We start from the raw sequence: 227,812 nt of genomic DNA on the forward strand, positions 1-227,812 counted from the left end.
GAGGGGAGAAGGAGTGTCGCCCATGATCGTTGCTGAATGTTACAGAGAGGCTGCGTTGGATCAGTGTTTGGGTTTTTAAAGGCAGAATCAAAAGATCTTAATAATCCTGGCGCTTACGAAACGCCCAACGCCCCGCAATCACGGTAAACGTTGCGACCAATGCCACCAGGATCCAGAACCCTTCCGGGTCGCCGGAAAGCGGCACCCCACCGACGTTCATGCCAAAGAACCCGGCGATGATGTTGATCGGCAACGCCAGCACCGTGACCACGGTCAGGGTGAACAGCGTGCGGTTGCTCTGTTCGTTGAGGTTGGCGGCGATTTCTTCCTGCAACAGCTTGATCCGTTCGCCCAGCGCCGTGAGGTCGTTGATGATCAGCGCGAACTCCTCGGTGGACTTGCGCAGCTCCTTGACGTCTTCCTTCTGCAACCACTGCGGCGGGCGATTGAGCAGGCGCAGCAACGAGCCCGGTTCCAGTGCCAACAAGCGTTGCAGGCGCACCAGCACCCGTCGGTTGGCACCCAGCTCAGCCCGGTTGGTCGACAGCCGCGAGGACAGCAACTCATCTTCGACCTGATCAACGCTGAGGCTGGTCTTGCGCACGATCTGGGTCAGCACTTCACCCTGATCTCGCAGCAGATGCACCAGCAATTCCAGCGGCGAGCGAAAGCATTCACCGGCCTTCACCGACGAACGCAGCTTGTCCACCGAGTGCAGCGGTTGCAGGCGTGCGCTGACGATCAGCCGACTGCGGGCGCAGACCCACAGCGTCGAAACATCGGACGAAACCATGCTGCTGAGGTTGAACACCACGTCGTTGACCACCGCCAGCAACGCTGAATCCACATGCTCGATGCGCGTCGAACGGGAGCCCTCATGCAGCGCTTCGAAAAATTCGTCGGGCAATTCCAGATGGCTTTTCATCCAGCGTTCGCATGCGGCGTGGGCCAGATTCAGGTGCAGCCAGAGAAATTCGTCGTTGTCGCCGGGTTGTTGCAGGCACTGCAACGCCTTGGCCGAATCGAGCTCGCGACCGCGCTCGCCGGGGCGAAAACTGAAACCGTACAGCAGACCGAACAGGTCCGTGTCGCGATGGCTTTGGTCGATGCTGTGGTTCATGAGGTCTCGCTGTGAGGAGGCGCCTGTCGCGGGTTTCACAGGTTCACTTGAGCCGCATCATCGCAAGGAGCTTTGACAGTTTTGTGACAGGTGCGTGGCGCTGGCCAAGTGCCTTCTACCGATGGTCGGAAGCGCTCAAGAAAGGCTCTGGCACGCCGATGAGGCTGATGTTGAAGTTGCGATTCTGGTCGTCAGCCAGCGTCGCAGACAGGGATGTCCGGACACCTTTGCACGCCTGTCGGGCGTGCCTTATCCCTGCCATGAGATCACTCGATGTTTTTGCAAAAATCCCTGAGAGCACAAATCCTTGCTTTGTTGAGCGGCAGCCTGTTGGCCATGTTGCTGATCGCCCTGGCCTGCTTTCACTTTCTGTCCAGCGGTGTTCAGAGCTACGCGAATCTGATCGAAGGCCCGCTGCACACATCGCAATTGATCGATGAAGCCAACCTGCAATTCAAGGTGCAGGTGCAGGAGTGGAAAAACGTCCTGCTACGCGGCAAGCAGCCTGCGGATCTGGACAAATACTGGAAGCAATTCGAAGACCGTCAGCGCGACGTGCAGGGCATCCTCGGTGAACTGGCCGGGCAGAAGGGTATCGAGCCGTCACTCAAGACTCGCATCGAACGCCTGCGGGACGAACATCGTCTGTTGGGCGCGGCTTATCAGAAAGGCCGTGACGCCTACGTGGCGGCAGACGCCGACCCAACGGTTGGCGACACGGCGGTCAAAGGTGTGGACCGCGCGACCAGCGATCAGATGAGCGAGTTGGTCAGCGAATTGCGCAAGCAGGGTGCCGAGCAATCGAAGCTGATCAGCGCCGATGCCGATCGCACCGTGTTGCTGGGGATCATTGTGATGCTCGCCTCGGGTCTGTTGATCGGGTTGCTGAGCCTGTGGCTGGTCAACCGCAATCTGGTCGAACCGATTCGCAAACTGATCGAGTACGTGGCGCAACTCAGCCAGGGTCGTTTCGCCGAACGCGTGGCCAGCACCCGTCAGGACGAGCTGGGTAAACTGGCAATGGCCGCCAACACCCTGCGCGATTTTCTTGCTGAAACCTTCAGCCGTTTGCAGCGCAGCGCCTCGGATTTGGACAGTGCCAGCGGTGAACTGAACTCCATCGCCACCCTGATGGCCAGCGGCACTAACGAGCAGTTCAACCGCACCGATCAGGTGGCCACGGCGATGAACGAAATGTCCGCTACTGCGCAAGAAGTTGCACGCCACGCTGCCGATGCGGCACGTGCCGCCGACGATGCCGACCAGTCCGCCCAGCAGGGCGAAAAAGTCATGCAGGGCACCATTCACACCATCACCCAAATGCGCGGCGAAATCGCCAATACCGCCACGGTCATCCGTCGTCTGGAAACCGACAGCGGGCGCATCGGCAAGGTGCTGGAAGTGATTCGCGGCATCGCCGAGCAGACCAATCTGCTGGCGCTCAACGCCGCCATCGAAGCCGCCCGTGCCGGTGAAGCCGGGCGCGGTTTCGCGGTGGTGGCCGATGAAGTCCGCAGCCTGGCCCAGCGCACGGCGGCGTCGATCATCGAGATCAACCAGATCATTCAAACGGTGCAAACCGGTGCGGTGGACGCCGCTCAGGCGATTGAAAGCGGTCAGTCGCGCAGTGAGGAAAGTGTCGAGCAAGTGACTCAGGCCGGCGCCATGCTGGAGCGCATCACCCTTGCCGTGGAAGCCATCCGCGACATGAACCGCCAGATCGCCACCGCCGCGGAAGAGCAGACGTCGGTGGCCGAAGACATCTCGCGCAACCTCACGGAAATCACCAGCATCGCCAGTACCAACCTGGACAACGTGCAACGCACCGAAGCGGCCAGCCACAACCTGCACGGGTTGTCGGGGCAGTTGAATGAAGTGACGGCGCGGTTAAGCGCGTAACGGGAAGGGCTGTGTACCGGTTTGCTTACCGAGTCGGTACACAGTCGATCTCAAGTCCGCAGTGTCGATGTCGATGACCACGGTAATCCCATAATTCCAATGGAAAACCGCCATGGTCAGCATCACTTCCGTTTCGATCACCCCGACGGCCACGACTGCTTCGAACAAGACTGCCCTCAGCGACAGCACCGAAGACACGTCAGTCACGGCAACCGCTGAGGCGTCCAGCGACGCCACCAAGGTATCCGCCGGCGGCGCCCCCGCGGCGAGCGGTAGCAGTTCCAGCAGCAGCGAAGAATCCGATACGGTGAAAGAGCTGCGCAAGCAGATCGCCGAGCTGCAAAAGCAATTGCAGGAACAACAGCAGCAACTGCAAGCGGCCCAGGCCAGGCAGGAAAGCGCCGAAGCAAAAGCGGCGGACGTTGCGGCGGCGCAGTCGCAGATTGCGACGACTTCGGGCTCGTTGCAGACCGCGACGACGGCGTTGTTGCAGGCATTGCAGGATTCCGGTTCCAGTACGTCCGGCGCGCTGGTCAGCATGTCCGCCTAAGCACTGATATTGACGGAGTCTGAACACTCAGGCGACCGTTGATCGAATACGCTTGCCTGAGGCATCTGATTTAGCCACTACCTGTTATTTCTGACAGTAGACAGGTTTTTTTCGCAGCGCTAGATAACCACTGGCACGCATTTTCGACCCGAACTTGCGCCAGTACTTTCACAAGGAGCGTTGCGATGGCCGAATTATTGAGCCCTATGACAGTTGTCGGTGGTCAGGTAGTCGTTTTGTACGTGGATCAGGCAGACCCACTGATTCCGGAAGTAGTCATTCCGGCACGAGAAGATTTTGATGTCGATGAAAGAATCATTGTGTTTTGTGGCGACACTGAGGTGGGCTTTCACACCTATCGATCAGGTGATTTCTTTCCAATACATCTTCCTTTGGACAAAGAGGCTCTGGGTCAGGTGCAGGGTGGGGGGGAGGTTTACTACGAGATCAAGCATCTGGACGGAACGACTTCCACCTCAAGTTCTTTCCGTGCCAGGGTCGAGATGTTTAACAGCCAATCGTCCGTGAGTTACGCTAACGAGATCAAGGCGTAGAGGCTGTGCTCACTGCGTCAAAGTACTTGGTTGTTTGAATCAGATGTGCAAAAAAGCCGCACGATCCGAAAATCGTGCGGCTTTTTTTTGAGGCCATTAAGTGTCTTGTTTGTTGCTCAGGACCTTGCCGGTTTTGGCGTCCAAATCCACATCCCACTCAACGTTTTTGGCGTCACGGATTTCCACCTGGTAGACGTAAGCGCCAGTGGCAGTCTGTTCCAGTTCGGTATCGGTGATGTTCGCTGCGGTGCTGCCTGGGTGCTGGGCGAGCGCTGCCTGGTTGAGTTTTTCCAGGTCCATGATGGTGCCGGCCTTGAGCAGACCCGGGATCAGGTCAGGACGAACATCCGCCTGGGCCAAGCCAGCGGTGAGGGTCAGGGCAGCAGCGGCGAACAGAGCAGTCAGGTTTTTCATGAAGTTCTTTCCTTGGGTGATTCGTTTAAGTGGGATCAAGTTAACCGGCGCAACTTAATCCACCCTTAATTCTCCGAACACGACTGGGTAGCGATCGTTCCCACGTTCATCAATAACCGTTGTTCTGCAGCAATTGCGCAACACTGGCAGCCGCCGGGCGTTTGTAGAACTTGAGCAGTTCGCTGGCGCGGTTGGTGAAGATGCCGTCGACGCCGGCGTCCATGACTTTCTGGTAATCCACGGCATCGTCGATGGTGTACACGTGCACCAACAAGCCCTGATCGTGGGTGTATTGGTTCATCCACGGTTGCACCAGGTCCGAGTAACTCTGATCACCACCCTTGGTCAGCGCGGCAGAAGGGCCGGTGCCGATCGCGCCCTGGGCTTTGGCGTACTCGACCCATTGCTGGAATTCGGCTTTGTCCTTTGGTTGCTGTTTGGCGTAGTAAGTGGCTTTGTCCTTGTCGCCGGACTCGGCAAACGTCACTTTGGATTTCGGCTCGATGCTGCCTTCGCCGACCCACAGCAGGAGGATTTTCGGCACTTTCGGCATTTCCTTCTCGAGCAGTTCGAGGCTGCTCTTCTCGAAGGTTTGCAGCACGACTTTACCTTTGCCCTGGCCAACCGCCAGATTACTCTTCGCCAGTTTCGAACCGGCCGGGCTCAACCAGCCGCGATCCTGCAATTTTTCCTTGAGGTCGCGCTCGATCCCGGGAAACTGCTTCGGCTCTTTGGTTTCGATGTACAGGCCGGGTTTGTGCAGTGGATTGCCTTGGGCAATATCGATGATTTCATCGAGGGTCAGGATTTTCAGACCAGCGTACGCAGGACGCGCGCGATCCGGGTAGGCGGTGTTGAACCAGCTGCCGGCATCCAGGGTTTTCAGCTCGGCGATAGTGAACTCGTTGGCCGGGCGGTCCTTGCGTTCAGGGAATTTGCTGGCGACGTCGGTGGTGCGTTGCAGGTTGTCGTCGTGCAGGGCGAACAGCACGCCATCCTTGCTGCGTTGCACGTCCATTTCCAGGTAGTCGGCCCCCAGATCGCGGGCCAGTTTGTAGGCGGCGGCGGTGGATTCCGGTGCATCGAACGACGCGCCACGGTGGGCGATCACGGCCGGATGCGGAATGCCCATGCGGGTGGCCAGTGCGGTGGGGCTTGGTTCGCTGGCGGCCTGTGCCTGGCCGAGGCCCAGCATCAGACTCAGCAGCAGGGCGCTCTTGGGGAAGTGAACAGGCATGGTCGAGGTCCTTTCGCAGATTTTCAAAGACGTATCTTTTAACAACTGAGCGCCGCTTGCGCTATCGCCAGACCGACATAAACGTGTTTAAAGCTGATTTTTTCAGCGCTTTTGTGCGCTTCTTTGCAGTACTCTTGGCCCCGGCAGTTACCCCGGCAGAGGGAACGCCCATTCGCTTGCCCTGCGTGTAAACCATCGATCACCGGTCCTTTGCGACCTTCTGTGAGGTTTATCATGCGCATCACTTCCGAGCTCATCTGCCAGGCCGCCGACCAACTCAAAGGCTTCGTCGGCCTCAATCGCAAGACCGGCCAGTACATCGTTCGTTTCAGCGAAGACTCTTTCGGCATGGACGTGGCTGACGACGGCATTATTCCCACCAGCGAATTCGTCTGGGCCCCAGGTTCCGCGCAGGCCATGACGCTCAAGCGTGAGTTGATTCAGTTGTTGCTGGATCAGAACATCGATGACCGGATCAACATCACCGAGCCGTTGCGGGTGTACATGAACCGGCGGGAAGTGCCGGAGATTTTGGCGGTTCGCAGTCTGGTGCAGAGCTGAGTTTTGCGGTGACTGTGCGGGCCCTATCGTCGGAACGCCGCCCGGAGCAGGCTCGCTCCCACATTGGTCTTGTGATCGACACATAACCCATGTGGGAGCGAGCTTGCTCGCGATGGCGGCCCTGAGAACACCACATCATTTACTGCTTGAACGCATACGCCCGCTCAACCTTGCACACCCGCGTATGGCAAGACGAATACCAGGTCGAGCGCCCACGCTCGCGAATTTCACTGTGCTCGGGATGATGTTTCCACGCCAGAATCGCCGCTTCGCTGGCCCAGTAGGACACCGTAATCCCGAGCCCGTCTTCACCCCGAGCCGATTCCACCCCCAGGAAACCGGGTTGTTCACGGGCCAGTTCGAGCATGCGCGTGGCGGCCTGCTCGTAACCGTGATCACCGTCGGTGCGCAGGGAGGTAAAAATCACCGCGTAGTAAGGCGCTGGCGGAGTCTTGGCAATCATGATGTCTGCCTCTTGCAGGCGGCGATTAACGCACGGACCAGCGGCGGCAGCTTGCCCTTGAGCGCTGCGCGTTCAGGTTGGAACAGCGTGGCGACGAAGAACGGATGCCCTTTGAGTTCCACCGCCCGCAAGTCGCCCGAAGAATCGTGTCCAACGGCGCACAGCTGTTGGGTCAACAACTCACGTTCGAACGCTGGATTAACGCCGTAGCGGCAGCGATAGCCTTCGACAATCTCAGCGCTTTCGTACGCCTGGGCGATCAACGAGCCTTCAACCAGATGAATGCTGTCGACGGCCTCCACCAGCGAGCAGGTCAGTGGTGTGAGCAATGCTCGCGCCGCATCGGGTGAAGTCTCGCCGTGTTCGGCATCGTCCCAGCCCAGAACATTTCGGGCGTATTCGAGTACGGCGTGTTGAAAACCGCCGCACGTCCCAAGGAACGGCCGTTGCTGTTCACGGGCAAAACGGATCGCCCGCAACGCACCGTCCATATCGCGGTAAGGGCTGGCGGGCACGCACCAGAAACCGTCGAAATCAGCCAATGGCGCATCGGCGCTGATGCGGTCGGTGGCCAACCATTGGAACTGCACGTCTGTGTTCGCATGTTCAGCGGCCATGCCGAGGGCGATGGGGATGGCCTGGTGAGCGGTGACATGCGGGTCGTAATCGCCGATCAGGGCGATGCGGAATGGGCGGGTTTCCATGAGTGCGCTCCACGCTTGTTGATTCCTGGCACCCACTATAGATTGGCGCTCACGCACTCAATATTGGCGTTATCCCAATTGATCAATGCACCGACGCACTATCGACTGGATTACCCCGACCTGTCCCTGATCCTCGCGCTGGTGCGCGGTGGCTCTCTGGCTCGGGCGTCTACGTTGTTGAAGGTCGACGTCTCGACCGTATTTCGCGCCGTGCGCCGACTGGAAGCCGCGCTGGGCCAGCAACTGTTCGAAAAAAGCCGCGCCGGCTACTTGCCCACCACCTTGGCGCAAACCCTGGCCGAACAGGCTGAGCGGGCCGAACAGGCGCTGGAGGCGGCGCGCATTGGCGTGGAGCAGGGCGGTGAAGTCATCAGCGGCACGGTGCGCCTGACCTGCACCGATTCGGTCTTGCAAGGCTTGCTGCTGCCGGCGTTGGCGAAGTTCATGCCCGGCTACCCGGCGCTGACCATCGAGTTGAGTACCTCCAACGACTTCGCCAACCTCAGCCGGCGGGACGCGGATATCGCCTTGCGCCTGACCCGCACACCGCCCGAGCACTTGGTGGGCCGGCGATTGGCAGAGGTTTCTTATCGAGTCTGTGCCAGTGAGGCGTATCTGAAATCGGTCGATTCCGAAGACTTGGCGTCTCTGACCTGGATTGCCCCGGATGACTTCCTTCCCGATCACCCCACCGTTGTGTGGCGCCGTCAGCAGTTGCCCGGCGTCACCCCGGGGTATCGCTGCAACAGCATGTTGTCGGTGACTGAACTGGTGAGGGCCGGGCTCGGTGTCGCGGCCTTGCCGGACTTCCTCATCGGTGAAGGGCTGCAACCGTTGAGTGAGCCGTTACACGGTTACGACACGGCGCTCTGGTTGCTGACCCGCCCGGACTGCCGCGCCTTGCGCTCGGTGGTGACGTTGTTCGATGAGTTGGGGCGGGCGCTTCGATTGCCTTGACCGAGCGCTAAACCTTCGGCCGATCCTTGCTCACGAAGTGCTGATGCATTTCCGAGGTCAGGCTTTCGATGCGTTCGGTGAGGTCCTTGGTCATTTCGGTGAGCCGGGTGTTTTGCTCGAGCAGTTCCAGCAGTTGCGCGGTGTTCTGCGCCGCTTGCGCCTGACGTTCACTGTTGGCGACGGCGAGGGATTCGCGGTGCAGGGCGTCGGCTTCAGACTGGGCTTTGTCCCGCGCCGCCTGGCGGGTCTGGGCCAGCAGGATCAGCGGTGCGGCATAAGCCGCTTGAAGGCTGAAAGCGAGGTTGAGCAGGATGAACGGGTAGAGATCGAAGTGAGCCACGCCGAACAGATTGAGGCAAACCCATACCACCACGATCAGCGTCTGCGCGCCGAGAAAGGTCGGCGTGCCGAAGAACCGCGCAAAGGCCTCGGCGCGCAGGGCAAATTTGTCGTTGCCGAACGTGGGCGCCAGGTGGGCGTGGGGGCGATGAAAACGCAGATGATCGACGGGAAGGGCGGGTTTGGTGTCGGAAGTCGTGGTGGTCATGGTGCTCTCTGCATGGCGCTGGGACTGAGGCTCACTATAGCCCCAGCGCCAGTTTCATTCTGAAACACATTGCGGTGTTTTATTCCGCGCTATCGATCACTGCTATAGCGGCGGACATTGTCATTTATTGCAGCTGATAGCAGGCCAGGAACATGTCCAGCGCCGACTCCACCACGGTGCTCTGCATCTCGGCTGACAAGCCAGGCAGGCCCATGGAAATCTGTGGCCAGAACGCAAAGGATTTGAGCATTCCCTGAATCTGTTGTGCGGCGAATTCGGGGTCGACCGGTTTCAAACGGCCATCGGCCTGAGCGGCGCGGATCCACACAGTCAGGCCTTCTTCGCGCTCCCCCATTCGGGCGACCATGTTCTGCGCACGCTCAGGGGAATGGATGGTGGCGGCGATGGCCACCCGCGCCAGGTCGAGAAAATTGTCATCGCCCAGCATCTGCAGTTTCGCCGTCAGCATCAGGCGCATCTGGTCACGCAGCGGCAGGTCGGGATGGTAGGGCGTTTCCTGCTCTGCGGTCACCCGCGCCCACAATTGATTGAGGATTTCGGCGAACAACTCTTCCTTGCTGGGGAAATGGTTGTACACCGTGCGCTTCGACACGCCGGCGGTGGCGGCGATCTTGTCCATGCTGGTGATGTCGAAACCGTTGGCACGGAATTCGGCAATCGCCGCCTGAATGATGGCTTCGCGTTTTCGGTCGGTGAGGCGCTGTGGAGCTGTCATAAGTACGCTTCGGTAAGAAGAAGTAAGAACTACACTTGGCAGTTTACTTGTGATCGGCTTTGATGCAACCTAGAAACTACACTGTGCAGTGTAATGTTTTGTTAATCCTGTGCAGTGAACAATAGATCTCCGGCTGATGCGTGCGTGCCTTGGCCATTTATCGTCCCAAACGGAAATCGCGAATTGTGCGGTTTTTCTGGAGTCATCATGGCCATATCAACTTCCCCATCGGATAACGCCTCTACGCCTGAAGCTTCCCGTCATGTAGAAGGGCTCTTTCGAAACCATGCGCAGGTAAAGCGCGAAGGCTTTCGCAAAACCCTGCGCATCATGTGGAGCATGATTTTCCACAAGCCGCGTAACACCCGCCCGACCGCACCTGTCCCGGTGCAAACCCTCACTCAGGCAGCATTGATCGCCGCACCTAACCACAGCGTTTACCGCCTCGGCCATTCCACCGTACTACTGAAACTGCGGGACAAATTCTGGATCACCGACCCGGTCTTCGCCGAACGGGCCTCACCCGTGCAATGGGCCGGCCCGAAGCGCTTTCACCAGCCGCCGATCAGCCTCGAAGAGCTGCCGCCGATTGAAGCGGTGATCCTGTCCCACGATCACTACGACCACCTCGATTATCAAGCGGTGCTCAAACTGGCGGACAAGGCCAAGTACTTTCTGACGCCGCTGGGCGTGGGTGACACCCTGATCAAATGGGGCATCGACGCCAGCAAAGTGCGCCAGCTGGACTGGTGGCAAGGCACTGAGGTCGACGGTATTCAGTTCATCGCCACCCCTTCGCAGCACTTTTCCGGTCGCGGTCTGTTTGATGGCAACAGCACGCTGTGGGCCTCGTGGGTGATGGTCGATGGCGACACGCGAATCTTCTTCAGCGGCGACAGTGGTTATTTCGATGGCTTCAAACGTATCGGCGAACAGTACGGGCCGTTCGACCTGACACTCATGGAAACCGGTGCTTACAACGTCGAGTGGCCGCATGTTCACATGCAGCCGGAGCAAACCCTGCAAGCGCACATCGACCTCAAAGGTCGCTGGTTACTGCCGATTCACAACGGCACGTTCGATTTGTCGATGCACGCCTGGTACGAACCTTTCGACCGCATTCTGGCGTTGGCCTGGGAGCGGAATGTTTCGATCACCACGCCGCAGATGGGTCAGGCGTTCAATGTGATGTATCCGCAGCGGGGCAGCACTTGGTGGTCGGAGATGGAAAACGTTGGCGATCAGGTGGAGCCTCAGAACGCATAGCGTTGTGAAGCCGGGCTGCTTACCGCTGCAAGCGGCCCGGGCCGACACCTCACTCAACCATCGCATAATCCGCCCGCCCCACCGGATCAGGCGTCGACCCTTTCACATTCATCCCTCTCCCCGGCGCAAACCCCGGGAAGAATACCAACCCCTCCGATTCAAACCGATAAGCCAACGCCAGCCGCGTTACATCCAGCACATCGCGTTCATCTTCAAATCGCTGAATAGCGTCCACCGAAACCCCGGATTCCCGAGACAGTTCCTCCACACTCCAACCCAGCATCGCTCGGGCCTGAATGCTATGCGCGGGGGTGAATTGGAAAAGGGCGATACGTTCCAGGGTGATTTTCATCGCAAGAGAGGCCATGGTGTTCTCCGGGCTCAAGAGTGCTGATTCAAAAAATACTGTGTTTTTGTACAGTTGTTTTAAGCCCGAATCAAACTCATTTTTTGATCGGTTCTATTTTTCCTCTCAGGCAGGAGCGTTGGACCGACTACGCTATTTTTAGGCGGGCTGAAAGTTCAATGGGTTTTCAACACCCGTCAGCAGCAATGTTTGAACGTCAGCTTTCTGATTTTCAATACAAGGAAAGGTGGCGTTTCAGAGGCTGTGCGCCACAGCGTTATGCAGGGAAGGGAATCATGAAAAGACTACGTCTGCTATGTACCCTGATCGGTTTTACAAGTCTGCCCGTCCTGGCCGATATGGCATCGTCAAACAAAGATGCCTTTGTGACCAACCTGATGAATCAAATGACCCTGGAAGAAAAAGTCGGCCAACTGCGGCTGATCGCGATTGATGAAAAGATGACTCCCGAAAGGATGTACCAAGAAATCACCGCCGGGCGAATCGGGGGTACGTACGGCTCTGTGAGCCGTTACGTAAACCGACCCATGCAGGACGCGGCTCAACAAAGCCGCCTGAAAATACCGATGTTTTTCGGCTGGGATGTGATACACGGCCATCGAACCATTTTTCCCATTGGCCTGGCGTTGGCCTCCAGCTGGGATATGGACGCCATCGAGTTGAGCGGTCGAACGGCGGCGAAAGAAGCCAGTGCGGACGGTATCGATATGACCTTTGCACCGATGATAGATATCGCCCGTGATCCTCGCTGGGGGCGTACATCCGAAGGTTTCGGTGAAGACACCTATCTGGTTTCGCGCATTGCCAAAGTGATGGTTCAGGCCTACCAGGGCAAAAGCCTGAATGCACCCGACAGCATCATGGCCAGCGCCAAACACTTCGCGTTGTATGGTGCTGTCGAGGGTGGACGCGACTACAACAGCGTCGACATGGGCCTGGCCAGAATGCACCAGGACTACCTGCCACCTTATCGTTCGGCGATTGAGGGTGGTGCGGGAGCGATGATGGTGGCGCTTAACTCGATAAATGGCGTGCCAGCCGCTTCCAATGCATGGTTGATGCAAGACCTGCTTCGCAAAGCATGGGGCTTCAAGGGACTGGTCATCAGCGACCATAACGGGATAAACGATCTGGTTCAGCATGGTGTTGCGAAGAATCACCGCGAAGCGGCCAGGCTCGCGATCAGGGCCGGTGTTGATATGAGCATGAACGACTTCTCCTATGGTCCGGAGCTACCCGGGCTGCTTGAGTCTGGCGCTATTTCCCAGAGCAATATCGATAATGCTGTGCGGGAAGTCCTGGGGGCCAAGTACGACATGGGGCTGTTCGAAGATCCTTACCGGCGCATCGGCGTTGCCGGTGAAGACCCCGCTGATAACAATGCCGAAAACCGTCTGCACAGAGCGCAGGCCCGTGAGGTGGCACGCAAGACATTGGTGCTGCTGAAGAATGAAAACGGGCTCTTGCCGCTAAAAAAAGAGGGCGCGATCGCGCTCATAGGCCCGTTGGCAAAAAGTACCGTCGACATCATGGGCAGTTGGTCCGCAAGCGGCGTGCCCTCGCAATCGGTGACGATCTACGACGGCCTGAAAAGCGCCATGAACCAGGGCTCGCTGATCTATGCCCGAGGCGCCAATCTCGAGGAGGATCAGGAGGTTGTTAAATACCTGGAATATCAGGGAGTGTCCGAAATCGCGAACGACGCTCGTCCGGCAGCAGAGATGATTGACGAAGCGGTCAAGGCTGCACAGCAAGCCGATGTTGTGATTGCAGTAGTGGGTGAGCCCCGCAGTATGTCTCATGAAGCGGCCAGTCGAACCAGCCTCGATCTGCCAGGACGCCAGAGTGAGTTGATTACCGCTCTGAAAGCCACCGGCAAGCCGCTGGTACTGGTATTGATGAATGGCCGGCCACTGTCCATCGGCAAGGAGCAGAAGCAGTCCGATGCGATTCTGGAAACCTGGTACAGCGGCTCTGAGGGAGGCAACGCCGTTGCCGATGTATTGTTTGGTGACTACAACCCCTCCGGCAAGTTACCCATCACCTTTCCACGCTCCGTGGGGCAGATCCCTAATTACTACAGCCATTTGAACACCGGCCGCCCCTACCTGCCGGGTGGGCTTCGCAACTACACGTCTCAATATTTCGATCAATCCCATGGTCCGCTTTATCCCTTCGGCTATGGGCTGAGTTATACCGATTTCAGCCTGACCGACATGGCCCTGTCTTCGACCACACTGAACAAGACCGACAAGCTCATCGCCAGCGTCATAGTGAAAAATACCGGCCAGCGCGACGGCGAAACGGTGGTTCAGTTGTATATCCGCGATGTCGTTGGCTCCCTCAGCCGTCCGGTCAAAGAACTGAAGAACTTTCAAAAAATCATGCTCAAGGCCGGAGAAGAGAAAGCGGTCCACTTCAGCATTGATGAGAACGACTTGAAGTTCTTCAACGCTCAGTTGGAATACGCCGCCGAGCCGGGCGAGTTCCAGGTGCAAATCGGTCTGGATTCTCAGGATGTGAAGGCGCAGAGTTTTGAGTTGCTGTAAGAGTGAAGGCGCGTCAGACACAAGACCTGTGGCGAGGGGGCTTGCCCTAATGCCAGTAAGTTAAGGTGCGGACCTGTGGGAGCGGGCTTGCTCGCGAAAGCGGTGTGTCAGGCGACATCAATGTTGACTGTACCGCTGTCTTCGCGAGCAAGCCCGCTCCCACATGGATTGCGCTTAACTGACTGGCATTAGCGGCAATTGCCTCTCTATCTCGCCCCCTCCAACCAAACGGACGGCGCCTGCCCCAGTACGCGACGAAACATCGTTGAGAACGCCGCCGGGCTGTCATAACCAAAATCCAGGGCAATCCGCGTCACCGGTTCGCCCACCACCAGCCGCGCCAGAGCCAGCACCACGCAGGCCCGCTGCCGCCATTGGCTGAAACTCATACCGGTTTGTTGGCGGAACAGGCGATTGAAAGTCCGCAGGCTGATGTGCAACTGATCGGCCCATTGTTGTGGCGACTGATGAGCGTCGGGCCGCTGCACAAAGCCCTGGCACAACGTGAGTAGCCGCGCATCGACGGGCAGGGGAATGTGCAACGGCAGGTGAGTACTGCGCGCCAGTTCATGCAACAGCAAGCCGATCAGCATACCGTCGCGCCCGCGCTCGTCATACGCCAGCGGGATCTCCACCGCCTCCATCAGCAAGTGCCGCATCAATGGCGAAACGCTGATCACCTGGCAGCGATCCCTCAGATCCACCGCCCCCGGCTCGATATACAAACTGCGAGTACTCACCCCCAGCATCAGCACTTCATGCACCACCCCCGCCGGAATCCACACCGCCCGCTGTGGCGGCACCACCCAGTTGCCGTCGTGCGTGCTGACCTGCATCACCCCGGTGGCGCCGTACAACAATTGCGCCCGCCGATGCGTATGACGAGGCAACAAATGGCCGTGGGAATAATCCGTACCGATGGCCACCACCGGCCGTGGCGTGTGGTCCAGCAGATCAATCGAAACATTGCGCATCGAGCAGTCCCAGCAGTTGGCGTAAACGCGAACATTATTGGCTGACTTGCTGACGCAGGCCAAGGCGCCTCGTTCTATCGTCGACCGCTCTCAACCAACGGACGACGCGCAATGTTCTATCTCCTGCTGGCACTCTTCGGCTGCATGACCGGCATCACCGCGGTCCTGTTCGGTTTCGGCGGCGGCTTCGTCGTCGTGCCATTGCTGTATCGCATGCTCATGACCAGCCACGGCACAGACGACCCCGTCGGCCAATCGGCGATGCACATTGCTGTGGCAACCTCGACCTGCGTGATGATCGTCAACGCAACGATCGCCACCGGAAAACACCGATGCGCCGGTAATCTCATTCGTCATTACCTATGGCCGTTGGGCGGGTTTATCGGCGTGGGCGCGGTAGTCGGTGCCGTAGCGGCGATGTGGGCAAGTGGCGACGTGATTCGCTATGCCTTCATCGCGTACCTGGGCGTGACCATCGCGGATTGCCTGTTGCGACGCGGTTTTCTTACAGCGTCCGACACCGCCATCCCACGGCGATTGGGAAGGGCAGAAGTGTCTGGCGGGGGCGTAGGAATCGGCACCATTGCCACGTTTCTCGGGGTAGGCGGCAGCGTCATGACCGTGCCGTTGTTGCGGCGTTGTGGGTTGAGCATGTCCCAGGCGACGTCCATGGCCAATCCGCTAAGTTTGCCCGTGGCGTTGGCCGGGACGCTGACTTACATCGCGATGGCTGGACTTACCGAGTTTGATCTGGGGCCGTGGTTTGTGGGTTATGTGGATGTGCTGGCGTTTGCGGTTTTGACGGTGGGGTCGCTGGTGGGGATTCGGCTGGCCACGCCGTGGATTGGGCGGTTTCCGGATCGGGTGCATGCGCAGGTATATGTAGGTTTGCTAGTTTTGGTGATGCTGAGCATGTGCGCCACGTAGGGTTGGAATCGGTAGCCTTATTCGCAACAATGCGCCTTCGCATTGTTCAAGATTTCACGCAGGAGAATGCCATGTCGATCCTCGAAAGTGACTGGAAGAAATTCAAGGAACTGCGCAAGATCGCGCTCGATCGGTTTTGCCAGGGAGTTCTTGCCGATGCAAAAGCCATTACCCTGCACGGTGCGCTGTCTGCTCACGCTCGATACGGAATGCTCTACGGCTTGATCCATGATCGGAATAAGGACATGGCCCGAGCCTTTGACCATAACAGCCAATCCCGCTCCAGTGCTCTCACCGCTTTAAGGTTGTTTGTCATGCATGACTTGCTGACCGACGCAGAGTTATCAGTGCTCAGTGAAGATGCGCTGGACTACATCTCGGATGTCGTTCGCCGGCCTTATGAGCTCGAATGGGTCGAAGAGATCGTGCGGCAGGACTGAAAACGGTTATCACCAACCCTTTATAAGAGAACGATGGATGTGGATCTTCAATTGCACCGAAGCGGCAAGTAACTTCTTCAGCCGCGTCCACAAGGGTAAGAAAATGACCCCGATGGAGAAACCGCCATCGCCCGTTATCGAGGACGATGAGCCGGTTGAATTTGCCGAGCAGTGGCTGGTCCATGCCATCACCGTGCAACGCAAACACGTGCTGTTCGTCATTCACATACAAACCCGCTACTGCATGATTTTTGCGGATGCGAAGAAGGCCGACGTTAAAGGTTTCATTCAGCGGTTTTCTGATCGTTGGATGAACGGACTGATGCGTGATGCACTGCACCATGATGTCCTGCAATGGGTTGGTCATGACTCCATGCTTGAACGATTCAATGGAAGCTGCCGCCAATACAGGCTGTACAAACGCGGTCATCGCAGTGCGCAAGGCCATATAGGCGAAATCGCCTGGATCTTTGAGGATTACGCCGCAGAGTGGGGTTGTTTGCCGCCTGACGAGATCATGGCTGGTCGCTTTGACGCGAAGATGAACCACTTCATTAGAGGCAGCAAAAACGCCAAAGGCTATTTAGTGCCGGATGAGGAGATGATGGCTCACTGGATGCGTCAGTACTGTGGACTCGACGAGCCTGGCATCCAGGCCGCACGCAATCGACGTGATGAAGTAAAACGAGAAATACGGGAGCTGGAAGCGGCCTACGCGAAGCAGGGCCAGCCACCGCAATAATGCTGACGAAGCAAGTTACTTATCCGCCAACCCCGGCGCTTCGCGAATGATGAAGTGATCCAGATTCTCAATATTCGCACTGAACACCCCGAACGTTTGCTCGGGGTTTTTCTTGCTCGGCACCTGCTTCAACTCCGGCGTCACACCATAAAAGAAGCAAAACAACTCTTTCCCGCTCTCACTGGCATGCTTGATCTCTTCCAGAAACGCTTTGCGCTTGCGGTAGTTGTCGATCAGCTTTTTGCTCAAGTAAACGTTGACTGAATAAGGCTTCTTCTTCGCCTCGTCCGCTTGCTTGAACCAGACCTTTTGTTCGAAATCGATACGAAAGCTCTGCGTGTAATCCTTGATCTCCTTGATCTTGCCCCAGTAAATCAGCCCCTTGTTGTCCTGCAGATACTCGATCTTCTTGAAGAACGACCCATAAGGCGCCGTGTGCTCACCAATCTTCAGCGGCATGCGCTTGAGCAACTCCTTGTCCTCGAAGTTCGACACAAAACACTCCACCGGGTGGGCGAAGACACTGGTCTTGTCCGGTGCCGACTCGCGGCTCGGGTGTTCGACATTACTGGCCGCTGAAGAGGGTTTCGGATCGTCCCGCATCACATCTGCCGCCACCGCCGGGTTCGACGGCTTACGCACATACTCACGCCGAGTCAGCAACAACTCCGACGGGAAATGCTCCTCGCGACTGTCATCCGTTTCCGCACCGTCCGCGTCCACACCAGACGCCGACGCCTTGAGACTGACATAAGGACAATCCGCGACATGCCGGGTGCTGGGCGTGTTCTTGAAGTGCGGGGTGCGAACGTAGTTCACGTTTTTGGCGTTGAACGTCGTCAACACGTTTGCCGCATCGAAGGCCAAACGACAGGCGTCGTTGGGGCATTGGAAGTGTTCTTTGGCGGAGTCGAAATCCATGGTTTCGTCGAAATTCAAATCGCGCACGTCATAGATCGACAGCTTGTCGTCGAGGCTGAGGCAGTAGGCGAGGTCGAATTTCATGGTGGGCTCGGGTCCTTGAGGGGGGAAGGGTATTAATAGCGGGAGGCGCGTGATGGCGCACCTTTTAATTCATCTCAGTCTCGCCAACATCTTCATTTTCCGAACGATGTCATAACCTGGTGAGAATTGTAGGCGCGACCTACTCGCCACCGCAGCTCTAGAGATTCTGGTTCGAACTGATCGAGAGATCTTTCTGCCAATCGTGTAGGAGAATTCTTTAATTTTGGTAGTCTTCATCCTCTGATAAGAGGATGAGTGGATGCCAGCTGTCATTGCCGAAAATGATGAATCGAAGTGGAGCGATGAAACCGGGGTCCGATACCACTTCCCGAAACAGTACCGAGCAATTCTGACCGAAGGAACGGCGGTGCTGTATTACAAAGGGAAGATGACAAACAAGGCTTTTTCGGATCAGCGTTTGAGTACCAACCCCCATTATTTTGGTGTTGCTCGAATCGGAAAGGTTTATGCGGATGAGAACAGCACGCAAGGTGATTTTTTCGCTTTCATTGAGGGCTTCTGTAGTGGTCAACTAATCCCGGACACGACGTTAAGTTTTTCTTCGGCCCGAGCTGGCGCCAGTCCATCGTTGAATTGATGGGGCCGAATCCAGTTGTACCGATGCATCAAAAAATCACTGATATCGCGTTGGGCTTCTTGAGCAGTCCTGTAGCCCGTGGTCGGTATCCATTCTGTTTTCAAGCTGCGGAACACGCGCTCCATCGGCGCGTTGTCCCAGCAATTTCCCCGACGACTCATGCTCTGACGCATTCGATAACGCCACAGTCGCTGGCGAAATAAACGACTCGCATACTGGGCGGATTCAACCGGTCGTCGCAACACTGGATTGTTGAATTGATTTTAGATACTTGTTTAGTGCTTCGGCAGGTGTTTTCCAGCCGAGTGTTTTCCGAGGCCTTGTGTTCAGCGCATGGGCTACGGCTTGGATCTCTTGGGCACTCCAGCGAGACAGGTCGGTACCTTTCGGGAAGTATTGGCGCAGAAGACCGTTCGTATTCTCGTTCGTGCCGCGCTACCATGGACTATGAGGGTCAGCAAAAAAGACCTTCACTCCGGATTCGATGGTAAATCGAGCGTGATCAGATAGTTCCTTTCCACGATCCCAAGTCAAAGATTGCCACAATTCGATGGGTAGGTCAGTCACCGTCTTCTTCAGTGCATTGGCCATAGTGACAGCCCCGTAGCCGGCCAGCGCCGGGCCGTTCTTCGTTCGAGGAATTAGCCCATAACCTTCCTCGCGAGGCAGGTGGACGAGCATGGTGAATCGAGTTGAGCGCTCGACCAGGGTTCCAATCGCAGATCGGTTCAGACCGATGATCAGGTCTCCCTCCCAATGCCCTGGTACAGCCCGGTCTTCCACCTCAGCAGGGCGACTGGAGATCATGACATCCTCGCTGACGTGCGCCCATGTTTTGGCCTGCGCCCTAGCTCTCGGCACACGCAATGCTCGCCCTGTGCGCAGGCAGCTCACTAGCTCGCGCTTAAGAGCTCCTCGCCCCTGAATATAGAGGGCCTGATATATGGCTTCGTGAGAGATGCGCATGGATTCATCGTCCGGAAAATCGATCTTTAACCGGTTGGTAATCTGTTCGGGCGACCAGCCATTGACCCATTTACGGTCACTGCGATGTGGTTTATTTCGGCCTTTGAAGGGAGCTTGTCGAGGCCCAACAATCTCGCGACCATTAGCGCCGTGAACTTTACCCTCCAGACGGTCTTGCACGTAGTGACACAGCCGCGGGTTAGTCAACAGTTTCGCTGGCTTCGGTCTTTTGGCAACCAGTTCTGCCTTCCATTGTGCGACTGAAGCACGATACTCAAGCCGACCGCAACGAGTTGCAGCATTACGTGTCAGTTCCCGTGAAACTGTCGACGGGCTTCGTCCAAGGAGACGCGCAATCTCACGTACGCCAACACCTTTCGCCCGAAGCAGCCCAATCTCTTCTCGCTCTGCGAACGATAAGTACCTTCCGGATATTTGGTTAGACATGAACAATGGCATCCCGCCCCGATGACGGAACCAGCGTGTGCCTACCGCTGATGATACGCCAGTCGCCTCCGCTGCCTTTTCGCTTGTGATCCCGGTTGCGATTTGTTTCCAGAATAGCCGCTCGATTTCATTACGAAGTGACGGCGCACCTGGCGAACGCATCGCTCCACGCCCCGTCAACTTTTGCATCCAGCCTGCAGACCGTCCCATAAACACCTCGATCAAAGGTGTTGCGACGACCGGTTGAATCCGCCCTGCGACCCTTGATCAGAGTGAAACAGCAGGCCCTGAGGCCTTCCTCGTTGTTCGTAGGCCATATCCAGCGCCTTGATAACCAGCTCGGCGTCCGGCTTTTCCGACAACGCCCAGCCCACCACCCGGCGCGCGCAAAGATCCATCACGACCGCCAGGTAATGCCATTTCCCCTGAGCCCAAATGTAGGTGATGTCGCCGCACCACACTTGGTTGGGTGCCGGGACATCGAACTCCCGATTCAAGATGTTCGGGATATCCAACCGCTCAACCGTCGCCCGTTTATAAGCATGAGACCCTGGCTGTTTGCTCACGAGATCAAGCTCACGCATCAAGCTGCGTACTTTGAACCGACCGAGTTGCTCACCATCGTCACGCATCAACGAGAGAATGCTACGGCTGCCGGCAGCACTGCGACTTTGCGAAAACAACTCGCTCACCCGGCTGCGTAGCCGAAGCCGTTCGACATCAGGCGTTCGACGCTTGAGGCGGTGGGCGTAGTAACTTGAGCGGTTGATTTCAAACACTTGGCACAGCCAATCAACCGGCTCGTGGACGCTCAGCTGATTGATCAGCGCGTACGCTCGTGATCTTCCGACATCAAGAGCGCGGTAGCCTTTTTAGTATCGATTTCTCCCGTTCAAGGCGGGCGATCCGGGCTTCCAGCTCCTGGATTTTCTGCTGCTCTGATGTCAGCGCTTTGCTCTGCGGAGTAACGCCTTGGCGTTCCTTCTGAACCTGGTCAACCCAACGGCGCAGGGCCGACTCGCCGACGCCGAGTGAACGGCTGGCTTCGATGTAGCTGTAGTTTTGCTTGAGCACGAGGTCGGCAGCCTCGCGTTTGAACTCAGCGGAAAAGGAACGGCGTTGTTTGGTCATCTGACACCTCGATCTGGCGAGCATTCTCGCCTAAATGGGTGTCCGGTTTCATTAGACCACTACACTTCAGACCCTTTGAATCTGCAGTTCCGATCAAGTTCGACGGGGAGTACCTTGAGCAGATTCCTCTAAAACTGACGAGTAATTACTGGCGTAATGGTGTCCGGTTAATTGACCAGATGGTGTTTGACGACATCTGTTCCCATGCGGTGCTGAAGCTGGAGCAGATTGACGATTTCAGCCTAGTCGATAGTGCGCAGGAGTTTGAGACTAGCGTTATCGGGACTGAAGGAAAAAAAATCACCTATTACGGTGTGAGGTATGAGCGCTGTCCAAAGCTCAGGCGTCAGGCAATCGCTATTCATGGGCTTCGATGCAAAGCCTGTGATTTTGACTTCGAGAAAGCGTATGGCGCGCATGCAAAAGGCTTTATTCATGTACACCATGTGAAGCCCATTTCCGAACTTGACGAGGACCAGGTTGTCGATCCAGCGACTGACTTGATCCCACTCTGTGCAAATTGCCACGCGATTGTTCATAGGAAACCCCAACAGTTGCTGAGCGTTGAACAACTGAAAGGTCTTCTCAATGGTCGATGGGTTTTCGACGATTTAACCTAAGCGAATCCTTTGACGAATGAAACATGTGTACGACCCTCCGCCACCAAGGCTCAACCACGGTCACCCGTTGTTGCGGCTGATCGTGCAACAGGTAGGGCATGTCTCGCAGCCGAATCCAGCCCTCATTCTGCCAATGCAACAGACTCAACGACATCTCGGGCTAGTCCAACAAACTTAACATCGGCCGATCTGCATTCTTCGATTGCCCCGCATCGCGCAAGGCCGGAACCACTTGATGGGTCAACCACTCACGCAATAACCGATTCCCGGGCGCGTAGTGATACACCAGCAACGCATAAGCACCGGATTCGCTGAGCATTAGTCGTTGCTCAGATTGTCCGTAGTACTCAATCAGCAACGTATGCCGCTGATCCTCGTCCAATTTGTTGACCACACGATCACTTAGATGGAAGCCCATTAGCCGACCGAGATCGCGGGCGCAGAACCATGGCTGGTTTTCCAAAAGGATGGCATGGAGGTGGAGGTTGTGGCGTGCGAAGCGTGTTGGAATGATCGGATCAGGCATGACCGATCTCCGAGAAGGAGGATGAGCGGAGTGGTCTTTGTGTCGGCATATCCATTACCTCTACGAGTGAATTTTGAGAGGGCCAAAACCCGACGTAGAGGACTTAAGGAAATCCCAACAAGCATTCTCTTCAAACACAAAGTCGTATGTCTTTTAGACATGCGCGATCACTGTGTCATTGAGTAGCTTTCTACGTTGGGCGTTTCTTAGGCACCTGCAATTGAGCTTAGAGGTGCTTTGAATGGGTATCAATGGGGAAGCGGCTGTAAGTGTTGTAGGAGTTGTAGCGGATTAGCGTAGGGGTGAAAACGGTTTTCCAGCTCAATAAAAAAGCCCCGATCAGATCGGGGCTTTTGCTTTTTCGATTTGTCGATTCAGATTGCAATCGTCAAATTGTGGCTCGGGAATCAATCCCAGCTAAGCGCACCACCAGTCTGATACTCAATAACCCGAGTCTCAAAGAAATTCTTCTCTTTCTTCAAGTCCATAATCTCGCTCATCCAAGGGAACGGGTTAGTCGTCCCCGGATACTCTTCTTTCAACCCAATCTGCGACAAACGACGGTTAGCAATGAACTTCAGATAGTCCTCCATCATCGCCGCGTTCATGCCCAACACGCCGCGAGGCATGGTGTCACGCGCGTATTCAATCTCCAGCTGAGTGCCTTGCAGAATCATCTGCGAAGCTTCTTCCTTCATTTCAGCATCCCACAAGTGTGGGTTTTCGATTTTGATCTGGTTGATCACGTCGATACCGAAGTTCAGGTGCATGGATTCGTCGCGCAGGATGTATTGGAACTGCTCGGCGACGCCGGTCATTTTGTTGCGGCGGCCCATGGAGAGGATCTGGGTGAAGCCGCAGTAGAAGAAGATGCCTTCCAGAACGCAGTAGTAGGCGATCAGGTTGCGCAGCAATTCTTTGTCGGTTTCGACGGTGCCGGTTTCGAACTTCGGATCGGAGATCGAGCGGGTGTATTTCAGGCCCCAGGTGGCTTTTTTCGCGACCGATGGGATCTCGTGGTACATGTTGAAGATCTCGCCTTCATCCATGGCCAACGATTCGATGCAGTACTGGTAGGCGTGGGTGTGGATCGCCTCTTCGAATGCCTGGCGCAGGATGTACTGGCGGCATTCCGGGTTGGTGATCAGGCGGTACACGGCCAGCACCAGGTTGTTGGCAACCAGGGAGTCGGCGGTGGAGAAGAAGCCGAGGTTGCGCATGACGATGCGGCGTTCGTCGTCGGTCAGGCCTTCCGGGTCTTTCCAGAGGGCGATGTCGGCGGTCATATTGACTTCTTGCGGCATCCAGTGGTTTGCGCAGCCGTCCAGGTACTTCTGCCAGGCCCAGTCGTACTTGAAGGGAACGAGTTGGTTGAGGTCGGCGCGGCAGTTGATCATGCGCTTTTCGTCGACGGCCACACGGGCGGAGGCGCCTTCGAGTTCGGCGAGGCCTTCGGCGATGTCGAGGTTGTCCAGGGCAGCTTTGGCACGGGCGATTGCGGCGGAGTCGGACGCGGTTACAGCGCGGGCTTCTTGAGCCGCGACGCCACCAGCGGTGTCGAGGCGGTCCATGTTGGCTTCAGTGGCGTGCCCGGCGTTGGCGCCTTTTACAACGGTTTCGCCGCTGTCTTCTTTGTCGAATTCGTCCCAGCTCAGCATGACGTGTCGTCTCCTGCGTGAGGGCCAGATGCCCGTGTGAAAACTGATTGGTTGGTTTTTCACACGACCGTACTGGCCGCGTTGGATAGCGTTTTTTGCAGCGGTACACGCAGGCAAATAAACATAATTTTGTACGGGGTTCCGAGAGCCTCTGACGGGCGCTGAAATCGGTGAAGACTTCGGCGTGGGCTTCAGACTGGCTGTTATCCCTGTAAGGGAATATTGCAGGCCCGTTAAGGCGGCATTATAGGGAAATTTTTGCGGCCGTGGTGGGGCGAATCCGCGCATGGAGCGGTCGAGAAGGAGGGTTTTTCGGTCGGAGCGAGGGTTTACAGGGCTTTGGCTGGATGTCGCGGGTGCAGATTTTTTTTCATAAATTTTAGCGGGCAATTTTTTTGTTCAAAAAACAGCCAGAAAACTGCCTTTTTCACTACATGTTGTGTTTTGAGTCGGTTTTCGATGGCTCCAGACACAACTAAGCCCGACCGAGGTCGGGCTGTAACGTCACGCTAGATGATCAGCTGAAGCGGGCGGCGCCAACGTGATCTGCGCCATCGGCAGCCACTTTAGCAGCGCCGGTGTGATCAAAACCGTCAGAAGCGAGTTTGGCAGCGCCCGTGTGATCGGAGCCATCGGAGGCGAGAGACGCCGAACCGGTATGGTCGTAACCATCAGAAGCGACAGCCGCTTGCGTGCTGTAAGCACCCGAGCCAGTGCGATCGAAGCCGTCAGCGGCGAAGGTGTTAGCGGCCAGGACGGAGAGGGTCAGGGCGAGGATCAGTTTGGTTTTCATGGTAGTGGCTCCAGGTTCGTTGGTGTTTTGTGCCTTGGGTGTGGAATTCATACTACGCCAGCTAATTTGATTAAAAAGCGCAAATAAACGCTTATATCAATCGTATAAATCGATATATAAGGTTCGGCGCTTCATCTGCCTTAATAGCGGGCGGGTGGGTCGAACCTTGGGAGGGTGAGAGCGGGTGATTAGCCGTTGGAGCAGCCGTTACCCATAACGCTGTAGCGCAGAATGTGGCGTTGGCCTTTGGAGTCGTCGTATTCCATTTTCGCCGGAACAACTTCACACACATTCGGGATTTCGCTCATGGAGACAACTTTGGCGATGTCCAGGTGAGTGGAGTAAGTGTATTCCTCAACGGCGGGTTGCTGCTGTGCGACATCAGTCGGGACCTCGTCTGCCATGGCGGTTGCGCACAGGCTGCTGAGGGCCAGAACTAATAAAGCTTTCATTTCAGATTTACCTTTTAGAGGTCGAGTGGGGTCACGCAACCTTTTTGGGGTTGCGTGTAGAACTTAAGTACTGGTTTTGGATTAACTGCCTTCGTGGGGGCTGCAACTTGGTTAATCACGTTGCCTGGTTGGCGAGGCTGATTTTAGGCGTGGGGTTTACATTCATATAGGCGTGCTTTTGATAAACACTATTGGCAGATCCTGTAACAATCCTCGAAAAGCGACCTTTGGCTCGCTGATGAAGCCAATTTAATAAATGCCCAAAGCCCCTGAAATCAGCGCCCTTGAGCGCTTCGGCGAGGTATAGCCACATTTTGTAGGGGCTTGTTACTACCATCGTCGAATGGTTCTATAGGCTCGGCCCGGCTACAACTGGGTCATACAAAAACAACTATTCCACCGAGGTAACAAAGATGAGTGCGGCTTCTCTGTATCCCGTTCGTCCCGAGGTTGCGGCCAACACGTTGACTGATGAGGCGACCTACAAGGCCATGTACCAGCAGTCCGTCGTTAACCCGGACGGCTTCTGGCGCGAGCAAGCCAAGCGCCTCGACTGGATCAAGCCTTTCACCACGGTGAAACAGACTTCCTTCGACGATCACCATGTCGACATCAAATGGTTCGCCGACGGCACCCTGAACGTTTCCTACAACTGCCTCGACCGTCATCTGGCCGAGCGCGGCGATCAAATCGCGATTATTTGGGAGGGGGATGACCCTGCCGAAAGCCGCAACATCACTTATCGCGAGCTGCACGAACAAGTCTGCAAGTTCGCCAACGCCTTGCGCGGCCAGGATGTGCACCGCGGCGACGTGGTGACTATCTATATGCCGATGATCCCCGAAGCCGTGGTCGCCATGCTGGCGTGTACCCGGATCGGCGCGATTCACTCGGTAGTGTTCGGTGGTTTCTCGCCGGAAGCCCTGGCTGGCCGGATCATCGACTGCAAATCCAAAGTGGTGATCACGGCTGACGAAGGTGTTCGTGCCGGCAAGAAGATCCCGCTCAAGACCAACGTCGACGACGCGCTGACCAACCCGGAAACCAGCAGCATTCAGAAAGTTATCGTGTGCAAGCGCACCGGTGGCAACATCAAGTGGAACCAGCATCGCGACATCTGGTACGAAGACCTGATGAAAGTGGCGGGCAGTGTCTGCGCGCCGAAAGAGATGGGCGCTGAAGAAGCACTGTTCATCCTTTATACCTCCGGTTCGACCGGTAAGCCGAAGGGTGTACAGCACACCACCGCCGGCTACCTGTTGTACGCGGCGATGACTCACGAACGCGTGTTCGATTACCGTCCGGGCGAAGTCTACTGGTGCACCGCAGACGTCGGTTGGGTCACCGGCCACAGTTACATCGTCTACGGCCCGCTGGCCAATGGCGCGACCACGCTGCTGTTCGAAGGTGTGCCGAACTACCCGGACATCACCCGGGTGGCGAAAATCGTCGACAAGCATAAGGTCAACATCCTCTACACCGCACCCACGGCGATCCGCGCGATGATGGCGTCGGGCAAGGCCGCCGTTGAAGGCGCTGATGGCAGCAGCCTGCGCCTGCTCGGTTCGGTGGGTGAGCCGATCAATCCGGAAGCGTGGGATTGGTACTACAAGAACGTCGGCCAATCCCGTTGCCCGATCGTCGACACTTGGTGGCAGACCGAAACGGGCGGCAACATGATGAGCCCGCTGCCGGGTGCGCACGCGCTCAAGCCGGGTTCTGCTGCACGTCCGTTCTTCGGTGTAGTGCCGGCGTTGGTGGATAACCTGGGTAACATTATCGAAGGCGTTGCCGAGGGCAACCTGGTGATTCTCGATTCGTGGCCAGGCCAGGCGCGCACGCTGTATGGCGACCATGACCGTTTCGTCGACACCTACTTCAAGACGTTCCGCGGCATGTACTTCACCGGTGACGGTGCGCGTCGTGACGAAGACGGTTACTACTGGATTACCGGTCGCGTGGATGACGTGCTCAACGTATCCGGCCACCGCATGGGGACTGCCGAGATTGAAAGCGCGATGGTCGCCCACCCGAAAGTCGCCGAAGCGGCCGTGGTTGGTGTGCCGCACGACATCAAAGGGCAGGGCATCTATGTCTATGTCACGTTGATCGGTGGCGAAGAGCCGAGCGAGCAGCTGCGACTTGAGCTGAAAAACTGGGTCCGTAAAGAGATTGGCCCGATTGCCTCGCCGGATGTCATCCAGTGGGCGCCGGGTCTGCCGAAAACCCGTTCGGGCAAAATCATGCGCCGCATCCTGCGCAAGATTGCTACGGCCGAATACGATGGGTTGGGGGATATCTCCACCCTGGCGGATCCGGGTGTGGTGCAGCATTTGATTGATGAGCACAAGATCATGAACGTCGCTTAACCGCCGTACCTGAGTCATCGAAGCCCCGTCAGGTGTTGAGCCTGGTGGGGCTTTTTGTTGCCTGATGGTTTTATGTTGTCTGCTCTGGCCTCTTCGCGAGCAGGCTCACTCCTACAGGGAATTGTGGTGTGCATGCAATCTGAGCCACTCCCCAAAACCCTGTAGGAGTGAGCCTGCTCGCGATGGCGATCTGTCAGGCACCACATCAACAACGGCCAATAATTATCGGCTTCGTCTGTAGGCGATTTCCCATTGTTACCGGCCACCCTTCAAGTAACTGAATGTGTAACCTCTCGCTCCGATACGGGGCATTGGGAAACGCAAAGCCCGGTCATCGGGCCTGCTCAGCCCCTGCAATAAATAAGACACAACGCTACGCTTGCCGGATTAGAAGGGTTTGCCAATAATAGGCCCGCAATTTGCAGCATAGATCGGTTCACTGTCTTTTGCTCTTGCATGAATTTGCAAGGCTGTCAACGCGCCCAAGCGGCTTTCTCGGTGCTTCTGTAATTAGTTGTCGCATTGAAGAAATATCGGCTTCGGGCCTGTCGTTAGAATGCCGATCACTCGCTCGTTGTAGCTCGCGTTGAAAAAAGCGCGCGATTCCTACGACGCAGCACCGCTTTGCGGTTCCACTCATTCGCATATTGGGCTATCGCTCACTCTGCCGTTTTAGCCCTTTACCGATGGAGTCCCAAGATGAAGAAACTCGTGCTGCTTGGCGCCCTGGCACTGTCCGTGCTGTCCCTGCCGACTTTCGCCGATGAAAAGCCTCTGAAAATTGGTATCGAAGCGGCTTACCCTCCGTTCGCTTCCAAAGCGCCGGACGGCAGCATCGTTGGTTTCGACTACGACATCGGCAACGCTCTGTGCGAAGAGATGAAGGTCAAGTGCGTTTGGGTCGAGCAAGAGTTCGACGGTCTGATCCCGGCACTCAAAGTGCGCAAGATCGACGCGATCCTGTCGTCCATGTCGATCACTGAAGACCGCAAGAAGTCCGTGGACTTCACCAACAAGTACTACAACACCCCGGCCCGCCTGGTCATGAAGGCCGGCACTCCAGTCAGCGACAGTCTGGCTGAGCTCAAGGGCAAGAACATTGGCGTGCAACGTGGTTCGATCCACGAGCGTTTCGCCCGCGAAGTCCTGGCCCCGCTGGGTGCCGAGATCAAGCCTTACGGTTCGCAGAATGAAATTTACCTCGACGTGGCTGCTGGCCGCCTCGACGGCACCGTGGCAGACGCTACGCTGCTGGATGACGGTTTCCTGAAAACCGACGCTGGCAAAGGTTTCGCCTTCGTTGGCCCGGCCTTCACCGACGTCAAATACTTCGGCGACGGCGTAGGTATTGCGGTTCGCAAGGGTGACGCGCTGAAAGACAAGATCAACACCGCGATCACCGCCATTCGTGAGAACGGCAAGTACAAGCAAATCCAGGACAAGTACTTCGCCTTCGATATCTACGGCAAGTAATACGTCCCGGCGACAAGTCCGAAATGGCGCAAGCAACAGGATCTCTGAGGTTTGCGCCATTTTTTCATCCCCCTTTTCGAGGACCTGAATCATGTTGAAAGGCTACGGGGCTGTCATCCTCGATGGCGCATGGCTGACGCTTCAGCTCGCCTTGTCGTCCATGGTCTTGGCCATTGTTCTGGGTCTGATCGGCGTTGCGCTGCGTCTGTCCCCGATTCGCTGGCTGGCCTGGCTGGGCGACCTGTATTCCACGGTGATCCGCGGGATTCCCGACCTGGTGCTGATCCTGCTGATTTTCTACGGTGGTCAGGACCTGCTCAATCGCGTCGCGCCGATGCTCGGTTTTGACGACTACATCGACCTGAACCCGTTGGCCGCCGGTATCGGCACCTTGGGCTTCATCTTCGGTGCGTACCTGTCGGAAACCTTCCGTGGTGCCTTCATGGCGATCCCGAAGGGTCAAGCAGAAGCCGGCATGGCGTACGGCATGAGCAGTTTTCAGGTGTTCTTCCGGGTGTTGGTGCCACAGATGATTCGCCTGGCAATTCCGGGTTTCACCAACAACTGGCTGGTGTTGACCAAGGCCACCGCGCTGATTTCGGTGGTAGGTCTGCAAGACATGATGTTCAAGGCCAAGCAGGCGGCAGATGCCACCCGCGAGCCTTTCACCTTCTTCCTCGCAGTGGCGGCGATGTACCTGGTGATCACCAGCGTCTCGTTGCTGGCATTGCGTCACCTTGAGAAGCGCTACTCGGTAGGCGTAAGGGCGGCTGATCTATGATCTTCGACTACAACGTCATTTGGGAGGCACTGCCGCTGTACTTCGGCGGCCTGGTGACCACCCTAAAATTGCTCGCGCTGTCGCTGTTTTTCGGTCTGTTGGCGGCCCTGCCGCTGGGGCTGATGCGCGTCTCCAAGAACGCGGCCGTCAACATGAGTGCCTGGCTGTTCACCTACGTGATCCGCGGCACACCGATGCTGGTGCAGCTGTTTTTGATCTACTACGGTCTGGCGCAGTTCGAAGCGGTACGTGAAAGCTTCCTCTGGCCGTGGCTGTCCAGCGCGACGTTCTGTGCGTGCCTGGCCTTCGCGATCAACACCAGCGCCTACACCGCTGAAATCATCGCCGGCAGCTTGCGTGCCACGCCGAATGGTGAGATCGAAGCGGCCAAGGCGATGGGCATGTCGCGCTACAAGATGTACAAGCGCATCTTGCTGCCGTCGGCCTTGCGCCGGGCGCTGCCGCAGTACAGCAACGAAGTGATCATGATGCTGCAGACCACCAGTCTGGCGTCCATCGTGACCCTGATCGACATCACCGGTGCCGCGCGCACGGTCAACGCTCAGTTCTACCTGCCGTTCGAAGCCTACATCACCGCCGGCGTGTTCTACCTGTGCCTGACGTTCATTCTGGTGAAGCTGTTCAAACTGGCCGAACGCCGCTGGCTGGGCTATTTGGCCCCGCGGAAGCACTGATATGGAACGCATCGATCATTCATTGCCGTGGAGCCACTTGGGCTGCGAACGCCAGATTTCGGTGTTCCGCTTCGGAAGTGGCGAGCGCAAGGCCTACATCCAGGCCAGCCTGCACGCCGATGAATTGCCGGGCATGCGTACGGCTTGGGAGCTGAAAAAGCGCCTGACCGAACTTGAAGCCCAAGGCTTGCTCAACGGTGTGATCGAGCTGGTGCCGGTGGCCAATCCACTGGGCCTCGGTCAACTGCTTCAGGGCAATCATCAAGGGCGTTTCGAAGCGGGCAGCGGCAAGAATTTCAACCGGGATTTCGTCGAGCTGAGCGCGCCAGTGGCCGCTGCGCTGGAGGGGCACCTGGGTGATGATCCGCACGCCAATATTCAGCTGATCCGTCAGGCCATGAGCGATGTGCTCGCCGCATTGCCGCCAGCCGCCAGTCAGTTGCAAGGCATGCAGCGCATTTTGCTCAGTCATGCCTGCACCGCCGATGTCGTGCTGGATCTGCACTGCGATTGCGAAGCGGCACTGCACATGTACGCCTTGCCGCAACACTGGCCGCAATGGCGTTCGCTCGCCGCACACCTGAACGTGAAGGTCGGTCTGCTGGCGGAAGAATCCGGTGGCAGCTCCTTCGATGAAGCTTGCTCGCTGCCGTGGTTGCGTCTGTCGCGTTTGTTTCCTGATGCGCAGATTCCCTTGGCCTGCCTGGCGACTACCATTGAATTAGGTGGTCAGGCCGATACCGGTCGCGCTGAAGCCTGCGCATACGCCGAAGGCATTCTGGCGTTCCTCGCCGAGCAAGGCTTGATCAGCGGTGAGTGGCCGAAACCTGCGCAAGACGCGTGCGAAGGCCTGCCGTTCGACGGCACCGAATTGCTGTTCGCGCCACACCCTGGCGTGATCAGTTTTTTGCGTAAACCCGGTGAATGGATTGAAGCCGGCGATGAGATTTTTGAAGTGATCGATCCGTTATCGGATCGGGTCAGCACGGTGTGTGCTGGTACGTCCGGGGTGCTGTTTGCCATTGAACGGCTGCGTTATGCCCAACCCGGTTTCTGGCTGGCCAAGGTGGCGGGGCGCGAAGCGCTGCGTCACGGGCGCTTGCTCAACGACTGACTGACTGTTTTTGTGAGAACCGACCGCATGTACAAACTTGAAGTCCAAGACCTGCATAAACGCTATGGCAGTCACGAAGTGCTCAAGGGCGTGTCCCTGAAAGCGGCGGCTGGCGATGTGATCAGCATCATCGGCTCCAGTGGCTCCGGCAAAAGTACTTTCCTGCGTTGCATCAACCTGCTGGAGCAGCCGCACGCGGGCAAGATTCTGCTCAACAACGAAGAGCTGAAACTGGTTGCCAACAAGGACGGCGCGCTGAAAGCGGCCGACCCGAAACAGCTGCAACGCATGCGTTCGCGCCTGTCGATGGTGTTCCAGCATTTCAACCTGTGGTCGCACATGACCGCGCTGGAAAACATCATGGAAGCGCCGGTCCACGTGCTCGGCATGTCCAAGGCCGAAGCCCGCGAGAAGGCTGAGCACTACCTGAACAAGGTCGGTGTGGCCCATCGTAAAGATGCTTACCCGGGCCACATGTCCGGCGGCGAGCAGCAGCGTGTGGCGATTGCCCGTGCGCTGGCGATGGAACCTGAGGTGATGCTGTTCGACGAACCGACGTCGGCGCTCGACCCGGAACTGGTGGGCGACGTACTGAAAGTCATGCAGGCCCTGGCGCTGGAAGGCCGGACCATGGTGGTGGTGACGCACGAAATGGGCTTCGCCCGTGAAGTGTCGAACCAGCTGGTGTTCCTGCACAAAGGTGTCGTCGAAGAAAGCGGCAACCCGCGTGAGGTGCTGGTCAATCCACAGTCCGAACGTCTGCAACAATTCCTCTCGGGTAGCCTGAAGTAAACCGAACTCCCGTTGCGCACCGGGATAGTGCATGCTTCGCAACCTAAAGGCTGGCCCCGATCCCTGTGGGAGCTGGCCTGCCAGCGATAGCGGTGGGCCAGTTTGCATCTCTGGCACAGACACGCCGCCATCGCTGGCAGGCCAGCTCCCACAGTTTGATCTCCATCGGTTTTGAGATTTGCGTTCATTTACGGGCTAGCATTGGCCCATGCCTTCATCACTGTTTTCGTTTCGGATTGCTCGCCATGACTGCCCATCGAATTGGTTTCCTGATTTGGCCCAGCACTAAAGCACTGACGCTTGCGCTGGCTGAGGAGGCCTTGCGTGTTGCCCAGCGTGTGCATCCGGACGTTGTCTACGAACTGTCGTTTTTGCAGGCCGAACCGCCGACTGAAGGCGCTTGGCAATTGCCGGGTGAACCCTGGGCCGGCAAGCTCGAAAACTTTCAGAAACTGTTCCTGCTCGCCGATGAGCCACCAACCACACTCGCACCGGCACTCAGTAGTTCGCTGAAACAACTGGTGCGTGCTGGCTGCGTGATCGGTGGTTTGTCTGCCGGTGTTTACCCGTTGGCCCAACTGGGTTTGCTCGACGGTTACCGCGCTGCCGTGCATTGGCGCTGGCAGGACGATTTCACTGAGCGTTTCCCTAAAGTCATCGCCACCAGTCATTTGTTCGACTGGGATCGCGATCGTCTGACTGCGTGCGGCGGCCTGTCGGTACTCGACTTGCTGCTGGCGGTGCTGGCCCGTGATCACGGCGCCGAACTGGCCGGTGCCGTGTCGGAAGAACTGGTGGTCGAGCGCATCCGTGAAGGCGGCGAGCGCCAGCGCATTCCATTGCAGAACCGTCTCGGTTCCAGCCATCCGAAGCTCACCCAAGCGGTGCTGCTGATGGAAGCCAACATCGAAGAGCCGCTGACCACTGACGAAATCGCCCAGCATGTGTGCGTGTCCCGTCGGCAGCTGGAGCGCATCTTCAAGCAATACCTCAACCGCGTGCCGAGCCAGTACTACCTGGAACTGCGCCTGAACAAGGCCCGGCAAATGTTGATGCAAACCAGCAAGTCGATCATCCAGATCGGCCTGTCGTGTGGCTTCTCCTCGGGGCCGCATTTCTCCAGCGCCTACCGCAACTTCTTCGGTGCCACGCCGCGGGAAGATCGCAACCAGCGGCGCAGCAGCAGCCCGTTCGAATTGTCGTCGGTGCCCTCGGAGCGTGGGTGACAGAGCAATCACGTCACCTGCTGAGGCTGATTTACTCCTCCATGTCGGAGCCTTCAGAAGTCGAGATATCCATCTCTCCTCGATTGATCACCTCTTCCACGCCAAAGTCCATACCCGTCCGTTCGAAGTAATCGATCAGCCGTAGCAGGCTTTCCCCGGAAAACCGATTACCTCGAAAACTGATGTTTTCAGCGATTTCCACCGGCAGTTCCAGCACGTCGCTGGGGACTTCGGTGATGGCGTTGCCACTGAGATTGGCCCAGTCCAGCTCTGTCATTTGCAGCAGGCCGTGCGGTATTTCGGTGATACCGGTGTCATTCAACAGTACGGTTGCGAGCTCCTTCATCTGGCTCAGGTCAAGCGTTTGCCCCAGGGGGTTGCGGGCCAGATCGAGATACTCGAGCTGTTCCATTCCCGCCAGCGCACTTGCCGATTCAGCTGACAGTCTGACGCGGCACTCAGGGAGCGACAGCGCCCGCAGTTGACCCATCTTGAATACCGCATCTGGAATGTTGCCCAGATTACAGGCGCGAAGCCTGAGGCTTTTGAGGTTGGGGAAGCCTTCCAGGAATCGTCCGATACGTGTCACGCCATCGGTACTATTAATCTCCAGCGCCGTTACATGGCTGAAATCAGCGCTCAGGGGCGGTAGTTCTCCGTTAATGATCGGGCGAATAGTGAGTTCAAAAGTCGGCTCCAGCGCCTCATTGAAATCATCCTGCTCGCTTTCATGCCGCCAGCACTGCTCCAATGTCTGTTTGAACTGGTCGCGGTTCATGTGCTCGAAAAGCTGTTGTTGGGCGGTGAACGGTTCGCCCGTCAACGGGTGTTGGGCCGGAAGGTCGGCGGTCCATGCCGCCAAGTCGTTGCTCAGTTGTGCCAACTCCGCTTCAAGGTTTGTCAGCTCGATTCGACCGTCTGCCAGCGTGCCTGCCAGTTCATAGACAAACTCGCTCGCCTGTTCGACCTCCAGGTTCGGGTACAGCGCCCTGACTCGGTTGATGTCCGCTTCTGGGGCATGGATACCCAAATCGTATGAGCTGTCGAAGTAGTGATGCTTGATCAGTTGTCGGGCGTTATCCGAAAGCGGATTGTGCGTCAGGTGTATTGCTTGTTTGGTGTACACCGGGCTTTCGAATAATTGCGAGGGCAGCTCACTGATCCTGTTGTGTAGCAGCTTGGCGGTATCAAGTTTGGGGTGGCGAAGTACGCTGTCGGGAATGTCGGTCAGGCCGGTACGGCTCAGGTCCAGGTGAACAAGTGCAGGCATAGATTCGACACTGGGTACCATTGTGAACGGGTTCTGGTACAGGTCCAGCATGACCAGTTTGTTCAATGAAGACAGCTTCGACCAGCTGGCTGCATCGAACCGGATTCCGCAATCGCTTAACACCAGTGCATCAAGGTCCGTCATTCGAGGAATGGCCTCGGGGAGGGATGTCAGGGAAAAGCGTTTTAAATCGAGGTGGCGCAAGCCATTGAAGCGCTGAAGAAACTCGGGAACACCCTGCACAGCATGACTGCCTTCAAGGGACAGCAATGACACATGGGGGAAATCGGCCGTCAGCGTGGGTAGATCGCCAAGAATCGGCCCGGCAAATCTGAGTGTGTAGCGCGGCGTGTCATTCGGGCCATCGAAGTCCCGCTCTGATTGTCGACGCCAGCTGCGCTGGATTTCCTGGGCCAGCAGCCTGCGATTGTGTTGAACGGCCTGTCGTTCCAGTTCGCTCAGGGGAACTCGGGTTTGCGGGTGGACAGTGGGCGAATCGTTTAGCCAGGTGTTCAGATCCTGATGCAGTCGCGAGAGCTCGCTGGACAGGCGTGAGAGCTCCATCCGCACGCCATCGGGATGCGTTTGTAACTGGAGAACAACAGTCTGGAGTTCCTCCTCGGAAAGACTGGGGTAAACCCCGCGAACCCGGTCGTTGAGGGACGGCGTTTCGGAGGGGCTGCGCCTGTATCCACCCGAGCCGCCAGGCAAGCGCATGGTCGTCGGGTCGTAGAACGGTTTTCGATGGGGATTTTTTGCGAACAACTTGCGTAGTGCCGGTTGGTTCAATGCATGTTCGGCGATGCGTACTTTGAGTGACTGAGCATTTGCTATAGATGGGTTCAGCGCATTGCGCTGTGCTTGCGGCAGCACCTGAAAAAGTCCCTGATAAAAATCACCGGGCCCCGATTCGCTATCTTGATAAACGTGGTAAGTGCCGTCTTCAGCGCGCACCAGTGTTTTAACGATCGGTGCATCAGGCTGGCCAATGCTGTCGCGCACAAGTCCGTCATGGGCGTAATCCCTCACTTCAATACGCAGTTCGGCGGGAAAACCGGGCAGCGAATTCAGGCTTTGCAAGGCCAGTCGGTGGGTGTCGGTATTGTCCAGAACGTCGGAATAAAGGCCCTCACAGGCTCTGGCTGCGCGTACGGCCTCCATGGCTTTTAGTGCTGCTTCCTTGAGCCGTTGGGGCGCGCGAGCGTTGTGCAGCTGGCGTAACTCGGTCCCGGTTGCATTGCTCACCAGCTCTTGTGCGACATCGGTCGGCAATCCATGCACGTCGTCGAGCAGTCGCTGAACCTGCACGTTGTCGGTTTTCTCCTGCGCGCGATAGCGTGTGTCGAACAGCGATTTTTGATGCTTCAGGGCAAGTTCGGCCGTTTGTTTTCTGAAGCCTTGCGTTTGGGTTTCCGGTGCCGGCATTGGCGTGTCGACAGGCCAATCGTCGTAGCTGGTCAGCAATTGATGTTGCAGGGTCAGATCGGCCTTGCGATAGCGCTCGGGTTGGTCGCTGCCGATCTGTTCGATAAAGGTTTCGATGTCCCGGTTGATCGTGAAGCGCTTGATCGTGTCTGTCAGCAGCGAAGGCGGGCGATAATGTTCGACATGCATTTCGCGCACTACGTTGTCGTGGTAACCGCTGACCCGCAGGATCTGTTCGCGCTCGGCGTTGGTGAGCGACTCGACGCTATGGCCGAGGCGGCGCATGACCTTTTCCCGGTCCCAGTTCAGCGGCTGCTCCAGTTCTGTGTGCCAGGCGCCGTGGTTGTTATGCAGCAGAGGTGGCTGATAAGCATCGGTTCGGTTCGGATGCTCAATCTGAAACGTGCCTGGCACGCGGTCGGGCTTCACGGCATACAGTTTTCCCTCCAGTGGCAGCAGCGTCTTGCCCTCGTTTTGATAGAGGCCGAGATGATCGGGTTTTGCTCCTTCCGGCCAAATGAGTGCTTGTTCGTAAGGCTTGAGATCCGGCTTCCAGTAGCGGGTTTTTCCTTCGGGCGTTGTGACGGGTTTGAGTGGGTCGACAAGCGCAATAGCTTCACGAGAGAGCAGGCGGCTGAGGGTCCGGGCAGCGATGGCGCCGCCCACCGCAAATGTCCCGACCTGAACCACCGTTTCGACGAACGTCATCAGATGCCCGAACGCTTCTGTTTTCAGCCCTTCAGCCAGGTCCACTATGCCTTCGAAGGTTTCGTCGAGTAACTGGTAGGCCATGTAGCCCAGCATCAATTCGCCGAGAAACGGGACGAAAGGCAACGCAACGAACGTCGCGATTTCAAGGAGCGTCGAGGCCACTTTGCTGAAGGCATTCCACAATGCCCATCGAGCGTTGCTGTCGGCAGTGGCGGTGGAGACGGCGAGCGTGCTTGCATCGTTGAGGATCTTGTTCAGCTGTCGCTGATAGAGATGGTTCCACAGGTCCGCTCTGAACGGGATCGCCGAAAACCGCAAATCAGGCTTGTCGATGGGCGTTTCGCGCCAGCTCGGCAGTGGGTCGCCCTGTCGGTGTTGATGCCAGGTCACGGTCTGGAGGCGACGGTTGAGGTCCGCGAAAAAATGTCCTCTTTCCTTGTGGTCGACGAAGCGACTGAAGAACGTTTGATAAGCGGGCGAGCGCAGTTTGCGGGTCAGCTCGGCCATGAACGCCAATGTATTCGGGTATTCCTTGAGAGGATGCTCTGGATCATCGGGAATGTAGGCAATGATCCGTGTTGCCGTGCGTGCGCGCTCCAGGCTCGCCGCGAAAATGACAATGCCGGTCAGCGAGGAGGACATCATTGTCAGGTCGTGACCATACAGCGGCTGCCCATCCAGTCGAGCACCCGAACGCCCTTCCAGAATGCGCAGGATCGAGAGATGGGCATCCGCTGGAACATCCTTTCGGATTTGCGCCATCTGCAGCGCAGATTTGAGTGCTGTTTTGTGCGAGCCGATCACCTTCGATTTCAACACCGCGCCGGCTACCGGGTTGGACGGTCCCAGATTGTCTTTGAGGTAAGCGTTGTACCGGGCGCCGATATCCAGTTCCCGGCATAACCGGGTAAAGGCCGGGATAGTGAGCTTTTGCTTGACCGCCGGCAGCGTATCGAACTGCCCTGTGGGCGAAGGTTTGGTGATGAACGTCGAGGCTGACTCGAAAGCCCCTGCCGCTGTTTCCGATTCCTGAAAGTTATGCAGGGCGGCGTCGAGCATCGACACGGTCCAGGTGCGCGCGGCGCCAGTCTTGATTCCGAAAAGCGGCACGGTTTGAGGGATGTACAGGCGCAGGAAGGTGGTTTTGGCGTCCAGTTCCAGGTCAAACCGGGTTTTCAAGGCGTCGCTCAGCAGCGGTTCGGCAAAGGCTTGTGCGCTTTGCAGCTTCGACAGCATTGAGTCCAGACGATTTCGATGGGTCCAGTGTTCCTGACTGATCTTTTTCAGCGACTGGTGCTGCTGCGGTGTTGCGGTGCCATGCCAGTCTGGCGTCATAAGCGTGGCGTTCTTGAGAGCTCGGTGTGTACTGGACGATGCTTCTAACACCCAGACTGGCAGATTGTTGAACAGGTGATGGTAGTGATCGTCCGGTTGCGTAGCGGATTCACTGCCTCCAGTAGTGGAAAGGCGATCGTTCTCGTATCGGCTCATGCGCTATTCCCTTAGCGTTTTGAATGAGCCGCCAGCAAAACAGACGATGATCGGTTCCGTGCGGTACATATTTACCGCACCGTTCGACAAGCCTGCCTATAACCTGTGCCGGCGGTTTAAACTGCGCCTTTGCGACCCTATATGTCGCATTGCCGTAAACCCGGTTGAAACCGGGGTTTGCGCTATAAGAAGTTGTCGCTTGGCGGCAAGGCCGGGCTGAAAACTGTCCTTACAATCCCCCCATCGCTCGCCAGTTTCAGGCGAGTGTTCCTCATCAGGAGACTCCGATGTCCGTTGAGCACGCTGCGGTACAACGCGCCGATTTCGACCAGGTAATGGTTCCCAACTACGCGCCTGCCGCTTTCATCCCTGTGCGTGGCGCCGGTTCCCGCGTCTGGGACCAGTCTGGCCGCGAGCTGGTCGACTTCGCCGGCGGGATTGCCGTTAACGTATTGGGCCATGCGCATCCGGCGCTGGTCAGTGCCTTGACCGAGCAGGCGAACAAGCTGTGGCACGTGTCCAACGTCTTCACCAATGAGCCGGCCTTGCGCCTGGCCCATAAGCTGATCGACGCCACGTTTGCCGATCGCGCGTTCTTCTGCAACTCCGGCGCCGAAGCCAACGAGGCCGCCTTCAAGCTGGCCCGTCGCGTCGGTTTCGATCGTTTCGGCAGCGAGAAGTACGAAATCATCGCCGCGCTCAACAGCTTCCACGGTCGTACCCTGTTCACCGTGAACGTCGGTGGTCAGTCGAAGTATTCCGATGGCTTCGGTCCGAAGATCACCGGTATCACCCACGTGCCGTTCAACGATCTGGCCGCGCTGAAAGCCGCCATTTCCGACAAGACGTGCGCTGTGGTTCTGGAACCGATCCAGGGCGAGAGCGGCGTGATCCCGGCCGAACTCGAGTACCTGCAAGGCGCCCGTGAACTGTGCACCGCACACAACGCGCTGCTGATTTTCGACGAAGTGCAAACCGGTATGGGCCGCAGCGGCAAGCTGTTCGCCTACCAGCATTACGGCGTGACCCCGGACATCCTGACCAGCGCCAAGAGCCTGGGCGGTGGTTTCCCGATCGCCGCGATGCTGACCACCGAAGACCTGGCCAAACACCTGGTCGTCGGCACCCACGGCACCACCTACGGCGGCAACCCGCTGGCGTGTGCTGTCGCTGAAGCCGTGATCGACGTGGTGAACACCCCTGAAGTGCTGGCCGGCGTCAACGCCAAGCACGACAAGTTCAAGGCTCGCCTGGAGCAGATCGGCGAGAAGTACGGCCTGTTCACGCAGGTCCGTGGTATGGGCTTGTTGATCGGTTGCGTGCTGAACGATGCCTGGAAAGGCAAGGCCAAGGACATCTTCAACGCCGCTGAAAAAGAAGGCCTGATGATTCTGCAAGCCGGCCCGGACGTGGTTCGTTTCGCGCCAAGCCTGGTGGTTGAAGACGCCGATATCGATGCCGGTCTGGACCGTTTCGAACGCGCCGCGGCCAAACTGACTCAAGCCTGATAGGCCCTTCGGCGCCTGAGTTTCAGGCGTCGAAACAATTTTTGTTCCAGACCGGACCAAATGTGGGAGCGAGCCTGCTCGCGAAGAGGGCCTGACAGCCAACATCTTTGTTGACTGACAGGACGCAATCGCGAGCAGGCTCGCTCCCACAGTGTCTCAGTGATCTGTCTGGACTATTTCCCTCAAAGAGTTTTATGAGAAAGGAGTGACACCATGCTGGTGATGCGCCCCGCGCAAATGGCTGATCTGGGCGAGGTACAGCGTCTGGCTGCGGACAGCCCGATTGGTGTCACTTCCTTGCCGGATGACGTTGAACGCCTGAGCGACAAGATCGCAGCAAGCGAAGCCTCGTTCGCCGCCGAAGTCAGCTTCAACGGTGAAGAGAGCTATTTCTTCGTCCTCGAAGACACCGCCACCGGCAAACTGGTGGGCTGCTCGGCCATCGTTGCGTCGGCCGGTTATTCCGAACCGTTCTACAGCTTCCGTAATGAAACTTTTGTGCACGCCTCTCGCGAGCTGAAGATTCATAACAAGATCCACGTGCTCTCCCAGTGCCACGACCTGACCGGCAACAGCTTGCTGACCAGTTTCTACGTGCTGCCGGAGCTGGTGGGGTCGGCCTGGTCGGAACTCAACTCCCGTGGTCGCTTGCTGTTCGTGGCTAGCCATCCAGAGCGTTTCGCCGATTCTGTGGTGACCGAGATCGTCGGTTACAGCGATGAAAATGGTGATTCGCCGTTCTGGGACGCCATCGGCCGTAACTTCTTCGACCTCAACTACGCCGCTGCCGAGCGTCTGTGCGGTCTGAAGAGCCGGACGTTCCTGGCCGAGTTGATGCCGCATTACCCGATCTATGTGCCGCTGCTGCCGGACTCCGCTCAAGAGGCGATGGGCCAGGTGCATCCACGGGCGCAGATCACCTTCGACATACTGATGCGCGAAGGCTTCGAGACCGATCACTACATCGACATTTTCGACGGTGGGCCGACCCTGCACGCCCGTGTCTCGGGGATCCGTTCGATCGCCCAGAGCCGAGTAGTCCCGGTGAAAATCGGCGAGCCGGTCAAAGGCGCCGGTCGTCAGTACCTGGTGGCCAACGCCCAGTTGCAGGATTACCGCGCCGTTTTGCTTGAGCTTGATTACGCGCCGGGCAAACCCGTGACCCTGGATCTCGAAGCGGCCGAAGCCTTGGGCGTCGGTGAAGGTGCCAGCGTGCGCCTGGTGGCGGTTTAACACCTGCTGGTATGCCTAGAAAGAATGCCTAAAAAGCAGCGAGTTTCACGGGTGGCGCAAGCGGCCCGTTTGAGGAGATAGCATGATCGTTCGTCCCGTACGCAGCAGCGATTTACCCGCTCTGATCGACTTGGCCCGTAGCACCGGCACCGGCCTGACCACCTTGCCGGCCAATGAAGAGCGTCTGGCCCATCGGGTCGGCTGGGCCGAGAAGACCTTCCGCGGCGAAGCCGGGCGGGGCGATGCGGACTACCTGTTCGTGCTCGAAGACGATGACGGTCGCGTGGTGGGTATTTCCGCCATCGCCGGTGCCGTCGGTCTGCGTGAACCTTGGTACAACTTCCGGGTTGGCCTGACCGTCAGCGCTTCGCAAGAGTTGAACATCTACCGCGAAATCCCGACGCTGTTCCTGGCCAACGACCTGACCGGTAACTCCGAGCTGTGCTCGCTGTTCCTGCACGCCGACTACCGCACTGGCCTCAACGGTCGCATGCTGGCCAAGGCGCGGATGCTGTTCATCGCCGAGTTCCCGCAGCTGTTCGGCAACAAGATCATCGCCGAGATGCGCGGCATGTCCGACGAAGCGGGGCGTTCGCCGTTCTGGGAAAGCCTGGGGCGTCACTTCTTCAAGATGGAATTCAGCCAGGCTGACTACCTGACTGGCGTGGGCAACAAGGCGTTCATCGCCGAACTGATGCCGAAATTCCCGCTTTACACCTGCTTCCTGTCGGAAGATGCGCGCAACGTGATCGGCCAGGTTCATCCGGACACCGAGCCGGCGTTAGCCATGCTTAAAAGCGAAGGCTTCAGCTATCAGGGCTACGTCGACATCTTCGACGCCGGTCCTGCGGTGGAGTGCGAAACCGGCAAGATCCGCGCAGTGCGCGACAGCCAGGCGCTGGTGCTGGCCATCGGCACGCCGGGTGACGACGCCACACCGTTCCTGATTCATAACCGCAAGCGCGAAGACTGCCGGATCACTGCTGCTCCTGCACGTTTCGCCGCCGGTACGCTGGTGGTCGATCCACTGACCGCCAAACGTCTTCAACTCAACGCCGGCGATCAAGTGCGCGCCGTTCCGTTGTCCGCTGCCAGGGAGTCGAAATAATGAATTCGCTATACATCGCAGGTGAATGGCTGGCCGGCCAAGGTGAAGCCTTTCAGTCGCTGAACCCGGTAACCCAACAAGTGCTGTGGGCCGGCGAAGGCGCTACCACTGCTCAGGTTGAATCGGCCGTGCAAGCCGCGCGCCAGGCATTCCCGAGCTGGGCCCGGCGTACCCTGGAGGAGCGCATCACCGTGCTGGAGGCTTTTGCCGCCGCGCTGAAGAACAACGCTGACGAACTGGCTCGCACTATCGGTGAGGAAACCGGCAAGCCTTTGTGGGAAGCGGCGACCGAAGTCACCAGCATGGTCAACAAGATTGCGATCTCGGTGCAGAGCTACCGCGAACGTACCGGCGAGAAGAGCGGCCCGTTGGGCGACGCCACCGCCGTGTTGCGCCACAAGCCACACGGTGTGGTCGCGGTGTTCGGGCCTTACAACTTCCCTGGTCACCTGCCGAACGGTCACATCGTACCGGCGCTGCTGGCCGGTAATAGCGTGCTGTTCAAACCCAGCGAGCTGACGCCGAAAGTCGCCGAGCTGACGGTCAAGTGCTGGATCGAAGCCGGTCTGCCGGCAGGCGTGTTGAACCTGCTGCAAGGCGCTCGCGAGACCGGTATCGCCCTGGCGGCGAACCCGGGCATCGACGGTTTGTTTTTCACCGGCTCCAGCCGCACCGGCAATCACCTGCATCAACAGTTTGCCGGTCGTCCGGACAAGATCCTCGCGCTGGAAATGGGCGGTAACAACCCGCTGGTCGTTGATCAGGTCGCAGACCTCGATGCTGCCGTTTACACCATCATCCAGTCGGCATTCATTTCCGCTGGTCAGCGTTGCACCTGTGCACGCCGCTTGCTGGTGCCGCAGGGCGCCTGGGGCGACACACTGCTGGCGCGTCTGGTGGCGGTCAGCCGTACGATTGAAGTCGGCGCGTTTGATCAGCAACCGGCGCCGTTCATGGGCTCGGTGATTTCTCTCGGCGCTGCGAAAGCACTGATGGATGCGCAGGAACATTTGCTGGGTAACGGCGCAGTAGCATTGCTGGAAATGACTCAACCTCAAGCTCAAGCCGCCTTGCTGACCCCAGGCATTCTGGACGTAACGGCAGTGGCTGATCGCCCTGATGAAGAGCTGTTCGGCCCGCTGCTGCAAGTGATCCGCTACGCTGATTTTGAGGCGGCGATCGCTGAAGCCAACGACACCGACTATGGCCTGGCGGCCGGTCTGCTTTCGGATTCCGAAGCGCGTTATCAGCAGTTCTGGCTGGAAAGCCGTGCGGGTATCGTCAACTGGAACAAACAGCTGACCGGTGCTGCGAGCAGCGCGCCATTCGGCGGTGTCGGCGCTTCGGGCAACCACCGCGCCAGCGCCTACTACGCGGCAGATTACTGCGCTTACCCGGTTGCTTCGCTGGAAACCCCGAGCCTGACCTTGCCAGCGACCCTGACGCCAGGCGTTAAGATGGCGTGATGCCCATCGCCAGCAGGCTGGCTCCCACAGGTTCGGTGGTGTTCACACATTTTGTGTACGACGCCATCACTGTGGGAGCCAGCCTGCTGGCGATGGCCACGCCTCGGTCATACTGAATAGTTACCAGATGCCTATAACAACAGATTCTCGTGGAGCCTCGCTGATGAAATCCTATGAAGTCAATTTTGACGGTCTAGTGGGGCCGACCCATAACTACGGCGGTTTGTCCTACGGCAACGTCGCGTCCCAGAGCAACAGCCAGCAGTCTTCGAACCCGAAGGAAGCCGCGCTGCAAGGCCTGGCGAAGATGAAATCGCTGATGGAAATGGGCTTTCAGCAAGGTGTTCTGGCACCACAGGAACGCCCGGACGTGGCAGCCCTGCGTCGCTTGGGTTTCAGCGGCACCGACGCTCAGGTGATCGAGCAGGCGGCTAAAGATGCAATGCCGTTGCTGGTGGCCAGTTGCTCGGCGTCGAGCATGTGGGTGGCCAACGCCGCCACCGTCAGCCCGAGCGCCGACACCGCGGATGGCCGTGTGCATTTCACCGCGGCCAACCTGAACTGCAAATATCACCGCAGCATTGAACACCCGACCACCAGTCGCGTGCTGGGGGCGATGTTCGCTGACCAGAAACACTTCGCTCACCACGCCGCCTTGCCGGCCGTGGCACAGTTCGGGGACGAAGGCGCAGCCAACCACACCCGTTTCTGCCGTGAATACGGCGAAGCGGGCGTCGAGTTCTTCGTGTTCGGTCGCAGTGCGTTCGACACCCGTTACCCGGCACCGCAGAAATACCCGGCCCGCCAGACCCTCGAAGCCTCCCAGGCGGTTGCCCGCCTGCACGGCTTGAGCGATGACGGCGTGGTCTACGCTCAGCAGAACCCTTCGGTGATCGATCAGGGCGTGTTCCACAACGATGTGATCGCGGTGGGTAACGGCGAGGTGCTGTTCTATCACGAGGACGCGTTCCTCGACACCGAGCAGATGCTGGCCGAATTGCAAAGCAAGCTCGCCAAAGTTGGTGGGAAATTTCAGTCGGTCTGCGTACCGCGTTCCGCGGTAACCGTGGAAGACGCCGTTCGTTCCTACCTGTTCAATAGCCAACTGCTGTCGCGTCCTGACGGCTCGATGCTGTTGATCGTGCCGGAAGAATGCCGTGGTAACGAGCGTGTCTGGCAGTACCTGCAAGGTTTGACCAGCTCCGGCGGCCTGATCCGCGAAGTGAAAGTGTTCGATCTGAAGCAGAGCATGCAAAACGGTGGTGGCCCGGCTTGCCTGCGGTTGCGCGTCGCGCTCAACGAAACCGAACTGGCGGCCGTCAACCCAGGGGTTATCATGACGGCACCGTTGTACGGCACGCTGACCGAATGGGTCGACAAGCACTACCGCGACCGCATGACCGAAAACGATCTCGCGGACCCGCAATTGCTGCTTGAGTGCCGGACGGCACTGGATGAACTGACGCAAATCCTTAAACTGGGCGCGGTTTATCCATTCCAGATCAATTGAACGTCGAGAGCGTAAAAAACATGAGCGATACCCTGCAGCTGATCCTTGAAGACACCGACGGCACGCAACTGGAAACTTCCTGCACCCGCGTCGCGGTCATGTGGCAAGGCAAAGAGCTGTGGATTCAGCAAGACGGCCGCGGCCAATTGCTGATCGGCGTGGACGTCGAAGAAGGTGACGCTGAATACGCAAACCTGCTGCTGCGCCCATTGGCGACTAATCTGGTAAGTCTGCAACTGGAAATGGAACCGGCTGAAGTCGGTGACGAAGACCACGTGCACGGCCCGGATTGCGCGCACGACCACTAAGGAAACCGCTTATGCTCGCCCTCGGCAAATTGCTTGAACTGACCCTCGCCGGCCGCGAACCGGCGGAGAAGACTCAACTGACTGTCGAAGGCGTGCGCATGCGCTGGTTGAGCGAAGGTGCGCTGGAAGTCCGGCCACCTGAAGCTCGCGATAATGGTCTGGACCTGCTGCTTTCGGCCGGTATCCATGGCAACGAAACAGCACCGATCGAGTTGCTTGATCGCCTGTTGCACGATATTGCCCGCGGCGACTTGAAGCCGCGCGCACGCATTCTGTTCCTGTTCGGCAACCCGGAAGCGATTCGCAAAGGCGAGCGCTTCGTCGAGCAGGACGTCAATCGGCTGTTCAACGGCCGTCACGAACAAAGCAGCGGCTCCGAAGCCCTGCGCGCGTGTGAACTGGAGCGGCTGGCGGCGAGTTTCTTCAGCCTCCCGGATCGTAACCGTCTGCACTATGACCTGCACACGGCCATTCGCGGTTCGAAAATCGAGCAGTTCGCACTGTATCCCTGGAAAGAAGGCCGTCAGCATTCACGCCTGGAGCTGGCGCGCCTACGCGCCGCCGGCATGGAAGCGGTGCTGCTGCAAAACAAGCCGTCCATCGTTTTCAGTTCCTACACCTACGATAAACTCGGTGCCGAGGCTTTCACGCTTGAGTTGGGCAAGGCGCGACCATTCGGGCAGAACGATGGGGTCAACGTCGATCTGCTGGAAACTCGCCTCAAACAGATTATCGAAGGCAACGAGCCGGCCCAGACCGAAGAGGCGCTGGACGGTTTGCAGTTGTTCAGCGTGGCGCGGGAAATCATCAAGCACAGCGATAGCTTCCGCCTGAACCTGCCAGTGGATATCGAGAATTTTTCGGAATTGGAAGTGGGTTACCTGCTGGCCGAAGACATCGCCCAGACCCGATGGATCATTGAGGAGGAGGGTGCCCGGATCATCTTCCCGAACCCCAAGGTCAAGAACGGCCTGCGCGCCGGCATCCTGATTGTGCCGACCACCGACGAAAACCTTGCCTGACCGCGATATCAGGCTCGACATAAAACCCATGTGGGAGCGAGCCTGCTCGCGATAGCGGTGTATCAGTCAACAGGGGCGTTGGCTGACAGTCCGTCATCGCGAGCAGGCTCGCTCCCACAGGTTTATCAGTGTTTACACTGCTACCGCACGAGGCTCACTACGACGCAACGCACGCATTTTGTGCAGCGTATCCGCGCACGTCTTCGCCGCTTCCTGGCCTTTATGCACGAAATGCTCGAAGAAGAATTTCTGATGCTCTTCGCCGGCATGGAAGTGGTGCGGGGTTAAAACCACCGAGAACACCGGCACTTCAGTCTCCAGCTGAACCTGCATCAGGCCGCTGATCACCGACTGGGCGACGAACTCGTGACGGTAGATGCCGCCGTCGACCACCAGGCCCGCCGCGACGATGCCGGCATAACGACCGGACTTGGCCAGCAGCTTGGCGTGCAGCGGAATTTCAAAGGCGCCGCCGACTTCGAAGAAATCGATCTCCGATTCCTGATAACCCTGAGCAATCATTTCGGCCACAAAGCCCTTACGGCTCTGATCGACGATTTCCTTGTGCCAGCAGGCCTGGATGAACGCAACGCGCTCGCCCTGATGGTTTTTGCTTTTGCTATCGATTGCGGTGGGTTGCATGTTCTGACTCCTGTTTATGTAAAAAACAGGGCATATGAATCGAATGGGATTTAAGGGTACGCACGCTCGCACGAATGCCGGCGGACGGCCCTTTGGCGCCAATCCCGTTCTCTCTTCATCCGGACTATGACCGTCGGCCCCGGGATCACACCGGGTCTGCTGACCTTGCCGCCATCACAGCCATTGCCGTGCCTGTCGCCAAGCGCTCGCGGGCTATGCGCATTGCGCGCAATTACCGCCGGTGGGGAGTTGCACCCCGCCCTGAGAACGTTTTGCCGCCAGATTAGTTTGGCGGCGAAGCGTTTTTAACACATATTTCCGAGCCGTGCATTGCTGCTATCTGATGATTGCTATCGATTTTTTTGCTCACTTGACGGGGCTTTTCATTCGCTTGGGGTTGATTAATCGTTGTCATGACCGCAGTAATTCCTACCTGAAAGGGATTTTCCCCTGCTTACCGAGGCCCGATTCATGAGCGTTATCGATCTACGCAGCGACACCGTCACCCAACCGACCGCCGGGATGCTCGACGCGATGGCCACTGCGGCCACCGGTGACGACGTCTATGGCGAAGATCCGACGGTCAATCGTCTGGAAGCGGAACTGGCAAAACGGTTGGGTTTTGCCGCTGCGTTGTTCGTGCCGACGGGCACCATGAGCAACTTGCTGGGCCTGATGGCTCATTGCGAACGGGGTGACGAATACATCGTCGGCCAGCAGGCGCACACGTATAAGTACGAAGGTGGCGGCGCGGCGGTGCTCGGCTCGATCCAGCCACAGCCGCTGGAAGTGCAGGCCGACGGCTCGCTGGACCTGGCGCACGTTGCGGCGGCGATCAAACCGGATGACTTCCACTTCGCCCGCACCCGTTTGCTGGCGCTGGAAAACACCATGCAGGGCAAGGTTTTGCCGCTGGAGTATCTGGCACAGGCTCGAAGCTTTACCCATGAGCATGGGTTGCAGCTGCACCTGGACGGCGCGCGGCTATACAACGCGGCGGTCAAATTGGGTGTCGATGCCCGGGAAATTACTCAGCACTTTGATTCCGTCTCGGTCTGCCTGTCCAAAGGCCTCGGCGCGCCGATCGGTTCGGTGCTGTGCGGCTCGGTCGAATTGATCGCTAAGGCGCGACGCCTGCGCAAGATGGTCGGCGGCGGCATGCGCCAGGCCGGGATTCTGGCGGCGGCGGGTTTGTACGCGCTGGATAACCATGTTCAGCGTCTGGCTGATGACCACGCCAATTCGCAGTTGCTGGCCGAAGGCTTGCGAGCGGCGGGTTACGAGGTCGAGCCGGTGCAGACCAACATGGTTTACGTGCAAATGGGTGACAAGGCCGAAGCGATCAAGGCCTTTGCCGCTGAGCGCGGTATCAAGCTCAGCGCTGCCGGTCGTCTTAGAATGGTCACGCATATGGATGTCAGCCGCGCGCAAATCGAGCAGGTCGTCGCGACATTCGTCGAGTTTTCGCGCAACTGACCGCGTTAGCCGTCCAATTGACCGTTTCTATCGTATAAACACGCTGTACCCCGCGCGCAGGGCCGATATAATGCGGCCCTTTGCCGTCGCTTCGTCTGTTGACGTTTCGCACAGGCCTTTGGCCGCAGCCTCCGTGGAAGAACCTAATGAAAAGCGCAGAAATCCGTGAAGCCTTCCTTCGCTTCTTCGAAGAACAAGGCCACACCCGTGTAGCCTCCAGCTCTTTGATTCCGGGCAACGACCCAACCCTGCTGTTCACTAACGCGGGGATGAACCAGTTCAAGGACTGCTTCCTGGGCCAGGAAAAACGTGCGTACACCCGCGCGGTTTCCAGCCAGAAATGCGTGCGCGCGGGCGGCAAGCACAACGACCTGGAAAACGTCGGTTATACCGCCCGTCACCACACATTCTTCGAAATGCTGGGTAACTTCAGCTTCGGTGATTACTTCAAGCGCGATGCGATCACCTACGCCTGGAACTTCCTGACGTCCGACAAGTGGCTGAACCTGCCGAAAGAAAAGCTCTGGGTCACCGTCTACGCCAGCGATGACGAGGCCTACGACATCTGGACCAAGGAAATCGGTGTTCCGGCCGAGCGCATGGTTCGTATCGGTGACAACAAAGGCGCGCCGTACGCTTCCGACAACTTCTGGACCATGGGCGATACCGGCCCGTGCGGTCCTTGCACCGAGATTTTCTACGATCACGGCGCCGACATCTGGGGCGGTCCACCGGGCTCGCCGGAAGAAGACGGCGATCGTTACATTGAAATCTGGAACAACGTGTTCATGCAGTTCAACCGCACCGCCGATGGCGTGTTGCACCCGCTGCCAGCGCCTTCGGTTGATACCGGTATGGGCCTGGAGCGGATCAGTGCCGTGCTGCAGCACGTTCACTCGAACTATGAAATCGACCTGTTCCAGAGCCTGCTGAGTGCATCGGCCAAGGCTATCGGTTGCACCAACGACAATCAGGCTTCCTTGAAAGTCGTCGCCGACCACATTCGCTCGTGCGGTTTCCTGATTGCCGACGGCGTGCTGCCGTCTAATGAAGGCCGCGGCTACGTGCTGCGCCGGATCATTCGTCGCGCCTGCCGTCACGGCAACAAGCTGGGCGCCAAGGGCAGCTTCTTCTACCAGATCGTTGCGGCACTGGTCGCCGAGATGGGCGAAGCCTTCCCTGAGCTGAAATCCCAGCAAGCGCACATCGAGCGCGTACTGAAAGCCGAAGAAGAGCAGTTCTCCAAGACCCTGGAGCACGGCCTGAAAATCCTCGAGCAGGATCTGGCCGAGCTCAAAGGCGACGTGGTGCCGGGCGACGTAGTGTTCAAACTCTACGACACCTACGGTTTCCCGATGGACCTGACCGGCGACATCGCTCGCGAACGCAGCCTGACCATCGACGAAGAAGGCTTCGAGCGCGAAATGGAAGCCCAGCGCGTCCGTGCCCGTTCCGCCAGCTCCTTCGGCATGGACTACAACAGCCTGGTCAAGGTTGATGTGGCCACCGAATTCACCGGGTATGAAGCGACTAAAGGTTCGGCGAAAGTCGTTGGTCTCTATAAAGATGGCCAGTCGGTCGACGTACTCAGTGAAGGCGAAGAGGGTGTGGTCGTACTGAACCAGACGCCGTTCTACGCTGAATCCGGGGGTCAGATCGGCGACTGCGGTTTCCTTCAGGTCGGCAACGCGCGCTTTGACGTACGCGATACCACCAAAACCGGTGGCGCCTTCTTGCATCACGGCGTGCTGGCTTCGGGTAGCCTGACCATCGGCGCACCGGTAGAAACGCATGTTGATGCCGAAGTGCGTCACGCGACTTCGTTGAACCACTCGGCGACTCACTTGCTGCATGCGGCATTGCGTCAGGTGCTGGGCGATCACGTTCAGCAGAAAGGCTCGTTGGTCGACAGTCAGCGCCTGCGCTTTGACTTCAGCCACTTCGAAGCCATCAAACCTGAGCAGTTGAAGGCGCTGGAAGACATCGTCAACGCCGAGATTCGCAAGAATTCCGAAGTTGAAACCGAAGAAACCGATATCGAAACCGCCAAGCAGAAGGGCGCCATGGCGCTGTTCGGTGAGAAATACGGCGACAGCGTGCGCGTATTGAGCATGGGCGGTGATTTCTCCGTCGAGTTGTGCGGTGGTATCCACGCTAACCGGACTGGCGACATCGGCCTGCTGAAGATTGTCAGCGAAGGCGGCGTGGCTTCCGGCGTGCGTCGTATCGAAGCGGTCACTGGCGCCGCGGCGCTGGCATACTTGAACGCTGCTGAAGAACAACTCAAGGAAGCGGCCAACCTGGTCAAGGGTAGCCGCGACAACCTGATCGACAAGCTGTCGGCTGTGCTGGAGCGCAACCGTCTGCTGGAGAAGCAACTCGAGCAGTTGCAGGCCAAGGCTGCCAGCGCGGCGGGCGACGATCTGTCGGCTTCTGCCCTGGATGTCAAAGGCGTGAAAGTGCTGGCCGTGCGTCTGGACGGTCAGGACGGCAAGGCGCTGCTGGCGCTGGTCGATCAACTGAAAAACAAACTCGGCCGCGCAGTGATCCTGCTCGGCAGTGTCCATGAGGAAAAGGTCGTTCTGGTTGCAGGCGTAACCAAAGACCTGACTGGCCAACTCAAAGCCGGTGATTTGATGAAGCAAGCCGCTGCGGCAGTGGGCGGGAAGGGCGGTGGTCGTCCAGACATGGCGCAAGGCGGTGGTACTGACGCTGGCGCACTGGATGCGGCATTGGCCCTGACTGTTCCATTTGTAGAGCAGGGTTTATAAGGCAGTGTGTCCGGCCCGCAGTCTAGTGGCGGGCTGGAAAGCTGTTTGAGTGATTATTTGGGCGCCCTTCATGGGCAGAGGCGGCTTTGAAATGGCTTTGATCGTACAGAAATTTGGAGGCACCTCGGTCGGCACTGTCGAGAGAATCGAGCAGGTCGCCGACAAGGTTAAGAAATTCCGCGAGGCCGGCGATGACCTGGTGGTTGTGCTGTCTGCAATGAGCGGCGAAACCAACCGTCTGATCGATCTGGCCAAGCAAATCAGTGGCGACGGCCAACCGGTTCCTCGTGAGCTGGACGTGATCGTCTCCACCGGTGAGCAGGTGACGATTGCACTGTTGGCCATGGCGCTGATCAAGCGCGGCGTGCCAGCGGTGTCCTATACCGGCAACCAGGTGCGGATTCTGACGGACAGTGCGCACAATAAAGCGCGTATCTTGCAGATTGATGACCAGAAGATTCGTGGCGATCTGAAGGCAGGTCGTGTGGTTGTTGTCGCCGGTTTCCAGGGCGTCGACGAGCACGGCAACATCACCACCCTCGGTCGTGGCGGTTCCGACACCACCGGCGTGGCGCTGGCGGCGGCCTTGAAGGCTGACGAATGCCAGATCTACACCGATGTCGACGGCGTCTACACCACCGACCCGCGTGTGGTGTCCGTGGCTCAGCGCCTGGACAAGATTACCTTCGAAGAGATGCTGGAAATGGCCAGCCTCGGTTCCAAGGTGTTGCAGATCCGTGCGGTGGAATTCGCCGGAAAGTACAACGTTCCGCTGCGCGTACTGCACAGCTTCAAGGAGGGTCCGGGCACCCTCATTACTATTGATGAAGAGGAAACCATGGAACAGCCGATCATTTCCGGCATCGCTTTCAATCGCGATGAAGCCAAGCTGACCATCCGTGGCGTGCCAGACACCCCGGGCGTTGCATTCAAGATTCTCGGCCCGATCAGTGCCGCGAACATCGAAGTCGACATGATCGTGCAGAACGTTGCGCACGATAACACCACCGACTTCACCTTCACCGTACACCGCAATGACTTCCAGGCAGCGCAAACCGTGCTGGAAAACACCGCTCGCGAGATCGGTGCCCGTGAAGTCGTTGGCGACATCAAGATTGCCAAGGTATCGATCGTCGGTGTCGGCATGCGCTCCCACGCAGGCGTTGCCAGCCGCATGTTCGAATCCCTGGCCAAGGAAAGCATCAACATCCAGATGATCTCGACCTCGGAAATCAAAGTCTCCGTAGTGATCGAAGAGAAGTACCTGGAACTGGCTGTGCGCGCTCTGCACACGGCTTTCGAACTGGACGCACCGGCCCGTCAGGGCGAGTGATGCGTTAACCGAAGGGCGCGGTCTGACCGCGCCCTTTTGTTTTTTTTGAATGGCGTGACCCGAGGCTGTTCTTTTGCTCGCGCTAGTCAATACTCAGGCATGTAGGCTGCGATCGTTCCGGTTGTAGGTCGAGTGCCTTTTTTTTGCAGACTGTTGTCCCTGAAATGAAATGCGTGAGGAGAAAGGTATGCTGATTCTGACTCGTCGGTGCGCAGAAAGCCTGATTATTGGTGATGGCGAAATCACTGTGACCGTGCTCGGCGTCAAAGGAAATCAAGTGCGTATCGGTGTCAACGCCCCGAAAGAGGTTGCGGTCCACCGTGAGGAAATTTACCTGCGTATAAAGAAAGAGAAGGACGAAGAACCAAGCCATTAATTTTTATCGTTTTTTATGTTTGCAAACGGGGAAGAAGCTGGTTAATATACGCCCCGTGTTGCGGAGAGCTGGCCGAGTGGCCGAAGGCGCTCCCCTGCTAAGGGAGTACACCTCAAAAGGGTGTCGGGGGTTCGAATCCCCCGTTCTCCGCCATTATTTGCGTAGTACGTTGTAATCTAGCTTCTTCGGTAAGTGTTTGAAATTACTAGAAAAAGTGCTTTACATAGAGATTAAACGGTCTATAATGCGCGGCAACAAATGCACTCGTAGCTCAGCTGGATAGAGTACTCGGCTACGAACCGAGCGGTCACAGGTTCGAATCCTGTCGAGTGCACCATTTAAGAGTCATCTGCAGTAATGTGAATGACTTGGCTTCAACCAGTTGTGATCTGGTATAAAAACACAAATGCACTCGTAGCTCAGCTGGATAGAGTACTCGGCTACGAACCGAGCGGTCACAGGTTCGAATCCTGTCGAGTGCACCAAACACCAAAAAGCCCGCGTTTAACGCGGGCTTTTTGCCGTCTGGGATTTGGCTTTTCCTTTGGTGCATCCTCTCTCATCGAACTCGACGTGCGCGCTACGACCTCGCTGGGTGTCGTAACGGTAGCTCGTGGCTGAATTGCGAATACTGATTTTGTCTGGCTTGCCAAGAGCGCTCTCGACATCCTGCTGACTCATGCCGGCAACAACCCGCTGATTGATGATCGCTTCGCGGCGCTCTCTGGCGCTGATGAGGTCTCCACATTTGTCCTCGGTCTTGCCGACGACGGTCGGATCTCTCCTTTTGATTTTCATACTTGATGTTTCGCGATTCTCGGCTTCCGGCATGAGGGCGGTCACGCTTCCCGGTGTGAAGGTGCGGACATCCTGCAGCGAAAGGCTGTCTCCGGCCTCACAGCTCAACGTAGTGAAGGTAATGCGCCCGTCGGCCGCCTCGCAGCGGTGAACGGTCGTGGCAAGCGCCCAGGGCGAGGGGCAGAGCAGGGTGATCAACAAAAAATAATGTGCATTTGATGGCATTAAACGTCCTCCATGACGGTCCATCTGAAGGGTAGTCGTTACATTTTTCGGCTGTGGTGTGTTTTCTTTTCAGGATGAGTCGTCGCAGTTTGATGGATCAGGCAACGCTCAGGTTTGTCTTGCAAGCGCTTGTTTCAGCCACGATTTTTTAACGTTTAAAACTGTCGGGCGGTGTATCATTGCGCCCATCAGCCCCGCCGGGGCTTGTGGAATACCTCCATGGACTTACCCAGTAGTTACTCAGTACCCCGTTTTTCCAATCATGAATTGACTGATTGATCCTTCCGGCGTGCCCCGCTGCTGGGAGTGGAGTTCGCCTATGTCTGAAGTTGAAGTAAAGAAAACGCAGGAAAGCTTGCAGGACCGCCTCGCTCAAGTTGTTGAGCTGCTGCAGCGTCAGCGGGTGGTCGAAGACCTGACTCACCGCCAGGAAGGTCCGCATCACGACCGGGTCGAGAACCTGGTTCACCGGCAAAACCTCGTCGAGTTGCAACGCAAGCTCGATGATCTGCACTCCGCCGACGTCGCCTACATCCTTGAAGCCTTGCCGCTGGACGATCGTCTGACGCTCTGGCAATTGGTCAAGGCCGATCGCGACGGCGACATTCTGCTCGAAGTATCCGATTCGGTTCGTGAAACGCTGATCGCCGACATGGACGATCACGAGCTCCTGGCTGCGGCCAAGGACATGGACGCCGACGAACTTGCTGACCTGGCCTCCGAGCTGCCGCGAGACGTCGTCCACGAGCTGATGGAAACCCTCGATGGTCAACAGCGTGAGCGCGTCCGCTCTGCGTTGTCCTACGACGAGGAGCAGGTCGGTGCGCTGATGGACTTCGAGATGGTGACGATCCGTGAGGATGTCAGTCTCGAAGTAGTTTTGCGTTACCTGCGGCGCCTCAAGGAGCTGCCGAGCCACACGGACAAATTGTTCGTGGTCGATTATGACGGTGTCCTCAAAGGCGTGTTGCCAATCAAGCGATTGCTGGTAAACGACCCGGAAAAACAGGTTTCTGAAGTCATGGCCAGTGACCCGGTGAGTTTTCACCCGGACGAAGACGCCTATGACGCTGCTCAGGCCTTCGAACGTTACGACTTGATCTCGGCGCCTGTAGTCGACAAGAACGGCAAGCTGATCGGCCGTCTGACCATCGATGAAATGGTCGACCTGATTCGTGAAGAGAGCGAAAACGAAGTTCTCAACATGGCGGGTCTGCGTGAAGAGGAAGATATTTTTGCGTCAGTCTGGAAATCCCTGCGTAACCGTTGGGCCTGGCTGGCAGTTAACCTGATCACCGCGTTCATCGCATCCCGGGTGATCGGTCTTTTCGAAGGCTCCATCGAGAAATTGGTGGCATTGGCGGCACTGATGCCGATCGTGGCGGGTATCGGTGGTAACTCGGGTAACCAGACGATCACCATGATCGTTCGGGCCATGGCGCTGGATCAGGTCAGCACCGGCAATACTTCGCGCCTGATGCGCAAGGAGTTGGCGGTAGGTTTGATCAATGGTCTGGTGTGGGGCGGTGTGATCGGCGTCGTCGCCTATCTGCTGTATGGCAGTTGGTCTCTGGGGGTAGTGATGACCGCTGCCATGACGCTCAACCTGTTGCTGGCGGCATTGGCGGGAGTATTGATTCCCATGACCCTGGCGCGGCTTGGGCGCGATCCTGCGATGGGCGCCAGTGTGATGATCACTGCCATGACGGACAGTGGCGGCTTCTTCATCTTTCTCGGGTTGGCGACGATCTTCCTGCTCTGACTTATCGACACTAAAAACCCGCCAATCAATCGGCGGGTTTTTTATGCCCGAATTTCAAGCAAAAAAAAGCCAGCGATTAAGCTGGCTTGAACTTTCGGATGAAATCAGGAAGCGTCTGCGGCCATTTCGGCATCATGCGCAATCAGCGAAACAAGAGCGTTCTGCTGACGGTGGGAGAGTTGGCGGAAGCGTTGCAGCAGTTCACGTTCGTGCAATGACAGCTCCGGGCTGTCCAGGCGCATGCTCAATTCTTCGCCCAACGCGCCTTCCTGAATAAGGCTTTGCTCAAGGCGCGCGATGATTTCGGAGTTCATGCTGCGATGATGATTGCGAGCCACCTCGGCAATGCGTTCACGCATTCCGTCTGGCAGACGTACGACGAACTTGTCAGCCGTACGGCTGGAATAAATTGCCTGTTTCAATGGGCGCATATATTTAACCGGTTAGTTCAGGGGAGCGGTTCTCGGGATTGGCCGCAGGATGTCTGATAGGACAAGCGGTCTGGCCAAATGTTCAACCTGAATTGATAGAGGCTCGCATCATGCCTCAAAGTAGCCAGTTCATTGGCGTCAATTCTGTGACAAATATTGAACTGGATAAAGGCGTTATGCCAGCACCAATTATCAGAAATGCGGACTGGTTTGAAAAGTTTGCGCTGGTCCGTATTACTGACCGCATCCTCTTGCCCGGCAGGTGATGTCCTGGGACGCCTGAAGGCGCATGCTGTGCAGATTCGATCAGTGTTCCTTACTAGTACAGGATAGTGGCAATTGGCCGATTTACTAGGGGAAGCGTGCAGTGCGAGGTGATTTCAAGATGGATGGCAGGCTGATTTACTTGATGGGGCCTTCTGGGTCCGGCAAGGACAGCCTCATCGAAGCCGCCCGAGAGCCGTTGCAGACGCTTAATTGTGAAGTGGTGCGTCGGGTCATCACGCGGTCGGCCGAATCAGTGGGTGAGGATGCGATTGGCGTTTCTCGGGAAGAGTTTGAGCAGCACAGGGTCGAGGGCGATTTCGCGCTGTGCTGGACCGCCAATGGCCTGGATTACGGTATTCCGATCGAAATAGATCAATGGCTCAATGACGGTCGGCATGTCTTGGTCAACGGTTCTCGCGGCCATTTGGCTCAGGCGCTGCACCGGTATCCAACGCTGTTGCCGGTTCTTTTGACGGTCAAGGATGAGGTCCTGCGAGAGCGCCTGCTGCGCCGTGGTCGCGAGAGTTTTGCGGAGATTGAAGCAAGGCTGCATCGTAATGGGTTGTTCACGGCGGAGGGTTCAATCGGTGACACGCAGATCCATCGACTCGACAATTCAGGTGAACTGACCACCACAGTTGCCCATCTGCTGGACCTGTTGAGGATTAACGCAGTACCGGATCGAACTTGATCTTGCGCCCGGCAATCAGCGCCAGCACAAACAGCGCACCGAACACTCCGCTGGCGATCAAAGGCAGGGTGAGGACCGTATCCTGGACTACTGACAGATGTAGAATGCCGCTCAGTAAGGTGAGGATGAAAAACCCTGCGGCTGATCTGGACATGCGGTGCTCCTGATGGGGTGATTCAAAATACCAAACGTTCTGAAGACTGAGCCGGCAGCAGAATGCCTTCCTGGCTCACCTCTTGGCTGACAAAGCTGCGCTGGTCGCTCATAACCGCCAGTTGAGGTGCTCTTTGCACCTGAAGGTAATGAGGCATGCTTTGAGCAACCGGTTCTACACCGTTCTCGGGGACAAATTGAAAGCCCAACAAAATCGCCAGAGCGATCGCGTTCGAGAGTAAAAGGGTGCTGTACATGAGGCTTGCCTCCGATGTTCTTCGAGAACAGCTAAAGCAGCCCGCATGCCAAGAGTCTAACGGTAATTAAATCCTTTAAAAACAATGAATTAAGATATTTTACCGAAGTGCCTGCCTTGCATTTTGCAATGATGTCTTTTTGCGGCGATGCAATTTGCACGGTAAACAAAGCCACGCTCCTGCGAGGCGTCTGCCTACACTTAAAAAGCCCAACGGACGACATGACAAAAGCGGGCCTGCCCGTTAACATGCACGCCGTCCATCGCACTGCGTTTCTTCGTGGTCGATTTGTGTCTCAGTAGCTCAATTGGATAGAGCATCCCCCTCCTAAGGGGAAGGTTGGCAGTTCGAACCTGCCCTGGGACACCATTAATTCGTACCTCTCCGGTCACCTTCTGACAGGGCATGTTCTCCTCGTCAGCAGGTAGCACCAAGTGGCAAAAAAAGCCCCGCCGGGCAGTTCTCCGGCGGGGCTTTTTTACGCGCCATCACCCGACGATCTACATGGAAAGTCTGTCATTGCTGTGCCTTACTCCAGACACAACTCATGGAGCGACGTCGATGCGGCGTAGAGGCACAAAATTCTGGTTATGGACCAACACGCAGTTACCCATCCATACGCATGAAGAGGTACTCAACAATGGCCTGCATATCGAGGTGCAGGCACGGGTCAGTCATGAGGGGGGTACCCAGGTGTTTATAGGCGTCTACGGCACCAATGGCTGGGCTGTTGGCGAGGAGGTTCATGACCGGCACGCCGGTGAGCATTACTGCGAGGCCTTGAAGTGGGGCGCTCAGCGGGCGAGGGAGATTGTCGCGGACACCCTGGAGTTCGTCGCACCGCACCGGGTGCAGTTGACCTTGAGTCCGGTGATTACCGATGAGTCGGAACTGGCCCTGCGGCGGATGGAAATGACCGAGCGCGAGTCTTTGAAACTCAAGTCCGACGATGCCTGGTCGGAGTACCTGGCCGCCAAGGCAGCCATGCTGGCGCTGATGCGCTCAACTAAAGTCGACCCCAGGGTCTGGACTGATCACAAGGAGCGGCTCAGGCAGGCCATCGATCGACGAGCCTGCGTACAACGCGCCTATCTGCGCTGACCCTGTCTCAGGTCTGGGAGCGTCGCAGATTCTCAATGGTGTCGATCAGCTCATCGTAGGACACCGGTTTTCCAATGTGCTGGTCAAAGCCCGATTGCCGTGATTTTTGAATGTCGCTGTGGGCGCCATAGCCGGTCAGTGCAATGGCCGGCACATCCTTGACCAGCGGCAACTGACGCAATGCGCTCATCAGCTCGTGGCCGTTCATGACCGGCATGCCGAGGTCAGAAATGATCAGGTCGAAACGGGTGCTTTTTGCCGCGTCCAAAGCCGCCACCGGTTGATCGAAGGCAATCACTTGCGCGTCTTCCATTTCCAGCAGCATTTTCAAGGTTTCCAGTACATCGGCGGAGTCGTCGACCAGAAGGATCGTCAAACCGCTCAGCCTGCCAGAGGATTCTTCGACCTGAGTCGGGGAGTGCGGCTCACCTTTGGTGTGGGCCAGGGGCAGGTAAACCGTGAAGGTACAACCTGTTCCCTCCCCGGCAGAGTTCACCTCAACCGTTCCCCGTTGGGCTTCGGCCAACTGGCGGACCAGGGACAAACCGATCCCCAGGCCTTCACGGTTGTGGCTGACGTGCTGCTTTTCAGCCTGACCGAACAGGTCGAACACGTGATCGAGGTTCTCGGGTGCGATGCCGGCACCGTTGTCTTTGACGTCCAGCCGCGCCATGTTTCCAACCTGGCTGGCGATCAATTGCACGTGGCCGTTGGAGGGCGTGAATTTCAGCGCGTTATTCACCAGGTTCCAGATAATTTGCTCCAGGCGCGTCGGGTCTGCATGGACCATCAAGGCGCCTGAAGGCACGAGCAGTTCGACGGTGGAGTCATGTCGGTCGCTGAGCACGACGGCATGAATGTCGCGTAACACACCGGCCAGATCCACGGCGATGGGTTTCAGTTTGAGTTTGCCGGTACGCACCCGGGCGACATCCAGCAGATCATCGATGATTCGTGCCTGGCTGTTGACGGCGTCGCAGATGGTGTTGACGGCCTTGGCGGCCGGCGCCACCGACTTGGTCACCGGCAAACGCCGCAGCAGTTCTGCATTGAGCTGAATCAGGTTCAACGGATGCTTGAGTTCGTGGGACATGACCGCGAAGAATTCATCCTTGAGGTAATTGGTGTTGCGCGTTTCCGCCAGTTGTAGGCTCTGTTCTTCATGCAGGCGTTTATGGCCGGTCAGGTCGCGAGCGATTTTGACGTAGCCTTTGAGATTGTCGCCGCTGAGCAAGGTCACCTCACCACTGCAAAAGAAGCGGCTACCGTCCTTGCGCAGATGCCAGCGCTCGTCTTCGCTGCGGCCATGGGTGCGCACCGCCAGCAGTTCGTTTTCAGGCACGCCGGATGCGCGATCTTCAGCCGAGAAAATGAAGTCGTAATAAGCGCACTCGGCCTCGGCCTTGCTGTAGCCGAAGATCAATTCGGCGCCTTTGTTCCAGGTGGTGATCACGCCCAGCTCATCGAGGGTGATGATGGCGTAGTCGCGAGTGCTTTCGGCGACCAGGCGCATGCGTTCTTCGCCCAGTCGCAGCTCTTCTTCAGCGGCACGACGTTTGGTGATGTCGATGAACGTCAGCACGGTGCCGTCGATGTGATCTTCGCTGGAGCGATAGGGCAGCAGGCGGGCGATGTACCAGCGGTTGTCGGTGCTGCTGACTTCGCGCTCGATCATGTTCAGCGATTCGAACACTTGCGCCGCGTCTCCCACCAGATCCTCGTAATGCAGGCGATGGGTAATGTCGAGCAAGGAGCGCCCGGTATCCACCGGCAACATGCTGAAGATGTCAGTGGCGCGCGGGGTGAACCATTTGATGCGCATGCTGCGATCGACAAACACCGTGGCGATGTCGGTGGAGGCAATCAGGTTGGTCAGGTAGTCGTTGATCTTGTCGGTTTCTTCGACTTTGGTTTTCAGCTCGTAGTTGACCGTCAACAGCTCTTCGTTGATCGACTGCAGCTCTTCCTTGCTGGTCTCCAGTTCTTCGGTGGCCGAGCGCAGTTCTTCGTTGATCGCCTGCATTTCTTCGTTGGAAGCCTTGAGCTCTTCGCTGGAGACTTCCGATTGTTCGATGGTGTCCTGCAAGTGCAGCTTGGTGCGTTGCAGTTCGCGCTCAAGGTTGGACAGCACCTGGCTTTCGGTCTGTAGCAGGGTGGTGGCCGCCCGTTCTGAAGGGTCGACCTCGACTTCCTCGAAAATCACCAGGACGTATTCGCCGTCCGATTCTTCATCCTTGTAGGGATGCACGACCAGATCGATCAGGTAACTGCGCTCATCACGCTTGATCGGTACTTCGCGGGACTTGACCGGCAGGCCGCTCTGCTGGACCTGGAACAGCGTGGTGCGGATTTCCAGGCGCAGTTCCGGAAGAATCAGCATCAGCAGGTTACGCGACAATTCACCGCCAACGTGACGCAGGAAACGCCCGGCACTCTCGCTCATGTGCAGGATGTCGGCGTTCGCATCGACGATCACGCTCGGTGGTGCGGACTGTTCGAGGGCGCGTTGATGGATATCGCCGAATGACAGTTTGCGCGGCACGCTGCTCTGCGGGACCTGTTGGGAAATGTTGGTCCGCACACAACCCCCGAGCGGCATGGTCGGTGTGCGCCGACTATTGGCCGTGCCGGTTTTGGCGCGGAAGATTCGGTTGCGCTTATCCACCGGGGCGAACAACTCGTGGCACGCATCCGCGCTCTCGGAGGAACCGAGAAACAGGAAGCCGCCGGGACGCAGGGCGAAGTGGAACATCTGAAGGATTTCGCGTTGCACTTCGCGATCCAGATAGATCAGCAGGTTGCGGCAAACAATCAGGTCGATCTGCGAGAAGGGCGGGTCGGACAATAGGCTGTGTTTGGCGAACAAGACCTTTTCGCGGATTTCCTTGCGGATCCGATAGTGATCGTCTTCCTTGATGAAGTAGTGGCGTAGCCGCGACGGTGGCACATCGGTGATGATCGCTTGCGGATACAGGCCGGCCCGGCCGACGCTGATGGCGCGTTCGTCGATGTCGGTGGCGAACAGCTGCATCGACGCCGCGCTGGCGTCCAGTTGCAGTTGATCGTTGAGCAGCATGGCCAGGCTGTAGGCTTCCTCGCCCGTGGAGCAACCCGCGGACCAGACGCGGATTTCTTCTTTCTCGGGTTGAGCGGACACGACAGCGCTGACCAGTTGTGGCACAACATCCCGTTCGAGGGCTTCGAAAGCCTCCCTGTCACGGAAGAAATTGGTCACGCCGATCAGCATGTCGCCCAGCAGTGCCTTGGTTTCTTCGGGGTTGGCTTGCAGATACTGGTAATAGGCACTCAGGTCCGGCTGGCCGGTGACCTGCATCCGGCGTTCGATCCGGCGCAACACGGTGGCGCGTTTGTAGTGTTTGAAGTCATGGCCGGTACCGGTGCGCAACTGAATCAGGACGTCGCGCAGCACTTGTTCGGCCAGTGCCGCGTCACGTTCGGACACCGCTGCAATGGTTTGCAGTTCCGGATCGTTGGCGGTGGGCAAACAGATTTCCCTGGAGTTGCGCCAAAGCTCCAGAAGCTTTTGCGGCATTTCCACCACGGGCAGCACCAGGTCAACCATGTGGGTTTCGATGGCGGCGCAAGGCATGCCATCGAATTCGGCATCTTCCGGTGCCTGGGCCATCGTGATGCCACCTTGTTCCTTGATTCGTGACAAGCCAACCGCGCCGTCCGAGCCGGTGCCCGACAGCACCAGGCAGAAGGCGCGCTCGCGGTGCACATCGGCCAGGTCACGGAAGAACAGATCGATGGACGCGTGGCGACCTTCGCGCGGATCTGTGGCGCTGACCTCCAGAAAGCCATCGTTCATTGCCAGCCGTTGCGCCGGTGAAATGACGTACACCCGGTTTTTCTCGATGGCCACCGTTTCGGTCACCTGCAGAACCGGCATCTTGGTCGATTCCTGGATGATCTTGTCAGCGATGCTCTGGTGATCGGGCGACAGATGGAGAATGATCACGAACGCCATGCCATTGTCTTGAGGCATGTTTTCAAAGAACAGTTTGATCGCTTGCAGCCCGCCCGCCGAAGCACCGATGCCCACCACCGGAAAGTCCAGGGTGCTGGGGCTCAGGGCCTTTCGCTCAGGAGCAGGGGCCGAGTGGTTGGGAGTGGTGGTCATACCGTTGCCTTTGGCAAGGGGAAACGCCTCGAATTCAAGTGGGGTGAGGTGCGCTGTAACAAATCAGAATAATCCCGTTTTTCAATAACACCTTCAAATATTTAGCGCGTACTGAGGGGCATGACTACTTAAGGGAACGCCTCTTCTGGCCGATAACCCGAACAGTCATGGTCTTCTTCTTAAATTGCCTGGAAATCTTCGATGCTGTCGTATCACCAAAAGCGCTTTTTGATCGTCGATGATTTCTCGGATTTCCGCAGTTCCGTCCGGTCCATGCTGCGCGAACTCGGCGTCAAGGATGTCGACACCGCCGACACCGGTGAACAGGCGCTGCGTATGTGTTCGCAGAAGGCCTACGATTTCATCCTGCAGGACTTTCACCTGGGCGATGGCAAGAAGAACGGTCAGCAGGTGCTTGAAGACCTGATGATCGAGAAGCTGATCAGCCATGAGGCCGTGTTCGTCATGGTTACCGCCGAGACCAGTCAGGCAATGGTGCTCAGTGCGCTGGAACACGAACCCGATGCGTACCTGACCAAACCGTTCAACCGTTCCGGCCTGGCTCAACGCCTGGAGCGGCTGGAGCAACGCAAGACCTTGCTCAAGCCGATTCTGCAGGCCCTTGACCGGGGCAAACCGGTTGAAGTGCTCAATGCCTGCATCGCCTTGTGCAAACAAGACATCCGCTACTCGCCGTTGTGCCTGCGCTACCGCGCCGATGCCTTGCGCGACCTGAATCAGAACGAGGCGCTGGAGCGTCTCTACGACAGCATCATTGCTGATCGACCTTTGCCGTGGGCGTTTGCCGGGTTGGGTAAGCTGCTGTTCAAGCGTGGCCAGGTCGCTCAGGCCAAAGGCGTCTACGAAAAAGCCCTGAAAGTGTTCCCGATGATGCCGGCGCTCTACGACGGCATGGCCGATGTGCTGGTCGCCGAAGGCGACACCAAGGCGGCCCAGCGTGTGCTGGAAGAGGCGATCCGCTTGTCGCCGCTGGCGGTGCGCCGGCAAGCGCTGTTGGGCAAGTTGGCGATGGCCAACGAAGATTTTGAAACCGCCTCCAAAGCCTATCGCCAGGCCGTGGCGCAGGGTGCGCAGTCACGTTTCAAGGATGCGGAGAGCAACCTTGGCCTGGCCCATGCCTTGATCAGTAAAGGCAGCGAAAAAGGTCTGGATACCCGGACTCGACTGGAAATCAACACGACGCTGAGTGCGGTGGCCAAGGAAAACCCTTCCGACCCGGGTCTGCAGATTCGTGCGCGATTGATGAAAGCCACCAGTCTGCTGCTCAACGATGCCGAAACCGCCGAGAAGCTCACCGAGCAGGCGATGATGCGCCTCGATGGCATGGAACAGTTCATGAGCGCCGAAGCGGCGCTGCTGGTGGCCAAGCAACTGCAGATGCTCGGCCAGGCCAGCGCCGGTGCCTCGATGTTGAAAAACTGCGCGGAAATCTACGGCGACGACCCGACTGTGATGAAGGGCATCGCCAAGTTGACCGACGATCCGACCATTCTCAACTCCGGCAACGCCGCTGCCGACCTCAACCGTCAGGGCGTGCGGGTGTACAAGACCGGCAACCTGGTGGAGGCGCGGCAGGTGTTTCGCAAAGCCCTGGCGCTGCAACCCAAGAACATCAGTATCGCGCTGAACATGGCGCAGTCGCTGCTGCACGGCACCGACACCAGTGTCCCTTCGGCGGAGCTGGAGGAATGTCGGACGTGCCTGAAAATGGTCGGCCTGATGCCCGACACCGATGCGCGTTTTCCCCGTTATCAGAAGTTGCGAAGCAAGGCGTTTGGCGAATGAACAACAGCGAACAGGCACTCGATTTTTCCACGGTGATTGCCTCCACCGTGCACGACATGAAGAACTCCCTGGCGATGCTGATGCAGGCCCACAGCCAATGGTTGGCGCGCTTGCCGGATCCGCAACACCACACCCCGGAGCAGGGCGTGATCGAATTCGAGTTCGCTCACCTTAATGGCATGCTCGTGCAGTTGCTGGGGCTGTACAAACTCGGGGTCAACCAGATGCCGCTGCAACCGGCCTACCATGAACTGGATGACTTCATCGAAGCGCAATTGGCCTGCCACCAGGACGTGTTCGCCAGTCGCGGCATCATGGCGACCTATGAAGTGGACCCGTTGAGCCCGCTGGGTTTCTTCGACCGGGAGCTGATTGCTTCGGTGCTGGGCAACAGCATCAACAACGCCATTCGTTACGCCCGCCACGCGGTGTTGATCAGCGTCAGCGATGAAGCGGGGCAACTGGTGCTGACCGTCAACGACGATGGCGAGGGTTATCCACCCGAGATGATCGAGCGTCAGGCCGATTATGTGCAGGGCATCAACCACAGCAGCGGAAGCACTGGCCTGGGCCTGTATTTTGCCGGGCGGATTGCCGCACTCCATCAACGCAATGACGTGGGCGGACGCACCGAAATCAGCAATGGCGGCCCGCTGGGCGGCGGCGTGTTCAGCCTTTACCTCCCCTGACCGGTTCTTTTTGTTGGCCGCTGCTTGATATTCCGAACAGGCGGAGCCTATTTTGTACGGGTCGCCGTTCGCGGCTCGCACAACAACAAAGGATTGCGTCATGACAACCGATGGCCATCGCTCACTCGCACAGCGATTGACGGGCATTGATGAGATTGAATGTGTCACGCCGGATTTGAATGGCGTACCCCGTGGCAAGGTAATGACCGCCGAAGGCTTTCTCGAGGGGCGGCGTTTGCAGATGGCGCGGGGAGTGCTGTTGCAATGCATCATGGGCGGATATCCGCCAGCGCGCTTTTACGGCAGCGATGATGGCGACCTGGCGCTGGTGCCCGACCCTGCACAGGTCCATCGCTTGCCGTGGAGCCAGCAGCCGCGAGCCTTGGCCATTTGCGATGCGGACGAGCTGACTGGCGAAAGCTCGTCTCTGTCGACCCGCGGCCAGCTCAAAGCCGTGATCGCGCGTTACGCGGCCCTCGGCCTGGCGCCGGTGGTGGCGACCGAGCTGGAATTTTTTGTGTTTGCGCCCAACACCGATCCGACTCAGCCGTTCCAGCCACCGCTGGGCCTGGACGGTCGTCGCGAGGACGGTCATTCGGCGTTCAGTATCAGTTCCAATAATGGTTTGCGGCCGTTCTTCAATGAAGTCTACGAATGCATGGCGGCCCTGGGCTTGCCGCGCGATACCTTCATGCACGAGATGGGCGTCAGCCAGTTCGAGATCAACTTGCTGCACGGCGACCCACTGCTGCTGGCCGACCAGACACTCCTGTTCAAACATCTGCTTAAAGAAGTCGCGCTCAAGCATGGCCTGACTGTGGTTTGCATGGCCAAGCCGCTGGCGCACACGCCGGGCAGTTCGATGCATATTCACCAGAGCATCATCGAGATCGGCAGCGGGCGTAACGTGTTCAGCGACAAGTCTGGTGAGCCGACCGCGACCTTCCGTCATTTCATCGCGGGTCAGCAGGCCGGCATGGCGGACTTCACTGCGTTATTCGCACCGAACGTGAACTCGTATCAGCGCTTGTGCCATCCCTTCGCATCACCGAATAATGCCTGCTGGTCCCACGACAACCGTGCGGCCGGATTGCGTATTCCGGCCAGTTCGCCCGCCGCTCGTCGGGTCGAGAACCGCTTGCCGGGGGCTGATGCAAATCCTTACCTGGCGATCGCCGCCAGCCTTGCCGCAGGGTTGTATGGCATTGAACACAAGCTGGAGCCGAGCGAACCGATCCAGGGTGAATTCAAAGTGCCGGACAATCTTTCGTTGCCGTGTACCTTGCATGCGGCTCTTGAGCGTCTGAAACGTAGCCAATTGGCGAAGGAACTGTTTGGCAAGGAGTTCATCGAAGGCTACATCGCCTCGAAGACCATGGAGTTGACCAGCTTCTTTGATGAAATTACTCCCTGGGAGCGGCGTGTTTTAGCGGCCCAGGCCTGACGATCCATCGTCTTCGGGCTATCTTTCGGGTAGCCCGATTCTCACTGCAAGGAGCCGCTCGGAACGCCGATGCGCCAAATCTGGAAACCCTTTCGAGCGCTTTATTTTGCCTCGCTGATGATGTTGATCGGCTCTGGCCTGTTGAGTACTTACCTGGCCTTGCGCCTGGCGGCCGACCACGTCGACAGCCTGTGGGTCGGTGCGTTGATGGCGGCCAACTATTGCGGCCTGGTGCTGGGTGGCAAGATCGGCCACCGGCTGATTGCCCGGGTCGGGCATATTCGCGCCTATTCGGCCTGCGCCGGGATTGTCGGTGCGGCGGTGCTGGGCCATGGCCTGGTGGACTGGTTGCCGGCCTGGATCTTCCTGCGGGTCATCGTCGGCCTCGGCATGATGTGCCAATACATGGTCATCGAAAGCTGGCTCAATGAGCAGGCCGAAGCCTCGCAGCGCGGAACGGTGTTCAGCGGCTACATGATCGCCTCGTACCTGGGGCTGGTGCTGGGTCAGTTGATTCTGGTCATGCACCCGAGTCTGGGTCTTGAGCTGTTGATGCTGGTCGCCTTGTGCTTCGCGCTGTGCCTGGTGCCGGTGGCCCTGACTCGGCGGATTCACCCGGCGCCGTTGCACCCGGCACCGATGGAGCCGCGGTTCTTCATCAAGCGCGTGCCGCAGTCGTTGAGCACGGTGCTGGGGGCAGGGCTGATCATCGGTTCGTTCTACGGTCTGGCACCGCTGTATGCCTCACAGCAGGGGTTGTCCACGGAGCAAGTCGGCCTGTTCATGGGTAGCTGCATTTTTGCGGGGTTGCTGGTGCAATGGCCGTTGGGCTGGCTGTCCGACCGTTATGACCGGGCGCTGTTGATCCGCTGTTTTGCCCTGGTCCTGGCGCTTACCGCGTTGCCGCTGGCAATCATGCAACAGGTACCGCTGGAGATTTTGTTTATCACCGGGTTCTGCTGTTCGCTGGTGATGTTCTGCCTGTATCCGCTGGCGGTGGCATTCTCCAACGACCACGTCGAGGGTGATCGTCGGGTGTCCCTGACAGCGATGCTGTTGGTGACCTACGGTGTCGGCGCCAGTATCGGACCGCTGGTGGCCGGGGTGCTGATGAAGCTGTTCGGCAGCCACATGCTCTATGCCTTCTTCAGTTTCTTCGCGTTGGTGCTGGTGTGGCGGATTCGCCCGAAAGCGGTGACCAACCTGCATCAGGTCGACGATGCGCCGCTGCATCACGTCGCCATGCCGGACAGTATGTCGAGTTCGCCGTTGGTCGCTTGCCTTGATCCGCGGGTCGATGAGCAGGTGGTGCAAGACCAGATGCAGAACCCGATCAACCCAGAGCCGGACCCGGAACCTGAATCAGAGCCCGAAACCGATCCGCCGCCCGAAGACCCTGATGCACCTCGCGAGCAAAGTTTTACCGAGGCCAGGCCTTAAGCATAAAAACAACGCATAAAAAAACGGGCAGTCACCGCAAGGGACTGCCCGTTTTCTATTGAAGTGTCTTATTACATGTCGTCTTTGTCGAAGCGCCGCGCTTCGCGCTGAAGCTGATAGACGAACCGCTCGACCTGCCGCTGCACCAGCCCGCTCATGTTGTGAAAGCGTACGCCGGCGAAGGTGATGGAGATCCTTTCTTCGAAGTGCAGGTAACGCAGCTCGACGGGTGCCGTCATGTTGCCAAAGGGCAGGGCGGCGACGAAGCGGTCATAGACCTGGCCCAGTTGCAGGCTGTCCGTGATGTCGCCTTCGAAGCGCAACTTGCAGCCGGTGGCGGAGATGTCCAATAGCTTGCCGCTGATCGGCGACTTGAGCTTTTCACCACCCAGATCGACGTTGACCAGTTGTGCCAGCTTCAACGCTGCGCGGAATGCATTACGACGCTGGTGGTAAACCACCTCGGCGGGCAGGGCGCCACGGTAGCAGCGACCGCCACCGGATTCGTCGATGGTCAACGGGCCGTTGCTTTCCCAGGCAATACGCACGCCGTCATGAAAGCCTTCGACCTTGAATGGTTCGCCAGCCAGCAGGAAGCGTTCACCGTCGCGGGGAATCATTTCATCCAGGGCCATCATGTTGCTTTCACGGTCAAGGTCCACCAGATAACTCTGGAAGCGCTGGCTGCGCTCATGGAACGTGATGATCAGCGGATCGTGGCTGTCTTGCAGCTGACGCAGGTTGCCGGAGATCTCAAGGGGCGTGGTGAGCACCTTGGGTGGCTGCGGAGCATCTTCCGCGCTTAAGGCATTGAACACGGTTCATCAATCTCCAGACAAATATGACTACGACTGGCCAGCATATTGCCAGCATGTTGCGCGTCTTGATAGTGCGCGCTTTTCAGCAGGCTCAAGCCTGACTGAGCGGGCGTGGCTTCGCAAGCATGGAGGTTGATCCGCGCGCATCGTAGAGCGCTGGCGGCTCACCGCCGTTGAGGATTTTCAGCTGATTGGCCGTCGCGGCCTGTTGTACCAGGATCGACTGGCCATTCTTGACGTTGGCCGCCTGGCACTGAGCCAGAAGATCGGTCAATACATCGCTCTGCTCCAACAGCTGAGCGCCAATGCTCGAATGGCTGGCAAGTTGCTCCAGGCCGTCGCGATTGGTCGGCAGGTTGAGGCTGTCGAGGATTTCACTGCGCTTGCGGCCATGCTGATCGAGCAAAATGATCAATGCCTGTTTCTGCGCCAGAATCTCTTCGAGCAGTGGCATGTCGCGACCGTGCAAGGCGAGGGACTCGGTTTGCAGTAACTCCAGCAAGTGCTGTGCTGGAGCGAAATCGTCGGTGATCAGTTGCAGTAAATTAGTGTCGTGCATGGCTGGCCTTGGGTTTTAAGCGTCCAAAAGCCTGGCGCAGGCCTTGGCCTAGCGCTGGGCTTCGAAGTTGAGCAGTTTGCTGGCTACACGGTTGCTGTCGACTTTGTAGCTGCCATCGGCAATCGCTGCTTTCAACTCGGCCACGCGGGCGTTGTCGACGGCAGGCTGATCGCGCAGCTTGTCAGTGACCTTCTGCAACTGTTGAGCCTCATTGCTGAGATGTACCGATTCCCCGCTTTTAACGGTACTGGCCTGTTCGGCCGGGGTATTCAGCGGTGCGGGTTTGCCGGCTTCGGCGGTTTCCTTCGCGGTGCTGGTACGTGTACTACCGGTAAGTGACGAGGAACTGTTTAAACGGCTGAAATCGATGACCATGACAAAAAACCTCTGGGTATTTGGACGCTTGCCATGTTTTCGGCCATACCCGGAAAAACTTTAGGCCCAATTATCAATGAGCTTGCGCGCGTCAGCGCTTGCCCTGCATAGGGCACAGTCTAGGGAACAGTCGAGTGGCGCGCCAGTGTTCTACATGGCCACTTCCACCTGGCCGGGCGCGATGACTTGTGCCTTGATGACCCGCTGGGAGTTGAGGTTTTTCACCCGAATCTGTTCGCGCAAGCCGCCGTTGGACAGCGCTTCACCCGGCATGCGCACGCTGAGCGTTCCACTACGGGCGGTAATCACCACCTGGTCGCCCTTGCTGATGACTTCTGCCTGTTCCATGTGCACCAGGGTCATGACCTGGTCGGCGACCATTGGTCGGGTAAGTTTCTGCCCGATCGCCTGGTCGACGGAAGTCAGGTAACCCTGGCTGATCAGGCTGATGTCACGCTCGCGCAGGGTCACATCCTGGGGCTCGACGATACCGGCGCGTCGCAGCGGGCGGGTGGTGGTTACAATGTCGCGAAACAGGCGCACTTGAGCGGGTACGAAGACCGTCCAGGGCGACGCGCCCTCGCAGCGGACCTTGACCGTAACCCGGCCCAGCGGCGTGGCCGGGCTCTCCAGGGACGCTGTCAATTCCTTGTCGCACATGGGCATGCGCAGCCGCGGATCAAGCTGCTTGACCTCGATCTCGTAGCGGCCTTCCGTTTGACTGGTGGCCAGATAGTCTTCTACGGTGAATTCAAGAAAGCCCTGAGTGACGCCGATAAGCATGTCAGGCAAGGTAACCGCGTCAGCAAGGGCAGGGCTGCCAGCGTTGAACAGGCAGACGGCCGACACCGCGCAAAGCAATTTGCGGGCGTTTGATGTCAGGCGTCGGAAAAATGTCGGTTCTGTGTTCATAAGAGTTAAAAAGCAAGCGCCGTGCCGTTTAGTGATGAATGCGCGTCGCAACACACTTAAGCGTTGGTGTAGGAGTCTGTGCATGGCTGGTGTAATGGATGCGGTAAACCAGCGCACGCAACTGGTAGGGCAGAATCGCCTTGAGCTGTTGTTGTTCCGTCTCGACGGCCAGCAGCTGTATGGGATCAACGTGTTCAAGGTTCGGGAGGTGCTGCAATGCCCCAAACTGACGCTGATGCCAAAATCCAGTCCTGTCGTGTGCGGTGTGGCAAATATTCGGGGGGCGACCATTCCGATTCTTGATCTGGCCATGGCGACCGGCTCCGGTGCGTTGAAAGATCAAAGCAATCCCTTCGTGATCATCACGGAGTACAACACCAAGACCCAGGGTTTCCTGGTGCGGTCGGTGGAACGCATCGTCAACATGAATTGGGAGGAGATTCATCCGCCACCCAAGGGCACGGGACGCGATCATTACCTGACGGCTGTGACTCGGGTCGACAATCAGTTAGTCGAAATCATCGACGTCGAGAAAGTGCTGGCAGAAGTGGCGCCGACACCGGAAGCGATTTCCGTCGGCGTGGTGGATGTCGAAACCCAGCACAAGGCGCTCTCTTTGCGAGTACTGACGGTCGATGACTCGTCGGTGGCGCGCAAGCAGGTGAGTCGTTGCCTGCAGACGGTCGGTGTCGAAGTGGTGGCGTTGAACGACGGTCGGCAAGCGCTGGATTACCTGCGCAAACTGGTCGACGAGGGCAAGAAGCCGGAAGAAGAGTTCCTGATGATGATTTCCGACATCGAGATGCCGGAGATGGACGGGTACACCCTCACGGCCGAGATCCGCAACGACCCTCGCATGCAAAAGCTTCACATCATCCTGCATACTTCGTTGTCGGGTGTATTCAATCAGGCGATGGTCAAGAAGGTCGGTGCCGATGACTTCCTTGCCAAATTCCGTCCTGATGACCTGGCATCCCGGGTAGTCGACCGGATCAAAGCAGCAGATATCAGCTAGGGGCCTTCTGCCCCTAACGGTTAACACGATTTAAGAGGCGGCATCTTTGTCTACGGGTAATTTGGATTTCGAACAGTTCCGGGTCTTCCTGGAAAAAGCCTGTGGCATTTTGCTCGGTGAAAACAAGCAGTACCTGGTCTCGAGCCGTCTCAACAAACTGATGGAACAGCAAGGCATCAAGTCCCTGGGTGAGCTGGTCCAGCGCATCCAGACCCAGCCGCGCAGCGGTTTGCGCGAGATGGTGGTGGATGCCATGACCACCAACGAAACCCTGTGGTTTCGTGACACCTATCCGTTTGAAGTTTTGAAGAACAAGGTGCTGCCCGCCGCGATCAAGGCCGCCCCTGGCCAGCGTCTGCGGATCTGGTCGGCGGCGTGTTCGTCGGGTCAGGAACCGTATTCGCTGTCGATGTCGATCGATGAGTTCGAGCGCGTGAACATGGGCCAGTTGAAGATGGGCGTGCAGATCGTTGCCACCGACCTGTCCGGCACCATGCTAACCAACTGCAAGACCGGCGAGTACGACAGCCTGGCCATCGGTCGTGGTCTTTCGCCCGAGCGTCTGCAGCGTTACTTCGACCCGAAAGGGCCGGGGCGCTGGGCAATCAAGGCGCCGATCAAGAGCCGGGTGGAGTTTCGCTCGTTCAACCTGCTGGACAGCTACGCGAGCCTCGGCAAGTTCGACATCGTGTTCTGCCGCAACGTGCTGATCTACTTCTCCGCCGAGGTTAAGAAGGACATCCTGTTGCGCATTCACAGCACGTTGAAGCCAGGCGGTTATCTGTTCCTCGGTGCTTCCGAGGCGCTGAACGGTTTGCCGGATCATTACCAGATGGTCCAGTGCAGCCCGGGGATCATTTACCAGGCGAAGTGATTCGTTGGCGTCATCAAAAAACGGGAGTCCTCAGGGGCTCCCGTTTTTTTTGCCCACTGATTTCCCAAGTCCACCGTCATCCCCCTGTGGGAGCGAACTGTGGCGAGGGGGCTTGCCCCCGTTGGGCTGCGAAGCAGACCTAAAATCTCTGATGTAGCAAAAATCCTGTGAGTGCTACGCACTCAAACGGGGGCAAGCCCCCTCGCCACAGTCCGCTCCCACAGGGGGAAGTGGTGTTCTTTCGACCGTGATAAGCGGCAGAAAAGCGGCAGGCGGCGGAAATCGGTTGCCGCTTTTCTGGCATTGCCACGTTGCCACTGCCCGCAAAGCCCCGGTTTACGGGCTTTTTTCAATTGGCACGGCGCTTGCTATGTCCATGTTACGAAAAATCAGGTCACCCGAAGGTTTCCGACATGAGCATCAGCTTCGATAAAGCGCTCGGTATCCACGAACAAGCCCTGGGCTTCCGCGCTCAGCGTGCCGAAGTCCTGGCCAACAACATCGCCAACGCCGACACCCCGAACTACAAGGCTCGGGATCTGGACTTCTCGAAAGTGCTCGCCGAGCAGAACGAGAAGACCAAGGGCGGCACTTTCGCCTTGAACAAGACCAACAGCCGTCATATCGAAGCCGAAGGCCTGGGCAATGGTGACGAGTCGCTGCTGTATCGCACGCCGATGCAACCGTCGATCGACCAGAACACCGTGGACGCCCAGCTGGAACAGTCGAACTACGCGGAAAACGCGGTCAACTTCCAGGCCAGCTTCACCCTGCTCAACAGCAAATTCAAAGGGCTGGTATCAGCCCTTCGTGGAGAGTAAGTCATGTCCCTAGCCAGTGTTTTCAACATTGCCGGTAGCGGCATGAGTGCCCAGACCACTCGCTTGAACACCGTCGCCAGTAACATCGCCAACGCCGAGACCGTCTCGTCGAGCATCGACCAGACCTACCGTGCACGGCACCCGGTATTCGCCACCATGTTCCAGGGCGGCCAGAGCGGCGGGAGCGACTCGCTGTTCCAGAACCAGGACGCCGCCGGTCAAGGCGTGCAAGTGCTGGGCGTGGTCGAAGACCAGAGCAACCTTGACGCGCGCTACGAGCCGAACCATCCGGCGGCCGACGCCAAGGGCTACGTCTACTACCCGAACGTCAACGTGGTGGAAGAAATGGCTGACATGATTTCCGCGAGCCGTTCGTTCCAGACCAACGCCGAAATGATGAACACCGCCAAAACCATGATGCAAAAGGTCCTGACCCTAGGTCAGTGATAAGGGGCGACTCAGATGAGTGTTACTGATACCACCAGTGGTTTGAGCCTCAAGGACATCCTGGCCAACTCCTCGATCAAGACCAACACCAGTGCCGACGGCCTGGCGTCGGCGACGAACAGCGCCACCGGCAACAAGGCACTGGGCAAGGACGCGTTCCTGCAGTTGCTGGTAACGCAACTGAAAAACCAGAACCCGCTGGAACCGCAGGACAACGGCGAGTTCGTCGCCCAGTTGGCCCAGTTCAGTAGCCTGGAAGGCATCACTACGCTCAACGATACCGTCAGTGGCCTGGCGAGCAATTACAGCTCGTCCCAGGCGTTGCAGGCGTCGTCGCTGGTCGGGCGTTCGGTTATTGCACCGGCCGACAAAGCGGTGGTCGATACCTCCAAGAGTTTCACCGGCACCATTGCCGTACCGTCGTCGGTGGACCCGGTCAAGGTCAAGATCACCGATGCCGATGGCAAGGTTGTCCGCACTATCGACCTGGGCAGCCAGGTCGCCGGTACTTCCACTTTCATCTGGGACGGCAAAAACGACGCAGGCGAAGTGGCCAAGGCGGGTCCCTATACCTTCAACGCTACGGCGACCTACGACGGTAAGGCGACCTCGCTGGTGACGTACCTGCCGGCCACCGTCAACAGCGTGACCATCAGCCAGACCGGCGGTGAGTTGATGCTGAACCTGGCCGGGCTGGGCAGCATCGCCCTGTCCAAAGTACAAACTATTGGTATGTAGAGCCGACTAACACGGCACAAAGGAGTGGAATATGTCTTTCAATATCGGCCTTAGCGGTCTCTATGCAGCCAACAAACAACTGGACGTGACTGGCAACAACATCGCCAACGTCGCGACCACCGGTTTCAAATCGTCCCGTGCGGAATTCGAAGACGTTTACTCGGCCACCAAGCTGGGTTCCGGCAGCAAAACCATCGGTAACGGCGTGCGCCTGGCCAACGTTTCCCAGCAGTTCACCCAGGGCGACGTCAACAACACCGGCAACGTGCTGGACATGGGCATCAACGGTTCCGGCTTCTTCGTGCTGAGCGAGAACGGTTCGATGTCCTACACCCGTGCCGGTACGTTCAAGGTCGACAAGGACGGTTACGTCACCAATAGCGATGGCTCTGCGCGTCTGCAGGGTTATGGCGTGGATGCCAATGGCAAGATCCTCAATGGCGTTTTGACTGACCTGCGCATCGATACGTCGAACCTGGCGCCAAAAAACACCTCCACGGTTTCGTCGACGATCAACCTGAACTCCACAGCCCCCATCATCAACCAGACTACCAATCCGTTTGACCCGTCCAAGGAAGCGTCCTTCACCAAGCAGTTCAGTACCCCGATTTACGATACCCAGGGTAACAAGCACATCATGGACCAATACATGGTCAAGACTGCTGACAACACCTGGAAGACCTACACCCTGATCGAGGGTCGCAACCCGGATGGCAGCGATCCTACTCTTGCCGCTTCCCTTCCAGTCGCTTCGACCATGAACTTCGACAGCGCCGGCAAGCTGACTTCGGTCACCACACCGGTTGTTCCTGCGACCGTTCCGCCATCCGTGGTAACCAGCCCTGACCTGAAGGTCACCGGCTGGATTCCGGGTACCGTGACCAATGGCACGTGGACAGCCAACGGCGCTGCCTCCGGCGTCGTTACGGTCTCCATGGACAAAACCACGCAGTACAACGCTGACACCGCGCGTTCGATTCCTTCGCAGAACGGCTACGCCACCGGCCAGATCACCAACCTGACCATCGACACCAGCGGTGTGATGCTCGCCAACTTCAGTAACAGCCAGACCAAGCCCATCGGCCAGATCTCGCTCGCCAGCTTCACCAACGAACAAGGTTTGCAACCGATAGGCGGCACCAGTTGGAAAGAAACCTATGCGTCGGGTATCCCGGGCTACGATGCGCCGAACACCGGTACTCTGGGTGAGATCAACTCCAACTCCCTGGAAGAGTCCAACGTCAACCTGACCAATGAACTGGTCGACCTGATCAAGGCGCAGAGCAACTACCAGGCGAACGCCAAGACCATTTCCACTCAAAGCACCATCATGCAGACCATCATTCAGATGACCTGATGCGGGTTGGCTGAAAGCGCTGCACAAAGAGCCCCTCGCAAGAGGGGCTTTTTTATGGCTGCGATCTTTTGATCTTGAAAAGCAGGCAAAAGAAAACCCCCGACAATCCAGAGGACCGATCGGGGGTTATCCAGGTAAGCGCCTTGCGGCGCCTACCGGCTCAGCTTATCGGCATCATTGGCAAGCTTCGCAATCCGGCTCGTCGATGGCGCAAGCCTTCGGCACTGGAGCAGGGCCGGCAGGCGCTGCCAGGACCGAATCTTCACCGTGGTTGCCGCCGCTGGAAACAGCGTTCAGCTTGCCGGTGTTGATGGTCGACTTCTCGGTGCTGGTCGCGGCCAGGGCACGGAGGTAGTAAGTGGTTTTCAGGCCACGGTACCAGGCCATGCGGTAAGTCACGTCCAGCTTCTTGCCCGATGCGCCAGCGATGTACAGGTTCAGCGACTGAGCCTGATCGATCCACTTCTGACGACGGCTTGCCGCGTCAACGATCCACTTGGTGTCCACTTCGAAGGCGGTTGCATAGAGCTCTTTGAGTTCTTGCGGGATGCGCTCGATCTGTTGCACCGAACCGTCGTAGTACTTCAGGTCGTTGATCATGACCGAGTCCCACAGACCGCGAGCTTTCAGGTCGCGAACCAGGTACGGGTTGATCACGGTGAATTCGCCCGACAGGTTCGATTTCACGTAGAGGTTCTGGTAGGTCGGTTCGATCGACTGCGAGACGCCAGTGATGTTGGCGATGGTCGCGGTCGGTGCGATGGCCATGATGTTGGAGTTACGAATGCCTTTCTGAACGCGGGCACGAACCGGTGCCCAGTCCAGGGATTCGTTCAGGTCAACGTCGATGTACTTCTGGCCACGTTGCTCGATCAGGATCTGTTGCGAATCCAGCGGCAGGATGCCTTTGGACCACAGCGAACCCTGGAACGTCTCGTAGGCGCCGCGCTCGTCGGCCAGGTCGCAGGAAGCCTGGATCGCGTAGTAGCTGACCGCTTCCATAGACTTGTCGGCGAACTCGACGGCCGCGTCGGAACCGTAAGGAATGTGCTGCAGGTACAGCGCGTCCTGGAAGCCCATGATGCCCAGACCGACCGGACGATGCTTGAAGTTGGAGTTCTTCGCTTGTGGCACCGAGTAGTAGTTGATGTCGATAACGTTATCGAGCATGCGAACGGCGGTGTTCACGGTGCGTTCCAGCTTGGCGGTATCGAGCTTGCCGTTGGTGATGTGGTTCGGCAGGTTGATCGAGCCCAGGTTGCAAACGGCGATCTCGTCCTTGTTGGTGTTCAAGGTGATCTCGGTGCACAGGTTCGAGCTGTGAACCACGCCGACGTGCTGCTGCGGGCTGCGCAGGTTGCACGGGTCTTTGAAGGTCAGCCATGGGTGGCCGGTTTCAAACAGCATGGACAGCATTTTGCGCCACAGGTCTTTGGCCTGGATGGTCTTGAACAGCTTGATCTTGCCCGGGTACTCGGACAGGGCTTCGTAGTACTCGTAACGCTCTTCGAAGGCCTTGCCGGTCAGGTCGTGCAGGTCCGGCACTTCGGACGGCGAGAACAGGGTCCACTTGCCGTCATCGAAGACGCGCTTCATGAACAGGTCAGGAATCCAGTTGGCCGTGTTCATGTCGTGGGTACGACGACGATCATCACCGGTGTTCTTACGGAGTTCGATGAACTCTTCGATGTCCATGTGCCAGGTTTCCAGGTAGGCACAGACAGCGCCTTTGCGCTTGCCACCCTGGTTAACGGCGACGGCGGTGTCGTTCACGACTTTCAGGAACGGAACAACGCCCTGGGATTTGCCGTTGGTGCCCTTGATGTACGAACCGAGTGCACGAACCGGGGTCCAGTCGTTGCCCAGGCCGCCAGCGAATTTAGACAACATGGCGTTGTCGTGGATCGCGTGGTAGATGCCCGACAGGTCATCCGGCACGGTGGTCAGGTAGCAGCTCGACAGCTGTGGACGCAGAGTACCGGCGTTGAACAGGGTCGGGGTCGAGGACATGTAGTCGAAGGACGACAACAGGTTGTAGAACTCGATCGCACGGTCTTCTTTGTTCTTCTCTTCGATCGCCAGACCCATGGCCACGCGCATGAAGAAGATTTGCGGCAGTTCGAAGCGGATACCATCCTTGTGGATGAAGTAACGGTCGTACAGGGTTTGCAGGCCCAGGTACGTGAACTGCTGATCGCGCTCGTGGTTGATTGCCTTGCCGAGTTTTTCCAGGTCGAAGGTGGCCAGGACCGGGTTCAGCAATTCGAATTCGATACCCTTGGCGATGTACGAAGGCAGGGCCTTGGCGTACAGGTCGACCATTTCGTGGTGGGTCGCGCTTTCGGCGACTTCCAGGAAGCTCAAGCCTTCGGCACGCAGGGTGTCCATCAGCAGGCGGGCGGTCACGAACGAGTAGTTCGGCTCACGCTCGACCAGCGTACGGGCGGTCATCACCAACGCGGTGTTGACGTCGGTCAGGGCCACGCCGTCGTACAGGTTTTTCAGGGTTTCGCGCTGGATCAGGTCGCCGTCGACTTCTGCAAGGCCTTCGCACGCTTCGGTAACGATGGTGTTCAGGCGGCCCATGTCCAGAGGAGCAAAGGTGCCATCGGCGCGGGTGATGCGGATCGACGGGTGAGCGTTGACTGCTTCTTCGGCCGGTGCGTGGGCGGCGCGTTCTTTCGAACGACCGTCACGGTAGATCACGTAGTCGCGGGCCACTTTCTGCTCGCCGGCACGCATCAGGGCCAGTTCGACCTGGTCCTGGATTTCTTCGATGTGGATGGTGCCGCCCGATGGCATGCGACGCTTGAAGGTCGCGGTGACTTGTTCGGTCAGACGGGCAACGGTGTCGTGGATTCGCGACGAAGCGGCAGCGGTGCCGCCCTCAACTGCGAGAAACGCTTTGGTGATGGCGACGGTAATCTTGTCATCGGTGTAAGGAACGACAGTGCCGTTACGCTTGATCACGCGCAGCTGGCCAGGCGCGGTGGCAGACAGATCCGAAGTCGAATCAGCGGCCTGCGGCAAGGTGCCCTGCGGGTTCTCGCGAGTTGTGTCGGTTTGCATGGGGGGTTGTCTCCACATTCTCTATGTTTGTTTGGGCACCATCACGGTGCCCACCGTTCCGTCCTGAAGCACTACAACCGGCGAGGGGCCGGGCATACCAACTTCGGGACAGATCAGGAAGGGGCAATTGGGGCGCCGCTTCCATGCCGAAGTCTTTGGTCCCAGGCCTTGAACCTGAAACCGGGATCCTTTTGGGTGACAGAATTGACTGCAACACCCGTACCGTTAACGCCGTTTTCGGCTCAAAAACAGTAGCCATCCGCACGCGCGGTTTGGTCTTTCGAAAATACGTTTGGTTCAACCGGAAGGAGGCAATAAAAGCGCTTGAAATCGGTATCCGGTTTGTGTTTGGTTTTTGGCTTAAAACCCTACATGTAGGGTTTTTTTGGCGCCGGGGTACAAGATAATGCGTTTTGGGGGGTGTTGCAACGTACTACCTGTGGATAAACCTGTGCGTAAATTGTGTGTGAAACGTGGAACCGGCGTGTAGGCCGCGACCTAGCTGGAGCGGACCGTTTTTCACTGATTTTCAGCGATTGAAAACAGTCATTTGGATTTTTAAGGGCGCGAACCCTATCACAAAAATCCGGGTTGTCCGAACGCATTTACCGGCTTGTGTTCTTGGCGAGCGGCGTTTATACAATCGGCCAATGCAGATGCATTCTTATCCTCCCCTATCATTACAAAAAGACGGGCGGATCCTTCCTTATTAAGTGTTGTTGGCAAGCAGAGGTCACCGTGGAGCAAGAAGCCTGGCAGGTATTGATTGTGGAGGACGACCAGCGTCTGGCCGAACTGACCCGTGACTACCTGGAAGCCAATGGTCTGCGCGTTTCGATCGAGGGCAATGGCGCCTTGGCCGCAGCCCGAATCATCAAGGAGAAACCGGACCTGGTGATCCTCGACCTCATGTTGCCGGGCGAAGACGGACTGAGCATCTGCCGCAAGGTCCGCGACAAGTATGACGGCCCGATCCTGATGCTCACCGCCCGCACCGACGACACCGATCAGATTCTTGGCCTGGACCTGGGCGCCGACGACTACGTGTGCAAACCCGTTCGCCCACGTCTGCTGCTGGCGCGCATCCAGGCCCTGTTGCGACGCAGTGAAACCCCAGAAGTGGCGCCGGAAAAACAACGGCGTCTGCAGTTCGGTCCCTTGGTGGTCGACAACGCATTGCGCGAAGCCTGGCTGAACGACAACGGCATCGAGTTGACCAGTGCCGAGTTCGACTTGCTCTGGCTGTTGGTCGCCAACGCCGGACGCATCCTGTCCCGGGAAGAGATTTTCACCGCACTGCGCGGCATCGGCTATGACGGCCAGGACCGTTCCATCGACGTGCGCATCTCGCGCATTCGCCCGAAAATCGGCGATGACCCGGAGCATCCGCGGCTGATCAAGACCATCCGCAGCAAAGGTTATCTGTTCGTTCCGGAAGCCTGCACGCTGTGAACTCGATCTTCCTGCGCATCTATGGCGGCATGTGCGCGGCGCTGATTCTGGTCGCGGTACTCGGCGTGCTGGCCTTGCACCTGCTCAACCAGGTGCGCGGTGAGCAATACCGCGAACGCCTCGCCCACGGCACGTTCTCGCTGATGGCCGACAATCTGAACCCGATGAATGAAACCGAGCGCCACCGTGCCTTGCTGGTGTGGGAGCGGTTGTTGGGGATTCCTCTGGCACTGAAGACCTTTGCCCAAACCGACCTCGACCTCACCCAGCGCACCCGCGTGCTGCGCGGTCAGGCGCTGGTGGAACAGACCGGTCCGCATGCGGCGAAGGTTTACCGGTTGGTCAGCGACAAGGAACAGCTGGTGCTGACCGGCGAAGTTCAGCAGATCAGCGAACAACTGGCCCGGGCGACTATTTACCTGCTGGCCGATGAACTGGTGCGCTACCCGGTGGCCGAGCAACCCGAGCGGCTGGCGCAGTTGAAGCGCGATAAAGGGTTTGGTTTCGACTTGCGGCTGGTGAAGGTCGAGCAGGCGGACATGGACGAGGATCAGAGTCGCCGGGTGTCTGAGGGTGACACGGTGATGGCGCTGGGCAAGGGCGGCGATTCGATCCGGGTGTTTGCCGGCATGGTCGGTACGCCGTGGGTGCTGGAAATCGGCCCTTTGTATCAGATGAATCCTTATCCGCCGGAGTGGCTGGTGCTGATCGCCGCGCTGGGTTTGAGTCTGATCGGCTTGATCGTCTATTTGTTGGTACGGCAACTTGAGCGCCGTTTGCGTGGCCTGGAAGCGGCCGCCACGCGCATCGCCAAGGGCAGCCTGGAAACCCGCGTGCCGGCACGCGGCGCGGACTCGGTGGGACGGCTGGCCTCGGCGTTCAACGGCATGGCCGAGCACTTGCAGCAGTTGCTGGCGATCCAGCGTGAGCTGGTGCGCGCCGTGTCTCATGAGCTGCGCACACCCGTGGCGCGGTTGCGATTTGGTCTGGAAATGATCGGCTCGGCCACCACGCCGCAGGCGTTGGAAAAATACTGTGAAGGCATGGACCACGACATCGAGGATCTCGATCGCCTGGTGGACGAGATGCTCACCTACGCACGACTGGAACAGGGTTCACCGGCGCTGAATTTTCAGCGGATCGATCTGGATGCGTTGGTCAATCAGGTGATCGAAGAACTGGCGCCGTTACGCGCCGAGGTCACGGTGCAGCGCGGTTTGTGTTTGTCCGCCGCTGACAACGACGACGCTTGGGTCGAGGCCGAGCCGCGCTACCTGCATCGGGCGTTGCAGAACCTGGTGAGCAACGCCATGCGCCACGCTCAATCACGGGTGACCGTCAGCTATCAGGTCGGGCAGCAGCGCTGTCGAGTGGATGTTGAGGATGACGGGCCGGGCGTGCCGGAAACGGCTTGGGAGAAGATTTTCACGCCATTCCTGCGCCTCGATGACAGTCGCACCCGCGCCTCCGGTGGGCATGGGCTGGGGTTGTCCATCGTGCGGCGAATCATCCATTGGCATGATGGCCGGGCGTTGATCAGCAAGAGCAAAAGCCTGGGCGGGGCGTGTTTTAGTTTGAGTTGGCCGAGGAATCAAGAGAAGCGGTGAGATCTGTGTTGAATGATCTGCCGCCATCGCGAGCAAGCTCGCTCCCTCATTGGTTCTATGCACCCCACCAATCCCTGTGGGAGCGAGCTTGCTCGCGATGAGGTCAGTACAGGCGCTAAAAAAGCTCAGGCCTTGATGCTGACCAGACTCAACAACTGCCCATCCACCACCCCAAACTGCGCATCCAACTCAGTGCCATTACGCCACTCGCTGGACAGATCCGTCAGCAACCGCAGCCGCACTTCACCGCCCTCGGTCCACTCCAACACTTCAGCGTGCTCGAAATAGAAGCGCTGCTGAACGATCGGATACAGCGCCTTGAACAGGCTTTCCTTCACCGAAAACGTCAGGGTCACCAGCATCGCCAACTGATCGCGACGGCCAGCGGTCATGCGTTGCAACTCGGGCGGGGTGAGGATTTCCCCGGCCAGTCGCTCGGCCCGTTCAGGGTTGAGCAGGTTTTCCAGGTCCATTCCCAGGCCGCGCCAGTGGGTTTTCTTCGCGACAATCGCCGAGGCCCGGCCGGTGCTGTGGGTAATCGAGCCCGTGATGTGCGTCGGCCATACCGGTGCCCGGTCCTCGCCGATGGCCGGGATGAAGTTCAGCCCTTCCAACTGTTGCAACGCAGCTCGAGCGCAAACCCGCCCGGCGAGGAACTCGGCCTGACGCTTGGCGACCGAACGCTGGATGGTGGGCGGCGGCTCGATGGCGCTGCGCTGGAAATCATCGCTGGCCAGTTGCGAGGTATCGAAGTGAGTGCTCAACAGCACCGTATCGGGCAGCGCAAACGGCAGCGGCCAATGGGCATCGAGTGGAGTGCAGCAGACGGGGAGGGCGGGGGCGCTATTCATGTGGGGCATTTTGCCGGGTTGCTCTCAGGCTGGGTAGTACAAAGCTTTAGATTGGCGGTGTGGCCATTCGCGAGCAGGCTCGCTCCCACACTGGATCTATGCAACACCGAAGATCCCCTGTGGGAGCGAGCCTGCTCGCGAAGGCCGCGCCGCGGTCTACCTGGTCAACCAAAAATCTTCTTGAAAAACGCCTGCATATCCGCCCAGGATTTTTCATCCGCCGCTTTGTTGTAGCCAATATCCGGCCCGGCATGATCGCCATGGCTCAGACGATCCGCATCAGGATTACTGAACCCATGCTTGGCACCTTCCAGGCTGACGAACGTGTAATCAGCCCCAGCTTTGTCCATCTCGGCCTTGAAGGCCGCAACGCTATCCGCCGTTATCATGCTATCCAGAGCGCCATGTTCGACGAGGATTTTTGCTTTCACGCTACCCGGTGTGGCAGGCGTCTTGGTCGCCAGCGCACCGTGAAAACTCACCACGCCCGCCAACGGCAAACCCTGACGTGCCGCATTCAGCACTACGCCGCCGCCGAAGCAATAACCGATGGCGGCGAGTTTATCCGGATCGGTTTGCGGCTGTTTCTTCAACAGATCGAGCCCGGCCTGGAAGCGGGCGCTGGACGCGGCACTGTCTTTCAACGCTGCCTGCATGAAGGCCATGGCGTCCTTGGGATGCTCAGTGTTTTTGCCATCGCCATACATGTCGATGGCCAGTGCGCTGTAGCCCAGACCGGCGAGGTCACGGGCGCGGCGCTTGGTGTACTCGTTGAGCCCCCACCATTCGTGCACCACCACAACGCCAGGTCGTTGGCCTTTAATAGCGTCGTCGTAAGCGTAATAGCCGATTAGCTTCGTGCCGTCGGGACTCTGATAGGGAATTTCCTGAGTCTTGATGGCTGCTTGAGTCAGCCCGCTCAAGGCCAGCAAAACGAAAGCGAGAAACATGCGCATGGTCGGATCTCCTGACAGAAAAGTCGTCAAAAACAACTGGGTCGATCTGGTTCAGCTTAGGTTCAGAGTGCGTTCAGGGGGAGTTCAGGGCCGGGTGAGTAACCTTGCCCCGTACCCAAATAGCACATAGCGCATAAGGAACTCTCCTATGACTGGCTTCAAAAAACTGCTTCTGGCTTTCACTGTCCTGAGCGCGAGTACCGCGGCTTTCGCTTCCGACGACAATTTCGCCAGCCTTACTTTTGGACAGACCAGCGACAAAGTCAAAAAGTCCCACGCCCTGAACGACAACCTCAACAGCCCGAACGCCGACGGCGTGATCGGCAAGGACAACACTTGGGGTGTGCGTCTGGGCCAGCAAAACAGCCAGGGCCGCTACTACGCCACTTACGACAACGTGTCGGGCTCGCACAATGGCATTAAACTGCGTCAGGAAAACCTTCTGGGCAGCTACGATCTGTTCTACCCGGTGGGCGGCAGCACCAAACTGTTCGGCGGCGCCACGGCCGGTTTAACCAAAATGACACAGGATTCGCCAGGTTTCAGCCGCGACAGCGACATCGGTTACGCCATCGGCGGCCAGGTGGGTGTCCTGCAACAGGTTTCGCAAAACACCTCGGTGGAACTGGGTTACCGTTACCTACGCAGCAACGCCAGCACCGAGATGAGCGAACGCGGTGGCAGCAAACAGGGTTCGCTGGACCTGACCAGCAGCGCCCAGACCTACCTGTCGGCGAACTACGCTTTCTAAGAAGCGCTGCGCAATCCCTGTGGGAGCGAGCTTGCTCGCGATGGGGCCTGCACATTCGACATTGATGTCGACTGACGCACCGCTATCGCGAGCAGGCTCACTCCCACAGGTTCCGCGATCTGACTGAAAACCGTGCTGCTGGAGATAACGATTTGCGTAGGAGAGCGTTATGAAACTGCTGGTCGTCGAAGATGAAGCGCTGTTGCGCCATCACCTGCAAACCCGCCTGACGGACAGCGGCCACGTGGTCGAGTCCGTGGCCAATGCCGAAGAGGCGCTGTACCAGACCGAGCAGTTCAACCATGACCTGGCGGTGATCGACCTCGGCCTGCCGGGCATGGGCGGGCTCGACCTGATCCGTCAACTGCGCTCGCGCGGCAAGATTTTTCCGATCCTGATCCTCACCGCCCGCGGCAACTGGCAGGACAAGGTCGAAGGCCTCGCTGCCGGCGCCGACGATTACGTGGTCAAGCCGTTCCAGTTCGAAGAACTCGATGCCCGGCTGAACGCGTTATTGCGCCGTTCCAGCGGTTTCACCCAGTCGACCATCGTCGCCGGGCCATTGCTGCTGGACCTCAATCGCAAACAGGCGTCCCTCGATGAACAACCGCTGGCGCTGACCGCTTACGAGTATCGGATCCTCGAGTACCTGATGCGGCATCACCAGCAAGTGGTGGCCAAGGATCGCTTGATGGAGCAGCTCTACCCGGACGACGACGAGCGCGATCCGAACGTGATCGAAGTGTTGGTCGGCCGTCTGCGCCGCAAACTTGAAGGCCCGGCCGGCTTCAAACCGATCGATACCGTGCGTGGCCTCGGCTACCTGTTCAATGAGCGCTGCACTTGATTCGTTCCCTTCGTGTCCGGTTGATGCTCGCCGCCACGATCCTGGCGGTGTTCTTCATGCTGGCGTTGCTGCCGGCGATGCAGGGCGCGTTCAGCCTGGCGTTGCAGGACTCGATCGAACAGCGCCTGGCGTCGGACGTCACCACGCTGATCTCCGCCGCCCGGGTGGAGAACAACCGCTTGCAGATGCCGGCGCAGTTGCCCGATGAGCGTTTCAACCTCACTGACGGCCGTTTGCTTGGCTACATCTATGACCGCGAAGGGCATCTGGTCTGGCGGTCGAAGGGCACCCAGGAAGAGCACATCAACTACAAACCGCGTTACGACGGACGCGGTAACGAGTTCGCGAGAATCAGCGAAGCCAACGGCCAGGAATTCTTCGTCTATGACGTCGAGGTGAAACTGCTGGGCGGCAAGAGCGCGGCGTTCAGCATCGTCGCGCTGCAACCGGTGCGTGAGTACGAAGACACTCTCGAAGGCCTGCGGGAAAATCTCTACCTCGGATTCGGTGCCGCCTTGCTGGTGTTGCTCGCGCTGCTGTGGATCGGCCTGACCTGGGGCTTGCAGGCATTGCGCCGGCTCAGTCAGGAACTGGACGAAATCGAAAGCGGCACCCGCGAAAGCCTCAGCGAACAACACCCGCGCGAACTGCTGCGCCTGACCGGCTCCCTCAACCGTTTGCTGCACAGCGAGCGCGAACAACGCAGCCGCTATCGCGATTCCCTCGACGACCTGGCCCACAGCCTGAAAACCCCGCTGACCGTGCTGCAAGGCGTCAGCGAAGACATGGCCCAGCGCCCGGCCGATCGTGATCAGGCCTGGGTGCTGCAAAACCAGATCGAACGCATGAGCCAGCAGATCAGCTATCAACTGCAACGCGCCAGCCTGCGCAAAAGCGGTCTGGTGCGCCACCAGGTTCGCCTGCGCCCGGTGCTGCAAAGCCTCTGCGACACCCTGGATAAGGTCTACCGCGACAAACGCGTGCGGGTGGCTTTCGATATGCCGGAACAGTGTTACGTGCCGATCGAGCAGGGCGCGTTGCTGGAAATGATGGGCAACCTGCTGGAAAACGCTTATCGCCTGTGCCTGGGTGAAGTGCGTATCAGCGTGAGGGAAAGCCTTGGCGGGGTTGAGTTGTGTGTTGAGGACGACGGGCCGGGGGTGCCACCGGATCAGCGGGCGCGGATTCTGCAAAGGGGAGAGCGGCTGGATCGCCAGCATCCGGGGCAGGGGATTGGGCTGGCGGTGGTCAAGGACATTATTGAAAGCTACAGCGCGAAGCTGACGCTGGGGGATTCGCCGATGGGTGGGGCGGCGTTCCGGATTCATTTTCCGGTGGTTTGACCGAAAGGTTGATTGTGTTCTTTCGGGCCTCATCGCGAGCAGGCTCGCTCCCACAATTGGATCTGCGTCGTTCGCGAAAAGTGGCTACTCCGCAGATCCCCTGTGGGAGCGAGCCTGCTCGCGATGAGGCCAGCCCCTACAACTCAAATCCCACAGATTCTCTGCAATAAACAGCGGTGTTTAAAACACATCTCCAGACACTCACTCAGGCTACACATCCTTGCGCCGCAGCCTACGACTACGCCAGAATCCGCCGGCTTGTGCGCCTGGGGCGTGGGCTCTAACGTTTGCGGGTCGCTGACGAATCAGCGATCGGGTTTAGCAGCTCGGGTCATCTCTAGACGTACAGCGTCCGCCGTTGATGTTATGGCGGCTTTGCGTGGGGCACTTCGGTGCGCCGGGTTCTAGAGTCCTGGTCTGCTAACCCGCGTACAGCCGCCACCCCTTTATCGTTTAGCAGCGATGCGTAGCGGCTCCAACACTCAAGGAGCTCAGATGTTCAAGATCACCCCGAATCCCCCGGAAACCGACGACGTTTCCCCGCACGAAACCCCCGATTCCAAAAAACTCAACGAAGCCGCCGACCGCGCCCTCGATTACTACCTCAACCCGGCTGCCCACATCAAAGCCACCCCGCGCACGCCCGGCACCATGTTCATCGTCGACCCGGAACTCGATACCGAAACCCTGCTGGCCCACGCGTGCGAATCGCTGGCCTCGGCCAATGTCATGACCATGGACCTGGCGGATCATATGGAGGGGTCGAGTCGCAATTCGCTGTTGGGTATTGCGCAAATCATCATGCTGGGGGAGCTGGCGGTGAATCGGGCGCTGGATAACATCGATCCGCAATACTAGCGAAGGTCTGGTGGTGAGTGGGTAAGTGTGGTGCCTGACAAGTATCGCCTGGTTTGAGATCCACCCCTCACCCTAACCCTCTCCCAGGGGGAGAGGGGACTGACCGAGTTGTTTTAAGAAATTCTGCGACCTGAAAGTCCTCGTCGATTATGGATTCGATGCAGAACTTTCAGGTCGCAGGATAGGCCGAACATCCCCCGATAAGTCCCCTCTCCCTCCGGGAGAGGGTTAGGGTGAGGGCTGGATCTCCTGCGCCCGATAAGCCCCCGGCGTCAGCCCCGTCCACTTCTTGAACGCCCGGTGAAACGCTGAAGGCTCGGAAAACCCCAGTTGCTCGGCAATCTGCTGCAACGACAGATCCGCCCGTCCCAGGTGATAAATCGCAATGTCCCGCCGCAGTTGATCCTTCAATTCCTGAAAACTCGACCCTTCCTCCCGCAAATGCCGACGCAAGGTTTGCGGGCTGATGTGCATATGCGCAGCCACCGCTTCCAGGTCTGGCCAGCGTGAACTGTCGCGGCTGAGCAACCGTCGCAACTGGCTGCTCAAACTGTCGCCATCATCCGGCCGCGATAACAGGTCAGCAGGGGAGTGTTCGAGGAAATGTTTGAGTGTCCGTTCGTCCTGTAACAGCGGCATGTCCAAGTAGCGACTGTGAAACAGCAGGCTGCTTTGGGCGGTGGAAAACTCCATTGGGCAGGGGAACAGCAAATCGTATTCGGCGCCGTGCTCGGGTTTCGGGTAGCTGAACGTCGCCTGTTCCAGCCGAATGCGCTGGCCGATCAGCCAGCTGCCAAGTCGATGCCACACCATCAGCTGGCTCTCGGTGAGGAAATGGTCCGGGTCGCGGAACTTCGAATCATCGAGGCTCAGGCGGATCATTTCGTCTTCGCGGGTCAGGGTCAGACGCGGACCCTCGGGGAATAAGCCATAAAACAATAAGCCGCGATGGAGTGCTTTCTCCAGATTGCGGCAGTGGATCACCGCATGACACATCATCGCGAAACTGCCGGTTTTGCTCGGGACCGGCCCGAAGCCCAGGTATTCGTCGTCCAGTGCCAACCACAAACCCTGGATCAACCGGGTGAACTGCTCAGGCGCGATGCGCGCACGCGGCTCCTCCAGCAATTCGGGGCTGATGCCCAGTTGTTGCAACAGGTTTGAATAGTCATAACCCAGCCGGCGCGCGCCACCGAGGGCGGCACGGGCGAAATGACTGGCGATGGTGCGTTCGCGCATAGAAGGCAAGTCCGTCCATTGAACGGCGGATGGTAGCCGTGGAACCTGATGATGAACAAGGCGGATATCCGCCAATTTGCAGGACGAGGTTTGGTCGATGGGCGGAAATCCGCCACTTTGCCGTAACCGTTTGGTGACAAAGAAACACCTGCAACCCTTGATGTCAAAAGGCTTGATGGCGATTTGACGAACGTGGCACGGGCCTTGCGATACAACCCGCAGATGCCTGCCATCGTGCAGCTCGACAAAACAAATCCCTCCAGTGCAGGAGGGTTCGCAATTGAGGTGTCAGGGACAACAGATGGATGTTGTTACTGAGGCACTCTTGAGGAACTTTGCAATGACGACTCGTCAGCCACTGTATAAATCCCTGTACTTCCAGGTGATCGTTGCCATCGTTATCGGCATTCTGCTCGGTCACTTCTACCCGCAGACCGGTGTAGCCCTCAAGCCGCTGGGTGACGGGTTCATCAAACTGATCAAAATGGTCATCGCGCCGATCATCTTCTGTACCGTCGTCAGTGGTATCGCCGGCATGCAGAACATGAAATCGGTCGGCAAGACCGGCGGCTATGCGCTGCTGTACTTCGAAATTGTGTCCACCATTGCCTTGCTGATCGGTCTGGTCGTGGTCAACGTCGTGCAACCGGGCGCCGGCATGCACATCGACGTGACGACTCTGGACACCAGCAAAATCGCGGGCTTCATCTCGGCCGGTAAAGACCAGAGCATCATCGCCTTTGTCCTCAACGTGATCCCGAACACCATCGTCGGCGCCTTCGCCAACGGCGACATCCTGCAAGTGCTGATGTTCTCGGTGATCTTCGGTTTTGCCCTGCATCGCCTGGGTGCCTACGGCAAACCGGTGCTGGACTTCATCGATCGCTTCGCTCACGTGATGTTCAACATCATCAACATGATCATGAAGCTCGCTCCAGTCGGCGCGTTCGGTGCGATGGCCTTCACCATCGGTGCCTACGGTGTCGGCTCGCTGGTGCAACTCGGTCAGCTGATGATCTGCTTCTACATCACCTGCATCCTGTTTGTGGTCGTCGTACTGGGCGCCATCTGCCGTGCGCATGGTTTCAGCGTACTCAAGCTGATCCGCTACATCCGTGAAGAACTGCTGATCGTACTGGGTACTTCCTCGTCGGAATCGGCTCTGCCGCGCATGCTGATCAAAATGGAACGCCTGGGTGCGGATAAATCGGTAGTGGGTCTGGTGATCCCGACTGGTTACTCCTTCAACCTCGACGGTACTTCGATCTACCTGACCATGGCGGCTGTGTTTATCGCTCAGGCGACTGATACGCCGATGGACCTCACTCACCAGATCACCTTGCTGCTGGTGCTGCTGTTGTCCTCCAAAGGTGCGGCAGGTGTGACCGGTAGTGGTTTCATCGTGCTGGCAGCCACTCTGTCGGCCGTGGGTACTCTGCCGGTGGCCGGCCTGGCGCTGATCCTCGGTATCGACCGCTTCATGTCCGAAGCCCGTGCGCTGACCAACCTTGTTGGTAATGCTGTTGCGACCCTGGTCGTGGCCAAGTGGGTGAAAGAGCTGGACGAAGACAAGCTGCAAGTCGAGCTGGCTTCCGGCGGTCGCGGTATCTCCGACGAGCGTGAAGAAGACGACCTGGGTGTGGCCGAAGGCCCAACCCCAACCAACGTCAAATAAGACGGCTGCACTGAAAAAACCCGCTTCGGCGGGTTTTTTCATGCCTGCGATTTGAGCGTAACCGTCAGCGCAACTGATGCATAAGGTGATTGCTGCAATGCCGTCGGCTGCCTAGTCTGGAGGCATCGTTTACGGAGAACGCTCATGCTCGGTCCACTGGCATCACTCAAGGTTCTGGATTTCTCGACACTGCTGCCGGGGCCGTTCGCCTCGTTGTTGCTGGCTGACATGGGCGCCGAGGTGCTGCGCATCGAATCGCCAACGCGCATGGACCTGCTGCGGGTGTTGCCGCCTCACGATCAGGGCGTCTCCGCCAGCCACGCCTACCTCAATCGCAACAAGCGCAGCCTGGCGCTGGACCTCAAGCGGCCTGAGGCGCTGGAGGTGATCAAGCAGTTGCTGCAGGACTACGACATCGTGCTGGAGCAGTTCCGCCCCGGCGTGATGGAACGCTTGGGCCTGGGTTATGAAGCCTTGAAGGCGATCAATCCGAAACTGATTTACGTGTCGATCACCGGTTACGGCCAGACCGGCCCCTACAAGGACCGCGCCGGCCACGACATCAACTACCTGGCGCTGGCGGGGCTGGCGAGCTACACCGGCCACGCCGACAGCGGGCCGCTGCCGTTGGGCATGCAAGTGGCGGATATCGCCGGTGGCTCGTTGCACGGGGTGATCGGGCTGCTGGCGGCGGTCATCGCCCGGCAGCAAACCGGACAGGGGCAGCATCTGGATGTGAGCATGACCGACTGTGTGTTCAGCCTGAACGCCATGGCTGGCGCCGGGTATCTGGCCTGTGGCGAGGAGCCGGGAAGGGAGGATCAGATGCTCAACGGTGGCAGTTTCTATGACTATTACCGTTCCCGTGATGGGCGCTGGTTCTCGGTGGGCAGTCTGGAGCCTGCGTTCATGAAACAACTGTGTGCGGCGCTGGGACGGCCGGAACTCGCGGCGCAGGGATTGTCGCCCAAGCCTGCTGAGCAACAAGCGCTCAAGAATGAGTTGAAAGCCGAATTCGAGACGCATGACTTTGCCGAGTTGTGCGAGTTGTTTGCCGGCGTCGATGCTTGCGTGGAGCCGGTGTTGAGCCTGAGCGAAGCGGTGGGGCATCCACAGTTGAAGGCTCGGGAGCTGGTCACTGACGTGCCGCGAGGGGATGGTTCGACGCAGGCGCAGATGGCCTGTCCGTTGAAGTTTTCGCAAGGGTTGCCCGAGCCGCGGTATATCGGCGCGGCCATCGGGCAGCATACGGATCAGGTGTTGGGGGAGTTGGGGTACAGCGTTGAGCGTATCGAGGAATTGCGCCGTGCCAAGGTGGTTGTGTAGCGTCAGATCGGACGCCATCGCGAGCAAGCTCGCTCCCACACTGGATGTATGTCACGCCAAAGATCCCCTGTGGGAGCGAGCCTGCTCGCGAAGAGGCCAGCACAAACACTGAAAATCTAACTACTCGACCCGCATTTCCCCACTAAACACCAACGTGCTCCTGCACCGCCGACACAAATAACGCCGCCCTTGCCGCACCAAACCATGGCGCTGGGCCGAAAACGGAAAGTCACTGTCCGCACACGGGCATTTGTAGATGTAGCGGGTCACGCTGCGGCGTTTGATGTCATAGGTGTGGCAGCGATTGGGCGGCAGCTCGTACACGCCGCGCATGATCAGTTGCCACTCTTCGCCATGCGGCTGGATGCGGTCGCCAAACAGTTGATGGGCGATCAGGTGTGCAACCTCGTGGGCCACGGTTTGTTTGAGGAAGTCTTCGGTGTTTTCCCGGTACAGCTGCGGATTGAAGCGCAGCAGGTTCTCGTGCAAATGCGCGACACCGGCTTTTTGCCCGCGCAGCTTGAGGCTCACCACGGGGCGTTTGAAAGGTCGTTTGAAAAAGGATTCGGCTAGTTGGTAACAGTCTTCGACGCGGGTATTGAGTTGCTCGGGCATGCTTGATGGATCTCCAGAGACGTCGAGTATGCCGCAACCCTCGAGAGTTGCGAATCGCCAAGGCGCCGAATGGTCGTCACCGTTTGCTGTCTTTGGGCATTAGAAGGCCGCCTTGCGGCGGCCTGTGTTGGCAGATCTTGTTTTTGGGTGATGTGTTGCTAGTTCGTATAGACCGGCCCCACGCCGAGTCCCCAAACAATTACCGTGAACGCCATGATGGCCACCAGCACCACCAGGCCTACCGCAAGCACCGAACTTGAAAACAGAAATCCCTCGTCTGATGGAATGTTCATGAAAGTGGGTAGCCCCACATACAGCAGGTACACCGTGTAGCAGATGGCCGCGGTGCCGACGATCATCCCAAGCCACATGTGTGGGTACAGCGCCGCCAGACCGCCGATAAACAGCGGTGTCGCGGTGTAGGTCGCAAAAGCAACGCAGCGTGCCAGGCTCGGGTTGGCGTCATAGGTGCGAGCCATCCAGTGGATGAATGCGCCCATTACCGCCACACCGCCGAGCATCGCCAGGTACGACATGACCGTCATCCATATCGCGCTTTCCACCGTCAGCATCACCGGTGCGCGACTGCCAATGACCCAGCCGACCTGAGTGGTGCCGATAAACGCCGACACCGCAGGGATCGCCGCCAGAATCAGGGTATGAGTGAGATACATGTGGCTGATGCTTTCCTCCTGGTCGCCACGGATCTCTTTCCATTCTTGGTCAGGGTGGGTGAAGAGCCCCACTACGTGATGGATCATGCCAGTCACTCCTCTTGTTTTTACCGTCGCCCCCCAGTGGAGCGCCTACGGGCCAAAGTGGCCGAGTAAGGAAAGGTCTGGATATGTGTGCGACCTTATGTCGCAGTATAGAAAGGTCTTAACGGTGCAGGTTGCAGGGCTTTAGAGCAAATTGCGCTGTAAACACTCCTGTTAATCGCGGGCGGGTCTGTCACCACAATCCCCTGTGGGAGCGAGCTTGCTCGCGATTGCGGTGTGACGGGTTGCATTGATGTTGACTGACACTACGCCATCGCGAGCAAGCTCGCTCCCACAGGGGATGGTGGGCACTTCGCCGACGACGCGTTTTTGCGTAAAATGCCGGCCTTTCGTCACACCTCACGGATTTCGCGTCATGGGCACTCTTACGGTCAACCAGAACAAACTGCAAAAGCGCCTTCGCCGCCAGGCCGGTGAGGCTGTTGCCGATTTCAACATGATTGAAGACGGCGACAAGGTCATGGTCTGCCTGTCCGGTGGCAAGGACAGCTACACCATGCTCGATGTGCTGATGCACTTTCAGAAGGTCGCTCCGATCAAGTTCGAGATCGTGGCCGTGAACATGGACCAAAAGCAGCCGGGTTTCCCTGAACACGTGCTGCCGGCCTACCTCAAAGAGCTGGGCATCGAGTACCACATCGTCGAGAAAGACACCTATTCGGTGGTCAAGGAGCTGATCCCGGAAGGCAAGACCACCTGTTCGCTGTGCTCGCGCCTGCGTCGCGGCACGCTCTACACCTTCGCCGACAAAATCGGTGCGACCAAGATGGCCCTCGGTCATCACCGCGACGACATCGTCGAGACCTTTTTCCTGAACATGTTCTTCAACGGTTCGCTCAAAGCCATGCCGCCGAAGTTGCGCGCCGACGATGGCCGCAACGTGGTGATCCGGCCGCTGGCCTACTGCAACGAAAAAGACATCCAGGCCTACTCGGACTTCAAGCAATTCCCGATCATCCCGTGCAACCTCTGTGGTTCCCAGGAAAACCTGCAACGCCAGGTGGTCAAGGACATGCTTCAGGAGTGGGAACGCAAGACGCCAGGCCGGACCGAAAGCATCTTCAGAAGCTTGCAGAACGTGATCCCGTCGCAGCTGGCGGACCGCAATCTGTTCGACTTCACCAATCTGCGTATCGACGAGACTGCGGCCTCGCGCTTCGTCAACGTCGTCAACCTCTAAACACAATCATTGTGGGAGCCAGCCTGCTGGCGATTGCGGTGGGTCAGACACATCATTGTTGACTGACCCGCCTCTATCGCCAGCAGGCTGGCTCCCACATGAGTCTATTCACTTACTCATCAGGAAAGGGCATGCGCGATTACAAGTGGCTGCACGAATACTGTCTGAACCGCTTCGGTTCAGCGGCTGAACTGGAAGCCCATCTGCCCGTTCCGAAAACCCCGGCGCAATTGCGCAAGATCAGCGACGACCGCTACCTCTCGACCATGGCGCTGCGCGTCTTCCGCGCCGGGCTCAAGCACAGCCTGGTGGACGCCAAATGGCCGGCGTTCGAAGAAGTGTTCTTCAAGTTCGACCCTGAGAAAGTCGTGCTGATGAGTGCCGAACACCTTGAGCGTTTGATGCAGGACGCGCGGATCATTCGTCACCTGGGCAAACTCAAGAGCGTGCCGCGCAATGCGCAGTTCATTCTGGATGTGGCGCATGAGAAGGGCAGCTTCGGCGCGTTGATCGCCGATTGGCCGGTCACGGATATCGTCGGGTTGTGGACCTACCTGAAAAAGCGCGGTCATCAGTTGGGCGGGTTGTCGGCACCGCGGTTCTTGCGGATGGTGGGCAAGGATACGTTTGTGCCGAGCTACGACGTGGTCGCGGCGTTGAATGCGCAGAAGATTGTCGACAAGGTGCCGACCAGCCTGCGGGATCTGGCCACGGTGCAGGATGTGTTTAACCAGTGGCATGAACAGAGTGGCGGGCGGGCGATGAGCCAGATTTCGATGATGCTCGCCTACACAGTGAATCATTAAAACCGAGGCGCGCCCATCGCGAGCAAGCTCGCTCCCACAGGGTTCACGCTGTCCTTGTGGGAGCGAGCCTGCTCGCGAAAGCGGTGTGTCAGGCGACGGAGGTTTCGCCCTCGCCAGCCAACTTGCGGTTCAACTGAAACCGCCACCGCACATACAGCAGCGCCGAGCAGAACACCGCCAGGCTCGCGCCCATTTCCAGCAAACCAAACAGCTGCCGGTTCGGGTCATACGCGGCCAATGCGCCCTTGATGAAATACAGGTTCACCACAAAACACATCCATGAATGCCCGCGCGCACTGCCGATAATCATCCCCGGCGCCAGCAACAGCAGCGGCACCAGTTCGATCAGCAGAATCACCCACGGCCGGGCGCCGTGCAGGTCCGCGATCACCAGGTAGTAAGCGCACAGCAAGCCCACCAAACCGAAGTAACACAGCAGGCTGATGACACGCATCGCTCGGACCCGCGGTTCGAGCCATTCGATGGAGGGCAAAATCTTCGGCTTTTTGGCCACGTCAGTTCCCCAGTTTCTGTGCAGTCTTCGCCAAGCGCAGGCCCAAGGCCCGACACAGCGCGACTTCATGTTCATTCAAGCCGCTTTTGCCATCGGCCCCGGCGTGATGGCTGGCGCCGTAAGGCGTGCCGCCACCACGGGTTTCCAGCAAGGCCGATTCGCTGTAAGGCAGGCCGGTGATCAGCATGCCGTGGTGCAGCAACGGCAACATCATCGACAGCAGCGTGGTTTCCTGGCCGCCGTGCAGGCTCGCGGTGGAGGTGAAAACGCCAGCCGGTTTGCCCACCAGAGCGCCGGTCAGCCACAGGTTGCTGGTGCCGTCGAGGAAGTACTTGAGCGGCGCCGCCATGTTGCCGAACCGGGTCGGACTACCCATGGCCAGGCCCGCGCAGTTCTTCAGGTCGTCGAGGCTGGCGTACAGCGCGCCTTCGTCCGGGATATCCGGCGACACGGCTTCGCATTCGGTCGAGATCGGCGGGACCGTGCGCAACCGGGCTTCAAGGCCGGACTGCTCGACACCCCGGGCGATCTGCCGGGCCATTTCATTGGTCGAGCCGCTGCGGCTGTAATACAGAACCAGAATGTACGGCGCACTCACGGCAGCAACTCCAGCACATTCTCCGGCGGACGGCCGATGATGGCTTTGTCGCCGACTTCGAGAATTGGTCGCTCCATCAGTTTCGGGTTGGCGGCGATGGCTGCGATCAATTGCGCCTCGCTCAGGCTGCTGTCGGCCAGGTTGAGGGTTTTGTATTCGTCCTCACCGGTGCGCAGCAGTTGCCGGGCGCTGATGCCGAGCTTGGTCAGCAGGCTCTGGATTTGCGCAGCGTCCAGCGGGGTGTCCAGGTAGCGGACTACCGTCGGGGTCAGGCCACGGGCTTCGAGCAGTTCGAGCGCACCGCGGGATTTCGAGCAGCGCGGGTTGTGATAAAGCGTCAGATCGGTCATGTGCGGTTCGCATCTTGCGTAAGGTGACGGCTATTCTAACTGTGCAGCGCGTAATCCAGAACCTTGGGAGGCGATGGGTCGTAGGCGCATTCAATTTTGAACAAGGAATACGATATGACTAGGCGACTGGTAGCGGCATTGGCGATCATCGGTACGTTATTGCTGGGGGGCTGTGGTAACGACTATGGCATCGACCAGAATGGCCAGAAAGTCGCCGCCGAACGTCTGGACAAACAATGGCTGGTGCTCAATTACTGGGCTGAATGGTGCGGGCCGTGCCGGACCGAGATCCCGGAATTGAACGCCCTGGCCGATCAGCTCAAGGACAAGAAGATTGGTGTGTTCGGGGTCAACTTCGACAATGTGCAGGGTGAAGAGCTGAAAAGCGCCAGTGAAAAACTGGGCATCAAGTTCACCGTGCTGGCTTCTGATCCGGCCGATCTTTTTGAGTTGCCGCGCAGTGAGGCGTTGCCGGTGACTTACATCATCGATAACAAGGGCAAGGTAAGGGAACAGCTGATGGGGGAGCAGACGGCGGCGGGGGTGATGGCGAAGCTTGAGGCGTTGCAGGCGAAGAATTGAAGGGGCGAGGGAGGATTCTGTGTTGAGCTTCAGATCCACCCCTCACCCCAGCCCTCTCCCCACGGGGGAGAGGGGGAAAGGGAGCCGATCAGGGGCTTTCCAAAACCTGAGTTCGACTCGATATCTCAGGTCGCATAATTTCTCGAGATATCCCCGATCAGTCCCCTCTACCTCTGGGAGAGGGTTAGGGTGAGGGCTGGCGATCTAACTGCTCAACCCTCTTCAAGCCACCAACGCAACGGCTTGCCTTCGGCCGGCCAGAAACGCATCTGGTCGATCGGCGAGATATCCCAGCGCTGAACGTTTTCCAACGCCTGGAGGAAACGCTTTTCCTGCTCCATCAACGCCGGCGCACACAGTTTGCGCGTGCTGCCAACCTTGCCGAAGCTCAGCTTGTCGCCTTCCAGGGTATACGGCGCGAACCAGTGGTTGCAGCCGCCATTGCCGTAGGCCCGACCGTCTTCACCGAGGGTGACGGTCAGGTGGCTGTAATCCATCAACGGACGTTCGCCAATCCACTCCAGAATGTAGCTGCGGTTCTGTTGCAATTGCACCGGCTCGGCGGCGCAGCCCAGCAGGCTGGCGCCAACCATTGCGGTCAGAGCAAGGCGTTTCATCACGCGGGCTCCTGGCATTTCGGGCACAGGTGCTTTTCGCCAACCGTGGTCCAGCCCAGCTCGGCGATCCGTGCGGTAGCAGCAGGCTTTTCAGCCTTGTTGCCCAGCTTGGCGTCGACCGCGAACTCGAAGTTCAGCTCTTTGGCGCAGCTGTCGCAGTTCACTTTCCAGGTGTGGATCGCCAGTTCACCGAACACCGGACCACTGGCCACCGCGACCCATTGGCCGGGCGGATTGATCAAGTGGCGAACCGTTTCGACGGTCAGGCGCATGGACAAGTCCTTGGCGCCTTTGAGGGTCACTACCAGCACGTCGTTGTTACGAATCGAGCCGCCGTTGCCGGTGACTTGATAACGCCCCGGCACAAGGGCGCGGCATTCGGTGAGGGTGTGTTGCGGGTTCATCAGGCTATAGCGGAAATCGTGTTCGACCATGGGTCCTCCAAATATGCGCGGCATGCTAGCACGGACATCAGCGCAGCATGGCGCGGGCGTATGACCTTCGATCTGGTTCAGTCACCCTTCACCAGATTCGTTGGCGCGCCCGCCGCCCAGGCGGCGATGTTCTGCAGGGTGGTCGCGGCAATCGCGCCCAGGGCTTCGCGGGTCAGGAAGGCCTGGTGAGCGGTGATGATCACGTTCGGAAAGGTCAGCAGCCGCGCCAGCACGTCGTCCTGCAGCGGCAGGTCGGAACGGTCCTCGAAGAACAGCTGTGCCTCCTCTTCATACACATCCAGCCCCAGATAACCCAGTTGACCGTCCTTTAACGCGTCGATCAGCGCAGGTGTGTCCACCAGACCACCGCGGCCGGTGTTGATCAGCATCGCACCCGCTTGCATGTGCGACAGTGACTCGCGATTGATCAAGTGTTTGCTTTGTGCGTTGAGCGGGCAGTGCAGGCTGATGATCTGCGACTCGGCCAGCAGTTCTGGCAGGCTCAGGTAACGAGCACCGAGGACTTCGACTTGCGGGTTGGGGAAGGGGTCGTACGCCAGCAATTGGCAGCCAAAGCCGTTCATGATTTTCGCGAAGGTCGCGCCGATCTGCCCGGTGCCGACCACGCCGACGGTCTTGCCCACCAGGTCGAAGCCGGTCAGCCCGTGCAGGCTGAAATCCCCTTCGCGCGTGCGGTTGTAGGCGCGGTGCAGGCGTCGGTTGAGCGCCAGGATCAGCGCCACCGCATGTTCCGCCACCGCGTGGGGCGAGTAGGCCGGGACGCGCACAATCGCCAGCCCCAGACGCTTTGCCACTGCCAGATCGACATGGTTGTAACCGGCCGAGCGCAGGGCGATCAGGCGTGTGCCGCCCGCGGCCAGGCGTTCGAGCAGCGGCGCGCTGAGGTCGTCATTGATGAAGGCACAGACCACTTCGTGATGCTCCGCCAGCGCCACCGTATCAAGGCTCAGCCGCGCCGATTGAAAGTGCAGTTCAATGCCGGCCGGTAGCTCGGCACTGAGAAAACTGTCGCGGTCGTAGGTCTGGCTGCTGAAAAGAATCGTGCGCATGCGGTCCTCCTGGAATGTACATCAAGCATTTATACGGGCATGGGCAGCCAGGCGATTGATGGCCCGGTCGAGGTCTTCCAGCGCGCTGGGGGCTTTGGGGTCCTGTTGCTTGAGCAGGGTTTCGCTACGCTGGCAGGCGGCGCGCAGTTGCGGGACGCCGCAATAGCGCGTCGCGCCGTGCAGGCGATGGACGCGCTCGATCAGGGCGTTCTGGTCGTTGTTTTCCCGGGCGAAGCGAATCGCCTCGCGGTCGGCTTCGAGCGACGCCAGCAGCATTGCCAGCATGTCCGCCGCCAGATCGGCCTTGCCGGCAGCCAGACGCAAACCTTCTTCGTGATCGAGCACCTGCAACTCATGACCGCCACCGTGGCTGTCGCTGGCGCGCTCCGGCCCATGATTGCGCAGCGCCAGGCCGGTCCACTTCAGCACCACTTGGGCCAATTGCCGTTCGCTGATCGGTTTGGTCAGGTAATCGTCCATGCCGCTTTGCAGCAGCGCGCGTTTTTCGTTGGCCATGGCGTGAGCGGTGAGGGCAACGATTGGCAGTGGTGTGCAATGCCGCTCACTTTCCCACTGGCGAATCGCTTCAGTGCTTTGCCGCCCGTCCATGCCGGGCATCTGAACGTCCATCAGCACCAGGTCGAAAGTTTCGGTCTGCACCGCCTTGACCGCCGCGTAACCGCTTTCCACCGCGAGGACTTTGGCGCCCATGTCTTCGAGCAGGGTTTGCACCAGCAGCAAGTTGGCCGGGTTGTCGTCGACACACAGCACTTTTGGCGCACGGCTGGACACCGGTTCGCCGGGCTCGCTGCGGTGCTGACGCGGGTTGACCAGGTCGGACAAGGCCCGTCGCAGCTTGCGGGTGCAGGCCGGTTTGGCCTGGAGCTGGCTGTGTGGGTTGGGCACCGAGAGGTGGAACAGCGTTTGTTCGGTGGTCGGGCACAACACCAGCACCTTGCAGCCCAGGTGTTCGAGGTCCCAGATGTGTTGGTTGAGTCGCTCTGGCGGCATGTCGTTGCTGGTGATGCCGAGCACCGCCAGGTCGATCGCCTGATCGGTCTGATGCGCGCCGGTCACGCCATTGGTCAGGCTTTCAAGGGTATTGAACGGGGTGACTTCGAGGCCGCAGTCTTCCAGTTGATGCTGCAATGCCTGGCGGGCCAGTTCGTGGTTTTCCAGCACCGCCACCCGACGCCCGAGCAACGGCGGGCCGGGCAGGTCTTCGGCGTCGTCGCGGGTTTTGGGCAGGCTCAGGCTGATCCAGAATTCCGAGCCTTCGCCGGGCGTACTGTCGACACCGATCTCGCCGCCCATCTGTTCGATCAGGCGTTTGGAAATTACCAACCCCAGACCGGTGCCGCCCGGTTGCCGGGACAGCGAATTGTCAGCCTGGCTGAAAGCCTGGAACAAGGCGCGCACGTCCTGGTTCGACAATCCGATGCCGGTGTCCTGAATGCTGATGCGCAGTTGCACGCTGTCTTCGTGCTCTTCCTCAAGCATGGCCCGGGCGACGATGGTGCCTTCGCGGGTGAACTTGATCGCATTGCTGACCAGGTTGGTGAGAATCTGCTTGAGCCGCAGCGGGTCACCCACCAGCGACAGCGGCGTATCGCGATAAACCAGGCTCACCAGCTCCAGTTGCTTGGCATGGGCGGCCGGGGCGAGGATGGTCAGCGTGTCCTGGAGCAGGTCGCGCAAGTTGAACGGAATATGGTCGAGCACCAGTTTGCCGGCCTCGATTTTCGAGAAGTCGAGAATCTCGTTGATGATCCCCAGCAGGCTGTCGGCGGACTTTTCGATGGTGCCCAGATAGTCGAGCTGGCGTGGGGTCAGCTCGCTTTTTTGCAGCAGATGCGTGAAGCCGAGAATGCCGTTGAGCGGCGTGCGGATTTCATGGCTCATGTTGGCCAGGAACTCGGATTTGATCCGGCTGGCTTCAAGGGCTTCCTTGCGCGCCAGGTCCAGTTCGATGTTCTGGATCTCGATGGTTTCCAGGTTCTGACGCACGTCTTCGGTGGCCTGGTCGATGCTGTGTTGCAATTCTTCCTGCGCGTTCTGCAGGGTGCCGGCCATGCGGTTGATGCCGGACGCCAGTGTGTCCAGCTCCTGGCTGCCGAGGGGCGGCAGACGGGTTTCCAGATGACCGTCCTTGAGTTGCGCCACCGCTTGCTTGATCTGGCTCAGCGGCCGATTGATGGCCCGGCCCATGCGCAACGCCAGCAACGCCGCACCGGCCAGGCCTGCGCCGATCAGCAGCAGGCTGGCGAACAGGCTGCGGTAACCGCGCAGCAGCATGCCGTTGTGGGACAGTTCGAGTTCGACCCAGCCCAGCAGGCGGTCGGCTTCTTCGGGAATCAAGTCACCGGCCAGATTGCGGTGCTTGCCGAACACCGGCAGCAAGTAACGCGTCGCGTCATTGCCGCTGCGGCGCAGCATCTGCGAACTGTTGCCGACCGGCGCCTGATTGAGCATGGTCGGGCCGGCATGGGCCAGCAGGGAGCGGTCGGGCGCGAGGAACGAAACGGCGCGAACGTCCGGTTGTTCGAGGGATTGGGTGGCAATGCGTTCCAGCAGCTCGGTGTTCTTGTGGCCCATGGCCGGGGCCACCAGGGGCGCCAGTTGTTCGGCGATCATCTCGCCACGCTGCATAAGCTGGGTTTGCAGGTCGGATTGCTGCATCCAGGTGAAATAGCCGCCCAGAACCAAGGCCATCAGGCTGGTCGGCAACAGGGTCAGCAATAGCACGCGGCCTTTAATTCCCAGTTTCTTGAGCACGCATCTCTCCTGCATCCAGCGATTTAATGACCTGCACGTACGTCCAGCACGCGCCACCTGCGCAGTGTAGCGATTTGCAGGCGGGCAATCTTCGTAAAATTGATGTCGGCATTCGTCGGCTGGATCACCACTTTTACGTCACGGGCAAACCTTGTGTTGCCCGCAGCGAGGCAATCTTGAATAATCAGCGACTGAGAATTATTTGCAGATAGTCATGACTCCCATCACTGCTGGCCATCCTCGTATCCTGTCTATAGAAGACGACCTCGTACTCGGTGCTTATGTTCATGAGCACCTGGGACGCTGCGGTTTTCAGGTGACCTGGTGCCAAAACGGTCTGGAAGGCTTGACCATTGCCCGCCAGCAAGCCTTCGATGTGGTGCTGATGGATATTCTGCTGCCGGGCCTGGACGGGCTGAACGTACTGACGCAGTTGCGCCAGAGCCACTCCACCCCGGTGGTGCTGATGTCGGCGCTCGGTGCCGAGGCGGATCGCATCAGTGGTTTTCGGCTGGGCGCCGATGATTACCTGCCCAAACCCTTCAGCATGGTCGAGTTGCGGGTGCGCATCGAAGCGATCCTGCGGCGGGTCGCGCTCGACCGCCGGCCAGCGCCAGCACCGATTGCCCCTGCGGCGGACAGCCTGCGTTTCGACGATGAAGGCTGTGATGTCTTTTTTGGCGAACACGCTGCCGGCCTGACCCGCAGTGAGTACCGGTTGCTGGAAACGCTGAATCGCAATGGCGATGAAGTCCTGAGCAAAGCCTTCCTTTATCAGCATGTACTGCAGCGCGGTTATGCGCCCCATGACCGCAGCCTCGACATGCACATCAGCCAGATCCGTCGCAAGCTCAAGGCCGTCGGTTACCTCGAGCGCGAAGTGCGCACGGTGTGGGGCAAGGGCTACGTATTGAGTGCTGTCGATGAAATGGACTGACCTGCCGGGCAGGCATTCGCTGTTCTGGAAACTGGCGTGTTTGTTGGTGGCGTTCTGTCTGCTGATGATCTGGCTCAGTTGGTCCTGGGGGCGCTACATGGAAAAGAAAAACCTGTTCCTGTCCGACGAGGCAAGGGGCACGCTCACGCGCTACGCCGCCGAGGCCGAGCAGGTATGGAATGAGCGCCATAGTGCGGGCATCGATGCCTGGTTGCAGAGCGTCGGCCATCGCGAGTCGACATGGGTCGGTGTGATTGGCGGCGATTTGCAGTCATTGAGCAGTTACCCGCTGACGGAAAGAGAAATCCAGCGCCTGACCTTTTTACGCGGTCTGGATTGGCCGACGAGTCGCCATACCAAAGGCCTGCCGTGGTTGAGAGTGCCTTTTCCCAACGATCCGTCCGCCGGCAGTCTGGTGATCGAACTGCCCCGGCGTTTCGTGCCCGGGCACTACCGGGTGTTCTGGCGGGTGATCACCAATGGGGTGATTCCCGGACTATTCACCTTGCTGCTGTGCGTCGGTCTGTATCGGTTGCTGGTCGTGCCTTTGAACAGTCTGCGCGAACAGGCCAATGCCTGGCGTGCCGACCCGTTGAACGTGCGGTTGTCGAGCCGCATCACCAATCGCCCGGATGAGCTGGGTGAACTGGGCCGGGCCTTCGATCACATGTCCGAGCGCCTGCAAAGCACGGTGGCCCTGCAACAACAACTGTTGCGCGACCTGTCCCACGAATTGCGCACGCCACTGAGTCGTCTGCGGGTGGCCAGCGAAAGCGAGCAGGGGTTGACGCAATTGCGCGAGCGCATTGGCCGAGAGGTCGATGGCATGCAGCGTCTGGTGGAAGACACGCTGCAACTGGCCTGGCTCGACACCGAACGCACTCGGTTGCCCGACGAATCGATCCAGGTTCAAGCGTTGTGGGAAATGCTCACGGAAAATGCCTGCTATGAGAGTGGCTGGCCGGCGAGCCAGTTGCAGTGTGCGGTGGAATCGTCCTGCTGGGTGCGCGGCCATCTCAATACGTTGGCTCAAGCGCTGGAAAACATCCTGCGCAATGCCATTCGTCATTCACCGCAGGGCGGCGTTGTGCGTCTGGGTGGGCAGCGCGATGGTGACTTCTGGCATGTGTGGCTGGAGGATGAGGGTGGCGGGGTGGCTGATGAAGACCTGGAACGGATCTTCTCGCCGTTCATTCGGCTCGACGGTTCGCGGCCGGGGGATGGTGGGTTCGGGTTGGGGTTGAGCATTGCGAGGAATGCGGTGCAGCGGCAGGGCGGGAGTCTTTGGGCTGAGAACACCGAGGTAGGGTTGCGGCTAAATATTCGATTAGTGGCTGATGATGGTGGTGTCAGTGACGACGCCATCGCGAGCAAGCTCGCTGCCACAGTGGAGGTGTGTCGGCCACAAATGGTGTGATCAACCCCTAACCCTGTGGGAGCGAGCCTGCTCGCGATGAGGGCGTCCCAGCCTCCACCGTCCTGATTTTACCGGAGCGTTCCCGTTATTTTGTACGACCTTTCCTAAAGGGTATCGCCGACACCTAAAGCCTGACTTGACGGAATAGACTCGCGTTTCCCTCGTCCTCCAGGAGTTCGGCATGAATGCATCCAGCGTCCCCGGCAGCACAACCGACGACCGTTTCAATGAAGTGCTTGCGCTGATTCAAAGTGCCAAGCAGCAGGCCATGCAGGCGGTGAATACCCAGTTGATCCAGCTGTATTGGCAGGTGGGTGCTTACATCAGTCGCAAGCTGGAACAGGCTGAGTGGGGCGATTCTGTGGTCAGCCAACTGGCTGAACATCTGGCTCAGACTCAACCAGGGTTGCGCGGGTTTACCCGGCGCAATCTGTTCCGTATGCGCCAGTTTTACGAGGCTTATCGGGACAATGAAAAAGTGTCAGCACTGCTGACACAATTACCCTGGACCCACAACCTGCTCATACTAAGTCAGAGCAAACTCCCGCAGGAGCGTGAGTTCTATCTGCGTCTGGCCGTCCAGGAAAAGTGGTCGACGCGTGAGTTGGAACGCCAGCTAAAAGCCGCACTGTTCGAGCGCAGCATTACCCAACCAGCAAAAGTCTCAGCAGTGCTGAAACAAACTCACCCGGCAGCGCTTGAGATATTCCGCGACGCCTACATGCTCGAATTTCTCGACCTGCCCGGCGGCCATGCCGAAACCGATCTGCATAAAGGTTTGCTGGCTCGCCTCAAGGAATTTCTGATCGAGCTGGGTCGCGACTTTTGTTTTGTTGGCTCTGAACACCCGCTGCAAGTCGGCGGGCGTGATTTCGCCCTGGATCTGCTGTTCTTCCACCGTGGGCTCAACTGTCTGGTGGCCATTGAGCTTAAGGTCGGCCGCTTCGAACCGGAGTATTTGGGCAAACTGAACTTCTATCTGGAAGCGCTGGATCGCAAGGAGCGCAAACCTCACGAAAACCCTGCCATTGGTGTGTTGCTGTGTGCCAGCAAGGATGACGAGGTGGTCGAGTACGCCCTTAACCGCAGCCTGTCGCCAGCGCTGATCGCTGAATATCAGGTGCAGCTACCGGACAAACAGTTGTTGCAGGCCAAGTTGCATGAGTTCTATGCATTGAATGTCGCGCAAGGCGAAGAGTACTGATCCAGCCCCTTATTCCCATAAACCATAAGCACCGCACTTTGCGTGATATGGCCTGCCGAAGTTTGCCGGTATGATAGGCGCCCCCGCAGTCTGGATTGCGAATTACGCCATGACCTTGCAGTACCCAACCATCGCCGATTGCGTCGGCAACACTCCGCTGGTCCGTTTGCAGCGCCTGCCTGGCGCCACCAGCAATACCCTTTTGCTCAAGCTCGAAGGGAATAACCCGGCGGGTTCGGTCAAGGACCGTCCGGCGTTGTCGATGATCACCCGCGCTGAATTGCGCGGGCAGATCCACGTCGGCGATACGCTGATCGAAGCGACCTCGGGTAACACCGGGATCGCCTTGGCGATGGCCGCCGCGATCAAGGGTTACAAGATGATCCTGATCATGCCGGACAACTCCAGCGCCGAACGTAAAGCCGCCATGACGGCGTATGGCGCCGAGCTGATTCTGGTCACTCAGGAAGAGGGCATGGAAGGCGCCCGCGACCTGGCCCAGCGAATGGAAGCCGAAGGCCGCGGCAAGGTGCTGGATCAGTTCGCCAACGGCGACAATCCCGAAGCGCACTACACCACCACCGGCCCGGAAATCTGGCGTCAGACCGAAGGCACCATCACCCATTTCGTCAGTTCCATGGGCACCACCGGTACCATCATGGGCGTCTCGCGCTACTTGAAAGAGCAGAACGAGAACGTGCAGATCATCGGTCTGCAACCGATGGAAGGCTCGGCGATTCCGGGCATCCGTCGCTGGCCGCAGGAATACCTGCCGAAGATCTACCAGGCCGAGCGCGTGGACCGGATCGTCGACATGGCGCAAAGCGAAGCCGAAGACGTGACCCGTCGTCTGGCCCGCGAAGAAGGCATCTTCTGTGGCGTGTCCTCGGGCGGTGCCGTAGCAGCCATGCTGCGACTGTCCAAAGAAGTTGAAAACGCGGTGATCGTCGCGATCATCTGCGACCGTGGCGACCGTTACTTGTCGACCGGCATTTTCGACGCGCCCAACTGATGGCCAAGCAAGAGAGAGGCCTGCGCTTCCAGCCCACCGGCGGCAGCAAGGCCCCGCAAATTCCGACCGGCAAAAAGCAGCGCTTGAGTATTGAGCGCCTGGCTAATGACGGTCGCGGTATCGCGTTTTTTGAAGGTCGCACCTGGTTCGTCATCGGCGCATTGGCCGGTGAAGAAGTCGAAGCACGCGTATTGGGCGCCCACGGGAAAGTGGTCGAGGCGCGCACCGAACGGGTGTTCCAGGCCAGTGAACTGCGCCGCCCGGCACCGTGTCCGCATGCCGGTCGCTGTGGCGGTTGCAGCGTGCAACATCTGCCGCACAACGAACAACTCGCCCTGAAACAGCGCATGCTCGCCGAGCAATTGTCCAAGGTCGCCGGTGTTGAACCCCAAGAATGGGCAGCACCGTTAAGCGGTCCGGAATTCGGTTACCGGCGTCGCGCCCGAGTGGCGGTGCGCTGGGACATGAAGGCGAAAAAGCTCGAAGTCGGTTTCCGCGCGGCGGGCAGTCAGGACATCGTTGCGATCAACGAATGCATGGTGCTGGTACAACCCTTGCAACCGATCATGACCCGCTTGCCGGAGATGTTGCGGCGCTTGAGCAAACCTCAGGCGCTGGGGCATGTGGAATTATTTGCCGGATCGAAGTTGGCGGTGTTGCTGCGGCACATGGCGCCGCTGTCCGACGCCGACATGACGATCCTCAAGGATTTCTGCGCGTTCCATGAAGCCCAATTGTGGCTGCACGGTGACGGCGAACCGCAACCGGTCGAGGCTGACCAGTCGTTGGGTTATCGACTTGAACAGTGGGACTTGAACCTGGCGTACCGACCGGGAGATTTCATCCAGGTCAACGCCGGGGTCAACGAAGCGATGATCGCCCAGGCGCTGGAGTGGCTGAAGCCGACGGCGGAGGAACGAGTTCTCGATCTATTCTGTGGTTTGGGTAACTTTGCCTTGCCGCTGGCCAAGGTCGTTCGCGAAGTGGTGGCGGTGGAAGGTGTGCAGGCGATGGTCGAGCGAGCAGCCGCGAACGCTGCTAGCAACAATCTTCATAATGCGAAGTTTTTTCAGGCCGATTTATCCCAGCCTTTGACCGATGCCGAATGGGCGCGCGAAGGCTTTTGTGCGGTACTCTTGGACCCACCGCGTGACGGTGCTTTCGAGGCAGTGCGCAAGCTGGCGTCCCTGGGCGCCAAACGGTTGGTGTATGTGTCGTGCAATCCGGCAACGCTGGCGCGCGATACGGTCGAATTGATCAAGCAGGGCTACCGGTTAAAACGTGCCGGGATTCTCGATATGTTTCCTCAGACGGCACATGTCGAGGCCATGGCGTTATTTGAAGCGAGCTAGGAAGGCTCGTCTGGTCCGACTGGCCCGCCCGTGCAGCCGCGTACCGGCCCTGATGTGGGCGCACGGGCAACGAAGGTCAGCGATTTGACGCATTGAATGTGCGTCGTAGGGAAGGTAAGCAAGATGGTACAGGTGAGAGCACACCAGCCGATCAACACCGACGGCAGTATCAATCTCGAGGCTTGGCTCGATCACGCGGTCAGTGTCGATCCGGCACTGGATCGCGAAGCCTTGAAGGAAGCGTGCGAGTTTGCTCGTGCGTCTGAACAACAAGCCAATGCGGCGAAAAACCTGTGGTCTGAAGGGACCTCGAGTTTCCGCACGGGCCTTGAGATCGCCGAGATTCTCGCCGACCTCAAACTCGATCAGGATTCGTTGGTGGCCGCGATCCTGTATCGCGGTGTGCGCGAAGGCCAGATTGAATTGCCGGCGATCAGCCAGCGCTTCGGTCCGGTGGTCGCCAAACTCATCGACGGAGTGTTGCGCATGGCGGCGATCAGCGCCAGCCTCAGCCCCCGTCAATCCCTGGTGTTGGGCACGCAGGGCCAGGTCGAAAACCTGCGCAAGATGCTGGTCGCCATGGTCGACGACGTTCGCGTCGCGCTGATCAAACTGGCCGAACGCACCTGTGCGATCCGTGCGGTGAAAACCGCCGATGACGAAAAACGCAACCGCGTCGCCCGTGAAGTATTCGACATCTACGCGCCGCTGGCTCACCGTCTCGGTATCGGTCATATCAAATGGGAACTGGAGGATTTGTCCTTCCGTTACCTCGAGCCCGATCAGTACAAGCAGATCGCCAAGTTGCTCCATGAGCGGCGACTGGATCGCGAGCGTTTCATCGCCGACGTGATGACCCAGCTCAAAGAAGAGCTGCAGGCCACCGGCGTCGATGCCGACATCAGCGGCCGGGCCAAACACATCTATTCGATCTGGCGCAAAATGCAGCGCAAGGGTCTGGAATTCAGCCAGATCTACGACGTGCGCGCCGTTCGCGTGCTGGTGCCGGAAATGCGCGACTGCTACACCGCGCTCGGTATCGTCCACACCCTGTGGCGGCACATCCCGAAAGAATTCGACGACTACATCGCCAACCCAAAAGAGAACGGCTACCGCTCGCTGCACACTGCGGTGATCGGCCCCGAGGGCAAGGTGCTGGAAGTGCAGATCCGCACCCACGCCATGCACGAAGAAGCCGAGCTGGGCGTTTGCGCGCACTGGAAGTACAAGGGCACCGACGTCAAATCCGGCTCGAACCACTACGAAGAGAAAATCTCCTGGCTGCGTCAGGTCCTCGAGTGGCACGAAGAGCTGGGCGACATTGGTGGTTTGGCCGAACAGCTGCGGGTCGATATCGAGCCGGATCGGGTCTACATCTTCACCCCGGACGGTCACGCCATCGACTTGCCGAAAGGCTCGACGCCACTGGACTTCGCCTACCGCGTGCACACCGAAATCGGTCACAACTGCCGTGGCGCGAAGATCAACGGGCGCATCGTGCCGCTCAACTACAGCCTGCAAACCGGTGAACAGGTCGAGATCATCACCAGCAAGCACGGCACCCCGAGCCGCGACTGGCTGAACCCGAACCTGGGTTACATCACCACCTCGCGGGCACGGGCGAAGATCGTTCACTGGTTCAAATTGCAGGCGCGCGATCAGAACGTCGCCGCCGGTAAAACCTTGCTGGAGCGCGAACTCAGTCGTCTCGGTCTGCCAGCGGTGGATTTCGACAAGCTGGCCGAAAAGGCCAACATGAAAATGGCCGAAGACATGTTCGCCGCGTTGGGCGCAGGCGATTTGCGTCTGGCACAACTGGTGAACCTGGCGCAGCAACTGGTCGAGCCGGAGCGCGGCAACGAACAGCTGGAACTGATTCCGCGCAAGGCCACCGGTTACAAACCAGGCAAGCGCGGCGACATCCAGATCCAGGGCGTCGGCAACCTGATGACCCAGATGGCCGGCTGCTGCCAGCCGCTGCCGGGGGATGCGATCGTCGGTTACATCACCCAGGGTCGTGGCGTGAGCATTCACCGTCAGGACTGCGCCTCGGTGCTGCAACTGGGCGGGCGCGAGCCCGAGCGGATCATCCAGGTCAGCTGGGGGCCGGTGCCGGTGCTCACCTATCCGGTGGACATCATCATCCGCGCCTACGACCGGTCCGGCCTGCTGCGTGACGTTTCGCAAGTGCTGCTCAACGAGCGGATCAATGTGCTGGCGGTCAACACCCGCTCGAACAAAGAGGACAACACCGCGTTGATGTCCCTGACCATCGAGATTCCGGGGCTGGATGCACTGGGGCGGTTGCTGGGGCGGATTTCCCAGTTGCCAAACATCATCGAAACCCGTCGTAACCGGACTCCGTGAAACCGATGTACAGCCTTGAAGACTTGCTGCACCTGATGAGCCGTCTGCGCGACCCGCAGTTCGGCTGCCCGTGGGACATAAGGCAAACCTACGAAACCATCGTCCCGCACACCCTTGAGGAAGCCTACGAAGTCGCCGACGCCATCGAGCGCGGTGACTTCGATCACTTGCAGGGTGAGTTGGGGGATTTGCTGTTCCAGGTGGTTTATTACAGCCAGTTGGCCCGGGAAGAAGGGCGCTTCGAATTCGCCGGTGTCATCGACAGCATCACTCGCAAGCTGATCCGCCGTCATCCTCACGTGTTTCCCACTGGTGATTTGTACGCGCCGCTGGATGTACCGCGCCTGAGTGAAGAGCAGGTCAAACAGCGCTGGGAAGAGATCAAGGCTGAAGAACGGGCGGAGAAATCTTCGGCGCCCGAACAACTGTCTTTGCTCGACGACGTGCCCGCAGCACTGCCGGCATTGTCCCGTTCGGCGAAGTTGCAGAAGCGCGCAGGGCAGGTCGGGTTCGACTGGCCTGACGCCTTGCCGGTGCTCGACAAAGTGCGCGAAGAGCTCGATGAAGTGCTCGAAGCCATGGCCGACAATGACTCGGTAGCGATTGCCGATGAAGTCGGTGATTTGTTGTTTTCCGTGGTCAATCTGGCGCGTCATCTCAAGGTCGATCCCGAAACTGCACTGCGTGGCGCCAACAGCAAGTTCGAAAGACGCTTCCGTTTTATCGAACAGGCATTGCGCGACACCCACCGTCCCATAGAAGATTGCACCCTCGAAGAGTTGGACGCCTTGTGGGGCGAAGCCAAACGTCAGGAAAAGAATTTGCCCAGCTGCGGTTGAGCAGTTGCCTAAGTGAGTAATAAGCACCATGAGCATTTCCCTTCGCGACCAGTTGCTCAAAGCAGGGCTGGTCAACCAGAAGCAGGCCAAACAGGTCGGCAAAGAGAAGCAGAAACAGCAGCGTCTGGCCCACAAAGGTCAGATCGAACTTGATGACTCGCAGCAGCGGGCGGCTCAGGAAGCCATGGCCGAGAAGGTCAAGCGCGATCAGGAGCTGAACCGTCAGCAACAGGAGAAGGCCGAGGCCAAGGCTCGCGCTGCTCAGGTCAAACAGTTGATCGAAGTCTCGCGCCTGCCGAAGCTGACGACCGAGGACTACTACAACTTCGTTGACGACAAGAAGGTCAAGCGCATCTGCGTCAACACCCTGATGCGCAACAAGCTCAGCAGCGGTTCGCTGGCCATCGTGCACCATGCCGGCGGCTACGAAGTGATCCCGCGTGAAGCGGCCCTGAAGATCCAGGAGCGCGATCCACAGCGCATCGTGCAGCTGAATGTGAAGACCGAAGAAGTCATTGCCGAAGACGATCCGTACGCCGCCTATCAGATTCCTGATGATCTGATGTGGTAAGCCGTTAAAGGCTGCAATAACGACAAACCCCGCTCATGGCGGGGTTTGTCGTTTTCAATGCTGTCATTGCTTATGCGGATTGGAGCTCTCGTTGTTGCTCCAGTTTTTCCAGTTCGGCCTTGTAGCTGTGGGCATCGGTTTCGGAGTGGAACATCCCCACCAGCATGTCTTGTTGATGTACGTCCCAGATGCGGATACCGGCGGCGATGCCTTCGTGGGATTTATGTGAATCGTCGCGCTCAGTTACTTTTACAGTCATCTGCTAGCTCCAATCTCTGTTATCTGCAGCAAGGCGTGTGCAGGACTCCGTTATATGTTTGGTTAGCCTGCTAAGTAAACGGTAGAGTTCGGCAACTAATTTTTGCAGAATCGGCAAAAGTCCTGCAGCCCGCTAAACACGCGACATTCGGTCGCAGGACGTTGAGTTTCATGACAAAAGCTTCATGTTCACCGCAATCCTTGTGGGAGCGAGCTTGCTCGCGATGGCGGCCTCACAGTCAATGATGATGGTGAATGTAATGGCCTCATCGCGAGCAAGCTCGCTCCCACAGGTTTTGTGCCTGGCCAGGGCTATCTGTTTTAAAGGCACAAAAAAAACGCCCCGAACCAGTCGGGGCGTTTTTATGTACAGCGTAGTGGCGGGGTATTACTTGCCCTGCCAGCGCTTCAGTACCAGCGTAGCGTTGGTGCCACCGAAGCCGAAGCTGTTGCTCATCACGGTGTTGATGGTGGCGTCTTCACGAGTCTTGGTCAGGATCGGCATGTCAGCCACTTCCGGGTCCAGTTCGTCGATGTTGGCGGAACCCGCCATGAAGTTGCCTTCCATCATCAGCATGCAGTAGATCGCTTCGTGAACGCCGGCGGCGCCCAGGGAGTGACCCGACAGGCTCTTGGTGGAGCTGATGGCCGGGGCCTTGTCGCCGAACACTTCACGCACACCTTTCATTTCCATGACGTCGCCGACCGGAGTCGAGGTGCCGTGGGTGTTCAGGTAGTCGATCGGAGCGTCAACGGTGGACATGGCCATCTGCATGCAGCGGATGGCGCCTTCGCCGCTTGGGGCGACCATGTCGTAGCCGTCGGAGGTCGCGCCGTAGCCAACGATTTCCGCGTAGATCTTCGCGCCGCGGGCCAGAGCGTGTTCCAGCTCTTCGACCACGACCATGCCGCCACCGCCGGCGATGACGAAACCGTCACGCTTGGCGTCGTAGGCACGGGAAGCCTTTTCCGGGGTTTCGTTGTACTGGCTGGACAGTGCGCCCATGGCGTCGAACAGGAACGATTGGCTCCAGTGTTCTTCTTCACCGCCGCCGGCGAACACGATGTCCTGCTTGCCCATCTGGATCTGTTCCATGGCGGTACCGATGCAGTGAGCACTGGTGGCGCAGGCAGAAGCGATGGAGTAGTTCAGGCCCTTGATCTTGAACGGCGTGGCCAGGCAAGCGGAAACGGTGCTGCTCATGGTCCGAGTTACACGGTATGGGCCAACGCGCTTGACGCCTTTCTCGCGCAGGATGTCCAGCGCTTCCATCTGGTTCAGCGTGGAGGCGCCACCGGAGCCGGCGATCAGGCCGGTACGCGGGTTGGAGACTTGCTCATCGGTCAGACCGGAGTCGGCGATGGCGTCTTTCATGGCCAGGTAGGCGTAAGCCGCCGCGTGGCCGACGAAGCGATAGATCTTGCGATCGATCAGCTCTTCGAGGGGAAGGTCAATGGAGCCGGAAACCTGGCTACGCAGACCCATTTCGGCATATTCCGGGTTGAACCGGATGCCAGGGCGGCTTGCACGCAGGTTAGCGGAGACGGTCTCTTTGTCATTGCCCAGGCACGAAACGATGCCCAGACCAGTGATAACGACGCGGCGCATGCGGATAACCCTTAGAAGTTGTCAGTGGAGGTGAAAACGCCGACCCGAAGGCCTTCGGCGGTGTAGATCTCGCGGCCGTCGACGCTGACCGAACCATCGGCGATGGCCAGGTTCAGCTTGCCCTTCAGTACGCGCTTGATCTGAATGTTATAGGTTACTTTCTTGGCGGTCGGCAGAACCTGACCAAAGAATTTCACTTCGCCCGAACCCAGGGCACGGCCACGGCCCGGCAGACCTTGCCAGCCGAGGAAGAAGCCGACCAGTTGCCACATGGCGTCGAGGCCCAGGCAGCCTGGCATCACCGGATCACCTTCGAAGTGGCAGGCGAAGAACCACAGGTCCGGAGTGATATCCAGCTCGGCGACCAATTCACCCTTGCCGTACTTGCCGCCCTCTTCGCTGATATGGGTGATGCGATCCACCATCAGCATGTTGGGGGCGGGCAGTTGCGCGTTACCTTGGCCGAACAGCTCACCGCGACTGCAGCGCAGCAGGTCTTCCCGAGTAAAGGCGTTTTGTTTGGTCATGCGAGCTCCTCAATAGTCCCATGCGGCAGGTGGGGCAAATCTTCCCGGCCGATCGAAGCGTTCATGCCTCGAGTCAGCAGCCTACTCATAGACTATTGCGTTGTGGTGAAAGTCACAGCACCAAGGACATGAATGTACACTTGTGCACTGAAATTATTATTCAAGCCCCTTTTCGGGCCTGTTCGGGTGCCTAAGACTGCCGCACTTTCGCCTTTCACGCCAGTCGCAGATAGCCGAAAGGCCTGCACTACTGCACCCAGCGCTGCAGAATTTGCTGCAGATCAGTGCGTTTGAAGGGCTTGGCCAGGTAATCGTTCATTCCCGCCGATAAACAGGCTTCGCGGTCACCCTGCAAGGCGTTGGCGGTCAGTGCGATGATCGGCAAGTCTGTGCAGCCGGGTAATTGGCGAATCTGTCGGGTGGCCTCGTAGCCGTCGATGATCGGTAGCCGGCAGTCCATCAAAATGGCTTCGAAAATCAGACTCTCCGCACTGCGCACTGCCTGGGCGCCATCGGTGACGACGCTGACAGTAAAGCCCAGACTGCGCAACATTGCTTCGATGACCGTCTGATTGACCGGATTGTCTTCCACCAGCAACACGTTGCGCCCTTCGCCATCACCGCTGCCGGTCGGTGTGCGCGGCACCAGCATGGGCAGCGTCTGTTTATAGAGCGCCAGCGGGATTTCCAGGGTGAACACCGAGCCGCGACCTTCCTCGCTTTGGGCGCGCAACGTGCCGCCCATGCGTTCAGCCAGTGTGCGAGCAATCGGCAGGCCCAGCCCGGTGCCACCGTATCGCCTCGAAATAGAACTGTCGGCCTGCTGGAAGGCGTTGAACATCAATTCCAGGCGTTCAGCCGAGATACCAATCCCGCTGTCGCGCACAGTGCAGGTGAACCACAGCAGTTCGTGATCCAGCGACTGCCATTGCGGTTCGATGCTGACGCGGCCCTGTTCGGTGAATTTCAGCGCATTGCCAATCAGGTTGACCAGGATCTGCCGGATCCGCGTCGGGTCGCCCTGCACCTGCAACGCGCGCATGTCGTCCGGGATCGACAGCGCCAGGTCGAGCCCGCGTTGCACGGCGCTGTGGGAGAACGACTGGGCGCAACTGCCGATCAGGTCCGCAAGGTTGAACGGAATGTGCTCCAGCTCCAGTTCCGAACGCTCGATGCGCGAGAAATCCAGAATGTCGTTGATGACTTTGAGCAGGTGTTCGGTGGACTCCGAGGCGAGCGCCGCGTATTCGACCTGCTCCTCGGTCATCTCGGTGGTTTCCAGCAGTTGCAGCATGCCCAGCACGCCATTCATCGGCGTGCGCAGTTCGTGGCTCATCATCGCAAGGAAATCGGATTTGGCGTTGTTGGCCTTTTCCGCTTCCTCGCGAGTCTGAATCAACTGCGCCATCGCTTGATGCTGTTCGCGACTGGCTTGTTCGAGCCCGTTGGCGAGGTTGTTGATGTGTTGCGATAGCGCGCCCAGTTCAGTGTCGTCGACGATCGGCAGCGGCGTTTTGTAGTCGCCGTCCTGAATTGCCTTGACCGCGTTGCCGATGTCGCGGATCGGTTGCGACAGGCTGCCGGCCAGTCGCCGGGCGACCAGAAAAGTAAACAGCAGGGCGAACAGCGCCAGGATCCCGGCCTTGAGCAGGATTTCCTGCTGACGCTGGCTGAAGGCGTCATTGGACAGGCCGACGATCACCCGACCCAGATAATCCTCGGTGGGCGCTGTGTTGGCGACGCGGCTGCCCTGCAGGAAATCATTGTGCAGCTGGATTCGTTGCAGCCGCACCGGGGCCTGGAACACTTCGACCTGGTGCGAGCGGTTGTGGGTTTCCGACGGTTGCTCGACGTACACCAGAATCCGGTTGGCGCTGTCCTGGACTTCCAGAAAGCGCACATTGGGCGTGGCGAGGGTGGCCTTGAGCAAACTGTCGAGCACCTCGTTGTTGCCCGAGATCACCCCGTACTCGGTGGCCGGCGCCAGTTGGTTGGCGATCAGTTGCCCGGTGTGATTGAGCTCCTGACGCAGGTCCTGGATCCGCACGAAGGTAAAGAAGCTGATCAACAGCAACGTCAGCAACAGGGCAGGGCCGAGGCTGATGATCTGTGTGCGAGTGTTGATGTCCCAACGGCGACGGAAGGTCATGGGCGATTTTCTCCTTCGGCCAACTGTGTTGCGACAGACGCTTCGTTCATCTGTTCAATACCTAATGAACGAGCCACTTGCGGGTTGCTTAAGACTTTGAAGCGTTGCGGGTAGTGCGTGCGTGGCCACGTGGCCGGTGGCCGGTCGAGCAATTCGTCGAGTATCGCCAGCCAATCGCTCTGATCGCTGTAGGTGCTGGCCAGGCTCCCGGCCCTGACGAACCCGGCGTTAGGGCCGATCAGCGCCAGTTGCCGTGCATAGCTGCTGAGCAACAGGTTCTTCGCGGTTTTCGGGTTGTACAGATCGGGGTCGTCGAGGCCCAGCAACACGTCGCTGTTTTTCAGCAAGGTCTGCAGCGGCCGGCTGTCGTTCGTGTTATCCCAGCGCTCGGTGACTACTTCAAGGCCCAGGGAGTGGGCGGCCTGATGCAATTCTTTCAAAAGGAATTCGCTGTGGCTGTCGAAGAGCACGCCGACCCGTTTGGCCTGCGGCAGCAGCAGTCGGGTCAGGCGCAATTGTCGGTCCAGGGGCGGGTCGCTCCAGAGCAGGCTGAGATGCGGGGGCAGGGTGGCCCCCAGATGCTGACGGGCTTGCAGGCGGCTGATGCGTAGCACCAGCGTTGCCGGGCCCTGGGTGTCTTGCAGGCGCCAGTCGAGGCTCGGCAGGTCGAGCAGAATCAAACGGGTGCCGGCGGGCAGTTTGCCTGGCGCCGGCAGACTGGCCAGTGGCTGGAAGCGCACGTTATCGGCAGGCCGCAGGGCGCTCAGGGCCTGGGTGAAGGATTGCATGCCCGGGCTGTCCTCGGCGCCGGTCAGCAAAATGTCCGCGGCGCTGGCCGCCAGGCTGCTCAGCAGTCCGGCAAACACCAGGCACAACCCGGCCAGCAGGCGGCCAAGGATTGGCGTCTTGCGTGACGGGCTATAGAGCACCTTAGAACGCCAGCTCTGCGCTGAAGTAAAGCACTCGGCGCTCGTCGTAGTTGTTGTCGACGAAGGTTGTGGGCTGGCTGTCGAGGCGTTGCTGGAGCACACCGGCCAGTTCCAGGCTGGCCTTGCCCAGGCCGATGCGTTTGGCGATGCGCGTGTCGACCCGTTCGAAGCGGTAGCCGTTCAGGGCATCGTCACCATAGTAGAAGAGCGCGCTGTTCCAGCCGTGGCCCCAGTTGTGCAGCCAACCGGCGGAACCGCTGTTTCGAGCGGTCTGTTGTGCATCCTGAGGGTTGCTCGCCTCGGTATCGACGTAGGCATACGTCAGACGCAGGCGATCGGCGCTGCTGATTCTCCAGTCGAGCTGGGTTTCTGCCCCGGAGAAGCGCGCGCTGTTTGAGTTGCTGGCGATGTACTGATTGTTGCGCAGCGGTTAGCTGATCATCCCGGTGATTTCGTCGTAGAACAGCTTCACATCGACCGCCAGTCCCACTTCGGCAAAGTAGCCGTTGTAGCCCAGCTCCCGGGAGCGCATGTGTTCCTGTTCGAGGTTGCCGGGGCCACGGGTCTTGACGAAATAACGCGCACTGGACTGGCCATAGGCGCTGGGCCGCAGGTTCTTTACCTGATAGCTCCAGTTGACGTTGTTCTCGAACATGTCCGGCGAGCGGATGGCTTCCGAGTACACCGCCCGCAGGCCATGGCGCGGGTTGATCAGGTAGTTGACCGCCACCCGGGGGGTGAGCGAGCTGCCGATCAATTGCGTGTCTTCGAACATCGCACCGCCCTGCAGCAACCAATGCTCGGTGGCGCGCCACTCGAGTTGGCCGAACGCCCGCCAGGTGGTGTCGTCGAGGGTGCCATTGAAGTAGGTCTCGGAATCTGCCCGGTCGTAACGATAGTTCATGCCGCTGACCAGCCGCAGACTGTCGGACAGGCTGAGGGTGTCCTGCAATTCAAGGTCGTAGCGCGATTCCCGGGTGCTCTGGTCAATATCGCCACAGAGGGTTTGCCGGGCGCCGTTTCGCCATTGGTCCAGCACTTGATTGGCCAGTGCGCGCTGGGCCGGGTCACCTGCGGGCGCGCCGGGGCCGGTGTAGCGCTCCATGTTACGCGCCAGGCGTTCGGTGTAATTCGGGTTGAGCTGCCAGAGTTCGGTCAACTGTGGGCTGAACGAAACCTCGGCATCGCAGGCACGCCAGGTCTGCTGACGATCCCAGTGCTGCGCCGAGCCCTGGATGTAAAGGCTGTGATCGGGACTGATGTCGAGGTTCCAGCGCAGCGAGCCGGCGTAGTCCTTGGCGATGACGTCGGAATTGTTCCCCGCAGCGGTAATCCCCGAGAAGACCGGGCGGTAGGTATACGGCCGCTGGTTGCTCCCGTCCTTGGCATTCAATTGCCAGTCGATGCTCTGGTTTTCAGTGAGCGTCTGGCTGACGGCGAGGTTGAAGCGGTTCAAGCGGCGGCTGTCGCGGTAATCGGCGCCGTTACGGTCCGAGTCGAAGCCGTCGTCTTGCTGGCCGGACAGTGACAGGCGCAGGTCGCCGCCGTCCCAACCCACGCCCTGGCTGGCGTAAAAGTCGTCGATGCCGCGCTGCCCACGGGTGACTTTCATCCGCGTGCCGTGGCTGTCAGCCGGGTTACGCGTGATGATGTTGACCACCGCCATCAGCGCATTGGCGCCATAGCTGACGGTGTTCGGGCCGCGAAAAACTTCGATGCGCTCGATGTCTTTCAGGGCCACCGGAATGTCACTCCAGTCCACGGTGGCCAGGCCTGCGCGATACACCGAACGGCCGTCGATCAAGACTTGCAGGCGTCGCGCTTCGGTCGCATTGGTACCGTGATAGTTCACCGCCGCCTGGTTGCCGTTGATGTTGCCGACCATCATTCCCGGCACCAGTCGCAGCAACTCACTGATGTCCCGGGCGCCACTGGCGTTGATCAGTTCGCTGTCGATCACCGTCATGCTTCCCGGTACCGCGGCCGGCGACTGCTTGAGCCGTGTCGCGGTCAATACTTGCGGCAGCGGCTCGCTGTCGAGGAACAAGTCGTCGGCAAGTAATGGCGAGCTGAAGATCAGCGCCAGTACCAGCGGCGAGCGAGGTGATGGAGAGCCAAACGACACAACACATCCTTGATAGCGAGCAATTGGCGCGCATGTTAACCGAGCGCAATGACTTTTCCAGTCACGTTGTGGGCATTTTCCTCGGTTTTCTTGGTCTTCTTCCTACAAGTGTCGGTAATTGATGCGGGGGCTGGCCGCCACTGGGCCGCTCCGTATAATGCCGACATCGCCACTGGTATGGATTAACGGATTGCATATGACTGAACAGCGCCCAATTGCGGTCCTGGGAGGCGGAAGTTTTGGTACCGCCGTGGCTAACCTGCTGGCCGAGAACGGGCATCAGGTCCGGCTGTGGATGCGTGACCCCGAGCAGGCGGAGGCCATTCGGGTCAATCGCGAGAACCCGCGTTACCTCAAGGGCATCAAGATTCTGCCGGCCGTGGAAGCGGTCACCGACCTGCTGGCCACTCTGCAAGCCTGCGACCTGTGCTTCGTCGCACTGCCGTCCAGCGCGCTGCGCTCGGTATTGATGCCGCACGCCGAACGTTTGAGCGGCAAATTGTTGGTGAGCCTGACCAAAGGCATCGAAGCCCACACCTTCAAGTTAATGAGCGAAATCCTCGAAGAGATCGCCCCGCAAGCGCGCATCGGCGTGCTGTCCGGGCCGAACCTGGCCCGTGAAATCGCCGAACACGCGCTGACTGCCACGGTGGTCGCCAGCGAAGACGAAGAACTCTGCCAGCGGGTCCAGGAGGCGTTGCATGGGCGGACCTTTCGCGTGTACGCCAGCGCCGACCGCTTCGGCGTGGAGTTGGGCGGGGCGCTGAAAAACGTTTACGCGATCATCGCCGGCATGGCGGTGGCGTTGGGCATGGGTGAAAACACCAAGAGCATGCTGATCACCCGGGCGCTGGCGGAAATGACCCGCTTTGCGGTGAATCAGGGCGCCAACCCGATGACCTTCCTCGGTTTGGCGGGCGTCGGCGATTTGATCGTCACCTGCTCGTCGCCAAAAAGCCGTAACTACCAGGTCGGATTCGCCCTCGGCCAGGGCTTGAGCCTGGAAGATGCAGTGACGCGCCTGGGCGAAGTCGCCGAAGGCGTGAACACCCTCAAGGTGCTCAAGGCCAAGGCTCAGGAGGTGGGCGTGTACATGCCGCTGGTCGCCGGGCTGCATGCCATTCTGTTCGAAGGGCGCACGCTGGAGCAGGTGATCGGTCTATTGATGCGTGCCGAGCCGAAAACCGACGTCGACTTTATTTCCACCAGCGGTTTCAACTGAGCACTCAATTGACAGGGGCAGGGAGCGAGACATGAACGATCCGAAAACAGAAGCCAAGTACGAATCCATCCTGCTGCGCGTGTTGTGGATGATCGTCTACGTGCTGGTATGGCAAGTGGCGCAATTCATCCTCGGCGCCGTGGTGTTGGTTCAACTGATCTATCGTTTGATCTATGGCGCCCCAAGCGCCAGCCTGATGAACTTCGGCGACAGCCTGAGCCAGTTTCTGGCGCAGATCGGTCGATTCGGCAGTTTCCACAGTGACCAGAAGCCCTGGCCGTTCGCCGACTGGCCGACGCCGCGTACACCGGAAGGTGAAGCGCCGCACGCTGTGGCGCCGGCACCACACCCGGTCCGAGATGAGGAGCCCAAGCTATGAAACTCTGGATACTGCGTCATGGTGAAGCCGAGCCACACGGCAAGCGTCCTGATTCGGAGCGGGCACTGACTGCCCATGGTCGTGAAGAAGTGCTGCGCACTGCCGCCGAGTTGGCCGGCAAGCCGCTGACCGCGATCTATGCCAGTCCTTACCTGCGAGCGCAGGAGACCGCAGAAATTGTGCGTACAGCGCTGAATTTCGCGCCGGAGATTCGTACCGTCGACTGGCTGACCCCCGACAACCGCCCGCAAGCGGTGGCGGAGCAGTTGGTGTCTGTGGATCACGCGTTGCTGGTCAGTCATAACCCGCTGGTGGGCAACCTGTTGGGTTACTTGCAGCACGGCCATGTGCAAGACCCGGAAGCGGTGAAAACCGCCGGCCTTGCAGAACTTGAAGGTGATTTGCCGCTGGCCGGCGCGATGAAGCTCAAAGGCATCAAGCACCCGTAAAATAGTCAACCGAGCAACTGCTTGGTTGACTACGCTTGCTCCAGACCAAAAATAAAGGAGCGAGTCGCATGCCTGCTGCTTTTCGTTTGCCGCTGGACGTCTTCTACGAGCGTGAGGCCCGTCATCCCCGCCAGCGCTTTCTGGTCCAGCCCGTGGGCGACGGACAGGTCGAGACCCTGAGCTGGGCCGACGTCGGTCATCAGGCGCGCTGCGCCGCGCATTGGCTGCGCGCACGCGAACTGCCCCAAGGCAGCCACATCGCCCTGATCTCGAAAAACTGCGCGCACTGGATCATCGCCGACCTGGCGATCTGGATGGCGGGCCACGTATCGGTGCCGCTCTACCCGAACCTCACCGCCGAGACCGTGGCCCAGGTCCTTGAACACTCCGAAGCGGCGCTGGTGTTCATCGGCAAACTCGATGACTGGCCAGGCATGTCTCTCGGGGTCAGCGCCGATCTGCCGACAATCAGCCTGCCGTTGCATCCGTCCGGCACGTTCGATTTCAGCTGGGCCGACCTGCAAAAGAGCTCACCGATCCAGGACGATCCCAAGCCGTCCGCCGACCAGTTGGCGACCATCATTTACACCTCCGGTACCACCGGCATGCCCAAAGGCGTGATGCACAGTTTCGCCAATCTGGGGTTTGCCACCACTCGCGGCACGCAGTTGTTTGGCTTGAATGAGTCGGATCGGCTGCTGTCCTACCTGCCGCTGTGCCATGTCGCCGAGAGAATGTTCGTCGAGCTGGCGTCGATCTACACCGGGCAAACGGTGTTTTTTGCCGAAAGCCTCGACACCTTCCTGAGCGATTTGCGCCGTGCACGACCGACCGCGCTGTTCGGTGTGCCAAGGATCTGGACCAAATTCCAGATGGGCGTGTACAGCAAGATCCCGGCAAAACGCCTCGACTTCCTGCTCGGTCTGCCGATCATCGGCAAGCGGGTTGGCCACAAAGTCCTGGCCGGGCTTGGGCTGGATGCCTTGCGCATCGCGTTGTCCGGCGCCGCGCCAGTGCCGCAGACCTTGCTGCTGTGGTACCGCAAACTGGGGCTGGATGTACTGGAGGTCTACGGCATGACCGAAAGTTGCGGCTATTCGCACGTTTGCCGACCGGGCCAGAACAAACCCGGCTGGATCGGCAAGCCATGCCCGGAGGTCGAGGTGCGGATCGCCGAGTCGGGCGAGGTCATGGTGCGTAGCGGCGCGACCATGCTCGGGTATTTCAAGGAGCCTGAGAAAACCGCCGAAACCATTACCGAGGACGGCTTCCTGCGCACTGGCGACAAGGGCGAGGAAGACGCCGAAGGCAACCTGCGCCTGACCGGGCGCCTGAAAGAAATATTCAAGACCAGCAAAGGCAAATACGTCGCCCCGGCACCGATCGAGAATCGTCTGGCGGAGCATTCGCGCATCGAGCAGGTGTGTGTAGTGGGTGATGGCCTGAGTGCGCCGCTGGGATTGTGCGTGCTCTCGGCCGTCGGTCAGCAGGACGCCAGCGGAACGGCGCGGGCGGGCCTGCATTCAAGCCTGGAAAAACTGTTGGAGGAGGTCAACGGCGTCCTCGACAAACACGAACGCTTGCATCGATTGGTGGTGGTCAAGGACAGCTGGGCGGTGGAAAACGGCTTTCTGACGCCGACCCTGAAGATCAAACGCAATGTGATCGAAGCGGCTTACGGCGCCCGATTCGAGGAATGGAGCGAGCGCAGCGAAGCGGTGCTGTGGCAGGATTGAGTCACGAATAACACCAATCAAGGAAAGCAACGATGAGTCTGTGGCGTACCACTCCCAAGGTCGAGCAGTTGAACGCAATCCAGAAAAACACCATCGGCGAAGTGCTGGATATTCGCTTCGAAGCCTTCGACGAAGAGTCCCTGACCGCGAGCATGGTCATCGACCATCGTACTCACCAGCCTTACGGCTTGCTGCACGGCGGCGCCTCGGTGGTGCTGGCCGAAACGGTCGGCTCGATGGCCAGTTACCTGTGCATCGACGCCAGCAAGTTTTATTGCGTGGGCCTGGAAATCAACGCCAACCATTTGCGCGGCTTGCGCAGCGGACGGGTCACGGCGGTGGCCAAGCCGATTCACATTGGCCGCACGACGCATGTCTGGGACATCCGTTTGACCAGTGATGAGGGGAAGGCCAGTTGTGTGTCGCGGTTGACCATGGCGGTGGTGCCGTTGGGTGAGAATCCGCCAGGTCGTTGAGGGTGTGTTCAGATGAATCCACCCCTCACCCCAACCCTCTCCCCAGAGGGTAGAGGGGGAAAGGGAGCCGATCTTCAAGCTTTTCAAATCCTGAGTTAGACGCAATTGATCAGGTCGCAGTATTTCGAGAGAAACCCACGGTCAGTCCCCTCGCCCCTTTGGGGAGAGGGTTAGGGTGAGGGGGCGATCTAACTGACACCCCATAGCCTTGACCGGACTGTCATCACTCCTGTCACTTACAGTCATTGCTGTAGCCGCCAGTGTTACGGACAATCAACCCTTGTTTTCGTTGATGGATCACCGGTATGTCGCAACAGATATTTTTCGCCCACGCCAACGGTTTCCCCTCGGGCACCTACGGCAAGTTGTTCGCGGCGCTGGCGCCCGAGTATCAGGTGACGCATCTGCAGCAGCACGCCCACGACCCGCGTTTTCCGGCGGACGACAACTGGTACAACCTGGTTGACGAGCTGATTCATCACCTCAGGCAGCAACCGGAACCGGTGTGGGGCGTCGGTCATTCCTTCGGTGGCGTGCTGCATCTGCACGCGGCGTTGCGGTGCCCCGAGCTCTATCGCGGCGTGGTGATGCTTGATTCGCCGGTGCTGACCCGCGCTGATCAATGGGTGATCCGCGCCGCCAAACGCTTCGGTTTCATCGATCGCCTGACCCCGGCCGGCCGTACGTTGGGACGTCGGGAAGAGTTCACCGATCTGGAAGCGGCCCGACTCTATTTCGCTGGCAAAACCCTGTTTCGCAGTTTCGACCCGGAATGCTTCGACGCTTACCTGCAACACGGCTTGCACAAGGTGGGCGACAGGTTGCGCCTGCGCTTCGACCCGGCCACGGAAATCAGTATTTACCGTGGCGTGCCGCACACCAGTCCCGGCCGCACGCGGCAACTGAAAGTGCCGCTGGCGGTGGTTCGGGGGCACAAGAGCCGGGTGGTAATGCGTCATCACGCAAGCCTCGTGGGGCGCTTGCCGCTGGGCGAGTCCCTGACCATGCCTGGCGGCCACATGTTTCCCCTCGAACGTCCCCAGGACACCGCCACGCTGCTGAAGAACCTGCTCAGCCGTTGGGAAGGTCGCCGCCAACAGGATTGCGCATGAGCAACGTCGTTGAAGAAGTTCGCCTGAGCTTGCCGCACATCGAGCTGGCAGCGCACTTGTTCGGCCCCGAAGACGGCATGCCGGTGATCGCCTTGCATGGCTGGCTGGACAACGCCAACAGCTTCGCCCGGCTGGCGCCGAAGCTCAAAGGCTTGCGCATCATTGCGCTGGACCTGGCCGGTCACGGTCATTCCGGGCATCGGCCGACCGGTGCCGGTTACGCGCTGTGGGACTACGCCCATGACGTGCTGCAAGTGGCCGAGCAATTGGGTTGGAAGCGCTTTGGGCTGCTGGGGCATTCCATGGGCGCGATCGTTTCGCTGGTGCTGGCCGGTTCGTTGCCGGAGCGGGTGACCCATCTGGCGTTGATCGACGGCATCATTCCTCCTACAGACAAAGGCGAAAACGCTGCCGAACGGATGGGCATGGCCCTGCAAGCGCAGCTGGATTTGCGGGAGAAGCGCAAACCGGTCTACAACACCCTCGACCGGGCTATCGAGGCGCGCATGAAAGGTTTGGTCGCTGTCAGTCGCGAAGCCGCAGAACTGCTGGCCCAACGTGGATTGATGCCGGTGCCGGGCGGTTATACCTGGCGCACCGATAACCGCCTGACGTTACCGTCGCCGCTGCGTCTGACCACCGAACAAGCGATGGCCTTCGTCCAGCGAGTCAGTTGTCCTGCAAAACTGGTGGTGGCTGCCGACGGTATGCTCGCCAAACATCCCGAGTTGCTGGAGCGTCTACCCTTTAGCCGTGAACAGCTGCCTGGCGGTCATCATTTGCACCTGAATGACGAACCCGGTGCCGACCTTGTCGCAGACTGTTTCAATCGGTTTTTCGCCGTTCCTTGACTTGCGCCGGGCAACTGTCGAGGCTGGGCGGGTTGAAATGGGAGACAACCATGATAGATCTCTACACCGCTGCGACCCCGAATGGCCACAAGGTCTCTATCGTGCTCGAGGAACTCGGCCTGCCCTACACGGTGCACGCCTTGAGTTTCGACAAAAAGGAACAGAAGTCCGAGGGCTTCCTCAAGATCAATCCCAATGGCCGGATTCCGGCGATTGTCGACCGCGCCAACGGCGATTTCGCCGTGTTTGAATCCGGCGCGATCCTGATTTACCTGGCTGAACTGAGCGGCAAACTGCTGCCAAAAGACCCCAAGGGGCGTTCAGTGGTCCTGCAATGGCTGATGTTCCAGATGGGTGGGATCGGCCCGATGCAAGGCCAGGCCAACGTGTTTTTCCGTTATTTCCCGGAGAAGCTCCAGGGCGCCATCGATCGCTATCAACATGAAACCCGCCGCCTCTATGAAGTGCTCGACACGCGCCTGCAAGCCGTGGAGTTTCTGGCCGGTGAGTACAGCATTGCCGACATCGCCACTTATCCGTGGGTCCGTGGCCATGAGTGGTCGGGCGTCGAGGTCGACGGTTTGCCGGCCCTGCAGCGCTGGATGGCAACCATGGAGGCGCGCCCGGCGGTACAGCGCGGTTTGCTGGTGCCTGAGCGTATCGATGACGCCAGTATCATCAAGGGCGCCCAGGCCATGCTGATCCGATGAGTCTATCCATGCGTTCACTCAGTCTGCTGTCGCTGTGTTGTTTCAGTCCGCTGTTATTTGCCGCCGATGTCCCGGGCAGTCAGGACCTGCCGATCGTGCCGCGTATGGCCGATGCGCAGATCGTTGACTATCGTCCGGTCGCCGAGCTTGAGCGGATCTATCCACTGGGCTCGATCCGCAAAATCAGCGGCCAGTTGCGCTTTGATGGCCAGGTTGCTGCCCGAGGGCAAACCACTTCGGTAACCTACGAGTTGCCACCGGAGCATTCCTCCACCGAGGCCTTCACCGCCGCTCGTGAAGCCTTGCAGAAGCAGGACGCCCAGTTGCTGTTCTGGTGCCAGGCCCGTGATTGCGGCGAAAGCAGCCTGTGGGCCAATGATGTCTTCGGCAATGCCAAGCTTTATGGCGCTGATGATCAGCAAGCGTATTTGCTGTTGCGCCTGGCGGCCCCGCAGGACAACACACTGGTGGCGCTTTACAGCATCACGCGCGGCAATCGCAAAGCTTATCTGCACGTCGAACAGTTTGACGCCGCCGCGCCGCTGGGTGATTTGCTGCCGACTTCTGCAACCTTGCTTCGAGAACTCAAAAGCACCGGTGAGCTCGATTTACCCAAATTGACCGGCGATCCTGACGATACCTGGCTACGCCTGATTTCTCGTGGGCTGAATCTGGACACCACGTTGCGGGTCAGTGTTTCCGGGCCGAAGGCCGAAGCCTGGCGACAGGCACTGATCGGGCAGGGTGTGCGTACCGCCAGGATGGAAGCGGGTAGCGTCGAAGTTGCTGGCTTGCACATCCAACTGTTGCGATAAGCTTTATCAGGCGAACGTACACGCTGCGTTCGCCTACTCTTTTGCGGACTGATTTTTTTCGAGATTTAGATGATCAATAACGATCGGCTGTTGGTGCAGATCCTGCTCCTGGTGCTGTTTGGCGCGAGCTTCTGGGTGATGGCGCCGTTCTGGTCGGCGCTGTTCTGGGGCGCGGTGCTGGCGTTTGCCAGCTGGCCACTGATGCGTTTGCTGACGCGTTTGCTCAATGGTCGCGAATCTCTGGCGGCCGCAGTGCTGACGCTGGGCTGGATGTTGCTGGTGGCGTTGCCGTTGGTCTGGCTGGGGTTCAACCTCGCGGACCATGTGCGCGATGCCACGGCGTTCATCAAGGATGTGCAGGTCGACGGGCTGCCGGAAGCGCCGACCTGGCTGGGCAGTATTCCCTTGGTGGGCGAGCGGCTGGTGGGGGTCTGGAACAGCATCGATCAGCAGGGCGCGGCGATGATGCTGGCGGTCAAACCTTATCTGGGCCAGGTCGGCAATTGGCTGCTGGCGCGCAGCGCGCAGATTGGCGGCGGGATACTCGAGCTGACGTTGAGTATCGTCTTCGTGTTCTTTTTCTACCGTGACGGGCCGCGTCTGGCGGCGTTTGTTCATGGTTTGCTGGAACGTCTGATTGGTGACCGTGCCGGGTATTACATTGAATTGGTGGCGGGCACGGTGCAGCGGGTGGTGAACGGCGTGATCGGGACGGCGGCGGCCCAGGCGGTTCTGGCGTTGATCGGGTTTTTGATTGCCGGGGTACCCGGGGCGCTAGTGCTGGGGATCGTCACGTTTTTGTTGAGCCTGATTCCGATGGGGCCGCCGCTGGTGTGGATTCCGGCAACGGCCTGGCTGGCCTGGAAGGGCGAGTACGGGATGGCGGTGTTTCTCGGAATTTGGGGGATGTTCATCATCAGTGGCGTCGACAACGTGCTCAAACCGTACCTGATCAGCCGGGGCGGTAATTTGCCGTTGGTGATTGTCCTGCTCGGGGTGTTTGGCGGGTTGATTGCCTTTGGTTTTATTGGCTTGTTCATCGGCCCGACGTTGTTGGCGGTGGCCTACAGCCTGCTGAACGACTGGAGCAAGAGTCAGGCTCGGGTTGAGGATCGCCGGCCCTGAGATTTTTGTTGGAGCTTAGGGCCCCTTCGTCGGAACGCCGCCCGGAGCAAGCTCGCTCCCACATTGATTTTGTATCGATAACAAATTATGTGATCAATGCAGATCAACTGTGGGAGCGAGCCTGCTCGCGATGCTTTTGACTCAGGTGGCGACGTTCAGGTATTTGCCCACGGTCGCCACGTTGTCGAGCGAGTACTGCTTGCTCAGGTTGGCGATCATTTTGTTCAGGGCTTCGGTCACGTTCGACTGATCGGTAGAACTGTTGGTGCTTCGCTCGCGGCCGGCTTGCAACGCCGCGTTCAACTCGTCGCTGCTGACGCCGCCACTGCTGTCGCTATCCAGCACTTTGAGCAATGCGGCGCTGGTGTCGGTGCTGGTCGATGAGGTGCTGCTGGTCTGTAACGCGCTGGTCAGTTCGGTGGCGCTGACACTGCCGTCGCTGTCCGCATCGAGCTGGCTGAACAGTTCTTCGCTGGACACTTGTTGAGGGGGCGGCGGAGGCGGGGCGAGGCTGGCGGCGAGTTCGTCCTGGCTGACGGAGCCGTCTTCGTTCTTGTCCAGGGCCGAGAAGATTTCTGTGCTGTCGGCGCTGCTGCCGGCGTTGGCCAGGCCGTTGCTCAGTTCATCGCTGCTGATGGCGCCGTCACCGTCGGCGTCCAGGGCGCTGATCAGCGCGTCAGCCAGTTCGGTGTTCGGTGCCTGGTCCCGTGGCGGTGGCGGCGGAGGGGCCATCGCGGCCATTTCTTCACTGCTGAGGCTGCCGCTTTCGTCGCTGTCCAGGTCGGCGAAATTCTTGCTCAGGCTGACCAGCAGACCGTCGTCGGTTTTCTGCGACAGGGCGCTCTTGAGTTCATCCTGATCCACCGCACCGTCGCTGTTGCTGTCGAGTTTGGCAAGCAGCTCTTTCTGAAATTGCTGACTGCGGGCGGTGCTGGTTGTGGTGCTGTTGGTGCTGGTATAGCTCGTATAACTGCTGACGCTACCGATCATTGCGCTCACTCCTTGGAATGGATAACCGGTGGGTGCACCGGCTTATGCAGCCTCAAGGGGCAAGTTGTCGTGGGTATATGAGGTTTGTACCGAACGGTACACAGAACGGGTAATCAGGTTCGGGGTAGGCGAATCACTGCTGTCAGGCCACCACCGGGCGTTTCTTCCAGGCTCAACTGCCCACCCAGGCGTTCGGCCGCCTCTCGGGCGATGGTCATGCCCAGCCCGACCCCGCCGGAGTTGCGGTTGCGCGAACCTTCCAGGCGAAAGAACGGCTCGAACACCGCTTCACGTTTATCCGCGGCGATACCCGGCCCATGGTCGATGACCCGGATCACCAGGGTTTCGCGCGTGTCTTCAAGCGTAATCATGGCCTGCCCGGCATAACGCAGGGCATTGTCCAGCAGGTTGTTGATGCACGAGCGCAAGGCCATCGGCTGCACTTGCAACGGTACGCAGTGGCCGCTGGTCAGAACATCGGCGCCCTGGTCCTGGGCGTTTTCACTCAGGGATTCGACCAGCGCCTGCACGTCCATCCATTGCACAACTTCACTGGTCCGCTGTTCATGCAGGTAAGTGAGGGTGGCGTCGAGCATGCTGATCATGTCGTCCAGATCCTGACGCATCTGGCCTTGCAGTTTGTTGTCGTCGATCTGCTCCAGCCGCAGCTTGAGTCGCGACAGCGGCGTGCGCAGGTCGTGGGAGACGGCGCCAAGCATCCGCGAGCGTTGTTGCACTTGTTCTCGAATGCGTTGCTGCATCTTGTTGAAAGTGTGTGCCGCTTGCCGGGCTTCCCGTGGGCCGGACTCATCCAGCGGCGGGCTATCAAGGTTTTCGCTCAGTCGCTCGGCCGCATCGCTCAGGCGCTGGATCGGCCGGCTCAGCAGTTTGGCACCGTACCAGGCGGCGATGATCAGCGAGACCAGCTGAAAAGTCAGCGGCACCAAGGGGCCGCCGAACCACGGGCGCGGTGGCCGATTTCCGAAGCGCGGGTCCATCGGCGGGCGCTGTCCGTCGAAGTTTTCGGAAAACCCTGGCGGCGGTGGCGGCGGCGGCGGGCCGTAATAGTGAAACCAGAAAAACGCCAACAAGTGCGCCAGGATGATCGCCACCAGCAGCATGCCAAACAGGCGGCCGAAGAGCGTATCGAAGCGCGCACGCATCAGCCGATGTCTCTGGCGTCGAACAGATAACCCTCACCGCGAACGGTCTTGATCAGTTGCGGGGCTTTCGGGTCATCACCGAGTTTCTGGCGCAGGCGCGAGACCAGCAAGTCGATGCTGCGATCAAAGGCTTCGATCGAGCGACCGCGAGCGGCATCCAGCAGTTGTTCGCGGCTGAGTACCCGGCGCGGACGTTCGATGAATACCCAGAGCAAACGGAACTCGGCGTTGGACAGCGGCACCACCAGGCCATCAGCGGCGATCAATTGGCGCAGCACGCTGTTCAGGCGCCAGTTGTCGAAACGGATGTTGGCCCGTTGTTCGGTGCGATCGTCGCGTACCCGGCGCAGGATCGTCTGGATGCGCGCCACCAATTCTCGCGGTTCGAACGGCTTGGCCATGTAGTCGTCGGCGCCCAGTTCCAGGCCGATGATCCGGTCGGTGGGTTCGCAGCGGGCAGTGAGCATCAGAATCGGGATGTCCGATTCGGCGCGTAGCCAGCGGCACAGCGACAAACCGTCTTCGCCAGGCAGCATCAGGTCGAGCACCACCACGTCGAAATGCTCCGCTTGCAGCGCCAGGCGCATCGCGGCGCCATCGGTGACGCCGCTGGCGTGAATGTTGAACCGGGCCAGATAGTCGATCATCAGTTCGCGGATCGGGACGTCATCGTCGACGATCAGGGCGCGAATGCTCCAGCGTTTGTCATGGCCGGGCGCTTTTTGATCGTCGTTCACAGGTGCGTGGAGCTTGTGCATGCGTGCGTTCATCTGCCAGGTAGGCTGCCAACCACAAAGATGGGCTGCGAGGTTGTGGTTTCAGCATAGGCGTCCGGCCCGGAGGCGGGAAGTGCTGTAAGGACGTGTTGCGGCTGCCGAAGGTAACGTTGAAGGGTGTTGCAGGCGTGTCATGTGTGTATCTGACTCGACACAATTGGTGCAAGGGCTAGTCTTGCTTGAGCCGCCTCGACGAATTACCGATCATCGGGTCCCGCAGAGGCGCTGGTTCCGCTACAATGCGCGCCGATTTCGACCTGCCTGAGAGCCCACTCATGTCCGCCTGCCAGACTCCTATCATCGTCGCCCTGGATTTTCCCACCCGTGACGCCGCACTGAAGCTGGCCGATCAGTTGGACCCGAAGCTGTGCCGGGTCAAAGTCGGTAAAGAACTGTTCACCAGCTGCGCTTCGGAAATCGTTGGCACCCTGCGTGACAAGGGGTTCGAAGTGTTCCTGGACCTCAAGTTCCATGACATTCCGAACACCACCGCCATGGCCGTCAAGGCGGCTGCGGAGATGGGCGTGTGGATGGTCAATGTGCACTGCTCTGGTGGTTTGCGCATGATGGCCGCGTGCCGCGAAGTGCTTGACCAGCGCACCGGTCCGAAACCACTGCTGATCGGCGTGACCGTGCTGACCAGCATGGAGCGTGAAGACCTGGCGGGTATCGGTCTGGATATCGAGCCGCAGGAGCAAGTGTTGCGCCTGGCCGCGTTGGCGGAAAAAGCCGGGATGGACGGTCTGGTGTGCTCGGCTATGGAAGCTCAGGCCCTGAAATCGGCGCACCCGTCGCTGCAACTGGTGACCCCGGGGATTCGTCCGGCGGGCAGCGCCCAGGACGATCAGCGCCGCATTCTGACCCCGCGTCAGGCGCTGGATGCCGGTTCCGATTATCTGGTGATCGGCCGTCCGATCAGCCAGGCCGCGGATCCGGCCAAGGCTTTGGCAGCCGTAGTCGCCGAACTCGCTTAACCAAACGCTGAAAATCAAAATGTGGGAGCGAGCCTGCTCGCGAAGGCGGAGAGTCAGCCGACATCAATGTTGACTGATACACCGCTTTCGCGAGCAAGCTCGCTCCCACATTGGTTTGTGGTGCATTGAAATATCGGGTTAAACCTTCAGCACCAACTTCCCGAAATTCTCGCCGCTGAACAATTTCATCAGCGTCTCCGGGAATGTCTCCAGTCCTTCAACAATATCTTCCTTGCTCTTGAGCTGCCCCTTGGCCATCCAGCCGGCCATTTCCTGTCCGGCGGCGGCGAACTGCGCGGCATAGTCCATCACCACAAAGCCTTCCATCCGTGCGCGGTTGACCAGCAGCGCCAGGTAGTTGGCCGGGCCTTTGACCGCTTCCTTGTTGTTGTACTGGCTGATGGCGCCACAGATCACCACCCGCGCCTTCATGTTCAGACGGCTCAGCACCGCGTCGAGGATATCGCCGCCGACGTTATCGAAATACACATCGACACCTTTCGGGCATTCGCGCTTGAGGCCGGCGTGGACGTCTTCGTTTTTGTAATCGATGGCACCGTCAAAACCCAGTTCGTCGATCAGGAACTGGCACTTGTCCGCGCCGCCGGCAATACCGACTACGCGGCAACCTTTGATCTTGGCGATCTGCCCGGCAATGCTGCCCACCGCGCCCGCAGCACCTGACAACACCACGGTGTCACCCGCCTTCGGCGCGCCGACATCGAGCAGGGCGAAATAAGCGGTCATCCCGGTCATGCCCAGCGCCGACAGATAACGCGGCAGTGGCGCCAGTTTCGGATCGACCTTGTAGAAACCTCGTGGCTCGCCGAGGAAGTAATCCTGCACACCCAAGGCACCATTGACGTAGTCCCCGACCGCGAAGCCCGGATTACTCGAGGCAACGACTTTGCCTACGCCCAATGCGCGCATCACTTCGCCGATACCGACCGGCGGGATGTAGGACTTGCCCTCGTTCATCCAGCCACGCATGGCCGGGTCCAGGGACAGGTATTCGTTTTTGACCAGGATCTGACCCGCAGCCGGTTCGCCGACTGGCACTTCTTGATAGGTAAAGGTCTCGCGGGTTGCCGCGCCCACCGGACGTTTGGCGAGCAGGAACTGGCGATTGGTCTGGGTAGTCATGACAGGCACTCAAGATGAATGAAGACTTGTTGATAGACCTTCATGAACGATGCCGCAAGTTTGGCTGACGCCGCGAATGCATATCGATCCAGTGCAGTGATAGTCGAACCGGCGGTTTTATCACTGTCACTCATGGGCACCCAACTGGCCTTCTGATAGTGCTGCCGCGCCTCAGGCCCTTGTGGCTAGATTGCGAACACGCGATCCCCCGCATCTTCTCTTCGAGGACATAACAATGAGCATGACGTTTTCTGGCCAGGTCGCTGTGGTGACGGGCGCCGCCAATGGCATTGGCCGCGCGACCGCCCAGGCATTCGCCGCTGAAGGCTTGAAAGTGGTAGTGGCCGACCTGGATGTGACAGGGGGTGAGGACACGGTGGCGCTGATTCGTACCGCTGGTGGTGAAGCCACCTTCGTGCGCTGCAACGTCACGCTGGAAAGCGATGTAAAAAATCTGATGGACGAGGTGGTCAATACCTACGGCCGTCTCGACTATGCCTTCAACAATGCCGGCATCGAAATCGAGAAAGGCAAGTTGGCCGAAGGCACGGTCGATGAGTTCGACGCGATCATGGGCGTCAACGTCAAAGGCGTCTGGTTGTGCATGAAGTACCAGTTGCCCTTACTGCTGGCCCAGGGCGGCGGTGCAATCGTCAATACCGCATCGGTAGCCGGCCTTGGGGCTGCGCCGAAGATGAGCATTTACGCAGCGTCGAAACATGCGGTGATCGGCCTGACCAAATCGGCGGCCATCGAATACGCCAAGAAAAAGATTCGGGTGAACGCGGTGTGCCCGGCGGTGATCGACACCGACATGTTCCGCCGTGCCTATGAAGCCGATCCGAAGAAAGGCGAGTTCGCCAATGCCATGCACCCGGTCGGGCGCATCGGCAAGGTCGAGGAAATTGCCAGTGCGGTGCTGTACCTGTGCAGCGACGGCGCAGCGTTCACCACGGGGCATTCACTGGCGGTGGACGGTGGCGTCACGGCGTTCTGAAACCAGGCACTGCAACGTAGGAAAAAACCCGCACTTGTGCGGGTTTTTTTTCGGTTCCCTAAAGGGGTCGGACAATGTGTTTCAAATGGTTAGAACCGAGGGTTTTTGCGGCGATGTCACACCTCTGATCGACCGATCTTGTGATTAACTGTTTCCCGCAAAACGGACAGGAGTTTGCTTGCTCATGGAGTTGAGAATCGATCGACAGGCATTGGTGCCGGTCGTACAGCAAATCGTCGACGCGCTAGCCTGCTGGCTTCGCCGTGGCGAGGTGCCGCCGGGGACGCGTTTGCCTTCTGTGCGGCAAATCGCCCGTATCAATTTGCTCAGTCAATCCAGCGTCGTTGAAGCCTGTGAGCGTCTGGTGGCTCAAGGGGTGCTGGCATCGCGTCATGGCGCCGGTTTCATTGTCGCCATTCCAGCGCTGACCGCTCAGGGACAACAGGATTGTCCCTGGTTCGAGGGGGCAGAAGTGAAGCAGGGCGGCACCTCGGGCGAACTCAAACTGGGGTGTGGCGGACTGCCCGAGAGCTGGCGCGAAACTGACGACCTGAGCTACGCGATCCGTCAGGTCAGCCGCACCGACATGGCCGGCCTGTTCAACTACAGCACACCGCTGGGCCTGCCAGCCTTACGTCAGCAGATCCACAAACGCCTGAAACATCTGAATATCGTGGTGGAGGAAAGCCGGATTCTGACAACGGCGGGGGCCAGTCAGGGGCTGGACCTGATCGTGCGGACCTTGTTCAAACCGGGTGATTGCGTAGTGGTGGAGAATCCCGGTTATTCCTTGCTGTTCGATTTGCTCAGGTTGCACGGGGTCAGCATGATCGAGGTGTCGCGAACCCCACGCGGGCCGGACATTGAAGCGCTTGAGGCGCTGCTGGTGAAGTACAGGCCCTGCGGGATCTTCATCAATAGCTTCTATCACAATCCCACTGGCAGCAGCCTGGCGCCGGCGGTGGCGCAGCGGGTTCTGCAACTGGCCAAAACCTATGGCCTACTGGTGATCGAAGACGACGTCTATGCGGATTTTCACAGCGGCCCCGGTACGCGCCTCGCTGCATTGGGTATCGATGACAACGTGATCTATGTCGGCAGCTACTCCAAAACCCTCAGCAGCTCGTTGCGGGTCGGTTTTGTAGTGGCCGGCGCCGAGGTTATTTCGCGGCTGGCCGAGGTCAAGATGATCAGCAGCATGGGCGCCTCACGGTTTTGCGAGTCGGTGTTGGCCAGCCTGTTGGCCAGCGGCGCCTATCGCAAATTGGTCCAGCGCCAGCGCCAGCGTTTGAGCAGTGACAGGGAGGCGGCGTTGCAAGTGCTTGAAGACGCCGAGTGGGAGGTGTTCGGCAAGCCGGTCGGAGGCCTGTTCATCTGGGCGCGATCGCGGATGTCCGACTACGCTGAGGTGCGCAAACAAGCCCAGCGCTTCGGTGTCCTGTTGTCTTCTGCGACGGCATTCAGTCCCACCGCAGAGGCCAGTGACTGGCAGCGTATCAATGTGGCCTATGCCTGTGATCCGCGAGCCCGGGCGTTTTTTCAGGCCACCGCTCGGGATCGACCTCAAGCGTTCTGAAAACGACGTGAGCGTAGCTTTTTGCCATTATTCAGACGCCAGAGACTTGTGTTGATACAGGCCCGTTGCGAATCTGCGTCAACAGACTATGTCAGGGGACTAAGTGCAATGATTTCGGCCGTGCAAGGACGTTTTGCCAACCTCGGTATGGCGAAAAAACTGGGTGTCGGGTTTGTACTGGTGCTGCTGTTGACCGCCTTGGTGGCAGCCATCGGCGTATGGTCCCTGCAAACCATCAGCCAGCGCTTCGACGGGCTCAAGCAGATGTCGTCGCTCAACAGCGGTTTGCTCAAGGTGAGACTGCTCGAGCAGGAATACGCCTTGCACGGCAACCCGAAAACCGCTGATGCGTTGCGCGAGGGCGTTGACGGCCTGATCGCCCTGGCAACCCAACTGAAAGCGGCGTCTGCGGCCAACGTGCCGGTGATGAATGACGTCGAGCAGTCCCTGGGGGCCTACCGCAAGGCCTTTGACGAGTTCGTCTCGCTCAGCCAGGCCAAGGACCTGGCACTGGAGATGGCCAGTTGGTCGGTGTCCAGCGTGGCCAATAATCTCGACGTGCTGCAGGCCGGGCTGGCCGATGACGGCGCTTATACCTTGAAGGAATCCGAAGGCAAGGACGGTGGGCAGTTTATCGAACAGGCCAATCAGGTCAGCCAGGTGTCGCGGTTGATGTTGCAAGCCATGAACGAAGCGCGCGTGCGCCTGGACCTGAGCCGCAAGGGCGACGACAGCGCAGGGCAGGGCAAGATCGAGCAGGCCGACCAGGCACTGACCCAGGCTGAGCAGCTGAAAACCACGGTCAAGGATGAGGGTTATCAGACTGTCCTCAACGAAGTGGTCGGGCACATCGGCGGATTCAGCGAAAAACTCGCTGAGTACACCGGCCTGCTGGCGCAGGAAAAAACCGTTTATCAACAGTTGCATCAGCGCGCCGCTCAGGTGGTGGAGCGGGTGGATCAGGCCTATGTCGCCGAAGACCAGTCGATGCAGGCGGAGCTGAAAAAGAACTCGCTGCTGATCATCGGTTCCTCGGCGCTGGCGCTGCTGGTCGGGCTGATTGCGGCCTGGGTGATTACCCGGTTGATTGTGGCACCGTTGCGCAGTGTGATCCGTGTTGCTCAACAGATTGCCTCTGGCGATTTGAGTGCGACGGTTGAAGTGACCCGTCGTGATGAGATAGGGCAGCTGATGCAGGCCATGCAGCAGATGGGCGCGGGGCTTAGCAGCATTGTCAGCGGTTTGCAGGCGGGTATCGAACAGTTGGCCAGTTCAGCGCAGTCACTGTCGGCGGTGACCGAGCAGACCAATCTTGAAGTCAGCAGCCAGAAGGAAGAAACCGAGCAGGTCGCTACCGCGATGAATCAGATGACCGCCACCGTGCACGACGTTGCGCGTAACGCGGAGGAGGCCGCTCAGGCGGCGCAGACAGCGGACGGCAAGGTTGAAAGTGGTCAGCAGGTGGTGCGCCAGAGCATGGCGCGGATCGAACAGTTGGCGGATTCAGCCACCTCGGCCAGTTCGAGCATCGAAAGTTTGAGTGCGGAAATCCAGAACATCGGTACGGTGCTGAGCGTCATCAAGAGTGTGGCCGAGCAGACCAATCTATTGGCCCTCAACGCCGCGATCGAGGCGGCTCGAGCCGGCGAGCAGGGCAGGGGCTTTGCGGTGGTGGCCGATGAAGTGCGGGCACTGGCCAAGCGCACTCAGCAATCGACCGAGGAGATTGAACGACTGGTGAGCGCCTTGCGCTCGGCGGCTCAGTCTTCTGTTCAGCAGATTCAGAACAGTGGTGAGCTGGTGAAGCTGGCGGTGAGTGATGCGTTGCAGACTGAGAGTGCGCTGGGGAGTATCGCGGCGGCAGTGTCTTTGATTCAGCAGATGAACCAGCAGATTGCAGCGGCTGCCGAGGAGCAGAGTTCAGTAGCTGAGGAGATTAATCGCAGTGTCACGAGTATTCGGGCCAGTGCGGATCAGTCTTCGTTGGCGATGCAGGGGAATGCGGCTTCCAGTATTGAGTTGGCGCAGTTGGGGGTTGAGTTGAAGGGGATGGTGGGGCACTTTCGGCTCTGAGGTGGGAGCTATGTTTTGTTGACTGAGTACATATCCGTTCCTGCGGTAACGGCCACTTAGGGTTTCGCCCTTACGGCGAGTCACTTTTGACAAACGCCCTCCGTGTCAGGCTACCTGTCGCCCTTGTTGATTGACTCGTTCATTCAAGAGGGCGAAGGTACATATCGATGTCCAAGCTAGGCAAACGCTACGACAACGACTTCAAAGACTGGGTCGTTTTGCAAATGATGCCGCCCCTCAATCGATCAGTGGCAGAACTTGCCGTTGCGCTCAATCTCACGCCACAGTCACTGCGAAATTGGAGACAAATGGCTAGAGATAAAGGCTTGATCGTTCCGGGAAACGGCAAGACCAGTGACCAATGGTCTAGCGCCGATAAATTCAATGCTGTCATGGAAACCGCGCCGTTGAGCGAGGTGGAGATCTCTCAGTATTGCCGAATCAAAGGCATTTACCCTGAGCAAATCCAACAGTGGCGAATGGCATGCCAAAACGCCAATCCGGTCGTTGATCTCAACTCTCGAACCTCTAAGACGGCCGAGCAACGGCGTATCAAAATACTTGAGCGTCAATTGATTCAGTCTGATGCCGGACGTGCGGAGGCGGTGGCCTTGCTGGATCTCAGAAAAAAAGCCAATGCGATCTGGGGCAAGGACAAGGAAGACTGATCGACGCCTCTGATCGTACGCAAGCCATGAAGTTGATTGCAGACGCGGTACTCAATGGCGCTCGTCGATATCGAGCCTGCAATGAGTTGGGGCTGAGCCTGCGCACAGTCCAGCGCTGGCGACACGCTGACTGTGACGGACGACGGCTGGCTCAACGGGCAGCTCCGGCTAATAAGCTCAGTGAGACAGAACGCCAAGCGGTGCTTGATGCTGCCAATCAGGCTGGCTACGCCAGCCTCACCCCGCACCAAATCGTTCCAAAACTAGCGGATGAAGGCATTTATCTGGCTTCGGAGTCGACGTTTTACCGTGTGTTAAAAGCCGCCAATCAAAACGTGCGCCGTGGTCGTACCAAGACCCCGAAACGCAGAGTACTGACGACGCACCGTGCTGACGCACCCAATCAGGTGTGGTGCTGGGATATCACCTGGCTGCCCAGCACCGTCAAAGGCCGTTTTTTCTACTGGTACATGGTCAAGGATGTCTACAGCCGCAAGCTGGTCGCTAATGAAGTGCATGAGGTGGAATGTGCCGAACACGCGTGTGAGTTGCTCAGAAAGGGATGCTTGCGGGAGCACACAGCGGGTCGTCCGTTGGTGTTGCACTCGGATAACGGCCACGTTATGAGAGGCTCTTTATTACGTGAAAGCATGATCGCCCTGGGCGTCGAGCCGTCCTTCAGCCGGCCGAGGGTGAGCAATGACAACGCTTATGCCGAGGCGCTTTTCCGTACCGCCAAGTACTGCCCACTCTGGCCGGATCAACCATTTGATACGGTCACTGAAGCAAGGCTTTGGGTGCAGAAATTTATCGAGTGGTACAACGAAGATCACCGCCACAGCGCCTTGAAATACGTCACGCCGAACGAACGCCACGAAGGCAAGGCGACGGTTCTATTACAAGCTAGAGCAGTGCTTTATGAAGACGCCAGGGACGCTAATCCGAGCCGCTGGAGTACTCGGACACGCAACTGGAAGCTGGCAGATGCGGTGTATTTAAACCCAGAGCGCCCTGAGGTTAAGGGTGCAGCTGGCTAACAACAGTTGGAACAAGGTGACAGGTACCTTGACACGTACCGAAACGCCTAAAAAAAGTAAGCAAAAAGTCTCGCCCCGAGCGTCCGGCCCCTCGCTTAGGCTCGGCGTTCCTTCGTTCCGGTATCCATCCGGGGACACTGCCCTCCGGTCTGCTTCGCGACGACCTACATGCAGCGTGTTCGACTGCGTCGAACGGCGCTTCGCGCCACTCCCCGGATGCACACCTCCACTCAGCCTCCCGAAGGGGCGGGTAGATCAAAAGCGGCCCGAGGCGGCCTACCGGCCGGCCTGTTTGTCCGGTTGTACGCCGCTCCATTGTGGGAGCGAGCTTGCTCGCGATGGCGGCCTGGTAGCCGACCTTTCTATCCTGGCTGTACCCGGCCATCAAACTCAACGCAAAAAAAAGCCACCTGTTCAGGTGGCTCTCTTTTCTGCTTTCTTTGATCAGTCGTAGATCACTTTTTTCTTCCAGTCTGCATCGGCCTCGACGTCTTTGAGGCCTTCGGTCAGTTGGTTCACTTCGCCTTCTACCGGGGTGAAGTTGTCCATGACTTGTGCGTTGGCGCGAGCCAGGAGTTTTTCCAGGTATTCCAGTTGTTCGGCGTAGACCTGGGGTTCCTGTTGTTTGCGCAGGTATTGCACGCCGCGTTCGAATGCCAGGCGGGCCTGGCCGGGCTGGTTCTGTTGCAGGGCGTGTTGGCCGAGGTTGTTGAAGAATTCGATGTGCAGCAGGACCAGGATGTGGCGAACTTCGCGGATCCAGCGTTTGGCTTCGTTGGTTGGCAGGAAGCCGTCCTGTGCGGCGCGGGTGATTTGACCATGCAGGGCTTCGAGCAGGAAGCGTACGTCTTTGGCTTTGGCTTCGGTCTGGATCGGTGCTGGCGGGTTATTGACCGGGATCGATTCGCCCTGGCCAACCAGGGCGCTCAGTTCGCCAATCCGTGCCTTGAGGTTGGAGCTGGTTTTTTCCAGGTTAAGCAGGCGTTGGCAGACGTTCAGTTCCAGGCGAGTCAGCAGCAGCTTGAGCGCCGGTGTCATCAACTGGCCGGGGAAGGTCTCGGTGATTTCGCCGCAACGACGCAGACGATCGTTGAGCTCAACCTTGGCGCGGGCCTTTTCCAGCTTATTGTTTTCCACCACATGGTTCATGTAGCCAATGGCGATCAATAGTGCGATCCCGGCTACGACTAGCAGGGTGATCATGAGTGGTGTCACCGGTAAGACCTCTTTATGGGGTTCGCGTGCGAGTGTAGTGGCTTGGCATTGGGACGCATAGCGCCGCTCAGCGAGTTGAATCGGCTACTGCACTGCCTGTATCGGCCGCGTTCCTGCTTATATAAGTAATAGCGTGCGAGGTGCACATTGCCATCATCTTGGGCGTGGGTGGACTATAACGTCTTGGCGGGTGTCAGAATATAGGCGTCAAACCCCGGGCGACGGAAAAGCTCGATTAGTGTCTCAAAGCAGGGCGAAGTCATTGATTTAAATAAATTTATATCTGGGGGTTGACGACCCCTCAATCCATCCATAGAATGCGCGCCACTTACAGCGTAAAGCACACAGCGAAACGCGGTAGGGAGTGAATGTTGTACGTGTGTCCCCTTCGTCTAGTGGCCTAGGACACCGCCCTTTCACGGCGGTAACAGGGGTTCGAGTCCCCTAGGGGACGCCATTGCGGGAATAGCTCAGTTGGTAGAGCACGACCTTGCCAAGGTCGGGGTCGCGAGTTCGAGTCTCGTTTCCCGCTCCAATTTTAAACAGCGTTGCTTTCGGGCAGGGCTGAGTGAAACCAGAACCGGTATCTTCGGATGCGGATTTGGGCACTGAAATACACACCATGTGTTTCAGTTAGCGTGTCCCCTTCGTCTAGTGGCCTAGGACACCGCCCTTTCACGGCGGTAACAGGGGTTCGAGTCCCCTAGGGGACGCCATTTGCGGGAATAGCTCAGTTGGTAGAGCACGACCTTGCCAAGGTCGGGGTCGCGAGTTCGAGTCTCGTTTCCCGCTCCATATTTAACAAAAACGCCGCTCAGCAATGAGCGGCGTTTTTGTTTGCGCGTCACCCATAAAAAAGGACCTCAAGGTCCTTTTTTTGTTTGCGTCGAACCCGCCATAACAGCGGGTCCGAAAGAGCATCAGAGCTTCGGCAACTGCCCGATGCGCCCCATCATCTCGGTCACGATCTGCAGATCCAGCAGAAACTGGTCGACGGTCTTGAACTCGTTGTCAGTGTGGCCGGTGTACTTGACCTCGGGCCTGGCCAGGCCGAATTGCACGCCATTGGGCAGCTCATGCACCGAGGTGGCGCCGGCGGAAGAGCCGAACTTATGCTCCATGCCCAGGTTTTCAGTGGACACAGCCAGCAACGCCTTGACCCATTCACCCTCAGGATTGCGGTACATCGGCTCGGCGATTGAGTAGTCGATGGCTACCGCGACGTGGGTCTTCTTGCTCCAGGCATCAAGCTTGTCGGCGATTTCGGTCTTGAGCGTTTCCGGCGACTTACCCTTTGGCACGCGCAGGTTGACCGCGAGCTTGAAGGCTTTGTCATCCATCCCGACAAAGGTCAGGGAAGTGGTCAACGGTCCCATGAAGGCATCGGAAAAGCCGACCGCCAATTTGCCACCCAGGTAGTCCAGCCCCCAGTTGTCGGCCGCGTAGCGGGCGGCGTCGGTAATGTGGTTGTGCTTGAGCGCGACTTTTCCGTCAAGGCTGTTGATGAAGTCCAGCATCCTGGCCACCGGGTTAACACCTGACTCGGGCTCGGAGGAGTGGGCCGAAACGCCGGTGACCGTCAGCTTGACGTCCTTGCCGACGACCTTGGCGGTTACCTCGAAGTTGCCGCCATTGCGCTTGGCATAATCGCTACCGGCCTTCTGCAGGCTGGCGGCCAGTTCGGCGGGCTTGTCGCTCAAAAGGGTGGCGACCGATGTCGACGGAATCTGGTTGGTGGCCATGCCGCCCGTCATCGAGATGATTTCAGCGCCCTTGCCCTCTGCCTTGCGCTTGGCAAAGTTCGCCATGACAGTGCCGTAGCCTTTCTCGGCAATCACCACCGGATAGCCGCCATCCAGCGCGAGGTTGTAGTTGGGTGTCGGGTTGTTTTCGAAGTAATAGGGGATGGCGTCGCCGGTGGTTTCTTCGGTGGTGTCGACCAGCAGCTTGAAATTCCTGGCCAGCGGCAACTTCTCTTCCTTGATGACCTTCATGGCATAGAGCGCCACCACGATGCCGTTCTTGTCATCCTCGGTGCCCCGGCCATACATGCGGTCGCCGATCAGAGTGACATTGAACGGATCAAGTCGGGTGCCGTCCTTCAGGACCCAGTTCTCCGGCGTCACGGGCACCACGTCGGCATGCGCGTGAATGCCCACGACTTCATCGCCGCTGCCTTCCAGGGAGATCTCATAGACGCGATTGTCGATGTTTCGAAAGCTCAGGTTGAAGGCCTGTGCAAGGCCCTTGATCTTGTCGGCGATTTTGATGAATTCGGGATTGTCGTGCTGGTCAACACCGTCGACGCGGAAGGTCGGGATGGCCACCAACTCTCGCAGGGTCTCGGTGGCGGCGCTGCCGTACTTCACGCGTGCATAGAGGCCGAGCAGGCGATGGATCTCGTTCTGCTGTTCTGAAGAAAGGGTCTTGTTGTCGAGAAAGGCGCTGATGGCCGGGCCGAGGTCGTCGGTTTTGCCAAGGTCGCTTTTGGCCAGGCCTCCCAGGAACTGCCTGAAATCCGTTACCGATGCGTCGCTGAACGTCTTGAGGATGGCCGCGCTCTGTTGCGGGCTGATGTTAGCGTGCGCTGTCAGGGTGAACGACGAAAGGCTGGCCAGTATCAGGGTCGACGCGGCCAGGTGCTTGAGTGAGAAATTCATTGCAGGGGGCATTCCTTTGCAGGCGTTTGTGAGAAGTTTCTGATCGATGGGGCAAGAAAACGTTCCCAAGCTAACACCACGAGTGAGCAGTACGGGAGTCCCTGAAGTGAGATCTGTCGCACAGAAATGCAAATGCGACACAGAAACGAAAAAGGCCCGCCAGTCGACTGAGCGGGCCTTTTGCATGGGCGCAGGTTTTACATCGACAGAATCAGGCGCCCGGCGAACAGGATCAGAATCACCCCCATGGTGCGTTCGAACCAGTGCCCCATGCGCATAAACAGCAGCCGTACCCGAGCACTGGAAAAGAACAGCGCGACGATCACAAACCACAGCGCATTCACAAAACACATCCAGATTCCGTAAAGCGCCTGGATCTTCAGTGGCGTTGTGGCGCTGATGATGGTGGTGAAGATCGCCAGGAAAAACAATGTTGCTTTCGGGTTGGTCGCGTTGGTCAGAAAACCGGTGGTAAATGCCTTCAGCAACGTTTGTTCTACGACCGGTTCGTCAGGCTTGTCGCCTTCCAGTACGGTCTTGGGCTTGCTGCGCAACAGGCTGACACCGAGGTACAAAATGTAAGCGCCACCCACAACCTTGGCCACCGTCAGCAGCCAAGGTGTCGTGTGCATCAGCGCGCCGACGCCGAGCAAGGTATAAAGCACATGCACGGAAATGCCCGCGCCGATGCCCAGCGCCGTGCAAATCCCGACCAGTCGACCAAAGCGCACGCTCTGACGGATGGTCACTGCGAAGTCCGGTCCGGGTGCAACCACGGCAAGAAAGTGGATAGTTGCCAGCGCCAGAAACTCGCCCAGGTAATTCGAAAGCATTTCAACTCCAGAAAGTAAGGGGTGAAGCATTGCCGCGATAGCCGACAAAGAACGAAAGGCTCAAGCGCGGATCAGCCACACCCGGTGTCACCGAGTGCATGCAGCGCGAATTGAACATGATGAAATCACCCGGCTCGGGAAGAATCTCCAGGGTCGGAGTCCCGAGCAGAGCCGGATCGATTCCGTAGCTGTCGCCACGCATTTCGTCGAACTGGTCCGGGGAGATGTCGTGGTCCCACATCTGCAGCGCACCGCCCTCGGCGGGCATGTTCAGGTAAACATTGCAGGCGAACTGCGCTTCCAGACTTTTGGCCTGGTAACTGTCCGGGGCGTCCTTGGCGAAAATGTCGTGGTGGGCCAGAAAGCAGATCCCGGGTTTCACCACCCGGGACAGCCCGACATACATCTTGCGACCGTAGAGATTTTCCAGGTGCGCACCCGCCGGCCAGGACTCGTCGAGCATGCAGCGCAGGGTGTCGACAGGGGACGAATAGGGCGCACACCGGTTGCGTAATTCCGCAATGTTGCGGGTGGCGCGTTCGAAATAATCTTCGATCAGCAGCGGCTGGTTTTCCGCTTCATAAAACGCCATGCCGATGCGACCGATGCTCGGCGCATTGATATAGCCTTCGAAGCCCGGGGCGAGGATCTTGTCGCCAATCTGAATCGCCAGCGGCTTGGGCAACAAGCCTTTGACGCGGATGGCGAGGACTTCTTGGTTGGCCAGTTTTTTTATGCACGTCTCATCGAGACGCTCGACGTCAAGCATCATGTCTTAGGTCCATCTATCAGATAGTCAACAGAACCCGCGACCGCAGGTTCCCCCGGCGTCAGGCGATGGCAGGAACGGCATCGCCCAAATGCTCAATCCACGCTGTAGTGGACTGACAGCGTTCCCTTCTTCAGTGAAAGGGACGCGATCGTGACGGTGCCCAAATCCTTCAGGCTGCGTACATGGGTGCCGCCGCAGCCGTAGGCGGGCAGTTCACCGAAGCCGATTTCCCGGGCGCCTTCACGCATCGACGTCAGGCGCGGCAGATCATTGGCGATCCACTGCGAGATGCCGTGCTGAATCATCTCGGCATCAACCTCTTTTGCCGACTCTGCCGGTTTGAATTGCACGCGTCCTTCACCCGGCCAGTGATGAGCCTTGATCGGCATCCAGCCCATGGCCTGGACGAAGTGGCCGATCAGGTGGCCGGCGGAATGCATGCGTGAATTGAACTGGCGGCGTTGTTCATCGACACGAATCTGAGTCATGCCCGGTTTTACCGGATGGTCGACGAAATGAGTGATCCGGTCCGGATCCTGAACAACCCGCAGCACTCGGCTTTCGCCGATCCAGCCGGTGTCAAAGGGCTGTCCACCGCCTTGGGGATGAAACAACGTGGCGCGCAGCGTCACGGCAAATTCGTTCTCGTGGGGCGTGCAATCCAGGACTTCCACATTGGCCTTGAGGTCATCACTATGGAAAAAGAGGCGAAGCGTCATATTCCATGCCCTTATTAACAATTCTATTTTTTATTATATGAAGCGTGGAATTGCGTGATAATCCGTTCAAACATCAAAGGACTGTTGCGCTGTGAGCATAAATCTTCCACTACCGCTGCTCGGTGAAATGGCGATCTTCGTCAAGGTTGTCGAGACTGGCAGTTTCTCCGAAGCTGCTCGACAGTTGGGTTCTTCACCCTCGGCGGTCAGTCGCAGCATTTCGCGCCTGGAGAAGGCGCTCGCCACCCGTTTGCTGCAGAGAACCACGCGCAAGTTGCGCTTGAGCGACGGCGGCGAAGAGGTGTTCAAGCGCTGCCAGGAGATGGTCAGCGCAGCCAAGTCGGTGATGGAAATCAGCGGCCAGTTCACCCATGAAGCGGAAGGACTGGTGCGCGTCAGTGTGCCGAAGGCGGTGGGGCGTTTCGTGATTCATCCGCATATGCCGGAATTTTTACGTCGCTATCCCAAAGTGGATGTGGAGCTGTTGCTTGAGGACCGCCAGGTGGATTTGATCGACGACAACGTTGATCTGGCGATTCGTATTACAGATCGGCCACCTGCAGGACTGGTCGGGCGGCAATTGCTGACCATCGATCATTTGCTCTGTGCAACGCCGCAATACCTGGCCGAACACGGCACACCGACCCACCCTCACGACCTGCTCAACCACAGCTGCATCTACCTGGGCGAAACCCCGAGCGATGCACGCTGGAAATTCAAGAAAGGCACCCAGGCTGTAACCGTTGGCGTGCGCGGACGGTACGCGGCCAATCACACTGGCGTGCGGTTGGGCGCAGTGTTGCAGCACATCGGGATTGGCAGCCTGCCGTACTTCACCGCACGCTATGCGCTGGAGCAAGGGCTGATCGTGCAGGTGCTGCCGGACTGGACCTTTCTGGCTTCTTACCACGGCGGAGCCTGGCTGCTGCATTCGCCAACCCGTTATTTGCCACCGAAGTTACGGGTGTTGATCGACTATCTGGTGGAGTGCCTGGAGAAGGAACCAACGCTGAGCAAACCGGGCAAGTTGAGTAGTGCGGGCAAGGTCGCGGCGGAGTATGAGTTGCCGGAGAGTGATGGGTTGCTCTGAAGCAAAGATCAAAAAAAGGCCCGCATGTTCAACCATGCGGGCCTTTTGAATTTCTGACCGAGGATCAGTGCTTGCTGTCGTCTTTCGACATCGCCAGCAGTTGTTTTTCCTGGTTCCAGTCGAACGGTTCGTCGTTTTGTTCAGCTTCGAAACGACGTTCTTCCAGCGCCTGGTACAAGTCGATTTCATCGTCGGGCATGTAATGCAGGCAGTCACCGGCGAAGTACCACAGCAGGTCGCGCGGGACCAGGTGGGCGATTTGCGGGTAGCGGGTGATCACCTGGCACAGAATGTCCTGGCCCAGGTATTGGCTTTCGATCGGGTCGACCGGCAGCAACGCACGCAGTTCGTCGAAGCGCTCCAGGAACAAGGCATGGCTTTCTTCGGGAACCTGTTCGGCCTCACCTACGGCGACCAGGATGCTGCGCAGGTGGTCGAGCAAGACAAGATGATCGGCAACGACATTGGACACGAGATAAGTCCTCAAGAGCAAAACGGGCGCGGGAGTATAAAGCTCCTGCGCCCATTTTTACAGGTAGAAGGCACATGACTTGCTGGATCAGCGGACCTTTCCTTGCGCCAGCGCCAGCTCCTCTTTGTCGAAATCATCGACATCAATCACCTTGCGCCGCGCCGCTTCGGCGTCACGCAAGGTCTGCGCTTCAACGGGCTGCAACACGCCAGCTTCAAGCGCTGCATCGATGACGTGTTCCCCGGCGACCGGTTTGACCTGGCCGCTTTTGAGTGCGATATGAAGTTTTTTCCGCAGCGGTTGCGCGGCACTCAGCAGGTTACACGCATGTTGCAGGGCGCCAACCGGGTCATCAGTGGATTGCGGCCGGTAGCAACCGCCGAGCAACTCTTCCAGGGTTGGATCGCCTTTGGCGCGGCCGATCACCGCCGCCACTTCCGCGCCGAGTTTGTCCGATGGCCCTTTGTGACGACGACCGAACGGGAACACGATCACCCGCAACAGGCAACCCAACACCTTGTTCGGGAAGTTGGTCAGCAGTTCATCCAGCGCTCGTTCCGACTGACCCAGGCTTTCTTCCATGGCCCAGGTAAACAGCGGTGCCATGTGCTCCGGTGAATCGAGGTCGTGGTAACGCTTGAGTGCGGCGGAGGCGAGGTACATGTTGCTGAGCACGTCCCCCAGACGTGCCGACAGACGTTCGCGTCGTTTCAATTCGCCGCCCAGCAGCATCATGCTCAGGTCGGCGAGCATGGCGAACGCAGCCGCCTGGCGATTGAGGGCGCGGAAGTAACCCTGGCTGAGCTTGTTGCCTGGCGCGTGTTCGAAGTGACCGAAACCAAGGTTCAGCACCAGCGTGCTGGCGGCGTTACTCACGGCGAAACCGATGTGTTTGAGCAGCAGGCCATCAAATTCGGTGAGGGCCTGATCCTTGTCTTCACGACCGGCGAGGGCCATTTCCTTAAGTACGAATGGATGGCAGCGAATCGCACCCTGACCGAAGATCATCAGGTTGCGTGAGAGAATGTTCGCGCCCTCCACGGTGATGAAGATCGGTGCGCCATTCCAGCTACGACCGAGGTAGTTGTTCGGCCCCATGATGATTGCCTTGCCGCCATGAACATCCATGGCGTGGCTGATGCACTCGCGGCCGCGTTCAGTGAGGTGGTACTTGAGAATCGCCGACAGCACCGAAGGCTTCTCGCCCAAATCCACCGCATTGGCCGTGAGCATCCGCGCCGCGTCCATCATCCAGGCGTTGCCGCCGATGCGGGCCATCGCTTCCTGAATACCTTCGAAGGCCGACAGTGGAACGTTGAATTGTTCACGGACCTGAGCGTATTGGCCGGTCACCAGACTGGTGAACTTGGCGGCGCCGGTGCCGACCGCTGGCAACGAAATCGAACGCCCGACCGACAGGCAGTTCATCAGCATCATCCAGCCTTTGCCGATCATTTCCTGGCCGCCGATGAGGAACTCCAACGGTACGAAGACATCTTTGCCGGAGTTCGGGCCGTTCATGAATGACGCGCCCAACGGCAAGTGGCGGCGACCGATTTCAACACCGGCGGTATCGGTCGGGATCAACGCCAGACTGATCCCCAGGTCTTCCACCTCACCCAGCAGGTGATCCGGGTCGTAGGCCTTGAACGCGAGGCCGAGCAGTGTGGCGACCGGGCCAAGTGTGATGTAACGCTTTTCCCAGTTCAGACGCAGGCCCAAGGTTTCCTTGCCTTCCCATTCACCTTTGCAGATCACCCCGGTGTCGGGCATGGCGCCGGCATCAGAGCCGGCCAGTGGGCCGGTCAGTGCGAAGCATGGGATGTCATCGCCGCGCGCCAGTCGTGGCAGGTAGTGGTTGCGTTGCTCGTCGGTGCCGTAATGCAGCAGCAGTTCGGCCGGGCCGAGGGAGTTGGGGACCATCACGGTGGACGCGAGGTCGCCGCTGCGGGTCGCCAGTTTCATCGCCACCTGGGAGTGGGCATAGGCGGAGAAACCTTTGCCGCCAAACTCCTTGGGAATGATCAGGGCGAAGAAGCCGTTTTCCTTGATGTAGGCCCAGGCTTCGGGAGGCAGGTCCATGGTTTGACCGATCTGCCAGTCGCTGACCATGGCGCAGAGCTCTTCCGTCGGGCCGTCGATAAAGGCCTGTTCCTCTTCGCTCAGCTGTGCTTTTGGATAGGACAGCAGTTTGTTCCAGTCCGGGCGACCGCTGAACAGTTCACCGTCCCACCACACCGTGCCGGCATCGATCGCATCGCGTTCGGTTTGCGACATCGGCGGCAGGGTTTTCTGGAACCAGCTGAACAGCGGCGCACTGAAATATTTACGGCGTAGATCGGGCAGCAACAAGGGCGCTGCGACAGCCGCGATCAATACCCAGAGAACCAGCAGCAACCAGCCTGGCGCGCGGCTGAAAGCGCCCATCGCAACCACGTAAACGGCAACGACGCACAGGGCGGGCAGCGGGGCGACACGACGGTGGGCTAAATAAGCAATCCCGACAACCAGAACCAGTATCCACAACAGCAGCATATTTAATCCTCCGTGAAACCAAGGCAAAACCAACTTTCAGAGCTTAGACGGCATCCGCAAAACAGGGTGGTCAGAGCGATGTGATTGAATTCGTGGGAAACCATGGATGAGTTTTGTAGGCCCAGTGGGCAACGGGCCGGGGAAATCGTTCGTTGGGCGGGCGGCAAAGCGTCCATGTTTGGCCGAAACGTCGTTATCTCTGTGCTGAACGTGTCGCTAGACTCGACGCTTCCCCAGGAGATTGTTCTCATGCACGAGTATCTGAGACCCGGCCGCTTCATCGATAGTGACCACTCGTCGGTGGTGGAGTTCGCCGAAAAACATCGCGGCAGTAGTCGCGATCCGCTCGAACAGTCGATCAATCTCTATTACGCCGTGCGTGAAGCCGTGCGTTACAACCCTTACACCTTCAGTCGCGACCCGGATACCTTGCGCGGCAGTTATGCGCTGGCAGCGGGGGAGAGTTATTGCGTGCCCAAAGCCACGCTGCTGGCCGGGTGCGCCCGACATTGCGCGATCCCTGCGCGTATCGGCCTGGCGGATGTACGCAATCATTTATCGACGCCGCGGTTGCTCGAGTTGCTCAAGAGCGATGTGTTCGCCATGCACGGCTATACGGAGCTGTATCTGAATGGCCGCTGGGTAAAAGCCACGCCAGCGTTCAACCAAGGCTTGTGCGAACTGTTCAATGTCGCACCACTGGAGTTCGACGGAATCAACGACAGTGTTTTCCATCCGTTCAATCGCGACGGCGAGCAATTGATGGAATACCTGATCGACCACGGCCAGTTCACCGACGTGCCTGAGGCGTTCTTTTTCGAGCACCTGGAGAAGTGCTATCCGCATCTGTTCAGCGACACATTGCCCGTGCTGCTGGGTGACATGCAGAGCGATTTGAGTCGCGCCTGATCCGGCGTATGCTGCCTGCGCATTCATCCATAAAGAGGCGGTCATGCTGAAGATCTGGGGGCGGAAAAACTCGTCGAATGTCAGAAAACCTTTGTGGGCCGCCGAGGAGCTGGGCCTGGCTTATGAAGCCATCGATGCGGGCGGCGCCTTTGGTGTAGTCGATACGCCGCAGTACCGCGCGATGAACCCCAATGGCCGCGTGCCGGTGATTGAAGACGAGGGTTTCGTGCTGTGGGAATCCAACACCATTGTGCGTTACCTGATGGCTCGCCACGCCAACGGCACGGCCTGGTATCCAGAGGATCTGCAGTCCCGGGCTTCTGCCGACAAGTGGATGGACTGGACCACTTCAAGTTTTGCCGGGCCGTTCCGCACGGTGTTCTGGGGTGTGTTACGTACACCGGAAAGCCAACAGGACTGGCCGGCCATCAACGCCGCGATCAAGGAGTGCGATGGCCTGCTGTCCATGGCCGATAAGGCGCTGGCGACCCAACCCTACCTGTCCGGCGATGAGATCGGCATGGGCGACATTCCTCTGGGCAGTTTCATTTATGCCTGGTTCGAGATGCCGATCGAGCGCGCGCCGCAGCCTCATTTGCAAGCCTGGTATGCACGTCTGAAACAGCGTCCGGCGTATCAGAAAGCGGTTATGACCGCGTTGACTTAATACTCACTATCGACACACTTGACTGTACTTGTGTGGCGGCGACAAGCACCATTGCGCTCGTGCGCCGCGGTGGTATTAGTCGCCGCCCGCCCTTATTTGTCCCTTTCTTCCCTTCTTGGTACGTAAATCCGATATGAGTTCCGCTCTGTCCATCCGGCAGCTAACCAAAACCTACGGCAACGGTTTCCAGGCCCTGAGTGGTATCGATCTGGACGTCGCCGAAGGTGACTTTTTCGCCTTGCTCGGCCCCAACGGCGCCGGCAAATCCACGACCATCGGTATTCTCTCGACCCTGGTGAACAAGACCAGCGGGACGGTGAATATCTTCGGTCACGACCTGGACAAGAATCCTGCGCAGCTCAAGCGCTCCATCGGTGTGGTGCCTCAGGAATTCAACTTCAACCAGTTCGAAAAAACCTTCGATATCGTCGTGACCCAGGCCGGTTATTACGGCATCCCGCCGAAAATCGCCAAGGAACGCGCCGAGCAGTACCTGACCCAACTGGGCCTGTGGGACAAGCGCGATACGCCGTCGCGTTCACTGTCCGGCGGCATGAAGCGTCGACTGATGATCGCCCGTGCGCTGGTTCACGAACCGCGCCTGCTGATCCTCGACGAACCGACAGCGGGTGTGGACATCGAACTGCGTCGCTCGATGTGGACCTTCCTCACCGAGCTGAACAAGCAAGGCATCACCATCATCCTCACCACCCACTACCTGGAAGAGGCTGAGCAGTTGTGCCGCAACATCGGCATCATCGATCACGGCACCATCGTCGAGAACACCAGCATGAAACAGTTGCTCGGCCAACTGCATGTGGAAACGTTCCTGCTCGACCTCAAAAACACTGTGCAAACCGCGCCGCAGTTGCTCGGTTACCCGACCAAGCTGCTCGACAGCCACACCATTGAAGTTCAGGTCGACAAGGCCATGGGCATCACCGCGCTGTTCACCCAATTGGCGCAGCAGAACATCGAAGTGTTGAGCCTGCGTAACAAAACCAATCGCCTCGAGGAGTTGTTCGTGTCCCTGGTGGAGAAAAATCTGTCGAAGGTGGCGGTATGAGTTCCGAGCTGCAACCCAACCTCGTTGCCCTCAACACCATTGTTTACCGTGAGGTCAAACGCTTTACCCGGATCTGGCCGCAGACGCTGCTGCCGCCGGCCATCACCATGGTTCTGTACTTCGTCATCTTCGGCAATCTGATCGGCCGGCAGATCGGTGACATGGGTGGTTTCACCTACATGGAGTACATCGTGCCGGGGCTGATCATGATGTCGGTGATTACCAACTCCTACGGCAACGTGGTCTCGAGCTTCTTCGGCAGCAAGTTCCAGCGTTCCATCGAAGAATTGATGGTGTCGCCGGTGTCGCCGCATACGATTCTGATCGGCTACACCCTGGGCGGCGTGCTGCGCGGCTTGATGGTCGGGCTCATCGTGACCCTGCTGTCGCTGTTCTTCACCGAGTTGCAGGTGCATCACCTGGGCGTGACCATTCTGGTGGTGGTGCTGACGGCGACGATCTTCTCGCTGCTAGGCTTCATCAACGCCGTGTTTGCGCGCAACTTCGATGACATCTCGATCATCCCGACGTTCGTGCTGACACCGCTGACGTACCTGGGTGGGGTGTTCTACTCGATCTCCTTGCTGCCACCGTTCTGGCAGACCGTGTCCCTGGCCAACCCGGTGCTGCACATGGTCAACGCCTTCCGTTACGGCATTCTTGGCGTTTCGGACATCAGGATCAGCGTGGCGATCACCTTCATGCTGGTGGCGACCGTGGTGTTGTATATCGGTTGCGCACGGCTGCTGGTCAGTGGTCGCGGGATGCGCACGTAATCGCGCACTGCTCAATCAGAAACGGCACCTCAGGGTGCCGTTTTTTATTCTTGCATCCGTCGTTTCTGGCGCCGCCGCCACTGCCGCCCCACCCACCAGCGCCAGTACATCATAGTCAGGCAATAGGCGAGCGCGCCGAGCACCAGTCCCGTCACCACCGAGCCGAGTAAAAACGGCTGCCAAAGAGTCGAGAGTTCGCCGCTGATCCATTCCCAGGTCAGCTCGTCCGGCAAATGGCGGGTGGGAACGTCCATCAGCCAGGCACCGGTCTGGTAAGTGCAGAAGAACACCGCCGGCATGGTGATCGGATTGGTCAGCCAGACCAGGCTGACCGCAATCGGCATGTTGCCGCGCACCATGATGGCGAGAATGGCGGCGACCAGCATCTGCAGCGGAATTGGCAAGAACGCCGCGAACAGACCAACCGCCATGGCCCGTGCGACGGAATGGCGGTTGAGGTGCCAGAGGTTCGGGTCATGCAGCAGGGTGCCGAGAAAGCGTAAGGACTTGTGTTCCCTGATGCTGGTCGGGTCTGGCATGTAACGTTTGAATAAGCGCCGGGGCATAAGGCTTCTCGGTCGGTTAAGGCGGCAAGTATGTCTGGATTCTATGAACCGCCCATTCAGACTTTGTGACAATTAATAACGATGCCTGTGCGATTAGCCGGCTATGCCTAGGAGGGGACTCTCAAGGACGGGCGTATGCGCACAGGGATGATGGCGCTGGCGTTGGGTCTGTTGATCCTGCTTTTTTTACCGGTATTACCGCCGGTCTGGTTGTGGCTGTTGTTGCCAGTCATGGGATTGATGGCGCTGCCGTTCAGGACTTATCCGTTGGCGTTTTTCCTGTTCGGCTTCAGTTGGGCGTGCGCGAATGCACAGTGGGCGCTGGATGATCGGCTGCCGATGAGCCTCGATGGCGAAACCCGTTGGGTCGAAGGTCGGGTGACGGGATTGCCCCAGAACAATGAGGCCGTCGTGCGTTTCGAGTTGGCGGACGCCCGGTCGCGACACGGCAAGGTGCCGCAACTGATGCGTCTGGCCTGGTATGACGGGCCGCCGGTCAACAGCGGTGAACATTGGCGACTGGCGGTCAAGTTGAAGCGTCCTGCGGGGCTGCTCAATCCCCATGCCTTCGATTACGACGCCTGGCTGTTGGCGCAACGCATCGGCGCTACCGGGACGGTCAAGGCTGGCGAGCGGCTCAAGGAAGCCCAATGGGCCTGGCGCGACGGCATCCGTCAGCGCTTGCAGTCCGTGGATGCCCAGGGGCGAACGGGAGCGCTGACGGCGTTGGTGCTGGGGGATGGCGCCGGACTGAGTCGCGAAGACTGGCAGGTGCTGCAAGACACCGGTACCGTCCATCTGTTAGTGATTTCCGGACAACACATCGGGTTGTTGGCAGGGCTGGTGTATCTGTTGATCGCCGGGCTGGCCCGTTATGGCCTATGGCCGAAACGCTTGCCTTGGCTGCCGTGGGCCTGTGGACTGGCGTTCGCGGCCGCTCTCGGTTACGGGCTGCTGGCCGGTTTCGAGGTGCCGGTGCGGCGGGCCTGCGTGATGATCGGTCTGGTGCTGTTGTGGCGCCTGTGATTTCGTCACCTCGGCGCCTGGTGGCCGCTGTTGCTGGCGCTCGAGGGTGTTTTGCTGCTGGATCCGCTGGCGAGTCTGCAACCGGGTTTCTGGCTATCGTTCGCGGCGGTGGCGGTGTTGATCTTCACCTTCGGTGGTCGGCTGGGCCCGTGGCGTTGGTGGCAAACGTGGACCCGCGCCCAATGGCTGATCGCGATTGGTCTGTGCCCGTTGCTGCTGGTGCTCGGGTTGCCGATCAGTCTCAGCGGACCGGTGGCCAATTTGCTCGCGGTGCCGTGGATCAGCCTGGTCGTGCTGCCTCCTGCATTGCTGGGTACGTTGTTTTTACCCCTTCCTTACGTGGGCGAAGGGTTGCTGTGGTTGGCAGGAGGTTTGATCGACCTTTTGTTCAAGGGCCTGGCGTGGATGGCCGGGTACTTGCCCGCGTGGGTGCCGGTGGCCATCCCGTTGTGGATATGGGCACTCGGCACACTCGGTGCCTTTCTACTATTGATGCCTCGGGGTGTGCCGTTTCGCTCGTTGGGTTGGCCGATGCTGTTGTTGCTGGTTTTTCCACCCCGGCAGGTCTTGCCTGAAGGCATCGCCGAAGTCTGGCAGCTGGATGTCGGCCAGGGTTTGGCAATCCTGGTGCGCACCCGCCATCACACACTGTTGTATGACACCGGGCCACGTTTCGGCGATTTCGACCTGGGCGAACGGGTGGTGCTGCCGACATTACGCAAATTGGGCGTGGATGGACTCGATTTGATGCTGATCAGTCATGCCGACGCCGATCATGCGGGCGGCGCCCGGGCCGTTGCCAATGGCCTGCCGGTGAAACGGGTGGTCAGTGGTGATCCCCTGGCGTTGCCTGCCGAGTTGCAGGCGCAGGGCTGCGAGAGCGGCAAGCAATGGGTCTGGGATGATGTGAGGTTCCAGCTCTGGCAATGGTCTTCGGCCAGCGACAGCAATCAAAAATCCTGCGTCCTGCAGATAGAAGCCAACGGTGAGCGTCTGTTATTGACCGGTGATATAGACGCCGCAGCCGAGCGGGCGCTGCTTGACAGTCCACTGGCCGTCTCCACCGATTGGTTGCAGGCGCCGCACCATGGCAGTCGCAGTTCGTCATCGATGGCGTTGCTTGCCGCGTTGCAGCCCCAAGCGGTGTTGATCTCCCGCGGTCAGGGAAATTCATTCGGTCATCCCCATCCCACGATCATGGCGCGCTATCGAAAGCGCGGCATATCGATCCATGACAGCGCCGAACAGGGTGCCATCCGTCTGCAACTGGGACGCTTCAAGCCGCCATGGGCGATGCGTCAAGAACGGCGTTTCTGGCGCTCTGCGCAGTAACCCGGAGTGATTAAAGACCGACTGGATGCGACATCACGGTCTTCGGTGCGCTCACCCCCTATGTTAGAGTGGCGCACTTTTTCGAGGGGACTGTCACTGTGTGGGAATTGGTCAAATCCGGCGGATGGATGATGATACCGATCATTCTGAGTTCCATCGCAGCCATGGCGATCGTCGCCGAACGTCTCTGGACCCTGCGAGCCAGCCGTGTGACCCCGGAGCATTTGCTCGGGCAGGTCTGGGTCTGGATCAAGGACAAACAACTCAATAAAGACAAACTCAAGGAACTGCGCGCCAACTCGCCGTTGGGCGAGATCCTGGCTGCCGGCCTGGCCAACTCCAGGCATGGTCGCGAGATCATGAAAGAGTGCATCGAAGAGGCTGCTGCGCGGGTCATCCACGAGCTCGAACGCTACATCAACGCGTTGGGCACCATCGCCGCCATGGCCCCGTTACTGGGTCTGCTGGGTACGGTGCTCGGCATGATCGACATTTTCAGCGCGTTCATGGGCTCGGGTATGGGCACTAACGCTGCGGTGTTGGCCGGTGGTATCTCCAAGGCCCTGATTACTACGGCCGCAGGCCTGATGGTCGGCATTCCGGCGGTATTCTTCCACCGGTTCCTGCAACGCCGGATCGATGAACTGGTGGTGGGCATGGAGCAGGAAGCGATCAAACTGGTCGAGGTGGTACAGGGTGACCGTGATGTCGACCTTAATGGGGGCAAAGCGTGAAATTCCGCCGCAAACCGCGGGAAACGGTAGACATCAACCTCGCGTCGCTGATTGACGTGGTGTTTATCCTGCTGCTGTTTTTCGTTGTCACGACCACGTTTACCCGTGAAACCCAGTTGCGCGTTGATCTGCCGGAAGCGGTCAGCGGTTCACCTGCCGAAGACCAGCAGGTCAAACACCTGGACGTTGCCATCAGTGCCGAAGGCGCGTTCTCGGTGAATAATCAGGTCTTGCCCAAGAACGACCTGGCAACGCTGATGGATGCACTGCAGAAAGAATCCAGTGGCGACACCAATCTGCCGCTGTCCATCAGCGCTGATGGCAAGACTCAGCATCAGTCCGTCATCACCGCCATGGACGCTGCCGGTAAACTCGGTTTCAGCCACCTGCGCATGACCACTGTCGAGGCGGCGCCGCCCGCGCCCTGATGGCCATGTCCGATCGCTTGCTCGCCGCGTGGTACCAAGGTCATCCGGCCCTGAAGTTGTTACAGCCACTGGAGTGGCTGTATCGGCGCGTGGTCATGAACAAGCGCAAGCGTTTTCTGGCGGGTGAGGGCGAGATCTATCAACCGCCGGTGCCGCTGATCGTAGTCGGTAACATCACCGTTGGCGGCACCGGCAAGACGCCGCTGATTCTCTGGATGATCCAGCACTGCCAGCGCAGTGGTTTGCGGGTCGGCGTGGTCAGTCGGGGTTATGGCGCCAAGCCGCCGCAATTGCCGTGGCGGGTTGAGGCGGATCAAAGTGCCGATATCGCAGGCGACGAACCGCTGTTGATCGTCCAGCGCACCGGCGTTCCGTTGATGATCGACCCGGACCGCAGCAGCGCCGTCAAAGCCCTGCTGGCGAGTGAGCCCCTGGACCTGATCCTGTCCGACGACGGCATGCAGCATTACCGTCTGGCTCGCCACCTTGAACTGGTGCTGATCGACGCCGCCCGAGGCCTGGGCAACCAGCGTTGCCTGCCCGCCGGGCCGTTGCGCGAACCGGTGGAGCGCCTGCAAAGCGTCGACGCGGTGCTCTACAACGGCGCCGATGCCGATCGCGACGGCGGTTTTGCCTTCCAGCTTCGACCCACCGAATTGATCAATCTGCACAGCGGCGAGCGGCGTCCCCTCGACCACTTTCCCGCTGGCCAAGCGCTGCACGCCGTGGCCGGGATCGGCAATCCGCAGCGTTTCTTCACAACCCTCGAAACGCTACACTGGCAGCCAGTCCCGCATGCGTTTGCCGACCACGCCGAATACAGCGTGCAGGCCTTGAATTTCACACCGTCATTGCCGCTGGTGATGACCGAAAAGGACGCGGTGAAGTGCCGTGCCTTCGCCGCTGCCGATTGGTGGTACCTGGCGGTCGATGCTGCGCCATCGCCGGCCTTCGTGGCCTGGTTCGATACGCAGCTGATGCGCCTGTTGCCGGCTCGTCTTTTGCCTTAAATCCATTTTTATCCAGGGAATGCTCATGGACACCAAATTGCTCGATATCCTCGCTTGCCCGGTCTGCAAAGGCCCGCTCAAGCTCAGTGCCGACAAAACCGAGCTGATCAGCAAGGGCGCAGGCCTGGCTTACCCGATTCGCGACGGCATCCCGGTGATGCTCGAAACCGAAGCCCGCACCCTGACCACCGACGAGCGTCTGGATAAATGACCACAGCCTTTACCGTTGTCATTCCATCGCGTTACGCCTCCACCCGCTTGCCGGGCAAACCGCTGCTGCTGATCGCCGGCAAGCCGATGATCCAGCACGTCTGGGAACAGGCGAGCAAAAGCAGTGCTCAGCGCGTGGTGGTTGCCACTGACGATGCGCGCATCGTCGAGGCCTGCAACGGGTTTGGCGCTGAAGTGGTGCTGACCCGCGAAGATCACAATTCCGGCACCGACCGTTTGGCCGAAGTCGCCGCGAAGCTGGGCCTTGCGCCCGACGCCATTGTGGTCAACGTCCAGGGTGACGAACCGTTGATCCCGCCGAGCGTGATCGATCAGGTTGCCGCCAACCTGGCCGCCCACACCGAAGCGCGCATGGCTACATTGGCCGAGCCGATCGAAGACGTGGAAACCCTGTTCAATCCCAACGTCGTCAAGGTTGTCAGCGACCTTAATGGCCTGGCGCTGACCTTCAGTCGTGCCACGTTGCCGTGGGCCCGGGACGCGTTCGCCAAAAGCCGCGAGCAATTACCGGAAGGCGTGCCGTATCGTCGGCATATCGGCATCTATGCCTACCGCGCCGGTTTCCTGCATGACTTCGTCAGCTGGGGCCCGTGCTGGTTGGAAAATACCGAATCCCTGGAACAACTGCGTGCCCTGTGGCACGGCGTGCGGATTCACGTCGCCGACGCGCTGATCGCACCGCCTACCGGCGTCGATACCGTCGAAGACCTTGAGCGCGTTCGTCGCCTGCTGGAGGCCTGATGCGGGTTTTGTTCGTCTGCCTGGGCAACATCTGCCGTTCACCCACGGCCGAAGGCGTGTTGCGGCATAAACTGCGCGAAGCGGGGCTGGCCGATCACATCGAAGTCGCCTCCGCCGGTACCGGTGACTGGCACGTCGGCAAGGCCCCGGACAAGCGCAGTCAGGCGGCGGCCAAGCTGCGCGGTTATGACCTGTCCGCTCAGCGCGCCCAGCAAGTGTCCCGGGCCGATTTCGCCACCTACGACCTGATTCTGGCGATGGACAACAGTAACCTGCGCAACCTCGAGGCCTTGCAACCGGCCAAGGGCAAAGCCGAGCTGGACCTGTTCCTGCGTCGCTATCAATCGGAAATCGATGAAGTGCCGGATCCGTACTACGACGGCGACCAAGGCTTTGAGCAGGTGCTGGACCTGATCGAGCGCGCCAGTGATTTGCTGGTGATCGAATTGAAGGGACGGTTATGAGTTTGCAGGTGCGCGCCCAGGTTTCGCTCAAACCGTTCAACAGCTTTGGTGTCGACGTTCAAGCCCGGCTGTTTGCCGAGGCCCATAACGATGCCGACGTGCGTGAAGCCCTGGCCTATGCGGTGGAACATGACGTGCCGCTGCTGGTGATTGGCGGTGGCAGCAATTTGCTGCTGACGGCCGATATCCAGTCGCTGGTGCTGCGCATGGCCACGCGCGGGATTCGCATCCTGAGCGATGACGGCAGCAAGGTCGTGATCGAAGCCGAGGCCGGCGAGCCTTGGCATCCGTTCGTGCAGCACACCCTGGCGCAGGGTTTGTCGGGCCTGGAGAACCTCAGCCTGATTCCCGGCACCGTCGGTGCGGCACCGATGCAGAACATCGGCGCCTATGGTGTGGAGATCAAAGACGTGTTCGCCGGCCTGACCGCGCTGGATCGCCAGACCGGCAACCTGCGGGACTTCACCCTGGAAGAATGCAACTTCGCCTACCGCGACAGCCTGTTCAAACAGGAACCGGGGCGTTGGTTGATCCTGCGGGTTCGTTTCATCCTGGACCGCGCCGCGCACCTGCATCTGGAGTACGGCCCGGTGCGTCAGCGCCTGACCGAGCAAGGTATCGATCATCCGACCGCCACCGATGTCAGCCAGGCGATTTGCAGCATCCGCAACGAAAAGCTTCCGGACCCGGCAGTACTCGGCAATGCCGGCAGCTTCTTCAAGAATCCTTTGGTGTCAGCGGCGCTTGTCGCACAACTCAAAGGTGAATACCCGGATCTGGTGGCCTACGCGCAACCCGACGGGCAGATGAAACTGGCGGCGGGCTGGCTGATCGAGCGGGCCGGCTGGAAAGGTTTCCGTGACGCCGATGCCGGCGTGCATAAATTGCAGGCATTGGTGCTGGTCAACTACGGCAACGCGACAGGTCTGCAATTGCTGAACCTGGCGCAACGCATCCAGAAAGACATTTCAGAACGTTTTCATGTTGACCTGGAAATGGAGCCCAATCGGTATTGAGGCTAAGCTTTCAAGACTGATCTCAAAGCCCTGCAAACGTTTAACGGTTCAGGGCTTTTTTGTTAATGCTGGGTTAACTTAGCCACCTAACGATGCAAACGTTTGCTCCATCAAAGGCCCGATGCAGACGCTACCGTCCGCATATAGAGAGCCTCATTAGCCTGAGCCGATCTGCGTGATGCCAACCGCCAACCCCTGGCGGCAGATTGCTCGACCCCATAACCAATAACTATGCGGGCGTGCCCATGATTACCCTGAAGCTCAATGGTCAAGACCATCAACTCGATGTCACCGAGGACATGCCGCTGCTCTGGGCGATCCGCGACGTGGCCGGTTACAACGGCACCAAATTCGGCTGCGGCATGGGCCTGTGCGGCGCCTGCACCATCCATATTGAAGGCGCCCCGGCGCGCAGTTGCATCACGCCGATCGGTTCGGTGGTCGGCCAGAACGTTACCACCATCGATAACCTGCACGCCGATCCGGTCGGGCAAGTCGTCCAGCAAGCCTGGCTCGATACCGCCGTGGCCCAGTGCGGTTTCTGCCAGGGCGGGCAGATCATGTCGGCGACGGCGTTGCTCAAGACCAACCCGAACCCCAGCGACGAACAGATCGAAGAGGCGATGGTCGGCAATATTTGCCGCTGCGGCACTTACAACCGCATCAAGACCGCCATCCGCCAGGCATCCACTCACCTGAAGGAGGCCAAGGCATGAGCCAGTTACCGAATGATTTCGCGCTGAGCAACCTCAGTCGCCGTGGTTTCCTCAAAGGCGTTGGCGCCACCAGTGCGCTGGTACTGGTGGCGAGCTGGGGCTGGCAAGACGCTTTCGCTGCCGAGAAAGAGAAGAAATTCGGCGCTGATGGCATGCCCAACGGCTGGATCGATGATCCGAAGATTTACGTCAGCATCGCCGCTGACGGCACGGTGACCGTGGTCTGCAACCGTTCGGAAATGGGCCAGGGTGTGCGCACCAGCCTGACGATGGTGGTGGCTGATGAACTGGAAGCCGACTGGGCGATGATGAAGGTGCAACAGGCGCCGGGCGACGAAGTGCGCTTCGGCAATCAGGACACCGATGGTTCGCGCAGCATGCGCCACTGGTACGAGCCGATGCGCCGCTGCGGTGCTGCCGCGCGGACCATGCTTGAACAAGCCGCTGCCGAACAGTGGAAAGTGCCGGTCAGCGAATGCCACGCGAAACTGCATAAAGTCATTCACCAACCGACCGGTCGTGAACTGGGTTACGGCGCATTGGCCGCCGCTGCCGGTGCGTTGCCAGTGCCGGCGCGTGACAGCCTGCGACTCAAGCAGCCGTCGGAATTCCGCTACATCGGCAAGGAAGGCACCAAGGCTATCGACGGTGCCGACATCGTCAATGGCCGCGCCATTTACGGTGCAGACGTACATTTCGACGGCATGCTCTACGCCACCATTGCACGCCCTGCGGTGTACGGCGGCAAGGTCAAGTCCGTCGACTCCAGCGCCGCGATGAAAGTCCCGGGCGTGATCAAGGTCGTGCAGATTGAAGGTCATGCGCTGCCGTCGGAGTTTCAGCCGTTGGGTGGCGTGGCCGTAGTGGCCAGCAATACCTGGGCCGCGATCAAGGGCCGCGAGGCGTTGAAAATCGAGTGGGATGACGGCCCTAACGCCAGTTATGACTCGATCGCCTACCGCAAGGAAATTGAGGCTGCATCCCTCAAACCCGGCAAAGTGGTGCGCAATACCGGCAACATCGACGAAGCCATGGGCAGCGCCGACAGCACGCTCGAAGCGTCCTATTACCTGCCGCACCTGACGCAGGCGCCGATGGAACCGATGGTCGCCATCGCCCGCTTCAAGGACGGTGTGTGCGAAGCCTGGGCGCCAAGCCAGGCACCCCAAGTCTCCCGCGAACGAATTGGCGAACGCCTCGGCATTCCGTTCGATAACGTCACCTTCAATGTCACCTTGCTCGGTGGCGGTTTCGGGCGTAAATCCAAACCGGACTTCATCATCGAAGCGGCCATCCTTGCCAAGGAATTCCCCGGCAAGGCAGTGCGGGTGCAATGGACGCGTGAAGACGACATCCACTGCTCCTATTTCCACACGGTGTCGGCCGAGTACCTGAAAGCCAGCCTGAACAAGGACGGTCTGCCGTCCGGCTGGTTGCATCGCACCGTGGCGCCGAGCATCACCGCGTTGTTCGCGCCGGGCATGAACCACGAGGCCGCTTTCGAGCTGGGCATGGGCTTTACCAACATGGCCTACGCGATTCCCAACGTGCGCCTGGAGAACCCGGAAGCGGCGATTCATACGCGGGTCGGCTGGTATCGCTCAGTGTCGAACATTCCTCACGGCTTTGCGATCCAGAGCTTTGTCGATGAATTGGCGCACAAGACCAAACAGGATCCGCTCAAGTACCAAATCAAATTGCTCGGCCCGGACCGTCAGATCGATCCGCGCACCTTGAGTGAAGAGTGGAACTACGGCGAGTCGCCCGAGCGCTATCCGATCGACACCGGACGGATGCGCACGGTGCTGGAAACCGCAGCCAAAGCGGCGGGTTGGGGACGTGAGTTGCCGAAGGGCCGAGGCCTGGGGCTGGCGGTGCATTACAGCTTCGTGACCTATGTGGCGGCGGTGATTGAGGTCGAAGTCAAAGACGATGGCACGCTGATTGTGCACAAGGCCGACATCGCGGTGGATTGCGGTCCGCAGATCAATCCCGAGCGGATTCGTGCGCAGTTCGAAGGCGCCTGTGTCATGGGCCTGGGCAACGCGGTGCTGGGGGAAATCAGCTTCAAGGACGGCAAGGTCCAGCAGGACAACTTCCATATGTACGAAGTGGCGCGCATGTCCCTGGCGCCGAAGGAAGTCGCGATTCATCTGGTCACACCACCGGGCGATGTGCCGTTAGGCGGTGTCGGTGAACCGGGCGTGCCACCGATTGCGCCAGCGCTGTGCAACGCAATCTTTGCCGCCACCGGCAAGCGCATCCGCAACTTGCCGGTTCGCTATCAGCTGCAAGGTTGGCAGAAGGCGCAAGCCTGATGGACAGCGTCGATCTGAACGTCCTGCGCAGCGTGCTCGAATGGCGCCGCGCCGGTCAGCGGGTGGTGTTGTACAGCGTGGTCCAGACCTGGGGCACCGCGCCTCGGGCACCTGGCGCCATGCTGGCCTTGCGTGAAGATGGCGTGGTGATTGGCTCGGTGTCCGGTGGATGTGTCGAAGACGATTTGATTGCCCGGCTGCACGACGGTCGTATTCCCGCCGATGGGCCGCCGGTGCAGTTGATCACTTACGGCGTCACCCGTGAGGAGGCGGCACGCTTCGGTTTGCCGTGCGGCGGCACCTTGCGCCTGACCGAGGAGCGGGTCGGCGATCCGGCTTGGGTCGCTGAGTTGCTGGCGCGCTGCGAGGCGCATGAGATTGTCGCTCGAGCGCTTGATCTCGCGACCGGTGAAGTGGTTTTGCAACCGGCAGACAAGACCGATGCGCTGAGATTTGACGGCAAAACCTTGCGGGCCATTTACGGTCCGCGTTGGCGGCTGTTGCTGATCGGTGCGGGGCAGTTGTCCCGGTATGTCGCCGAGATGGCGCGGCTGCTGGATTTTGAAGTGCTGATCTGCGACCCACGCACCGAGTTCGTCTACGGCTGGGAGGAGCAACACGGGCGATTTGTCTCGGGCATGCCCGATGACGCGGTGCTCAGCATCCAGCCCGACGAGCGTACGGCCATCGTTGCCCTGACCCACGATCCTCGACTCGATGACATGGCGCTGCTCACGGCGCTGGATTCCAGGGCGTTTTATGTCGGTGCGCTGGGCTCGCGGGTCAATAGCTTGAAGCGCCGGGAAAACCTCGCTCAGCTAGGCTTGTCACAAGAGGCAATCGAGCGGCTGCATGGCCCGATCGGTTTGCACATTGGCAGCCACACACCGGCGGAAATCGCCTTGTCGCTGCTGGCCGAAATTGTCGCGATCAAGAACGGCGTCGAGCTCAAGCAGAAGAAGCTGTTGCAGGAGGTGGTATGAGCGAGCCCATCGGCGTCATCGTGCTGGCAGCGGGGCAGGGCAGTCGGTTTCGACAGGAGGCTGGTGCCGAGAAGGACAAGCTGGTGGCGGATTGCACGGGGCGCGAGGGTGCTGTTCATTCGATGATCGAGCAAGTGCTGGTGAATTTGCCAGCTTCCCTTGAGAAACGCGTTCTGGTGACCACCGTGGATCGACCGCAAGTGATCCGCATGGCCAAGGCTTATGGTTGCGAGATTGTGCTGATCGAATCGACCGGCATGGGCGACAGCATCGCGGCCGGGGTGGCGGCGTGTCCGCAGCTTAGTGGCTGGCTGATTGTGCTGGGGGATATGCCGTTCATCCTGCCGTCGAGTATCGAACAGGTGCTGGCAGGGATCGCTGATGACTCCATCAGTGTGCCGGCTCATGAGGGTAACTATGGGCATCCTGTGGGGTTCGGCCGAACGTTTGGTCCGGGGTTGATGGCGTTATCCGGTGATCATGGGGCCAAGCCGTTGTTTGCGCAGGCGAGGGTTGTCGAAGTTGCGGTGGATGATCCCGGGGTTCTGTGGGATGTCGATGAGCCTGAGGCCTTGGTCTTCAAGTAGCCTCGGCGCATATCCCTGTGGGAGCGAGCTTGCTCGCGATGACGGTTTAACATTCGATATTAATGCAAGCTGATCCACCGCTATCGCGAGCAAGCTCACTCCCACAGGGAATCGGTGTGATGTGATGTGGCATAAAAAAGCCCCGCCTGGATCACCAGGCGGGGCTTTTTAGTGGCCGATGGAATCAGACGAGAGGTTTAGGCTCGTGTTCTTTTTCCAGGGCTTGCTCGTGGTGCTCTACCGCTTCCTGAACGGAGCGCGGTGCTTCGTCGATCACCGATTCAGCGGGTTCGGCAGCAGCGACTTCAGCAGCCGGGGCAGGTGCTGCCTCGACGACTTCAGCGACAACCGGTGCTGGTTCGACAGCAGCGGGTGCAGCAGCGGCAGCCAGTTCGGCTTCCTTCTGCAGACGCTCCTCTTCACGCTTGCGACGACGCACTTCACGTGGGTCGTTCGGCGCACGGCCACTTGGCGTCAGGGCGCTGACAGGGGCGGCTTCGACTTCCGGTGCGGCCACTTCGGCAACAACCGGCGCTTCAACCACCGGAGCAGGCTCGGCAGCAGCAACCACTGGCTCGGACACCATGGCCTCGGCTTCTGGCGCTTCGGCGGCGGCTGGCTCGGCAACCCAGTTGAACGCGGTTTGCTCTTCGCGAACTTCACGGACAGCTTCAGTCACTGTTTCGGTGGCTGTTTCGACAACCGGTTCTGCGGCAACCACTGGCTCGGCGGCAGCTTCAAATACAGGCTGTGCTTCACGAACCGGGGCCACTTCGATTTCCGGAGCAGCGGTGGCTTCGACCGGAGTCGTTGCTTCAACCACTGGCGCTTCCACTGGAGCAGTTTCCAGGGTGGCGGCAGTCGCGAGTTCGGCTTGCTCGTTAGCCTGTGCTTCGGCTGGAGCGCTGATCACGGTGCTGGCAACGGCTGCGGTAACAGCCAGGCCGGCGGCCAGATCGGCAGCGCTTGGCGCTTCGTTGGTTTCGGCAGCTTCGTTACCTTCGGCGGACTCGGATTCTTCCGAACCTTCGATCACATTACCGTTGGCATCGCGCTGACGCTCACGACGGTTGCTGCGACGGCGCTGACCACGGGAGCGGCGGCGTGGGCGATCGCCTTCGGCGCCGTCCTGACCGTCTTCCTGCAGTTGCTCTTCGTTGGTAACCAACTCTTCTTCGGCAACGGCAGCAGCGGCTTGCTCGGCACGTGGCTGACGTTCTTCACGCGGTGGGCGCGGAGCACGTTCTTCACGTGGCTGACGGGCTGGACGCTCTTCAGCGGTAGCAGCGGCGGCCGGAGCGGCATCCAGAGGCTCACGCAGTTCACGAACCGGACGCTCTTCACGATCGCCACGTGGCTTGCGATCTTCGCGAGGAGCGCGCGGAGCACGTTCTTCACGAGGTGCGCGTGGTGCGCGCTCTTCACGCGGAGCGCGTTCTTCGCGGGCTACCGCTACTGCTGGAGTTTCTTCGCGGGCTTCACGTGGCTCACGCGGTGCACGCTCTTCACGCGGTGCACGTTCCTCACGAGGCTTGCGTTCTTCATCGCGGCGACCGTTACGGTTGCGGCTCTGCTGACGACCGTTGCGACGCTCTTCGTTGCGGGCCGGACGCTCGGTGGTCGCTGGTTTTTCAACCACAACCGGAGCAGCAGGCTCTTCTTTGGTCGCGAACAGGCTGACCAGCGACTTCACCAGGCCTTTGAACAGGCTTGGCTCTGGCGCGGCGGCCGGTGCGGCAACAGGTGCGGCAGCGACGACTTCGGTCGGAACCGGGGCGTTGGCGCGGGCCGGAGCCGTCTTGACCGCAGCTTCCTGGCGAACCAGGGTGCGGGTCGCAGCGGCTGGCTGGACTTCTTCGACTTCGGCAGCGGCAGCGGCGATTTCGTAGCTGGACTGGCCGACCGCGGCTTCCGGGCTGTCATCGCGCAGACGCTGAACTTCGAAGTGCGGCGTTTCGAGATGATCGTTCGGCAGAATGACGATGCGGGCACGGGTGCGCAGTTCGATCTTGGTGATCGAGTTGCGTTTTTCGTTGAGCAGGAACGCGGCGACCGGGATCGGCACTTGTGCGCGAACTTCGGCAGTGCGGTCTTTCAGGGCTTCTTCTTCGATCAGGCGCAGGATCGCCAGCGACAGCGATTCAACGTCACGGATGATGCCGGTGCCGTTGCAACGCGGGCAAACGATGCCGCTGCTTTCGCCCAGCGATGGACGCAGGCGCTGACGGGACATTTCCAGCAGGCCGAAGCGCGAGATGCGACCGACTTGCACGCGAGCGCGGTCGGCTTCCAGGCATTCGCGGACTTTCTCTTCCACGGCGCGCTGGTTCTTGGCAGGGGTCATGTCGATGAAGTCGATGACGATCAGGCCGCCGATGTCGCGCAAGCGCAACTGACGGGCGATTTCTTCGGCGGCTTCAAGGTTGGTCTGCAGAGCGGTTTCTTCGATGTCGCTGCCTTTGGTGGCGCGCGCCGAGTTGATGTCGATGGACACCAGGGCTTCGGTCGGATCGATAACGATGGAGCCGCCGGAAGGCAGTTCAACGACGCGCTGGAAAGCGGTCTCGATCTGGCTTTCGATCTGGAAACGGTTGAACAGCGGAACGCTGTCTTCGTACAGCTTGATCTTGCTGGCGTACTGCGGCATCACCTGGCGGATGAAGGTCAGGGCTTCGTCCTGGGCTTCAACGCTGTCGATCAGCACTTCGCCGATGTCCTGGCGCAGGTAATCGCGGATGGCGCGGATGATCACGTTGCTTTCCTGGTAGATCAGGAACGGCGCGGAACGATCCAGCGAAGCTTCTTTGATGGCGGTCCAGAGTTGCAGCAGGTAGTCGAGGTCCCACTGCATTTCTTCGCTGCTGCGGCCCAGGCCGGCAGTGCGAACGATCAGCCCCATGTCGGCTGGGGCAACCAGGCCGTTCAGGGCTTCACGCAGTTCGTTGCGCTCTTCACCTTCGATGCGACGGGAAATACCGCCGGCACGCGGGTTATTCGGCATCAGAACCAGGTAACGACCGGCCAGGCTGATGAAGGTGGTCAGGGCTGCGCCCTTGTTGCCACGTTCTTCTTTTTCGACCTGAACGATGACTTCCTGGCCTTCGCTCAGGACGTCCTTGATGTTGACGCGGCCTTCGGGGGCTTTCTTGAAGTATTCGCGGGAGATTTCTTTGAGGGGCAGGAAGCCGTGGCGCTCAGAGCCGAAATCGACAAAGGCAGCCTCAAGGCTTGGTTCGATGCGAGTAATCCGGCCTTTATAGATGTTGGCCTTTTTCTGCTCGCGTGCACCGGATTCGATGTCCAGGTCGTAGAGGCGTTGGCCATCTACCAGTGCAACACGCAACTCTTCGGGTTGAGTTGCGTTAATCAGCATTCTTTTCATGTAGTACCGTCGGTTTCCGGGCTGCCGGAAACGGCGTTCGGCACACACGACTTCTCATGGTCGGTGTCAGGTGCGTCAGGAGTGGTTGGACACTCCAGTGTCTAGCGAACCCCGACCAATTGGGCCGGCGTCGCGACGTACGCGTCCTGCTTGCTGTGGCTACTTAAGCACTCAGTCAGGAGGAGGAATCAACCAGCGGCTGTGGACGAGATGAAGCGTCTTGATAAAGCCTATTGCTACACAGTCCAGCGGTTGTGCATCTCCACCCTACACGTATCCCTGATAATTCGGGTGCTGCCGCGCGCAGAATCCGCAGCGGGTTGGCATTTACCGTGAGCTCCGAAAGGGGAGGTCACGCATCATGGCTAATTTAGGCGTTGTTTCCGAAGCGTTCGCTCGGGGTTGTTCGTAGCTGACTGCACTTTGTGAACTGGCCGTGAATATTTGCTCGCAAGGCGAGTGAAAACTCTGCTTTGCGGCATGCTTCAGGCCTCATGTCACCTGCGCTCGTTACAACTGCAAACTCTACCGTTTCGTAGCGAAAGCCCCGTAGGACGGCCTCTCGTCCTCGTGAATTGCGTTGGTCAGGGCCGGTTTTTGACCGTTAGTCCGCTGTCCAGGCCACTTTTGGCGGCGTTCGCGACTATAGCAGCAATGATTAAGTGCTTCAATTCCATAAAAAATTGTTATCATCCGCGCCATGACGACTACTGCCCCTTCGACCCCAGCCGTACAACTGCTGGAGGTCTCGCCGGAATATGCCGGCCAACGTATTGATAACTTCCTTCTCGCTCGGCTCAAAGGCGTGCCCAAGACTTTGATTTACCGCATTTTGCGCAAAGGCGAAGTGCGAGTGAACAAAGGTCGGATCAAGCCCGAATACAAGCTGCAGGCGGGCGATATCGTGCGCGTGCCGCCGGTTCGCGTGCCTGAGCGCGACGAGCCGGTGCCGCTGGCACAAGGCCTGCTCCAGCGCCTCGAAGCCTCGATTGTCTTCGAGGACAAGGCGTTGATCGTGATCAACAAGCCTTGCGGCATTGCGGTTCACGGTGGCAGCGGCTTGACTTACGGGGTGATCGAAGCCTTTCGTCAGTTGCGTCCCGATTGCAAGGAGCTCGAACTGGTTCACCGTCTCGACCGTGACACCTCCGGCCTGCTGATGATCGCCAAGAAGCGCAGCATGCTGCGCCACTTGCACACGGCATTGCGCGGCGATGGCGTCGATAAGCGCTACATGGCGCTGGTTCGCGGCAACTGGGCGGCCTCGATCAAGCAAGTCCGGGCGTCGCTCGGCAAGAGCAACCTGCGCTCCGGCGAGCGTATGGTCGAGGTCGACGAGGAGGAGGGCAAGGAGTCCGTGACCGTGTTCAAGGTCCTGCGTCGTTTTGGTGACTTTGCCACCCTGATCGAGGCCAAACCGATTACCGGTCGGACTCACCAGATCCGCGTCCACACCTTGCACGCCGGGCATTGCATTGCCGGTGACACCAAGTACGGCGATGAAGGCTTCAGCAAAGAGATTCGTGACCTGGGCGGCAAGCGCCTGTTCCTGCACGCCTACATGCTGACCGTGCCGCTGCCTGATGGTGGTGAGCTGAAGTTGCAGGCGCCGGTCGACGAGATGTGGGCCAAAACCGTGGAGCGCCTGAGTGCACCCATCTGATTACAAGCTGCTGATTTTCGATTGGGACGGCACTCTTGCCGACTCCATTGGTCGGATTGTCGAGTCGATGCATGTCGCATCCGAGCGATCCGGATTTCAGTTGCGCGATGATTTTGCCGTCAAGGGCATCATCGGTCTGGGTCTGCCGGAAGCGATTCGCACGTTGTATCCGGAAATCGGCGACGACGAATTGGTAGTCTTCCGTCAGCACTATGCTGATCACTACATCGCCTCGGAAGCCGTGCCTTCGCCGTTGTTCGAAGGTGTGGTCGAGTCGATGGAAGCGTTTCGTGCTGAGGGTTATCACTTGGCGGTCGCGACCGGCAAGGCCCGTCGCGGGCTGGATCGGGTGCTGAAGTCTCACGGCTGGGAAGATTATTTCGATATCACCCGCGCGGCCGACGAAACCGCCAGCAAACCCCATCCGCTGATGCTTGAGCAGATCCTCGCTCACTGCGAGGCTCGCCCGGAGCAAGCGCTGATGGTGGGCGATTCGTCCTTTGATTTGCAGATGGCGCGCAACGCCGGCATGGATTCGGTGGCCGTCAGCTATGGCGCGCAATCGATCGAAGCGTTGAAATTATTCGAGCCGGCACTGGCCATTGATCGTTTTTCAGAATTGCATGCCTGGCTGAGTCAGCGGGCTTAATAGGTTTTTGCTGGGGTAGATGTCATGACCGACGAATGGAAGGCGCCCGCCAAGGCGAGCGCGGAGAGCGGTGACGAGAAAAGCTGGAAGCTGCTGGAAAAGACCCTGCTGGCTAGTGTGCAGGAGCAGCGCCGGTCCCGTCGCTGGGGGATTTTCTTCAAGCTACTGACCTTTGTGTACCTGTTCGGTGCGTTGATCCTGTTCACGCCGCTGATGGACATGGAAAAAGCTGCCACCCTCAGTGGTAACTACACCGCGCTGATCGACGTGACCGGCATGATCGCCGACAAGGAGCCAGCCAGCGCTGACAACATCGTCGGCAGCCTGCGTGCAGCGTTCGAGGACAAGAAGGTCAAAGGTGTCATCCTGCGAATCAACAGTCCGGGCGGCAGTCCGGTGCAGTCGGGTTACGTCTATGACGAGATCCGCCGTTTGCGCGGCCTGCATCCGGATACCAAGCTTTACGCGGTGATCTCTGATTTGGGCGCTTCCGGTGCTTACTACATCGCCAGTGCGGCGGATCAGATCTACGCCGACAAGGCGAGCCTGGTGGGTTCCATTGGTGTGACGGCAGCCGGTTATGGCTTTGTCGGGACAATGGAGAAGCTGGGTGTCGAGCGTCGCACTTACACTTCCGGCGAGCACAAATCGTTCCTCGATCCGTTCCAGCCGCAGAAGCCTGAAGAAACTCAATTCTGGCAAGGTGTGCTCGATACCACTCATCAGCAATTCATCAGCAGCGTCAAGAAAGGTCGTGGCGACCGCCTCAAGGACAAGGAACATCCGGAGTTGTTCTCCGGGTTGGTCTGGTCGGGCGAGCAGGCGCTGCCGCTGGGCTTGATCGATGGTCTGGGAAATGCCAGTTCAGTGGCGCGTGACGTGATTGGCGAGAAAGAGTTGGTGGATTTCACTGTTCAGGAATCGCCTTTCGATCGCTTCTCGAAAAAACTCGGTGCCAGTGTGGCTGAGCATCTGGCGATGTGGATGGGCTTCCAGGGGCCTTCGTTGCGCTGATTCTCCTGGTTGTATCGGAAACCGGCCTTCGTGGCCGGTTTTTTGTCTTCAGGGGATTTGCACGCCTTCGGCCAGCAACATGTCCACCAGGAGAATCAATGGCAGGCCGATCAGGCTGGTGGCGTCAGGGCCTTCGGTGCTTTGAAACAGGCTCACCCCCAAACCTTCGGCTTTGAAGCTGCCAGCGCAGTCGTAGGGCTGTTCGGCGCGCAGGTAGCGTTCGATGCGTGCGGTGTCGAGTGTGCGCATGTTCACGGTGAACGGCACGCAGTCGACCTGGCATTCACCAGTCTGGCTGTTGAGCAGGGCGAGGCCGGTGAGGAAGGTCACGCTGGCACCGCTCGATGCCAGCAATTGTTCGCGGGCCTTTTCGAAGGTGTGGGGTTTGCCGATGATCCGCTCGCCAAGCACCGCGACCTGATCAGAGCCGATGATCAGATGAGCGGGATGGCTGCTGGCCAGCGCACGTGCTTTTTCCTCGGCGAGGCGCTTGACCAGCTCGATGGCGGACTCGCCCGGACGATGGCTTTCGTCGATATCCGGCGAGCTGCAGGTAAATGGTAGCTGCAAGCGGGCCAGCAATTCCCGGCGATAAACCGAGCTTGAAGCGAGTAATAAGGGCAGCATGCGCATCTCCAGAAGACAGGCGCGAATTCTAGCGGAGGCTTGCAAGTGACGGACAGGGCTGAATTTCCTTTGACATGGCTGGGGGCATCCCTATAATGCTGCGCCTATGTTGAATGACCCGATTCCACCTCACGTTGACCCGCGCAAATTGGCTGATCGTGGCACCACCCTTCAAGGTGAAATGCTGCTGGCCGATTTGGAGAGACTCTGCGACCCGCTTTCCGATACTGTCGGTACGGTGCAGGCTAAATTCGTTTTTGAACGAGATGAACGTAAGTCTGTGGTAATCCACAGTTTTATCGACACCGAAGTCAAAATGGTTTGCCAGCGTTGTCTTGAGCTGGTCACCCTGCCGATCCATAGCGAATGCAGTTATGCTGTGGTGAAGGAGGGTGCGAATACCCAGTCGTTGCCGAAAGGTTATGACGTGCTGGAACTGGGCGAAGATCCTTTGGATCTGCAGTCACTGATCGAGGAGGAGCTTCTGCTCGCCTTGCCCATTGTGCCTGCTCATCATCCGGAAGAATGCCAGCAGCCGGCGGGTCTCGATGAGCCCGAACCGAGCGAGGACGAGGTAACGCGGTCCAACCCGTTCAGTGTATTGGCGCAGTTAAAGCGTGACCCAAACGTTTAGGAGTTAATCAATTATGGCTGTTCAGCAGAACAAAAAATCCCGCTCTGCCCGTGACATGCGTCGTTCGCACGACGCCCTGACGGCAAGCACTCTGTCTGTAGAAAAAACCACCGGTGAAATTCACCTGCGTCACCACGTATCGCCAGAAGGCGTATACCGTGGCCGTAAAGTGATCGACAAGGGCGCTGACGAGTAATCACTTGTCTGCTCAAGTCATCGCGATTGACGCAATGGGCGGGGACTTCGGTCCCCGCAGCATTGTTCAGGCCAGCCTTGCTTGTCTGTCTGCTACGCCCTCGCTACACCTGACCCTCGTCGGTCAACCCTCCCTTCTTGAAGAATTGCTCTCTGGCCAATCGGCTGTGGATCGCTCGCGTCTGTCGATTGCTCCGGCGTCCGAAGTCATCACCATGGACGAAAAACCTGCCCAGGCCCTGCGCGGCAAGCCCGACTCGTCGATGCGCGTGGCGCTGGAGTTGCTGCGCGATGGTAAGGTCCAAGCCTGTGTCAGTGCCGGCAATACCGGTGCGCTGATGGCGTTGTCGCGCTTCGTGCTCAAGACCTTGCCGGGTATTGATCGGCCGGCGATGGTGGCGGCGATTCCGACGCAGAAGGGTTATTGCCAGTTGCTCGACCTCGGTGCCAATGTCGATTGCAGTGCCGAGCACCTGTTGCAGTTCGCCGTCATGGGGTCAGTGGCGGCGGAAACACTGGGCATCGTGCGTCCGCGAGTAGCGCTGCTGAACATCGGTACCGAAGACATCAAGGGCAATCAGCAGGTCAAGCTCGCTGCAACATTGTTGCAAAGTGCCCGTGGTATCAACTACATCGGTTTTGTCGAAGGTGACGGTGTGTACCGTGGCGAGGCGGATGTGGTGGTCTGTGACGGTTTTGTCGGCAATATCCTGCTCAAATCCAGCGAAGGCCTGGCGACCATGATTGCCGCGCGCATCGAAGCCTTGTTCAAGAAAAACCTTGCGTCGAAAGTGGTCGGTGCTCTGGCATTGCCGCTGATGAAGCGCTTGCAAGCTGATCTGGCGCCTGCGCGGCATAACGGCGCAAGCTTCCTCGGGTTGCAGGGGATTGTGGTGAAAAGCCATGGTTCGGCGGGGGTTCAGGGCTTCCAGAGTGCGATTCAGCGCGCCTTGATCGAGATCCAGGAAAACCTGCCGGAACGCATTCACGGTCGTCTTGAGGATTTGTTGCTTTAGGCGTTTTCGTCGGACAATGCTTAAATGTGACCGCTCAGTTCAATTTGCCATCCAACTGTCAGTTTCTTGCGTCCCCCAAGCGGGACGTCAATTCTCCGACGACAAGATCATTAGGGGCTTGTTACATGTCTGCTTCCCTCGCATTCGTCTTTCCGGGACAGGGTTCGCAGTCCCTCGGCATGCTGGCCGAGTTGGGCGCGCAACATCCGGTTGTCCTCGAAACATTCAAAGAAGCTTCCGATGCTCTGGGTTACGACCTGTGGGCACTGACCCAGCAAGGGCCGGAAGAGCAACTCAATCAAACCGATAAAACCCAGCCGGCCATTCTGACCGCCTCGATTGCCTTGTGGCGTCTGTGGCTGGCTGAAGGCGGCGTGCGTCCGGCTTATGTTGCCGGGCACAGCCTGGGCGAATACAGTGCTCTGGTTGCCGCGGGTAGTCTGAGCCTGGGCGACGCGGTGAAGCTGGTTGAGCGCCGTGGTCAGCTGATGCAGGAAGCCGTTCCGGCCGGGCAAGGTGGCATGGCCGCCATTCTCGGTCTGGACGATGCTGATGTGCTGGCAGCCTGTGCTGAAGCGGCGCAAGGCGAAGTGGTCAGTGCGGTCAACTTCAACTCCCCTGGCCAAGTGGTCATCGCCGGTGCCAAGGCCGCGGTCGAGCGCGCCATCGAAGGCTGCAAGGCCCGTGGTGCCAAGCGCGCCATGCCATTGCCGGTCAGCGTGCCGTCCCATTGCGAGTTGATGCGTCCGGCGGCCGAGCGTTTCGCCGAGTCGATCGCAGCGATCGACTGGCAGGCGCCGCAGATCCCGGTGGTTCAGAACGTCAGCGCCACTGTGCCGGCCGATCTGGAAACCCTCAAGCGCGATCTGCTTGAGCAGCTTTACAAGCCTGTACGCTGGGTCGAATCGGTTCAGGCGCTGGCTGCCAAAGGTGCTACCCAGTTGGTCGAATGCGGCCCTGGTAAAGTGCTGGCTGGCTTGAACAAGCGTTGCGCCGAAGGCGTGTCGACATCCAACCTCAATACCCCCGACGCCTTCGCTGCCGCCCGCGCAGCGTTGGCCTGAATCAGGAGAAGCCTGCATGAGTCTGCAAGGTAAAGTTGCACTGGTCACTGGCGCGAGCCGCGGTATCGGCCAGGCTATCGCCCTGGAACTGGGTCGTCAGGGCGCCATCGTTATCGGCACCGCGACGTCTGCCTCGGGTGCCGAGCGCATTGCCGCTACCTTGAAGGAAAACGGGATTCAAGGCACTGGTCTGGAACTCAATGTCACCAGCGACGAATCCGTTGCTGCAGTACTGGCGAGCATTACATCGCAGTTCGGTGCGCCGGCGATCTTGGTCAATAATGCCGGTATCACCCGCGATAATCTGATGATGCGCATGAAAAATGACGAATGGCATGACGTCGTCGATACCAACCTGAACAGTCTGTTCCGCCTGTCCAAGGGCGTTTTGCGCGGTATGACAAAAGCACGTTGGGGACGAATTATCAGTATTGGCTCGGTTGTGGGTGCCATGGGCAACGCAGGCCAAGTAAACTACGCAGCCGCCAAGGCCGGTCTGGAAGGTTTCAGCCGTTCACTGGCGCGTGAAGTCGGTTCGCGTTCGATTACGGTAAACTCGGTGGCCCCTGGGTTCATCGACACCGATATGACCCGCGAACTGCCCGAGGCACAGCGTGAAGCCTTGCAGACGCAGATTCCGCTGGGCCGTCTGGGGCAAGCTCAAGAGATCGCGTCTGTGGTCGCTTTTCTTGCATCCGACGGTGCGGCTTACGTTACTGGGGCTACAATCCCGGTGAACGGCGGGATGTACATGAGTTAAATGTGACGGATTGCTTCAAAAAAATGTCATACGAGCTGTCTAAAATCCGTTATAAAGCTGCAATCTATTTATAGGCAGAGGGTCGTCGGGTTTGAGGAGTGAAGCTTTCAGTTGAAAAACTGAAAAGTCTTTCTATACACTTACCCACTGGCCAGCTGCCTGAATTTGTCCATTAGGAGTGAAAACAAGGTATGAGCACCATCGAAGAGCGCGTCAAGAAAATCGTTGCTGAGCAACTGGGCGTTAAAGAAGAAGAAGTGGTCAACACTGCTTCCTTCGTTGAAGACCTGGGTGCCGACTCCCTTGACACCGTTGAGCTGGTGATGGCTCTGGAAGAGGAATTCGAGACCGAAATCCCTGACGAAGAAGCTGAGAAGATCACTACTGTACAAGCTGCAATCGATTACGTTACTAACCACCAGGCTTAATAGCTTGTAATCGTTGCTTGCTGTCATGGAAAAACCGCACTGCCATCACGGCGTGCGGTTTTTTCTTTAGGCCTGATGCAAAGTCGTCATTTGAAAAAGGAGAGTGCTGTGTCGCGTAGACGCGTCGTAGTCACCGGTATGGGTATGTTGTCGCCACTGGGCACGGATGTGCCGAGCAGTTGGCAGGGCATTCTGGCTGGCCGCAGTGGCATTGGTCTGATCGAACACACCGACCTTTCTGCCTATTCCACCCGTTTTGGCGGCTCGGTAAAGGGCTTCAATGTCGAGGAATACCTGTCGGTCAAGGAAGCTCGCAAGCTCGACCTGTTCATTCAATACGGTCTGGCCGCAGGTTTTCAGGCAGTTCGTAACGCCGGTCTGGAAGTCACCGACGCCAACCGTGAGCGCATCGGCGTGGCCATGGGGTCGGGTATTGGCGGACTGACCAATATCGAAGAAACCAGCCGCACGCTGCATGATTCCGGCCCACGACGGATTTCTCCGTTTTTCGTGCCTGGCTCGATCATCAATATGATTTCCGGTTTCCTGTCCATCCATCTGGGCGCACAGGGACCTAACTACGCCATCGCCACCGCGTGTACCACCGGTACGCACTGTATTGGCATGGCGGCACGCAACATCATGTACGACGAAGCCGACGTGATGATTGCCGGAGGCGCTGAAATGGCGGCTTGCGGTCTGGGCATGGGCGGCTTCGGTGCCTCCCGCGCACTGTCGACCCGCAACGACGAACCGACACGTGCCAGCCGTCCATGGGACAAGGGTCGTGATGGCTTCGTGCTGTCCGACGGTGCCGGCGCTCTGGTTCTCGAAGAGCTGGAACACGCCAAGGCCCGTGGTGCGACGATCTACGCCGAGCTGATCGGCTTTGGCACCAGTGGCGATGCTTACCACATGACTTCGCCTCCGGCCGATGGCGCGGGTGCTGCACGTTGCATTACCAATGCGCTGCGCGATGCCAGGATCAATGGCGATCAGGTTCAGTACGTCAATGCCCACGGCACCTCGACGTCGGCGGGCGACCTTGCCGAAGCCTGTGCGATCAAGTCGGTATTCGGCGATCACGCTTACAAGCTGGCGGTCAGTTCGACCAAGTCCATGACCGGTCACCTGTTGGGTGCGGCGGGCGCGGTCGAGGCGATCTTCAGCGTGCTGGCGATCAACAGCCAGGTAGCGCCGCCGACCATCAACCTTGATGAGCCGGACGAAGGTTGCGACCTCGATTTCGTACCGCATACCGCGCGCAATATGAATATCGATGTGGTGTTGTCCAACTCCTTCGGGTTTGGTGGCACCAACGGCTCGCTGGTGTTCCGCCGGTTCGCTGACTGATGGACAGCTGGGTCGACGGTCAGCCGGCTGACGCTTTGTCGCTGAAGGATCGCGGCCTGGCTTACGGTGATGGTCTGTTCGAGACCATTGCCGTGCGCAACGGTACTCCGGTGTTGCTGGATCGGCATCTGGTGCGTTTGGTCAAAGGTTGCCAGCGGTTGGCAATTAATTTCGATCATGCGGCTGTCTGCACAGAGTTACTGGCCTATGCCCAAGCGTTGGGCGAAGGTGTGCTCAAACTCATCGTCACGCGTGGCGAAAGCGCGCGCGGCTATGCGCCCGATCCTTCGGCTCAGGCGCGCCGCATCATGCTGGGCAACCCACCCGCGGTTTATCCTGCTGCCAATGCGGAGCAGGGCGTTCGCCTGTTTCCCTGTGCGACTCGGCTTTCCAGGCAGCCTCTGCTCGCCGGACTCAAACACCTCAACCGTCTTGAGCAAGTCATCGCCCGCTCCGAATGGCAAGACACCGATCATGCCGAAGGCTTGATGCTCGATCAGGCCGGGCGCGTCGTTGAAGGCGTGTTCAGCAATCTGTTCCTGATCCGCGATGGCGTGCTGATCACGGCTGATTTGAAGCGCTGTGGTGTTGCCGGCGTGATGCGTGCCGAATTATTGTTTCAAGCCGAGTCGTTGGGGATCCCCACGCAAATCACCGACATCACCCTCGATCAGCTGCAATGGGCTGATGAAGTCTTTGTCTGCAACAGCGTGTATGGCGTTTGGCCGGTGCGCGCCTATGCCGCACTGAGCTGGCCGGTTGGTCCGCTCACCCGTAAACTCCAAACCATTGCCCGCGCGCTACTGGATGCTTGATACGTGAGACGTAAATTCTTGCTGCTGCTGGAAACCGGATTGGTTCTGGCAGGGCTGTGTCTGGGCGCTTCTGCCTGGAAAATCCATTCGGCGCTGGAACAACCGCTGAACATCACGCAGGAAGAGCTGCTGGAAGTGCCGAAAGGCACGACACCGACCCGCACCTTCTATCGACTCGAAGCCGATGGCGTCATCAAGGACGCTTTCTGGCTGCGGGTGTATTGGCGCTTCAATCTCGCCAAACAACCGTTGCACAAAGGCGAATACCGCATGCAGCCCGGCATGACCGTCGAAGGGCTGATTGACCTGTGGAAACGCGGGGAAATGGTTCAGTACAGCCTGACCCTGGTCGAAGGCTGGAATTTCCATCAGGTCCGCGCTGCACTGGCCAAGGATGAAAAACTCGAAAAGACCCTCGACGGTTTGAGTGATAGCGAGGTGATGGACAAACTCGGCCACGCCGGGATATTTCCGGAAGGGCGATTCTTCCCTGACACCTATCGCTTCGTGCGCGGCATGACCGATGTCGAGCTGCTGAAAAAAGCCTACGACCGCCTCGACGAAGTCCTGGCCAAGGAGTGGAGCCAGCGCGCTGCTGACGTGCCGTACACCGAACCCTATCAGGCGCTGATCATGGCCTCGCTGGTGGAGAAGGAAACCGGCGTGCCGCAGGAGCGCGGGCAAATCGCTGGCGTGTTTGTGCGGCGCATGGAAATGGGCATGTTGTTGCAGACTGATCCGACCGTGATCTACGGCCTCGGTGATCGTTACACCGGCAAATTGACTCGCGCCCATCTCAAGGAAGCGACGCCGTACAACACCTACATGATTTCGGGACTGCCGCCGACCCCGATCGCCATGGTCGGCCGCGAAGCGATTCATGCAGCGCTGAATCCGGTGGCTGGTAATAGCCTCTATTTCGTTGCTCGTGGTGATGGCAGCCACGTGTTCTCCGACGATCTGGATGCGCACAATAACGCTGTGCGTGAGTTCCAGATCAAGCGCCGTGCCGACTACCGCTCCAGCCCCGCGCCGACCATGGTGCCAGAGGCGACGGATGAGCAGGCACCGATTCCGGCTGCTTCGCCCGACACAGCCCCCGAGGATTTGCCGCAAGTGCCGCCGCAAGAGCCTGCTCAGGCGGCGCCACCTGACCAGTCGCCATCACCGGAGCCGGCACAAGAACCCGCTCAAGAACCCGCAGCCGCACCCGCGCCCGAACCGGATGCAGCCGCGCCGCAAAGCCCGCAATGACTCTGACTAAGGACTGCCTGTGACTGGCTTGTTTATTACCCTGGAAGGCCCGGAAGGGGCTGGCAAGAGCACCAATCGCGAATACCTGGCCGAGCGCCTGCGCGCCGCGGGTATCGAGGTCGTGCTGACTCGCGAACCAGGCGGCACGCCGTTGGCCGAGCGGATCCGCGAAGTGTTGCTGGCGCCGGTTGACGAAGCCATGAACCCCGACACCGAGTTGCTGTTGGTGTTCGCCGCGCGAGCCCAGCATCTGGCCGAGGTGATTCGCCCGGCGCTGGCCCGCGGTGCAGTCGTTTTGTGTGATCGCTTTACCGATTCCACCTATGCCTATCAGGGTGGCGGTCGCGGCCTGTCGCTGGAGCGCATCGCGACCCTGGAAGCCTTCGTCCAGGGCGATCTGCGCCCGGACCTGACGTTGATTTTCGATCTGCCGGTGGAAGTGGGCCTGGCCCGCGCCAGCGCTCGCGGTCGTCTGGATCGTTTCGAACTCGAAGGCCGAACCTTTTTTGATGCGGTACGCAGTGCTTTCCTCAAGCGTGCTGAAGCGGATCCTGCGCGTTATGTCCTGGTCGATGCCGCCCAGCCGCTGGCGCAGGTTCAGCAGGCACTGGATGCCTTGTTGCCGCGTCTGCTGGAGTTGACCCGTGGCTGAAGCCTATCCGTGGCAGGACAGTCTCTGGCAGCAGTTGGCCGGTCGTAAGCAGCATGCGCATGCCTATCTGTTGCATGGCCCGGCCGGGATCGGCAAGCGTGCACTGGCCGAGCGCTTGATGGCCAGTTTGCTGTGCCAGCGTCCGAGCGCCGCCCACGATGCTTGCGGCGATTGCAAATCCTGTCTGTTGCTCAAGGCCGGCAGTCACCCTGATAACTACATTCTGGAACCGGAAGAAGCCGATAAGGCGATCAAGGTCGATCAGGTTCGTGATCTGGTCAGCTTCGTGGTTCAGACCGCGCAGATGGGCGGCCGCAAAGTGGTGCTGATCGAGCCGGCCGAGTCGATGAACATCAACGCCGCCAACGCTTTGCTCAAAAGTCTTGAAGAACCTTCCGGCGATACCGTGTTGCTGCTGGTCAGTCACCAGACCAGTCGTTTACTGCCGACGATCAAGAGCCGCTGCCAGCAACAGGCTTGTCCGCTGCCGAGCGAGGCGATGAGTCTTGCATGGCTGGCGAAGGCCTTGCCGGACTGCTCGGAAGAAGAGCGTATCGAGTTGCTGACCCTGGCCGCTGGTTCGCCACTGGCCGCCGTCAACTTGCAGGCCCAGGGCGTGCGCGAGCAGCGGGCGCTGGTGGTCGATGGCGTGAAGAAGTTGCTCAAGCAGCAACAGTCACCGACGCAACTGGCCGAAGGCTGGAATGCGATTCCGCTGTTGCTGTTGTTCGACTGGTTCTGCGACTGGTCGAGCCTGATCCTGCGCTATCAACTGACTCAGGATGAAGAAGGGCTCGGACTGACGGACATGCGCAAGGTGATTCAGTACCTGGCGCAGAAAGCCGGCCAGGACAAAGTCCTGAATATTCAGGACTGGATCCTCGCCCAGCGCCAGAAAGTGATGAGCAAAGCCAACCTCAATCGGGTGTTGTTGCTGGAGGCGCTGTTGGTGCAATGGGTGGGTTTGCCTACCCAGAAGTGACCGACTAAGCCTAGACTCCGAGCATCAGCAACGGAGGTCAGCATGAATGAACTCGTCAATCCGGGGCCGCGCAACGGCATTTTGTCCCTGACGATCAAGGACAGGTCCGTGCTTTACGCGGCCTATATGCCGTTCATCAAGAACGGTGGCCTGTTTATCCCGACCAACAAGAGCTACAAGTTGGGCGATGAGGTATTCATGCTGTTGAACCTGATGGACGAGCCGGAGAAGATTCCGGTCGCCGGCAAGGTCACCTGGATCACCCCCAAAGGTGCGCAGGGCAACCGGGCCGCCGGGGTCGGCGTACAATTCAACGAAGGCGACAATACCGCGCGCAGTCGAATCGAAACCCATCTGGCCGGAGCCCTGAAGTCCGACCGTCCCACTCATACGATGTAAGTTGCAGCCCTTTTATGCTCGTAGATTCCCATTGCCACCTTGATCGCCTCGACCTCGCCGCTCACAACGGCTCGCTGGATGCCGCACTCGATGCGGCCCGTCAGCGCGGGGTAGGGCACTTTCTGTGTATCGGTGTCAGCGTCGAGAACGCCGCCGACGTCAAAGCCCTGGCCGAACGTTACGACGACGTCGACTGTTCGGTTGGCGTGCATCCGCTGGATGTGCAGCCGGGTGCCGCGCCGGCGCTGGATTGGCTGTTGCGCGAGCTCAACCACCCGCGTGTGGTGGCGATCGGTGAAACCGGTCTGGATTACCACTACGAGCCGGAAGCGGCGGAGTTGCAGCAGGAGTCGTTTCGCCTGCATCTGCAAGCGGCGCAGCAGACGGGCAAACCGGTGATCATTCACACCCGGGGTGCCCGCGCCGATACGTTGAGCCTGTTGCGCGAAGCAGCGCTGCCCCAGGCTGGTGTGCTGCATTGTTTTACCGAAGACTGGGACATGGCCAAAGCAGCATTGGACATGGGGTACTACATTTCCTTGTCCGGAATTGTCACTTTCCGCAATGCCGACGCTCTGCGTGACGTAGCCAGTAAAGTGCCGGCTGATCGATTGCTGGTGGAAACCGACTCGCCTTACCTGGCGCCGATCCCTCATCGCGGCAAGCCGAACCTGCCGCAGTACGTGCGCGACGTAGCGGAATTTCTGGCAATGTTGCGAGGTGAGCCCTACGAGCGGTTTGCCGAGCAAACCACCGAGAATTTCAAGCGGCTGTTTCCGCTGGCGCACGTGAAAGGTTAAATCGCAGGCAAAAAAAACCCGGGTTCTGGGGGGTGAATCCGGGTTAAGACCATTAGGAGTAAAACAAAGGCACGCGGTCCGTTGGTACCTATATCGGCGCAACACTTGGGGGAGATGTCCCGCCGACAGTTGAAGTATTGATCAGTATTGCGCCGAGTCCAGTTTACCGGCGCCGGTTTTTAAACAAATTTGGAATACGGGCGCTTCGGTTGAGTTCTCATTAATCTGCGAGGCTGCCGGAATTCATCAAGAAACACATATATGGTCGGATGATCCGTGCATTTTTGCGCAAGTTAGGCATAATACGCGGCTTCGAATTTTGACCCCTACAGACCTTTTCTTATGCATAAAGAACCTCGTAAGGTCCGTGAGTTTCGTCGCCGCGAGCAAGAAATTCTCGATACCGCGCTCAAGCTGTTCCTCGACCAAGGTGAAGACAGTGTCACCGTCGAGATGATTGCTGATGCCGTCGGTATCGGCAAAGGCACGATCTACAAGCACTTCAAATCCAAGGCGGAGATCTATCTGCGCCTGATGCTTGATTACGAGCGCGATTTGAACGAGCTGTTGCATTCGGCCGATGTCGACAAGGACAAGGAAGCCCTGTCCCGGGCCTACTTCGAATTCCGCATGCGCGATCCTCAACGCTATCGGTTGTTCGATCGCCTGGAAGAAAAGGTGGTCAAGGGCAATCAGGTGCCGGAGATGGTCGAGGAGCTGCACAAGATTCGCGCCTCGAACTTCGAACGCCTGACCCAGCTGATCAAAGGCCGGATCAGCGAAGGCAAGCTTGAAGACGTGCCGCCTTACTTCCATTACTGCGCATCCTGGGCGCTGGTGCACGGCGCCGTGGCGCTGTATCACTCGCCGTTCTGGAGCAATGTGCTGGAAGATCAGGAAGGTTTCTTCCAGTTCCTGATGGACATCGGCGTGCGCATGGGCAACAAGCGCAAGCGCGATACCGACACCCCGAGCAGCTGAACCATTCAGTTGCCTTATTGCGCCATGATTTCGCTACGTGGTGCAGTACCGCAGGAATATACTCAGGCATAGGACTTGCTAAAACTTGATTTGTGAGTCAAGTTTTAGCGGTCCGAATATTCTTCCGCCGGAGTAGTCCATGATCGTTGACCGTCAAGGCAGGCGTTTTCGCAATTTGCGAATCAGCCTGACTTCAGCCTGCAATTACGCTTGTACCTACTGCGTACCCAATGGCAAGCGGTTGGTCGCTGCGCAGGATGAATTGTCGGCCGAGGCCATGGCGCGCGGCGTCGCCTATCTGATTGAAGCGGCGGGCATTGAGCGTTTGCGCATCACCGGCGGCGAGCCGTTGGTCAGTCCTAAACTCGAAACCTTCATGACCGCCGTCGGGCAGATGGGCCTGGCGGACATCAGCCTGACTACCAACGGTCAGCTGCTGGCGAAGAAGCTGCCACTGCTGGTGGATGCCGGCATTCGTCGCATCAACGTTTCCCTCGATACCCTGGATGCCAGCGCCTTCCGCAGCATTGCCCGTGGCGGCGATCTGGCGACTGTGCTCGACGGCATGGATCAGGCCAGCGCCGCCGGCCTGAAGATCAAGGTCAATATGGTGCCGCTGCGTGGGCAGAACCTCGATCAAGTGATGCCGCTACTCGATTACTGTCTGGAGCGCGGCTATGAGCTTCGCTTCATCGAGTTGATGCGCATGGGCCACCTGGCCAGCGACTCCAATGCTTTCCTGCAACAGTTTGTCAGCCTGCAGCAGTTGCTCAGCCTGATCGGCGAGCGCTACGAATACCTTCAGGCCGATGCGCCGGTAGATGCCACCGCCGTGCGTTATGAAATTCCGGGGCAGGGTTACTTCGGCGTTATCGCCAACGAAAGCGTTCCATTCTGCCGCACCTGTTCGCGGCTGCGTCTGTCCTCCACGGGCTGGCTGCACGGCTGCCTGTCGTCGAGCAACCGCCACTATGTCGGCGACCTGCTGGACAAGCCCCGTCATCAAGCTTTGCCCGCCTTGCAGAGACTCTTGGTGAAAGCCTTGGGTGATAAGCAGGAAGTGGCATTTTCCGGTGGCGCGACCATCATGAAAATCATCGGCGGCTGATCGAGCCTCATCGCGAGCAAGCTCGCTCCCACAGGTCCTGTGCCAACCCTGTGGGAGCGAGCCTGCTCGCGATGCGATCTGTGAGGCGCTGCTGATCCCGAGCTGGCGCGGAAGCTGCATCCAATGGCCATTCGCCGGTTTTCCGTCACCGGCCTCTGGAGGGTAGGATGCGTAGCCTGGTTTTGCTGCTGGCCGTTTTGGCGCTTGGTGGCTGCATGAATGTCAGCGATCTGGCTGAAGGGACTCGCTACCACATGAGCGACGCGGGGTTGCTCGACCATAGCGACAGCCGCCGTGTGAATAACCTGCGCATTCAACCGGACTCATTCGTCTATATCGCCCAGGGCGCCTTTGTGCCGCCAGGCAGTACTGTCTACCCACGACCTAACGTGATAGCCGAAGTCGCCTTCGATGGCTTTGTCGAATACTTCCCTATGGTCCGCCGCGCCCGTGCCCCGGAAGGTCTTGATCAAGCCATGGGCGAAGCCCGTGCCGCCGGTGCCCATTACCTGCTCTATACCCGGTTCGCCAAGTCTGACGACCGTATCGGCAACTCGGACGAGTGGCTCGATCAGGAAGCCCTGGATCGCCTCGGTATCGACGGTGGTGTCATTCAAATCATGTTGATCGAGACCAGCACCCAGTATTTGATTGATACTGCACGCATCAAGAGTCGTGGCGGTTTACTGACGTTCCACGACAAAAAGCCAGAAGACCTGATGGGCCCGCCGCTGGAACAATACGCGCGCAGCCTGCTGGGGCTCAGCGACCAGTAATTCAAAAGGAGAACGCCATGAGTGGCCCGCAAAAAGCCAACGATCTGTTGGGGCAAATCCCCAAAACCAAAGGCTTGCCGCCGGTCCACCTGTGGAATCCCGATTTCTGCGGCGACATCGACATGCGTATCGCCCGTGACGGCACCTGGTATTACCTGGGCACGCCGATCGGGCGCAAGCCGATGGTCAAGCTGTTCTCCACCATCATTCGTCGCGATGGTGACGATTACTTCCTCATCACCCCGGTCGAGAAGGTTGGCATCAAGGTCGACGACGCGCCCTTCGTGGCGATTGCCGTGGAGGTCGAAGGCGAGGGTGAAACCCAGGTCTTGCGCTTCACCACCAATGTTGACGAGACCGCCGAGGCCGGCACCGAACACCCCATGCGCGTGGTGATCGACCCGGTTACGCAGGAGCCTGCGCCCTACGTGCATGTGCGCACCAACCTCGAAGCCCTGATCCACCGCAACGTGTTCTACCAACTGGTGGAGCTGGCCGTCACCCGCGAGATCGACGGGCAGCGCTGGCTGGGTGTGTGGAGCGGCGGCGAGTTTTTCCCTATCGGGCTTGAGCCGTAATCGGTTTTGTATAGGCTCTAAAAATTCAAATTGACACTCAATCGTATGATGATTAGCGTGGGCACCCATCGCGAGCGGCTTTGTGCCGTCCCTGAATCGAGGTGTCCATGTCCAGCAGTTTTCATGCGTCGACGGTCGATTGGCTGGGTTGCTGGATCGCCACGGGGCAGGTCAAGCCAGGTGAGACGCTCAAGGTCGAAGCCGACCTGGGCGAGCAACTCGGTGTCAGCCGCACCGTTATCCGCGAAGCCATCAAAACCCTGGTCGCCAAAGGCATGCTCGAAGTCGGGCCGAAGGTCGGCACGCGGGTGCTGCCGGTGCGCCGCTGGAACCTTTTCGATCCGCAAGTCGTAGGCTGGCTGTCGCGCAGCGGCTTGCCGGAAAACTTCGTCGACGACTTGCTCGACCTGCGCCGCACCATCGAACCAATGGCCGTACGCTGGGCTTGCGAGCGCGCTACCGTCGAGCAGGTTCACGCCATCCTTCAGGCTTACAACGCATTGGAGCGGGCAGTGGACAGCGGCATTGATTACAACCGCGCCGACCAGTTCTTCCACGAGTGCATCCTCGCTGCCAGCCACAATCAATTCATCGAACAAATGGTCCCGGCCCTCGGCGCGCTGCTGGCGGTGTCTTTCGAAGTGTCCGCCGCCGACCCGGACGAACTGCGCCGCACGCTACCGATTCACAAAGACATGGCCGAGGCCATCGCCGCCCGGGATGCCGCGCGGGGTGTCTGGGCCTGCATGACCCTGATCGATAACGCCGACCTGGCCATCAAGCGCTTCTACCCGCAAGTCATGGCCGACAAGAAGGCCAGCTGACAACCCTAAAAAAGCAGGAGGTTTCATGACGTGGACTGCGGTGACCGAACACCGGGCGAGACTGGGCGAAGGCCCGTTCTGGGATGCGCCGACCCAGGCGCTGTACTGGGTTGATATCGCCGGTCAACAGGCGCTGCGGCTGATTGGCGCCAACGTGCAGATCTGGCAGATGCCCGAGCACGTGTCTGCCTTCATCCCCTGCGAAAGCGGTGATGCGCTGGTGACGTTGAACAGCGGCGTGTATCGACTCGATCTGGATTCCCCGGGCCTGGAGCCGCGACTGACCTTGTTCTGCGTCGCCGATCCGCAACCCGGCAATCGCGCCAATGAAGCCCGCTGCGATGCTCAGGGCCGCCTCTGGCTCGGCACCATGCAGAACAACATCGGCGAGCAGGGCGAAGACGTGCCCATCGTCCGGCGTTCCGGTGGTCTGTTTCGCATCGATCGCGATGCTCGGGTCACACCGTTGCTTCGCGGGTTGGGCATTCCTAACACGTTGCTGTGGAGTGACGACGCGACCACCGTGTATTTCGCCGACAGCCTCGATCGCACGCTCTACCAGCATTTCATCCGCACCGACGGCAACCTCGACCCGGCCCGGGTCTGGTTCGGGCTGCATGAACGTGGCGGCCCTGATGGCTCGGCGATGGATGCCGAAGGTTACATATGGAACGCCCGTTGGGATGGCAGCTGTCTGCTCAGGCTGACCCCGGACGGGCAGGTTGATCGCGTGATCGAGCTGCCAATCAGCCGCCCCACCAGTTGCGTTTTCGGAGGTGAAGACCTGAAAACCCTTTACATCACCAGTGCCGCGAGCCCGCTCGACCATCCGCTGGACGGCGCGTTGCTGTCGATTCGAATGGATGTGCCCGGGAAAACCTGTACTCGGTTTGCCGGGTGAGTCCCATAATATGGGATGTAAAATTATATATTGAGATTATTTGGCGGTCGGGTTTATAGTCGGCTCCATCAGTTACACGCACTCACACTTAAAAAAACAAAACAGGTGAAGTGATGCAGCGATTTTCCAAAAAGCCTTTTGACCGGACATCGACAGATGCCCGGTTTTTGTCGTGCGTTCAAAAAGGAATCTTGATCCATGGCTGAGCCTCTTTCCTTGCCACTGGTGCCCGAACCGCCGAAGGGTGAGCGCCTGAAAAACAAGGTCGTGCTGCTGACCGGTGCTGCTCAGGGTATTGGCGAGGCGATTGTCGCGACCTTCGCTTCCCAGCAGGCCAAGCTGGTCATCAGCGATATCCAGGGTGAGAAAGTCGAAAGAGTCGCGGCGCACTGGCGGGACAAAGGCTTTGACGTTCAGGCGATCAAGGCTGACGTTTCCAACCAGCAAGACCTGCACGCCATGGCCAGACTGGCGATCGAGCTGCACGGACGGATCGACGTGCTGGTCAATTGCGCCGGGGTCAATGTGTTCCGCGATCCGCTTGAAATGACCGAGGAAGACTGGCGTCGCTGCTTCGCCATCGACCTGGACGGCGCCTGGTATGGCTGCAAAGCGGTGCTGCCGCAGATGATTGAGCAGGGCATCGGCAGCATCATCAACATCGCCTCGACCCATTCCACTCATATCATTCCCGGCTGCTTTCCGTACCCGGTGGCCAAACATGGCCTGCTCGGCCTGACCCGCGCCCTGGGCATCGAGTACGCGCCAAAAGGCATTCGCGTCAACGCCATTGCGCCGGGTTACATCGAAACCCAACTGAACGTCGATTACTGGAACGGTTTTGCCGACCCGCATGCCGAACGTCAACGGGCGTTTGACTTGCACCCGCCGCGCCGTATCGGGCAGCCGATCGAAGTGGCCATGACCGCTGTTTTCCTGGCCAGCGATGAAGCGCCGTTCATCAATGCTTCGTGCATCACCATCGATGGCGGTCGCTCGGTCATGTATCACGACTGAGCAAAACGGCTTTCAGGCGCGGAACTCCGTCTGAGATCCAATCATCATACGATATGACTATTAGCTGTGCGGTTTGATTGGCTTTCAAATAACGCTCAAAAAAAATAACAAGGAGTCAGCTTATGAATCGTCGTCGTGGGATCCGTTCCCTGTGCTGTGCCGCTTTGGCGGTCACCGCGGTCAGCCTGAGCAGTTCATTGCTGGCGGCCGAGGAAGTGAAAATCGGTTTTCTGGTCAAGCAGGCGGAAGAGCCCTGGTTCCAGACCGAATGGGCATTTGCCGAAAAGGCCGGGAAAGAGAAGGGCTTCACCGTCATCAAGATCGCCGTGCCGGACGGCGAGAAAACCCTCTCGGCCATCGACAGCCTCGCCGCCAACGGCGCCAAGGGCTTCGTGATCTGCCCGCCAGACGTGTCCCTCGGCCCGGCGATCATGGCCAAGGCCAAGCTCAATGGTTTGAAAGTCATCGCAGTTGATGACCGCTTCGTTGATGCTGGCGGCAAGTTCATGGAAGACGTTCCGTACCTCGGCATGGCTGCGTTCGAAGTCGGCCAGAAGCAGGGCAGCGCCATGGCCACCGAAGCGAAGAAACGTGGCTGGGACTGGAAAGATACCTACGCGGTGATCAACACCTTTAACGAACTCGACACCGGCAAGAAACGCACCGACGGTTCGGTCAAAGCGCTGGAAGACGCCGGCATGCCGAAAGACCACATTCTGTTCTCGGCGCTGAAAACCCTCGACGTACCGGGCAGCATGGACGCCACCAACTCGGCGCTGGTGAAACTGCCAAGTGCGGCGAAAAACCTGATCATCGGCGGCATGAACGACAACACCGTGCTGGGCGGCGTGCGCGCCACCGAGAGCGCCGGTTTTGCCGCGGCCAATGTGATCGGCATCGGCATCAACGGCACTGACGCCATCGGCGAATTGAAGAAGGCCAACAGCGGCTTCTTCGGCTCGATGCTGCCGAGCCCGCACATCGAGGGCTACAACACCGCGAGCATGATGTACGAGTGGGTCACCACCGGCAAAGAACCGCCGAAATACACCGCGATGGACGACGTGACGCTGATCACTCGCGAGAACTTCAAGCAGGAACTGGAAAAGATCGGCCTCTGGAACTGAGGGCCGGTTGATTTCATCGGTGGCCCTGGCGACGGGGCTGCCTGATCTGTGTGAAGAGGTGGTTATGGCGCAAACAAAAACACAACAACACAGCGGCTGTTCTTTTAGTGGCAGCTTGCGCTTCAACGGGATCGGCAAGACCTTTCCCGGGGTGAAGGCGCTGGATAGCATCAGCTTCGTCGCCCACCCGGGGCAGGTTCACGCCTTGATGGGCGAAAACGGCGCCGGCAAATCGACCTTGCTGAAAATCCTCGGCGGTGCTTACACCCCGAGCAGCGGCGACCTGCAGATCGGCGAGCAGACGAGGGTCTTCAAGTCCACCGCCGACAGCATCGGCAGTGGCGTCGCCGTGATCCATCAAGAGCTGCACCTGGTCCCGGAAATGACCGTGGCAGAGAACCTGTTCCTCGGTCATCTGCCAGCCAGTTTCGGCCTGATCAATCGCGGTGCGTTGCGGCAACAGGCATTGGCCTGCCTCAAGGGCCTGGCCGATGAAATCGATCCGCAGGAGAAAGTCGGGCGTCTGTCCCTCGGTCAGCGGCAACTGGTGGAAATCGCCAAGGCCTTGTCTCGTGGTGCGCATGTGATTGCGTTTGACGAACCGACCAGCAGCCTGTCGGCGCGGGAGATTGATCGTTTGATGGCGATCATCGGTCGCCTGCGCGACGAAGGCAAAGTGGTGCTTTACGTCTCCCATCGCATGGAAGAAGTGTTCCGCATCTGCAACGCGGTGACGGTGTTCAAGGACGGTCGCTTTGTGCGCACGTTCGAGAATATGAGCGAACTGACTCACGATCAGTTGGTGACCTGCATGGTCGGGCGCGACATTCAGGACATCTACGATTACCGCCACCGTCAGCGTGGCGCGGTGGCGCTCAAGGTCGACGGTTTGCTGGGACCGGGTTTGCGTGAGCCGGTGAGTTTCGAGGTGCACAAAGGCGAGATTCTCGGGCTGTTCGGTTTGGTCGGCGCCGGTCGTACCGAGCTGTTTCGCATGCTCAGTGGCCTTGAACGAAACACTGCCGGACGCCTGGAATTGCGCGGTCATGAACTGAAGTTGCGTTCACCCCGCGATGCGATTGCCGCCGGGATTCTGTTGTGCCCCGAGGACCGCAAGAAAGAGGGGATCCTGCCGCTCGCCAGCGTCGCCGAGAACATCAACATCAGCGCCCGCGGCGCCCACTCCACCTTCGGCTGCCTGTTGCGTGGCCTGTGGGAGAAGGACAACGCCGACAAGCAGATCAAGGCGCTGAAAGTGAAGACGCCCAACGCGGCGCAGAAAATCATGTACCTGTCTGGCGGCAATCAGCAGAAAGCCATTCTCGGCCGCTGGCTGTCGATGCCGATGAAAGTCCTGCTGCTCGACGAGCCGACTCGCGGCATCGACATCGGCGCCAAAGCCGAGATCTACCAGATCATCCACAACCTGGCCGCCAGCGGCATCGCGGTGATCGTGGTCTCCAGCGACCTGATGGAAGTGATGGGTATTTCCGACCGCATCCTGGTGCTCTGCGAAGGCGCCATGCGCGGCGAGTTATCTCGCGCAGAGGCCAATGAATCCAACCTGCTGCAACTGGCTTTGCCGCGCCAACGCGCTGACGGCGTGGCGAACTGAGAGGTGACTATGACAATTCAAAACAACGCTTTGCCCACCCAGCGCAAACCTCTGGACCTGCGGCGCTTTCTCGATGACTGGGTGATGCTGCTGGCGGCCGTCGGGATCTTCGTGCTCTGCACCTTACTGATCGACAACTTCCTCTCGCCGCTGAACATGCGCGGCCTGGGCCTGGCGATTTCCACGACGGGGATTGCCGCTTGCACCATGTTGTATTGCCTGGCGTCCGGGCATTTCGATTTGTCGGTGGGCTCGGTGATTGCCTGCGCCGGCGTGGTCGCAGCGGTGGTGATGCGCGACACCGACAGCGTGTTTCTCGGTGTGGTGGCGGCGCTGTTCATGGGGCTGATCGTCGGGTTGATCAACGGCATCGTGATCGCCAAGCTGCGGGTCAATGCGTTGATTACCACACTGGCGACCATGCAGATTGTTCGTGGCCTGGCTTACATCTTTGCCAACGGCAAAGCGGTGGGCGTGTCCCAAGAGCAGTTCTTCGTCTTCGGTAACGGCCAGTTGCTGGGTGTGCCGGTGCCGATTCTGATCACCATCGTTTGCTTCCTGTTTTTCGGCTGGTTGCTGAATTACACCACCTACGGGCGCAACACCATGGCCATTGGCGGTAACCAGGAAGCGGCGCTGCTGGCCGGGGTGAACGTTGACCGGACCAAGATCATTATCTTTGCCGTGCACGGGTTGATCGGGGCGTTGGCCGGGGTGATCCTGGCGTCGCGCATGACATCCGGCCAGCCGATGATTGGCCAGGGTTTTGAGCTGACGGTGATTTCTGCCTGTGTGTTGGGCGGGGTGTCGTTGAGCGGCGGGATCGGCATGATCCGGCATGTGATTGCCGGGGTGTTGATTCTGGCGATCATCGAGAATGCGATGAACCTGAAGAACATCGATACGTTTTACCAGTATGTGATTCGGGGTTCGATACTGTTGTTGGCGGTGGTCATCGACCGCCTCAAACAACGCTGAGATTTGGGGTGGACTCTAAAGCCACCCCTCACCCCAGCCCTCTCCCCATAGGGGAGAGGGGGAAAGGGAGCAGATCTACGTCGCTTCTAAAACCTGAGTTCGACCCGAACTTTCAGGTCGCAGTAAATCTAAAATTCCCCTCGGTCAGCCCCCTCGCCCCTCTGGGGCGGTCCGACGTTTCGGGAGGGTTGGGGTGAGGGGTGGATTCACCTGACACCACACGCCTCCGAACATCCCGCCTCCCGTCACCTACCCAAAATATCCCTTGCCCGCCCAACCCCGTTTCGGGTATCTCTTTGTACATGATTAGACAGGTACGATTTGACAAGAAACAACGGGTGGTCGACGAACTCATCCGGCGCATCGAAAGCGGCCTCATGGAGGACGGCTTTCTGTTGCCGGGCGAGCATCAATTGGCTCAAGAATTCAAAGTCAGCCGCGGCACGCTGCGCGAAGCCCTGGCTGAGTTGAAACGGCGCAACTACATCGCGACGCAAAGCGGGGTGGGCTCTATCGTCACCTTCGACGGTGTGGTGCTCGATCAACGCAGCGGCTGGGCCCAGGCCCTGGCCGACAGCGGGGCGCTGATCAATACCGAAGTGCTGCGGCTGGAGGCGGTCACCCGTCCTGACCTGTTGTCGCGTTTCGGCACCGACCAATTCATCACCCTCGACCGTCGCCGTCGTTCCAACGAAGGCAAACTGGTCTCCCTTGAACGCTCATTGATGCCCGCCACCGGAGGCCTGGAAAGCCTGCCGCGGGTCGGCCTTATCGACAATTCCCTGACCATTACCCTGGCCGCCTACGGCTATATCGGCGAGCGCGGCGATCAATGGATCGGCGCCGAACCCTTGAACGCCGAAGACGCCGAACTGCTCGGCCGTCCGGAAGGCACGGTGTTCCTCAAGGCCTTGCGCACCACCTACGACCGGCAAAACAGATTCATGGAGCAGGTCGACAGCTTGCTCGACCCGGTGCATTTTCGCCTGCACCTGCAGTTTGGAGAGTCAAAATGACCGCGCTCAATCGTGCATTGGGCGCGTTCTACGGACTGGCCCTGGGCGATGCGCTGGGCATGCCGACCCAATCCCTGAGCCGTGCCGAGATCAAGGTGCGCTTCGGCGAAATCACTGACCTGGAAGACGCAGGCCCCGATCAACCGATCGCAGCCAACATGCTCAAAGGCTCGATCACCGATGACACCGAACAGGCGATTCTGGTCGGCCAATTGCTGGTTGAAGGCGAGGGCCGGATCGAACCGTCGCTGCTCGCCCAACGGTTGATCGAATGGGAAGCCGCGATGCAGGCCAAGGGCTCGCAAGACTTGCTCGGCCCTTCGACCAAACGTGCCATCGAAATGATCCTCGCCGGCCACTCGCCGGAAGAAGCGGGGCGCTACGGCACCACCAATGGCGCGGCGATGCGCATCACGCCGGTCGGGATCGCGGCGGATGTCGCCAACCCTGAGCGATTCATCAACGCTGTCGTGCAGGCTTGCCAGGTCACCCACAACACCACGCTGGGCATTTCCAGTGCGGCGGCGGTGGCGGCGGTGGTCTCGGCCGGTATCAACGGCATGGACCTGGGCGAGGCGTTGAACCTCGGCCAGCAAATCGCTCAGCAAGCTGAAAGCCACGGTTACTGGGTGGCTGGCGGACGCATCGCCTCGCGCATCAGCTGGGCGCGGACCATCAGTGTCGACAGCGACAAGGCGTTGCTGGCGGATTTGATGTACGACGTGATCGGCACTTCGGTGGCTTCACAGGAATCGGTGGTGGTCTCGTTTGCCCTGGCCCAGCAAGTGGCCATAGGCGAAATGAACGCTTTCGAAGCGCTGTGCATGGCCGCCAGCCTTGGCGGCGACACTGACACCATCGCGGCGATTCTCGGCGCCATGCTCGGGGCCTGCCTGGGCCTTGAGAGTTGGCCGGCGGCGATGATCGACAAGGTCAAAACCGTTAACGATCTGGAGCTGCAACCGTTGGTAAAAGGGCTTTTAGCTTTGCGCTGACTGGACTGACGCCATCGCGGGCAAGCCCGCTCCCACAGGGGTAGTGCAAACCTTAAGGTATACGCCGTACCTGTGGGAGCGAGCTTGCTCGCGATAGGCGCGCCGCATACTTGATTTGATAACCCGCAACGGAAAGCACAAACACGGCCAGGACTGCCGGGATGTTATGTCGACTTCCGCAATTGCCCACAACCACAACAAAGGCAACAGGAGCATTTCACATGAGTTCAACAAACGCCGGGCCAAGCGCCGGGCAACTGGAAACCCGTGGCATCGAGCCCGTGCCGGAAGCGGAGTGCAACGGTCATCCGCTGCAGCTGTTCTGGGTCTGGTTTGCGGCCAACATCTCCATCCTCGGCCTGCCACTGGGTGCGACCCTTGTAGCCTTTCGCGGGTTAGCGATCTGGCAGGCGATCATCGTCGCGATCCTCGGCGCCGCCGGTTCCTTTGCGGTGGTCGGGATCATTTCCATTGCCGGTCGCCGTGGTCGCGCCCCGAGCCTGACGTTGTCGCGAGCGATCTTCGGTGTACGCGGCAACATCGGTCCGACCCTGGTCTCGCTGATGTCGCGTCTGGGCTGGGAAACCGTCAACACCACCACCGCCGCATTCGTGTTGTTGTCACTGTGCTCAATCCTGTTCGGCTCGCCGGTGGAAGCCAAAAGCGCACCTGTGCTGACGTTGATCTTCATTGCGATTTTCGTACTGCTGACCCTGTCGGTGTCGGGCCTTGGTCACGCCACCTTGCTGGTGATCCAGAAGTGGGCCACCTACGTGTTCGGTGCGCTGAACATTCTGGTCGGTGGTTTCCTCTGCGCCACCATCGACTGGAGCGCGGTGTTCAATGCCACGCCGGCACCGCTGAGCGCAATGATCATCGGCGTCGGCACCATGGCTGCCGGCACCGGGATTGGTTGGGCCAACGCCGGTGCCGACATGTCGCGCTACCAGCACCGCAGCGTCAAAGCCGTGCGCCTGGTGGCGTCGGCAGCGTTCGGTGCGGGAATTCCGCTGGTGCTGCTGATCACCCTCGGCGGCCTGCTGTCGGTGGGCAACAATGACCTGGCCTCGGCCACCGACCCGATCATCGCGATCCGCGACATGCTGCCGACCTGGATGGCCGTGCCGTACCTGATCACCGCGTTCGGCGGGTTGCTGCTGTCGAACAACCTGTCGGTGTACTCCGCCGGTTTGACCACGCTGACACTCGGTTTGAAGGTCAAACGCGTTTACGCGGTGGTGGTGGACATCGTCGCGATTTTCGCCGGTTCGATCTATTTCATGCTGATCGCCGACAGTTTCTACGGCCCGTTCATTACCTTCATTTCGCTGCTGGCGGTGCCGATCACCGCGTGGGTCGGGATCTTCGTCGTCGACCTGATTCACCGTCATTACTACAGCCCCAAAGACCTGCTGGACGTCAGCCCGAGTAGCGCTTACTGGTACAGCGGCGGTATCGAGTGGCGCGCCTTTGGTGCGTGGGCGGTAGCGATCGTGTTGGGCTTCAGCTTCACCACCATCGGTACGACCGAACAAACCGTGTGGTTCCGCGGCTTCCTGTCCGACTCCTGGCTGGGCCATAACGGCCTGGGCTGGATCGTGACGTTCCTGGTGGCCGGTGGCATTTATTTTGTACTCGGTGGCGCCAAGGATCGCCGCGCCGCGTTGACCGAGAATGCTCATGCCTAGATTGCTGCACACCGGCCAGGTCATGATCGACCTGGTCATGGCCGTGGATAAACTGCCGCATTCGGGCGGCGACGTGCTGGCGCAATCCGCCAGTTTCGAGGCCGGCGGTGGCTTCAATGTGATGGCTGCCGCCCAGCGCAATGGTTTGCCGGTGGTCTACCTCGGGCGCCACGGCACCGGGCGCTTCGGGGATCTGGCGCGCGAGGCGATGAAGGCTGAAGGCATTCGGATCGGCATCACTCACCGCGCCGAACGGGATACGGGATTGTGCGTCGCGTTGACCGAAGCGTCGGCCGAGCGCAGTTTCATTTCCTATATCGGTGCCGAAGGTGAGCTGACGGCCGAGGATTTGGCCAGCGTGCCGGCCGAGGCGGGTGACTATGTCTACGTCAGCGGCTACAGCCTGCTGCATGGCGGCAAAGCCCAGGCGCTGGTGGAATGGGTGCTGGAATTACCGACGGGGATCAACGTGGTGTTCGATCCGGGCCCGCTGGTGGATTCGCCGGATGAGCCGTTGATGCAAGCCTTGCTGGCGCGCATTGATTTGTGGACCAGCAACAGTGTCGAGGCGGTGAAGTTTACCGGTGCGTCGGACATTGCCGAGGCGTTGAACCGGTTGGCCGATCATCTGCCGGCCGACGTGTTGATGGTGGTTCGTGACGGCCCGCAAGGGTGCTGGATCAGCCAGCGTGGAGACCGCCAGCATGTGCCGGGTTTCAAGGTTGAGGCGGTGGACAGCAACGGCGCGGGGGATGCGCATGCCGGGGTATTTGTGGCCGGGTTGGCGCAAGGATTGTCGGCGAGTGAGGCGGCGCGGCGGGCTAATGCGGCGGCTGCGTTGGCGGTGACTCGATGGGGGCCGGCGACTTCGCCGGGGACTGCCGAGGTGGATGAGTTAATCGGCAAAACCTTTGGCGCCTGATCTATCGCCTTCGCGAGCAGGCTCGCTCCCACAGGGGATTTGTGTCGTACATAGACTCAGTGTGGGAGCGAGCCTGCTCGCGAAGGGGCCTTCAAACTCGACACATGAGTCGGCCTTACCCGGCCTTGCGCAACGCCTCGATCAACGCCTGCTTGCGCATGCTCGACCGCCCCGGAATCTTCTTCGCCCGAGCCTCTTTCATCAAACTATCGACGGTCTGGGTTTCGCGCGAAGCCTTGCTTTTACGCGAATGACCTTCACGGCTGGCCACCGCACGTCGAGCTGATTCCTGGCGATCCTCTGACTTGGCCCTCGCCGGTTTCTTGCGTCCGGAACCCCCTTTGCGCTCACCGCCACCCGACTGCTTGTTCACGGTCGCCCAAGCTCGCGCTTCTGCTTCATCCTTCGAGACACCTTTGTGCTCGTAGCTCTCTTCGATGTGTTCGGCCTTGCGTTTCTGCTCGGCGGTGTATTTGTCTTTGCTTCCACGAGGCATGGGATTTCTCCTGCTGCTTGTAGAGTCTGTCAAACGGTCGCAGCCGCGCACGACTGCGACCTGAGTCTTTGCTAAACGTCCAGCTTACGCGCCGCCTCAACCCCTGCGGCACTGAGTTTGATCGGCAAGTTCAACGAGTGCTCACCGGCCTCGTTGCAGATCACATGACCATGCTGGATCAATCCGCGATCCTGCAGCGTGGCAAGGGTGCTGGCCACGACTTTCTCCCCCCGGTAATTGTCCAGGACCTCTTTGCCCAAACCGCTTGGATGGGCATGCAGCAGACGGGTCAGGACTTCTTTCTCAAGGTTTTTGTCGACGTTCATGGTTACCTCTTCATGGATGTGGATAGGTCCATTTAATTAGAGTCCTTACCTGATGTTGGTCCGCCCCCGATTTGGATTGGTGCCTGATGAACGACGAACGGTCTAGGCCTGCTGCAACGTTTTGCGGGTAACGGCTCGGCGCCAGATCAGCCGGCCGACGCTGATCAGCCAATTCAGTACAGCAACCGCCAACACCGTGAGCAACAGCGTAGCCATCCCCTGTTCCACGATGATTTTTCCGGCCAGCAACGGAAACCCGAACACGCCGATAAAGTAGGACAGGCTGAACAGCAGCAAGGATTGCGCGGTGGTACCGTTTGGCGCCTCGTTGGCCGCCAGGCCATTGATCACCGAATAGGTCAGCCCGTAACCGACCCCGAGCATCACCGCCGCCAGCACGTAGCTGAACCCGTTGTCGACGACAAACCCGAACATCAGGATCGAGCCCATCATCAAGCCCGACAACAGGCAGGACGCCCGGAACGGGTCGCGCTTGACCACGAAACCGGCGATCAGCATGCGGCTGCTGATCGCTGCGCTCATGAAGCCGAGGAAGAACAATGAATAGTCGAGTGAACGCGCCGCCGCGTAACTTGTTTGAAAACTCGACAGACCGCCGAAAACGCAACCGCCGAGGCCGACCATGATGATCGGGAATACCGCTTTGGACGACAGCACTTGCGCCGCTGCACGCCAGGAAATTCGTGACACCGCTGTGGCGTGGGCCGGCGCTTTTTTCAACCGCACATCCAACCGCCAGAACAGCAATACACCCATCAGGCTGGCCAGCGCCGCAAGGTAAAACGCCGCGGTGATCGGATAGCCAAGGGCACTGGCAGCGCGGCCTAACAAGGGACCGCTGCCGATCCCGGTCATCATGCTGCCCGACAGCAGCGCGAAGTACTTCGCGCGTTGGGCAGGCGTTACCAGACTCGCCACAATGATCGGGCCAAGGGTATAGAACACGCCCCAACCCAGCCCCAGCAATAGTCCGAAAAACAACAGCAAACTGCCGAAGCCCGGCGCCAAGGCGAAGCCCAGGCTGGCGGCCACCAGCAGAATGCCGAACAGCGCTATCGAGCGGGCAGCACCGAGCAGGTCGGACAAGTGCCCGGAAACAATAACGGCGGCAAAGGTGCTGAGCATCGCCGCTGAAATCACACCGCCGGCATCATGCTCGTTGCCGCCGCGGGAGCCGATCAACAGCGACAGCAAAAAGGTCGAGCCATAGGACAGCGACAGCAAATAGCTGGCCAGGCAAAACAGGCCGAACAATCTGCTTGAAACAGGGGGTGTTGCGCTAGACATGACGCGGTTCCTTGACCCGATAGAAGAGAGCTTCATCTATCTATCACGCAAGGCGTCGATGTTAGGTCTGAGGTTTTTGATTTCAGGGTTAGCACTGGCAGGAGTAAAGCCTTCAGCAGGCGCCTATTTCTTCCTTGAACAGCTCCATGAAGCCCTTCAACCGTTCGTGGCGAGTCTGTGCCATACGCTGGCCTGTGGTCGTTTTGAATCCGTCCGCCAGGTGCAGCAGTTTGGTCTGGAAATGGTCGAGGCAAAAACGTTTGTCATCGTACTCCCGGTCCTTCGCCTCGGGATCCTCTGGGTCGTACAACGCGCTGCCCATACGTCCGGCGATGTAAAAGGTGCGCGCCACACCGAGCATGCCGAGGGAATCGAGGCGGTCGGCGTCCTGCATGATTTTCGCTTCGAGCGTGGTGGGCGCGATGTTGGCGGAAAAACTGTGTGCTTCGATGGCATGGGCAACAGCGCTGATTTTTGCGTCTCGCCAGGCCATGTCCGCCAACAATTTCGATGCTTTCTCGGCGGCCAGTCGCGACGCCTGAGAACGCAGCGGCGAGTTCTTCTCCACCGCCACGCAATCGTGCAAAAGCACCGCTGCGAGCAGCACCTCAAGATCGCCACCTTCTTCAGCATGAAGCGTACGCACGTTGTGCCAGACCCGCTGCAAGTGCGACAGATCATGGGCACCGTCCTCTGAGGGTTCCAGCGCGTGAGGCAGCAATTGCGCAGCGAGGAGTTGCAGTGGCGCGAAAGCATCAATGTTCATAAACATCCTGTTAAGTGAAAACGTCTGTTGCAGAGACATAGCCCAGCTACACATGCTCCATGGATCAGCTTTGAATTTCCAGTGTGACGAGCGCCGCGCGCCGACTTAGTATGGCGTTTTCCACTTTTGACGAAGGCACGTCCATGACGATCGAGATCCGCCCGGCGACCCCGAGCGATGCACCGCAAATCCTCGGGTTCATCACTGAACTGGCCGACTACGAACGTGCCCGCCACGAAGTCATCGCCAGCGTCGCCGACATCGAGCGCAGCCTGTTTAGCGAAGGCGCCACCGCCCACGGCCTGATCTGTCTGCGCGACGGTTCGCCAATCGGCTTCGCGGTGTTTTTCTTCAGCTATTCCACGTGGCTCGGCAGCAACTGCCTGTACCTCGAAGACCTCTACATCACCCCCGATCAGCGTGGCGGCGGTGCGGGTAAAACCTTGCTGCGCCACCTGGCGAAAATCGCCTGTGCCAATGATTGCGGTCGATTTGAGTGGAGCGTACTGGACTGGAACAAACCGGCAATCGAGTTCTACAAGTCGTTGGGTGCGCAGCCGCAGGAAGAGTGGGTGCGGTATCGGATGGATGGGGCGGTGTTGCGGGAGTTTGCCGAGGGTCGTTGATCGATCTGGACACCAGCGTTACCGGCGATCATGAAGATCGCTTTTGCCTTGCGTGACACTTGGAAAGGAATTTTATGCTGTACCTGATCGTGGTGGTCGCAGTGTTTTTGCTGGGTGTGAGGTTCTATAACCGTGTGTTGGATAAAGGCACCGACTCACCACCATTGACGGATAACGTTAGTGCGTGCGTGGAAGTGCCTGTGCAGGTCCCAATCAAGAATGAAATGACTGAGAGCGGTACGGGCGTTCCTTTATACATTGGCTACAACGGTGCAACCATTTCATCGCCTGATCGCTCTTTGATCGTTGAGTGGTCTTATCAAGACGAGGCACGATTCGGTGATAGCTGGAATGAGGTGTCAGTCAACGGCGAGCGTCTGAAAGGCACCATGTGGGGGCGTGGTCATTGTTGGTCATCATGCCTGCGATACCTGACCTTTGAGCAGTACATGGGCTCTCACTCCAGGTTGATTGTGTATTGCGTCGAGCGAGCAGTTTATTTTGAGGTGACGAAGTTTTCCGCTGCAATATCCTTCAACTATCCAGTGCTGCACTACGGTGAGTACTCGGATGGAGAAAAGGCGATAAGCCAATACGTTTTTGTCGGCAATGAAATATGGCGGTCACTGTAGCCAATGCTTTGAAGTGAATGTTATTCACTGTCCTCCCAGTTGCCATTGATCATGCCGTCGAGTGTTTTACTGACGCTGATCTTGAAAACCCCGGCCTTCTCCTCATCGAAGGCCGCTCTCCACGCCGCGTATCCCTGATTGAAATCCGGAATCTCTGCAGTTTCCCCCACACGGTGGGTGATGCTGCGTTCAAGTGCTTTTGCCTGGAAGGGCAGGTGAGGCATGTCGTTGAACTCACTGCCTGTCACCGGGTTGATCATCCGAAAACCGTCCACTCTGATGTGAACGACCTTGCCCAGTTTCGGATAATTTTCGATTTTCAGGATCGTCAGTGTCGATCCATCCTCGCCCGGCCGGTTTTTGTAGGCCCAGATATCGCCCACCTTCAAGTCTTTCGATGCACTGAATGCCGCCATGGACCAGAGCACGCCGCATAACAGCAGAGCCTTTGAAGCAATCTTCATTTTTCTTCCTTGAGTGGGTGTATGGCTGCAATGGCCCGGCATTTTAGAGCGTCGCCGTAGAAAAACTTGTCACACTTGTAAATCCCACAATATGGGAGTGATATTTATATATTGAGATTTTTATGCGTCCGGGTTTATAGTCCAGCTCACTCACTGCCAATAAACAAAACAGGTGAAGCGATGCTGGCGCAATTGATCGCGCTCGATTGGGGGACAACCTCATTACGTGCTTACAAACTCGCCGCGGGTGGCCAGGTGCTCGAACAGCGTTCGCTGTCGTCGGGGATCATGCAGCTGCCCAGGACGCCGCGAATGATCGCGGGTCAGGAATGTACCGACGGTTTTGAACTGGCCTTCGATGAGGCCTGCGGTGACTGGCTCGACGCGCAGCCCGATTTGCCTGTGATTGCTTGCGGCATGGTTGGCAGCGCACAAGGCTGGCGTGAAGCGGCTTACCGCGATACGCCGGCGAACGTCGCCAATCTCGGAACTTCCCTACAAACGGTTCGCAGTCTTCGCGGTGTCGATGTGCACATTGTGCCGGGCGTGATTCAGCGGTCTCGTTTGCCAAACGTGATGCGCGGCGAAGAAACCCAAGTGCTCGGCGTGCTGCAGAATCTACCGGCCGAGGCGGGTGGTGATCTGTTGATCGGCCTGCCGGGCAGTCATTCGAAATGGGTGGAAGTGGCCGACGGCTGCATCGTGCAATTCGATACCTTCATGACCGGCGAAGTCTTCGCCGTGCTCAGCGAACACAGCATTCTGGGGCGCACCCAGCAAAAGGGCGCGTCCTTCGATGGCCATGCCTTTGATCGTGGTGTGCAAGTGGCCCTGTCGGCGGATGGCGAGATCGGGCCGTTGTCGACATTGTTCAGTGCCCGCAGCCTCGGGTTGACTGGCGAACTCAGTGCCACCGCCCAACCGGATTACTTGTCCGGCTTGTTGATTGGTCATGAGCTGTCTGCGTTGGCGAGTGTTCAGCGACGCCGACGCAACAGCGTTCATCTGCCTTCGATCATCCTCATTGGTAACACCCAACTCTGTGCCCGCTACAGCCGGGCGCTCGACGCCTGTGGTTTTGCCCGGGTGACCCTGGCCGAACAGGCCACCGAACGCGGCTTGTGGCAGTTGGCGGTCGCCGCCGGACTGATCACACCACACTCATCCCGTTAAACCTGACTGGAGGTCTGACATGCTCAAGCAAGCATTGGCGCAAAACGGTCTGATCGCGATTTTGCGTGGCCTGCGCCCGCAAGAAGCGGCGGCCATCGGCGAAGTCCTTTACGCCGCCGGATTTCGCGTCATCGAAGTGCCGCTCAATTCCCCTGAGCCGTACGAAAGCATCCGCATCCTGCGCAGTACCTTGCCCGCCGATTGCCTGATCGGTGCCGGCACGGTGTTGACGCCGGAGCAGGTCGAGCAAGTGAAAGCGGCGGGCGGTCAGGTGATCGTCATGCCTCACAGCGATGCCAAGGTGTTGCGCGCAGCGAAAGCGGCGGGGTTGTTCCTGTCGCCGGGTGTGGCCACGCCGACTGAGGCCTTCGCCGCACTGGCCGAAGGGGCGGACGTGCTGAAGATGTTCCCGGCCGAGCAGATGGGCCCGGCAGTCGTCAAAGCCTGGCTCGCGGTGCTGCCTGCGGGAACGATTCTGGCGCCGGTCGGCGGTATTACACCGGACAACATGCAGGTGTTTATCGACGCTGGCGTCAAAGGCTTCGGACTGGGTTCCGGGTTGTTCAAACCGGGCATGACGCCAGAGGATGTGGCGGTGAACGCCAAGGCCTACGTGGCTGCCTGGAAAGCCCTTCGCTAAGACTTTTTGGCGCTGCGAGCGCTGCATCTATAAGAGAGACAAAAAGATGAAAATCACCAAACTGACCACCTTCATCGTTCCGCCACGCTGGTGCTTCCTCAAGGTTGAAACCGACGAGGGCGTGACCGGCTGGGGCGAACCCGTAGTCGAAGGCCGCGCTCACACTGTCGCCGCCGCCGTTGAAGAATTGTCCGACTACCTGATCGGCAAAGACCCACGCAATATCGAAGACATCTGGACCGTGCTTTACCGCGGCGGCTTCTACCGGGGCGGCGCGATCCACATGAGCGCGCTGGCCGGTATCGACCAGGCGTTGTGGGACATCAAGGGCAAGGCCCTGGGTGTGTCGGTCAGCGATCTGCTGGGCGGCCAGGTACGGGACAAGATTCGTGTGTATTCGTGGATCGGCGGCGATCGGCCGGCGGACACTGCTCGCGCTGCAAAAGAAGCCGTCGAGCGTGGTTTCACTGCGGTGAAAATGAACGGCACCGAAGAGCTGCAATTCCTCGATTCCTTCGAGAAAGTCGACCTGGCCCTGGCCAACGTCGCCGCCGTGCGCGATGCGGTGGGCCCAAACGTCGGCATCGGCGTGGACTTCCATGGCCGGGTGCACAAGCCTATGGCCAAGGTGCTGATGAAGGAACTCGACCCGTACAAACTGATGTTCATCGAAGAGCCAGTGCTCAGCGAAAACTACGAAGCGCTGAAAGAATTGGCGCCGCTGACCAGCACCCCGATTGCCCTCGGTGAGCGGCTGTTCTCGCGCTGGGATTTCAAGCGTGTGCTCAGCGAAGGTTACGTCGACATCATCCAGCCGGACGCGTCTCACGCCGGCGGTATCACCGAAACCCGCAAGATCGCCAACATGGCCGAAGCCTACGACGTGGCGCTGGCGCTGCACTGCCCGTTGGGCCCGATTGCACTGGCGGCGTGTTTGCAGCTGGATGCGGTTTGCTACAACGCGTTCATCCAGGAACAGAGCCTGGGCATTCATTACAACGAGAGCAATGACCTGCTGGATTACGTCAAGGATCCGCGGGTGTTCGACTACGACAAAGGCTTTGTGAAAATCCCGAATGGCCCGGGCCTGGGGATCGAGATCAACGAGGAGTATGTGATCGAACGCGCGGCCGTCGGCCACCGCTGGCGTAACCCGATCTGGCGCCATGCCGATGGCAGTTTTGCTGAGTGGTGAGTTCCTCCTGACCCACCGCAAATCCCTGTGGGAGCCAGCCTGCTGGCGATTTGGCCGGCACACCCAGCATTTAGGGTGACGGACACACCGCTATCGCCAGCAGGCTGGCTCCCACAGTTTGATCTCCATGGTTAGTGAGATCTGCGTTTCACATCGACCTCAATAAACATAAGAAGAGGCATTCCCCATGCAACCGCAAACCCTCACCGGGCAGGCGTCGTTGGTGACGCCCAGTCGCAAGCGTTTTTTCATCATGGTCCTGCTGTTTATCACCGTGGTGATCAACTACCTGGACCGTAGCAACCTGTCCATCGCCGCCCCGGCACTCACCAGCGAACTGGGCATCGACCCGATCCACGTCGGGCTGATTTTCTCGGCATTCGGCTGGACCTACGCTGCCATGCAAATCCCCGGCGGCTGGCTGGTGGATCGGGTTCCGCCGCGGATTCTTTATAGCGTCGCGCTGCTCCTGTGGTCGATCGCCACCGTCATGCTCGGCTTCGCCGCCAGCTTCATCGCACTGTTCGTGTTGCGCATGGCAGTCGGTGCACTGGAAGCGCCGGCATACCCGATCAACAGCCGTGTGGTCACCACTTGGTTCCCCGAGCGTGAACGCGCCACGGCCATTGGTTTCTATACCTCCGGGCAGTTCGTCGGTCTGGCGTTCCTGACGCCGGTATTGGCCTGGCTGCAGCATCAATATGGCTGGCACATGGTGTTTGTCAGCACCGGTGCGGTGGGCATTCTCTGGGCGGTCATCTGGTACGCGGTGTATCGCGAGCCACGGGATTTCAAAGGCGCCAATGACGCCGAAATCGAACTGATCCGCGAAGGTGGCGGGCTGGTGGATATCCAGGCTGAACAAGCCAAAGTCAAAGCCAAATTCAGCTGGATCGACCTCGGCATCGTTCTGACCAAACGTAAGTTATGGGGTATCTACCTCGGCCAGTTCTGCCTCAACTCGACGTTGTGGTTTTTTCTGACGTGGTTCCCGACCTACCTGGTGAAATATCGCGGCATGGACTTCATCAAGTCCGGCCTGTTGGCGTCGCTGCCGTTTCTCGCCGCTTTCGTCGGTGTGCTCTGTTCGGGGTTCTTCTCCGACTGGCTGATCCGCCGCGGCTACACCGTGGGTTTCGCCCGCAAGTTGCCGATCATTGGCGGCCTGCTGATTTCCACTTCGATCATCGGCGCCAACTTCGTTGAGTCGACACCACTGGTGATTGCCTTCCTCGCGTTGGCGTTCTTCGGCAACGGGCTGGCTTCGATCACCTGGTCGCTGGTGTCAACGTTGGCCCCGGCGCGATTGCTCGGGTTGACCGGTGGGGTGTTCAACTTCATCGGCAACCTGTCGGCGATTACCACGCCGATCGTCATCGGTTTCCTTGCTACCGGTGATTCGTTCGCTCCCGCGATCACCTATATCTCGGTTCTGGCGTTGATTGGTGCGCTTTCCTACATCTTGCTGGTCGGCAAAGTCGAGCGTATCAAGTTGTAGTTGCGGCATTCGGGCGACCATAATGCCGCCCGTTCACTCGCTCAACGGTAAAGGCTGGATATGCAGGAAGACGCCCCAAAAATCGCCAAGGACGCCGCACCGACCGGCACCCAGACACTGCTTCGTGGATTGGGTGTGGTTCAGGCCGTGGCCAGTGGCGCCCGCGATCTCAAGGAGATCGCCCGGCTGATCGGCACCACGCGCAGCACCACCCATCGTCTGGCCAGTTGCCTGGTGGACGAGCGTTACCTGCGTGTGGTGCCGCAAGTCGGTTATCTGTTGGGGCCGAAGTTAATCGAGCTGGGCTTTCAGGCGCGTGAAGAATTGCCCCTGGTCACATTGGCCGGGCCGTATCTGGATGAGTTGTCGGCGTTGACGGGTGACACCATTCACCTTGCGATTCGTGAAGGCGACGAAGTGCTGTACCTGCACAAGAATCCGGGACGCAATGGCCCGGAAATGCGTTCGCGGGTTGGCCATCGCATGCCGTTGGCGCGCACCGGGATCGGCAAGGCGTTGATGCTCGATGACACGCAGGAAGAATGGCAGCGGCTGTACGAAGTCAGCTTGCCGGCGGGTGGGAAGAATCAGTTCTGGCCGCAGCACCCGGAGCAGTCCTGGGAGCAGTTTCAGCAGCGCATGGTCGAGTACGTGGCGGGCGGTTATGCGTTCGATCTGGAAGATAACGAACCGTCGATACGCTGTGTGGCGGCGCCAATCCGCGATGCCAGCAAACGCATCGTCGCCGGCATCAGCATCGCCAGCACCGTGCCGTACATGCCGCTGGAGAAAATGGCCGAGCTGATTCCCCTGATCAAAGGAGTCACAGCCCGGCTGTCGGCAGAACTCGGTGCGAAGGTTTAGACCTTCAGCGTTGCCATGTCGATGACGAAACGGTACTTCACGTCACCGGCAATCATGCGGGCGTAAGCCTCGTTGATCTGGCGGATGTCGAGCATTTCAATGTCGCAGGTAATGTTGTGCTCGGCGCAGAAATCCAGCACTTCCTGGGTTTCGGCGATGCCGCCGATCAGCGAGCCAGCCAATACGCGACGGCTCATCACCAGTTTGCCGGCGTGGACCGGTGGATCGACCGGTTCGATCAAGCCCACCAGAATGTGCACGCCGTCGAAACGTAGCGTATCGAGGTAGGGATTGAGGTCGTGCTGCACCGGAATGGTGTCCAGCAGGAAGTCGAAATGTCCTGCCGCGGCCCTCATCTGTTCGGCATCGGTCGACACGATCACGTGGTCCGCACCTTGGCGACAACCTTCTTCAGCCTTGCTCGCCGAGCGGGTGAATAATGTGACTTCAGCGCCCATCGCCTTGGCGAACTTGATGCCCATGTGGCCGAGGCCGCCCATGCCGAGAATCCCGACCTTGTCGCCCGCCTTCACGCCGTAGTGCTTGAGCGGCGAGTAGGTGGTGATGCCAGCACACAGGATCGGCGCAGCGCTGGCCAGGTCGAGTTTCTCGGGAATGCGCACAACGAAATGTTCGCTGACCACGATGCTGTCGGAATAGCCGCCCATGGTGTTGCTGCCATCAACCCGGTCCGGGGTGGCGTAGGTCATGGTCGGACCTTCGAGGCAGTATTGCTCGAGGTTCGATTGGCAGGCTTCGCAGCTGCGGCACGAATCGACCATGCAGCCGACGCCGACCAGATCGCCGACTTTATGTTGGGTGACGTTCGCACCGACGGCGGTAACTTTGCCTACGATCTCGTGACCGGGCATCAGTGGGTAAACGGCAATGCCCCACTCGTTGCGTGCCTGATGGATGTCGGAATGGCAGACGCCGCAGTAGAGAATATCGATCGCAACGTCGTCAGCACGTGGGCTACGGCGTTCGAATTTTACGGGGGCGAGGGGAGTGGTGGCCGACTGGGCCGCATAACCGATGGCGGTGTACATGAGGAACCTCGCAAAAGCTGTGACGGGTGAGGTGGCGCATTCTGGGCGCCGCACCGGCCACCGGCCATGGCGATTCCTCCGGGTGTCATGCCTAATCCTCCGGCATGTGCCTCGGATGGGTCGCATTGGCCATCAGACCTGCGATGATGTTTTCATCCCTATTTCTGCGACTTTTTTGTGAAGAGCCCTCATGTTGTTGACCCGTCATCTCGATGCCAATGCCACGCTGGTTTCGCTGATTCAGCCTTTGACTAATCGCGATGGTTTCGCGCCCACGGCGTTGCCGGGTGTGCAGGTTTTGCGGGCCAGTTGTGATGTGGCTCGCGGCCCGCAGATTTACGAGCCGAGTCTGGTCATCATCGCCCAGGGCAGTAAGTTGGCGTATCTGGGGCCGCGTACGCTGGAGTACGGCGCCGGGCATTATTTGATTCAGGCATTGCCGGTGCCGTTCGAATGCGAGACGTTTTCAGCACCCGATGGCCCGATGCTGGGCGTTTCCATCGCCATTGACCGGGTGTTGCTCGGTGAGTTGGTCTTGGCCATGGGGCTGGCGCCGGGGCGAAGTATTGCGGCGCAAACGCCAGAGTCCATGACCTTGGCGGTGCTCGACGATGCGATGCGTGGTTGTGTTGAACGGCTGCTGCGTTGCCTGCACGATCCGCTGGAATGCCAGATCATGGGGCCGGCACGGTTGAGGGAATTGTTGTTCGTTGCTTTGCGTGGTCCGCAAGCTGATGTGTTGCGTGCGTTGGTGGAACAGCAGGGGCAGTTCGCCCGGATCGCGGCGTCGCTCAGCCATCTGCATGCGCATTACACCGAGCCGCTGAACGTCGAAACCCTGGCCAGTTGCGCGAACATGAGTGCGTCGACCTTTCACGAGCATTTCAAACGCAGCACCTTGTTGTCGCCGGTGCAGTATTTGAAGCGTTTGCGTTTGCTCAGAGCCCAGCAGTTATTGCTGGGCGAGGGATTGGGCGTGGCGCAGGTGGCGCATCGGGTCGGGTATCAAAGTACGTCGCAGTTCAGTCGCGAGTACAAGCGCTACTTCGAGCGTAATCCCGGGGATGAACGCGCGGCCTGACAGGAATCGCGGGCAACAAAAAGGCCCCCGTTCGGGAGCCTTGATGTTCAAGCCTTCGACTTACATGTTCGGGTAAGTCGGGCCGCCAGAGCCTTCCGGCGCCACCCAGGTGATGTTCTGTGCAGGGTCCTTGATGTCGCAGGTCTTGCAGTGAACGCAGTTCTGGGCGTTGATCTGGAAGCGCTTCTCGCCGTCTTCCATGGTCACCACTTCGTACACGCCGGCCGGGCAGTAACGCTGGGCAGGCTCATCGTACAGCGGCAGGTTCTTGGCGATCGGGATGCTCGGATCGGTCAGTTTCAGGTGGCACGGCTGCTCTTCTTCATGGTTGGTACCCGAGATGAACACCGAGCTGAGCTTGTCGAAGCTGATCTTGCCGTCCGGTTTCGGGTAGTCGATCTTCTTGCAGTCGGCCGCAAGCTTGAGGCATGCGTAATCCGGCTTGGTGTCGTGCAGGGTGAACGGCAGTTTACCGCCGAAGACGTTCTGATCGAGCCAGTTGAAACCGCCGCCCACGATGGCGCCGAACTTGTGGATCGCCGGGCCGAAGTTGCGGCTGGCGAACAGTTCGTCGTAGAGCCAGCTCTTCTTGAACGCATCGACGTAAGTGGTCAGCTCTTCGGTGCCGTCCTTTTCAGCGAACAGCGCCTCGGCCACGGATTCAGCAGCGAGCATGCCGGACTTCATCGCGGTGTGGCTGCCTTTGATCTTGGCGAAGTTCAGGGTGCCGAGGTCGCAACCGATCAGTGCGCCGCCCTTGAAGACCATTTTCGGCAGCGAGTTCAAGCCGCCTTTGCTGATGGCGCGAGCGCCGTAGCTGATGCGCTTGCCGCCTTCCAGGTACTGCTTGAGCACCGGGTGATGCTTGAGGCGCTGGAACTCGTCGAACGGCGACAGATAAGTGTTGCTGTAGGACAGGTCGACGATCAGACCGACTACGACCTGGTTGTTTTCCAGGTGATAGAGGAACGAGCCACCGGTGTTCTCGGTGCCCATGATGTCCAGCGGCCAGCCGGCGGTGTGGACCACCAGGCCTGGTTGATGCTTGGCCGGGTCGATTTCCCAGATTTCTTTCAGGCCGATGCCGTAGTGCTGGGCGTCGGCATCGCTGTCGAGGTTGAAGCGCTTGATCAGTTGCTTGCCGATGTGACCACGGCAACCTTCGGCGAACAGCGTGTACTTGCCACGCAGTTCCATGCCCGGGGTGTACAGGCCTTCTTTCGGTTGACCTTCGCGGTCAACGCCCAGATCGCCAGTGATGATCCCGCGAACCACGCCGTTCTCGTCGAACAGCGCTTCCTGAGCGGCGAAGCCTGGGTAGATTTCCACGCCCAGGTTCTCGGCCTGCTGGGCGAGCCAGCGGCACAGGTTACCCAGGGAGATGATGTAGTTGCCTTCGTTGTGCATGGTCTTGGGCACAAAGAGGTCAGGAATCTTCTGCGCGCTGTCGGCGTTCTTGAGAACGAAGATGTCATCGCGGGTGACTGGCGTGTTCAGCGGGGCGCCGAGTTCTTTCCAGTCCGGGAACAATTCGTTCAGGGCGCGTGGTTCGAACACGGCGCCGGACAGGATGTGAGCACCGACTTCGGAGCCTTTTTCGACCACGCAGACGCTGATTTCCTTACCGGCTTCGGCGGCCTTCTGCTTCAATCGGCAGGCGGCAGAAAGACCAGCGGGGCCGGCACCGACGATGACCACGTCGAATTCCATGTATTCGCGTTCCACAGGTTATCTCCTACTCAAGGCTCAACAGTTTTTTTTCTAATTGGAGGTTTGGTGTCGCATCCATGAATTCCTGCGCAATGCAGGAAGAGGACAATCGATGAGCCACCTTTCTCTCTAAGGTGGCGCATTATATCTACACCACTCCTAGCGTCCAATACAAACGTTTGTTTGAATCGGCTCAAAGCCAGAGAAATCAAAGTCACGCGGCTTATGACTGGCCATTTTGCCGTATTGACCGGAATAGGCGTTCCGGTCAAGATACGGTCGGTTTTGCGCTCGCCGTAGGCTGACTGTTGGTTTCAAGAGCACCTCTAAAGACAGGGCGATGGCAGTACAAGGTGATGCGTAGCGCAGGTTCTGGCGCGCAGTTTACACGCCGCGATAATGAATGACTCGTCAGTCACCACTGACGAACGGTCATCTTCATCGTGAGCGCTTGTCACTTGACACCTTTGCCAGCGTTTTTAGAGGTGCCCTTGCGCCGATGAGCATCAAACCGCCAGGTTCGCCTAGGCGACTTTCTTTTCACCGGAGAGTAACGAGGAATCCATGAAGGTTCTTGTAGCTGTCAAACGCGTTGTGGATTACAACGTCAAGGTTCGCGTCAAGGCGGACAATTCCGGCGTCGACCTCGCCAACGTCAAGATGTCGATGAACCCGTTCTGCGAAATCGCAGTGGAAGAAGCCGTACGCCTGAAAGAGAAAGGTGTTGCGACTGAAATCGTCGTCGTCTCCATCGGCCCGTCCACCGCTCAAGAGCAACTGCGCACCGCGCTGGCTCTGGGTGCCGACCGCGCCATCCTCGTCGAATCCGCTGAAGACCTGACTTCGCTGGCCGTTGCCAAGCTGCTCAAGGCTGTTGTCGACAAGGAACAGCCTCAGCTGGTGATCCTTGGCAAACAAGCCATCGACAGCGACAACAACCAGACTGGCCAGATGCTTGCGGCATTGAGTGGCTACGGTCAGGGCACCTTCGCGTCCAAAGTCGAAATCAGCGGCGACACCGTTGCCGTGACTCGTGAAGTCGACGGCGGCGCGCAGACAGTTTCCCTGAAACTGCCGGCCATCGTCACCACCGACCTGCGTTTGAACGAGCCGCGCTATGCGTCCCTGCCAAACATCATGAAAGCCAAGAAGAAGCCTCTCGAAGTGCTGACTCCGGACGCTTTGGGCGTTTCCACCGCCTCCACCAACAAGACCGTGAAAGTCGAAGCGCCGGCTGCACGCAGCGCGGGTATCAAGGTCAAGTCGGTGGCTGAACTGGTCGAGAAACTGAAAAACGAAGCGAAGGTAATCTAAATGACTATCTTGGTTATTGCTGAACACGACAACAAAGTGCTGGCCCCGGCCACGCTGAACACCGTGGCTGCCGCCGTTAAAATCGGTGGTGACATCCACGTTCTGGTAGCAGGTCAGGGCGCTGGCGCCGTGGCTGAAGCTGCTGCGAAAATCGCTGGCGTGGCTAAAGTGCTGGTGGCCGATAACGCCGCCTACACTCACCAACTGCCGGAAAACGTTGCTCCTCTGGTTGCCGAGTTGGGCAAGGGCTACAGCCACATCCTGGCTGCCGCCACTTCCAACGGTAAAAACATCCTGCCGCGCGTTGCCGCTCAGCTGGACGTTGACCAGATCTCCGAGATCATCTCGGTCGAAAGCGCTGACACCTTCAAGCGCCCGATCTACGCCGGTAACGCCATCGCAACCGTTCAATCGAACGCTGCGGTCAAAGTCATCACCGTTCGCGCCACCGGGTTCGACCCGGTTTCTGCTGAAGGTGGTTCGGCGGCTGTTGAAGCCGTTGCAGCTGCTCACGATGCTGGTATTTCCAGCTTCGTCGGCGAAGAACTGGCCAAGTCCGATCGTCCGGAACTGACCGCTGCCAAGATCGTCGTTTCCGGCGGTCGCGGCATGCAGAACGGCGACAACTTCAAACACCTGTACGCCCTGGCCGACAAGCTGGGCGCTGCCGTCGGCGCTTCCCGCGCTGCGGTCGACGCAGGTTTCGTACCCAACGACATGCAGGTCGGTCAAACCGGCAAGATCGTTGCTCCACAGCTGTACATCGCCGTCGGTATCTCCGGCGCGATCCAGCACCTGGCCGGCATGAAAGACTCCAAAGTGATCGTCGCGATCAACAAGGACGAAGAAGCGCCGATCTTCCAGGTGGCCGATTACGGCCTGGTGGCGGACCTGTTCGAAGCCATCCCTGAGTTCGAGAAGCTGGTCTAATCCAGCGGCCTGACTTATAAAGAGCCCGACCTTTTGGTCGGGCTTTTTTTTGTTCCGGATTTGAGTGGGAGAGTGTCGCCATGGATCTGCGCCGCGTTTACGGCTGGTCATTGCTAATGGGGCTGACGGTGTTGCCGGCGCTGTCCGTCGCCGCGGGCAAGTGCGAACGCCTGGTGGTGACCGGCAGCCCGGATGCGCCGCCGTACCTGTGGCAAGACCCGCAAAACCCCAAGCACCTGATCGGCGCCAGTGCAGATTTGTTGCAGCAAGTGGCGGGGGAGCTGGGGATCAAGGTCGAACTGCTTTACGCCGGCAAACGCTCCCAGGCCCTGGACGAAGTGCGCAGCGGGCGAATGGACATGCTGGCGGATGCGTCATTAACGGTCAGTGAGCTGGACACTCTGGATTACATTCATCCGCCGTTACTGGAAAACGATTACCTGGTCTGGGCCCGCAAAGACTCGACGCTGGTCTACAACGAAGCGCAGGACCTTCACGGTCATCCCGGCGCATTGTCGGAAAAGTCTCGTATGACCCCGGCATTTGGCACGTTCGCCGAGCAGCATTTGACCCTCGCACGTACGCCTAACCTGACCCAGGCCTTTCAGAAATTGCTGCTGGGCGAGGTGGAATTTGTCCTTGCCGGACGCTACTCGGGCATGGCGGCTGCGCAGACACTTAATCTGGCCAATGACCTGATCGCCCGTGCACAACCGATCGACAAACCCGGCCTGTTCCTCGCGGTTTCCCACAACTCCGCCTGCAACGATCCGTGGTTGCGCGGACAGCTGGCCAAAAAGATGACAGAATTGCCCGCGTCCGGACTGACGGAAGCCGTGCTGCAACGCAATATCGAGCGCTGGAAGACGCAGCTCTCACAACCGCAGCAACAACCTGTCAGTACCCCAAAACAGTAGGGATTTTTAGTGAGTATTCGACCTCTTTTTGCTGCCCTGGCCGTTCTGGCTCTGGCGGGTTGTGCAGCCGATCCTGCGCCGAATGAACAATTGCGCCTGACCGAACAGGCACTCGAACAGGCCAGAGCCGTTGGCGCCACCGCCGCCGACGTGCCGGAAATGAAACTGGCCGAAGACAAGTTCAACCGTTCCAAGGGCAGCATGAACGACCAATCCTTCAAGAACGCGCGCATGCGGGCCGAGCAGGCTGAGCTGGACGCGCGTCTGGCCGAAGCCCGGGTTCTGACCCTCAAGAGCGAGGAGCAGTTGAACGTGCTCAATACCCGCATCACTCGCCTGCGCAAGCAACTGGGAGATGCCCAATGAGCCTCAAGACCAAAGCCCTGGGCGGTTTGATCCTGGCAGGCTGCGCCAGCCTCTATGGTTGTGCCGGTCAGCACAGCGACGCCGCGTTGCAGCAGGCCAGTACTGACTTCCAGAAGGTCAAGGAAGATTCCAACGTGCTGCGAATCGCGCCCAAGGACGTGATTCGCGCCGGTGAGTCGCTGGCCCGTGCCGATCGTTTGTCCAGTTACTGGGGGAGCGGATCGGACGTGCTGCATTACGCTTACCTGAGTGAGCGCTATAGCGAAATCGCGCGCGAACACACCAATCAGGTGCTCAACGAAGAACGTGCGGCGAAGCTCGAACTGGAGCGTCAGCGCCTGCAGCTGGCCCTGCGCGAATCCAAACTGCTCAGCGTGCAGCAGCAGGGCAAGTGGCTCGAAGAACAGATTGTCGCGTTGGCGACCACCCAGACCGACCGCGGCCTGGTGATGACCTTGGGCGACGTGCTGTTCGACACGGGCGAAGCGGAGTTGAAAAACTCGGCGAACCGCGTGGTGTTGAAGATCGTGCAGTTTCTGCAGCTCAACCCCAAGCGCGTGGTGCGCATCGAAGGCTACGCCGACAGTACCGGCGGCAAGCAGGAAAACCTCAAGCTGTCCCGTGACCGTGCGCAATCGGTGGCGGACGTGCTGATGGATTTGGGCATCGACGATAAACGTATTCAGGTCGAAGGCTACGGTGATGAATATCCGGTCGACGTGAACGCCTCCCAACGGGGTCGTGCGCAGAACCGTCGGGTGGAAATTGTGTTCTCTGACGAAAAAGGCCAGCTCGGCGCAGCCCGCTAAGGGCAGCGTCACTGGAAAACCCGGCCTGCCCGTCAGCGCCGGGTTTTTTTACGCCTGCTAATCAACTCGCGAAACAGTACAGTTTTTGCTGACACTGCACTGTACGGTCGACTATTGTGGCAACTGTCCCAGTACACTTCTAAACTGTTCCGGTATTGTTTCACACAAGAATAAAATGCCCGTGAAATCGAGTGCTGCGTCATGACCAATCTCTTGCTCTACCAACGTATTGCTCAACAACTGGCCGAAGACATCCGCCGTGGCGTCTACCAACCGGGGGAGCGCGTGCCTTCGGTGCGCAAGATGAGCTCGCAGCTCAACGTCAGCCATGCGACGGTGTTACAGGCTTACGCCAACCTCGAGGATCAGGGGCTGATCCGCGCCCGGCCGCAGTCCGGTTACTACGTACACCAGACCCCGGCCCTGACCGCGCCGACACCGGACATCGCCCGGGTCGAGCGTCCAGGTCTGGTCACTCGCAGCAGCATCATCCAACAAGTCCTGGTCGAATCCCGCCGCGAGGGTGTGTTTCCCTTGGGCGCGGCCGTGCCGAGCGTTGATTATCTACCGGTGCGGGCGCTGCATCAGCAACTGGCCAAAGTCACCCGTTTCCATAGCCCGCGGGCGTTCAGCTACATGTTCAGCCCGGGTTTCGAACCGTTGCGCCGACAAGTGGCGATCCGCATGCGCGATGCCGGCGTGGTGGTCGATCCTTCGGAAGTGGTCATTACCCACGGCTGCGTTGATGCCTTGCAAATGTCCCTGCGAGTGCTGACCCGCCCGGGCGACCTGATCGCCGCCGAGTCGCCGACCTACTACGGTTTGCTGCAACTGGCTGACCTGCTGGGCCTCAAGGTCATCGAGATCCCGAGCGATCCGGCCACCGGTATGAGCCTCGAAGCTTTGCAGCTGGCGGCCAATCAGTGGTCGATCAAGGCATTGGTGCTGACCACTCGTCTGAGCAATCCATTGGGCGGCACGATGCCCGAAGAACGGCAGAAGCAACTGCTGCGCCTGGCCTCGGATTTCGATATCCAGATTGTCGAAGACGATATCTACGGCGAACTGATGTTCGAGCAGGGGCGCACCAAATCACTTAAAGCCTACGATCGGCTGGATCGGGTGATCTATTGCTCAAGCTTCTCCAAAACCCTGTCGCCTGGCGTGCGGATCGGCTGGATGATTGCCGGCAAGTACCAGCAGGAAATCCAGCGTTTGCAGACCTTCAGCACCCATTCGGCCTGCAGCGTCACGCAGATGGGCATTGCGGCGTACCTGGAGAACGGTGGTTATGACCGGCATTTGCGCTACATCCGTCAGGAGTACCGCAAGAACCTCAGCGCTTTCCAGCTGGCGGTGCAGCAATACTTCCCGGAAGGCACGCAGATGACCCGGCCGACCGGCGGCTTCATTCTGTGGGTCAGCCTGCCGGGGCGGGTTAACACGCAGGAGCTGCACGTTCGTGCGTTGCAGCAGGGCATCAGTATCGCGCCGGGGCTGATTTTCAGTAACACCGAGCAGTTCAACCACTGCATTCGGTTGAACTGCGGCACACCCTGGAACCGTGAAGCCGAGCGTGCATTGATGACCCTGGGCATGCTCGCCACCCAGCTCTGTCAGGAGATGGTCGGCGGCTTTTGAGGGGGCGGGCAGGATATTCCTGCCTGAGCTTGTCATGTCGCGTGCAACAGGCGAGCATATGGCTCCTGCCGTTTGTACTGTTGGGTCCATGAAGCCGATTTTTCCCGCCGTCTGGCTATCGATCTGCCTGCTGATGACCTTCCAGGCCGAAGGCGTATTGGCGGCTTCCGTTCAAGAAAAACCGGCAGCCAGCACCACCGCGAAAAAACCGGCACCGGTCAAGAAAGCCGCGCCGGTCAAAAAGAAAGTGGCCAAGGTTAAAAAGCGACCGCCGATTGCCTCCAAGTCCAAATCCGCCAGTGAGATCGCGAAAACCAAGCTTCCTTCGGCCGACCTGGATTTGAGCCTGCCCCAAGACTTGGCCGAGGAGTTGAAACCGATCGGTACGGTAGCGTTGCCACGGCACGATGCAGTATTGCCGCAAATGTTTGGTGACAAGGCTGGTCCGTTTCAGCTCAACGGGAGGCTGATCAGCAACGAAATGCAGTTGCAACTGCGCAACGAAGAGCGCCATGAAGTCGAAGGCGCAGCCCTGGAATTCGAGTTCAAACGATAATTTCTTCCCGTCCGTGACCCGCTGGCCAGACGCTTTGTCGGAGACTGGTCAGTCACGCTCGTTTAAGCGAAAAAACCCGGGTCCAGACAATTTTAAACAAGCGTTTTAGCGGTTACTCTGTGCCACGTCCTTTAATACATCGTCCGTCGAGGAGCTCGTCGTCATGAAATGCCGTGAAGGCTGTGGCGCCTGTTGCATTGCCCCTTCCATCAGTTCACCGATTCCCGGCATGCCCAATGGCAAGCCCGCCGGAGAACGTTGCGTACAACTCTCTGTCGAAAACCTGTGCAGTATTTTCGGCAATCCCGAACGACCAGCCGTTTGCTCGGCATTCGAAGCCGACATCGACGTCTGCGGAAGCAGCAGTGACGAAGCGATCAAATTGTTGGGTTGGTGGGAGCAAATGACGGCGGCGTGATGTGTTCAACGAACGGATCTTCAACAATAAGGAATAAGACTATGGGTTCGCTGCAACGTACGGCTGTGCTGTGTGGTTTGACTGTTTTGCTGGCTTCCACGGCCGCTCAGGCAGAAGACTGGAAAGTTGCCAAGAACGAAGACGGCATCAAGGTTTCCTTGAGTGAAGTGGCTGGCTCCGATTACAAGGCCTACCAGGGCGTCACCCTGATGAAGACCACCATCGCCAAACTGCGCGCGTTGCAGGAAGACGTGCCAGGCGCTTGCGCCTGGATTCACGACTGCAAAACCCAGAAATTGCTCAAACACGAAGGCGATCAAAGCTGGACCTACACCCAGTTCAATACGCCTTGGCCGGTTACCGCGCGTGATTCGGTGTTGCATGTGACCACTGTCGAAGGGGCTGATGGCAGCCTGACCCGTAAGCTTGAAGGTGTGCCGAAGTACATTCCTGAAGAAAAAGGCTTTGTGCGGGTTACCAAGGTCGACGGTTTCTGGAAGTTCGTGCCCAAGGGCGATCAGATTGAAGTGACTTATCAGGTGCACACTGAGCCGGGCGGTAGCATACCGTCGATGGTGGCCAATAAGTTTGTGGTTGATGCGCCGTTCAATACCCTGAAAGCCCTGAAAGAACGCGCTGAGAAGTAATCGCTCTTTTTGATAAAACGCCCTGACTTCGTTCGGGGCGTTTTCTATTGGGTAGGGCGGGTTATTTGATCGGGGGCATATCCGTTTTTTCGGTCATGGCGACTGGCGGTTTCGCTCTTACAGCGAGTCACTTTGGAAAAGAACCGGAATGCCGGCCCAGCCCAAAGTAACCAAAGGGTTCTTGCCCCATTCGTTCGGTGCCTCGCCCAGGCTCGGCATGCCCTCGCTCCGGTCCTGCTCCGTGGGCCCGCCGCCATCGGCCATCCATGGCCGGGGGCGGCTAACCCGGCATCCATGCCGGGTTGCCCACTGCGCAGAACCTCCACTCGGCCTCTCGAGGGGGCGGTGCATCAAGATCAAAAGCTGCAGGCGAGCTAACGCTCGGCCTGTTGAGTGGTGAGGGGCGTGCGTACACCGCCTCCCCCTGTAGGAGCTGTCGAGTGAAACGAGGCTGCGATCTCTTGCTGTGGCTGTGGCTGTGGCTGTGGCTGTGGTTTTTGATTTTGATCTACTGCCCCTTTCCCAGAGGCCGAACGCAGGTATTGCGCAGGGGGCACCGCGGCAAGGATGCCGCGGTAGCCGCCCCCGGCCATGGATGGCCGATGGCGGCGGGCCCCCGGAGCAATGCCGGAGTGAGGGCATGCCGAGCCTAAGCGAGGCACCGAATGGCGGGGCAGGAGCCCTTGGTTACTTGGGGCTTTTCCAAGTGACTCGCTGTAAAAGCGAAACCGCCAGCCGCCGTAACCGCAGAAACGGATATGCCCCCGATCAAAGAGCACTGCCGAAACAAATACGCCCCCGAACTAACCGGCATCAGAAGCAGGGGGACTTTATTTTGTTTCCGAATATACGTTGCACGAAATTTTCACAAAGCCTCCAAGACAATTCGCCCGCGCCAACATGCGGGCAGTAATCAATGGCAATGCCGCGGTTGATCGTGCAACATTTGCGCACCGCGCAAGCCCCGGGGCCGAGTACTGGCCAACAGAGGGCAAGGCGCAGCTGTATTTTTGAAACTTCAACTTCCAATGGGTCCTAAAACGACATGGCAAACCCGGACGCCCTGAGTCAGCAGCGAGCTTCTAGTCGCCTGCTGCAACCGACCGTCAAATCGCATCTGGCCTACACGCTGCTGTGTGCCCTGGTCATGATGGTCATGTTCAGCCTGCTGCGCGTTGCGCTGCTGGTTTACAACCGCGAGATGATCCTCGACACCCCGGCCTCGACCTTTTTCGAAGCGTTCGTCAACGGTCTGCGTTTCGACCTGCGTCTAGTGGTCTATCTCAGCATTCCGTTGGTGCTGGCGCTGTTCAGCGCCCGTGCGATGGCCGCACGCGGGTTCTTCCGTTTCTGGTTGACCATTGCCTCGAGCATCGCGCTGTTCCTCGGCCTGATGGAGATGGACTTCTACCGCGAGTTCCACCAGCGCCTCAACGGCCTGGTCTTCCAGTATGTGAAAGAAGACCCGAAAACCGTGATGAGCATGCTCTGGTACGGTTTCCCGGTGGTTCGTTACCTGCTGGCCTGGGCCGTAGGCACCTTGATCCTGACCCTGGCGTTCAAGGGCGCCGACCGCGCCACCCGTCCACGTGGTCCATTCAGCGGCGGCAGTATCGGCACCCGCCAGATCGCCCCGTGGTATTCGCGCATCGCGGTGTTCGTGATCTGCCTGCTGGTCTGTGTGGTCGCCGCTCGCGGCACCCTGCGTCAGGGCCCGCCAATGCGTTGGGGTGACGTCTACACCACCGATTCGAACTTCGCCAACCAGCTGGGCCTTAACGGCACGTTGTCGCTGGTCGAAGCGGCCAAGAGCCGGATGTCCGAAGATCGCGACAACATCTGGAAAGCCACGCTGCCACAGGCGCAAGCCCAGCAAATCGTGCGTGACATGCTGGTGATGCCGGACGACAAACTGGTGGATGGCGAGACTGCCGCGGTGCGTCGCGATTACATGCCGCCGGCCGACAAGACCCTGCCGATCAAGAACGTCGTCGTGATCCTGATGGAAAGCATGGCCGGTCACTCGGTGGGGGCCTTGGGCGCACCGGGCAACATCACGCCGTACCTCGACAAATTGTCGAAGGAAGGCCTGATGTTCGACCGCTTCTTCTCCAACGGCACCCATACCCACCAGGGTATGTTCGCCACCATGGCGTGCTTCCCGAACCTGCCGGGTTTCGAATACCTGATGCAGACGCCGGAAGGCGGCCACAAGTTGTCCGGCCTGCCGCAATTGCTCAGTGCCCGTGACTATGACGACGTGTACGTCTACAACGGCGACTTCGCCTGGGATAACCAGTCGGGTTTCTTCAGCAACCAGGGCATGACCAACTTCATTGGTCGTAACGACTTCGTGAACCCGGTGTTCTCCGATCCGACCTGGGGTGTGTCCGATCAGGACATGTTCGACCGTGGTCTGGTCGAGCTCAAGGCACGGGAAAACGGCAAGCCGTTCTATGCGTTGCTGCAAACCCTGTCCAACCACACGCCTTACGCCTTGCCGACCCCATTGCCGGTTGAGCGCGTGACCGATCGCGGTAGCCTGAACGAGCATTTGACCGCCATGCGCTATGCGGACTGGGCGCTGGGCCAGTTCTTTGAAAAGGCCCGCAAGGAGCCGTATTTCAAAGAAACCCTGTTTGTAATCGTCGGCGACCACGGTTTTGGTAACGAGCGTCAGATCACTGAAATGGACCTGGGCCGCTTCAACGTGCCGATGCTGATGATCGCACCGGGCATCCAGGAAAAGTTTGGCGAGCGTGACCATACCGTGGGCACGCAGATCGACATCGTGCCGACCATCATGGGTCGTATTGGTGGTGAAGTGCGTCAGCAGTGCTGGGGGCGCGATTTGCTCAACCTGCCTGAAGGCGACACCGGTTTCGGCGTGATCAAGCCGTCGGGTAGCGAGCAGACCACCGCCATCATCACGGCTGATCAGATCCTGGTGCTGCCGAAGGAAAAGGAAATGGCGCCGAAGATGTACCAGTACGAACTGGGCGCGACACCTCACGCCGAGATCGTTCCGGATGCACCGCGTACCGCTGAGCTGAAGCTCAAGCTCGAAGCGTTCCTGCAAACGGCGACAAAGAGCCTGATCGACAACACCGCCGGTGTGGTTGACGGCAAGCCGGACTAAGTCTTGATGTAATAAAAAGAGGCCCTTGAAAAGGGCCTCTTTTTTTTGCCTGTTAAACCTTTATATCTTGCCGAGCAACAGCAGGATCAACAGCACCACCAACACCACGCCGATGATACCCGACGGGCCATAACCCCAACTTCTGGAGTGCGGGAAGACCGGTAAACCACCTACCAGCAGGAGGATCAGAATAACGATAAGAATTGTGCCCATGTCTATTTCCTTGTTGGAAGTGTTCTGGAATTACCTGACCTTTAACTGTCAACCGGGATGCTAAAAAAACCAGGCTGCTTACAAAATCCGACTGTCGCGAATGAAAGAAAATTCCAAGTTTTTTTAATGTTTTTCGAAGAAAGGCTTATTTCGTTTTTAATAAGTCTAGTTGGTTCAGGCGCTGCCACGGTTTGCTCGGGCCATTCAGCAATCTGATGGAGCGTGGGTCGGGCATTGTCCTTCGCTACACTCGACGCATCTTCCCCGGAACAACAAGGCTGTTTGCTATGCAAAATCGCATGATGATCACTGGCGCGGGCTCCGGCCTGGGTCGCGAAATCGCGCTGCGCTGGGCGCGTGAAGGCTGGCAGATGGCCTTGTCGGATGTCAGCGAACCCGGTCTGCAGGAAACCCTGAAATTGGTTCGCGACGCCGGCGGCGACGGTTTTATCCAGCGTTGCGACGTGCGCGATTACAGCCAGCTGACCGCTTTCGCCCAAGCCTGCGACGAGAAACTCGGTGGCATTGATGTCATCGTCAACAACGCCGGCGTTGCCTCGGGCGGGTTCTTCAGTGAACTGTCCCTGGAAGACTGGGACTGGCAGATCGCGATCAACCTGATGGGCGTGGTCAAGGGCTGCAAGGCCTTCCTGCCGCTGCTGGAAAAAAGCAAAGGCAAAATCATCAACATCGCGTCGATGGCCGCCCTGATGCAAGGCCCGGCCATGAGCAACTACAACGTGGCCAAGGCGGGTGTGGTGGCGTTGTCCGAAAGCCTGCTGGTCGAGCTGGCGCAGCAGGAAATCGGCGTGCATGTGGTGTGCCCGTCGTTCTTCCAGACCAACCTGCTGGACTCCTTCCGTGGCCCGACGCCGGCCATGAAAGCCCAGGTCGGCAAGTTGCTGGAAAGCTCGCCGATCAGCGCGGCCGACATTGCCGATTACATCTATCAGCACGTTGCCGCCGGCGAATTCATGATTCTGCCCCACGAACAGGGCCGCATGGCCTGGGCGCTCAAGCAGAAGAGCCCGCAACTGCTCTACGACGAAATGACTGTCATGGCCGACAAAATGCGCGCCAAGGCCAAACAAACCGCAGGTTGAGCTTGCCCTGTGCACAACACCGTCGTTAGGGTGGCCGCCATCGGCCATCCTCGCGAGACGTTTGCATGCTCAATTACCTGTGGTTTTTCCTCGCCGCGCTGTTTGAAATCGCTGGCTGTTTCGCCTTCTGGATGTGGCTGCGCCAGGGTAAAAGCGCCTGGTGGGTCGTGCCGGCTCTGCTCAGTCTGACCTTGTTTGCGCTGCTGCTGACCCGCATCGAAGCGACCTACGCCGGCCGCGCCTACGCCGCTTACGGTGGCATCTACATCATCGCGTCGATCGGCTGGCTGGCGGTGGTCGAGCGTATTCGTCCGCTGGGTTCGGACTGGATCGGTGTGGCGCTGTGTGTGATCGGGGCCAGCGTCATCCTTTTCGGCCCGCGCTTCTCCGCTTCCTGAAGGATCGGTCCTTCATTCAATGGGTTTGTAGGACGTTTCCATAGGATCTGTTCGGATGGCGCTGTAGGGCGGGACTGATTTGCTGACGTCGCATTGAAGCCCCACTCAGTGCAGGGCATCTTCAGGGTTCGATAACCCTGAAGGACGAATGCCATGCTTGTACTCAGTCGCGTTGTGGGCGAGTTGATTTCCATCGGTGACAACATTTCCGTGCGCATTCTTGCCGTCAACGGAGGCAGTGTGCGCTTCGGTGTCGAAGCGCCGCAAAACGTTAACGTGCACCGTTCCGAGGTCTACGACCGCATCCAGGTCAAACTGGCGAAAAACAAAGGACGCTGAGGTCTCAGTCGAACAGGTGCTTGGGCACATCGTGTTTGAGCATCAACTGGCATTGCTCGCTTTCCGGGTCGAAGACAATCAGCGCCTGGCCCTTGGTCAATGCCTGGCGAACCCGCAATACACGGGTTTCCAGCGGCGTGTCATCGCCATTGTCCGTACCGTCACGGGTCACGAAATCCTCGATCAGGCGGGTGAGGGTGTCGACTTCAAGTTGGTCGTGGGGGATCAGCATAGGCACCTCGGCTAAACAATGGCGCGATGCTACGGCGAATGTCCAACGGCGGCTAGCCTGGGAATCTGTGTTGTCTGATCTGGCGTATTCGCGAGCAGGCTCGCTCCCACAGGTGACCGCGTACTCCTGTGGGAGCGAGCCTGCTCGCGATGGCAATCTTTCAATCACCGCCTATCTCAAGCACGACTCAGCTTTCGGAGCGCTGCCCCACCAGACTATCCACCGACGGCACCCGCGTATCGCTTTCCATCTGCGTGTCATGTTCGATCTGATGACTGAACCGGTCCAGCGACCCCTTGGCCGGTTGTGCATCGCTGGCAAACACCGGCGGGCTGAGAATGTAGGCGCCGAGCAATCGACTGAGCGCAGCGAGGCTGTCGATGTGGGTGCGTTCGTAGCCGTGAGTGGCGTCGCAGCCGAAGGCGAGCAGGGCGGTGCGAATGTCATGGCCGGCGGTGACCGCGGAGTGGGCATCGCTGAAGTAGTAGCGGAACAGGTCGCGACGCACCGGCAATTCGTTGTCACTGGCCAGGCGCAGCAGATGCCGCGACAGGTGATAGTCGTAAGGTCCACCGGAATCCTGCATTGCCACACTCACCGCGTGTTCGCTGGAATGCTGACCCGGCGCGACCGGGGCAATGTCGATGCCGACGAATTCGCTCACGTCCCACGGTAACGCCGCCGCGGCGCCACTGCCGGTTTCCTCGGTAATGGTGAACAACGGATGACAGTCGATCATCAGCTCTTCGCCGCTGTCGACGATCGCTTTCAGCGCCGCCAGCAATGCGGCAACGCCGGCCTTGTCATCGAGATGACGGGCGCTGATGTGGCCGCTTTCGGTGAATTCCGGTAAAGGGTCGAAGGCGACAAAGTCACCGACGCTGATGCCCAGCGAGTCGCAATCGGCACGCGTAGCGCAATAGGCGTCCAGGCGCAGCTCGATGTGATCCCAACTGATCGGCATTTCATCCACGGCGGTATTGAACGCATGCCCGGAAGCCATCAGCGGCAGCACGCTGCCACGGATCACGCCGTTGTCGGTAAACAGGCTGACCCGGCTGCCCTCGGCAAAACGGCTGGACCAGCAGCCGACAGGCGCCAAGGTCAGACGGCCGTTGTCCTTGATCGCGCGAACCGCCGCGCCGATGGTGTCGAGGTGAGCGGAGACGGCACGGTCGGGGCTGTTCTTTCTACCCTTGAGGGTCGCGCGGATGGTGCCGCGGCGGGTCATTTCAAAGGGAATGCCCAGTTCTTCAAGCCGTTCGGCGACGTAACGCACGATGGTGTCGGTGAACCCGGTCGGGCTGGGAATGGCGAGCATCTCCAGCAGGACTTTTTGCAGGTAGATCAGATCCGGTTCCGGAATTTTGCTGGTCATGGAAACTCCTGATGAGTTGACGACATCGATGGTTTCGATGAGGAGAAAAAATATTTTTGTCTGCTAGGCCCCCATCGCGAGCAAGCTCGCTCCCACATTTGACCGCATTCCCCTGTGGGAGCGAGCTTGCTCGCGATGGCGATGGAACAGGCAACACATCAATGTCAGGCCGCCGGCTGACTATGCGGAAACAACAAGTCCACAAACCGCTCGGCCGTCGGTTGCGGTTCATGGTTGGCCAGGCCGGCGCGTTCATTGGCTTCGATAAACACATAGTCCGGTTGATCGGCAGCGGGCACCATCAGGTCGAGCCCGACCATTGGAATGTCCAGCGCCCGCGCCGCCCGCACTGCTGCGTCCACCAGGGTCGGATGCAGGATCGCCGTGACATCCTCAAGAATTCCGCCGGTATGAAGATTCGCCGTACGCCGTACGAACAGATGCTCACCGGCCGGCAGAATGCTGCTGTAGTCATAACCCGCTGCGTGCAAGGTGCGCTCGGTCTCATGATCCAGAGGGATTTTGCTTTCACCGCTGGTCGCCGCCTGACGACGCCGGCTCTGGGCTTCAATCAGCGCACCAATGGAATGCTGTCCATCACCGACCACTTCTGCCGGACGACGAATCGCCGCGGCAACCACCTCAAAACCGATCACCACAATTCGCAAATCGAGGCCTTCGTGGAAACTCTCCAGCAGCACGCGGCTGTCGAACTGGCGGGCGGATTCGATGGCTTGCTGGACCTCTTCGATAGTCCGCAGATCCACCGCGACGCCTTGGCCCTGTTCGCCATCCAGCGGTTTGACCACCACCCGTTCGTGCTCGTCGAGAAACGCCAGGTTGTCATCGGCGTTGCCGGCCAGTTGCTGCGACGGCAGGTTCAAACCGGCGGCCTTGAGCACTTTGTGTGTCAGGCTTTTGTCCTGGCACAACGTCATGCTGATGGCGCTTGTCAGATCGCTGAGGGATTCACGGCAACGTACGCGGCGACCGCCATGGACCAAGGTGAACAGGCCGGCATCGGCGTCATCGACTTGTACTTCGATGCCGCGACGGTGCGCTTCCTCGACGATGATCCGTGCATAAGGATTGAATTCGGCTTCGGGACCCGGGCCAAGAAACAACGGCTGATTGATGCAGTTCTTGCGCTTGATCGCGAAGGTCGACAGGTTGCGAAACCCGAGCTTGGCGTAAAGACTTTTCGCCTGCCGGTTAT

Annotated in this window: 212 protein-coding genes, 8 tRNA genes, 8 pseudogenes and 1 riboswitch (1 of these 229 running past the window's edge); of the genes and pseudogenes, 155 read left to right on the top strand and 73 right to left on the bottom strand. The window is 59.0% G+C overall.

Annotation, left to right across the window (positions count from 1 at the left end):
• Positions 1–97: 97 nt before the first annotated feature.
• Positions 98–1,120: a transporter gene (locus ACA056_RS06510; RefSeq protein ID WP_497271353.1), complete on the bottom strand. Its 1,023-nt coding sequence runs from the start codon at positions 1,118–1,120 to the stop codon at positions 98–100.
• Positions 1,121–1,393: 273 nt separating this feature from the next.
• Here ACA056_RS06510 and ACA056_RS06515 point away from each other — a divergent pair, with 273 nt between their 5' ends.
• The 3 genes from ACA056_RS06515 to ACA056_RS06525 all read left to right on the top strand — a co-directional run bounded on the left by ACA056_RS06515 (position 1,394) and on the right by ACA056_RS06525 (position 4,123).
• On the top strand, positions 1,394–3,019 hold the full coding sequence (locus ACA056_RS06515) for a methyl-accepting chemotaxis protein (RefSeq protein WP_497271355.1): 1,626 nt from the start codon (positions 1,394–1,396) through the stop codon (positions 3,017–3,019).
• Between the two features lie 112 nt (positions 3,020–3,131).
• Positions 3,132–3,569 (top strand): hypothetical protein, encoded by a 438-nt coding sequence (locus tag ACA056_RS06520; RefSeq protein WP_497271357.1) that lies wholly within the window; start codon positions 3,132–3,134, stop codon positions 3,567–3,569.
• A gap of 185 nt (positions 3,570–3,754) precedes the next feature.
• Positions 3,755–4,123: a hypothetical protein gene (locus tag ACA056_RS06525; protein ID WP_497271359.1), complete on the top strand. Its 369-nt coding sequence runs from the start codon at positions 3,755–3,757 to the stop codon at positions 4,121–4,123.
• Between the two features lie 96 nt (positions 4,124–4,219).
• Here ACA056_RS06525 and ACA056_RS06530 read toward each other — a convergent pair whose 3' ends face one another.
• Positions 4,220–4,537 (bottom strand): PepSY domain-containing protein, encoded by a 318-nt coding sequence (locus ACA056_RS06530; protein WP_497271361.1) that lies wholly within the window; start codon positions 4,535–4,537, stop codon positions 4,220–4,222.
• A 109-nt stretch (positions 4,538–4,646) separates the two neighbouring features.
• Entirely contained in the window at positions 4,647–5,774 is a 1,128-nt protein-coding gene (locus ACA056_RS06535; RefSeq protein WP_497271363.1) for a glycerophosphodiester phosphodiesterase, read from the bottom strand.
• 234 nt (positions 5,775–6,008) lie between these two features.
• On the opposite strand from ACA056_RS06535, the gene ACA056_RS06540 reads away from it, so the two are divergent.
• On the top strand, positions 6,009–6,335 hold the full coding sequence (locus ACA056_RS06540) for a DUF2025 family protein (protein WP_497271365.1): 327 nt from the start codon (positions 6,009–6,011) through the stop codon (positions 6,333–6,335).
• A gap of 139 nt (positions 6,336–6,474) precedes the next feature.
• Here the strand turns inward: ACA056_RS06540 and ACA056_RS06545 are convergent, their stop codons facing one another.
• Together ACA056_RS06545 and ACA056_RS06550 are read right to left on the bottom strand one after the other, a co-directional pair.
• Entirely contained in the window at positions 6,475–6,798 is a 324-nt protein-coding gene (locus tag ACA056_RS06545; RefSeq protein ID WP_497271367.1) for an antibiotic biosynthesis monooxygenase family protein, read from the bottom strand.
• A complete protein-coding gene (locus ACA056_RS06550) occupies positions 6,795–7,502 on the bottom strand; it encodes a CTP synthase C-terminal region-related (seleno)protein (protein ID WP_497271369.1) in 708 nt (235 codons plus the stop codon). Before ACA056_RS06550 ends, ACA056_RS06545 begins: the two co-directional genes overlap by 4 nt.
• Before the next feature lie 15 nt (positions 7,503–7,517).
• Between ACA056_RS06550 and ACA056_RS06555 the strand changes: the two genes are divergently transcribed.
• Positions 7,518–8,459: a LysR family transcriptional regulator gene (locus ACA056_RS06555; protein ID WP_497273498.1), complete on the top strand. Its 942-nt coding sequence runs from the start codon at positions 7,518–7,520 to the stop codon at positions 8,457–8,459.
• Between the two features lie 7 nt (positions 8,460–8,466).
• Here the strand turns inward: ACA056_RS06555 and ACA056_RS06560 are convergent, their stop codons facing one another.
• Both ACA056_RS06560 and ACA056_RS06565 read right to left on the bottom strand, forming a co-directional pair.
• The gene (locus ACA056_RS06560; RefSeq protein ID WP_497271371.1) at positions 8,467–9,006 is read right to left on the bottom strand and encodes a DUF1003 domain-containing protein; all 540 of its coding nucleotides are present in this window, start codon (positions 9,004–9,006) and stop codon (positions 8,467–8,469) included.
• A gap of 124 nt (positions 9,007–9,130) precedes the next feature.
• Positions 9,131–9,742 (bottom strand): TetR/AcrR family transcriptional regulator, encoded by a 612-nt coding sequence (locus tag ACA056_RS06565; protein ID WP_497271373.1) that lies wholly within the window; start codon positions 9,740–9,742, stop codon positions 9,131–9,133.
• Positions 9,743–9,949: 207 nt separating this feature from the next.
• Here ACA056_RS06565 and ACA056_RS06570 point away from each other — a divergent pair, with 207 nt between their 5' ends.
• Complete coding sequence (locus tag ACA056_RS06570) at positions 9,950–11,008, top strand: MBL fold metallo-hydrolase (protein ID WP_497271375.1); 1,059 nt, start codon at positions 9,950–9,952, stop codon at positions 11,006–11,008.
• A gap of 49 nt (positions 11,009–11,057) precedes the next feature.
• Here the strand turns inward: ACA056_RS06570 and ACA056_RS06575 are convergent, their stop codons facing one another.
• Complete coding sequence (locus tag ACA056_RS06575) at positions 11,058–11,375, bottom strand: helix-turn-helix domain-containing protein (RefSeq protein ID WP_497271377.1); 318 nt, start codon at positions 11,373–11,375, stop codon at positions 11,058–11,060.
• A gap of 275 nt (positions 11,376–11,650) precedes the next feature.
• Between ACA056_RS06575 and bglX the strand changes: the two genes are divergently transcribed.
• A complete protein-coding gene (bglX, locus tag ACA056_RS06580; protein ID WP_497271379.1) occupies positions 11,651–13,924 on the top strand; it encodes a beta-glucosidase BglX in 2,274 nt (757 codons plus the stop codon).
• Between the two features lie 206 nt (positions 13,925–14,130).
• Here the strand turns inward: bglX and ACA056_RS06585 are convergent, their stop codons facing one another.
• Positions 14,131–14,898, bottom strand: coding sequence for an AraC family transcriptional regulator (locus tag ACA056_RS06585; RefSeq protein WP_497271381.1), 768 nt, complete (start codon positions 14,896–14,898; stop codon positions 14,131–14,133).
• A 111-nt stretch (positions 14,899–15,009) separates the two neighbouring features.
• On the opposite strand from ACA056_RS06585, the gene ACA056_RS06590 reads away from it, so the two are divergent.
• The 3 genes from ACA056_RS06590 to ACA056_RS06600 all read left to right on the top strand — a co-directional run bounded on the left by ACA056_RS06590 (position 15,010) and on the right by ACA056_RS06600 (position 17,007).
• Positions 15,010–15,825: a sulfite exporter TauE/SafE family protein gene (locus ACA056_RS06590; protein ID WP_497271383.1), complete on the top strand. Its 816-nt coding sequence runs from the start codon at positions 15,010–15,012 to the stop codon at positions 15,823–15,825.
• A gap of 71 nt (positions 15,826–15,896) precedes the next feature.
• The gene (locus ACA056_RS06595) at positions 15,897–16,265 is read left to right on the top strand and encodes a hypothetical protein (RefSeq protein ID WP_033056758.1); all 369 of its coding nucleotides are present in this window, start codon (positions 15,897–15,899) and stop codon (positions 16,263–16,265) included.
• Positions 16,266–16,302: 37 nt separating this feature from the next.
• Positions 16,303–17,007 (top strand): DUF6933 domain-containing protein, encoded by a 705-nt coding sequence (locus ACA056_RS06600; protein ID WP_497271385.1) that lies wholly within the window; start codon positions 16,303–16,305, stop codon positions 17,005–17,007.
• A gap of 15 nt (positions 17,008–17,022) precedes the next feature.
• Here ACA056_RS06600 and ACA056_RS06605 read toward each other — a convergent pair whose 3' ends face one another.
• Positions 17,023–18,012: a hypothetical protein gene (locus ACA056_RS06605; protein ID WP_497271387.1), complete on the bottom strand. Its 990-nt coding sequence runs from the start codon at positions 18,010–18,012 to the stop codon at positions 17,023–17,025.
• Between the two features lie 259 nt (positions 18,013–18,271).
• Here ACA056_RS06605 and ACA056_RS06610 point away from each other — a divergent pair.
• Positions 18,272–18,532, top strand: a pseudogene (locus tag ACA056_RS06610) (restriction endonuclease); the annotation flags it as partial.
• 8 nt (positions 18,533–18,540) lie between these two features.
• Here ACA056_RS06610 and ACA056_RS06615 read toward each other — a convergent pair.
• The 3 pseudogenes from ACA056_RS06615 to ACA056_RS06625 all read right to left on the bottom strand — a co-directional run.
• Positions 18,541–18,831, bottom strand: a pseudogene (locus tag ACA056_RS06615) (integrase core domain-containing protein); the annotation flags it as partial.
• A 4-nt stretch (positions 18,832–18,835) separates the two neighbouring features.
• A pseudogene (locus ACA056_RS06620) lies at positions 18,836–20,212 on the bottom strand (IS30 family transposase).
• A 35-nt stretch (positions 20,213–20,247) separates the two neighbouring features.
• Positions 20,248–21,154, bottom strand: a pseudogene (locus ACA056_RS06625) (IS3 family transposase); the annotation flags it as partial.
• A gap of 38 nt (positions 21,155–21,192) precedes the next feature.
• Between ACA056_RS06625 and ACA056_RS06630 the strand changes: the two are divergent.
• The gene (locus ACA056_RS06630; protein ID WP_497271389.1) at positions 21,193–21,774 is read left to right on the top strand and encodes an HNH endonuclease; all 582 of its coding nucleotides are present in this window, start codon (positions 21,193–21,195) and stop codon (positions 21,772–21,774) included.
• Here the strand turns inward: ACA056_RS06630 and ACA056_RS06635 are convergent.
• From ACA056_RS06635 to ACA056_RS06650, 4 genes and pseudogenes are all read right to left on the bottom strand, one after another.
• Positions 21,740–22,300, bottom strand: a pseudogene (locus ACA056_RS06635) (BRO-N domain-containing protein). The gene ACA056_RS06630 and the pseudogene ACA056_RS06635 overlap by 35 nt on opposite strands.
• 407 nt (positions 22,301–22,707) lie before the next feature.
• Positions 22,708–23,958, bottom strand: a complete 1,251-nt coding sequence (locus ACA056_RS06640; RefSeq protein ID WP_008034875.1) for a ribonucleotide-diphosphate reductase subunit beta — start codon at positions 23,956–23,958, stop codon at positions 22,708–22,710.
• Positions 23,959–24,475: 517 nt separating this feature from the next.
• A complete protein-coding gene (locus tag ACA056_RS06645; protein ID WP_497271391.1) occupies positions 24,476–24,751 on the bottom strand; it encodes a hypothetical protein in 276 nt (91 codons plus the stop codon).
• A gap of 188 nt (positions 24,752–24,939) precedes the next feature.
• Positions 24,940–25,203 carry a DUF2790 domain-containing protein gene (locus ACA056_RS06650; RefSeq protein ID WP_283181350.1) on the bottom strand — a complete coding sequence of 88 codons (264 nt, stop codon included), beginning with the start codon at positions 25,201–25,203 and terminating at the stop codon, positions 24,940–24,942.
• A 413-nt stretch (positions 25,204–25,616) separates the two neighbouring features.
• Here ACA056_RS06650 and acs point away from each other — a divergent pair, with 413 nt between their 5' ends.
• The 7 genes from acs (at position 25,617) to argR (ending at position 33,653) form a co-directional block, all read left to right on the top strand.
• Positions 25,617–27,572 carry an acetate--CoA ligase gene (acs, locus tag ACA056_RS06655; protein WP_497271393.1) on the top strand — a complete coding sequence of 652 codons (1,956 nt, stop codon included), beginning with the start codon at positions 25,617–25,619 and terminating at the stop codon, positions 27,570–27,572.
• A gap of 699 nt (positions 27,573–28,271) precedes the next feature.
• Complete coding sequence (locus tag ACA056_RS06660; RefSeq protein ID WP_008154331.1) at positions 28,272–29,045, top strand: ABC transporter substrate-binding protein; 774 nt, start codon at positions 28,272–28,274, stop codon at positions 29,043–29,045.
• Positions 29,046–29,136: 91 nt separating this feature from the next.
• Entirely contained in the window at positions 29,137–29,826 is a 690-nt protein-coding gene (locus ACA056_RS06665; protein ID WP_008154330.1) for an ABC transporter permease, read from the top strand.
• Positions 29,823–30,521, top strand: a complete 699-nt coding sequence (locus ACA056_RS06670; RefSeq protein ID WP_497271396.1) for an ABC transporter permease — start codon at positions 29,823–29,825, stop codon at positions 30,519–30,521. Before ACA056_RS06665 ends, ACA056_RS06670 begins: the two co-directional genes overlap by 4 nt.
• 1 nt (position 30,522) lies before the next feature.
• Positions 30,523–31,635, top strand: coding sequence for a M14 family metallopeptidase (locus ACA056_RS06675; protein WP_497271398.1), 1,113 nt, complete (start codon positions 30,523–30,525; stop codon positions 31,633–31,635).
• 27 nt (positions 31,636–31,662) lie between these two features.
• A complete protein-coding gene (locus ACA056_RS06680; protein WP_008154324.1) occupies positions 31,663–32,427 on the top strand; it encodes an ABC transporter ATP-binding protein in 765 nt (254 codons plus the stop codon).
• A gap of 245 nt (positions 32,428–32,672) precedes the next feature.
• Positions 32,673–33,653, top strand: coding sequence for a transcriptional regulator ArgR (gene argR / locus ACA056_RS06685; RefSeq protein ID WP_033056741.1), 981 nt, complete (start codon positions 32,673–32,675; stop codon positions 33,651–33,653).
• A gap of 31 nt (positions 33,654–33,684) precedes the next feature.
• On the opposite strand, the gene ACA056_RS06690 is transcribed toward argR, so the two are convergent.
• Positions 33,685–38,550: a dermonecrotic toxin domain-containing protein gene (locus tag ACA056_RS06690; protein ID WP_497271401.1), complete on the bottom strand. Its 4,866-nt coding sequence runs from the start codon at positions 38,548–38,550 to the stop codon at positions 33,685–33,687.
• 287 nt (positions 38,551–38,837) lie between these two features.
• Here ACA056_RS06690 and ACA056_RS06695 point away from each other — a divergent pair, with 287 nt between their 5' ends.
• From ACA056_RS06695 to astE, 7 genes are all read left to right on the top strand, one after another.
• Positions 38,838–40,058, top strand: coding sequence for an aspartate aminotransferase family protein (locus ACA056_RS06695; protein WP_497271403.1), 1,221 nt, complete (start codon positions 38,838–38,840; stop codon positions 40,056–40,058).
• A 213-nt stretch (positions 40,059–40,271) separates the two neighbouring features.
• On the top strand, positions 40,272–41,291 hold the full coding sequence (gene aruF, locus ACA056_RS06700; protein WP_008154316.1) for an arginine/ornithine succinyltransferase subunit alpha: 1,020 nt from the start codon (positions 40,272–40,274) through the stop codon (positions 41,289–41,291).
• 82 nt (positions 41,292–41,373) lie between these two features.
• Entirely contained in the window at positions 41,374–42,399 is a 1,026-nt protein-coding gene (astA, locus tag ACA056_RS06705) for an arginine N-succinyltransferase (RefSeq protein ID WP_008154313.1), read from the top strand.
• Positions 42,396–43,865 (top strand): succinylglutamate-semialdehyde dehydrogenase, encoded by a 1,470-nt coding sequence (gene astD / locus ACA056_RS06710; RefSeq protein ID WP_461964107.1) that lies wholly within the window; start codon positions 42,396–42,398, stop codon positions 43,863–43,865. The genes astA and astD overlap by 4 nt, the downstream gene beginning before the upstream one ends.
• Positions 43,866–44,028: 163 nt before the next feature.
• A complete protein-coding gene (gene astB, locus ACA056_RS06715; protein ID WP_076028317.1) occupies positions 44,029–45,375 on the top strand; it encodes an N-succinylarginine dihydrolase in 1,347 nt (448 codons plus the stop codon).
• 20 nt (positions 45,376–45,395) lie between these two features.
• The gene (locus ACA056_RS06720; protein WP_033056735.1) at positions 45,396–45,683 is read left to right on the top strand and encodes a hypothetical protein; all 288 of its coding nucleotides are present in this window, start codon (positions 45,396–45,398) and stop codon (positions 45,681–45,683) included.
• An 11-nt stretch (positions 45,684–45,694) separates the two neighbouring features.
• Complete coding sequence (gene astE / locus ACA056_RS06725; protein ID WP_497271406.1) at positions 45,695–46,705, top strand: succinylglutamate desuccinylase; 1,011 nt, start codon at positions 45,695–45,697, stop codon at positions 46,703–46,705.
• A 132-nt stretch (positions 46,706–46,837) separates the two neighbouring features.
• Here the strand turns inward: astE and ACA056_RS06730 are convergent, their stop codons facing one another.
• On the bottom strand, positions 46,838–47,347 hold the full coding sequence (locus tag ACA056_RS06730; protein WP_007943897.1) for a 6,7-dimethyl-8-ribityllumazine synthase: 510 nt from the start codon (positions 47,345–47,347) through the stop codon (positions 46,838–46,840).
• 102 nt (positions 47,348–47,449) lie between these two features.
• A riboswitch (FMN riboswitch) is annotated at positions 47,450–47,620 on the bottom strand.
• Between the two features lie 198 nt (positions 47,621–47,818).
• Between ACA056_RS06730 and ltaE the strand changes: the two genes are divergently transcribed.
• The 7 genes from ltaE to ACA056_RS06765 all read left to right on the top strand — a co-directional run bounded on the left by ltaE (position 47,819) and on the right by ACA056_RS06765 (position 53,788).
• A complete protein-coding gene (gene ltaE, locus ACA056_RS06735) occupies positions 47,819–48,823 on the top strand; it encodes a low-specificity L-threonine aldolase (RefSeq protein ID WP_497271408.1) in 1,005 nt (334 codons plus the stop codon).
• A 146-nt stretch (positions 48,824–48,969) separates the two neighbouring features.
• On the top strand, positions 48,970–51,594 hold the full coding sequence (gene alaS, locus ACA056_RS06740) for an alanine--tRNA ligase (RefSeq protein WP_497271410.1): 2,625 nt from the start codon (positions 48,970–48,972) through the stop codon (positions 51,592–51,594).
• Positions 51,595–51,685: 91 nt separating this feature from the next.
• Positions 51,686–52,927 carry an aspartate kinase gene (locus ACA056_RS06745; RefSeq protein ID WP_247291923.1) on the top strand — a complete coding sequence of 414 codons (1,242 nt, stop codon included), beginning with the start codon at positions 51,686–51,688 and terminating at the stop codon, positions 52,925–52,927.
• Positions 52,928–53,114: 187 nt separating this feature from the next.
• On the top strand, positions 53,115–53,303 hold the full coding sequence (gene csrA / locus ACA056_RS06750) for a carbon storage regulator CsrA (RefSeq protein ID WP_002554426.1): 189 nt from the start codon (positions 53,115–53,117) through the stop codon (positions 53,301–53,303).
• 62 nt (positions 53,304–53,365) lie between these two features.
• A tRNA-Ser gene (locus ACA056_RS06755) sits at positions 53,366–53,456 on the top strand.
• A gap of 107 nt (positions 53,457–53,563) precedes the next feature.
• Positions 53,564–53,640 (top strand) — tRNA-Arg (locus ACA056_RS06760).
• A gap of 71 nt (positions 53,641–53,711) precedes the next feature.
• A tRNA-Arg gene (locus ACA056_RS06765) sits at positions 53,712–53,788 on the top strand.
• A 19-nt stretch (positions 53,789–53,807) separates the two neighbouring features.
• Here ACA056_RS06765 and ACA056_RS06770 read toward each other — a convergent pair.
• Entirely contained in the window at positions 53,808–54,326 is a 519-nt protein-coding gene (locus ACA056_RS06770; RefSeq protein ID WP_497271412.1) for a cell envelope protein SmpA, read from the bottom strand.
• Positions 54,327–54,645: 319 nt separating this feature from the next.
• Between ACA056_RS06770 and mgtE the strand changes: the two genes are divergently transcribed.
• Positions 54,646–56,088, top strand: a complete 1,443-nt coding sequence (gene mgtE, locus ACA056_RS06775; RefSeq protein ID WP_497271414.1) for a magnesium transporter — start codon at positions 54,646–54,648, stop codon at positions 56,086–56,088.
• A gap of 104 nt (positions 56,089–56,192) precedes the next feature.
• Here mgtE and ACA056_RS06780 read toward each other — a convergent pair whose 3' ends face one another.
• The gene (locus ACA056_RS06780) at positions 56,193–56,519 is read right to left on the bottom strand and encodes an Arc family DNA-binding protein (RefSeq protein WP_003178899.1); all 327 of its coding nucleotides are present in this window, start codon (positions 56,517–56,519) and stop codon (positions 56,193–56,195) included.
• Between the two features lie 110 nt (positions 56,520–56,629).
• On the opposite strand from ACA056_RS06780, the gene ACA056_RS06785 reads away from it, so the two are divergent.
• Positions 56,630–56,785 (top strand): hypothetical protein, encoded by a 156-nt coding sequence (locus ACA056_RS06785; RefSeq protein ID WP_497271416.1) that lies wholly within the window; start codon positions 56,630–56,632, stop codon positions 56,783–56,785.
• Positions 56,786–56,904: 119 nt separating this feature from the next.
• Positions 56,905–57,477 carry a phosphonate metabolism protein/1,5-bisphosphokinase (PRPP-forming) PhnN gene (phnN, locus tag ACA056_RS06790; protein WP_497271418.1) on the top strand — a complete coding sequence of 191 codons (573 nt, stop codon included), beginning with the start codon at positions 56,905–56,907 and terminating at the stop codon, positions 57,475–57,477.
• On the opposite strand, the gene ACA056_RS06795 is transcribed toward phnN, so the two are convergent.
• Complete coding sequence (locus ACA056_RS06795; protein WP_497271420.1) at positions 57,452–57,631, bottom strand: PA3371 family protein; 180 nt, start codon at positions 57,629–57,631, stop codon at positions 57,452–57,454. The two genes, phnN and ACA056_RS06795, sit on opposite strands and share 26 nt — an antisense overlap.
• Positions 57,632–57,653: 22 nt before the next feature.
• Complete coding sequence (locus ACA056_RS06800; RefSeq protein WP_201182784.1) at positions 57,654–57,887, bottom strand: hypothetical protein; 234 nt, start codon at positions 57,885–57,887, stop codon at positions 57,654–57,656.
• Between the two features lie 292 nt (positions 57,888–58,179).
• On the opposite strand from ACA056_RS06800, the gene ACA056_RS06805 reads away from it, so the two are divergent.
• Together ACA056_RS06805 and ACA056_RS06810 are read left to right on the top strand one after the other, a co-directional pair.
• Positions 58,180–58,256: transfer RNA gene (locus ACA056_RS06805), tRNA-Arg, on the top strand.
• 192 nt (positions 58,257–58,448) lie between these two features.
• On the top strand, positions 58,449–58,988 hold the full coding sequence (locus ACA056_RS06810) for a hypothetical protein (RefSeq protein WP_497271422.1): 540 nt from the start codon (positions 58,449–58,451) through the stop codon (positions 58,986–58,988).
• A 7-nt stretch (positions 58,989–58,995) separates the two neighbouring features.
• On the opposite strand, the gene ACA056_RS06815 is transcribed toward ACA056_RS06810, so the two are convergent.
• A complete protein-coding gene (locus tag ACA056_RS06815; RefSeq protein WP_497271424.1) occupies positions 58,996–63,132 on the bottom strand; it encodes a CheR family methyltransferase in 4,137 nt (1,378 codons plus the stop codon).
• A gap of 201 nt (positions 63,133–63,333) precedes the next feature.
• On the opposite strand from ACA056_RS06815, the gene ACA056_RS06820 reads away from it, so the two are divergent.
• The 4 genes from ACA056_RS06820 (at position 63,334) to ACA056_RS06835 (ending at position 68,511) form a co-directional block, all read left to right on the top strand.
• Positions 63,334–64,938: a response regulator gene (locus ACA056_RS06820; protein ID WP_497271426.1), complete on the top strand. Its 1,605-nt coding sequence runs from the start codon at positions 63,334–63,336 to the stop codon at positions 64,936–64,938.
• The gene (locus ACA056_RS06825) at positions 64,935–65,627 is read left to right on the top strand and encodes a sensor histidine kinase (RefSeq protein ID WP_497271428.1); all 693 of its coding nucleotides are present in this window, start codon (positions 64,935–64,937) and stop codon (positions 65,625–65,627) included. Before ACA056_RS06820 ends, ACA056_RS06825 begins: the two co-directional genes overlap by 4 nt.
• 202 nt (positions 65,628–65,829) lie before the next feature.
• Positions 65,830–67,071: a glutamine synthetase family protein gene (locus ACA056_RS06830; protein WP_497273499.1), complete on the top strand. Its 1,242-nt coding sequence runs from the start codon at positions 65,830–65,832 to the stop codon at positions 67,069–67,071.
• Between the two features lie 69 nt (positions 67,072–67,140).
• Complete coding sequence (locus ACA056_RS06835) at positions 67,141–68,511, top strand: MFS transporter (protein WP_497271430.1); 1,371 nt, start codon at positions 67,141–67,143, stop codon at positions 68,509–68,511.
• A 71-nt stretch (positions 68,512–68,582) separates the two neighbouring features.
• On the opposite strand, the gene ACA056_RS06840 is transcribed toward ACA056_RS06835, so the two are convergent.
• The 4 genes from ACA056_RS06840 to flgA form a co-directional block, all read right to left on the bottom strand.
• Entirely contained in the window at positions 68,583–69,329 is a 747-nt protein-coding gene (locus ACA056_RS06840) for a flagellar brake protein (RefSeq protein WP_497271432.1), read from the bottom strand.
• 91 nt (positions 69,330–69,420) lie between these two features.
• Complete coding sequence (locus ACA056_RS06845) at positions 69,421–69,888, bottom strand: flagella synthesis protein FlgN (protein WP_497271434.1); 468 nt, start codon at positions 69,886–69,888, stop codon at positions 69,421–69,423.
• A 48-nt stretch (positions 69,889–69,936) separates the two neighbouring features.
• Positions 69,937–70,263, bottom strand: a complete 327-nt coding sequence (gene flgM, locus ACA056_RS06850; RefSeq protein ID WP_008147951.1) for a flagellar biosynthesis anti-sigma factor FlgM — start codon at positions 70,261–70,263, stop codon at positions 69,937–69,939.
• 150 nt (positions 70,264–70,413) lie between these two features.
• A complete protein-coding gene (flgA, locus tag ACA056_RS06855; RefSeq protein ID WP_415773644.1) occupies positions 70,414–71,175 on the bottom strand; it encodes a flagellar basal body P-ring formation chaperone FlgA in 762 nt (253 codons plus the stop codon).
• Positions 71,176–71,257: 82 nt separating this feature from the next.
• On the opposite strand from flgA, the gene ACA056_RS06860 reads away from it, so the two are divergent.
• The 6 genes from ACA056_RS06860 to flgE all read left to right on the top strand — a co-directional run bounded on the left by ACA056_RS06860 (position 71,258) and on the right by flgE (position 76,427).
• On the top strand, positions 71,258–72,190 hold the full coding sequence (locus ACA056_RS06860; protein ID WP_461975957.1) for a chemotaxis protein CheV: 933 nt from the start codon (positions 71,258–71,260) through the stop codon (positions 72,188–72,190).
• Positions 72,191–72,236: 46 nt separating this feature from the next.
• Positions 72,237–73,064, top strand: coding sequence for a protein-glutamate O-methyltransferase CheR (gene cheR, locus ACA056_RS06865; protein ID WP_008147958.1), 828 nt, complete (start codon positions 72,237–72,239; stop codon positions 73,062–73,064).
• 413 nt (positions 73,065–73,477) lie between these two features.
• Positions 73,478–73,885, top strand: coding sequence for a flagellar basal body rod protein FlgB (flgB, locus tag ACA056_RS06870; protein WP_497271438.1), 408 nt, complete (start codon positions 73,478–73,480; stop codon positions 73,883–73,885).
• A 3-nt stretch (positions 73,886–73,888) separates the two neighbouring features.
• Positions 73,889–74,332, top strand: a complete 444-nt coding sequence (flgC, locus tag ACA056_RS06875; RefSeq protein ID WP_074879168.1) for a flagellar basal body rod protein FlgC — start codon at positions 73,889–73,891, stop codon at positions 74,330–74,332.
• Positions 74,333–74,347: 15 nt separating this feature from the next.
• Positions 74,348–75,070 (top strand): flagellar hook assembly protein FlgD, encoded by a 723-nt coding sequence (flgD, locus tag ACA056_RS06880; protein ID WP_497271440.1) that lies wholly within the window; start codon positions 74,348–74,350, stop codon positions 75,068–75,070.
• Between the two features lie 31 nt (positions 75,071–75,101).
• Positions 75,102–76,427, top strand: coding sequence for a flagellar hook protein FlgE (gene flgE, locus ACA056_RS06885; RefSeq protein ID WP_497271442.1), 1,326 nt, complete (start codon positions 75,102–75,104; stop codon positions 76,425–76,427).
• A 174-nt stretch (positions 76,428–76,601) separates the two neighbouring features.
• On the opposite strand, the gene ACA056_RS06890 is transcribed toward flgE, so the two are convergent.
• Positions 76,602–79,496, bottom strand: coding sequence for a ribonucleoside-diphosphate reductase subunit alpha (locus ACA056_RS06890; RefSeq protein ID WP_033055241.1), 2,895 nt, complete (start codon positions 79,494–79,496; stop codon positions 76,602–76,604).
• A gap of 738 nt (positions 79,497–80,234) precedes the next feature.
• On the opposite strand from ACA056_RS06890, the gene ACA056_RS06895 reads away from it, so the two are divergent.
• Both ACA056_RS06895 and ACA056_RS06900 read left to right on the top strand, forming a co-directional pair.
• Complete coding sequence (locus tag ACA056_RS06895) at positions 80,235–80,948, top strand: response regulator (protein ID WP_046046510.1); 714 nt, start codon at positions 80,235–80,237, stop codon at positions 80,946–80,948.
• Positions 80,945–82,555, top strand: a complete 1,611-nt coding sequence (locus ACA056_RS06900; protein ID WP_282482660.1) for an ATP-binding protein — start codon at positions 80,945–80,947, stop codon at positions 82,553–82,555. Before ACA056_RS06895 ends, ACA056_RS06900 begins: the two co-directional genes overlap by 4 nt.
• A gap of 125 nt (positions 82,556–82,680) precedes the next feature.
• Here ACA056_RS06900 and ACA056_RS06905 read toward each other — a convergent pair whose 3' ends face one another.
• The gene (locus tag ACA056_RS06905; RefSeq protein ID WP_497271445.1) at positions 82,681–83,406 is read right to left on the bottom strand and encodes a 4'-phosphopantetheinyl transferase family protein; all 726 of its coding nucleotides are present in this window, start codon (positions 83,404–83,406) and stop codon (positions 82,681–82,683) included.
• Positions 83,407–83,570: 164 nt separating this feature from the next.
• The gene (locus tag ACA056_RS06910; RefSeq protein WP_497271447.1) at positions 83,571–84,362 is read right to left on the bottom strand and encodes a dienelactone hydrolase family protein; all 792 of its coding nucleotides are present in this window, start codon (positions 84,360–84,362) and stop codon (positions 83,571–83,573) included.
• Positions 84,363–84,510: 148 nt separating this feature from the next.
• Between ACA056_RS06910 and ACA056_RS06915 the strand changes: the two genes are divergently transcribed.
• The 4 genes from ACA056_RS06915 to ACA056_RS06930 all read left to right on the top strand — a co-directional run bounded on the left by ACA056_RS06915 (position 84,511) and on the right by ACA056_RS06930 (position 88,161).
• A complete protein-coding gene (locus ACA056_RS06915) occupies positions 84,511–85,113 on the top strand; it encodes a hypothetical protein (protein WP_283181321.1) in 603 nt (200 codons plus the stop codon).
• 169 nt (positions 85,114–85,282) lie between these two features.
• Entirely contained in the window at positions 85,283–85,960 is a 678-nt protein-coding gene (locus tag ACA056_RS06920; protein ID WP_497271449.1) for a response regulator, read from the top strand.
• Positions 85,957–87,303, top strand: a complete 1,347-nt coding sequence (locus ACA056_RS06925) for an ATP-binding protein (RefSeq protein ID WP_497271451.1) — start codon at positions 85,957–85,959, stop codon at positions 87,301–87,303. The genes ACA056_RS06920 and ACA056_RS06925 overlap by 4 nt, the downstream gene beginning before the upstream one ends.
• A gap of 495 nt (positions 87,304–87,798) precedes the next feature.
• Positions 87,799–88,161, top strand: a complete 363-nt coding sequence (locus tag ACA056_RS06930) for a DUF6124 family protein (RefSeq protein WP_497271453.1) — start codon at positions 87,799–87,801, stop codon at positions 88,159–88,161.
• 228 nt (positions 88,162–88,389) lie between these two features.
• On the opposite strand, the gene ACA056_RS06935 is transcribed toward ACA056_RS06930, so the two are convergent.
• The gene (locus ACA056_RS06935; protein ID WP_497271455.1) at positions 88,390–89,400 is read right to left on the bottom strand and encodes an AraC family transcriptional regulator; all 1,011 of its coding nucleotides are present in this window, start codon (positions 89,398–89,400) and stop codon (positions 88,390–88,392) included.
• Between the two features lie 340 nt (positions 89,401–89,740).
• Here ACA056_RS06935 and ACA056_RS06940 point away from each other — a divergent pair, with 340 nt between their 5' ends.
• Together ACA056_RS06940 and ACA056_RS06945 are read left to right on the top strand one after the other, a co-directional pair.
• On the top strand, positions 89,741–91,075 hold the full coding sequence (locus ACA056_RS06940; protein WP_497271457.1) for a dicarboxylate/amino acid:cation symporter: 1,335 nt from the start codon (positions 89,741–89,743) through the stop codon (positions 91,073–91,075).
• Positions 91,076–91,219: 144 nt separating this feature from the next.
• Positions 91,220–92,401, top strand: a complete 1,182-nt coding sequence (locus tag ACA056_RS06945; RefSeq protein ID WP_497271459.1) for a CaiB/BaiF CoA transferase family protein — start codon at positions 91,220–91,222, stop codon at positions 92,399–92,401.
• Between the two features lie 120 nt (positions 92,402–92,521).
• Here ACA056_RS06945 and ACA056_RS06950 read toward each other — a convergent pair whose 3' ends face one another.
• A complete protein-coding gene (locus ACA056_RS06950) occupies positions 92,522–93,016 on the bottom strand; it encodes a SprT family zinc-dependent metalloprotease (RefSeq protein ID WP_348133592.1) in 495 nt (164 codons plus the stop codon).
• Between the two features lie 158 nt (positions 93,017–93,174).
• Positions 93,175–93,777 (bottom strand): Yip1 family protein, encoded by a 603-nt coding sequence (locus ACA056_RS06955; RefSeq protein ID WP_008147981.1) that lies wholly within the window; start codon positions 93,775–93,777, stop codon positions 93,175–93,177.
• Positions 93,778–94,150: 373 nt separating this feature from the next.
• On the opposite strand from ACA056_RS06955, the gene ttcA reads away from it, so the two are divergent.
• Positions 94,151–94,975, top strand: a complete 825-nt coding sequence (gene ttcA / locus ACA056_RS06960) for a tRNA 2-thiocytidine(32) synthetase TtcA (RefSeq protein WP_497271462.1) — start codon at positions 94,151–94,153, stop codon at positions 94,973–94,975.
• A 131-nt stretch (positions 94,976–95,106) separates the two neighbouring features.
• A complete protein-coding gene (locus ACA056_RS06965; RefSeq protein ID WP_497271464.1) occupies positions 95,107–95,781 on the top strand; it encodes a DNA-3-methyladenine glycosylase I in 675 nt (224 codons plus the stop codon).
• An 88-nt stretch (positions 95,782–95,869) separates the two neighbouring features.
• On the opposite strand, the gene ACA056_RS06970 is transcribed toward ACA056_RS06965, so the two are convergent.
• Genes ACA056_RS06970 through arsC form a run of 3 tightly spaced genes read right to left on the bottom strand, consistent with a single transcriptional unit; the run spans position 95,870 to position 97,243 of the window.
• Positions 95,870–96,295 (bottom strand): DUF2069 domain-containing protein, encoded by a 426-nt coding sequence (locus ACA056_RS06970; protein ID WP_140676444.1) that lies wholly within the window; start codon positions 96,293–96,295, stop codon positions 95,870–95,872.
• 1 nt (position 96,296) lies between these two features.
• The gene (wrbA, locus tag ACA056_RS06975; RefSeq protein ID WP_497271466.1) at positions 96,297–96,893 is read right to left on the bottom strand and encodes an NAD(P)H:quinone oxidoreductase; all 597 of its coding nucleotides are present in this window, start codon (positions 96,891–96,893) and stop codon (positions 96,297–96,299) included.
• Positions 96,890–97,243 (bottom strand): arsenate reductase (glutaredoxin), encoded by a 354-nt coding sequence (arsC, locus tag ACA056_RS06980; RefSeq protein ID WP_123369215.1) that lies wholly within the window; start codon positions 97,241–97,243, stop codon positions 96,890–96,892. Before arsC ends, wrbA begins: the two co-directional genes overlap by 4 nt.
• Positions 97,244–97,357: 114 nt before the next feature.
• Here arsC and ACA056_RS06985 point away from each other — a divergent pair, with 114 nt between their 5' ends.
• Complete coding sequence (locus ACA056_RS06985; RefSeq protein ID WP_497271468.1) at positions 97,358–97,825, top strand: TlpA disulfide reductase family protein; 468 nt, start codon at positions 97,358–97,360, stop codon at positions 97,823–97,825.
• Positions 97,826–98,037: 212 nt separating this feature from the next.
• On the opposite strand, the gene ACA056_RS06990 is transcribed toward ACA056_RS06985, so the two are convergent.
• The 4 genes from ACA056_RS06990 to ACA056_RS07005 form a co-directional block, all read right to left on the bottom strand.
• A complete protein-coding gene (locus ACA056_RS06990; RefSeq protein WP_095132442.1) occupies positions 98,038–98,442 on the bottom strand; it encodes an META domain-containing protein in 405 nt (134 codons plus the stop codon).
• Positions 98,442–98,876: a hypothetical protein gene (locus tag ACA056_RS06995; protein WP_008147995.1), complete on the bottom strand. Its 435-nt coding sequence runs from the start codon at positions 98,874–98,876 to the stop codon at positions 98,442–98,444. The genes ACA056_RS06990 and ACA056_RS06995 overlap by 1 nt, the downstream gene beginning before the upstream one ends.
• A gap of 77 nt (positions 98,877–98,953) precedes the next feature.
• Positions 98,954–99,946, bottom strand: coding sequence for a 2-hydroxyacid dehydrogenase (locus ACA056_RS07000; protein ID WP_497271471.1), 993 nt, complete (start codon positions 99,944–99,946; stop codon positions 98,954–98,956).
• A 21-nt stretch (positions 99,947–99,967) separates the two neighbouring features.
• Positions 99,968–102,721, bottom strand: a complete 2,754-nt coding sequence (locus tag ACA056_RS07005) for a response regulator (RefSeq protein ID WP_497271473.1) — start codon at positions 102,719–102,721, stop codon at positions 99,968–99,970.
• Between the two features lie 214 nt (positions 102,722–102,935).
• Here ACA056_RS07005 and ACA056_RS07010 point away from each other — a divergent pair, with 214 nt between their 5' ends.
• The 8 genes from ACA056_RS07010 (at position 102,936) to ACA056_RS07045 (ending at position 112,420) form a co-directional block, all read left to right on the top strand.
• The gene (locus tag ACA056_RS07010) at positions 102,936–103,658 is read left to right on the top strand and encodes a response regulator transcription factor (RefSeq protein ID WP_497271475.1); all 723 of its coding nucleotides are present in this window, start codon (positions 102,936–102,938) and stop codon (positions 103,656–103,658) included.
• The gene (locus tag ACA056_RS07015; protein WP_497271477.1) at positions 103,645–105,075 is read left to right on the top strand and encodes a sensor histidine kinase; all 1,431 of its coding nucleotides are present in this window, start codon (positions 103,645–103,647) and stop codon (positions 105,073–105,075) included. Before ACA056_RS07010 ends, ACA056_RS07015 begins: the two co-directional genes overlap by 14 nt.
• A 181-nt stretch (positions 105,076–105,256) precedes the next feature.
• A complete protein-coding gene (locus tag ACA056_RS07020) occupies positions 105,257–106,279 on the top strand; it encodes a PDDEXK nuclease domain-containing protein (protein WP_497271479.1) in 1,023 nt (340 codons plus the stop codon).
• A 109-nt stretch (positions 106,280–106,388) separates the two neighbouring features.
• Positions 106,389–107,291, top strand: a complete 903-nt coding sequence (gene cysM / locus ACA056_RS07025) for a cysteine synthase CysM (protein WP_033056865.1) — start codon at positions 106,389–106,391, stop codon at positions 107,289–107,291.
• A complete protein-coding gene (gene rlmD / locus ACA056_RS07030; RefSeq protein WP_497271481.1) occupies positions 107,291–108,643 on the top strand; it encodes a 23S rRNA (uracil(1939)-C(5))-methyltransferase RlmD in 1,353 nt (450 codons plus the stop codon). The genes cysM and rlmD overlap by 1 nt, the downstream gene beginning before the upstream one ends.
• 123 nt (positions 108,644–108,766) lie before the next feature.
• Entirely contained in the window at positions 108,767–111,010 is a 2,244-nt protein-coding gene (gene relA / locus ACA056_RS07035; protein WP_497271483.1) for a GTP diphosphokinase, read from the top strand.
• A gap of 5 nt (positions 111,011–111,015) precedes the next feature.
• On the top strand, positions 111,016–111,849 hold the full coding sequence (gene mazG, locus ACA056_RS07040; RefSeq protein WP_497271485.1) for a nucleoside triphosphate pyrophosphohydrolase: 834 nt from the start codon (positions 111,016–111,018) through the stop codon (positions 111,847–111,849).
• 28 nt (positions 111,850–111,877) lie between these two features.
• Positions 111,878–112,420 carry a DUF2058 domain-containing protein gene (locus tag ACA056_RS07045; RefSeq protein WP_497271487.1) on the top strand — a complete coding sequence of 181 codons (543 nt, stop codon included), beginning with the start codon at positions 111,878–111,880 and terminating at the stop codon, positions 112,418–112,420.
• Between the two features lie 70 nt (positions 112,421–112,490).
• Here the strand turns inward: ACA056_RS07045 and ACA056_RS07050 are convergent, their stop codons facing one another.
• From ACA056_RS07050 to ACA056_RS07075, 6 genes and pseudogenes are all read right to left on the bottom strand, one after another.
• Positions 112,491–112,679: a hypothetical protein gene (locus ACA056_RS07050; RefSeq protein ID WP_282375654.1), complete on the bottom strand. Its 189-nt coding sequence runs from the start codon at positions 112,677–112,679 to the stop codon at positions 112,491–112,493.
• A gap of 387 nt (positions 112,680–113,066) precedes the next feature.
• Positions 113,067–114,287: a beta-ketoacyl-ACP synthase I gene (gene fabB / locus ACA056_RS07055; protein WP_134419046.1), complete on the bottom strand. Its 1,221-nt coding sequence runs from the start codon at positions 114,285–114,287 to the stop codon at positions 113,067–113,069.
• A gap of 11 nt (positions 114,288–114,298) precedes the next feature.
• A complete protein-coding gene (gene fabA / locus ACA056_RS07060; protein WP_046046480.1) occupies positions 114,299–114,814 on the bottom strand; it encodes a 3-hydroxyacyl-[acyl-carrier-protein] dehydratase FabA in 516 nt (171 codons plus the stop codon).
• A gap of 247 nt (positions 114,815–115,061) precedes the next feature.
• The gene (locus tag ACA056_RS07065) at positions 115,062–116,963 is read right to left on the bottom strand and encodes an ATP-binding protein (RefSeq protein ID WP_497271490.1); all 1,902 of its coding nucleotides are present in this window, start codon (positions 116,961–116,963) and stop codon (positions 115,062–115,064) included.
• Positions 116,960–117,892: an ABC transporter substrate-binding protein gene (locus ACA056_RS07070; protein ID WP_497271492.1), complete on the bottom strand. Its 933-nt coding sequence runs from the start codon at positions 117,890–117,892 to the stop codon at positions 116,960–116,962. Before ACA056_RS07070 ends, ACA056_RS07065 begins: the two co-directional genes overlap by 4 nt.
• 1 nt (position 117,893) lies before the next feature.
• Positions 117,894–120,017: pseudogene (locus ACA056_RS07075) on the bottom strand (TonB-dependent receptor plug domain-containing protein).
• Between the two features lie 196 nt (positions 120,018–120,213).
• Between ACA056_RS07075 and ACA056_RS07080 the strand changes: the two are divergent.
• The 10 genes from ACA056_RS07080 to ACA056_RS07125 all read left to right on the top strand — a co-directional run bounded on the left by ACA056_RS07080 (position 120,214) and on the right by ACA056_RS07125 (position 128,892).
• Positions 120,214–121,239: an NAD(P)H-dependent glycerol-3-phosphate dehydrogenase gene (locus ACA056_RS07080; RefSeq protein WP_134419054.1), complete on the top strand. Its 1,026-nt coding sequence runs from the start codon at positions 120,214–120,216 to the stop codon at positions 121,237–121,239.
• Positions 121,240–121,270: 31 nt separating this feature from the next.
• Positions 121,271–121,618: a DUF4389 domain-containing protein gene (locus ACA056_RS07085; RefSeq protein ID WP_008087808.1), complete on the top strand. Its 348-nt coding sequence runs from the start codon at positions 121,271–121,273 to the stop codon at positions 121,616–121,618.
• Positions 121,615–122,067 carry a phosphohistidine phosphatase SixA gene (gene sixA / locus ACA056_RS07090; RefSeq protein WP_403144097.1) on the top strand — a complete coding sequence of 151 codons (453 nt, stop codon included), beginning with the start codon at positions 121,615–121,617 and terminating at the stop codon, positions 122,065–122,067. Before ACA056_RS07085 ends, sixA begins: the two co-directional genes overlap by 4 nt.
• A gap of 68 nt (positions 122,068–122,135) precedes the next feature.
• Positions 122,136–123,803: an AMP-binding protein gene (locus ACA056_RS07095; protein ID WP_497271495.1), complete on the top strand. Its 1,668-nt coding sequence runs from the start codon at positions 122,136–122,138 to the stop codon at positions 123,801–123,803.
• 32 nt (positions 123,804–123,835) lie between these two features.
• The gene (locus ACA056_RS07100; protein WP_497271497.1) at positions 123,836–124,279 is read left to right on the top strand and encodes a hotdog fold thioesterase; all 444 of its coding nucleotides are present in this window, start codon (positions 123,836–123,838) and stop codon (positions 124,277–124,279) included.
• A 305-nt stretch (positions 124,280–124,584) separates the two neighbouring features.
• Positions 124,585–125,391, top strand: a complete 807-nt coding sequence (locus tag ACA056_RS07105; protein ID WP_497271499.1) for an alpha/beta fold hydrolase — start codon at positions 124,585–124,587, stop codon at positions 125,389–125,391.
• The gene (locus tag ACA056_RS07110; RefSeq protein ID WP_497271501.1) at positions 125,388–126,242 is read left to right on the top strand and encodes an alpha/beta hydrolase; all 855 of its coding nucleotides are present in this window, start codon (positions 125,388–125,390) and stop codon (positions 126,240–126,242) included. Before ACA056_RS07105 ends, ACA056_RS07110 begins: the two co-directional genes overlap by 4 nt.
• Before the next feature lie 50 nt (positions 126,243–126,292).
• Positions 126,293–126,952 (top strand): glutathione S-transferase family protein, encoded by a 660-nt coding sequence (locus ACA056_RS07115; RefSeq protein WP_056745055.1) that lies wholly within the window; start codon positions 126,293–126,295, stop codon positions 126,950–126,952.
• 8 nt (positions 126,953–126,960) lie between these two features.
• Positions 126,961–127,767, top strand: a complete 807-nt coding sequence (locus tag ACA056_RS07120) for a DUF4892 domain-containing protein (RefSeq protein ID WP_497271503.1) — start codon at positions 126,961–126,963, stop codon at positions 127,765–127,767.
• Between the two features lie 69 nt (positions 127,768–127,836).
• Positions 127,837–128,892 (top strand): AI-2E family transporter, encoded by a 1,056-nt coding sequence (locus ACA056_RS07125; RefSeq protein WP_095132397.1) that lies wholly within the window; start codon positions 127,837–127,839, stop codon positions 128,890–128,892.
• Between the two features lie 141 nt (positions 128,893–129,033).
• On the opposite strand, the gene xopAW is transcribed toward ACA056_RS07125, so the two are convergent.
• From xopAW to ACA056_RS07140, 3 genes are all read right to left on the bottom strand, one after another.
• Entirely contained in the window at positions 129,034–129,882 is an 849-nt protein-coding gene (gene xopAW, locus ACA056_RS07130) for a XopAW family type III secretion system calcium-binding effector (protein ID WP_497271505.1), read from the bottom strand.
• 113 nt (positions 129,883–129,995) lie between these two features.
• Positions 129,996–131,045, bottom strand: coding sequence for a sensor histidine kinase (locus ACA056_RS07135; protein ID WP_497271507.1), 1,050 nt, complete (start codon positions 131,043–131,045; stop codon positions 129,996–129,998).
• Positions 131,045–131,803 (bottom strand): response regulator, encoded by a 759-nt coding sequence (locus tag ACA056_RS07140; protein WP_497271509.1) that lies wholly within the window; start codon positions 131,801–131,803, stop codon positions 131,045–131,047. Before ACA056_RS07140 ends, ACA056_RS07135 begins: the two co-directional genes overlap by 1 nt.
• Before the next feature lie 293 nt (positions 131,804–132,096).
• On the opposite strand from ACA056_RS07140, the gene pyrF reads away from it, so the two are divergent.
• Complete coding sequence (gene pyrF / locus ACA056_RS07145; protein WP_178122744.1) at positions 132,097–132,795, top strand: orotidine-5'-phosphate decarboxylase; 699 nt, start codon at positions 132,097–132,099, stop codon at positions 132,793–132,795.
• Between the two features lie 138 nt (positions 132,796–132,933).
• On the opposite strand, the gene ACA056_RS07150 is transcribed toward pyrF, so the two are convergent.
• Both ACA056_RS07150 and ACA056_RS07155 read right to left on the bottom strand, forming a co-directional pair.
• Entirely contained in the window at positions 132,934–133,938 is a 1,005-nt protein-coding gene (locus tag ACA056_RS07150) for an NADP-dependent oxidoreductase (RefSeq protein ID WP_497271511.1), read from the bottom strand.
• Complete coding sequence (locus ACA056_RS07155; protein WP_158539696.1) at positions 133,935–134,072, bottom strand: hypothetical protein; 138 nt, start codon at positions 134,070–134,072, stop codon at positions 133,935–133,937. Before ACA056_RS07155 ends, ACA056_RS07150 begins: the two co-directional genes overlap by 4 nt.
• A 101-nt stretch (positions 134,073–134,173) precedes the next feature.
• Between ACA056_RS07155 and ACA056_RS07160 the strand changes: the two genes are divergently transcribed.
• From ACA056_RS07160 to ACA056_RS07180, 5 genes and pseudogenes are all read left to right on the top strand, one after another.
• Entirely contained in the window at positions 134,174–134,935 is a 762-nt protein-coding gene (locus ACA056_RS07160) for an SDR family oxidoreductase (protein WP_497271514.1), read from the top strand.
• Between the two features lie 184 nt (positions 134,936–135,119).
• Complete coding sequence (locus ACA056_RS07165; RefSeq protein WP_497271516.1) at positions 135,120–136,511, top strand: aminotransferase-like domain-containing protein; 1,392 nt, start codon at positions 135,120–135,122, stop codon at positions 136,509–136,511.
• A 147-nt stretch (positions 136,512–136,658) separates the two neighbouring features.
• Positions 136,659–137,723: pseudogene (locus ACA056_RS07170) on the top strand (HAMP domain-containing protein); the annotation flags it as partial.
• On the top strand, positions 137,721–138,584 hold the full coding sequence (locus tag ACA056_RS07175; protein ID WP_375154723.1) for a methyl-accepting chemotaxis protein: 864 nt from the start codon (positions 137,721–137,723) through the stop codon (positions 138,582–138,584). The pseudogene ACA056_RS07170 and the gene ACA056_RS07175, both read left to right, overlap by 3 nt.
• Before the next feature lie 167 nt (positions 138,585–138,751).
• Positions 138,752–140,289 (top strand): IS3 family transposase gene (locus ACA056_RS07180; protein ID WP_497266439.1). Its coding sequence is split into 2 segments (ribosomal slippage): positions 138,752–139,220 and positions 139,220–140,289, totalling 1,539 coding nucleotides; the frame shifts between segments, so codons are not numbered across the junction.
• A gap of 444 nt (positions 140,290–140,733) precedes the next feature.
• On the opposite strand, the gene ACA056_RS07185 is transcribed toward ACA056_RS07180, so the two are convergent.
• Entirely contained in the window at positions 140,734–141,492 is a 759-nt protein-coding gene (locus ACA056_RS07185) for a hypothetical protein (RefSeq protein WP_497271518.1), read from the bottom strand.
• Between the two features lie 393 nt (positions 141,493–141,885).
• Between ACA056_RS07185 and ACA056_RS07190 the strand changes: the two genes are divergently transcribed.
• The 4 genes from ACA056_RS07190 to ACA056_RS07205 all read left to right on the top strand — a co-directional run bounded on the left by ACA056_RS07190 (position 141,886) and on the right by ACA056_RS07205 (position 142,299).
• Positions 141,886–141,961 (top strand) — tRNA-Glu (locus tag ACA056_RS07190).
• A 2-nt stretch (positions 141,962–141,963) separates the two neighbouring features.
• Positions 141,964–142,039, top strand: a tRNA-Gly gene (locus ACA056_RS07195).
• Between the two features lie 105 nt (positions 142,040–142,144).
• Positions 142,145–142,220, top strand: a tRNA-Glu gene (locus ACA056_RS07200).
• A gap of 3 nt (positions 142,221–142,223) precedes the next feature.
• Positions 142,224–142,299 (top strand) — tRNA-Gly (locus ACA056_RS07205).
• 125 nt (positions 142,300–142,424) lie between these two features.
• On the opposite strand, the gene ACA056_RS07210 is transcribed toward ACA056_RS07205, so the two are convergent.
• From ACA056_RS07210 to ACA056_RS07225, 4 genes are all read right to left on the bottom strand, one after another.
• Positions 142,425–144,164 (bottom strand): dipeptidase, encoded by a 1,740-nt coding sequence (locus tag ACA056_RS07210; RefSeq protein WP_497271520.1) that lies wholly within the window; start codon positions 144,162–144,164, stop codon positions 142,425–142,427.
• 197 nt (positions 144,165–144,361) lie between these two features.
• Positions 144,362–144,997, bottom strand: a complete 636-nt coding sequence (locus tag ACA056_RS07215; protein ID WP_033056907.1) for a LysE family translocator — start codon at positions 144,995–144,997, stop codon at positions 144,362–144,364.
• A 1-nt stretch (position 144,998) separates the two neighbouring features.
• Entirely contained in the window at positions 144,999–145,769 is a 771-nt protein-coding gene (locus ACA056_RS07220; RefSeq protein ID WP_497271522.1) for a 2OG-Fe(II)-dependent halogenase WelO5 family protein, read from the bottom strand.
• 92 nt (positions 145,770–145,861) lie between these two features.
• Positions 145,862–146,488 carry an alanyl-tRNA editing protein gene (locus tag ACA056_RS07225; RefSeq protein WP_497271524.1) on the bottom strand — a complete coding sequence of 209 codons (627 nt, stop codon included), beginning with the start codon at positions 146,486–146,488 and terminating at the stop codon, positions 145,862–145,864.
• A 91-nt stretch (positions 146,489–146,579) separates the two neighbouring features.
• Between ACA056_RS07225 and ACA056_RS07230 the strand changes: the two genes are divergently transcribed.
• Positions 146,580–147,578 carry a LysR family transcriptional regulator gene (locus ACA056_RS07230; RefSeq protein ID WP_497271526.1) on the top strand — a complete coding sequence of 333 codons (999 nt, stop codon included), beginning with the start codon at positions 146,580–146,582 and terminating at the stop codon, positions 147,576–147,578.
• Between the two features lie 64 nt (positions 147,579–147,642).
• Here ACA056_RS07230 and ACA056_RS07235 read toward each other — a convergent pair whose 3' ends face one another.
• Both ACA056_RS07235 and ACA056_RS07240 read right to left on the bottom strand, forming a co-directional pair.
• Positions 147,643–148,050 (bottom strand): PA2817 family protein, encoded by a 408-nt coding sequence (locus ACA056_RS07235; RefSeq protein WP_008152400.1) that lies wholly within the window; start codon positions 148,048–148,050, stop codon positions 147,643–147,645.
• An 87-nt stretch (positions 148,051–148,137) separates the two neighbouring features.
• The gene (locus ACA056_RS07240) at positions 148,138–150,585 is read right to left on the bottom strand and encodes an acyl-CoA dehydrogenase (RefSeq protein WP_497271529.1); all 2,448 of its coding nucleotides are present in this window, start codon (positions 150,583–150,585) and stop codon (positions 148,138–148,140) included.
• A gap of 249 nt (positions 150,586–150,834) precedes the next feature.
• On the opposite strand from ACA056_RS07240, the gene ACA056_RS07245 reads away from it, so the two are divergent.
• The 4 genes from ACA056_RS07245 to ACA056_RS07260 all read left to right on the top strand — a co-directional run bounded on the left by ACA056_RS07245 (position 150,835) and on the right by ACA056_RS07260 (position 154,003).
• A complete protein-coding gene (locus tag ACA056_RS07245) occupies positions 150,835–151,494 on the top strand; it encodes a transglutaminase-like domain-containing protein (protein WP_497271531.1) in 660 nt (219 codons plus the stop codon).
• Positions 151,495–151,537: 43 nt separating this feature from the next.
• Complete coding sequence (locus ACA056_RS07250) at positions 151,538–152,161, top strand: glutathione S-transferase family protein (RefSeq protein ID WP_497271533.1); 624 nt, start codon at positions 151,538–151,540, stop codon at positions 152,159–152,161.
• Positions 152,162–152,294: 133 nt separating this feature from the next.
• Positions 152,295–153,227, top strand: coding sequence for an ABC transporter ATP-binding protein (locus ACA056_RS07255; protein ID WP_497271535.1), 933 nt, complete (start codon positions 152,295–152,297; stop codon positions 153,225–153,227).
• A complete protein-coding gene (locus ACA056_RS07260) occupies positions 153,224–154,003 on the top strand; it encodes an ABC transporter permease (RefSeq protein WP_010461900.1) in 780 nt (259 codons plus the stop codon). Before ACA056_RS07255 ends, ACA056_RS07260 begins: the two co-directional genes overlap by 4 nt.
• 44 nt (positions 154,004–154,047) lie before the next feature.
• Here the strand turns inward: ACA056_RS07260 and ACA056_RS07265 are convergent, their stop codons facing one another.
• Positions 154,048–154,569, bottom strand: coding sequence for a DUF2062 domain-containing protein (locus ACA056_RS07265; protein ID WP_461999529.1), 522 nt, complete (start codon positions 154,567–154,569; stop codon positions 154,048–154,050).
• A gap of 135 nt (positions 154,570–154,704) precedes the next feature.
• Between ACA056_RS07265 and ACA056_RS07270 the strand changes: the two are divergent.
• The 12 genes and pseudogenes from ACA056_RS07270 (at position 154,705) to ACA056_RS07325 (ending at position 166,155) form a co-directional block, all read left to right on the top strand.
• Positions 154,705–156,927, top strand: a pseudogene (locus ACA056_RS07270) (DNA internalization-related competence protein ComEC/Rec2).
• Between the two features lie 98 nt (positions 156,928–157,025).
• Entirely contained in the window at positions 157,026–157,661 is a 636-nt protein-coding gene (gene pocA, locus ACA056_RS07275) for a flagellar polar localization protein PocA (RefSeq protein WP_497271538.1), read from the top strand.
• Positions 157,658–158,089 (top strand): flagellar polar localization protein PocB, encoded by a 432-nt coding sequence (pocB, locus tag ACA056_RS07280; protein ID WP_008152382.1) that lies wholly within the window; start codon positions 157,658–157,660, stop codon positions 158,087–158,089. The genes pocA and pocB overlap by 4 nt, the downstream gene beginning before the upstream one ends.
• Entirely contained in the window at positions 158,089–159,099 is a 1,011-nt protein-coding gene (gene lpxK, locus ACA056_RS07285; protein ID WP_497271540.1) for a tetraacyldisaccharide 4'-kinase, read from the top strand. The genes pocB and lpxK overlap by 1 nt, the downstream gene beginning before the upstream one ends.
• A gap of 25 nt (positions 159,100–159,124) precedes the next feature.
• A complete protein-coding gene (locus ACA056_RS07290; RefSeq protein ID WP_007945752.1) occupies positions 159,125–159,310 on the top strand; it encodes a Trm112 family protein in 186 nt (61 codons plus the stop codon).
• Complete coding sequence (gene kdsB, locus ACA056_RS07295) at positions 159,307–160,071, top strand: 3-deoxy-manno-octulosonate cytidylyltransferase (protein ID WP_046049062.1); 765 nt, start codon at positions 159,307–159,309, stop codon at positions 160,069–160,071. Before ACA056_RS07290 ends, kdsB begins: the two co-directional genes overlap by 4 nt.
• A complete protein-coding gene (locus ACA056_RS07300; RefSeq protein ID WP_497271543.1) occupies positions 160,071–160,535 on the top strand; it encodes a low molecular weight protein-tyrosine-phosphatase in 465 nt (154 codons plus the stop codon). Before kdsB ends, ACA056_RS07300 begins: the two co-directional genes overlap by 1 nt.
• Positions 160,532–161,551 (top strand): UDP-N-acetylmuramate dehydrogenase, encoded by a 1,020-nt coding sequence (gene murB / locus ACA056_RS07305; protein ID WP_497271545.1) that lies wholly within the window; start codon positions 160,532–160,534, stop codon positions 161,549–161,551. The genes ACA056_RS07300 and murB overlap by 4 nt, the downstream gene beginning before the upstream one ends.
• 245 nt (positions 161,552–161,796) lie before the next feature.
• Positions 161,797–162,267 carry a (2Fe-2S)-binding protein gene (locus tag ACA056_RS07310; RefSeq protein WP_008152370.1) on the top strand — a complete coding sequence of 157 codons (471 nt, stop codon included), beginning with the start codon at positions 161,797–161,799 and terminating at the stop codon, positions 162,265–162,267.
• A complete protein-coding gene (locus ACA056_RS07315) occupies positions 162,264–164,585 on the top strand; it encodes a xanthine dehydrogenase family protein molybdopterin-binding subunit (protein ID WP_497271548.1) in 2,322 nt (773 codons plus the stop codon). The genes ACA056_RS07310 and ACA056_RS07315 overlap by 4 nt, the downstream gene beginning before the upstream one ends.
• Positions 164,585–165,568 carry an XdhC family protein gene (locus ACA056_RS07320; RefSeq protein ID WP_497271550.1) on the top strand — a complete coding sequence of 328 codons (984 nt, stop codon included), beginning with the start codon at positions 164,585–164,587 and terminating at the stop codon, positions 165,566–165,568. The genes ACA056_RS07315 and ACA056_RS07320 overlap by 1 nt, the downstream gene beginning before the upstream one ends.
• A complete protein-coding gene (locus tag ACA056_RS07325; RefSeq protein WP_497271552.1) occupies positions 165,565–166,155 on the top strand; it encodes a nucleotidyltransferase family protein in 591 nt (196 codons plus the stop codon). The genes ACA056_RS07320 and ACA056_RS07325 overlap by 4 nt, the downstream gene beginning before the upstream one ends.
• A 184-nt stretch (positions 166,156–166,339) precedes the next feature.
• Here ACA056_RS07325 and rne read toward each other — a convergent pair whose 3' ends face one another.
• The gene (gene rne, locus ACA056_RS07330) at positions 166,340–169,537 is read right to left on the bottom strand and encodes a ribonuclease E (protein ID WP_497271554.1); all 3,198 of its coding nucleotides are present in this window, start codon (positions 169,535–169,537) and stop codon (positions 166,340–166,342) included.
• Between the two features lie 700 nt (positions 169,538–170,237).
• Here rne and rluC point away from each other — a divergent pair.
• From rluC to ACA056_RS07345, 3 genes are read left to right on the top strand one after another with little or no spacing between them, the layout of a single operon-like run.
• On the top strand, positions 170,238–171,200 hold the full coding sequence (gene rluC, locus ACA056_RS07335; RefSeq protein WP_046049069.1) for a 23S rRNA pseudouridine(955/2504/2580) synthase RluC: 963 nt from the start codon (positions 170,238–170,240) through the stop codon (positions 171,198–171,200).
• Entirely contained in the window at positions 171,187–171,849 is a 663-nt protein-coding gene (locus tag ACA056_RS07340; protein WP_497271556.1) for an HAD-IA family hydrolase, read from the top strand. The genes rluC and ACA056_RS07340 overlap by 14 nt, the downstream gene beginning before the upstream one ends.
• Positions 171,850–171,873: 24 nt before the next feature.
• Entirely contained in the window at positions 171,874–172,863 is a 990-nt protein-coding gene (locus tag ACA056_RS07345) for a S49 family peptidase (protein WP_283181257.1), read from the top strand.
• Between the two features lie 48 nt (positions 172,864–172,911).
• Here ACA056_RS07345 and ACA056_RS07350 read toward each other — a convergent pair whose 3' ends face one another.
• Positions 172,912–173,490 (bottom strand): Maf family protein, encoded by a 579-nt coding sequence (locus tag ACA056_RS07350; protein WP_497271558.1) that lies wholly within the window; start codon positions 173,488–173,490, stop codon positions 172,912–172,914.
• A 106-nt stretch (positions 173,491–173,596) separates the two neighbouring features.
• Between ACA056_RS07350 and ACA056_RS07355 the strand changes: the two genes are divergently transcribed.
• The 27 genes from ACA056_RS07355 (at position 173,597) to ACA056_RS07485 (ending at position 198,368) form a co-directional block, all read left to right on the top strand.
• Positions 173,597–174,124: a YceD family protein gene (locus ACA056_RS07355; RefSeq protein WP_008152342.1), complete on the top strand. Its 528-nt coding sequence runs from the start codon at positions 173,597–173,599 to the stop codon at positions 174,122–174,124.
• A 13-nt stretch (positions 174,125–174,137) separates the two neighbouring features.
• Complete coding sequence (gene rpmF, locus ACA056_RS07360) at positions 174,138–174,320, top strand: 50S ribosomal protein L32 (RefSeq protein ID WP_008152339.1); 183 nt, start codon at positions 174,138–174,140, stop codon at positions 174,318–174,320.
• 4 nt (positions 174,321–174,324) lie between these two features.
• A complete protein-coding gene (gene plsX / locus ACA056_RS07365; RefSeq protein WP_081757410.1) occupies positions 174,325–175,335 on the top strand; it encodes a phosphate acyltransferase PlsX in 1,011 nt (336 codons plus the stop codon).
• Between the two features lie 125 nt (positions 175,336–175,460).
• On the top strand, positions 175,461–176,399 hold the full coding sequence (fabD, locus tag ACA056_RS07370; RefSeq protein WP_497271562.1) for an ACP S-malonyltransferase: 939 nt from the start codon (positions 175,461–175,463) through the stop codon (positions 176,397–176,399).
• A gap of 16 nt (positions 176,400–176,415) precedes the next feature.
• Positions 176,416–177,159, top strand: coding sequence for a 3-oxoacyl-ACP reductase FabG (gene fabG / locus ACA056_RS07375; RefSeq protein ID WP_095132058.1), 744 nt, complete (start codon positions 176,416–176,418; stop codon positions 177,157–177,159).
• Between the two features lie 191 nt (positions 177,160–177,350).
• The gene (gene acpP / locus ACA056_RS07380) at positions 177,351–177,587 is read left to right on the top strand and encodes an acyl carrier protein (RefSeq protein ID WP_003442511.1); all 237 of its coding nucleotides are present in this window, start codon (positions 177,351–177,353) and stop codon (positions 177,585–177,587) included.
• A gap of 108 nt (positions 177,588–177,695) precedes the next feature.
• Positions 177,696–178,940, top strand: coding sequence for a beta-ketoacyl-ACP synthase II (gene fabF, locus ACA056_RS07385; protein ID WP_497271563.1), 1,245 nt, complete (start codon positions 177,696–177,698; stop codon positions 178,938–178,940).
• Positions 178,940–179,755, top strand: a complete 816-nt coding sequence (gene pabC / locus ACA056_RS07390; RefSeq protein WP_497271565.1) for an aminodeoxychorismate lyase — start codon at positions 178,940–178,942, stop codon at positions 179,753–179,755. The genes fabF and pabC overlap by 1 nt, the downstream gene beginning before the upstream one ends.
• A gap of 3 nt (positions 179,756–179,758) precedes the next feature.
• Positions 179,759–181,009 carry an endolytic transglycosylase MltG gene (gene mltG, locus ACA056_RS07395; protein WP_497271567.1) on the top strand — a complete coding sequence of 417 codons (1,251 nt, stop codon included), beginning with the start codon at positions 179,759–179,761 and terminating at the stop codon, positions 181,007–181,009.
• 19 nt (positions 181,010–181,028) lie between these two features.
• Positions 181,029–181,661 (top strand): dTMP kinase, encoded by a 633-nt coding sequence (gene tmk / locus ACA056_RS07400; protein ID WP_497271569.1) that lies wholly within the window; start codon positions 181,029–181,031, stop codon positions 181,659–181,661.
• Positions 181,654–182,643 carry a DNA polymerase III subunit delta' gene (locus ACA056_RS07405; RefSeq protein ID WP_497271571.1) on the top strand — a complete coding sequence of 330 codons (990 nt, stop codon included), beginning with the start codon at positions 181,654–181,656 and terminating at the stop codon, positions 182,641–182,643. The genes tmk and ACA056_RS07405 overlap by 8 nt, the downstream gene beginning before the upstream one ends.
• Before the next feature lie 42 nt (positions 182,644–182,685).
• A complete protein-coding gene (locus ACA056_RS07410; protein WP_497271573.1) occupies positions 182,686–183,042 on the top strand; it encodes a PilZ domain-containing protein in 357 nt (118 codons plus the stop codon).
• Positions 183,043–183,056: 14 nt separating this feature from the next.
• Positions 183,057–183,842 carry a TatD family hydrolase gene (locus tag ACA056_RS07415; RefSeq protein ID WP_462004527.1) on the top strand — a complete coding sequence of 262 codons (786 nt, stop codon included), beginning with the start codon at positions 183,057–183,059 and terminating at the stop codon, positions 183,840–183,842.
• A 342-nt stretch (positions 183,843–184,184) separates the two neighbouring features.
• Positions 184,185–184,823 carry a TetR/AcrR family transcriptional regulator gene (locus tag ACA056_RS07420; RefSeq protein ID WP_095132065.1) on the top strand — a complete coding sequence of 213 codons (639 nt, stop codon included), beginning with the start codon at positions 184,185–184,187 and terminating at the stop codon, positions 184,821–184,823.
• Between the two features lie 139 nt (positions 184,824–184,962).
• A complete protein-coding gene (locus tag ACA056_RS07425) occupies positions 184,963–185,931 on the top strand; it encodes a GTP 3',8-cyclase MoaA (RefSeq protein WP_074878968.1) in 969 nt (322 codons plus the stop codon).
• Positions 185,932–186,098: 167 nt separating this feature from the next.
• Positions 186,099–186,707: a DUF4823 domain-containing protein gene (locus ACA056_RS07430; RefSeq protein ID WP_102614828.1), complete on the top strand. Its 609-nt coding sequence runs from the start codon at positions 186,099–186,101 to the stop codon at positions 186,705–186,707.
• Between the two features lie 17 nt (positions 186,708–186,724).
• Entirely contained in the window at positions 186,725–187,285 is a 561-nt protein-coding gene (locus tag ACA056_RS07435; protein ID WP_462004531.1) for a DUF1285 domain-containing protein, read from the top strand.
• Positions 187,286–187,392: 107 nt separating this feature from the next.
• Positions 187,393–188,109 carry a FadR/GntR family transcriptional regulator gene (locus tag ACA056_RS07440; protein WP_008152308.1) on the top strand — a complete coding sequence of 239 codons (717 nt, stop codon included), beginning with the start codon at positions 187,393–187,395 and terminating at the stop codon, positions 188,107–188,109.
• Positions 188,110–188,134: 25 nt separating this feature from the next.
• Entirely contained in the window at positions 188,135–189,010 is an 876-nt protein-coding gene (locus ACA056_RS07445) for an SMP-30/gluconolactonase/LRE family protein (protein ID WP_497271577.1), read from the top strand.
• A 198-nt stretch (positions 189,011–189,208) separates the two neighbouring features.
• Positions 189,209–190,027, top strand: a complete 819-nt coding sequence (locus ACA056_RS07450; protein ID WP_497271579.1) for an SDR family oxidoreductase — start codon at positions 189,209–189,211, stop codon at positions 190,025–190,027.
• A 122-nt stretch (positions 190,028–190,149) separates the two neighbouring features.
• Positions 190,150–191,154 (top strand): substrate-binding domain-containing protein, encoded by a 1,005-nt coding sequence (locus ACA056_RS07455; RefSeq protein WP_497271581.1) that lies wholly within the window; start codon positions 190,150–190,152, stop codon positions 191,152–191,154.
• A gap of 64 nt (positions 191,155–191,218) precedes the next feature.
• Positions 191,219–192,769 (top strand): L-arabinose ABC transporter ATP-binding protein AraG, encoded by a 1,551-nt coding sequence (araG, locus tag ACA056_RS07460; protein WP_497271583.1) that lies wholly within the window; start codon positions 191,219–191,221, stop codon positions 192,767–192,769.
• A gap of 9 nt (positions 192,770–192,778) precedes the next feature.
• Positions 192,779–193,747, top strand: a complete 969-nt coding sequence (gene araH, locus ACA056_RS07465; RefSeq protein ID WP_033056977.1) for an L-arabinose ABC transporter permease AraH — start codon at positions 192,779–192,781, stop codon at positions 193,745–193,747.
• Positions 193,748–194,049: 302 nt separating this feature from the next.
• Positions 194,050–194,763, top strand: coding sequence for a GntR family transcriptional regulator (locus tag ACA056_RS07470; RefSeq protein ID WP_497271585.1), 714 nt, complete (start codon positions 194,050–194,052; stop codon positions 194,761–194,763).
• Entirely contained in the window at positions 194,760–195,758 is a 999-nt protein-coding gene (locus ACA056_RS07475) for an ADP-ribosylglycohydrolase family protein (RefSeq protein ID WP_497271587.1), read from the top strand. Before ACA056_RS07470 ends, ACA056_RS07475 begins: the two co-directional genes overlap by 4 nt.
• Before the next feature lie 221 nt (positions 195,759–195,979).
• Positions 195,980–197,446: a purine-cytosine permease family protein gene (locus ACA056_RS07480; protein ID WP_497271589.1), complete on the top strand. Its 1,467-nt coding sequence runs from the start codon at positions 195,980–195,982 to the stop codon at positions 197,444–197,446.
• A complete protein-coding gene (locus tag ACA056_RS07485; protein ID WP_497271590.1) occupies positions 197,439–198,368 on the top strand; it encodes a PfkB family carbohydrate kinase in 930 nt (309 codons plus the stop codon). The genes ACA056_RS07480 and ACA056_RS07485 overlap by 8 nt, the downstream gene beginning before the upstream one ends.
• Before the next feature lie 115 nt (positions 198,369–198,483).
• On the opposite strand, the gene ACA056_RS07490 is transcribed toward ACA056_RS07485, so the two are convergent.
• The 4 genes from ACA056_RS07490 to ACA056_RS07505 form a co-directional block, all read right to left on the bottom strand.
• Positions 198,484–198,864, bottom strand: coding sequence for a Rho termination factor N-terminal domain-containing protein (locus ACA056_RS07490; protein ID WP_497271592.1), 381 nt, complete (start codon positions 198,862–198,864; stop codon positions 198,484–198,486).
• Between the two features lie 71 nt (positions 198,865–198,935).
• Positions 198,936–199,190, bottom strand: coding sequence for a hypothetical protein (locus ACA056_RS07495; protein ID WP_462038487.1), 255 nt, complete (start codon positions 199,188–199,190; stop codon positions 198,936–198,938).
• Between the two features lie 102 nt (positions 199,191–199,292).
• On the bottom strand, positions 199,293–200,498 hold the full coding sequence (locus ACA056_RS07500; RefSeq protein ID WP_497271595.1) for an MFS transporter: 1,206 nt from the start codon (positions 200,496–200,498) through the stop codon (positions 199,293–199,295).
• Between the two features lie 112 nt (positions 200,499–200,610).
• Positions 200,611–201,264: an HD domain-containing protein gene (locus ACA056_RS07505; RefSeq protein WP_497271597.1), complete on the bottom strand. Its 654-nt coding sequence runs from the start codon at positions 201,262–201,264 to the stop codon at positions 200,611–200,613.
• A gap of 143 nt (positions 201,265–201,407) precedes the next feature.
• Here ACA056_RS07505 and ACA056_RS07510 point away from each other — a divergent pair, with 143 nt between their 5' ends.
• Together ACA056_RS07510 and ACA056_RS07515 are read left to right on the top strand one after the other, a co-directional pair.
• Positions 201,408–201,890, top strand: coding sequence for a GNAT family N-acetyltransferase (locus ACA056_RS07510; protein ID WP_056745432.1), 483 nt, complete (start codon positions 201,408–201,410; stop codon positions 201,888–201,890).
• Between the two features lie 74 nt (positions 201,891–201,964).
• A complete protein-coding gene (locus ACA056_RS07515) occupies positions 201,965–202,522 on the top strand; it encodes a hypothetical protein (protein WP_497271599.1) in 558 nt (185 codons plus the stop codon).
• A gap of 20 nt (positions 202,523–202,542) precedes the next feature.
• Here ACA056_RS07515 and ACA056_RS07520 read toward each other — a convergent pair whose 3' ends face one another.
• The gene (locus ACA056_RS07520) at positions 202,543–202,986 is read right to left on the bottom strand and encodes a hypothetical protein (RefSeq protein WP_497271601.1); all 444 of its coding nucleotides are present in this window, start codon (positions 202,984–202,986) and stop codon (positions 202,543–202,545) included.
• Between the two features lie 180 nt (positions 202,987–203,166).
• Between ACA056_RS07520 and ACA056_RS07525 the strand changes: the two genes are divergently transcribed.
• The 5 genes from ACA056_RS07525 (at position 203,167) to ACA056_RS07545 (ending at position 208,356) form a co-directional block, all read left to right on the top strand.
• Entirely contained in the window at positions 203,167–204,159 is a 993-nt protein-coding gene (locus ACA056_RS07525; protein WP_497271603.1) for a 2-dehydro-3-deoxygalactonokinase, read from the top strand.
• Positions 204,160–204,178: 19 nt separating this feature from the next.
• Positions 204,179–204,799, top strand: a complete 621-nt coding sequence (locus ACA056_RS07530) for a 2-dehydro-3-deoxy-6-phosphogalactonate aldolase (RefSeq protein WP_497271605.1) — start codon at positions 204,179–204,181, stop codon at positions 204,797–204,799.
• A gap of 46 nt (positions 204,800–204,845) precedes the next feature.
• Complete coding sequence (gene dgoD, locus ACA056_RS07535) at positions 204,846–205,994, top strand: galactonate dehydratase (RefSeq protein WP_008152275.1); 1,149 nt, start codon at positions 204,846–204,848, stop codon at positions 205,992–205,994.
• A gap of 187 nt (positions 205,995–206,181) precedes the next feature.
• On the top strand, positions 206,182–207,492 hold the full coding sequence (locus ACA056_RS07540; protein ID WP_123364820.1) for an MFS transporter: 1,311 nt from the start codon (positions 206,182–206,184) through the stop codon (positions 207,490–207,492).
• A gap of 60 nt (positions 207,493–207,552) precedes the next feature.
• Positions 207,553–208,356 (top strand): IclR family transcriptional regulator, encoded by an 804-nt coding sequence (locus ACA056_RS07545; RefSeq protein ID WP_008152270.1) that lies wholly within the window; start codon positions 207,553–207,555, stop codon positions 208,354–208,356.
• On the opposite strand, the gene ACA056_RS07550 is transcribed toward ACA056_RS07545, so the two are convergent.
• Positions 208,353–209,405 carry an NAD(P)-dependent alcohol dehydrogenase gene (locus tag ACA056_RS07550; protein WP_497271608.1) on the bottom strand — a complete coding sequence of 351 codons (1,053 nt, stop codon included), beginning with the start codon at positions 209,403–209,405 and terminating at the stop codon, positions 208,353–208,355. The genes ACA056_RS07545 and ACA056_RS07550 overlap by 4 nt on opposite strands.
• Positions 209,406–209,595: 190 nt before the next feature.
• On the opposite strand from ACA056_RS07550, the gene ACA056_RS07555 reads away from it, so the two are divergent.
• Complete coding sequence (locus ACA056_RS07555; RefSeq protein WP_497271610.1) at positions 209,596–210,486, top strand: AraC family transcriptional regulator; 891 nt, start codon at positions 209,596–209,598, stop codon at positions 210,484–210,486.
• 60 nt (positions 210,487–210,546) lie between these two features.
• On the opposite strand, the gene ACA056_RS07560 is transcribed toward ACA056_RS07555, so the two are convergent.
• On the bottom strand, positions 210,547–212,211 hold the full coding sequence (locus ACA056_RS07560) for an electron transfer flavoprotein-ubiquinone oxidoreductase (RefSeq protein WP_497271612.1): 1,665 nt from the start codon (positions 212,209–212,211) through the stop codon (positions 210,547–210,549).
• A gap of 549 nt (positions 212,212–212,760) precedes the next feature.
• Between ACA056_RS07560 and ACA056_RS07565 the strand changes: the two genes are divergently transcribed.
• From ACA056_RS07565 to ACA056_RS07610, 10 genes are all read left to right on the top strand, one after another.
• Complete coding sequence (locus ACA056_RS07565; RefSeq protein WP_056745417.1) at positions 212,761–213,510, top strand: electron transfer flavoprotein subunit beta/FixA family protein; 750 nt, start codon at positions 212,761–212,763, stop codon at positions 213,508–213,510.
• A complete protein-coding gene (locus ACA056_RS07570; protein WP_415773734.1) occupies positions 213,511–214,440 on the top strand; it encodes an electron transfer flavoprotein subunit alpha/FixB family protein in 930 nt (309 codons plus the stop codon).
• Positions 214,441–214,520: 80 nt separating this feature from the next.
• Positions 214,521–215,357 carry a substrate-binding periplasmic protein gene (locus ACA056_RS07575; RefSeq protein WP_497271615.1) on the top strand — a complete coding sequence of 279 codons (837 nt, stop codon included), beginning with the start codon at positions 214,521–214,523 and terminating at the stop codon, positions 215,355–215,357.
• A 9-nt stretch (positions 215,358–215,366) separates the two neighbouring features.
• On the top strand, positions 215,367–215,723 hold the full coding sequence (locus ACA056_RS07580) for a DUF4398 domain-containing protein (RefSeq protein WP_497271617.1): 357 nt from the start codon (positions 215,367–215,369) through the stop codon (positions 215,721–215,723).
• Complete coding sequence (locus tag ACA056_RS07585) at positions 215,720–216,532, top strand: OmpA family protein (RefSeq protein ID WP_497271619.1); 813 nt, start codon at positions 215,720–215,722, stop codon at positions 216,530–216,532. The genes ACA056_RS07580 and ACA056_RS07585 overlap by 4 nt, the downstream gene beginning before the upstream one ends.
• Positions 216,533–216,733: 201 nt before the next feature.
• The gene (locus ACA056_RS07590) at positions 216,734–218,173 is read left to right on the top strand and encodes an aminotransferase-like domain-containing protein (protein WP_008146981.1); all 1,440 of its coding nucleotides are present in this window, start codon (positions 216,734–216,736) and stop codon (positions 218,171–218,173) included.
• 88 nt (positions 218,174–218,261) lie between these two features.
• Positions 218,262–218,729 carry a translation initiation factor 2 gene (locus tag ACA056_RS07595; protein WP_497271621.1) on the top strand — a complete coding sequence of 156 codons (468 nt, stop codon included), beginning with the start codon at positions 218,262–218,264 and terminating at the stop codon, positions 218,727–218,729.
• A gap of 163 nt (positions 218,730–218,892) precedes the next feature.
• Positions 218,893–219,147, top strand: coding sequence for a YkgJ family cysteine cluster protein (locus tag ACA056_RS07600; protein ID WP_497271623.1), 255 nt, complete (start codon positions 218,893–218,895; stop codon positions 219,145–219,147).
• 41 nt (positions 219,148–219,188) lie between these two features.
• Positions 219,189–219,794, top strand: coding sequence for an START domain-containing protein (locus ACA056_RS07605; RefSeq protein ID WP_497271625.1), 606 nt, complete (start codon positions 219,189–219,191; stop codon positions 219,792–219,794).
• A 1,045-nt stretch (positions 219,795–220,839) separates the two neighbouring features.
• Positions 220,840–222,933 carry an LTA synthase family protein gene (locus tag ACA056_RS07610; RefSeq protein ID WP_497271627.1) on the top strand — a complete coding sequence of 698 codons (2,094 nt, stop codon included), beginning with the start codon at positions 220,840–220,842 and terminating at the stop codon, positions 222,931–222,933.
• A gap of 60 nt (positions 222,934–222,993) precedes the next feature.
• Here the strand turns inward: ACA056_RS07610 and ACA056_RS07615 are convergent, their stop codons facing one another.
• The gene (locus ACA056_RS07615; RefSeq protein ID WP_169858239.1) at positions 222,994–223,152 is read right to left on the bottom strand and encodes a DUF3309 family protein; all 159 of its coding nucleotides are present in this window, start codon (positions 223,150–223,152) and stop codon (positions 222,994–222,996) included.
• A 281-nt stretch (positions 223,153–223,433) separates the two neighbouring features.
• Between ACA056_RS07615 and ACA056_RS07620 the strand changes: the two genes are divergently transcribed.
• The 3 genes from ACA056_RS07620 (at position 223,434) to csrA (ACA056_RS07630) (ending at position 224,986) form a co-directional block, all read left to right on the top strand.
• Positions 223,434–224,249: an SDR family oxidoreductase gene (locus tag ACA056_RS07620; protein WP_497271629.1), complete on the top strand. Its 816-nt coding sequence runs from the start codon at positions 223,434–223,436 to the stop codon at positions 224,247–224,249.
• Positions 224,250–224,314: 65 nt separating this feature from the next.
• Positions 224,315–224,647, top strand: coding sequence for a YnfA family protein (locus tag ACA056_RS07625; protein WP_282380829.1), 333 nt, complete (start codon positions 224,315–224,317; stop codon positions 224,645–224,647).
• A 153-nt stretch (positions 224,648–224,800) separates the two neighbouring features.
• On the top strand, positions 224,801–224,986 hold the full coding sequence (gene csrA, locus ACA056_RS07630; protein WP_008151243.1) for a carbon storage regulator CsrA: 186 nt from the start codon (positions 224,801–224,803) through the stop codon (positions 224,984–224,986).
• A gap of 4 nt (positions 224,987–224,990) precedes the next feature.
• On the opposite strand, the gene ACA056_RS07635 is transcribed toward csrA (ACA056_RS07630), so the two are convergent.
• The 3 genes from ACA056_RS07635 to ngg all read right to left on the bottom strand — a co-directional run.
• The gene (locus tag ACA056_RS07635; RefSeq protein WP_003199186.1) at positions 224,991–225,218 is read right to left on the bottom strand and encodes a YheU family protein; all 228 of its coding nucleotides are present in this window, start codon (positions 225,216–225,218) and stop codon (positions 224,991–224,993) included.
• A gap of 187 nt (positions 225,219–225,405) precedes the next feature.
• Positions 225,406–226,596 carry an osmoprotectant NAGGN system M42 family peptidase gene (locus ACA056_RS07640; RefSeq protein WP_497271633.1) on the bottom strand — a complete coding sequence of 397 codons (1,191 nt, stop codon included), beginning with the start codon at positions 226,594–226,596 and terminating at the stop codon, positions 225,406–225,408.
• Between the two features lie 164 nt (positions 226,597–226,760).
• A protein-coding gene (ngg, locus tag ACA056_RS07645) for an N-acetylglutaminylglutamine synthetase (RefSeq protein WP_497271635.1) crosses the window boundary here: on the bottom strand, positions 226,761–227,812 show its 3' portion. It continues 694 nt past the right edge of the window; the window shows 1,052 of its 1,746 coding nt (coding positions 695–1,746); its start codon lies beyond the right edge, outside the window; its stop codon occupies positions 226,761–226,763.

This window comes from Pseudomonas sp. LBUM1666, assembly GCF_059695775.1.

Coding starts and splice junctions, on each gene's coding strand:
- ACA056_RS06510 (WP_497271353.1), bottom strand. CDS start 1,120: ATGAACCACAGCATCGACCAAAGCCATCGCGACACGGACCTGTTCGGT.
- ACA056_RS06515 (WP_497271355.1), top strand. CDS start 1,394: ATGTTTTTGCAAAAATCCCTGAGAGCACAAATCCTTGCTTTGTTGAGC.
- ACA056_RS06520 (WP_497271357.1), top strand. CDS start 3,132: ATGGTCAGCATCACTTCCGTTTCGATCACCCCGACGGCCACGACTGCT.
- ACA056_RS06525 (WP_497271359.1), top strand. CDS start 3,755: ATGGCCGAATTATTGAGCCCTATGACAGTTGTCGGTGGTCAGGTAGTC.
- ACA056_RS06530 (WP_497271361.1), bottom strand. CDS start 4,537: ATGAAAAACCTGACTGCTCTGTTCGCCGCTGCTGCCCTGACCCTCACC.
- ACA056_RS06535 (WP_497271363.1), bottom strand. CDS start 5,774: ATGCCTGTTCACTTCCCCAAGAGCGCCCTGCTGCTGAGTCTGATGCTG.
- ACA056_RS06540 (WP_497271365.1), top strand. CDS start 6,009: ATGCGCATCACTTCCGAGCTCATCTGCCAGGCCGCCGACCAACTCAAA.
- ACA056_RS06545 (WP_497271367.1), bottom strand. CDS start 6,798: ATGATTGCCAAGACTCCGCCAGCGCCTTACTACGCGGTGATTTTTACC.
- ACA056_RS06550 (WP_497271369.1), bottom strand. CDS start 7,502: ATGGAAACCCGCCCATTCCGCATCGCCCTGATCGGCGATTACGACCCG.
- ACA056_RS06560 (WP_497271371.1), bottom strand. CDS start 9,006: ATGACCACCACGACTTCCGACACCAAACCCGCCCTTCCCGTCGATCAT.
- ACA056_RS06565 (WP_497271373.1), bottom strand. CDS start 9,742: ATGACAGCTCCACAGCGCCTCACCGACCGAAAACGCGAAGCCATCATT.
- ACA056_RS06570 (WP_497271375.1), top strand. CDS start 9,950: ATGGCCATATCAACTTCCCCATCGGATAACGCCTCTACGCCTGAAGCT.
- ACA056_RS06575 (WP_497271377.1), bottom strand. CDS start 11,375: ATGGCCTCTCTTGCGATGAAAATCACCCTGGAACGTATCGCCCTTTTC.
- bglX (WP_497271379.1), top strand. CDS start 11,651: ATGAAAAGACTACGTCTGCTATGTACCCTGATCGGTTTTACAAGTCTG.
- ACA056_RS06585 (WP_497271381.1), bottom strand. CDS start 14,898: ATGCGCAATGTTTCGATTGATCTGCTGGACCACACGCCACGGCCGGTG.
- ACA056_RS06590 (WP_497271383.1), top strand. CDS start 15,010: ATGTTCTATCTCCTGCTGGCACTCTTCGGCTGCATGACCGGCATCACC.
- ACA056_RS06595 (WP_033056758.1), top strand. CDS start 15,897: ATGTCGATCCTCGAAAGTGACTGGAAGAAATTCAAGGAACTGCGCAAG.
- ACA056_RS06600 (WP_497271385.1), top strand. CDS start 16,303: ATGTGGATCTTCAATTGCACCGAAGCGGCAAGTAACTTCTTCAGCCGC.
- ACA056_RS06605 (WP_497271387.1), bottom strand. CDS start 18,012: ATGAAATTCGACCTCGCCTACTGCCTCAGCCTCGACGACAAGCTGTCG.
- ACA056_RS06640 (WP_008034875.1), bottom strand. CDS start 23,958: ATGCTGAGCTGGGACGAATTCGACAAAGAAGACAGCGGCGAAACCGTT.
- ACA056_RS06645 (WP_497271391.1), bottom strand. CDS start 24,751: ATGAAAACCAAACTGATCCTCGCCCTGACCCTCTCCGTCCTGGCCGCT.
- ACA056_RS06650 (WP_283181350.1), bottom strand. CDS start 25,203: ATGAAAGCTTTATTAGTTCTGGCCCTCAGCAGCCTGTGCGCAACCGCC.
- acs (WP_497271393.1), top strand. CDS start 25,617: ATGAGTGCGGCTTCTCTGTATCCCGTTCGTCCCGAGGTTGCGGCCAAC.
- ACA056_RS06660 (WP_008154331.1), top strand. CDS start 28,272: ATGAAGAAACTCGTGCTGCTTGGCGCCCTGGCACTGTCCGTGCTGTCC.
- ACA056_RS06665 (WP_008154330.1), top strand. CDS start 29,137: ATGTTGAAAGGCTACGGGGCTGTCATCCTCGATGGCGCATGGCTGACG.
- ACA056_RS06670 (WP_497271396.1), top strand. CDS start 29,823: ATGATCTTCGACTACAACGTCATTTGGGAGGCACTGCCGCTGTACTTC.
- ACA056_RS06675 (WP_497271398.1), top strand. CDS start 30,523: ATGGAACGCATCGATCATTCATTGCCGTGGAGCCACTTGGGCTGCGAA.
- ACA056_RS06680 (WP_008154324.1), top strand. CDS start 31,663: ATGTACAAACTTGAAGTCCAAGACCTGCATAAACGCTATGGCAGTCAC.
- argR (WP_033056741.1), top strand. CDS start 32,673: ATGACTGCCCATCGAATTGGTTTCCTGATTTGGCCCAGCACTAAAGCA.
- ACA056_RS06690 (WP_497271401.1), bottom strand. CDS start 38,550: ATGAGCCGATACGAGAACGATCGCCTTTCCACTACTGGAGGCAGTGAA.
- ACA056_RS06695 (WP_497271403.1), top strand. CDS start 38,838: ATGTCCGTTGAGCACGCTGCGGTACAACGCGCCGATTTCGACCAGGTA.
- aruF (WP_008154316.1), top strand. CDS start 40,272: ATGCTGGTGATGCGCCCCGCGCAAATGGCTGATCTGGGCGAGGTACAG.
- astA (WP_008154313.1), top strand. CDS start 41,374: ATGATCGTTCGTCCCGTACGCAGCAGCGATTTACCCGCTCTGATCGAC.
- astB (WP_076028317.1), top strand. CDS start 44,029: ATGAAATCCTATGAAGTCAATTTTGACGGTCTAGTGGGGCCGACCCAT.
- ACA056_RS06720 (WP_033056735.1), top strand. CDS start 45,396: ATGAGCGATACCCTGCAGCTGATCCTTGAAGACACCGACGGCACGCAA.
- astE (WP_497271406.1), top strand. CDS start 45,695: ATGCTCGCCCTCGGCAAATTGCTTGAACTGACCCTCGCCGGCCGCGAA.
- ACA056_RS06730 (WP_007943897.1), bottom strand. CDS start 47,347: ATGCAACCCACCGCAATCGATAGCAAAAGCAAAAACCATCAGGGCGAG.
- ltaE (WP_497271408.1), top strand. CDS start 47,819: ATGAGCGTTATCGATCTACGCAGCGACACCGTCACCCAACCGACCGCC.
- alaS (WP_497271410.1), top strand. CDS start 48,970: ATGAAAAGCGCAGAAATCCGTGAAGCCTTCCTTCGCTTCTTCGAAGAA.
- ACA056_RS06745 (WP_247291923.1), top strand. CDS start 51,686: ATGGCTTTGATCGTACAGAAATTTGGAGGCACCTCGGTCGGCACTGTC.
- csrA (WP_002554426.1), top strand. CDS start 53,115: ATGCTGATTCTGACTCGTCGGTGCGCAGAAAGCCTGATTATTGGTGAT.
- ACA056_RS06770 (WP_497271412.1), bottom strand. CDS start 54,326: ATGCCATCAAATGCACATTATTTTTTGTTGATCACCCTGCTCTGCCCC.
- mgtE (WP_497271414.1), top strand. CDS start 54,646: ATGTCTGAAGTTGAAGTAAAGAAAACGCAGGAAAGCTTGCAGGACCGC.
- ACA056_RS06780 (WP_003178899.1), bottom strand. CDS start 56,519: ATGCGCCCATTGAAACAGGCAATTTATTCCAGCCGTACGGCTGACAAG.
- ACA056_RS06785 (WP_497271416.1), top strand. CDS start 56,630: ATGCCTCAAAGTAGCCAGTTCATTGGCGTCAATTCTGTGACAAATATT.
- phnN (WP_497271418.1), top strand. CDS start 56,905: ATGGATGGCAGGCTGATTTACTTGATGGGGCCTTCTGGGTCCGGCAAG.
- ACA056_RS06795 (WP_497271420.1), bottom strand. CDS start 57,631: ATGTCCAGATCAGCCGCAGGGTTTTTCATCCTCACCTTACTGAGCGGC.
- ACA056_RS06800 (WP_201182784.1), bottom strand. CDS start 57,887: ATGTACAGCACCCTTTTACTCTCGAACGCGATCGCTCTGGCGATTTTG.
- ACA056_RS06810 (WP_497271422.1), top strand. CDS start 58,449: ATGCGGCGTAGAGGCACAAAATTCTGGTTATGGACCAACACGCAGTTA.
- ACA056_RS06815 (WP_497271424.1), bottom strand. CDS start 63,132: ATGACCACCACTCCCAACCACTCGGCCCCTGCTCCTGAGCGAAAGGCC.
- ACA056_RS06820 (WP_497271426.1), top strand. CDS start 63,334: ATGCTGTCGTATCACCAAAAGCGCTTTTTGATCGTCGATGATTTCTCG.
- ACA056_RS06825 (WP_497271428.1), top strand. CDS start 64,935: ATGAACAACAGCGAACAGGCACTCGATTTTTCCACGGTGATTGCCTCC.
- ACA056_RS06830 (WP_497273499.1), top strand. CDS start 65,830: ATGACCGCCGAAGGCTTTCTCGAGGGGCGGCGTTTGCAGATGGCGCGG.
- ACA056_RS06835 (WP_497271430.1), top strand. CDS start 67,141: ATGCGCCAAATCTGGAAACCCTTTCGAGCGCTTTATTTTGCCTCGCTG.
- ACA056_RS06845 (WP_497271434.1), bottom strand. CDS start 69,888: ATGCACGACACTAATTTACTGCAACTGATCACCGACGATTTCGCTCCA.
- flgM (WP_008147951.1), bottom strand. CDS start 70,263: ATGGTCATCGATTTCAGCCGTTTAAACAGTTCCTCGTCACTTACCGGT.
- flgA (WP_415773644.1), bottom strand. CDS start 71,175: ATGAACACAGAACCGACATTTTTCCGACGCCTGACATCAAACGCCCGC.
- ACA056_RS06860 (WP_461975957.1), top strand. CDS start 71,258: ATGGCTGGTGTAATGGATGCGGTAAACCAGCGCACGCAACTGGTAGGG.
- flgB (WP_497271438.1), top strand. CDS start 73,478: ATGAGCATCAGCTTCGATAAAGCGCTCGGTATCCACGAACAAGCCCTG.
- flgC (WP_074879168.1), top strand. CDS start 73,889: ATGTCCCTAGCCAGTGTTTTCAACATTGCCGGTAGCGGCATGAGTGCC.
- flgD (WP_497271440.1), top strand. CDS start 74,348: ATGAGTGTTACTGATACCACCAGTGGTTTGAGCCTCAAGGACATCCTG.
- flgE (WP_497271442.1), top strand. CDS start 75,102: ATGTCTTTCAATATCGGCCTTAGCGGTCTCTATGCAGCCAACAAACAA.
- ACA056_RS06890 (WP_033055241.1), bottom strand. CDS start 79,496: ATGCAAACCGACACAACTCGCGAGAACCCGCAGGGCACCTTGCCGCAG.
- ACA056_RS06905 (WP_497271445.1), bottom strand. CDS start 83,406: ATGAATAGCGCCCCCGCCCTCCCCGTCTGCTGCACTCCACTCGATGCC.
- ACA056_RS06910 (WP_497271447.1), bottom strand. CDS start 84,362: ATGCGCATGTTTCTCGCTTTCGTTTTGCTGGCCTTGAGCGGGCTGACT.
- ACA056_RS06915 (WP_283181321.1), top strand. CDS start 84,511: ATGACTGGCTTCAAAAAACTGCTTCTGGCTTTCACTGTCCTGAGCGCG.
- ACA056_RS06920 (WP_497271449.1), top strand. CDS start 85,283: ATGAAACTGCTGGTCGTCGAAGATGAAGCGCTGTTGCGCCATCACCTG.
- ACA056_RS06930 (WP_497271453.1), top strand. CDS start 87,799: ATGTTCAAGATCACCCCGAATCCCCCGGAAACCGACGACGTTTCCCCG.
- ACA056_RS06935 (WP_497271455.1), bottom strand. CDS start 89,400: ATGCGCGAACGCACCATCGCCAGTCATTTCGCCCGTGCCGCCCTCGGT.
- ACA056_RS06940 (WP_497271457.1), top strand. CDS start 89,741: ATGACGACTCGTCAGCCACTGTATAAATCCCTGTACTTCCAGGTGATC.
- ACA056_RS06945 (WP_497271459.1), top strand. CDS start 91,220: ATGCTCGGTCCACTGGCATCACTCAAGGTTCTGGATTTCTCGACACTG.
- ACA056_RS06950 (WP_348133592.1), bottom strand. CDS start 93,016: ATGCCCGAGCAACTCAATACCCGCGTCGAAGACTGTTACCAACTAGCC.
- ACA056_RS06955 (WP_008147981.1), bottom strand. CDS start 93,777: ATGATCCATCACGTAGTGGGGCTCTTCACCCACCCTGACCAAGAATGG.
- ttcA (WP_497271462.1), top strand. CDS start 94,151: ATGGGCACTCTTACGGTCAACCAGAACAAACTGCAAAAGCGCCTTCGC.
- ACA056_RS06965 (WP_497271464.1), top strand. CDS start 95,107: ATGCGCGATTACAAGTGGCTGCACGAATACTGTCTGAACCGCTTCGGT.
- arsC (WP_123369215.1), bottom strand. CDS start 97,243: ATGACCGATCTGACGCTTTATCACAACCCGCGCTGCTCGAAATCCCGC.
- ACA056_RS06985 (WP_497271468.1), top strand. CDS start 97,358: ATGACTAGGCGACTGGTAGCGGCATTGGCGATCATCGGTACGTTATTG.
- ACA056_RS06990 (WP_095132442.1), bottom strand. CDS start 98,442: ATGAAACGCCTTGCTCTGACCGCAATGGTTGGCGCCAGCCTGCTGGGC.
- ACA056_RS06995 (WP_008147995.1), bottom strand. CDS start 98,876: ATGGTCGAACACGATTTCCGCTATAGCCTGATGAACCCGCAACACACC.
- ACA056_RS07000 (WP_497271471.1), bottom strand. CDS start 99,946: ATGCGCACGATTCTTTTCAGCAGCCAGACCTACGACCGCGACAGTTTT.
- ACA056_RS07010 (WP_497271475.1), top strand. CDS start 102,936: ATGACTCCCATCACTGCTGGCCATCCTCGTATCCTGTCTATAGAAGAC.
- ACA056_RS07015 (WP_497271477.1), top strand. CDS start 103,645: ATGAAATGGACTGACCTGCCGGGCAGGCATTCGCTGTTCTGGAAACTG.
- ACA056_RS07020 (WP_497271479.1), top strand. CDS start 105,257: ATGAATGCATCCAGCGTCCCCGGCAGCACAACCGACGACCGTTTCAAT.
- cysM (WP_033056865.1), top strand. CDS start 106,389: ATGACCTTGCAGTACCCAACCATCGCCGATTGCGTCGGCAACACTCCG.
- rlmD (WP_497271481.1), top strand. CDS start 107,291: ATGGCCAAGCAAGAGAGAGGCCTGCGCTTCCAGCCCACCGGCGGCAGC.
- relA (WP_497271483.1), top strand. CDS start 108,767: ATGGTACAGGTGAGAGCACACCAGCCGATCAACACCGACGGCAGTATC.
- mazG (WP_497271485.1), top strand. CDS start 111,016: ATGTACAGCCTTGAAGACTTGCTGCACCTGATGAGCCGTCTGCGCGAC.
- ACA056_RS07045 (WP_497271487.1), top strand. CDS start 111,878: ATGAGCATTTCCCTTCGCGACCAGTTGCTCAAAGCAGGGCTGGTCAAC.
- ACA056_RS07050 (WP_282375654.1), bottom strand. CDS start 112,679: ATGACTGTAAAAGTAACTGAGCGCGACGATTCACATAAATCCCACGAA.
- fabB (WP_134419046.1), bottom strand. CDS start 114,287: ATGCGCCGCGTCGTTATCACTGGTCTGGGCATCGTTTCGTGCCTGGGC.
- fabA (WP_046046480.1), bottom strand. CDS start 114,814: ATGACCAAACAAAACGCCTTTACTCGGGAAGACCTGCTGCGCTGCAGT.
- ACA056_RS07065 (WP_497271490.1), bottom strand. CDS start 116,963: ATGACCTTCCGTCGCCGTTGGGACATCAACACTCGCACACAGATCATC.
- ACA056_RS07080 (WP_134419054.1), top strand. CDS start 120,214: ATGACTGAACAGCGCCCAATTGCGGTCCTGGGAGGCGGAAGTTTTGGT.
- ACA056_RS07085 (WP_008087808.1), top strand. CDS start 121,271: ATGAACGATCCGAAAACAGAAGCCAAGTACGAATCCATCCTGCTGCGC.
- sixA (WP_403144097.1), top strand. CDS start 121,615: ATGAAACTCTGGATACTGCGTCATGGTGAAGCCGAGCCACACGGCAAG.
- ACA056_RS07095 (WP_497271495.1), top strand. CDS start 122,136: ATGCCTGCTGCTTTTCGTTTGCCGCTGGACGTCTTCTACGAGCGTGAG.
- ACA056_RS07100 (WP_497271497.1), top strand. CDS start 123,836: ATGAGTCTGTGGCGTACCACTCCCAAGGTCGAGCAGTTGAACGCAATC.
- ACA056_RS07105 (WP_497271499.1), top strand. CDS start 124,585: ATGTCGCAACAGATATTTTTCGCCCACGCCAACGGTTTCCCCTCGGGC.
- ACA056_RS07110 (WP_497271501.1), top strand. CDS start 125,388: ATGAGCAACGTCGTTGAAGAAGTTCGCCTGAGCTTGCCGCACATCGAG.
- ACA056_RS07115 (WP_056745055.1), top strand. CDS start 126,293: ATGATAGATCTCTACACCGCTGCGACCCCGAATGGCCACAAGGTCTCT.
- ACA056_RS07120 (WP_497271503.1), top strand. CDS start 126,961: ATGCGTTCACTCAGTCTGCTGTCGCTGTGTTGTTTCAGTCCGCTGTTA.
- ACA056_RS07125 (WP_095132397.1), top strand. CDS start 127,837: ATGATCAATAACGATCGGCTGTTGGTGCAGATCCTGCTCCTGGTGCTG.
- xopAW (WP_497271505.1), bottom strand. CDS start 129,882: ATGATCGGTAGCGTCAGCAGTTATACGAGCTATACCAGCACCAACAGC.
- ACA056_RS07135 (WP_497271507.1), bottom strand. CDS start 131,045: ATGCGTGCGCGCTTCGATACGCTCTTCGGCCGCCTGTTTGGCATGCTG.
- ACA056_RS07140 (WP_497271509.1), bottom strand. CDS start 131,803: ATGCACAAGCTCCACGCACCTGTGAACGACGATCAAAAAGCGCCCGGC.
- pyrF (WP_178122744.1), top strand. CDS start 132,097: ATGTCCGCCTGCCAGACTCCTATCATCGTCGCCCTGGATTTTCCCACC.
- ACA056_RS07150 (WP_497271511.1), bottom strand. CDS start 133,938: ATGACTACCCAGACCAATCGCCAGTTCCTGCTCGCCAAACGTCCGGTG.
- ACA056_RS07155 (WP_158539696.1), bottom strand. CDS start 134,072: ATGAGTGACAGTGATAAAACCGCCGGTTCGACTATCACTGCACTGGAT.
- ACA056_RS07160 (WP_497271514.1), top strand. CDS start 134,174: ATGAGCATGACGTTTTCTGGCCAGGTCGCTGTGGTGACGGGCGCCGCC.
- ACA056_RS07165 (WP_497271516.1), top strand. CDS start 135,120: ATGGAGTTGAGAATCGATCGACAGGCATTGGTGCCGGTCGTACAGCAA.
- ACA056_RS07175 (WP_375154723.1), top strand. CDS start 137,721: ATGGGCGCGGGGCTTAGCAGCATTGTCAGCGGTTTGCAGGCGGGTATC.
- ACA056_RS07185 (WP_497271518.1), bottom strand. CDS start 141,492: ATGATCACCCTGCTAGTCGTAGCCGGGATCGCACTATTGATCGCCATT.
- ACA056_RS07210 (WP_497271520.1), bottom strand. CDS start 144,164: ATGAATTTCTCACTCAAGCACCTGGCCGCGTCGACCCTGATACTGGCC.
- ACA056_RS07215 (WP_033056907.1), bottom strand. CDS start 144,997: ATGCTTTCGAATTACCTGGGCGAGTTTCTGGCGCTGGCAACTATCCAC.
- ACA056_RS07220 (WP_497271522.1), bottom strand. CDS start 145,769: ATGATGCTTGACGTCGAGCGTCTCGATGAGACGTGCATAAAAAAACTG.
- ACA056_RS07225 (WP_497271524.1), bottom strand. CDS start 146,488: ATGACGCTTCGCCTCTTTTTCCATAGTGATGACCTCAAGGCCAATGTG.
- ACA056_RS07240 (WP_497271529.1), bottom strand. CDS start 150,585: ATGCTGCTGTTGTGGATACTGGTTCTGGTTGTCGGGATTGCTTATTTA.
- ACA056_RS07245 (WP_497271531.1), top strand. CDS start 150,835: ATGCACGAGTATCTGAGACCCGGCCGCTTCATCGATAGTGACCACTCG.
- ACA056_RS07250 (WP_497271533.1), top strand. CDS start 151,538: ATGCTGAAGATCTGGGGGCGGAAAAACTCGTCGAATGTCAGAAAACCT.
- ACA056_RS07255 (WP_497271535.1), top strand. CDS start 152,295: ATGAGTTCCGCTCTGTCCATCCGGCAGCTAACCAAAACCTACGGCAAC.
- ACA056_RS07260 (WP_010461900.1), top strand. CDS start 153,224: ATGAGTTCCGAGCTGCAACCCAACCTCGTTGCCCTCAACACCATTGTT.
- ACA056_RS07265 (WP_461999529.1), bottom strand. CDS start 154,569: ATGCCCCGGCGCTTATTCAAACGTTACATGCCAGACCCGACCAGCATC.
- lpxK (WP_497271540.1), top strand. CDS start 158,089: ATGGCCATGTCCGATCGCTTGCTCGCCGCGTGGTACCAAGGTCATCCG.
- ACA056_RS07290 (WP_007945752.1), top strand. CDS start 159,125: ATGGACACCAAATTGCTCGATATCCTCGCTTGCCCGGTCTGCAAAGGC.
- kdsB (WP_046049062.1), top strand. CDS start 159,307: ATGACCACAGCCTTTACCGTTGTCATTCCATCGCGTTACGCCTCCACC.
- ACA056_RS07300 (WP_497271543.1), top strand. CDS start 160,071: ATGCGGGTTTTGTTCGTCTGCCTGGGCAACATCTGCCGTTCACCCACG.
- murB (WP_497271545.1), top strand. CDS start 160,532: ATGAGTTTGCAGGTGCGCGCCCAGGTTTCGCTCAAACCGTTCAACAGC.
- ACA056_RS07310 (WP_008152370.1), top strand. CDS start 161,797: ATGATTACCCTGAAGCTCAATGGTCAAGACCATCAACTCGATGTCACC.
- ACA056_RS07315 (WP_497271548.1), top strand. CDS start 162,264: ATGAGCCAGTTACCGAATGATTTCGCGCTGAGCAACCTCAGTCGCCGT.
- ACA056_RS07320 (WP_497271550.1), top strand. CDS start 164,585: ATGGACAGCGTCGATCTGAACGTCCTGCGCAGCGTGCTCGAATGGCGC.
- ACA056_RS07325 (WP_497271552.1), top strand. CDS start 165,565: ATGAGCGAGCCCATCGGCGTCATCGTGCTGGCAGCGGGGCAGGGCAGT.
- rne (WP_497271554.1), bottom strand. CDS start 169,537: ATGAAAAGAATGCTGATTAACGCAACTCAACCCGAAGAGTTGCGTGTT.
- rluC (WP_046049069.1), top strand. CDS start 170,238: ATGACGACTACTGCCCCTTCGACCCCAGCCGTACAACTGCTGGAGGTC.
- ACA056_RS07345 (WP_283181257.1), top strand. CDS start 171,874: ATGACCGACGAATGGAAGGCGCCCGCCAAGGCGAGCGCGGAGAGCGGT.
- ACA056_RS07350 (WP_497271558.1), bottom strand. CDS start 173,490: ATGCTGCCCTTATTACTCGCTTCAAGCTCGGTTTATCGCCGGGAATTG.
- ACA056_RS07355 (WP_008152342.1), top strand. CDS start 173,597: ATGTTGAATGACCCGATTCCACCTCACGTTGACCCGCGCAAATTGGCT.
- rpmF (WP_008152339.1), top strand. CDS start 174,138: ATGGCTGTTCAGCAGAACAAAAAATCCCGCTCTGCCCGTGACATGCGT.
- fabD (WP_497271562.1), top strand. CDS start 175,461: ATGTCTGCTTCCCTCGCATTCGTCTTTCCGGGACAGGGTTCGCAGTCC.
- fabG (WP_095132058.1), top strand. CDS start 176,416: ATGAGTCTGCAAGGTAAAGTTGCACTGGTCACTGGCGCGAGCCGCGGT.
- acpP (WP_003442511.1), top strand. CDS start 177,351: ATGAGCACCATCGAAGAGCGCGTCAAGAAAATCGTTGCTGAGCAACTG.
- pabC (WP_497271565.1), top strand. CDS start 178,940: ATGGACAGCTGGGTCGACGGTCAGCCGGCTGACGCTTTGTCGCTGAAG.
- ACA056_RS07410 (WP_497271573.1), top strand. CDS start 182,686: ATGAATGAACTCGTCAATCCGGGGCCGCGCAACGGCATTTTGTCCCTG.
- ACA056_RS07415 (WP_462004527.1), top strand. CDS start 183,057: ATGCTCGTAGATTCCCATTGCCACCTTGATCGCCTCGACCTCGCCGCT.
- ACA056_RS07420 (WP_095132065.1), top strand. CDS start 184,185: ATGCATAAAGAACCTCGTAAGGTCCGTGAGTTTCGTCGCCGCGAGCAA.
- ACA056_RS07425 (WP_074878968.1), top strand. CDS start 184,963: ATGATCGTTGACCGTCAAGGCAGGCGTTTTCGCAATTTGCGAATCAGC.
- ACA056_RS07430 (WP_102614828.1), top strand. CDS start 186,099: ATGCGTAGCCTGGTTTTGCTGCTGGCCGTTTTGGCGCTTGGTGGCTGC.
- ACA056_RS07435 (WP_462004531.1), top strand. CDS start 186,725: ATGAGTGGCCCGCAAAAAGCCAACGATCTGTTGGGGCAAATCCCCAAA.
- ACA056_RS07440 (WP_008152308.1), top strand. CDS start 187,393: ATGTCCAGCAGTTTTCATGCGTCGACGGTCGATTGGCTGGGTTGCTGG.
- ACA056_RS07445 (WP_497271577.1), top strand. CDS start 188,135: ATGACGTGGACTGCGGTGACCGAACACCGGGCGAGACTGGGCGAAGGC.
- ACA056_RS07450 (WP_497271579.1), top strand. CDS start 189,209: ATGGCTGAGCCTCTTTCCTTGCCACTGGTGCCCGAACCGCCGAAGGGT.
- ACA056_RS07455 (WP_497271581.1), top strand. CDS start 190,150: ATGAATCGTCGTCGTGGGATCCGTTCCCTGTGCTGTGCCGCTTTGGCG.
- araG (WP_497271583.1), top strand. CDS start 191,219: ATGGCGCAAACAAAAACACAACAACACAGCGGCTGTTCTTTTAGTGGC.
- araH (WP_033056977.1), top strand. CDS start 192,779: ATGACAATTCAAAACAACGCTTTGCCCACCCAGCGCAAACCTCTGGAC.
- ACA056_RS07470 (WP_497271585.1), top strand. CDS start 194,050: ATGATTAGACAGGTACGATTTGACAAGAAACAACGGGTGGTCGACGAA.
- ACA056_RS07475 (WP_497271587.1), top strand. CDS start 194,760: ATGACCGCGCTCAATCGTGCATTGGGCGCGTTCTACGGACTGGCCCTG.
- ACA056_RS07480 (WP_497271589.1), top strand. CDS start 195,980: ATGAGTTCAACAAACGCCGGGCCAAGCGCCGGGCAACTGGAAACCCGT.
- ACA056_RS07485 (WP_497271590.1), top strand. CDS start 197,439: ATGCCTAGATTGCTGCACACCGGCCAGGTCATGATCGACCTGGTCATG.
- ACA056_RS07490 (WP_497271592.1), bottom strand. CDS start 198,864: ATGCCTCGTGGAAGCAAAGACAAATACACCGCCGAGCAGAAACGCAAG.
- ACA056_RS07495 (WP_462038487.1), bottom strand. CDS start 199,190: ATGAACGTCGACAAAAACCTTGAGAAAGAAGTCCTGACCCGTCTGCTG.
- ACA056_RS07500 (WP_497271595.1), bottom strand. CDS start 200,498: ATGTCTAGCGCAACACCCCCTGTTTCAAGCAGATTGTTCGGCCTGTTT.
- ACA056_RS07505 (WP_497271597.1), bottom strand. CDS start 201,264: ATGAACATTGATGCTTTCGCGCCACTGCAACTCCTCGCTGCGCAATTG.
- ACA056_RS07510 (WP_056745432.1), top strand. CDS start 201,408: ATGACGATCGAGATCCGCCCGGCGACCCCGAGCGATGCACCGCAAATC.
- ACA056_RS07515 (WP_497271599.1), top strand. CDS start 201,965: ATGCTGTACCTGATCGTGGTGGTCGCAGTGTTTTTGCTGGGTGTGAGG.
- ACA056_RS07520 (WP_497271601.1), bottom strand. CDS start 202,986: ATGAAGATTGCTTCAAAGGCTCTGCTGTTATGCGGCGTGCTCTGGTCC.
- ACA056_RS07525 (WP_497271603.1), top strand. CDS start 203,167: ATGCTGGCGCAATTGATCGCGCTCGATTGGGGGACAACCTCATTACGT.
- ACA056_RS07530 (WP_497271605.1), top strand. CDS start 204,179: ATGCTCAAGCAAGCATTGGCGCAAAACGGTCTGATCGCGATTTTGCGT.
- dgoD (WP_008152275.1), top strand. CDS start 204,846: ATGAAAATCACCAAACTGACCACCTTCATCGTTCCGCCACGCTGGTGC.
- ACA056_RS07540 (WP_123364820.1), top strand. CDS start 206,182: ATGCAACCGCAAACCCTCACCGGGCAGGCGTCGTTGGTGACGCCCAGT.
- ACA056_RS07545 (WP_008152270.1), top strand. CDS start 207,553: ATGCAGGAAGACGCCCCAAAAATCGCCAAGGACGCCGCACCGACCGGC.
- ACA056_RS07550 (WP_497271608.1), bottom strand. CDS start 209,405: ATGTACACCGCCATCGGTTATGCGGCCCAGTCGGCCACCACTCCCCTC.
- ACA056_RS07555 (WP_497271610.1), top strand. CDS start 209,596: ATGTTGTTGACCCGTCATCTCGATGCCAATGCCACGCTGGTTTCGCTG.
- ACA056_RS07565 (WP_056745417.1), top strand. CDS start 212,761: ATGAAGGTTCTTGTAGCTGTCAAACGCGTTGTGGATTACAACGTCAAG.
- ACA056_RS07570 (WP_415773734.1), top strand. CDS start 213,511: ATGACTATCTTGGTTATTGCTGAACACGACAACAAAGTGCTGGCCCCG.
- ACA056_RS07575 (WP_497271615.1), top strand. CDS start 214,521: ATGGATCTGCGCCGCGTTTACGGCTGGTCATTGCTAATGGGGCTGACG.
- ACA056_RS07585 (WP_497271619.1), top strand. CDS start 215,720: ATGAGCCTCAAGACCAAAGCCCTGGGCGGTTTGATCCTGGCAGGCTGC.
- ACA056_RS07590 (WP_008146981.1), top strand. CDS start 216,734: ATGACCAATCTCTTGCTCTACCAACGTATTGCTCAACAACTGGCCGAA.
- ACA056_RS07595 (WP_497271621.1), top strand. CDS start 218,262: ATGAAGCCGATTTTTCCCGCCGTCTGGCTATCGATCTGCCTGCTGATG.
- ACA056_RS07600 (WP_497271623.1), top strand. CDS start 218,893: ATGAAATGCCGTGAAGGCTGTGGCGCCTGTTGCATTGCCCCTTCCATC.
- ACA056_RS07605 (WP_497271625.1), top strand. CDS start 219,189: ATGGGTTCGCTGCAACGTACGGCTGTGCTGTGTGGTTTGACTGTTTTG.
- ACA056_RS07610 (WP_497271627.1), top strand. CDS start 220,840: ATGGCAAACCCGGACGCCCTGAGTCAGCAGCGAGCTTCTAGTCGCCTG.
- ACA056_RS07620 (WP_497271629.1), top strand. CDS start 223,434: ATGCAAAATCGCATGATGATCACTGGCGCGGGCTCCGGCCTGGGTCGC.
- ACA056_RS07625 (WP_282380829.1), top strand. CDS start 224,315: ATGCTCAATTACCTGTGGTTTTTCCTCGCCGCGCTGTTTGAAATCGCT.
- csrA (WP_008151243.1), top strand. CDS start 224,801: ATGCTTGTACTCAGTCGCGTTGTGGGCGAGTTGATTTCCATCGGTGAC.
- ACA056_RS07635 (WP_003199186.1), bottom strand. CDS start 225,218: ATGCTGATCCCCCACGACCAACTTGAAGTCGACACCCTCACCCGCCTG.
- ACA056_RS07640 (WP_497271633.1), bottom strand. CDS start 226,596: ATGACCAGCAAAATTCCGGAACCGGATCTGATCTACCTGCAAAAAGTC.